Annotated in this window: 202 protein-coding genes and 1 pseudogene (2 of these 203 only partly in view); 98 read left to right on the top strand and 105 right to left on the bottom strand. The window is 45.2% G+C overall.

Annotated elements, in window-relative coordinates; translation table 11 throughout:
* Together ACXAGV_RS04685 and ACXAGV_RS04680 are read right to left on the bottom strand one after the other, a co-directional pair.
* Window positions 1–798, bottom strand: partial view of an NAD(P)/FAD-dependent oxidoreductase gene (locus ACXAGV_RS04685; RefSeq protein ID WP_474872259.1) — the 5' portion only. It extends 495 nt beyond the left edge of the window; the window shows 798 of its 1,293 coding nt (coding positions 1–798); its start codon is at window positions 796–798; its stop codon lies beyond the left edge, outside the window.
* A 185-nt stretch (window positions 799–983) separates the two neighbouring features.
* Window positions 984–3,053 (bottom strand): TonB-dependent receptor, encoded by a 2,070-nt coding sequence (locus tag ACXAGV_RS04680; protein ID WP_474872258.1) that lies wholly within the window; start codon window positions 3,051–3,053, stop codon window positions 984–986.
* Between the two features lie 317 nt (window positions 3,054–3,370).
* Here ACXAGV_RS04680 and ACXAGV_RS04675 point away from each other — a divergent pair, with 317 nt between their 5' ends.
* Together ACXAGV_RS04675 and ACXAGV_RS04670 are read left to right on the top strand one after the other, a co-directional pair.
* The gene (locus tag ACXAGV_RS04675) at window positions 3,371–3,814 is read left to right on the top strand and encodes a DUF2721 domain-containing protein (RefSeq protein ID WP_014951195.1); all 444 of its coding nucleotides are present in this window, start codon (window positions 3,371–3,373) and stop codon (window positions 3,812–3,814) included.
* Window positions 3,815–4,100: 286 nt separating this feature from the next.
* Window positions 4,101–4,985, top strand: a complete 885-nt coding sequence (locus tag ACXAGV_RS04670) for a LysR family transcriptional regulator (RefSeq protein ID WP_474872257.1) — start codon at window positions 4,101–4,103, stop codon at window positions 4,983–4,985.
* A gap of 102 nt (window positions 4,986–5,087) precedes the next feature.
* On the opposite strand, the gene ACXAGV_RS04665 is transcribed toward ACXAGV_RS04670, so the two are convergent.
* The gene (locus tag ACXAGV_RS04665) at window positions 5,088–6,446 is read right to left on the bottom strand and encodes an OmpP1/FadL family transporter (protein WP_474872256.1); all 1,359 of its coding nucleotides are present in this window, start codon (window positions 6,444–6,446) and stop codon (window positions 5,088–5,090) included.
* Window positions 6,447–6,829: 383 nt separating this feature from the next.
* Between ACXAGV_RS04665 and ACXAGV_RS04660 the strand changes: the two genes are divergently transcribed.
* Entirely contained in the window at window positions 6,830–7,828 is a 999-nt protein-coding gene (locus ACXAGV_RS04660; protein ID WP_474872255.1) for an NADP-dependent oxidoreductase, read from the top strand.
* A 47-nt stretch (window positions 7,829–7,875) separates the two neighbouring features.
* Here ACXAGV_RS04660 and ACXAGV_RS04655 read toward each other — a convergent pair whose 3' ends face one another.
* From ACXAGV_RS04655 to glmU, 8 genes are all read right to left on the bottom strand, one after another.
* Window positions 7,876–8,868, bottom strand: coding sequence for a GGDEF domain-containing protein (locus tag ACXAGV_RS04655; protein ID WP_474872254.1), 993 nt, complete (start codon window positions 8,866–8,868; stop codon window positions 7,876–7,878).
* Between the two features lie 180 nt (window positions 8,869–9,048).
* A complete protein-coding gene (locus tag ACXAGV_RS04650; protein WP_474872253.1) occupies window positions 9,049–10,974 on the bottom strand; it encodes an ATP-binding protein in 1,926 nt (641 codons plus the stop codon).
* Window positions 10,975–10,993: 19 nt separating this feature from the next.
* Window positions 10,994–12,016 carry an ABC transporter substrate-binding protein gene (locus tag ACXAGV_RS04645; protein WP_474872252.1) on the bottom strand — a complete coding sequence of 341 codons (1,023 nt, stop codon included), beginning with the start codon at window positions 12,014–12,016 and terminating at the stop codon, window positions 10,994–10,996.
* Between the two features lie 123 nt (window positions 12,017–12,139).
* Window positions 12,140–13,126, bottom strand: coding sequence for an LLM class flavin-dependent oxidoreductase (locus ACXAGV_RS04640; protein WP_474872251.1), 987 nt, complete (start codon window positions 13,124–13,126; stop codon window positions 12,140–12,142).
* Window positions 13,127–13,346: 220 nt separating this feature from the next.
* On the bottom strand, window positions 13,347–15,179 hold the full coding sequence (glmS, locus tag ACXAGV_RS04635; RefSeq protein ID WP_474872250.1) for a glutamine--fructose-6-phosphate transaminase (isomerizing): 1,833 nt from the start codon (window positions 15,177–15,179) through the stop codon (window positions 13,347–13,349).
* Window positions 15,180–15,181: 2 nt separating this feature from the next.
* On the bottom strand, window positions 15,182–15,994 hold the full coding sequence (locus ACXAGV_RS04630; RefSeq protein WP_474872249.1) for a DeoR/GlpR family DNA-binding transcription regulator: 813 nt from the start codon (window positions 15,992–15,994) through the stop codon (window positions 15,182–15,184).
* A 196-nt stretch (window positions 15,995–16,190) separates the two neighbouring features.
* Window positions 16,191–17,231 carry a Gfo/Idh/MocA family oxidoreductase gene (locus ACXAGV_RS04625; RefSeq protein ID WP_474872248.1) on the bottom strand — a complete coding sequence of 347 codons (1,041 nt, stop codon included), beginning with the start codon at window positions 17,229–17,231 and terminating at the stop codon, window positions 16,191–16,193.
* 301 nt (window positions 17,232–17,532) lie between these two features.
* Window positions 17,533–18,891: a bifunctional UDP-N-acetylglucosamine diphosphorylase/glucosamine-1-phosphate N-acetyltransferase GlmU gene (glmU, locus tag ACXAGV_RS04620; protein ID WP_474872247.1), complete on the bottom strand. Its 1,359-nt coding sequence runs from the start codon at window positions 18,889–18,891 to the stop codon at window positions 17,533–17,535.
* A gap of 231 nt (window positions 18,892–19,122) precedes the next feature.
* Here glmU and ACXAGV_RS04615 point away from each other — a divergent pair, with 231 nt between their 5' ends.
* A complete protein-coding gene (locus tag ACXAGV_RS04615) occupies window positions 19,123–20,544 on the top strand; it encodes a sensor domain-containing diguanylate cyclase (RefSeq protein ID WP_474872246.1) in 1,422 nt (473 codons plus the stop codon).
* Between the two features lie 17 nt (window positions 20,545–20,561).
* Here the strand turns inward: ACXAGV_RS04615 and ACXAGV_RS04610 are convergent, their stop codons facing one another.
* From ACXAGV_RS04610 to ACXAGV_RS04600, 3 genes are read right to left on the bottom strand one after another with little or no spacing between them, the layout of a single operon-like run.
* On the bottom strand, window positions 20,562–21,446 hold the full coding sequence (locus ACXAGV_RS04610; RefSeq protein ID WP_474872245.1) for a DMT family transporter: 885 nt from the start codon (window positions 21,444–21,446) through the stop codon (window positions 20,562–20,564).
* A 33-nt stretch (window positions 21,447–21,479) separates the two neighbouring features.
* A complete protein-coding gene (locus ACXAGV_RS04605; protein WP_474872244.1) occupies window positions 21,480–22,025 on the bottom strand; it encodes a methylated-DNA--[protein]-cysteine S-methyltransferase in 546 nt (181 codons plus the stop codon).
* 2 nt (window positions 22,026–22,027) lie between these two features.
* Window positions 22,028–23,482, bottom strand: coding sequence for a DNA-3-methyladenine glycosylase 2 family protein (locus ACXAGV_RS04600; protein ID WP_474872243.1), 1,455 nt, complete (start codon window positions 23,480–23,482; stop codon window positions 22,028–22,030).
* Window positions 23,483–23,700: 218 nt separating this feature from the next.
* On the opposite strand from ACXAGV_RS04600, the gene ACXAGV_RS04595 reads away from it, so the two are divergent.
* Window positions 23,701–24,849: a serine hydrolase domain-containing protein gene (locus tag ACXAGV_RS04595; RefSeq protein ID WP_474872242.1), complete on the top strand. Its 1,149-nt coding sequence runs from the start codon at window positions 23,701–23,703 to the stop codon at window positions 24,847–24,849.
* Window positions 24,850–24,909: 60 nt separating this feature from the next.
* On the opposite strand, the gene speA is transcribed toward ACXAGV_RS04595, so the two are convergent.
* The 5 genes from speA to ACXAGV_RS04570 form a co-directional block, all read right to left on the bottom strand.
* Window positions 24,910–26,820 (bottom strand): biosynthetic arginine decarboxylase, encoded by a 1,911-nt coding sequence (gene speA, locus ACXAGV_RS04590; RefSeq protein WP_474872241.1) that lies wholly within the window; start codon window positions 26,818–26,820, stop codon window positions 24,910–24,912.
* A gap of 158 nt (window positions 26,821–26,978) precedes the next feature.
* Complete coding sequence (locus ACXAGV_RS04585; protein ID WP_474872240.1) at window positions 26,979–27,401, bottom strand: arginine decarboxylase; 423 nt, start codon at window positions 27,399–27,401, stop codon at window positions 26,979–26,981.
* Window positions 27,402–27,590: 189 nt separating this feature from the next.
* Window positions 27,591–28,979: an NAD(P)(+) transhydrogenase (Re/Si-specific) subunit beta gene (locus ACXAGV_RS04580; RefSeq protein WP_474829170.1), complete on the bottom strand. Its 1,389-nt coding sequence runs from the start codon at window positions 28,977–28,979 to the stop codon at window positions 27,591–27,593.
* Between the two features lie 11 nt (window positions 28,980–28,990).
* Window positions 28,991–29,272: an NAD(P) transhydrogenase subunit alpha part 2 gene (locus tag ACXAGV_RS04575; protein WP_014951245.1), complete on the bottom strand. Its 282-nt coding sequence runs from the start codon at window positions 29,270–29,272 to the stop codon at window positions 28,991–28,993.
* Window positions 29,273–29,274: 2 nt separating this feature from the next.
* Window positions 29,275–30,432, bottom strand: a complete 1,158-nt coding sequence (locus ACXAGV_RS04570) for an NAD(P) transhydrogenase subunit alpha (RefSeq protein WP_474872239.1) — start codon at window positions 30,430–30,432, stop codon at window positions 29,275–29,277.
* Window positions 30,433–30,973: 541 nt separating this feature from the next.
* Between ACXAGV_RS04570 and ACXAGV_RS04565 the strand changes: the two genes are divergently transcribed.
* From ACXAGV_RS04565 to ACXAGV_RS04545, 5 genes are all read left to right on the top strand, one after another.
* Window positions 30,974–33,880 carry a TonB-dependent receptor gene (locus ACXAGV_RS04565; RefSeq protein WP_474872238.1) on the top strand — a complete coding sequence of 969 codons (2,907 nt, stop codon included), beginning with the start codon at window positions 30,974–30,976 and terminating at the stop codon, window positions 33,878–33,880.
* Between the two features lie 84 nt (window positions 33,881–33,964).
* Window positions 33,965–35,533, top strand: a complete 1,569-nt coding sequence (locus ACXAGV_RS04560) for a tryptophan halogenase family protein (protein ID WP_474872237.1) — start codon at window positions 33,965–33,967, stop codon at window positions 35,531–35,533.
* Window positions 35,534–35,559: 26 nt separating this feature from the next.
* Window positions 35,560–36,303 carry a SapC family protein gene (locus ACXAGV_RS04555; RefSeq protein ID WP_474872236.1) on the top strand — a complete coding sequence of 248 codons (744 nt, stop codon included), beginning with the start codon at window positions 35,560–35,562 and terminating at the stop codon, window positions 36,301–36,303.
* Window positions 36,282–36,983 (top strand): DUF6445 family protein, encoded by a 702-nt coding sequence (locus tag ACXAGV_RS04550; protein ID WP_474872235.1) that lies wholly within the window; start codon window positions 36,282–36,284, stop codon window positions 36,981–36,983. The genes ACXAGV_RS04555 and ACXAGV_RS04550 overlap by 22 nt, the downstream gene beginning before the upstream one ends.
* Before the next feature lie 169 nt (window positions 36,984–37,152).
* Window positions 37,153–37,335 carry a DUF6435 family protein gene (locus ACXAGV_RS04545; protein WP_474872234.1) on the top strand — a complete coding sequence of 61 codons (183 nt, stop codon included), beginning with the start codon at window positions 37,153–37,155 and terminating at the stop codon, window positions 37,333–37,335.
* 29 nt (window positions 37,336–37,364) lie between these two features.
* Here the strand turns inward: ACXAGV_RS04545 and ACXAGV_RS04540 are convergent, their stop codons facing one another.
* Window positions 37,365–40,529 (bottom strand): TonB-dependent receptor, encoded by a 3,165-nt coding sequence (locus tag ACXAGV_RS04540; RefSeq protein ID WP_474872233.1) that lies wholly within the window; start codon window positions 40,527–40,529, stop codon window positions 37,365–37,367.
* 210 nt (window positions 40,530–40,739) lie between these two features.
* On the opposite strand from ACXAGV_RS04540, the gene ACXAGV_RS04535 reads away from it, so the two are divergent.
* From ACXAGV_RS04535 to ACXAGV_RS04525, 3 genes are all read left to right on the top strand, one after another.
* Window positions 40,740–41,330: a sigma-70 family RNA polymerase sigma factor gene (locus ACXAGV_RS04535; protein ID WP_474872232.1), complete on the top strand. Its 591-nt coding sequence runs from the start codon at window positions 40,740–40,742 to the stop codon at window positions 41,328–41,330.
* Complete coding sequence (locus ACXAGV_RS04530) at window positions 41,323–42,429, top strand: FecR family protein (protein WP_474872231.1); 1,107 nt, start codon at window positions 41,323–41,325, stop codon at window positions 42,427–42,429. The genes ACXAGV_RS04535 and ACXAGV_RS04530 overlap by 8 nt, the downstream gene beginning before the upstream one ends.
* 174 nt (window positions 42,430–42,603) lie before the next feature.
* On the top strand, window positions 42,604–43,350 hold the full coding sequence (locus ACXAGV_RS04525) for a hypothetical protein (RefSeq protein ID WP_474872230.1): 747 nt from the start codon (window positions 42,604–42,606) through the stop codon (window positions 43,348–43,350).
* A 113-nt stretch (window positions 43,351–43,463) separates the two neighbouring features.
* Here ACXAGV_RS04525 and ppiC read toward each other — a convergent pair whose 3' ends face one another.
* Window positions 43,464–43,745 carry a peptidylprolyl isomerase PpiC gene (gene ppiC, locus ACXAGV_RS04520; protein WP_071953019.1) on the bottom strand — a complete coding sequence of 94 codons (282 nt, stop codon included), beginning with the start codon at window positions 43,743–43,745 and terminating at the stop codon, window positions 43,464–43,466.
* A gap of 389 nt (window positions 43,746–44,134) precedes the next feature.
* On the opposite strand from ppiC, the gene vapB reads away from it, so the two are divergent.
* Window positions 44,135–44,374: a type II toxin-antitoxin system VapB family antitoxin gene (gene vapB / locus ACXAGV_RS04515; protein WP_474872229.1), complete on the top strand. Its 240-nt coding sequence runs from the start codon at window positions 44,135–44,137 to the stop codon at window positions 44,372–44,374.
* Window positions 44,367–44,768, top strand: a complete 402-nt coding sequence (gene vapC, locus ACXAGV_RS04510) for a type II toxin-antitoxin system tRNA(fMet)-specific endonuclease VapC (RefSeq protein WP_474872228.1) — start codon at window positions 44,367–44,369, stop codon at window positions 44,766–44,768. Before vapB ends, vapC begins: the two co-directional genes overlap by 8 nt.
* 133 nt (window positions 44,769–44,901) lie before the next feature.
* Here vapC and groL read toward each other — a convergent pair whose 3' ends face one another.
* From groL to ACXAGV_RS04495, 3 genes are all read right to left on the bottom strand, one after another.
* On the bottom strand, window positions 44,902–46,545 hold the full coding sequence (groL, locus tag ACXAGV_RS04505) for a chaperonin GroEL (protein WP_474872227.1): 1,644 nt from the start codon (window positions 46,543–46,545) through the stop codon (window positions 44,902–44,904).
* Window positions 46,546–46,585: 40 nt separating this feature from the next.
* Entirely contained in the window at window positions 46,586–46,876 is a 291-nt protein-coding gene (locus tag ACXAGV_RS04500; RefSeq protein WP_012520088.1) for a co-chaperone GroES, read from the bottom strand.
* Window positions 46,877–47,196: 320 nt separating this feature from the next.
* Entirely contained in the window at window positions 47,197–47,721 is a 525-nt protein-coding gene (locus ACXAGV_RS04495) for an FxsA family protein (RefSeq protein ID WP_474872226.1), read from the bottom strand.
* Between the two features lie 214 nt (window positions 47,722–47,935).
* Here ACXAGV_RS04495 and cutA point away from each other — a divergent pair, with 214 nt between their 5' ends.
* From cutA to ACXAGV_RS04455, 8 genes are all read left to right on the top strand, one after another.
* The gene (cutA, locus tag ACXAGV_RS04490; RefSeq protein WP_014951272.1) at window positions 47,936–48,250 is read left to right on the top strand and encodes a divalent-cation tolerance protein CutA; all 315 of its coding nucleotides are present in this window, start codon (window positions 47,936–47,938) and stop codon (window positions 48,248–48,250) included.
* A gap of 59 nt (window positions 48,251–48,309) precedes the next feature.
* Complete coding sequence (locus ACXAGV_RS04485; protein ID WP_474872225.1) at window positions 48,310–50,196, top strand: protein-disulfide reductase DsbD; 1,887 nt, start codon at window positions 48,310–48,312, stop codon at window positions 50,194–50,196.
* A gap of 115 nt (window positions 50,197–50,311) precedes the next feature.
* On the top strand, window positions 50,312–51,121 hold the full coding sequence (locus ACXAGV_RS04480; RefSeq protein WP_474872521.1) for a M23 family metallopeptidase: 810 nt from the start codon (window positions 50,312–50,314) through the stop codon (window positions 51,119–51,121).
* A gap of 303 nt (window positions 51,122–51,424) precedes the next feature.
* Window positions 51,425–51,865, top strand: coding sequence for a type II 3-dehydroquinate dehydratase (gene aroQ, locus ACXAGV_RS04475; RefSeq protein WP_474872224.1), 441 nt, complete (start codon window positions 51,425–51,427; stop codon window positions 51,863–51,865).
* 14 nt (window positions 51,866–51,879) lie between these two features.
* Window positions 51,880–52,344, top strand: a complete 465-nt coding sequence (accB, locus tag ACXAGV_RS04470) for an acetyl-CoA carboxylase biotin carboxyl carrier protein (RefSeq protein ID WP_014951276.1) — start codon at window positions 51,880–51,882, stop codon at window positions 52,342–52,344.
* Window positions 52,345–52,358: 14 nt separating this feature from the next.
* Window positions 52,359–53,702 carry an acetyl-CoA carboxylase biotin carboxylase subunit gene (accC, locus tag ACXAGV_RS04465; protein WP_474872223.1) on the top strand — a complete coding sequence of 448 codons (1,344 nt, stop codon included), beginning with the start codon at window positions 52,359–52,361 and terminating at the stop codon, window positions 53,700–53,702.
* Between the two features lie 364 nt (window positions 53,703–54,066).
* A complete protein-coding gene (locus tag ACXAGV_RS04460) occupies window positions 54,067–55,011 on the top strand; it encodes a hypothetical protein (protein WP_474872222.1) in 945 nt (314 codons plus the stop codon).
* 292 nt (window positions 55,012–55,303) lie between these two features.
* Complete coding sequence (locus tag ACXAGV_RS04455) at window positions 55,304–55,744, top strand: hypothetical protein (RefSeq protein ID WP_474872221.1); 441 nt, start codon at window positions 55,304–55,306, stop codon at window positions 55,742–55,744.
* A 51-nt stretch (window positions 55,745–55,795) separates the two neighbouring features.
* Here ACXAGV_RS04455 and ACXAGV_RS04450 read toward each other — a convergent pair whose 3' ends face one another.
* The 3 genes from ACXAGV_RS04450 to ACXAGV_RS04440 all read right to left on the bottom strand — a co-directional run bounded on the left by ACXAGV_RS04450 (window position 55,796) and on the right by ACXAGV_RS04440 (window position 58,709).
* Window positions 55,796–56,059 carry a TIGR03643 family protein gene (locus ACXAGV_RS04450; RefSeq protein ID WP_474872220.1) on the bottom strand — a complete coding sequence of 88 codons (264 nt, stop codon included), beginning with the start codon at window positions 56,057–56,059 and terminating at the stop codon, window positions 55,796–55,798.
* Window positions 56,060–56,158: 99 nt separating this feature from the next.
* The gene (locus tag ACXAGV_RS04445) at window positions 56,159–58,303 is read right to left on the bottom strand and encodes an exonuclease domain-containing protein (protein WP_474872219.1); all 2,145 of its coding nucleotides are present in this window, start codon (window positions 58,301–58,303) and stop codon (window positions 56,159–56,161) included.
* Window positions 58,304–58,421: 118 nt separating this feature from the next.
* On the bottom strand, window positions 58,422–58,709 hold the full coding sequence (locus ACXAGV_RS04440; protein WP_269917953.1) for a hypothetical protein: 288 nt from the start codon (window positions 58,707–58,709) through the stop codon (window positions 58,422–58,424).
* A gap of 198 nt (window positions 58,710–58,907) precedes the next feature.
* Between ACXAGV_RS04440 and ACXAGV_RS04435 the strand changes: the two genes are divergently transcribed.
* The 3 genes from ACXAGV_RS04435 (at window position 58,908) to ACXAGV_RS04425 (ending at window position 60,237) form a co-directional block, all read left to right on the top strand.
* Complete coding sequence (locus ACXAGV_RS04435; protein WP_105932532.1) at window positions 58,908–59,099, top strand: zinc ribbon domain-containing protein; 192 nt, start codon at window positions 58,908–58,910, stop codon at window positions 59,097–59,099.
* The gene (locus ACXAGV_RS04430; RefSeq protein ID WP_474872218.1) at window positions 59,092–59,721 is read left to right on the top strand and encodes a flavin reductase family protein; all 630 of its coding nucleotides are present in this window, start codon (window positions 59,092–59,094) and stop codon (window positions 59,719–59,721) included. The genes ACXAGV_RS04435 and ACXAGV_RS04430 overlap by 8 nt, the downstream gene beginning before the upstream one ends.
* A 222-nt stretch (window positions 59,722–59,943) precedes the next feature.
* Window positions 59,944–60,237, top strand: a complete 294-nt coding sequence (locus tag ACXAGV_RS04425) for a high-potential iron-sulfur protein (protein ID WP_118491294.1) — start codon at window positions 59,944–59,946, stop codon at window positions 60,235–60,237.
* Window positions 60,238–60,356: 119 nt separating this feature from the next.
* Here ACXAGV_RS04425 and ACXAGV_RS04420 read toward each other — a convergent pair whose 3' ends face one another.
* Together ACXAGV_RS04420 and ACXAGV_RS04415 are read right to left on the bottom strand one after the other, a co-directional pair.
* Window positions 60,357–61,979, bottom strand: a complete 1,623-nt coding sequence (locus ACXAGV_RS04420; RefSeq protein WP_474872217.1) for an amidase — start codon at window positions 61,977–61,979, stop codon at window positions 60,357–60,359.
* A 167-nt stretch (window positions 61,980–62,146) separates the two neighbouring features.
* Window positions 62,147–62,911 (bottom strand): substrate-binding periplasmic protein, encoded by a 765-nt coding sequence (locus ACXAGV_RS04415; RefSeq protein ID WP_474872216.1) that lies wholly within the window; start codon window positions 62,909–62,911, stop codon window positions 62,147–62,149.
* Window positions 62,912–63,119: 208 nt separating this feature from the next.
* Here ACXAGV_RS04415 and prmA point away from each other — a divergent pair, with 208 nt between their 5' ends.
* The 6 genes from prmA (at window position 63,120) to purD (ending at window position 69,846) form a co-directional block, all read left to right on the top strand.
* Window positions 63,120–63,998 (top strand): 50S ribosomal protein L11 methyltransferase, encoded by an 879-nt coding sequence (prmA, locus tag ACXAGV_RS04410; protein WP_474872215.1) that lies wholly within the window; start codon window positions 63,120–63,122, stop codon window positions 63,996–63,998.
* A gap of 369 nt (window positions 63,999–64,367) precedes the next feature.
* A complete protein-coding gene (dusB, locus tag ACXAGV_RS04405; RefSeq protein ID WP_474872214.1) occupies window positions 64,368–65,366 on the top strand; it encodes a tRNA dihydrouridine synthase DusB in 999 nt (332 codons plus the stop codon).
* Window positions 65,367–65,396: 30 nt separating this feature from the next.
* The gene (gene fis / locus ACXAGV_RS04400) at window positions 65,397–65,690 is read left to right on the top strand and encodes a DNA-binding transcriptional regulator Fis (RefSeq protein ID WP_012520109.1); all 294 of its coding nucleotides are present in this window, start codon (window positions 65,397–65,399) and stop codon (window positions 65,688–65,690) included.
* Between the two features lie 82 nt (window positions 65,691–65,772).
* Complete coding sequence (gene purH, locus ACXAGV_RS04395; protein WP_474872213.1) at window positions 65,773–67,371, top strand: bifunctional phosphoribosylaminoimidazolecarboxamide formyltransferase/IMP cyclohydrolase; 1,599 nt, start codon at window positions 65,773–65,775, stop codon at window positions 67,369–67,371.
* A 342-nt stretch (window positions 67,372–67,713) separates the two neighbouring features.
* On the top strand, window positions 67,714–68,529 hold the full coding sequence (locus ACXAGV_RS04390) for a class I SAM-dependent methyltransferase (protein WP_474872212.1): 816 nt from the start codon (window positions 67,714–67,716) through the stop codon (window positions 68,527–68,529).
* Window positions 68,530–68,556: 27 nt separating this feature from the next.
* Window positions 68,557–69,846 carry a phosphoribosylamine--glycine ligase gene (gene purD, locus ACXAGV_RS04385; protein WP_474872211.1) on the top strand — a complete coding sequence of 430 codons (1,290 nt, stop codon included), beginning with the start codon at window positions 68,557–68,559 and terminating at the stop codon, window positions 69,844–69,846.
* A gap of 57 nt (window positions 69,847–69,903) precedes the next feature.
* On the opposite strand, the gene ACXAGV_RS04380 is transcribed toward purD, so the two are convergent.
* Window positions 69,904–71,430 (bottom strand): MFS transporter, encoded by a 1,527-nt coding sequence (locus ACXAGV_RS04380; RefSeq protein WP_474872210.1) that lies wholly within the window; start codon window positions 71,428–71,430, stop codon window positions 69,904–69,906.
* Between the two features lie 194 nt (window positions 71,431–71,624).
* Here ACXAGV_RS04380 and ACXAGV_RS04375 point away from each other — a divergent pair, with 194 nt between their 5' ends.
* Window positions 71,625–72,614, top strand: coding sequence for a Gfo/Idh/MocA family protein (locus ACXAGV_RS04375; protein ID WP_474872209.1), 990 nt, complete (start codon window positions 71,625–71,627; stop codon window positions 72,612–72,614).
* Window positions 72,615–72,683: 69 nt separating this feature from the next.
* On the opposite strand, the gene ACXAGV_RS04370 is transcribed toward ACXAGV_RS04375, so the two are convergent.
* The 3 genes from ACXAGV_RS04370 to uxaC are packed head-to-tail and all read right to left on the bottom strand — an operon-like array spanning window position 72,684 to window position 76,417.
* On the bottom strand, window positions 72,684–73,481 hold the full coding sequence (locus ACXAGV_RS04370) for a ThuA domain-containing protein (protein ID WP_159491601.1): 798 nt from the start codon (window positions 73,479–73,481) through the stop codon (window positions 72,684–72,686).
* On the bottom strand, window positions 73,478–74,992 hold the full coding sequence (locus ACXAGV_RS04365; RefSeq protein ID WP_474872208.1) for a mannitol dehydrogenase family protein: 1,515 nt from the start codon (window positions 74,990–74,992) through the stop codon (window positions 73,478–73,480). The genes ACXAGV_RS04370 and ACXAGV_RS04365 overlap by 4 nt, the downstream gene beginning before the upstream one ends.
* A gap of 9 nt (window positions 74,993–75,001) precedes the next feature.
* Window positions 75,002–76,417, bottom strand: a complete 1,416-nt coding sequence (gene uxaC / locus ACXAGV_RS04360) for a glucuronate isomerase (protein ID WP_474872207.1) — start codon at window positions 76,415–76,417, stop codon at window positions 75,002–75,004.
* 302 nt (window positions 76,418–76,719) lie between these two features.
* Between uxaC and ACXAGV_RS04355 the strand changes: the two genes are divergently transcribed.
* A complete protein-coding gene (locus ACXAGV_RS04355; RefSeq protein WP_474872206.1) occupies window positions 76,720–77,757 on the top strand; it encodes a LacI family DNA-binding transcriptional regulator in 1,038 nt (345 codons plus the stop codon).
* A gap of 103 nt (window positions 77,758–77,860) precedes the next feature.
* Here ACXAGV_RS04355 and ACXAGV_RS04350 read toward each other — a convergent pair whose 3' ends face one another.
* The 4 genes from ACXAGV_RS04350 to manD form a co-directional block, all read right to left on the bottom strand.
* The gene (locus ACXAGV_RS04350) at window positions 77,861–79,096 is read right to left on the bottom strand and encodes a sugar MFS transporter (RefSeq protein WP_474872205.1); all 1,236 of its coding nucleotides are present in this window, start codon (window positions 79,094–79,096) and stop codon (window positions 77,861–77,863) included.
* A 12-nt stretch (window positions 79,097–79,108) separates the two neighbouring features.
* Window positions 79,109–80,296, bottom strand: coding sequence for an AGE family epimerase/isomerase (locus ACXAGV_RS04345; RefSeq protein ID WP_474872204.1), 1,188 nt, complete (start codon window positions 80,294–80,296; stop codon window positions 79,109–79,111).
* Between the two features lie 79 nt (window positions 80,297–80,375).
* Window positions 80,376–81,305, bottom strand: coding sequence for a sugar kinase (locus tag ACXAGV_RS04340; RefSeq protein WP_474872203.1), 930 nt, complete (start codon window positions 81,303–81,305; stop codon window positions 80,376–80,378).
* A gap of 10 nt (window positions 81,306–81,315) precedes the next feature.
* A complete protein-coding gene (gene manD / locus ACXAGV_RS04335) occupies window positions 81,316–82,524 on the bottom strand; it encodes a D-mannonate dehydratase ManD (protein ID WP_474872202.1) in 1,209 nt (402 codons plus the stop codon).
* A 122-nt stretch (window positions 82,525–82,646) separates the two neighbouring features.
* Here manD and ACXAGV_RS04330 point away from each other — a divergent pair, with 122 nt between their 5' ends.
* The 3 genes from ACXAGV_RS04330 (at window position 82,647) to ACXAGV_RS04320 (ending at window position 86,439) form a co-directional block, all read left to right on the top strand.
* On the top strand, window positions 82,647–83,375 hold the full coding sequence (locus ACXAGV_RS04330; protein ID WP_474803665.1) for a FadR/GntR family transcriptional regulator: 729 nt from the start codon (window positions 82,647–82,649) through the stop codon (window positions 83,373–83,375).
* Window positions 83,376–83,455: 80 nt separating this feature from the next.
* Window positions 83,456–85,798: a GH92 family glycosyl hydrolase gene (locus ACXAGV_RS04325; RefSeq protein ID WP_474872201.1), complete on the top strand. Its 2,343-nt coding sequence runs from the start codon at window positions 83,456–83,458 to the stop codon at window positions 85,796–85,798.
* Window positions 85,799–85,800: 2 nt separating this feature from the next.
* A complete protein-coding gene (locus tag ACXAGV_RS04320) occupies window positions 85,801–86,439 on the top strand; it encodes an HAD-IA family hydrolase (RefSeq protein ID WP_474872200.1) in 639 nt (212 codons plus the stop codon).
* 174 nt (window positions 86,440–86,613) lie between these two features.
* On the opposite strand, the gene ACXAGV_RS04315 is transcribed toward ACXAGV_RS04320, so the two are convergent.
* From ACXAGV_RS04315 to ACXAGV_RS04305, 3 genes are read right to left on the bottom strand one after another with little or no spacing between them, the layout of a single operon-like run.
* On the bottom strand, window positions 86,614–88,116 hold the full coding sequence (locus ACXAGV_RS04315) for a CoA-acylating methylmalonate-semialdehyde dehydrogenase (protein WP_474803656.1): 1,503 nt from the start codon (window positions 88,114–88,116) through the stop codon (window positions 86,614–86,616).
* A 30-nt stretch (window positions 88,117–88,146) separates the two neighbouring features.
* On the bottom strand, window positions 88,147–89,988 hold the full coding sequence (iolD, locus tag ACXAGV_RS04310) for a 3D-(3,5/4)-trihydroxycyclohexane-1,2-dione acylhydrolase (decyclizing) (RefSeq protein ID WP_474872197.1): 1,842 nt from the start codon (window positions 89,986–89,988) through the stop codon (window positions 88,147–88,149).
* Between the two features lies 1 nt (window position 89,989).
* Complete coding sequence (locus tag ACXAGV_RS04305; protein WP_474872195.1) at window positions 89,990–91,912, bottom strand: bifunctional 5-dehydro-2-deoxygluconokinase/5-dehydro-2-deoxyphosphogluconate aldolase; 1,923 nt, start codon at window positions 91,910–91,912, stop codon at window positions 89,990–89,992.
* A gap of 142 nt (window positions 91,913–92,054) precedes the next feature.
* Here ACXAGV_RS04305 and ACXAGV_RS04300 point away from each other — a divergent pair, with 142 nt between their 5' ends.
* Window positions 92,055–92,870: a MurR/RpiR family transcriptional regulator gene (locus ACXAGV_RS04300; protein ID WP_474872193.1), complete on the top strand. Its 816-nt coding sequence runs from the start codon at window positions 92,055–92,057 to the stop codon at window positions 92,868–92,870.
* 13 nt (window positions 92,871–92,883) lie between these two features.
* Complete coding sequence (iolB, locus tag ACXAGV_RS04295; RefSeq protein ID WP_474872191.1) at window positions 92,884–93,684, top strand: 5-deoxy-glucuronate isomerase; 801 nt, start codon at window positions 92,884–92,886, stop codon at window positions 93,682–93,684.
* A 36-nt stretch (window positions 93,685–93,720) separates the two neighbouring features.
* Here the strand turns inward: iolB and ACXAGV_RS04290 are convergent, their stop codons facing one another.
* Window positions 93,721–94,503 (bottom strand): sugar-binding protein, encoded by a 783-nt coding sequence (locus ACXAGV_RS04290; protein ID WP_474872189.1) that lies wholly within the window; start codon window positions 94,501–94,503, stop codon window positions 93,721–93,723.
* A 164-nt stretch (window positions 94,504–94,667) separates the two neighbouring features.
* Here ACXAGV_RS04290 and ACXAGV_RS04285 point away from each other — a divergent pair, with 164 nt between their 5' ends.
* From ACXAGV_RS04285 to envZ, 5 genes are all read left to right on the top strand, one after another.
* Window positions 94,668–95,618, top strand: a complete 951-nt coding sequence (locus ACXAGV_RS04285; protein WP_474872187.1) for an ion transporter — start codon at window positions 94,668–94,670, stop codon at window positions 95,616–95,618.
* A gap of 137 nt (window positions 95,619–95,755) precedes the next feature.
* The gene (locus tag ACXAGV_RS04280; RefSeq protein ID WP_474872185.1) at window positions 95,756–96,661 is read left to right on the top strand and encodes a phosphoribulokinase; all 906 of its coding nucleotides are present in this window, start codon (window positions 95,756–95,758) and stop codon (window positions 96,659–96,661) included.
* Window positions 96,662–96,774: 113 nt separating this feature from the next.
* Window positions 96,775–97,884 carry a DUF2855 family protein gene (locus tag ACXAGV_RS04275; RefSeq protein ID WP_474872520.1) on the top strand — a complete coding sequence of 370 codons (1,110 nt, stop codon included), beginning with the start codon at window positions 96,775–96,777 and terminating at the stop codon, window positions 97,882–97,884.
* A 289-nt stretch (window positions 97,885–98,173) separates the two neighbouring features.
* The gene (gene ompR / locus ACXAGV_RS04270; protein ID WP_014951298.1) at window positions 98,174–98,896 is read left to right on the top strand and encodes an osmolarity response regulator transcription factor OmpR; all 723 of its coding nucleotides are present in this window, start codon (window positions 98,174–98,176) and stop codon (window positions 98,894–98,896) included.
* 133 nt (window positions 98,897–99,029) lie between these two features.
* Window positions 99,030–100,364, top strand: coding sequence for a two-component system sensor histidine kinase EnvZ (envZ, locus tag ACXAGV_RS04265; RefSeq protein WP_474872183.1), 1,335 nt, complete (start codon window positions 99,030–99,032; stop codon window positions 100,362–100,364).
* A gap of 92 nt (window positions 100,365–100,456) precedes the next feature.
* On the opposite strand, the gene ACXAGV_RS04260 is transcribed toward envZ, so the two are convergent.
* A complete protein-coding gene (locus tag ACXAGV_RS04260; protein ID WP_474872181.1) occupies window positions 100,457–101,629 on the bottom strand; it encodes an MFS transporter in 1,173 nt (390 codons plus the stop codon).
* A gap of 141 nt (window positions 101,630–101,770) precedes the next feature.
* On the bottom strand, window positions 101,771–104,209 hold the full coding sequence (locus tag ACXAGV_RS04255) for a TIM-barrel domain-containing protein (protein WP_474872179.1): 2,439 nt from the start codon (window positions 104,207–104,209) through the stop codon (window positions 101,771–101,773).
* 329 nt (window positions 104,210–104,538) lie between these two features.
* Between ACXAGV_RS04255 and ACXAGV_RS04250 the strand changes: the two genes are divergently transcribed.
* Window positions 104,539–105,027: a hypothetical protein gene (locus ACXAGV_RS04250; protein WP_474872177.1), complete on the top strand. Its 489-nt coding sequence runs from the start codon at window positions 104,539–104,541 to the stop codon at window positions 105,025–105,027.
* A 142-nt stretch (window positions 105,028–105,169) separates the two neighbouring features.
* Here ACXAGV_RS04250 and ACXAGV_RS04245 read toward each other — a convergent pair whose 3' ends face one another.
* From ACXAGV_RS04245 to hslR, 3 genes are all read right to left on the bottom strand, one after another.
* Entirely contained in the window at window positions 105,170–106,732 is a 1,563-nt protein-coding gene (locus tag ACXAGV_RS04245) for a phosphoenolpyruvate carboxykinase (protein WP_474872175.1), read from the bottom strand.
* 445 nt (window positions 106,733–107,177) lie between these two features.
* Window positions 107,178–108,077, bottom strand: coding sequence for an Hsp33 family molecular chaperone HslO (gene hslO / locus ACXAGV_RS04240; protein ID WP_474872173.1), 900 nt, complete (start codon window positions 108,075–108,077; stop codon window positions 107,178–107,180).
* A 23-nt stretch (window positions 108,078–108,100) separates the two neighbouring features.
* Window positions 108,101–108,505 (bottom strand): ribosome-associated heat shock protein Hsp15, encoded by a 405-nt coding sequence (gene hslR, locus ACXAGV_RS04235; protein WP_474872171.1) that lies wholly within the window; start codon window positions 108,503–108,505, stop codon window positions 108,101–108,103.
* A gap of 128 nt (window positions 108,506–108,633) precedes the next feature.
* On the opposite strand from hslR, the gene gspC reads away from it, so the two are divergent.
* The 13 genes from gspC (at window position 108,634) to ACXAGV_RS04170 (ending at window position 121,658) form a co-directional block, all read left to right on the top strand.
* A complete protein-coding gene (gene gspC / locus ACXAGV_RS04230; RefSeq protein ID WP_474872169.1) occupies window positions 108,634–109,551 on the top strand; it encodes a type II secretion system protein GspC in 918 nt (305 codons plus the stop codon).
* Between the two features lie 114 nt (window positions 109,552–109,665).
* Complete coding sequence (gspD, locus tag ACXAGV_RS04225; RefSeq protein WP_474872167.1) at window positions 109,666–111,711, top strand: type II secretion system secretin GspD; 2,046 nt, start codon at window positions 109,666–109,668, stop codon at window positions 111,709–111,711.
* Window position 111,712: 1 nt separating this feature from the next.
* Window positions 111,713–113,278, top strand: a complete 1,566-nt coding sequence (gene gspE, locus ACXAGV_RS04220) for a type II secretion system ATPase GspE (protein WP_474872165.1) — start codon at window positions 111,713–111,715, stop codon at window positions 113,276–113,278.
* The gene (gene gspF / locus ACXAGV_RS04215) at window positions 113,279–114,505 is read left to right on the top strand and encodes a type II secretion system inner membrane protein GspF (protein ID WP_474872163.1); all 1,227 of its coding nucleotides are present in this window, start codon (window positions 113,279–113,281) and stop codon (window positions 114,503–114,505) included.
* Window positions 114,505–114,942, top strand: coding sequence for a type II secretion system major pseudopilin GspG (gene gspG / locus ACXAGV_RS04210; protein WP_012520130.1), 438 nt, complete (start codon window positions 114,505–114,507; stop codon window positions 114,940–114,942). Before gspF ends, gspG begins: the two co-directional genes overlap by 1 nt.
* A 5-nt stretch (window positions 114,943–114,947) precedes the next feature.
* Window positions 114,948–115,574: a type II secretion system minor pseudopilin GspH gene (gene gspH / locus ACXAGV_RS04205; protein ID WP_474872161.1), complete on the top strand. Its 627-nt coding sequence runs from the start codon at window positions 114,948–114,950 to the stop codon at window positions 115,572–115,574.
* Window positions 115,571–115,999, top strand: a complete 429-nt coding sequence (gspI, locus tag ACXAGV_RS04200; protein ID WP_474872159.1) for a type II secretion system minor pseudopilin GspI — start codon at window positions 115,571–115,573, stop codon at window positions 115,997–115,999. The genes gspH and gspI overlap by 4 nt, the downstream gene beginning before the upstream one ends.
* Before the next feature lies 1 nt (window position 116,000).
* The gene (gene gspJ / locus ACXAGV_RS04195; RefSeq protein ID WP_474872157.1) at window positions 116,001–116,627 is read left to right on the top strand and encodes a type II secretion system minor pseudopilin GspJ; all 627 of its coding nucleotides are present in this window, start codon (window positions 116,001–116,003) and stop codon (window positions 116,625–116,627) included.
* Entirely contained in the window at window positions 116,627–117,715 is a 1,089-nt protein-coding gene (gspK, locus tag ACXAGV_RS04190) for a type II secretion system minor pseudopilin GspK (RefSeq protein ID WP_474872155.1), read from the top strand. The genes gspJ and gspK overlap by 1 nt, the downstream gene beginning before the upstream one ends.
* The gene (gspL, locus tag ACXAGV_RS04185) at window positions 117,715–118,914 is read left to right on the top strand and encodes a type II secretion system protein GspL (RefSeq protein ID WP_474872153.1); all 1,200 of its coding nucleotides are present in this window, start codon (window positions 117,715–117,717) and stop codon (window positions 118,912–118,914) included. The genes gspK and gspL overlap by 1 nt, the downstream gene beginning before the upstream one ends.
* On the top strand, window positions 118,911–119,390 hold the full coding sequence (gspM, locus tag ACXAGV_RS04180; RefSeq protein ID WP_474872151.1) for a type II secretion system protein GspM: 480 nt from the start codon (window positions 118,911–118,913) through the stop codon (window positions 119,388–119,390). The genes gspL and gspM overlap by 4 nt, the downstream gene beginning before the upstream one ends.
* Window positions 119,387–120,151 carry a type II secretion system protein N gene (locus tag ACXAGV_RS04175; protein ID WP_474872149.1) on the top strand — a complete coding sequence of 255 codons (765 nt, stop codon included), beginning with the start codon at window positions 119,387–119,389 and terminating at the stop codon, window positions 120,149–120,151. The genes gspM and ACXAGV_RS04175 overlap by 4 nt, the downstream gene beginning before the upstream one ends.
* A 73-nt stretch (window positions 120,152–120,224) precedes the next feature.
* Complete coding sequence (locus ACXAGV_RS04170; protein ID WP_474872147.1) at window positions 120,225–121,658, top strand: YdgA family protein; 1,434 nt, start codon at window positions 120,225–120,227, stop codon at window positions 121,656–121,658.
* Between the two features lie 210 nt (window positions 121,659–121,868).
* On the opposite strand, the gene ACXAGV_RS04165 is transcribed toward ACXAGV_RS04170, so the two are convergent.
* The 4 genes from ACXAGV_RS04165 to yrfG form a co-directional block, all read right to left on the bottom strand.
* Window positions 121,869–122,960 carry an MBL fold metallo-hydrolase gene (locus ACXAGV_RS04165; RefSeq protein WP_474872145.1) on the bottom strand — a complete coding sequence of 364 codons (1,092 nt, stop codon included), beginning with the start codon at window positions 122,958–122,960 and terminating at the stop codon, window positions 121,869–121,871.
* 189 nt (window positions 122,961–123,149) lie between these two features.
* Window positions 123,150–124,538 (bottom strand): NAD-dependent succinate-semialdehyde dehydrogenase, encoded by a 1,389-nt coding sequence (locus ACXAGV_RS04160; protein WP_474872143.1) that lies wholly within the window; start codon window positions 124,536–124,538, stop codon window positions 123,150–123,152.
* 281 nt (window positions 124,539–124,819) lie between these two features.
* Entirely contained in the window at window positions 124,820–125,365 is a 546-nt protein-coding gene (yjjX, locus tag ACXAGV_RS04155; protein ID WP_474829075.1) for an inosine/xanthosine triphosphatase, read from the bottom strand.
* 13 nt (window positions 125,366–125,378) lie between these two features.
* On the bottom strand, window positions 125,379–126,092 hold the full coding sequence (gene yrfG, locus ACXAGV_RS04150; RefSeq protein WP_474872141.1) for a GMP/IMP nucleotidase: 714 nt from the start codon (window positions 126,090–126,092) through the stop codon (window positions 125,379–125,381).
* Between the two features lie 71 nt (window positions 126,093–126,163).
* On the opposite strand from yrfG, the gene nudE reads away from it, so the two are divergent.
* The 3 genes from nudE to ACXAGV_RS04135 all read left to right on the top strand — a co-directional run bounded on the left by nudE (window position 126,164) and on the right by ACXAGV_RS04135 (window position 128,288).
* Entirely contained in the window at window positions 126,164–126,727 is a 564-nt protein-coding gene (nudE, locus tag ACXAGV_RS04145) for an ADP compounds hydrolase NudE (protein WP_014951322.1), read from the top strand.
* A gap of 3 nt (window positions 126,728–126,730) precedes the next feature.
* Entirely contained in the window at window positions 126,731–127,576 is an 846-nt protein-coding gene (cysQ, locus tag ACXAGV_RS04140) for a 3'(2'),5'-bisphosphate nucleotidase CysQ (RefSeq protein ID WP_474872139.1), read from the top strand.
* 127 nt (window positions 127,577–127,703) lie between these two features.
* On the top strand, window positions 127,704–128,288 hold the full coding sequence (locus ACXAGV_RS04135; RefSeq protein WP_474872137.1) for a YceI family protein: 585 nt from the start codon (window positions 127,704–127,706) through the stop codon (window positions 128,286–128,288).
* A 112-nt stretch (window positions 128,289–128,400) separates the two neighbouring features.
* Here the strand turns inward: ACXAGV_RS04135 and mdoH are convergent, their stop codons facing one another.
* The 3 genes from mdoH to ACXAGV_RS04120 all read right to left on the bottom strand — a co-directional run bounded on the left by mdoH (window position 128,401) and on the right by ACXAGV_RS04120 (window position 132,667).
* Window positions 128,401–130,401 (bottom strand): glucans biosynthesis glucosyltransferase MdoH, encoded by a 2,001-nt coding sequence (gene mdoH, locus ACXAGV_RS04130; protein WP_474872136.1) that lies wholly within the window; start codon window positions 130,399–130,401, stop codon window positions 128,401–128,403.
* Complete coding sequence (locus ACXAGV_RS04125) at window positions 130,382–132,007, bottom strand: glucan biosynthesis protein G (protein WP_474872135.1); 1,626 nt, start codon at window positions 132,005–132,007, stop codon at window positions 130,382–130,384. Before ACXAGV_RS04125 ends, mdoH begins: the two co-directional genes overlap by 20 nt.
* Before the next feature lie 423 nt (window positions 132,008–132,430).
* The gene (locus ACXAGV_RS04120; RefSeq protein WP_474872133.1) at window positions 132,431–132,667 is read right to left on the bottom strand and encodes a hypothetical protein; all 237 of its coding nucleotides are present in this window, start codon (window positions 132,665–132,667) and stop codon (window positions 132,431–132,433) included.
* 152 nt (window positions 132,668–132,819) lie between these two features.
* Here ACXAGV_RS04120 and ACXAGV_RS04115 point away from each other — a divergent pair, with 152 nt between their 5' ends.
* Window positions 132,820–133,374: an outer membrane beta-barrel protein gene (locus tag ACXAGV_RS04115; protein ID WP_474872131.1), complete on the top strand. Its 555-nt coding sequence runs from the start codon at window positions 132,820–132,822 to the stop codon at window positions 133,372–133,374.
* Window positions 133,375–133,466: 92 nt separating this feature from the next.
* Here ACXAGV_RS04115 and ACXAGV_RS04110 read toward each other — a convergent pair whose 3' ends face one another.
* From ACXAGV_RS04110 to ACXAGV_RS04095, 4 genes are read right to left on the bottom strand one after another with little or no spacing between them, the layout of a single operon-like run.
* Window positions 133,467–133,700 carry a YheU family protein gene (locus ACXAGV_RS04110; RefSeq protein ID WP_474872129.1) on the bottom strand — a complete coding sequence of 78 codons (234 nt, stop codon included), beginning with the start codon at window positions 133,698–133,700 and terminating at the stop codon, window positions 133,467–133,469.
* Between the two features lie 58 nt (window positions 133,701–133,758).
* A complete protein-coding gene (locus ACXAGV_RS04105; RefSeq protein ID WP_474872127.1) occupies window positions 133,759–134,793 on the bottom strand; it encodes a hydrolase in 1,035 nt (344 codons plus the stop codon).
* A 20-nt stretch (window positions 134,794–134,813) separates the two neighbouring features.
* Window positions 134,814–135,314 carry a TIGR02444 family protein gene (locus tag ACXAGV_RS04100; protein ID WP_474872125.1) on the bottom strand — a complete coding sequence of 167 codons (501 nt, stop codon included), beginning with the start codon at window positions 135,312–135,314 and terminating at the stop codon, window positions 134,814–134,816.
* The gene (locus tag ACXAGV_RS04095; protein WP_474872123.1) at window positions 135,301–137,274 is read right to left on the bottom strand and encodes an ATP-binding cassette domain-containing protein; all 1,974 of its coding nucleotides are present in this window, start codon (window positions 137,272–137,274) and stop codon (window positions 135,301–135,303) included. The genes ACXAGV_RS04100 and ACXAGV_RS04095 overlap by 14 nt, the downstream gene beginning before the upstream one ends.
* A 118-nt stretch (window positions 137,275–137,392) precedes the next feature.
* Between ACXAGV_RS04095 and ACXAGV_RS04090 the strand changes: the two genes are divergently transcribed.
* Window positions 137,393–137,599 (top strand): YheV family putative zinc ribbon protein, encoded by a 207-nt coding sequence (locus ACXAGV_RS04090; RefSeq protein WP_474872121.1) that lies wholly within the window; start codon window positions 137,393–137,395, stop codon window positions 137,597–137,599.
* A gap of 178 nt (window positions 137,600–137,777) precedes the next feature.
* A complete protein-coding gene (locus ACXAGV_RS04085; RefSeq protein ID WP_474872119.1) occupies window positions 137,778–138,887 on the top strand; it encodes a DUF748 domain-containing protein in 1,110 nt (369 codons plus the stop codon).
* 146 nt (window positions 138,888–139,033) lie between these two features.
* Here ACXAGV_RS04085 and ACXAGV_RS04080 read toward each other — a convergent pair whose 3' ends face one another.
* From ACXAGV_RS04080 to ACXAGV_RS04070, 3 genes are all read right to left on the bottom strand, one after another.
* Complete coding sequence (locus tag ACXAGV_RS04080; RefSeq protein WP_012520154.1) at window positions 139,034–139,192, bottom strand: hypothetical protein; 159 nt, start codon at window positions 139,190–139,192, stop codon at window positions 139,034–139,036.
* Window positions 139,193–139,431: 239 nt separating this feature from the next.
* Window positions 139,432–139,680, bottom strand: coding sequence for a SlyX family protein (locus ACXAGV_RS04075; RefSeq protein WP_474872117.1), 249 nt, complete (start codon window positions 139,678–139,680; stop codon window positions 139,432–139,434).
* A 9-nt stretch (window positions 139,681–139,689) separates the two neighbouring features.
* Entirely contained in the window at window positions 139,690–140,622 is a 933-nt protein-coding gene (locus ACXAGV_RS04070) for a WD40 repeat domain-containing protein (protein ID WP_474872519.1), read from the bottom strand.
* Window positions 140,623–140,819: 197 nt separating this feature from the next.
* Here ACXAGV_RS04070 and fkpA point away from each other — a divergent pair, with 197 nt between their 5' ends.
* Window positions 140,820–141,605: an FKBP-type peptidyl-prolyl cis-trans isomerase gene (gene fkpA / locus ACXAGV_RS04065; RefSeq protein ID WP_039221430.1), complete on the top strand. Its 786-nt coding sequence runs from the start codon at window positions 140,820–140,822 to the stop codon at window positions 141,603–141,605.
* 264 nt (window positions 141,606–141,869) lie between these two features.
* On the opposite strand, the gene ACXAGV_RS04060 is transcribed toward fkpA, so the two are convergent.
* Entirely contained in the window at window positions 141,870–142,139 is a 270-nt protein-coding gene (locus tag ACXAGV_RS04060; protein WP_474872114.1) for a hypothetical protein, read from the bottom strand.
* 174 nt (window positions 142,140–142,313) lie between these two features.
* Between ACXAGV_RS04060 and greB the strand changes: the two genes are divergently transcribed.
* The 3 genes from greB to ACXAGV_RS04045 all read left to right on the top strand — a co-directional run bounded on the left by greB (window position 142,314) and on the right by ACXAGV_RS04045 (window position 147,536).
* Window positions 142,314–142,799 (top strand): transcription elongation factor GreB, encoded by a 486-nt coding sequence (gene greB / locus ACXAGV_RS04055; RefSeq protein WP_014951337.1) that lies wholly within the window; start codon window positions 142,314–142,316, stop codon window positions 142,797–142,799.
* 178 nt (window positions 142,800–142,977) lie between these two features.
* Window positions 142,978–145,320 (top strand): Tex family protein, encoded by a 2,343-nt coding sequence (locus ACXAGV_RS04050; RefSeq protein WP_474872112.1) that lies wholly within the window; start codon window positions 142,978–142,980, stop codon window positions 145,318–145,320.
* A 437-nt stretch (window positions 145,321–145,757) separates the two neighbouring features.
* Complete coding sequence (locus ACXAGV_RS04045; protein WP_474872111.1) at window positions 145,758–147,536, top strand: C1 family peptidase; 1,779 nt, start codon at window positions 145,758–145,760, stop codon at window positions 147,534–147,536.
* A 119-nt stretch (window positions 147,537–147,655) separates the two neighbouring features.
* Here ACXAGV_RS04045 and ACXAGV_RS04040 read toward each other — a convergent pair whose 3' ends face one another.
* From ACXAGV_RS04040 to bioH, 3 genes are all read right to left on the bottom strand, one after another.
* A complete protein-coding gene (locus ACXAGV_RS04040) occupies window positions 147,656–148,594 on the bottom strand; it encodes a putative metalloprotease CJM1_0395 family protein (protein ID WP_474872109.1) in 939 nt (312 codons plus the stop codon).
* 14 nt (window positions 148,595–148,608) lie between these two features.
* The gene (locus ACXAGV_RS04035) at window positions 148,609–148,926 is read right to left on the bottom strand and encodes a hypothetical protein (protein WP_474872107.1); all 318 of its coding nucleotides are present in this window, start codon (window positions 148,924–148,926) and stop codon (window positions 148,609–148,611) included.
* A gap of 177 nt (window positions 148,927–149,103) precedes the next feature.
* Complete coding sequence (gene bioH / locus ACXAGV_RS04030) at window positions 149,104–149,913, bottom strand: pimeloyl-ACP methyl ester esterase BioH (RefSeq protein WP_014977794.1); 810 nt, start codon at window positions 149,911–149,913, stop codon at window positions 149,104–149,106.
* A 98-nt stretch (window positions 149,914–150,011) separates the two neighbouring features.
* Here bioH and ACXAGV_RS04025 point away from each other — a divergent pair, with 98 nt between their 5' ends.
* Window positions 150,012–150,725, top strand: coding sequence for a ComF family protein (locus ACXAGV_RS04025; protein ID WP_474872105.1), 714 nt, complete (start codon window positions 150,012–150,014; stop codon window positions 150,723–150,725).
* 56 nt (window positions 150,726–150,781) lie between these two features.
* Here the strand turns inward: ACXAGV_RS04025 and ACXAGV_RS04020 are convergent, their stop codons facing one another.
* Window positions 150,782–153,439, bottom strand: coding sequence for a M14 family zinc carboxypeptidase (locus tag ACXAGV_RS04020; protein ID WP_474872103.1), 2,658 nt, complete (start codon window positions 153,437–153,439; stop codon window positions 150,782–150,784).
* A gap of 160 nt (window positions 153,440–153,599) precedes the next feature.
* On the opposite strand from ACXAGV_RS04020, the gene nfuA reads away from it, so the two are divergent.
* From nfuA to ACXAGV_RS04000, 4 genes are all read left to right on the top strand, one after another.
* Window positions 153,600–154,178, top strand: coding sequence for a Fe-S biogenesis protein NfuA (gene nfuA / locus ACXAGV_RS04015; RefSeq protein WP_014951369.1), 579 nt, complete (start codon window positions 153,600–153,602; stop codon window positions 154,176–154,178).
* 463 nt (window positions 154,179–154,641) lie between these two features.
* Window positions 154,642–155,346 (top strand): aspartate/glutamate racemase family protein, encoded by a 705-nt coding sequence (locus ACXAGV_RS04010; RefSeq protein ID WP_474872101.1) that lies wholly within the window; start codon window positions 154,642–154,644, stop codon window positions 155,344–155,346.
* A gap of 87 nt (window positions 155,347–155,433) precedes the next feature.
* Window positions 155,434–155,817, top strand: coding sequence for a VOC family protein (locus ACXAGV_RS04005; RefSeq protein ID WP_014951372.1), 384 nt, complete (start codon window positions 155,434–155,436; stop codon window positions 155,815–155,817).
* A gap of 306 nt (window positions 155,818–156,123) precedes the next feature.
* Window positions 156,124–156,822 carry a class I SAM-dependent DNA methyltransferase gene (locus ACXAGV_RS04000; protein WP_474872099.1) on the top strand — a complete coding sequence of 233 codons (699 nt, stop codon included), beginning with the start codon at window positions 156,124–156,126 and terminating at the stop codon, window positions 156,820–156,822.
* Between the two features lie 97 nt (window positions 156,823–156,919).
* Here ACXAGV_RS04000 and ACXAGV_RS03995 read toward each other — a convergent pair whose 3' ends face one another.
* Window positions 156,920–158,266, bottom strand: a complete 1,347-nt coding sequence (locus tag ACXAGV_RS03995) for an MATE family efflux transporter (RefSeq protein WP_474872097.1) — start codon at window positions 158,264–158,266, stop codon at window positions 156,920–156,922.
* A 121-nt stretch (window positions 158,267–158,387) separates the two neighbouring features.
* On the opposite strand from ACXAGV_RS03995, the gene ACXAGV_RS03990 reads away from it, so the two are divergent.
* Window positions 158,388–159,614: a polysaccharide deacetylase family protein gene (locus tag ACXAGV_RS03990; protein WP_474872095.1), complete on the top strand. Its 1,227-nt coding sequence runs from the start codon at window positions 158,388–158,390 to the stop codon at window positions 159,612–159,614.
* A gap of 79 nt (window positions 159,615–159,693) precedes the next feature.
* On the opposite strand, the gene ACXAGV_RS03985 is transcribed toward ACXAGV_RS03990, so the two are convergent.
* Genes ACXAGV_RS03985 through ACXAGV_RS03960 form a run of 6 tightly spaced genes read right to left on the bottom strand, consistent with a single transcriptional unit; the run spans window position 159,694 to window position 164,293 of the window.
* The gene (locus tag ACXAGV_RS03985) at window positions 159,694–160,281 is read right to left on the bottom strand and encodes a GNAT family N-acetyltransferase (protein ID WP_474872093.1); all 588 of its coding nucleotides are present in this window, start codon (window positions 160,279–160,281) and stop codon (window positions 159,694–159,696) included.
* Between the two features lies 1 nt (window position 160,282).
* Window positions 160,283–160,927, bottom strand: coding sequence for an SCO family protein (locus ACXAGV_RS03980; protein WP_474872091.1), 645 nt, complete (start codon window positions 160,925–160,927; stop codon window positions 160,283–160,285).
* Entirely contained in the window at window positions 160,924–161,841 is a 918-nt protein-coding gene (cyoE, locus tag ACXAGV_RS03975; protein ID WP_474872089.1) for a heme o synthase, read from the bottom strand. Before cyoE ends, ACXAGV_RS03980 begins: the two co-directional genes overlap by 4 nt.
* Entirely contained in the window at window positions 161,834–163,051 is a 1,218-nt protein-coding gene (locus tag ACXAGV_RS03970) for a COX15/CtaA family protein (protein WP_474872087.1), read from the bottom strand. Before ACXAGV_RS03970 ends, cyoE begins: the two co-directional genes overlap by 8 nt.
* A gap of 5 nt (window positions 163,052–163,056) precedes the next feature.
* The gene (locus ACXAGV_RS03965; protein ID WP_474872085.1) at window positions 163,057–163,596 is read right to left on the bottom strand and encodes a hypothetical protein; all 540 of its coding nucleotides are present in this window, start codon (window positions 163,594–163,596) and stop codon (window positions 163,057–163,059) included.
* Window positions 163,589–164,293 (bottom strand): SURF1 family protein, encoded by a 705-nt coding sequence (locus ACXAGV_RS03960; RefSeq protein WP_474872083.1) that lies wholly within the window; start codon window positions 164,291–164,293, stop codon window positions 163,589–163,591. The genes ACXAGV_RS03965 and ACXAGV_RS03960 overlap by 8 nt, the downstream gene beginning before the upstream one ends.
* A gap of 45 nt (window positions 164,294–164,338) precedes the next feature.
* Here ACXAGV_RS03960 and ACXAGV_RS03955 point away from each other — a divergent pair, with 45 nt between their 5' ends.
* Entirely contained in the window at window positions 164,339–164,548 is a 210-nt protein-coding gene (locus ACXAGV_RS03955) for a DUF2909 domain-containing protein (RefSeq protein ID WP_039221374.1), read from the top strand.
* Between the two features lie 15 nt (window positions 164,549–164,563).
* On the opposite strand, the gene ACXAGV_RS03950 is transcribed toward ACXAGV_RS03955, so the two are convergent.
* From ACXAGV_RS03950 to ACXAGV_RS03920, 7 genes are all read right to left on the bottom strand, one after another.
* A complete protein-coding gene (locus ACXAGV_RS03950; protein WP_014951383.1) occupies window positions 164,564–165,457 on the bottom strand; it encodes a cytochrome c oxidase subunit 3 in 894 nt (297 codons plus the stop codon).
* 23 nt (window positions 165,458–165,480) lie between these two features.
* Window positions 165,481–166,068, bottom strand: a complete 588-nt coding sequence (locus ACXAGV_RS03945) for a cytochrome c oxidase assembly protein (protein ID WP_014951384.1) — start codon at window positions 166,066–166,068, stop codon at window positions 165,481–165,483.
* 147 nt (window positions 166,069–166,215) lie between these two features.
* Window positions 166,216–167,859, bottom strand: a complete 1,644-nt coding sequence (ctaD, locus tag ACXAGV_RS03940; RefSeq protein WP_474872081.1) for a cytochrome c oxidase subunit I — start codon at window positions 167,857–167,859, stop codon at window positions 166,216–166,218.
* A gap of 9 nt (window positions 167,860–167,868) precedes the next feature.
* Window positions 167,869–169,032 (bottom strand): cytochrome c oxidase subunit II, encoded by a 1,164-nt coding sequence (gene coxB, locus ACXAGV_RS03935; protein ID WP_474872079.1) that lies wholly within the window; start codon window positions 169,030–169,032, stop codon window positions 167,869–167,871.
* Window positions 169,033–169,612: 580 nt separating this feature from the next.
* On the bottom strand, window positions 169,613–170,239 hold the full coding sequence (lexA, locus tag ACXAGV_RS03930) for a transcriptional repressor LexA (RefSeq protein ID WP_039221362.1): 627 nt from the start codon (window positions 170,237–170,239) through the stop codon (window positions 169,613–169,615).
* Window positions 170,240–170,351: 112 nt separating this feature from the next.
* A complete protein-coding gene (locus tag ACXAGV_RS03925; protein ID WP_474872077.1) occupies window positions 170,352–173,912 on the bottom strand; it encodes a hypothetical protein in 3,561 nt (1,186 codons plus the stop codon).
* Between the two features lie 175 nt (window positions 173,913–174,087).
* Window positions 174,088–176,376, bottom strand: a complete 2,289-nt coding sequence (locus ACXAGV_RS03920) for a sensor domain-containing diguanylate cyclase (protein ID WP_474872075.1) — start codon at window positions 176,374–176,376, stop codon at window positions 174,088–174,090.
* Between the two features lie 280 nt (window positions 176,377–176,656).
* On the opposite strand from ACXAGV_RS03920, the gene plsB reads away from it, so the two are divergent.
* Window positions 176,657–179,110, top strand: coding sequence for a glycerol-3-phosphate 1-O-acyltransferase PlsB (plsB, locus tag ACXAGV_RS03915; protein ID WP_474872073.1), 2,454 nt, complete (start codon window positions 176,657–176,659; stop codon window positions 179,108–179,110).
* A gap of 286 nt (window positions 179,111–179,396) precedes the next feature.
* On the opposite strand, the gene ilvA is transcribed toward plsB, so the two are convergent.
* Window positions 179,397–180,944 (bottom strand): threonine ammonia-lyase, biosynthetic, encoded by a 1,548-nt coding sequence (ilvA, locus tag ACXAGV_RS03910; RefSeq protein ID WP_474872071.1) that lies wholly within the window; start codon window positions 180,942–180,944, stop codon window positions 179,397–179,399.
* Window positions 180,944–182,794, bottom strand: a complete 1,851-nt coding sequence (gene ilvD, locus ACXAGV_RS03905; protein ID WP_474828992.1) for a dihydroxy-acid dehydratase — start codon at window positions 182,792–182,794, stop codon at window positions 180,944–180,946. The genes ilvA and ilvD overlap by 1 nt, the downstream gene beginning before the upstream one ends.
* A gap of 428 nt (window positions 182,795–183,222) precedes the next feature.
* On the opposite strand from ilvD, the gene ACXAGV_RS03900 reads away from it, so the two are divergent.
* Window positions 183,223–183,840 (top strand): trimeric intracellular cation channel family protein, encoded by a 618-nt coding sequence (locus tag ACXAGV_RS03900; protein WP_474872069.1) that lies wholly within the window; start codon window positions 183,223–183,225, stop codon window positions 183,838–183,840.
* Window positions 183,841–184,043: 203 nt separating this feature from the next.
* Window positions 184,044–185,558, top strand: coding sequence for a YifB family Mg chelatase-like AAA ATPase (locus ACXAGV_RS03895; RefSeq protein ID WP_474872067.1), 1,515 nt, complete (start codon window positions 184,044–184,046; stop codon window positions 185,556–185,558).
* Window positions 185,559–185,577: 19 nt separating this feature from the next.
* On the opposite strand, the gene ilvY is transcribed toward ACXAGV_RS03895, so the two are convergent.
* On the bottom strand, window positions 185,578–186,450 hold the full coding sequence (gene ilvY / locus ACXAGV_RS03890; protein WP_474872065.1) for an HTH-type transcriptional activator IlvY: 873 nt from the start codon (window positions 186,448–186,450) through the stop codon (window positions 185,578–185,580).
* A gap of 157 nt (window positions 186,451–186,607) precedes the next feature.
* Here ilvY and ilvC point away from each other — a divergent pair, with 157 nt between their 5' ends.
* Window positions 186,608–188,086, top strand: coding sequence for a ketol-acid reductoisomerase (ilvC, locus tag ACXAGV_RS03885; RefSeq protein ID WP_474872063.1), 1,479 nt, complete (start codon window positions 186,608–186,610; stop codon window positions 188,084–188,086).
* A gap of 146 nt (window positions 188,087–188,232) precedes the next feature.
* On the opposite strand, the gene ACXAGV_RS03880 is transcribed toward ilvC, so the two are convergent.
* Both ACXAGV_RS03880 and ACXAGV_RS03875 read right to left on the bottom strand, forming a co-directional pair.
* Entirely contained in the window at window positions 188,233–189,483 is a 1,251-nt protein-coding gene (locus ACXAGV_RS03880) for a multidrug effflux MFS transporter (protein WP_474872061.1), read from the bottom strand.
* Between the two features lie 138 nt (window positions 189,484–189,621).
* On the bottom strand, window positions 189,622–191,607 hold the full coding sequence (locus ACXAGV_RS03875) for an alpha/beta hydrolase family protein (protein WP_474872059.1): 1,986 nt from the start codon (window positions 191,605–191,607) through the stop codon (window positions 189,622–189,624).
* Window positions 191,608–191,882: 275 nt separating this feature from the next.
* On the opposite strand from ACXAGV_RS03875, the gene ACXAGV_RS03870 reads away from it, so the two are divergent.
* Together ACXAGV_RS03870 and ACXAGV_RS03865 are read left to right on the top strand one after the other, a co-directional pair.
* Window positions 191,883–193,721: an autotransporter assembly complex protein TamA gene (locus ACXAGV_RS03870; protein ID WP_474872057.1), complete on the top strand. Its 1,839-nt coding sequence runs from the start codon at window positions 191,883–191,885 to the stop codon at window positions 193,719–193,721.
* Window positions 193,718–197,617 (top strand): translocation/assembly module TamB domain-containing protein, encoded by a 3,900-nt coding sequence (locus tag ACXAGV_RS03865; RefSeq protein ID WP_474872055.1) that lies wholly within the window; start codon window positions 193,718–193,720, stop codon window positions 197,615–197,617. Before ACXAGV_RS03870 ends, ACXAGV_RS03865 begins: the two co-directional genes overlap by 4 nt.
* Window positions 197,618–197,724: 107 nt before the next feature.
* On the opposite strand, the gene ACXAGV_RS03860 is transcribed toward ACXAGV_RS03865, so the two are convergent.
* The 5 genes from ACXAGV_RS03860 to ACXAGV_RS03840 all read right to left on the bottom strand — a co-directional run bounded on the left by ACXAGV_RS03860 (window position 197,725) and on the right by ACXAGV_RS03840 (window position 200,983).
* The gene (locus ACXAGV_RS03860) at window positions 197,725–198,735 is read right to left on the bottom strand and encodes a type II toxin-antitoxin system HipA family toxin (protein ID WP_474872053.1); all 1,011 of its coding nucleotides are present in this window, start codon (window positions 198,733–198,735) and stop codon (window positions 197,725–197,727) included.
* A complete protein-coding gene (locus tag ACXAGV_RS03855; protein ID WP_474872051.1) occupies window positions 198,728–199,048 on the bottom strand; it encodes a HipA N-terminal domain-containing protein in 321 nt (106 codons plus the stop codon). The genes ACXAGV_RS03860 and ACXAGV_RS03855 overlap by 8 nt, the downstream gene beginning before the upstream one ends.
* Entirely contained in the window at window positions 199,036–199,341 is a 306-nt protein-coding gene (locus ACXAGV_RS03850; RefSeq protein ID WP_474872049.1) for a hypothetical protein, read from the bottom strand. The genes ACXAGV_RS03855 and ACXAGV_RS03850 overlap by 13 nt, the downstream gene beginning before the upstream one ends.
* A gap of 522 nt (window positions 199,342–199,863) precedes the next feature.
* Window positions 199,864–200,484: a hypothetical protein gene (locus tag ACXAGV_RS03845; RefSeq protein WP_474872047.1), complete on the bottom strand. Its 621-nt coding sequence runs from the start codon at window positions 200,482–200,484 to the stop codon at window positions 199,864–199,866.
* Window positions 200,477–200,983 carry an RNA polymerase sigma factor gene (locus tag ACXAGV_RS03840; protein ID WP_474872518.1) on the bottom strand — a complete coding sequence of 169 codons (507 nt, stop codon included), beginning with the start codon at window positions 200,981–200,983 and terminating at the stop codon, window positions 200,477–200,479. The genes ACXAGV_RS03845 and ACXAGV_RS03840 overlap by 8 nt, the downstream gene beginning before the upstream one ends.
* 209 nt (window positions 200,984–201,192) lie before the next feature.
* Here ACXAGV_RS03840 and ACXAGV_RS03835 point away from each other — a divergent pair, with 209 nt between their 5' ends.
* Window positions 201,193–201,468 carry a hypothetical protein gene (locus ACXAGV_RS03835; protein WP_474872045.1) on the top strand — a complete coding sequence of 92 codons (276 nt, stop codon included), beginning with the start codon at window positions 201,193–201,195 and terminating at the stop codon, window positions 201,466–201,468.
* A 16-nt stretch (window positions 201,469–201,484) separates the two neighbouring features.
* Here ACXAGV_RS03835 and ACXAGV_RS03830 read toward each other — a convergent pair whose 3' ends face one another.
* From ACXAGV_RS03830 to proB, 4 genes are all read right to left on the bottom strand, one after another.
* Entirely contained in the window at window positions 201,485–202,387 is a 903-nt protein-coding gene (locus ACXAGV_RS03830) for a DMT family transporter (RefSeq protein ID WP_474872043.1), read from the bottom strand.
* Between the two features lie 9 nt (window positions 202,388–202,396).
* A complete protein-coding gene (locus ACXAGV_RS03825; protein WP_474872041.1) occupies window positions 202,397–203,413 on the bottom strand; it encodes a D-2-hydroxyacid dehydrogenase in 1,017 nt (338 codons plus the stop codon).
* 3 nt (window positions 203,414–203,416) lie between these two features.
* Window positions 203,417–203,854 (bottom strand): acyl-CoA thioesterase, encoded by a 438-nt coding sequence (locus tag ACXAGV_RS03820; RefSeq protein ID WP_474828968.1) that lies wholly within the window; start codon window positions 203,852–203,854, stop codon window positions 203,417–203,419.
* 125 nt (window positions 203,855–203,979) lie between these two features.
* The gene (gene proB, locus ACXAGV_RS03815; RefSeq protein ID WP_474872039.1) at window positions 203,980–205,080 is read right to left on the bottom strand and encodes a glutamate 5-kinase; all 1,101 of its coding nucleotides are present in this window, start codon (window positions 205,078–205,080) and stop codon (window positions 203,980–203,982) included.
* Window positions 205,081–205,273: 193 nt separating this feature from the next.
* Between proB and ACXAGV_RS03810 the strand changes: the two genes are divergently transcribed.
* The 4 genes from ACXAGV_RS03810 (at window position 205,274) to ACXAGV_RS03795 (ending at window position 210,609) form a co-directional block, all read left to right on the top strand.
* The gene (locus ACXAGV_RS03810; protein WP_474872037.1) at window positions 205,274–207,736 is read left to right on the top strand and encodes a M1 family metallopeptidase; all 2,463 of its coding nucleotides are present in this window, start codon (window positions 205,274–205,276) and stop codon (window positions 207,734–207,736) included.
* Window positions 207,726–208,310, top strand: a complete 585-nt coding sequence (locus tag ACXAGV_RS03805; protein WP_474872035.1) for a DUF6702 family protein — start codon at window positions 207,726–207,728, stop codon at window positions 208,308–208,310. Before ACXAGV_RS03810 ends, ACXAGV_RS03805 begins: the two co-directional genes overlap by 11 nt.
* 278 nt (window positions 208,311–208,588) lie before the next feature.
* Window positions 208,589–209,008 (top strand): hypothetical protein, encoded by a 420-nt coding sequence (locus ACXAGV_RS03800; protein WP_474872033.1) that lies wholly within the window; start codon window positions 208,589–208,591, stop codon window positions 209,006–209,008.
* Window positions 209,009–209,241: 233 nt separating this feature from the next.
* The gene (locus ACXAGV_RS03795) at window positions 209,242–210,609 is read left to right on the top strand and encodes an ABC1 kinase family protein (protein WP_474872032.1); all 1,368 of its coding nucleotides are present in this window, start codon (window positions 209,242–209,244) and stop codon (window positions 210,607–210,609) included.
* 166 nt (window positions 210,610–210,775) lie between these two features.
* Here ACXAGV_RS03795 and ACXAGV_RS03790 read toward each other — a convergent pair whose 3' ends face one another.
* Both ACXAGV_RS03790 and ACXAGV_RS03785 read right to left on the bottom strand, forming a co-directional pair.
* Window positions 210,776–211,084, bottom strand: coding sequence for a DUF6482 family protein (locus ACXAGV_RS03790; RefSeq protein ID WP_474872030.1), 309 nt, complete (start codon window positions 211,082–211,084; stop codon window positions 210,776–210,778).
* A 90-nt stretch (window positions 211,085–211,174) separates the two neighbouring features.
* Entirely contained in the window at window positions 211,175–211,567 is a 393-nt protein-coding gene (locus ACXAGV_RS03785; RefSeq protein ID WP_474872028.1) for a hypothetical protein, read from the bottom strand.
* A gap of 382 nt (window positions 211,568–211,949) precedes the next feature.
* Here ACXAGV_RS03785 and ACXAGV_RS03780 point away from each other — a divergent pair, with 382 nt between their 5' ends.
* The 7 genes from ACXAGV_RS03780 to ACXAGV_RS03750 all read left to right on the top strand — a co-directional run bounded on the left by ACXAGV_RS03780 (window position 211,950) and on the right by ACXAGV_RS03750 (window position 217,211).
* A complete protein-coding gene (locus ACXAGV_RS03780; protein WP_474872026.1) occupies window positions 211,950–212,810 on the top strand; it encodes a DUF3014 domain-containing protein in 861 nt (286 codons plus the stop codon).
* Window positions 212,797–213,378: a DUF1285 domain-containing protein gene (locus ACXAGV_RS03775; protein WP_474872024.1), complete on the top strand. Its 582-nt coding sequence runs from the start codon at window positions 212,797–212,799 to the stop codon at window positions 213,376–213,378. The genes ACXAGV_RS03780 and ACXAGV_RS03775 overlap by 14 nt, the downstream gene beginning before the upstream one ends.
* Before the next feature lie 169 nt (window positions 213,379–213,547).
* Window positions 213,548–214,840 (top strand): metal-dependent hydrolase family protein, encoded by a 1,293-nt coding sequence (locus ACXAGV_RS03770; RefSeq protein WP_474872022.1) that lies wholly within the window; start codon window positions 213,548–213,550, stop codon window positions 214,838–214,840.
* A gap of 24 nt (window positions 214,841–214,864) precedes the next feature.
* Entirely contained in the window at window positions 214,865–215,455 is a 591-nt protein-coding gene (locus tag ACXAGV_RS03765) for a YqaA family protein (protein ID WP_474872019.1), read from the top strand.
* A 164-nt stretch (window positions 215,456–215,619) separates the two neighbouring features.
* The gene (locus tag ACXAGV_RS03760) at window positions 215,620–216,081 is read left to right on the top strand and encodes a hypothetical protein (RefSeq protein WP_474872017.1); all 462 of its coding nucleotides are present in this window, start codon (window positions 215,620–215,622) and stop codon (window positions 216,079–216,081) included.
* 27 nt (window positions 216,082–216,108) lie between these two features.
* Entirely contained in the window at window positions 216,109–216,291 is a 183-nt protein-coding gene (locus ACXAGV_RS03755) for a hypothetical protein (RefSeq protein ID WP_474872015.1), read from the top strand.
* A gap of 116 nt (window positions 216,292–216,407) precedes the next feature.
* Window positions 216,408–217,211 carry a DUF1206 domain-containing protein gene (locus ACXAGV_RS03750; protein ID WP_474872013.1) on the top strand — a complete coding sequence of 268 codons (804 nt, stop codon included), beginning with the start codon at window positions 216,408–216,410 and terminating at the stop codon, window positions 217,209–217,211.
* Between the two features lie 20 nt (window positions 217,212–217,231).
* Here the strand turns inward: ACXAGV_RS03750 and tusA are convergent, their stop codons facing one another.
* From tusA to rph, 3 genes are read right to left on the bottom strand one after another with little or no spacing between them, the layout of a single operon-like run.
* Window positions 217,232–217,492: a sulfurtransferase TusA gene (tusA, locus tag ACXAGV_RS03745; protein ID WP_474872011.1), complete on the bottom strand. Its 261-nt coding sequence runs from the start codon at window positions 217,490–217,492 to the stop codon at window positions 217,232–217,234.
* Window positions 217,482–218,123, bottom strand: coding sequence for an orotate phosphoribosyltransferase (gene pyrE, locus ACXAGV_RS03740; protein ID WP_474872009.1), 642 nt, complete (start codon window positions 218,121–218,123; stop codon window positions 217,482–217,484). Before pyrE ends, tusA begins: the two co-directional genes overlap by 11 nt.
* Before the next feature lie 57 nt (window positions 218,124–218,180).
* On the bottom strand, window positions 218,181–218,894 hold the full coding sequence (rph, locus tag ACXAGV_RS03735; RefSeq protein ID WP_025257195.1) for a ribonuclease PH: 714 nt from the start codon (window positions 218,892–218,894) through the stop codon (window positions 218,181–218,183).
* A gap of 300 nt (window positions 218,895–219,194) precedes the next feature.
* On the opposite strand from rph, the gene ACXAGV_RS03730 reads away from it, so the two are divergent.
* Window positions 219,195–220,058: a YicC/YloC family endoribonuclease gene (locus ACXAGV_RS03730; RefSeq protein ID WP_474872007.1), complete on the top strand. Its 864-nt coding sequence runs from the start codon at window positions 219,195–219,197 to the stop codon at window positions 220,056–220,058.
* A gap of 268 nt (window positions 220,059–220,326) precedes the next feature.
* Here ACXAGV_RS03730 and ACXAGV_RS03725 read toward each other — a convergent pair.
* Window positions 220,327–221,470 (bottom strand): annotated as a pseudogene (locus ACXAGV_RS03725) (IS3 family transposase).
* A 138-nt stretch (window positions 221,471–221,608) separates the two neighbouring features.
* Here ACXAGV_RS03725 and ACXAGV_RS03720 point away from each other — a divergent pair.
* Entirely contained in the window at window positions 221,609–222,058 is a 450-nt protein-coding gene (locus ACXAGV_RS03720; protein WP_474872005.1) for an AAA family ATPase, read from the top strand.
* Window positions 222,059–222,145: 87 nt separating this feature from the next.
* Here the strand turns inward: ACXAGV_RS03720 and ACXAGV_RS03715 are convergent, their stop codons facing one another.
* A complete protein-coding gene (locus tag ACXAGV_RS03715; protein WP_474872003.1) occupies window positions 222,146–223,153 on the bottom strand; it encodes a hypothetical protein in 1,008 nt (335 codons plus the stop codon).
* A gap of 740 nt (window positions 223,154–223,893) precedes the next feature.
* On the opposite strand from ACXAGV_RS03715, the gene ACXAGV_RS03710 reads away from it, so the two are divergent.
* Entirely contained in the window at window positions 223,894–224,895 is a 1,002-nt protein-coding gene (locus ACXAGV_RS03710) for a LacI family DNA-binding transcriptional regulator (protein ID WP_474872001.1), read from the top strand.
* A gap of 139 nt (window positions 224,896–225,034) precedes the next feature.
* On the opposite strand, the gene ACXAGV_RS03705 is transcribed toward ACXAGV_RS03710, so the two are convergent.
* Window positions 225,035–226,195: an acetyltransferase domain-containing protein gene (locus ACXAGV_RS03705; RefSeq protein ID WP_474871999.1), complete on the bottom strand. Its 1,161-nt coding sequence runs from the start codon at window positions 226,193–226,195 to the stop codon at window positions 225,035–225,037.
* A 202-nt stretch (window positions 226,196–226,397) separates the two neighbouring features.
* On the opposite strand from ACXAGV_RS03705, the gene ACXAGV_RS03700 reads away from it, so the two are divergent.
* Window positions 226,398–226,865 (top strand): nuclear transport factor 2 family protein, encoded by a 468-nt coding sequence (locus ACXAGV_RS03700; RefSeq protein WP_474871997.1) that lies wholly within the window; start codon window positions 226,398–226,400, stop codon window positions 226,863–226,865.
* 51 nt (window positions 226,866–226,916) lie between these two features.
* Here ACXAGV_RS03700 and ACXAGV_RS03695 read toward each other — a convergent pair whose 3' ends face one another.
* The 3 genes from ACXAGV_RS03695 to ACXAGV_RS03685 form a co-directional block, all read right to left on the bottom strand.
* Window positions 226,917–227,558, bottom strand: a complete 642-nt coding sequence (locus tag ACXAGV_RS03695; protein WP_039221278.1) for a YiaD family glycine zipper/OmpA-like lipoprotein — start codon at window positions 227,556–227,558, stop codon at window positions 226,917–226,919.
* 350 nt (window positions 227,559–227,908) lie between these two features.
* Window positions 227,909–229,108 (bottom strand): HD-GYP domain-containing protein, encoded by a 1,200-nt coding sequence (locus ACXAGV_RS03690; RefSeq protein WP_474871995.1) that lies wholly within the window; start codon window positions 229,106–229,108, stop codon window positions 227,909–227,911.
* 67 nt (window positions 229,109–229,175) lie between these two features.
* Window positions 229,176–229,514, bottom strand: a complete 339-nt coding sequence (locus ACXAGV_RS03685; RefSeq protein ID WP_474871993.1) for an MGMT family protein — start codon at window positions 229,512–229,514, stop codon at window positions 229,176–229,178.
* An 80-nt stretch (window positions 229,515–229,594) separates the two neighbouring features.
* Between ACXAGV_RS03685 and ACXAGV_RS03680 the strand changes: the two genes are divergently transcribed.
* Window positions 229,595–230,176, top strand: coding sequence for a tRNA-uridine aminocarboxypropyltransferase (locus tag ACXAGV_RS03680; protein WP_474871991.1), 582 nt, complete (start codon window positions 229,595–229,597; stop codon window positions 230,174–230,176).
* 23 nt (window positions 230,177–230,199) lie between these two features.
* Here ACXAGV_RS03680 and ACXAGV_RS03675 read toward each other — a convergent pair whose 3' ends face one another.
* Window positions 230,200–230,686: the 3' portion of a glutathione S-transferase family protein gene (locus tag ACXAGV_RS03675; protein WP_474871989.1), read on the bottom strand. It continues 113 nt past the right edge of the window; only the last 487 of its 600 coding nucleotides appear in the window; the start codon falls outside the window, past its right edge; the stop codon is at window positions 230,200–230,202.

Here is a 230,686-nt window from a genome sequence, read left to right as displayed (position 1 = left end):
CATTAAATCAGCGTCAATTCGACCACCGTCTTTTGTGATCAGTCCTTTCGCGTCGGCTTCTGCCACCATGGTTTGCTCTTTAATGTCTACGCCCAACTTATGTAGTGCTTTTCTTGCAGAGTTTGCTATCCGCTCAGGTAGCGCAGGCAATATACGATCTCCGGCTTCTACTATAGTAATTTTTAAACGAGAAGCTGACATGTCTGGCATTCCGTAAGCCTTGGACAAATTCGCCACATGGTGCAGTTGAGCGGCAAGTTCAGTACCGGTTGCTCCCGCCCCTACTATAGCGACATCAATTTTGGCGTCTTTATCTTCTTGCTGGTTGATGCGGATTAGCTGATTAAGAAGCGCTCTGTGAAAGCGTTCAGCTTGCTTTAACGAGTCTAGAAAGTAGCAATGCTCAGCAACGCCAGGTGTGCCAAAGTCGTTACTCACGCTGCCAACAGCCAGCACTAACTGGTCATATTGAATCTCGCGTTCAGGTAAAACCTGAGTCCCTTCTTCGTCGATTAAAGGCGACAAGGTAATGGTTTGCGCTTGCGCGTTAAGCGAGCACATTTCACCTAATTGAAAGCGATAGTGATGAGCCGCAGCGTGAATGGCGTAGTCCACACCGTCTGAATGCTTATCAATTACACCGGCTGCCACTTCGTGTAGTAGCGGCTTCCAGATATGGGTTCGACTACGGTCGACGAGGGTAATTTCGGCTTGTTTCTTTCTCCCGAGGGTGCGGCTTAAGCGACTGGCTAATTCAAGACCACCAGCACCGCCACCAACAATTACTATTTTTTGCATGGGTATACCTATTAACAATCATTCCACGTATGTCGCCTGACCTTTCCAAGCGCTATACATGGCGTGACTGAGACCCATGCTGATGCCTACAGACTACGCCTGATGCCGCTGGGGTACAAGCAAATCACGGCAATAGTCTGTATTTTCACGATTAATAATTATCTATTACAGCTGTTTATTTAAACCTATAACGTAAACGATGCCGTGATCATGTAGTTTCGAGGGCGTCCTGGAAAATAACGAGGGCCGGTGAAGCTAGTAAAATCGGCGCGTTCAGCGTAGTCCGTATCAAATACATTGTTAACCCGCGCATACAATGTAACGTCTTCGTTCACGCTGTAGCGTACGCGCGCATGTACCAAGTCATGCCCCTCGTACTCGTTTAGATTTTCAGCGTCGGTGAAATAGCTCGAAACATGCTGCCACTCTAGCTGCGTTTGTACTTTGCTCGACATCTCAAAGCTTAAACGAGCGTTAAACTGAAGCTTTGGCGCAGTATCAATATCATTGCCTTTAATGTCTTGTTCACCTGAGAGCTGACTGTGCTCGTAGGTATGCCTTGCGTATGTACCAGCAAAATCTAAGCGCAGTATATCGCTTAACGGTTGATCAAAAGTAAGCTCTACGCCTCTATGCCACGTTTCGCCGTTGCTTACGTTGAAAAAGTCGCTGTCACGGTAAATCACATTATCTTTTTGTAGGCTGTAAAGGCTTAGCGTATAGCTGCCGTCAAATAATGTACCTGTAACGCCCATCTCGATATTATCGGCCGTTACCGAGTCAAGATCAGTAACAGTCTGTGCGCGCTGCAAACGATACAGCTCTGTTGCCTGAGGCGCGCGATAGCCTCTTGCGATGCCGCCAAATAACTGGGTTTGAGGATTAAGTTGATAACGAAGTGAAAGCTTCGGACTAAAGTTATCAAAATCATTTTCGCTGTCTGCTGGTCTGGAATATCTACAGCCACCAAAACCGCACTGTGTGCCATCTTCGCGAACACGACCAACATTCATATTGTTGGTGTAGTCGTATTGCATAGACTCAAAGCGCCAGCCGACAGAAATAGCCCAACGCTCAGCTTGCCAATTAAAGGTAAAGAAAGGCGCAAATAGCGTGGCATCTACATCATAATCATAGTGTTTACCTGCAGGAATGGTTTCAACCAAAAAGGCTGACCCTTCTGTGGCGCTGTCTTGTGACTGGGTTAATTCACCTTCGGTATATTCTACGTCTAATCCTATATCTGCACTTAGGCTGTCATTAATGACGTAATTGAACTGAGACAGCACACCAACGCCTTTTTGAGCATTCGTTTCAAGGGGTTTGCCAGGTAAAAAATGCATACGGAAACGCATGTCCTGGTTGCGTACGTAAGGTGTAATCGACAGTGCATGACCTCTGCTAAAGCTAGTATCGAACTTGCTCCATAGCCTAAAACTTTCTGCTTTTCGAAACGCTTCTGGATTCGGGTTGCTCTTGGCTATTTGTGTATTTTTGTAGCTTTCAAACCCTTCGATGTAGCCGGCAGTTTCTTGGTCCAAATGGGTATAGGTAAGGCCGCTCGTGATAACCGTGTTATCCCACTCTAGCCTGTGGCGAAGCGAGACTTTCTCTTGATCAACGCCCTCTTCATTTCGATATCCTGTATCTCTGGTAACACTGGCGGCGATACCCACGCCACTGTGACCAAAGTCTTTCCCTTCTTTAAGCTTTACGCGATGAAACCCATAAGACCCGTAATCAACGCTAAGCTCTCCGTCGCCTTGGGTTGTGTCAGGGGTAATCACATTAATCACACCATGTATCGCATTAGAGCCATAAAGCGCTGACGCAGGGCCTTTTATCACGTCTATACGCTGTGCAATTTCACCGTGTGCTTCAAACAGCTCGTTAATATTACAGAAGCCTGCCGCGCGTAGAGGGATTCCATCTTCTGCTGCTAAAATTCCGCCGCACGCTCCAGCGCCGGTTAATACTGGCGAACGAAGGGCAGGTAAATACTCTTGTCCATTGCCCCGCTGTACGCCGGCACCCGCAATGTAATTCAGCGACTCTTGGATATGTTGAAATGAAAGCAGCGAAAGCGTTTCTTCTGAAATAGACGACACTGCATAACCGGAAGCATTCATATTTCCCTGTATACGAGAAGACGTGGTTTCAATTCTTTCTATTTCATTGGTTTGTTGAGCGATGGCTGAATGCGATAGCAGAGACACAGCTAGCAACGACAGAGGAAAGCTTGGGGCAAAGCGCATTATCTATCCTTATGATGACAAAATGTTTTTTTAGCAACTGATGCTAGTGTATCGTTAATTTAGGCAAGAATGGGTTAAAACTCGCTAAACTGTTGCGGCATTTTGACAATTACATCATATCTCTGATTTAAGCGTTGGCGTAGACTTTGCAGTTCGCAGACTTTACTGTCACAACACAAGCCTTAGTTTTATACACTATTTCTAATTTACGTGTAGCTAACGCATATAGACTGGCAGTACGTTAGTAGATTGCAGCAATGGGTTAATCACTCTTTGCCTGAATTAAGAACACCAAACATTGTTCGCTGGAGGAACCATTGGACACACTTATTCCTAGTCTTTCACAGCTTATCGAATTCGCTGTTGCCCCCGTATTTTTACTTACCGGTATTGCGGGCTTCCTCAATGTTATGTCGTCTCGGCTGGGCCGAATATCCGACAGGGTGAGGGTGGCAGAAAGACAGATTCATACCCTTTCAGACCCGCATATTGTCGATCGCTCAAAAAAAGAAATTAAGGTGCTATGGCGCAGAGTAAAAGTGATTAATTGGGCCATTGGGCTCTGTGTCGCCGCTGGACTGATGGTGTGTACCGTCATTATGGCGCTATTTTCTGGGTCGCTCTGGGTTGTCGATTTAAAAACGCCAGTCATCGTGTTGTTCATACTGGCTATGATGTTTCTAATTAGTGCACTTATTGTCTTTCTGGTTGAAGTGAAACTGGCGACCAACACAATAAATATGGTCAGAACCATTCGGTAGCATTTTGACCCAATGCTAAGCTTCGTAAATTCAAAATTGGTAATTTCGAAGGCAAACATAAGGCGGATGTTTATTAATTAATCCAACCGCCTTGTATCCCTTTTATGTGTTGCTATTCACATAATGTAATTGTGCATAAAACGTATGTGTAAACGTAATGTAAAGGCCACTTCTTAAAAGCGTTCATTAGCGTCTAAATAAGGTAAAATCCCACCATTAACGTCGTTAATTTGCTACAAATGCACTTTTACACAGTTTCGGCCTACTGAAAGGATTTGACTGCGCCATGAATACTAAATTACTACGCTCTCTTCAGGTTTTTGTTGCGGTAACAGACAGCGGTAGCATGAGTGTGGCAGCCCGCGAGCTACACATGACTGTTTCTGCAATTAGCCAACAGCTACGAAAGCTTGAACATGATATAGGGCTTAGTCTTTTTAACCGAAATACCCGAAGCTTGAGCCTTACAGAAGCTGGACGCATATACTACGACACCAGCAAGCAAATGCTGAAAACCGCAGAACTAGCGCAACAGAAAATTGAAAGTCTTCAAGATAACCCCAAAGGGAATATTAACATTATTGCCCCTGAAGGATTTGGTGGCGGTTTACTCAGTGAACCATTGAAAAAGCTTTGTGAAGAATTTCCCAAAATCACGATATCTTTGACGGTAACGGATGAACCGAAAGATATCATTGCATCAAGTGCAGACCTGGTACTTTGCTTCGCCCCAGTTTCAGACACTAACTTTAGCAGCTTGATACTGGCAACATGGAAGCGTATTTTATGTGTCTCGGCAGCGCATCCGTTAGCCAACGAAACGTTATCTTCACCAGACCAATTAAATAGGCATGCTTATATTACACATAGACATATTGAAGACTACGTAATGAAGCACGAAAGCCAAGGCGAATTTGAACTGGATACCCAACGTATTGACGTCAATTCAATGCAGACACTCATTAAGCTTACCCAAGATGGCTTGGGCTTTGCCGTATTGCCTGAGCCAGAAGTGAGACATTTACTCAAATCAAACGAGATGAAGCAGCTTTTCACCGACTGGGATTTGCCTGACTATACTGTATATGCGGTAACGCCAAAGCGCGATCTGATGCCAGCGAAAATAAGCGCTGCCATCACCTGCTTACAAGATTTGTTTGCGCAAATATAGCCGTTGTATAGCTGCCAAATTCCCTGACAAAAATGTTTGTTCTGAAATCACAAAGGCAGCGTAAAAACGCTGCCTTTTTTATTGCTTTTAGCTTCTTTATTATTAGAAGCGAGTGTTCATTTGAACACTCAAAATGTGCGCTGTAGCTGACTGTGTACCAGTGAAATTAGTGGTAAAATCGGTACCAGGAAGAACGTTACTTAAAATAGTTCTGTCTTTATTAATGTTCGCCTCGCGGCCATCGATAAATACATAGGCTAGATCAATTGATGTATCTTCGCTCATTGTGTAAGTCATACCACCAGAGAACCAGTGACGGTCAGTATCTGGGATGCTTAACGAACGGTTCTCGACCGAAACCACGCCATCATCATACGCATAACCAGCACGAAGAGTAATTTCGTCATTTAAGATATAAGTAACACCAATAGCCGCACGCCATGAATCATCAAAGTTCTCTTCTTTAATTAAGAAGTCAACACGATCTTCTAGATTAGCTTCAAGCTTCTCGAACGTGCTCCAATCGGTAAACGTCAAACTTGCCTGTACAGACCATTGGTTATCAATTTTTTGATCAACCGCTAGTTCGGTAATAGCGGCAAGGTTCAAATCTAGGCTACCTGGCTGGTTAAGATTAATAGGAAACACAGGTGTCTCTGAAGAAACTGCGCCTTCTAGCTCTAGTTTCGTTTCCGCGCGATATGAAAGCGCGATATTCGTCATGTCAGTTGGCTGCCAGAAAACACCTGCATTCCAACCGAAACCTATGTCATCACCTTCCATGCTAAACAATGAGTTACCAGGAGTAAGGGTCGGTAAAGTGATACCTAAAGCTTCAGCTGTTGGAGCTAGACCCGCAACTGTGCCTGCTAGCGTGTTCGAAACACCAGAGCCAATTTCAGCTTCTGCGTACGTGATGTTAACACCAAAACCAACCATAAGTTGCTTGTTCAGTTTATAGGAAACCGCAGGGTTAACCGTTACGGTTTTAACTTCTGCTGTATCAGCGAAGTGAAGGGCACCGAAATCATCTGAGTAATCTGAGCGAAGACCATAAGTAGTGAATACACCAACACCAGCAGATAGCTCATCGTTGATAGGTGAAACATAGAAGAATCCAGGTACGATAGCAGTGTCAGCAATATTGTCCTCTGCCGCTGGCATTGGCTGTCCAACCGGGCCTTCGCCTAATGCAAAGCTAACATCACCATCGATGTCGACGTTAGGATCAATAAAGCTTGCTGATGCACTGAACTCAGCTTCTTTAAATACACCAATTGCTGCAGGGTTGGTTGCAAGAATAGAGGCATTCTCTGGCTTTGCCGCTTGACCGGCCATCGCGCGACCTAGACCGTTTGCACTGTGTTCATTAACTTGGAAACCAGCTGCCAGCGCAGAAGAAGAGGCTAAGGTAGCAAGCGCTAAGCAAACTGAGGCACGTAAAGAAAACTGTTGCTTCATAAAATACTCATTGTAATAGGGGAAAATTGCAGCGGGCATTTTACGGATATGAGTAGTTTTGTTCAATGCAAGTAAACGTTATTTACGCACTTTTATCGCATTTTTTACAATTATAGCTACAATTTCGACGCATTTATAAGCAAGATTGATAACACATGGTTAATCAAAGATCACTATATTGTTAACACTCGTTTAGTAAACCATCACCAATAACTATTGGAACTGTTCAGATCTTTAACTCACATTATAGACTCTGTGCTAAATGGTTGTATTTATACCAACAAGCCCCACCCTATTTTCATAGTCGCGGGGTGATCTCAACCAACCAAAATGCGTTTCAACATTGAGTACACCACCCCTTTTAACGAGTACAGGAGGATACAATGCCAACATATAAAGCTATTACTTTGGTAAAGCGCCCCGACGATAGAAAAATCGGTCCGCATTTATTTGAAACGAAAGAGCTTGAAATACCTACAGCAAAAGATGGCCAAATTCTAATTAAGCAAACTCACATGTCTTTAGACCCTGCTATGTTAGGTTGGATGAGTGAAGACAGAGAAAGCTATATCCCTCCAGTAGAGCTTGGCGATGTCATGCGCTCTAGCGGTGTGGGCGAGGTAGTTGATTCTAACAATCCAAACTTTTCTGTGGGCGACAAAGTTATGGGCATGACCGGCTGGAGTGAATATGTGCTGAGTGATGGCTCAGGCTTCAATAAGCTTCAGCAAGGTGTGACTGAAGAAATGGCACTGTGCGTTTTTGCGCTACCTGGCTTAACCGCCACAACAGGTCTTTATAACTTTGGCGAACCAAAGGAAGGTGAAACGCTTATTGTAACAGGTGCAGCGGGTTCTGTAGGGTCGATAGTGGGTCAACTAGCAAAAGCTGATGGACTGCGTGTTATCGGTGTGGTGGGTAGTGACGACAAAGCCAACTGGATTGTTAATGAATTAGGTTTTGACGGCGCAATCAATTACAAAACTGACGACTTAGAAGAAAAACTGGCCGAGCTTACGCCTGATAAGATTGACGTATTTTTTGAAAATACGGGTGGCCCTATCCAACAGCACATATTCAATAGAATGAATACTCATGGCCGCGTAGTGGTATGCGGAATGATTGCAGATTATCAGTCGGAAACTCCTGCTCCGGGCCCCAATTGGATCCCGCTAATCAAAAAGCGGATTAATATTCGTGGTTTTGCTATGCCTGATCATTGGGGTGAAATCCCACAACTTTTACAGAAGCTTACTCCATACGTACAGCAAGGTAAGATAAAGTACCGTGCCCATACCATTGACGGGTTAGATAACGCTGAAAAAGGCTTAAACATGTTGTTTGAAGGTAAAAACACCGGAAAAATGATAGTGAAGCTGTAATTTTTAAATTTAAAAGTACAGTTTAAATCAAAAGCACAGCGTTAATATCAGCACTGTGCTTCTGCTATTACATACTGTGCTTTACCTTTTTCTTTCGCTTCATATAACGCTTTATCGGCTTCATCAATAAGCCAATCAATGAATATATTGTCAACCGATCTAGCATAAGCCACGCCGATTGAGCAACTCATAAACGAGTGCTTTGCTCCATCGGCATGCTTTAGTTGAGCCTCGCTCCATTTATCTAACAGTGCTTGCGCGTGCTTTTCAACCTGCTCTTTACTGATATCGCTTAAAACAACGATAAACTCTTCGCCACCGTACCGGCCTAGGATATCTGTTTCGCGCTTAAAAACCTCTTTCATAATACGCGCCTGCACTTTTATTGCTTCATCACCCTGTTGGTGACCAAAACTATCGTTGTATTTTTTAAAGTCATCTAAATCAAGCATCAAGGTAGCCATTGATACTTTATGGCGCTTACTTAAAGCCAACAGCTTTTCGCTCTGATCTCGTAAAGCACGCCGATTAAGCAAATCGGACAACGGGTCGAACTTGCTAAGTTTTAATAATCGGTCGTTCGTTTCTTTAAGCATGCGCACACTGCGATCTAATCTGTACTTAGCATAGACACATATAAACAGTGAACCTGTTACAAACGAAGCTGAGATTAACACCCTGTCACCGTAAACCGGCGCTAACCACATCAGCCCTAAAAACCCAAAGATATTAATAACATTAGCTGCTATCGCTAATTTAAATGGGATACCCAAGGCAAATACGCAAAAGAACGCATATAGAACGGTGCCCTCGTAAGGAAAAATAAAATTGTGCTCTTTCCAACACACCCATATCAGCCAATAGTTGCTGTAGGAAAGAGCAACGAGTAGTCCTGAAAAAATATACGCTCTGTATTGTATGAATCCACGCCATAAAGAGAGTACAACAACAGCGATTACAATAGGAAATTGAAGCAGTAGACGGTTGAAGATATAGAGCTCGAACATACTACTAGGAATTAACACCAGGTCGGCTGCCATGAACAAAAGTACTAGAACGGCGCCTATGATGAGAGCGATTCTAAGCCTACGAAGTTCACTGGGTCTGTTGTTGTGCACGCATCACCTTGATAAGAAAATATCCATTAAAGTTTTCCAACATAGTCAACCATGACAGTCACCACTGGCGATACAAGCGAAACGCATTTACGCGGAACTGCTTTAACTATTATCAGAGACTTCTTGGTTAAGCGCCAGTTTTAACAAACTTTCTTGGAGTGCTTCTACGGTGACAGGTTTTGTTACTATGTCGTCCATTCCTGCCTGCTTAAATGAGACGTGGCGCTCTTTAAATGCTTCTGCGGTAAGTCCGATAACAGGCGTTTTGCTAAGCTCATTTTCCAGTTTTCTAATGCGTTTAGTTGCTTCAATACCATCCATAACGGGCATGTGCACGTCCATGAAGACGACATCAATACCGCCCTCTTCGACCCGTGCAACAGCCTTCAACCCGTTATCAACGTGCTCAACATCGCAGTTTAGCTGTTTTAGTAACGCCTGTGCGACTACCGCGTTTATTGCATTGTCTTCAGCTAATAAAACTTTAAGCCCTTCTGGTAGACTAACGTCCTGTGCTTTTCGTGCTGACGATGGCTTAATTAACTCATCAGACTTAAGTCTAGACTTAACATTTGCGGTAACAGTAAAGCATGAACCTTCGCCCACTTTACTAACAACTTTTATATCGCCGTCAAGTATTTGGGCAAGCTGCTTAGCTATGGCAAGACCAAGTCCAGTACCGCCATATTTGCGCGTAATAGAAGAGTCGGACTGCGTGAATTTATCAAATATATGCTCAAGCCTTTCAGCCTCAATACCAATACCGCTATCTTTAACCGCAATGACTAATTTGTTATCGCTCATGTTTTCTGTCGAAGGCTGTTTAAGTTTAGCCGAAATGCTCACTGTGCCTTTGTGAGTAAACTTAATAGCATTGCTGACCAAATTAATAATAATCTGGCGAAGCTTGGTAATATCGCTGGTTACCGCCACAGACGCTAAGTTTTTGCTCTTATACACTAACCGTGTACTGTTAGCGCTAGCGTTCGTGCCTAATAGCGTAATAAGATCGTTCAGCATAGAGTCAAGGTCGAACTCTGTCACGTCAACCTCTGACATACCTGATTCAATTTTTGAGAGATCCAGAACATCGTTAATAACGGTCGCTAGAATAGACGCCGATGATTTCAAATCGCTAGCATACTGATGCTGCTTGTCAGAAAGTTGTGTATCTAAAAGCAGCGTTGCCAGCCCTTGGATACCGTTTAGCGGCGTGCGAATCTCATGGCTCATCACTGCAAGAAAATCGGTTTTTGCGCGGTTTGCTTGCTGAGCTTGAGCAACGTATTGCTCTATTTCGCCAGACATTGCCTCAACGTCTCGCGCTAAACTACCTAACTCGTCGTTCTGCTGTAAGTCTATGCTGACCTTCTTATGGTCAAGGGCAATGCGACTCGCTGCTGATTTTATTTTTTCGATAGGAGCAACAACAAACACCTGTGTGACTCTTCCCATAAGCAAACTAACAATAACGACAGCAAATAGCGTCACTAGTGACGTTAGCCACGCAATAGTAGACAGGGAAGATTGCAGTGCGTCAGCAGGCTGCAATACGGTAACTTTCCAATTCCATGGCGCAAATTCAGCACACGCAAACAATACATCCATATCATTTACGTTCGACTCGCCAAACGCCACACGCCGGTTGGCAATAGTCGCCAAATTAGCGTCCTCTACATTAAGTACTAACGCATTATCGGCCGTGCTAAATATGACAGTATTTTTGCTTGTGTCATTAATAGCAAAATGTCTGTTTGTAGCTTGTTGCAGCGATTTTAACTCTTCAAACACTTCGTTTTGATAAGCCTCGCGAAACACAGGAACATTCTCTAGCCCAGATTCAATGAGTAGTTCTCGCCTCTCATCGATAATTTCTAAAACGTTCAACGTAAGGGTTTGAGTAAGAAGCTGATATTCTCTCTCGCGCACCGAGTCGTACGCGGTTAAATAAGCCCAATACCCAGTAAGTGCCATACCAATTAAAAGTATTGGAATGTAGATGACTAGCAGTTTTGATTTAATCCGCATACTTACTTCTAATCAGACCTTATTGATACACATGCTCTTTAGAGAGCTTCAAATAATTGGAAGGAATGGGCAATTGTAATTTAATTGCCGTAGCAACATTCACCGCAACAGTGTACGTATCCATTTTACCAACGGGAATGTCTCTCGCCGAATTTCTTTGCAGTATCAGCTTTGCTTTTCTTGCTGCTGATTTACCAATACTTTTTGATTCAGATACCACACCGATAAGCGCACCTTTTTTTACTGATGCAATACTTTCAGCAAATAGAGGAAGTAGTCCAGTCTTGTCTTTAACCTTCTCCACCAACCCACTGGCTTCAGCTAAAGGGCCTGAAGATAACCAGTAGCCATCAAGTTTTGAGCTATTTTGTCCTAATCTATCAACAATACTATCCGTCATTTGAACAAGTCCTTCATCACCTTCTAAATAAGGCGTGCTGACCGCGACTAAGTTTATATTTTCATACTCACTATCTAACGCTAGCAGTTGGTTTACCAGATTACTCGATGAGGGATAGGTTGAATGTACTAAACCTATAGTAAATGGAGACACAGGATTTGATGCTCTGAGCACGCCATCTAACATATCAAGCTTTACTTTCGCATCAAGTACATGAGACTCGCCTGTCATATTGCGTTCACTTATCGCGCCAATAGCCGGAACTATCCCCTCTTCAACAGGGGAAGAAACCGCCATAAAAAGCTTAGGCGTATCAATAAACTCTTCAGACGCATTCAACGCTCGAGTGGCCAGTGTGGCAACAGATACAATAAGATCAGGTTTAGCATTTTGTGCCAGCTCGCTTAGTATTTCTTTGGCGCGCACCTCCGACCCTTCCGCATTATATGTGGTAACTTTTATGTCGTGCTCGGGCATAATTCGAATAAGCTCTTTTTCGAATTCCACTCGTGACTCAGTGACGATGGGAGCTGGCAGTGTCTCAAGAACAATAAGGTCTAGGGTTTCTTTCGCTTTGGCAGAATTTAAAGTTGCCGCGAAAAAAACAAGGGTAAGGAGAAAGGAAAACCAGACCTTATGCATGACTGTAAACCTTTAATAACTAAATAAAATACATATATCATTGTATATCATAAAGTTATTCTATGGCATTGCATAGAAGAAGTTATAACCAAGTATTAAAAGCTGCTCATAAAGTTTTGTGCATTAAGACACGATGTCGGCAAACGCCCTAACGCTGAATAAACGCGCGTCTATATCGTAAATGGGCATAGACACAATAATCTCATCAATATCTGTCGCTTCAACAAACTGAGCCAGCTTGTTTTGCACCGTTTCCTTCGCCCCTACCAACGCATACCTCAATACATTCGATAACATTGCTTCGTCAGTCGCCGTACAATATTCGTCAAAGTCAGGCATAGGCTTAGCGAAAGGCTTGTTAAGACCACGTCGCATGTTCATAAATTGTTGCTTCACCGACGTGAATAACAATTCAGCTTCTTCATCGGTTTCTGCAATTACAACCATTACGCCCGCCATCGCCTTTGGCTCTGAAAGCTGGGACGAAGGTTTAAACATGTTACGGTACACATGAAGCGCATCGAATAACGCATCGGGCGCAAAATGCGAAGCGAACGAATATGGCAGTCCCATTTTTGCCGCCACCTGTGCACTGTACAAGCTAGAACCAAGTAACCACAAGGGTACATGGGTATTCGCCCCTGGCACTGCAACAATTGGCTGCCCCTCGTTAGGTGTGCCCAAGTAATGCTGAAGTTCCTGAATATCTTCTGGGTAGCTATCAACATCGCTTTGCAAGTTACGACGAAGCGCTCTTGCCGTTGCCATATCAGTACCTGGTGCGCGACCTAGCCCAAGCTCAATCCGATTGGGAAATAACTCGGCCAGGGTGCCAAACTGTTCAGCAATGATCAAAGGCGCATGGTTAGGCAACATAATGCCACCAGCTCCGATTTTGATGGTAGAGGTAGCGTTAGCAATGTGCGTTAACACCACAGAGGTGGCAGAACTGGCAACACCACGCATGCCGTGATGCTCCGCTAACCACACTCTTTCATAGCCACTGCGCTCGGCTTCCATAGCCATTAGCTTTGAATTGTTTAACGCGTCTTTTACGCCAAACCCTTCAGATATTGGCGCTAAATCTAGCAATGAGTAGGGAATAGCCATGGTGCCTCGCGATGTTGAAACTTGATGATGAGTTATAGGTATGAACTTACTTTCCGTTTTACAACTGGGTTACCTGACAAAGTAAGACGGATGGAGAAGGTTTGTCGATGAAGCTGCTTAATTACCAGCCAATACTCGCCTATTGAAAATAAAAAAGCCTGCGCTTTTGTCAGTCGCAGGCTTTGTTTGTGAGCACAAAGAATCGCTTCAGCAGTGCGCTTTATTCCACAGTAACCGACTTTGCCAAGTTGCGTGGCTGGTCAACGTCCGTACCTTTGATTAATGCAACGTAGTAGCTCAATAGCTGCAGTGGTAAGGTATAGATGATAGGTGCAATCGGTTCGTCGCAGTGCGGTACGTCGATAACGCGCATGGTTTCATCCCCTGCGAACGCGGCATCTTTATCTGCAAATACATACATGATACCCCCACGGGCGCGCACTTCTTCTACGTTCGATTTTAGCTTTTCAAGCAGTTCGTTATTCGGTGCAACCACAATTACCGGCATTTCATCATCAATTAGCGCAAGCGGGCCGTGTTTCAATTCACCAGACGCATACGCTTCCGCATGAATATAAGAAATCTCTTTAAGTTTAAGCGCACCTTCCATAGCAATTGGGTATTGATCGCCACGACCTAGGAACAAACTGTGGTTTTTATCTGCGAATTCTTCAGCTAAATCTTCGATGCCGCCAGTAATAGCTAGTGTCTCTTCAAGCTTGGCAGGTAAGCTATGAAGCGCAGAGACAATAGCCTTGTTGTCGGCCTCGGTCATACCATTCTCTTTACCTAATGCAAGGGTTAACATCAAGAACGCAGTTAGCTGAGTAGTGAAAGCTTTGGTTGATGCCACGCCAATTTCCGCGCCAGCGCGGGTCATAAATGCTAAGTCAGATTCGCGTACTAATGACGAGCCCTGAACGTTACAGATAGTCAAACTAGACATATAGCCCAGCTCTTTTGCTAAGCGAAGGGCAGCTAACGTATCGGCTGTCTCACCTGATTGAGAGATAGTAATAAGCAGGCTGTTCGGGTGCACTACTGACTTGCGGTAACGAAACTCCGATGCAATTTCTACGTTGCACGACACATTTGCATATTGTTCTAGCCAATAGCGCGCCGTCATACCTGCGTGGTAGCTAGTTCCACAGGCAATGATTTGTACATGCTGTACTTTTTTGAATATCTCGTCAGCGCCTTTTCCAAATACATCAGCGGTAAGTCCGTTTTCATCAATACGGTCTTTTAATGCGTTGCGCACCACCGTTGGCTGCTCGTGAATTTCCTTAAGCATGTAGTGGCGATAACCCGCTTTGTCACCCGCATCGTGCTCGATATTCGACTCAATAATTTCGCGCTCAACGGCGTTGCCGTCTTTATCGAATATTTTAACGTCTCTGCGCGTGATCTCTGCCACATCGCCTTCTTCTAAAAAGATAAAGCGGCGTGTTACTGGCAATAGCGCCATTTGGTCTGACGCAATAAAGTTTTCACCAAGCCCAAGCCCAATAACTAACGGGCTGCCCGAACGTGCAACCACTACGCGACTAGGATCTTCTTTGTCCATGATGACGGTGCCATACGCACCGTGAAAGGTTTTAACGGCACTTTGTACAGCGTCTAGTAAAGGCTTACCTGACTTAAGCTCTTCGTGCACGGTGTGGGCAATGGTTTCCGTGTCGGTGTCGCTGGTGAAGGTATAGCCCTGCTCTTTTAACTGCGCTTTTAAGTTAACGTAGTTTTCAATAATACCGTTATGAACAACAGCTACACGTTCAGTTGAAAAGTGTGGGTGCGCATTCGCTTCAGTCACACCACCGTGCGTTGCCCAACGGGTGTGAGCAATACCTGTTGTACCTAGTGCTTCACCTGATGCTACTGCATCAGCAAGTTCTTGTACTTTGCCTGTACGGCGAATACGGGTAAGCGTGCCGTCGTTTTGCAGGAGCGCAACGCCAGCTGAATCATAGCCGCGATACTCTAGTCTTTTTAAACCTTCTAATAGGATTTCAACTACGTTACGCTCAGCAACAGCGCCAACTATTCCACACATAATTATTCTCCACTCGGCGCTGCAATAAGCACGGTCACGCCCTGATTTTCAATATTAAGTTTGTCTTGTTCACTAATGCCTTCATCGGTGATCAAAACAGAAATGTTTTTCCAGCTCAGCTCTAGGTTAGGCATTTTATGGCTTAATTTTTTTGAGCTGGCTACTATCACCACCTTACTGGCCGCCGCAGCCATGGAGCGGGTTACCCCAATAAGCTCGTTAAAGGTGGTGGTGCCTCGGTTCACATCTATGCCCGCTGCGCCAATAAATGCAATGTCAAAACTATAGGCGCTAACTAACTGTTCAGCCATTGCACCTTGGAACGACTGAGACTGGGCATCCCATGTGCCACCTACCATTAACACCGTAGGCTCTTTAGCACTTTGGGTAAGATAATTGGCAGTTGATAGCGTATTGGTCATTACCACTAAGTCATCGAAATGTGATAAATGGGGCAAGATGGATGCTGTGGTTGAGCCGCAATCTATTACTATTTTATTGCCCGGTTTTACCAAGCTCGCTGCGAGTTGGCCTATAGCATTGATTGCTGCGTTAGTAGTTGTATTAGTAAATGGATTATTTGCGATAAATTGAGATGGTTTAGCATTTGAGTTTGTAGATGATGGCACGGGCACTGCGCCACCAAACTGTCGAATCAGTAAACCTTGCTGCGAAAGGGCTGCGAGATCTTTTCTAATGGTGACTTCAGACGTAGCAAAACGCACGGCCAAATCTTCAACTTGTGATTGACCATGCTCTTTCACCCACGCCACTATCTGCTGGCGGCGCTGTTCAACCGATTTACTACTTTTCAATATAACCTCGAGGCTTTTGCCGATTTCTCTCTAAACCTTTCTTTATGCATTGCTCCAATTGAAACAAGCCATGAAAAGTCTGCAAAACAGTCCGCAAACACACTTTCAACATTCAACTTTATTTTCAAAACGAAAGTTATGAGTTTTAAAGTGAAAGCATCGTAAGTTAAATTGAAACGACGATCAAGGTAATTGTTTAATTAAACGCCAGCGATTTCTTTTGAGCACTCGCTTTTATGGCTAGCTCAATGACTTTGATAACAGGTACGACCGTACTCGCGTCAGCCGGCGAGAATTTACCATCTTCAATAGCGTGAGCAAGGCGATTGAAAAACATGAGATATTCACCCTTCAATGTTGTCAACGTCTCTTCAATTAGCTGACCGCTTTCATTGGCCACAGCAAGTACGCCATGCTCGTTATCTTTTGTAATTGCCCAGTGTTCATCGTCAAAAGATAGCTCTGCACGCAATTGGTCTTCTTGCGGATCTAAATAGAACTTGCGAAAGCTGCCTTTTGTGCCTTGCAAGTCATATCGCAGTGTCGCGCTGGCTTGAAAAGCTGAACTACCTAGCTTTACAACTTTATCTCCATAATGAAGCGTTACATCGAACGTGTCATCTGACTGTCCGTTTTCGCGCAATGTCTGTATGCTTGCCGACACTTCTTCTGGCTCGCCGAAAAGCTGCAACGCTTGGTCGATTAAGTGAGGACCTAAATCCCAGAAGATGCCGCTTCCTGGCCCTGCATTTTCACGCCATCTATCTCGTGGTGCCGGACGAAATCGGTCGAATCGGCTTTCCAAGCGTTTAATGTCGCCAAGTTTTCCATCGTCAATTAGCTGCTTAATAGTAAGAAAATCGCCGTCAAAACGTCTGTTGTGATAAACACAAAGCTGTTTATTTTGCGAATGTGCAAGCTCTACTAAAGCTTCTGCCTCTTCACTATCTAATGTAAATGGCTTCTCTACTAACACGTGACAACTGTGCTCTAATGCCAGTTTCGCCTGTGGTCCATGAAGGTGATTTGGGGTTGTAATAACCACCAAATCTACATCGTGAATTTTAAGCGCTTCTTCCAACGAGCCATAAACTTCAGCATGAGGTAAAACGGCGTTAACCACATCGGGTTTTGAAGAGATAACCACATCGACAGAGAACTGCGGTAAATAGTTGAGAAATGGCAAATGAAAGGTTGTGGCGGAAAATCCAAAGCCAACCAGAAGTGTAGATATCATCGCATATCCTTGTGTAACGAGAATTAAGAGGTAAGTAAACACACACTATCAGTTATGATAGATGGAGGAAACCTCAGATAGTTCATTAGTTAGAAGATGTGAAACAAATAAGATAGCAGGATGAGTTGCGTTTATACCAACACAGTAGACGTAAAATTTAGCCCTCTGGTTTTATCACCTTTCTAACTGGGCGATATTTTGATGGGACTGAAGAAGAAACTGGGCTGGCTAATCACTAATTGTGTTTGCCAGCCCTAATTCATCAAGTGCCCTTTTCGCGACCTTTAGTAAGGATACGCCTTTATTTTTTGGTAGGTCGCGGCCAATTTGGAATATTGCGCTGTTTGCCTCGGGCAACGGCTAGTGCGTCTTCGTCTACGGTTGACGTAATTACTGAGCCAGCACCTACGGTAGCGCCTTTGCCAATGTTTACAGGCGCTACAAGTGACGAGTTCGAGCCGATGAAAGCATTTTCGCCGATGACGGTCTTGGACTTGTTCACACCGTCGTAGTTACAGGTAATTGTGCCTGCGCCAATGTTCGCTTTAGCACCAACTTCTGCATCTCCTAGGTAGGTTAAGTGATTCGCTTTGGCGCCTTCACCTAAAATTGCCTTCTTCATTTCCACGAAATTACCCACTTTGGCATTTTTCTGCATTACTGCACCAGGGCGCAACCTTGCGAAAGGCCCAACTGTGCAAGCTTCGCCAACACTGGCTTCTTCAACAATAGAATTAGCTTCAATTACCGCGTTATCGGCAATAGCACAGTTGCGCAGAATACAGTTAGCGCCAATGTTGACGTTACTACCAAGTGTAACCTTACCTTCAACAATAACGTTAACGTCGATAATTACATCGTTACCGGTTTCAAGCTGGCCACGTAGGTCAAAACGAGCGGGGTCTAGCAAGGTCACGCCCTTGGTCATTAGCTCTTCGGCTTGGCGACGCTGAAGCGCACGCTCTAGGTTAGCTAACTGCAAACGATTGTTCACGCCTTCCACTTCTACCGCAGACTGTGGCTGTGCAGACTGAATTCGCTTGCCTTCAGCCGCAGCCATCGCAATAACATCAGTAAGGTAATATTCGCCCTGAGCATTGTCGTTGCTTAACTCGCCTAACCAGCGCTTAAGATCAGCGCCAGACATCATCATCATGCCGGTGTTAATTTCTTTAATTTCACGCTGAGCATCAGTGGCATCTTTGTGCTCGACTATCGCGGTGATATTGTCATTTTCGCGAATAATGCGGCCCATGCCTGTGGGGTCGTCTAAATTTACAGTAAGCAGTGCTAAATCACAGCCTTCCTTTGCTGCTTTTAAAGCGCTCAATGTTTCTTCACGAATAAGTGGTGCGTCGCCAACAAGTACAAGCACGTCCTCATTATCTTTAATGTGAGGTGCCGCTTGCTGAACAGCGTGCCCTGTACCTAACTGTTCGGCCTGTAAGCACCAGTTTAGGTTGTCTTCAACAACCGTTGCCTTTAGCTGGTCGCCGCCATGGCCGTATACTAAATGAATATTGTCAGCACCCAGTGATTTTACTGTGTTGATAATTCGCTGCACCATAGGCACACCACCGACTTTGTGTAATACCTTCGGTAACGACGATTTCATGCGGGTACCTTTACCCGCTGCTAATACAACCACTGAGAAAGCCATATAATTCCTTTATTTCGCAAAGAGAATGAAAATCGGAGCATAGTGTAACCAAGGCCCAACAATATGTCAGCGATTGATTCACTTTGAGGTCTGACCGGACGACTTCACATTGCGCTTTTGCTATTCGTTATTTAGTCTAAGTTAAAACAAACCGCCTAGTAGTTCATTATTGCAACAGGTATACTCGACGCTTAGGTTAGGTTCAGTCAGGCAAGGGAGCATGCGCAGTCTGTGAACACATTTCGTACATTACACAGAAGTATTCTGGTGTTATTTGCGGTAGTGGTTATTGCTATTGTAACACTGGTTCATTTCAGTATTTCAAAAATCGTTGCCGAACAAAGTCGTGCGCAGCAGCAGTCATTGTCGCCTGCAATATCGCTTATCGTCGAGCAACTTCTAAAGCCTCTACATATCTCTGAAGCATTAGGGCATTCCACCGAGTTGGTAGACTTGATGGATGGAGAAACGATTGATAAAGATGCTGTTTTTAAGACATTGGATCGTCTCGAAAATGAGTTTGGTTTATCTTTCTTTATCGCCAGCGAGGCAGACAGAAAACAATATAATTCTGATGGCAGTATTATCAACCTTATCGAAGGTGAGGTAAGCTGGTACTTCAAATATCGCGATTATCCCGCTGATGCCGTTGCCGATATTGGTAAATGGGAAGACACACACTTTTATATTGATATCAAAATTCACGACGAAAATGACCGCTTTTTGGGTTTTTTCGGTGTAGGAAAAAGCCTGCGCAGTTTTATCGAAGTGTTCGATACCTACAAACAAGAACACGGCTATGACTTCTTATTCGTGGATGGTGAAGGCGATATTATGTTGTCTTCAGATCCGAGTCTTATCGCCTCTTACTCAGAATTCACTAACTTGTCCGAGTTACCTTGGTACGCGAGTTTGCCAATGACAATCCAAAGCGAGCAAGCGTTGAATAACAAGTTGGTGACTATTGACCAAAAAGACTTTCTGATTGCGGAAGTTAAGCTGAATCAATTTGGTTGGACTGTGTTTCTTTTAAGTCCACTTGAAGACCGCCAAGCAGAAATTTCTCAAGCGTTTATTTTTAGCGTGGTGACGCTGCTGGTTGTTGTCTTCTCGCTGTTTTTACTTATCTATAATCTACTGTACTATTTCAGAAAAGATATGCAGCCAGACTTGGTGGTACGTCACAGCAACCGACTTCCTGAAAAAGATAACTTGCAGCTTATCTACAAAACACTGTTAGCCGAGCACAAATCACTTAGCGTCATGTTAATAAGCGTTGACGAATTCTCAGATATTGTAGATGCCCACGGCCGTAATGCGGGTGACGACATTCTTGATAAAGTAGTCTCTTACTTAGCTGAACATATGCGCGAGCAAGATGTATTGGGTAGATGGAGTAGCGCTGAGTTTATTATTCTTTTGCCTCATACTGGCCCTCACGTAGCATTCGATATGGCGCAAAACCTGCGACACGGCATCGCTACGCTCCCCCCTCTGCAAGATTTACCTGAAGTAGTAGTTACCGCTTCTATTGGTATTTCATATACTGCGTCACCTCGCGCTATGCACGAGGTAACCGCACATGCTGAAGACGCGCTTTATCAAGCTAAACGCGACGGCAGTAATTTAGTCAGAATGCAGTTGATTGACTAGCCCCAGTTCAAGTTAATCTAAGCGGGTTTAACTTTAAGGCGTTTTCGTTTGAGAACGCCTGTCGTTAGCGCTACACCAAACAAAATCATCAAGCCGCCTACTATTGTTTGCACTGACAAATGCTCCTGCAAGAAAAGTACGCCCCAAATAATGCCAAATAGCGGAACTAAGTAAGCAACCGTTATGGCTTTTGCCGGGCCCACATCGGCAATCAACTTGAAATAAAGTATATAAGCTATTCCGGTCCCCCCAACGGCGAGTGCCACTGCGTTAACCCACGCATTCACGCTTGGCATAGTGGCAGGCAGAGTTGCAAGGGCGAAAGGTGCCAGCATAACGCTTGCCATGGCCTGACTACCTGTAGCAACAACTAAAGGTTTAACCCCTTGTAGCCATTTTTTCATCATACATGCCGCTATCCCGTAGCCTGTGGTGGCTAGTAGCGCAGTCAAAATAGGAAGAAAACTGACCTCACCCTCACCTAATTTTTGCTGACTAATGACGGTAACTCCCACAAAGCCGACAATAAGTCCAGCAACCGCTGATTTTGTAAGCTTGTCGCCCAACCATAACCAAGCGACGATGGCCCCAAACATTGGCGCTGTAGCGTTTAGAATAGCGTTGACTCCAGCTTCCAAATGCAGACTACTATAATTAAACAGTACAAAAGGCACTGCCGTATTTGCCATGCCCACTAGCGCAATGGCCAGCCAGTGTCGCTTAATATCTTTAATCGAACCACGTAGTAGCAGCAAAGGTAAAAGCACTGCTGTCGCCAACACTGTTCGAATGGCAACAAGTACGTAAATACCAAACTCTGGTGCCGCAACACGCATGAAAATAAACGAGCCGCCCCAGATACCCGCTAATACCAAAAGCGCGATAATGTCTCTTATTGCCATTCTTTTATCACCATTATCTTATCACCCATGCTTTTATGACCACAGCACCCCTTGGGCTCCTTCTAAATTGAGTAAATACTGCTTGCGGGGTAAACCACCTGCATAACCTGTTAGGGTTTTATTGCTACCAATTATACGATGGCACGGCACTACAATAGCAATAGGATTGCGGCCATTTGCCATACCCACGGCCCTAACGGCTTTTGAGTTGCCGATGGCTTTTGCGATATCTAAATAGCTAGCCGTTTCGCCATACTTTACTTGCTGTAAAGCTCGCCATACTTGGTTTTGAAAAACGGTTCCCTTAGGAGCAAGCGGTAGGTCAAACTCTCGAAGTTCTCCTTCAAAGTAAGCTTTGAGCTGACGGCACGCTTCATCAGTGATTTCGTTGGCGTGAGCGCGGGTTTTATCGCCAAGAAATTCATCTTGCTCTATATCAGCGTGCTCCTTGTGGCCACCTTGGGCGTCACCCGAGTATGTGGACGGTTCACTTACAAACGCAATAGACGTTATACCTGTTTCAGTGGCCTCCACGCTAACAAGTCCCTGCTTACTGTTCACAAAACCTGTATATCTCATATTCAACTTTCACTCTGCTGGTTGCTCAGTTGCCACAATTGAAGGGTTAGGTAGCTACGCCATGGCGCAGCTTTTTCAGGCTCAATAGGATGTTGTTGTGCTATTTTTCGAACAATTAAATCACCACCCAGGTAGATATCAGGATTTCTTTCACCTCGCATTTTTAAATAATCTAGCGTCCACGGGCCTACACCTTTAATAGCAAGAATATCACTATGTGTTGGCATAGTATCGCCAACACAAAGTTGTGCAAAGTGACGCACAGCTTCTTTTCTGGCCTGTGGCATACGTAAAAACTCAAGGCCACTATTTGCAATATCTTCAGGCGTAGGAAAGCAGTAGCGTTCACTCGAACTAGATTCAACACTGCTTAATGCGCACGCATCTGGTACCCTTTTTCCCAGCTGATGTACCAGCAAGGTCACCTGGCCAATAGCGGCTTTCACACTGACTTGCTGACCTATAATAGCCCGGCAGCCGCTTTCAAAAACGCTCCATGCACTTGGAAGGCGAAGCCCGGCTGTTAGCAGCTTTGCTGACAACCCCGCTTGCATTAGGCTTTGTTCAATTAGTAGTGGGTCGGCGTGAAGGTCAAGAACACGCTTTATGTTTTCTATAACATTATGCAGCCCGCTTAACTCCGGCATGTCGATATGTACATTGAATCCGTGACGCGCCTCATCATGCTCAACCTTAAAAAAGCCAAAGTGCGATTGGCTTGAAAAGTAGCGTTCGTAACTATTTTCTGTAACGTGTTCCACACCTTGGATAGCGCGGGTTGCTAAAAAATCTCGCACATAAGGCCAGTTATACGGAGGCCGATATGATAAAAATAAAGATATCACTTGTTGTTCGGTGCGCTGCGTCCTTCTAAGCTGCGTTGGCGAGGTTCCACAATATTGTTCTACCGCTCGCTGTAACTGCCTAAGTGACTGATAGCCCGCCGTCACAGATACATCTGTCATAGACAAGCGGGTTTGCTGAATAAGCTGCTTTGCAAACAGTGCACGTTGCATATTTTGAAATTGTTTAGGCGATATACCTACAGCGTTCACGACCAGCTTATTTAAGTAGCGTTCACTTATACCTAAACGGCAGGCAATTTCTGCCACACTTTCAATAGGAATAGCAGATAATAGCGATAGCGCTCGGCTTACTGTTGCTCCCACCCCTTTCCAAGCCGCCGAACGAGGCGCACTGTCAGGTCGACAGCGAAAACAAGGTCGAAAACCTTGCGCCATAGCCTGTGTAGCGTGTTCGAAATAGGTAACATTCTCTTCTTTAGGAAGGCGTGCTGGGCAAATGGGCCTGCAGAAAATGCCGGTGGTTTTTACTGCAACGAAAAATTGTCCATCAAAGCGAGGGTCTCTGCTAAGCCTAGCTTTAGAAAATACGGAATGAGCCAAGGCTTCGTTTTTTGAAGCCTTATCATTCTGCATCGCATCATTATCTGACATAAGTACTTAGCGCTCGCCTGTTTCTATTACCTACATACAGTGTATCGCGCCTTTACCGTGCAAGTGCGACAAAATCAGCACTCTATAGAAATGCGTTGCTGTAGTGAGCTAAATTAGCGACATTTGATCATTGATGCCGCTAAACGCATAATAATACGATAATAATAATGAACGCCCTGTGAAAACGTTTGAAGCCACAGGCATAACGAGCTGACTATATGCTGAATTTTTTGCGCTCATCAACAGTGCATCTAACACCATTTTGGCTATTTACAATTTTAATGGTCATAACTCAAAGTGCCTCTGCTGATTGGCTTGATGACTATGCAAGTTACGTCAAAAAAGAAGCCTCAAAATACAATGTACCAGGTTACGCCTTTGTATTTTATGAACAGGGTAAAGCGCCGCGGGTTTACGTTTACGGAAAAACCCGTAAAAAAGGCGGCGAGAAGATCAATGAAGATACAGTTTTCAGGCTAGCTTCTGTTTCAAAAACTTTCACTGCCCTTTTATCTGCCAAACTTGTAGAGAAAAATCAGCTTAGCTGGGAGACCCCTATCTCTACTTTATTGCCCGACATTCCTTTTACAGGAAAAGGAATGGGCGCACTTCAGCTTCAACATATTGTGGGTCAATCCAGTGGCTTTATGCCAAACGCCTACGATAATTTGATTGAAGCCGACTATTCACTAGAACGGGTGCTTAAATCCCTCGGTGAACTTGAGCCCTTATGTGCACCTGGCGAATGCTACACCTATCAAAATGCACTTTTTGGCGCATTGGAATACTACTTCAGCAACAACAATACCTCTTACTCGCGAGAGCTTCAGGCCAACCTATTTTCACCACTGGGTATGAAAACCGCCAGTGTAGGAAAAGGCGGGTTGCTTGCATCACAGTCATGGGCACAACCCCACATCGCTATTGCTAGAAATAAATGGCGTGAAGGAAAAGTAGAAAGCAACTACTACCGGTTTTCACCCGCGGCAGGAGTTAACGCCAGTATTTCAGATATGACGATTTATTTGCAGGCATTGCTGGGAGAATTTCCAACAGTGATGTCTGATGAGATGGTGGACTATGTCACAACAGAACGCGTAAGAACCAAGCGAGAGACCTATCGCAGGGGGTGGCGCGGTATGATCAGCGATGCACACTATGGTTTGGGCTGGCGTATTTATGATTTAAATGGCAAGCAGCTTAATTATCACGGTGGCTGGGTAAAAGGCTACCGTGCCGATGTAGCGTTTATGCCTGAGAAAAAAGTAGGCTATGTTATGCTGATGAATGCCGAGTCGAATATGATTAATTCGACAACCGCTGAGCTTTGGAGACGCTATTTGAAAAGAGCCGACGCAGCTAATTAATAGCTACATCGGCCATACGACCCTTTTAAAAACAACAGGCCTTTAGATTCATGCTGTGTATTACTGCTTTAAGTAGGTGTAACCCGCTAAACAGTTTTCATAAAAGTCAGTCCAGCGTACCCCTTCGCGAGGATTCAATTTACCGTCCCACACGTGTTTATCTATCATGCGTTTCACATCTGACGCCATTGCACGTGGGTTATACTGCATAACGTTTAGCACATCTTCTACTGACGAGCCTTTTACTACTTCTTCAATGTAAAAGTCTTCCGGGTCGTCATCATAGCTGTAAATATGCACTTCGTTTAAGCGACCAAACAAGTTGTGCATGTCGCCCATTACGTCTTGATACGCCCCCGTTAAGAACAAACCAATATAGTAAGGCTCGTCTTTCTTAAGTGGGTGCATGGGCAATACATCTGTTATTTCACGGCCAATAGTAAACTGGTCAATTTTTCCGTCGCTATCACAGGTAATATCCACTAGCGAGCAATTAACTGTCGGCTCTTCATTCATACGAATAAGTGGCACTACTGGCAGCAGCTGGTCGATAGCCCATGTATCAGCTGCTGACTGGAACACAGAGAAGTTACACAGATACTGAGACGACAAGCTGTAATCCAGTTCTTGAAGCTCTTCAGGTACGTATTCTTCATTGCGGTACCACTTCTGTAAGCGGCCCATGATATCCCAGTAAAGGGTTTCTATTTTGCCCAGCTCTTCAAGTGACAACACGCGAAGCTTAAACGCATCCAGCGCTTGCTCTTTGTACTGCGAGGCATCGTTATAAATTTCATGCATATTCGTTTGTTCATCAAACGTGTCTGCCAGTTCACGCATATTCTTTAAGAAGAAGTGCTCGCCATCTTTCGCAGACGTATCCATTTGCGATGCATTAGATTTAATTTCGCCCACAATTTCTGTAATTACGCAGCTGTGATGCGCAGTGATTGCACGTCCACTTTCACTAACCAGATGCGGATGCGGTACGCCCTCAAGGTCACACATTTCCTTCATACCGTAGACAACATCAGCAACATATTCTTGCATGCTGTAGTTACGCGATGACTCATTGGTTGAATTACTGCCATCGTAATCGATACCAAGGCCACCGCCCACATCAACGTAATCTAGCTCGAAGCCCATTTTGTGAAGGTCTGCATAAATACGTGCGCCTTCTGTTACCGCTTCTTTAACCGCACGAATGTCAGTTAACTGGCTGCCAATGTGGAAATGCAGCAGCTTTAAGCAGTGTGCCATACCTTGCTCCTCAAGGTAGCGGGCTGCGTTAATGATTTCAGTAATGGTTAAACCAAATTTCGCACGTTCACCACCAGAACTTTCCCACTTACCACGGCCTTTCACAGTCATTTTTGAACGCACACCGATGATAGGATCGATTTCCAGTTCCTTCGCTATCTTTACTATAAGAAGAAGCTCGGTGTATTTTTCAACTACAACGACAACGCGACGCCCTAGCTTTCTTCCCAACAGCGCTAGACGCATAACTTCATCGTCTTTGTAACCATTTAGGATAGTTAGCGACTCTTCGTTAGTATTCATAGCAAGCACGGTAAGAAGCTCGGCTTTTGAGCCAGCTTCTAGGCCGTAATTGTATGGTTTGCCCGCATCGACAATCTCTTCAACCACTTCGCGCATTTGGTTAACTTTCACCGGATAAACGCCTTGGTACTGGCCTTGGTATTCAGCTTCTTCGATGGAGCTTCTAAATGCTTTGTTCAAGCCAGCAACTTGCGAGCGCAGAATATCGTGAAAGCGCACAACAACAGGAAACTGCACGCCCTCTTTGCGTATGTCTTCTATTACCGAATTAAAGTCGATTCGAATGCTAGGATCTTCAGGAACAGGGGTAATATGGACGTTGCCGTTTTCACCAATTTGAAAATAGCCACCACCCCATTGAGACACGCCATAGACGCGCTCCGCTTCTTCGATGCTCCAATCTGACAATTTATTCACCTATTTGTAAGTGGGCTAGGCCAATACCTAGCGTAGAAAGTGCGAAAATAAGCAGCGTATTATAGACAACACAAGGCTGAACGCGAGCCTTGTTGCGATGTAAAATATCTATTGTCGCGACTAATTTTGTTTATCGAACGCGAGCTTTTTTAGCCTATCCAAGTTCGAACATAATCTGTCACGACCTTATCTGCTTTTTCTTCACAGTGCATTATAAACTCTGAGAGGTTTTTGGTACGTTCAAGTTCAAATCCCAGTTTATTTGATGGCGTGATAAAAAACTTCTGAGCGATATGATCAGCATCAGTGGCATTATCTTCCAACCACGTTTCGCTGAGTTGACTTCGCCTGTCTAGCTTAATAGGCGCTTTTATTTGATTGAAGGTATCGGAATTGGGAATTTGCCAACCGCGCATGTCTATAAATACGTGGAATGGTCTGCCTTTACGGGTTTTCAAGCTATCAGAAAGTTTAGCGAGGTACTGAATGTTCGTGGACATATCCCACTTACCGCGAAGCGTGACCAAAATACAGTTTCTAAACGGCTCAATATGAAAAGGGGTCGTAGACATTTACTCTTGCATCTCTCTGCAACTATATGAATAGTAGAACTCAACTTCTATAGCTTTCACATAGTAGAGCTGAAAAGCGTCGACTACAACTACCGTTGAATACTTTGTAATTAAGTTTAATACCCTTATAGAAAAAGGCCTGCTATTACACAGGCCTTTCAAGTGTTCTAACAAACGAAGTGCTTTTAATCAGTCGTCTCCGAACTCACGGATAATGCTATTGATGGTGTCTTTAGCGTCACCCAGCACCATACGCGTGTTGTCTTTGAAAAACAGCGGGTTGTCTACACCGGCAAAACCGGCATTCGCAGAGCGCTTAAGTACAAAGACGGTTTTTGCACGATGGGCTTCGATAACTGGCATACCGTAAATAGGGCTACCTTTCATTTCTTTGGCCGCAGGGTTAACCACATCGTTCGCGCCGATAACGATAACCACATCATAGTTTTCCATACGAGGGTTAACGTCATCCATCTCATATAGTTGATCGTAAGGCACGTCAGCTTCTGCCAATAACACGTTCATGTGGCCCGGCATACGCCCCGCTACCGCGTGAATGGCGTAATCAACCGTACAGCCATTTTCCTCTAGCAACGACTGAAGTTCACGTACCGCATGCTGCGCTTGCGCAACCGCCATACCATAGCCAGGCACCACTAGTACTGCTTGCGCTGCTTCTAATACATAAAATGCATCTTGCGCCGCCAGTACTTTAATTTCACCCTCTATTTTTTCACCGGCTTCTACTGGCTTCGCAAAGCCAGACAACAACACATTCATCAATGAACGGTTCATTGCTTTACACATAATATTGGTAAGAATTAAGCCTGAAGCGCCTACTAGTAAACCGGTAACAATCAATATTGTGTTACCTGTAGCGAGACCTGCCGCCGACGCTGCTACACCTGAGTAGCTATTTAAAAGCGCAATAACCACTGGCATATCTGCACCACCAATTGAAATGGTAGCCCACAAGCCGAAGCTTAGTGATAACGCAATAGCACAGTAAATCCAAAGTGGGTTGCTTGGGTCGGTAGTAAAAAAATAACCAATCACCACCATGCCAATTAGATGCAAGATGCTTAGCTCGCGAAGCCCTGTGAAAATAACGGCTTTAGAGCTCATTTTTCCTGACAACTTACCCCAGGCTACCACAGAGCCAGAGAACGTAATGCCCCCAACTAAAATTGTGAAAAACAGGGTAATAAAAGTAAACGCACTTTCAGTTTTAAGAGTAATTAGGCTCATTCCGGCTAATGTTGCCCAACCCAGAAGCAATGACGCTGCGCCACCAAAGCCATTAAATAACGACACCATTTCTGGCATTGCCGTCATTTCAACGGTCTTAGCTTTCCACGCACCAAAGGCGCCACCAATAACAAAACCTAGCAGGATGTAATGATAGCTAATAATCTGCTGGTCAAGCAGGGTGACGACGACAGCAACCAGCATACCAATGGCAGAAATAAAGTTACCTTTTTTCGCGGTATCTGGATGGCTAAGTAACTTAAGTCCTAGTATAAATAGTGCCGCAGCTACTACGTACGCAAGGTTTATTACGGTTACGATATCACTCACTTGCGTACTCCTTATTTATCTTTTTTCTTGAACATGCCAAGCATGCGATCAGTAACGAGATAACCACCCACCACGTTGATGCTGGCCAGCGCCACCGCTGCGGTACCAAGAATGGTGGTTAGCAAATTGTTATCGCTACCCGAGGCTACCAATGCGCCCACTAACGTAATACCCGAAATCGCATTAGAGCCAGACATTAGAGGCGTATGTAAAGTAGCGGGTACTTTTCGAATTAACTCAAAACCCAAAAAAGCAGCCAGTAGCACGATGAAAAGTAGGTAAATGATTTCCATGATTAGGCTCCTTTGTATGCGTTGTTAAGCATGTCGTTGGTAATGTTACCGTCGTGGGTAATAACACAGCCGGCCAGAATGTCGTCTTCTAAATTCAGCCCAAAGGTTTTGGTTTCGTCGTCAAAGAACTCATCCACAAGGTTGTAGATGTTATTGGCGTACATGTCGGTGGCGGCTTTAGCCACATACTGGCTCCAGTAACCATTACCAATTACCTTTACACCGTTAACTTCTACGGTTTCGCCAGCAACCGAACCTTCAACATTACCACCTGATGTTGCGGCCATATCTACAACCACACTGCCCGGCTTCATGAGTGCTAATGTATCTTTTGCAATCAGCACTGGCGGCTTGCGACCAAATAACTGCGCTGTTGTAATAACAATGTCAGAATCGGCAATCGCATCGCGCTGGGCTTCTTGCTGCTTCGCTTTTTGTTCGTCGGTGAGTTCTTTGGCGTAACCGTCTTTCGTTTGACCTGTTTCACCAATGTCGATCTTAAGGAATTTGCCGCCTAGCGATTCTACTTGCTCAGCCACTACCGCGCGGGTGTCGTAAGCAAGCACATTTGCGCCCAAGCGTTTCGCGGTAGCTATAGCTTGAAGACCCGCTACGCCCGCGCCAATAATAAATACCTTTGCTGGTTTTATTGTTCCTGACGGTGTCATCATCATAGGTAATATTGATGGCAACTGGTTGGCTGCCTGCATTACCATGACATAACCTGCAAGACTCGCTTGCGAGCTCAATGCGTCCATTTTCTGTGCACGAGAAGAACGAGGGATCATCTCTACAGAAATAGCGGTTAGCCCCTTTTCTGCAATAGATTCAACAAGCGATTGCTGAAAGAAAGGGTCGAGATGGCCTACCACAATGGCCCCTTTTTTCATCAACGCTAGCTGTGCATCGGTGGGTTTGTTCACCGCCACCAGCATATCAGCTGTTGATAATGCATCATTCACATCATCGATAACAGTCACGCCTACATCTTTGTATTCTTTATCTGAATACCCTGAGTGTACGCCCGCCCCCGCTTCTAGCAGTAAGGTCGCTCCTTTTTTCACCAGACGCTGTGCACTACTAGGTGTAGCCGCACATCGCTTCTCCACATTATTTAGCGGATCTGGCGCTTTTGACTCATTTAATATTATGATTTTCACACGCTTCTCCTCACATTCCGGCTATCCGAGAATGACACTCTTTAATCAGTACTAAGCCATTTTATTCACTTATGCCTAGCATTCTCTAGAGAAATCAAAAACAGAACAGGCAATTTTTGTATTTATTTTGCTTCGAATAGCACCGCTTATTTCGCTTATTTTTCAAGCGAAACTGCGGCAAAGCTACGCTATATGGACATACATCACTAGTATCATTTACTTCGAAGTCATAACTAATATTTATATAGAAATGGCATACAGGCGATAAATAAAGTAGATGAAGTAGCATTTATTCTGTGAATACACTAATAATTGTACATTTTTTAAACATACGTAAAGGTGGATTACACTAATCGATGTCGAAGAAATCACGCCTTTTAAATAAGGTGATTAAATTAATTTAAAAAATTGTTAAATAAATTTGGGGGATTTTACAAACCGTGTCGTCTTGATGAATTAACAGCGAAATGCTGTGAGAAAAAGCCAAGTGGGGTGCACACCATAAGGCGCATTAAAATTAACGATTAGGACACACACCATCATGTATAGGAAAACCAAGCTTGCATGCTCAGTGGCAGCAGTTTTAGCGTCGGCTATTTCTGCAAATAGTGCATTTGCCCAAGACGCGCAACCCAATAAAGACGTAGAAGTGATTGAGGTAAGTGGTATCCGCTCATCGGTTGCTAAATCGATGGATGTTAAACGCAGCTCTGCTGGCGTAGTCGACGCCATTAGCGCAGAAGACATCGGTGATTTTCCCGATACCAACTTAGCTGAATCACTACAGCGTATTACCGGCGTATCTATCGACCGTTCAGGCGGTGAAGGCCAGCTAATTACCGTACGTGGTTTTGGACCACAGTTTAACACCGTGTTGGTAAATGGCCGTCAGATGGCGTCTGAAAACGATTCGCGTGCGTTCAGTTTCGACACGATTGCTTCTGAGTTAGTAAGCAGCCTTGACGTGCATAAAACGTCAACGGCCACAATGCAGTCTGGTGGTGTAGGCTCTACCATTAATATTAATACCGCGCGCCCGTTTGCATTAAACGGTTTTAAAATGGCGGGCTCGGTAAAAGGCGTGTACGACGAAAATAGCGAAGAAACTACGCCGCAATTTTCTGGCCTTATTAGCAACACGTTCAATGACGACACCTTCGGTGTATTACTTGCCGTTTCACATCAAGAGCGTGAGACTCGCCTTAACCAGGCTCAGATGGACGGTTGGCTAGAAAACGTTGGCGTGCCAAACCCTGTTACCCAATCAGGCGACGCTTGGACAGGCAATGTATTTTCACCGCGAAACTACGATCACAAAGTGACCTTTGAAGAGCGTACCCGTACAAACGCTAACCTTGTATTCCAATATGCACCTAACGACAAGCTAGTTGTAACTGCTGACGCATTGTATTCAGATTTTGACGTAGAGTCTGAAGCAACGTCTTACGGCCATTGGTTTACTGCACCTAACATTCAGGGTGTAGGTGATGACGGCAGCCTATTTGATGAAAACGGCAATCGCCGCAGCCCAACGGTTGATGCAAACGGTACTATTGTCGATTTATACCAAGAGGTAGGTTTGGCGACGGACATGCACGCCAAAACGTTCGACCGTTTAACCGATACCTATGCCTTAGGCCTTAACTTTGATTACCAGTACTCTGATAATCTGAATTTATCGTTTGATTTAAGTCATTCAGAAGCCGAACGCGAAGCCAATAATGGTGGCGGCGATCAGCTTTCACTTATTGGTTATGCCAACCGCGTACGATTCCAAGTAGATGACAACATTTTACCACTTGCCAGCATGTTCGCTTCGCCTAATGACAATATTTATAGCGGACAACAAGAACTAGATGGCGCGATTGTTACTGGTCCTGACGGATTCCCTATATACAACCCTGCACTGACACCTGATGGTGTGAGCAATCATCTTGATGAAGCTAACAGCCGAGCTCACGTAATGCTGCGTCGAGGCTGGGCGGTAGAAGATGAAGTGAGCCAGCTGCGCTTTGACGGCGAATACGTAACAGATGGCAGCGGCTTAACTGAAATTCGCTTTGGCGCACAGTACAGCACCGAAACCAAATCACTTACCCGTTGGGACAATGAAGGTGTAGGTATTCACTGTACTTACTGTGGTTACCCAGACTTACCTGAGATCCCAGCAGGCAGCCAATACGTTTTTGACGCAGGCAGCGATTTTCTTTCTGACGTAAGTGGTAGCGGTCGCATGCCCACTTCTTGGCTTGCCCATGATGGCGAAGCCAACTTTGCGTTTTTAGAGTCTTATTATCAAAGCGTCAACGGTGAGTCGATTAGTTTTGATGCGGTGCGTCGCAATAACAGCTTTGAAGTTGAAGAAGATATTATCTCTACCTATATGGAATTCGACTTTGAAGGCGAAGTTGCAGACATGTTCTTAAGCGCAACCGCTGGTGTGCGTTATGAAATGACGGATGTGACGGTTAACGGAACGCAAGCGCCAATAACGGGCTTAACGATTCTGGATCAAACCGAAATGCTGGCTGGTTTTGGCGATGCGCAAAGTATTGCCACTGAGTCTGATTACGACGTGCTATTACCTAACTTCAGCGTACGTTTAGAAATTACCGACGATTTAATTGCGCGCTTTGCGGCGAGTTCAACTATTACTCGTCCTACGCTTAACAGCATGTCGCCGGTAACAGTAATTACAACCACCCGCCAAGGTGGTGATTTAACGTCTACCAGTGGTAACCCTGCGTTAGAGCCATTCAAATCGGATAACTTGGACTTGTCACTAGAGTATTACTATGACGAAGCAAGCTATGCATCGATTGGTTACTTCAGAAAGCTGGTATCGAACTTTATTGTTAATAGCCAAGAAGACAAAACCTTCGAGCTTGCTGGCGGCAGCTTGCTGACAGACCCCTCTACAGGCGCTAACGCTAGCGCGCCAGATGCGAGTGACGACGTTGCTGTGTTTACCAATACTCTGCCAAATAACGGTGAAGACGCAACGGTAGACGGCTTCGAGCTTGCGCTTCAGCACACCTTCGATAACGGCTTTGGGGTACTTGCCAACGGAACTATCGTTGACAGTGACGCCGAGCTCGATCCATTCGATATTAATCAGGTATTTGCACTAACCGGGTTAAGCGATTCTTACAACTTGGTGGCATTTTATGAAACTGACGATTATCAAATTCGTCTTGCCTATAACTGGCGTGATGAGTTTGTTCAGTCGTTAACACAAGGGCAGGGTGACGGCCCAACCATTGTTGAGTCTTATCAACAGCTTGACATTAGCGGTAGCTACAGCGTGACAGACAGTGTAGAAATCTTCTTTGAAGGTATTAACCTTACAGAAGAGTTTGTACATAAACGCGGTCGCTTCTCTAATCACTTGCTGTTGGTTGAAGACAGCGGCAGACGTTGGGCCTTCGGTGTGCGCGGAAACTTTTAGTTTCGCGTAATTGGGGCCGGCATTTGTTGGTCCCACATTCGTGGCTACCATTTGGTAGCCACAGTTTTTATTCAGGAAATCAGTATGACAACAGCAACTCCCATAACGCACATTGTAGTAGTTGGTGGCGGTAGCGCAGGGTGGCTAACGGCTGGTCGTATTGCAGCACAACATCGGTGCGCTACCCGTAAAGACATTAAGGTAACCTTAATAGAAAGCCCCAATGTACCTATTATTGGCGTGGGCGAAGGCACTTGGCCAACCATGCGCTCAACACTAATTGCATTGGGTATTAGCGAAACCACTTTTATCAAAGAATGTGACGCTACATTCAAGCAAGGAGCAAAGTTTGCTAAGTGGACCACTGGTGAAGAGCACGATTTTTACTACCACCCTCTTATGCTGCCCCAAGGGTTTTCGCAAACAAATTTAGGTCCTTACTGGCAGACTGTAGCACCAGAATTAAACGAGTCTTTTTCCCATGCAGTATGTGTTCAAGAAGCTATATGCGAAGCAGGCTGTGCACCTAAAAGCATACGCCACGCAGAGTTTGCAGGCACCGCAAACTATGCTTATCACCTTGATGCAGGAAAATTTACTGCCTTTTTAACCAAACACTGCACTGAAAAACTAGGTGTACACCATGTGTTGGCCGACGTTAACCGCGTCGAAAGCAGCAATAACGGCGATATCAAAGCCCTTCATACCGAGCAAGGTGTAACAGTAGAAGGCGACCTCTTTGTTGACTGTACCGGCTTCAAATCTATGCTGCTCGGCGAACACTACAAGGTGCCGTTTATTCCCTGTGACGATGTACTTTTTATCGACCGAGCATTAGCAGTACACGTGCCTTATGACACCCCGCAAAGTCCTATTGCTTCCCACACTATCTCCACCGCACAAGACGCTGGCTGGATTTGGGATATCGGTTTGCAGTCACGCCGAGGTGTAGGCCACGTCTATTCCAGTAGGCATCAGAGTAAAGATGACGCCTATGCTCGCTTAGACACATACGTTCGCCAAACCAGCACGTTAAACGGCATAGATGGGATAAACGTAAAAGACATTACTATTCAAAGCGGACACAGGCAGCGCTTTTGGCAAAATAACTGCGTGGCTGTTGGGCTAGCGGCGGGCTTTCTAGAGCCATTAGAAGCCTCAGCGCTTGTACTGGTGGAGCTCTCTGCCTCAATGATTGCTGAACAGTTACCAGCAAACCGAGCGGTAATGGATATTGTGGCGAAGCGCTTTAACGACACCTTTTCTTACCGTTGGCAGCGAATTATCGACTTCTTAAAGCTGCATTACATGTTGAGTAAGCGAGAAGACAGCGCATTTTGGCGGGACAATCGCGATAGTCATACTGTTCCGGATTCATTAAAAGAATTACTCGCACTGTGGCAATACCACCCACCTAGTGACAAAGACTTTACCAGCAACAACGAGGTATTCCCCGCGGCAAGCTATCAGTATGTCCTGTACGGTATGGGGTTTACCTCAGATTTAGGCGCACATCAGCAATGGGTAAACGCCGACTTTGCTAAGCAACAGTTGATGCAGAACAGAAAAGCTCGCGGCATGGCGGTGGAGAAACTGCCTAAACATCGCGAACTTATTAATAAAATTCACCAATTCGGCCTGCAGGCCGTTTAACGTAAATCAATAAACAGGGCCTACGTATGACTCACATGGTTGCCATTAATAATAAACAACATGCAGATTTGAAAGTAACCGACGATGCATTGTCACTTGGTGCCAATCAGCACCTTGTTCCTGTGGTGGTCTCTGAACTCAACAAGCTTGTGGTACATTACCCCGTGGTGATCACCAAATTTGACGATTCTGGACAATTTGGCTTGTCTGCCTTGTTAGGTTTTGAAGAAAAAGAAAACCTATTTTGGCAACAAGGTGAATGGGAGGCGGTTTATATTCCCGCACAGTTTGAACGCCTGCCTTTTTATGTAGGAACGGAAGCGCAAAGCGCTGACAGCAGCAACCGGGTACTGTGCATTGATATGGATAACGCTTCAGTAAGCGAAGAAAAAGGTACACCGCTTTTTGATAACACGGGAGAGCCCAGTAACTACCTGTTAGCAAAGCAGCAGATCCTTGCTCAGCTTCTTGACGGTGAAACGCAAAATCAACGTTTTATTGCCGCGCTGCAACAGCATAACCTTATCACACCATTCACCCTAGATATTACTTTTGAAAACGAAAGCAAAACGTCTATAACAGGGTTATATACCATTGATGAAGATAAGCTTGCGGCGCTTAGTGCTGACGCGATTGCTGATTTGCATGCACAACACATGCTGCAAAGCATTTACACGCTCATAGCGTCAAACGCACAAATCTATGCCCTTATCGACAAAAAGAACAAGGCGAATAAAAACGCAGACGCATGGTTTCAAACTACGAATTGATTAAGGTTGGTGAGCAAGCCACACCGATTGTTGTTATCGATGGTTTCATACCAGACCCGCTGAGTTTGGTAGAAACAATTGCTCAACACCACCCATTTACAAAACGAGATGGCGACTTTTATCCTGGGGTGAGAAGTCACCCGCCTCAGGAGTATGTCGAACACCTACATACCTCGCTTCCACTGCTGTTTAGCCAACTTGCTTCGCATAATGGGCTACAAGATTTTGGCGTGGAAAAGCCGCTTCAAATACCCCTAGTGCAACTTTCCATAGCCAATCAAGCGCCGAAAAGTTTATCGCCCATTCAATGTATTCCGCACATCGATACACAAAAGGATAATGAATGGGCATTGGTGCACTATCTGTTTAGCGCACCTTTGGGCGGTACTGCATTCTATCGACATATTGAAACGGGGTTAGAGCGGGTTAATGCAGCGCAATACGAAAGCTATTTTAAAACCTTAAAACGTCAGGCCACCAGCGTAGGGTTACCACCTAAAGCGTACATAAACGGTGATACCGCCATGTTCACCCAAATCGCCCGTATTGAGCCTATGTTTAATCGCGCAGTGTTGTATCCAGCCAACTTGCTGCACAGCGGCTGTTTACCTAACGATATTTCGGATTCTGTTGATGTGAAAGAAGGCAGGCTAACCGCAAACGCCAGTATCGCTTTTTGACCCCCTTTTTAACAGGGCATGACGTAACATCTATAGAGTAGTCTGCGCGTGCAGCATCACAATTGTGTGCCTTGTGCAAAATATTCATGAAGGTTTATTCATACAAAAAGGTGATCGAAACTTTATTTTCAAACGTTTCCTCGCTAAATCACCGTATAGGATGTTTATTATGTTTGGACTTTTCAAAAGCAACCCAACCAAAAAGATGCGAAAGCAGTATGACGCCCTTCTTGAGAAAGCCATGCATGCACAAAGAAACGGCGATATAAAAACGTACTCCTTGCTCACAGCGCAATCTGAACAACTATGGAAAGAAATAGAGGCATTGGAACAAGGTACGCCAACATCATAGAGCGCTATGAATTAGGATAAATAAGGCGGTTAGTAGGTGATGTTAACGCCCACTGCATAGCGGGCGCCTGCATCTTGCACTAACAACAAATGGTTACTGAATCGACCACGTTTGTGCACTGTTTCGTTAGTAATATTGATGCCTTCAAAGAATATAGAAACCCTTGGACTGAACTGATATGACAGACTCATATCCCACTGCTGGTAAGGGCTGACAAAGGTGGGCTCAGTGCTTTGGGTTTGATTCAGTGATTGTAAAAAGCCTTCTCGCTGGTTCCAGGCCACTCGCCATTGCAGCGCATTTTTTTCATAAAAAAGCACCATGTTTTTGGCACCCGACAACCCCGTAAGTGCGAAGGTTGAACGGATATTGGCGGTGTCTAATTCAGCGTTGCTGTCTACAAAGCTCGCATTGGCCTGAATTCCCCACCCTGACTCGCCAAACAAATGCTGTACTGCTACCTCTACCCCTTCAACCGTTGCAGACTCACCGTTGCTAGGAGATATTACGGAAAACTGCGCTAACGCATCAGCATCATCAACCGCATTTGGGTCTGTGCCGGTGCTAGGGTCAGTCACGTTATTAAAGGTTTGTGTACTGCTTTCATTAACAATGAAATTATCTACCGTTTTTCTAAAGTAACCTGCCGATATATAGCTATTTTCCTGGTAGTAATGCTCAATGGCCAAATCAATGTTTTTTGCCTCGAAGGGCAATAGCTGTGCGTTTCCTATACGCGCTCTCAGATCCCCACCTTGTCGCGTGGTGGTATAGGTTACACCCGGCGCCATCTGTTCTAAGGTTGGACGGGTGATACTGTGATTGTAAGCAGCCCGAAATACCCAGCTATCTAACCAGCTGGCTTTAAGGCTTACACTAGGTAGAACGTTGGTGTAGTTTGACGATTCATTAATGCTTACCGAGGCGCCAAACTCTTGCCCCAGCTCGGTTTGGTCTAAAATGACTAACGCCGATAATTGTTCATCGACACCGCTTACTTTTACGTCAGTATACTCAGCGCGTAGCCCTAAATGCACATCGATAAACCAAGGCGCAAAATCCTTTTCGATAGCGGCCTGAGCATACCCCGCATACACCGTTTCTTTGACCGCGAAAGAACTTCCCCGTGTTTCAGCGGCTAGACTGACATCACCGGTGCTCTCCAAGTAACGGAATAACGTATCACCGTCGTGACGTAGCCACTGATGAGGTATGTTCTCGTGCCCGCTAATTGACCCAAGAAAATCGTCGCCTGCGTCAAATACAGTTTGGAAGCTATCGGGGATATCTGGTACATCAAAATAGCCACAAAAACTACAGTGTCTTGCGTCGGCTTCGTTGTCTCTTCTTTCATTAGCTTTTTCGCGCTGAGTTAATGCTCCACCAACGTCAATTTTGCTAAACCAGTTATCATCGCCAAGTACGCTTACATTGATTTTTGCTTGCCCTATATCGTCGTCAACACTCCATCCTCTGCGCAACATCACGTGGGAACGGCCGTTGGCTGGATCTAAGTAATGGGACACGCCAACCTGCTCCCCCAAGGCATTTACCTGACGGGGGTTGGCTTGTTCAAAGCCCGATATTGCGGGCAATATATTCGACTGACGATGATCGAATGAAGAGCGATTTAGATAACCGATAAGCGAGAGAGAATTGCCCTCTCCGTTATTGTCATCGACATTAGCCATTGAATAAGACAGATCAGTATCAACAATTACGCTATCGCTCGCGATATAGTTTGTTGCAAAACCGAAGCTTCTCAAGGTCGATGAACGGTTAAAAGTGCGAGCGTGAAAGTCTGTGGCATGCCCGCTATTTTGTGAAAAAGCCACCGCTGTGCCATTTTTATCCACCATAACATCTTCAAGATTGCTTGACGTGAACCAATGACCCATTGAGGTTGCCGAGGTCTCCACATCGAATGTCGACCCCAGATAATCGGCCGTAAGCTCTAACTTGTTGTTGGGTCTATACTGTAAAACGAGCGCAGATCCCGTACGGGTTCTATCATCAAACCGCACTCTTTGATCGTAATTTCTGGGAACGTACAATGTAGGAACGTCTTCATTAAGCTCACTTGCAGGTACGTTAGTATTTACTAACCAGCCATCGATTTGCGCTTCTTCTAACCGCGCTTGGCGCTTGTGCTGAGTAAAAGAGGCTAGAATACCAAACGAATTATTTAAATAGGTGTTGCTGAACATGGCAGACGTCGAAGGCGCGTATTGTTGCGAGTTGGTATCGTACTGCATTTTGACGCTGCCAGCCGCCCTCATTCCTTTGAAAGAAAGAGGTTTAGCGGTGTGAACATCAATTGTAGCGCCGATGCCACCTGACTGCATAGTCGCCTGGCTTTGTTTGTGCACGGTAACACTGCTGACAATCTCAGAGGCCAGTGTATCAAAGCTGAATTCGCGCCCGAGCTTATCCGTTGCCATAGGCCTGCCGTTTAGTAAAACCCGATTAAATTCCGGCCCAAAGCCCCTCACCGTAACAAGTTGGCCTTCACCTTCTGCGCGGTCAATAGACACGCCAGACACACGCTGCAGCGCTTCTGCGAGGTTCTGATCGGGGAACTTACCCATATCCACCGACTGAATAGTATCAATGATGACGTTCGCGTTGCGTTTAATCCCCACCGATTGAGCAACACGCGCTCGCAAGCCCCTTACTTCAATGTATTCAATGTCGTAACTACCTTGCTCATCCGGTACGGTCACCAAGCTATCGTCTTGTGCGGTAATGGCGTTAAAAAGACGACCAAGCAAGTGATTGTTTTCATCACTATCGCTAGCAGGCACTATTTTTATTCGGGTGTTATCGACAATATCAGCACTCAGGCCTGTACCAGCCAAAAGCTTTTCTATTGCTACTTGCGGGGTATAGTTACCACTTACTTCATTTGCAAAAACATGCCTGACTTTATTGAAGGGAAAGACTACGGTCAGCTCGGCTTGATTGGCAAACGCGATGATTGCCTCGTCTGCACTTTGTGCAGGAATAGCGAAATCTATTGCGGAGAGCGGCGATGTATTCTGTGTAATCACTTCTTTTTGTTGGTGGGGCAGCACTGACTGTGCAATAACAGTGTGACTTGCGCCGAACGACATCATGCACAGCGCAACCGTTAAAGCTTTAGGCTTAAAAGGCAGCATGATTATTGTGTCGAATGGTTCATTTGCCAAAGGCATATTCGGTTTTACGCTATTGTTATTATTGATTATTAGATTGTGTGATGCGTATGCGTCACCCTACACGTTATTGTTGGTGTTGTTTTAAACTAGCGTCGCATTATATACAACCCATTAACAAATTTAATTTTTGAGCGATAATGTTGAAAATACTGGGGGAAAATAGCGTGGCTGTCGTCTTAGTAAGTAACAACGATAAAAAATAACAATATGCCCATAGAAACAGCCATACATAATGCCTATATGTCGGCGCGCGGCTCGATGGCCAAAATGCTGTCGCGTCTTGTGCCGCCTAAAGAAGTAGATGACATACTGCAAGATACGTACGTTCGCTTGTGTCAGGCTAAATCTACTGAGCATATTAAAGAGCCCAAGTCGTTTTTGTTTAAGACCGCAAAAAACTTGGCCTACGATCACTTGAAGCGTGCTGACACGCGGATGGTAGACGACAGCGTAGAGGTTGCGGCAGCACTGGAAAGCGCAATTAGCGGTGTTGAAGATGAAACATTTCACAACAACGCCACCCAGCAAGAGTTTAAGTTGTTTTGTGACGCAGTGCGCGCCCTTCCCAAGCAATGCAGGCGCGCATTTGTATTGAAGAAAGTGTATGGCTACTCTCTTAAAGAGATTGCCCAAGAATTAGAGATAAGCGAAAAAACCGTGGAAAAGCATATTGCTGAAGGAATAAAAAGATGCACTTTGTTTATGCGACGACAAACGACGTCGCATACACGGCCGAATGCTTATCAAAGTGGTGGGCAACACAGTACGGCGGATGTAAAGAGAGACGCCCATGAATAGCTCAACAAACGAAACAAAAAACGCTAAGTCAGACACCAATAGCAACGTTGTACAGTTTAATAGCGATGAGCGTGTGCTTGATGCCGCCAGCGAATGGCTTGTAAAGCTAGACGAGGGGCTTGATGACGAAGAAATGCAAGCGTTAAAACAATGGCTTGCAACGCCATTACATCGAGATACTTTCCTCGAGATGGTAGCGCTATGGGACAAAATGTCGGTGCTTAGCGAACTCGCTGATATCGTACCTCATACACCTGAGCCTAGCGTTAAACACAAAGCAAACCACACCGTCACTTGGAAGCGCCCGCTGGCCATTGCTGCCTCGTTTTTAATGGTTGGACTGTTAAGTTATCAGGGGCTAAATTTATTCTCGCCGTCTAACCAAACCGAACCTGTTGCACAAATGGCAAGCTACTCCTTACAAGCCTCGACCAAACCGGGCGAGCACAAAAGGATTAGCTTAGAGGACGGCAGTACACTATGGCTTAACACCAACTCTCAAGTGAACATCGCTTTTACTGAAACCTCACGGGTTATCCAGCTTATTAAAGGCGAGCTTCATATCGAAGTGGCGAAAGACAAATCCCGCCCGCTCAATGTACTCGCAGCCGGTAAAGCCATACAGGCGGTTGGTACTGCTTTTAATGTGCAATATCACCGCGGCGACCTTGAACTGGTAGTTACCGAAGGCGTGGTAGAAGTCGCCAGCTATACACTTAACAAAGCGAATGGCGAAAGCATTATTGCTCCAATTATTAAACCGCAGGCTCAGCCACTGACGTTAGTTCAAGGTGAAAAATCGCTTTTATCTTTGCCTAACAGCACCGTTGAGACCGTGTCAGATGAAGATATCGCGAATGATTTAAGCTGGCGTGAAGGCAAGATTGTATTTCGCGGCGAGCAATTAATTGACGTGATTGAAGAAGTAAGCCGATATACGGACAAAACTGTCGTTTTAGGTGATGCTGCGCTTGCTAACATGCAAGTAGCAGGGCTATTCAACACCAATGATGTAGACGCGCTTATTGCCGCACTTGCCGACAATTTACAGATATCTACAGACTACTCTAGCGACACTATCGTCCTTCGCCCCCGTTAATGGTGGGTTTGGCTAATAGGTTCTTACTTAGCTTTACTGAGCTGCATACTAGATCAAAAACGCGTTATAAAGCTTAACTCGCGCTTTTACCCACTACCCCTTACAATGACGCCTCATACCAATCCGCATGAGTTGGTATTATATAAATGCATCAAACAATAAGGCGTCTTTGATATGCAAATAGGCAGTGCTGTAACGGCAATTAAGCAGCTCACTTCTAGGCTACTACTTCTGGCCACCTGCGCGGTGCTATCTAATACAGCTTTCGCCATTGAAGCTGGCCAATATTACTATTTCATCTCTGACAAGTGCGTGGCTAAAGGCCCTCAAACGCCCGAAGAGCGAGGCGCCGTAACCCCAGATGTTATGCTATTTGAAGTGGTACCTGCTGGGATTAGCGACTACTACGTAAACATGAATACAAGAGCACTGGTTCACTATGCAGAGGAAGGGCAAGCGCATCTTTCTTCATTGGAAACAGAGCAGGCCTATACTGCTGGCAAAGCACCGTCGAACGACAGCCTTAGAAAAGACGGGAATGCTATTCATCACGACTTTATGTTGCAGCGCGAAGCCATAGATTTGAAAACCTTGATTAACACCTTAAACGGTTTTTCGCAGCTGCAATCTGATAAAGGCTACTTTTTTAAGAAGATTGTAGGGCTTTCAAACCCTAACGCTAAGTTCAAAGCGATTACCCGAGTTCGCTTAACCGATATGGGTTATGAAAACCGTATGATGCTAACAAGCTATACCAGCAATTATTTTATGTTGGATGGGCAAGGCAAAGCGCCTGATACACCTTTTATTGAAGTAGATCACGGTTCAGCACTTCGCGGTTCACTTCACGAGACCAACAGCCCTTACGCCATATTTACCAAAAATTCAGTATGCGGTGAAAAGTGGGAGCCGGGTAACTAGCCAAACAAAATACTCGGCTGCACAATCTTTCTATATTAGTGGAGAGCGTGTAGTGGGTAAGATGTGTTGCCCACACTTCGGCTATGCTGTGCGTTATTTGGTTAATTGTCTCTTTAATTACTACGATAGAGCGTTTTTATTAGATGAAAACCAAAGCGAGTTTTAACTGGCCCATGCACTTTAAGCACTTCTTTCTTAAACACCACATCATCAAAAGCTTTTACCATTTGGCCTCGGCGAAATTCACCAAGATCGCCGCCACGCTTGCCCGACGGGCATTTAGAATGACGCTTTGCTAATGTCGCAAAATCCTTACCCTTTTTAAGCTGCTCTAAAATAGAAAGCGCTTCTTTTTCTGTTTTAACCAAAATGTGAAGTGCGGATGCCGTTGCCATGAAAATTTTCTGCCTTACGAAATAATTAGTGCCAATTGTACCTCAGCACTAAGGTCTATACGCAATTTTAAAGTGTAATTGCAAATAAACCGACTAACACAACGCAATAGTGGGAACGATAAATTGTGAAAGCGTGTAATTCGCTTATGTAGAACAGAAAATAATATAAATTCTTCGTTTATGAAAACTTGGCAAAGCAGAGAACGCTGGAAAGTTATTAATGCGTTAAGCTTCCGATAAATAAGACGAAACACACGAAGCTTTTTCTAGTTGGCTATAAGTATGCTCTTATTACAACAAAGTGCATATAACACTTTATGGCATATGCCTTTGCTATATACTAAATTCATGTATATAGTAATGGTATATACCAATTAAGAGGTGTAAAAATGACGACAGCTAGAATTTTTATGAACAACCGCTCTCAAGCAGTTAGGATGCCAGCAGAAGCACGTTTTGACGAATCTGTTAAAGCAGTTAATGTTCGAGTTGTAGGTAAGGAAAGAGTATTAAGCCCTATAGAAAATACGTGGGATAGCTTTTTTAATGCAAGCAATTCAGTAACAGATGATTTTATGAGTGAGAGGGCGAGCCAAGAACAAACTGCTCGAGAAAGCTTTGATGATTAAGTACCTACTAGACACCAATATTTGTATTTATGTCATCAAGAATCGCCCTTTGGAAGTTTTATCAAAATTCAATGAATCAGCGGGCAGAATGGCTATTTCGTCAATTACATTAGCTGAACTTTTGCATGGATGTGAGAAAAGCCAAAAAGTCGAACATAACACCAGGCAGGTAGAAGACTTTTGCTCCAGGCTTGAAGTTCTTGAGTATGGCAACCATGCAGCGCAACATTATGGTTCAATTAGAGCTAATTTGGAAAAGTCCGGCCAAATGATTGGGGTGAATGACCAACATATTGCGGGCCATGCGCGTAGCTTAGGGTTGACCGTTGTTACAAACAACGAACGAGAGTTTCATCGGGTTAAAGGGCTACTTGTAGAAAATTGGATATCTTAATTAGAACAACTGTCCAGTAAAGTCTGGTCAATTCATGGTCAGGGGCAAAGTTAACCGAGAAGCAGTAAATACAAAAAAGGCGCCAACTCATCGAGTAGCGCCTTTCTTTTAAGCGTTAAGCTTGGGGGATGAATTACATCATGCCGCCCATACCGCCCATGCCGCCCATATCAGGCATTGCAGGAGCTGCTGCCTCGTCTTTAGGTAGTTCAGCTACCATTGCTTCAGTTGTGATCATTAGTGAAGCAATTGAAGATGCGAACTGTAGAGCAGAGCGCGTTACTTTAGTTGGGTCAAGGATACCCATCTCTAGCATATCGCCGTAAGTGTCGTTACCTGCGTTGTAACCGTAGTTACCTTCGCCGTTCTTCACTTCGTTAACAACTACTGATGCTTCTGCACCTGAGTTGATAGAGATTTGACGTAGAGGCGCTTCCATTGCACGTAGTGCAAGCTTAACACCTACAGTTTGGTCTTCGTTGTCGCCCGTTAGCTCAGCAAGTTTAGCTGCTGCGCGAACTAGTGCAACACCACCACCAGGTACCACACCTTCTTCAACCGCTGCACGCGTTGCGTGTAGTGCATCTTCTACGCGGTCTTTCTTCTCTTTCATTTCAACTTCAGTTGCTGCACCAACCTTAATTACTGCAACACCGCCAGAAAGCTTAGCTAGACGCTCTTGAAGCTTCTCTTTGTCGTAGTCTGACGTAGAGTCTTCAATTTGACCTTTGATTTGAGCACAACGGCCTTCAATCGCTTCTTGGTCGCCGTTACCGTCAACAACTGTTGTGTTGTCTTTGTTGATAACTACGCGCTTAGCAGTACCTAGGTCTTCAAGCTGAACTTTTTCAAGGTCTAGACCAATTTCTTCAGAGATTACTGTACCGCCAGTTAGGATAGCGATGTCTTGTAGCATTGCTTTACGACGGTCACCGAAACCTGGTGCTTTAACCGCTGCAACTTTAACGATACCGCGCATGTTGTTTACTACTAGAGTAGCAAGCGCTTCGCCCTCAACATCTTCAGCGATGATCATAAGCGGCTTACCAGCTTTCGCTACGCCTTCAAGGGTAGGAAGTAGTTCGCGGATATTAGAAATCTTCTTATCAACCAATAGGATGAACGGGTTGTCTAGTTCAACAGTACCGTTTTCTTGGTTGTTGATGAAGTATGGAGATAGGTAACCGCGGTCAAACTGCATACCTTCAACAACGTCTAGTTCGTTTTGAAGTGCTTGGCCTTCTTCTACAGTGATTACACCTTCTTTACCTACTTTTTCCATTGCTTGAGCAATGATGTCACCAACTTCTGCATCAGAGTTTGCAGAGATAGTACCTACTTGTGCGATAGACTTGCTGTCTGCACAGTCAGTAGAAAGGGCTTTAAGCTCTTCAACTGCTGCAACAACCGCTTTGTCGATACCGCGCTTAAGGTCCATTGGGTTCATACCCGCTGCAACGCTCTTAAGACCTTCAGTTACGATAGCTTGCGCTAGAACGGTTGCAGTAGTAGTACCGTCACCCGCTTCGTCGTTCGCTTTAGACGCTACTTCTTTTACCATCTGAGCGCCCATGTTCTCGAACTTGTCTTCAAGCTCGATTTCTTTCGCTACAGACACACCATCTTTAGTGATAGTTGGTGCACCGAAAGACTTGTCTAGAACAACGTTACGGCCTTTTGGACCTAGTGTTACTTTAACTGCGTTAGCTAGTGTGTTTACGCCTTTTAGCATTTTACTGCGAGCGTCATCACCAAAACGTACTTCTTTAGCTGCCATGATTAAATTCCTCTAAAATTCGTTTTAACGTTAGTTGTAATTACTCAACAATCGCTAGAATGTCGCTTTCGCTTAGGATTAGTACTTCTTCACCATCCAGCTTTTCTGTTTTAACGCCGTAACCGTCGTTGAAAATAACGGTGTCGCCTACTTTAACGTCTAGCGCTTTAACTTCGCCGTTCTCAAGAATGCGACCGTTACCTACTGCGATTACTTCGCCGCGTGTAGATTTTTCTGCTGCAGAACCAGTCAGAACGATACCGCCTGCAGATTTGCTTTCTTGCTCTGCGCGCTTAAGGATTACGCGGTCGTGTAAAGGACGAATTGCCATTTTCAAGTCTCCTGAAAATTCCACTATTCAAATTTATGTGATTACAAACATTCAGATTGTCTAAATGTTGTGTGCCTGGGTTGCTCATTGTTGAGCAGTTAAAATCGTTTCTGCACGGATAGATGGGGTAGTACCCAGATAACTTCAAGGGTTTTTAAACAAAAAAATGTAAAAAAATTGGTTTTTTCGCTAAACACTTCTTTTTATTGGGCAAGTAAACGCCGTTTATCGCGGTAAACAGCGTTCATAACCTGATGGAATGTATGGTGAGACTAATGCCTATTAGCCTTCGCTAGACACCAATAGTCAACGGTCGCTGGTTATTTTAAGCGCTTATCTGGGTAGTTGGTGGTGTGATCGGTATACTCACCTTCGAACACATCACCATCGCTATTGGGCGAGTTAGGGCGATCTCCAAAAGGACTTTGCCCAAACGGTGACTCACCTTGACCGAAGCCAGCTGCGCTTCCGCCCATGCCCGGAGCGACAACACGCATTTTCATGTGCTTACTGACCTGAGCTGCAAAGAAGTGACGAGAGCCTGGCATTGCCAATAAGAAACCGAAAATATCGGTAATAAAGCCTGGCGTTACAAGTAAAATACCCGCAACCACCAGCATCAAGCCTTCAACTAGTTCTTTTCCTGGTACTTCATTTCGCTGCATTTTTTCTTGTGCAGTTTGCAGTGTACTCACGCCTTCGCGTTTAACAAAGTAAGCACCAATAAAGGCAGAAAGAAGTACCAAGCCAACGGTATTCCAACCACCGATCACGCTGCCCACATTTATCAGCAACGCAATCTCTAAAATAGGTAATAGGGCAAACAGTATAAATAAAACCCGCAAAATGCTTCCTCTTTCATGTATTCACAACCTGTTATAGGGTCTTTGTACGTAATAACAAGAAAAGGTGCCCACCCTTTCGCTTAAATAGCCACTTAAAGCGACCGATAACGACCGTGATATACTGTAGCTATGAAAGAATAGTGCGACTTTTCAGGTCAATTACATATCGACCCATTAGCAAAGTAACAGGCGCGAAATAAAGTAGGAAAAGTTCATGACAATTAAGCTTGTATTGTGCACCACGCCCGATGAAAAGACAGCGCAGTTAATTGCCAGCACGCTTGTTGAAGAAAAGCTTGCCGCCTGCGTCAACATAATCAAGGGTATAGAGTCCGTTTATGAGTGGCAGGGGAAGGTAGAAACCGACGCAGAATGCCAACTGCTTATTAAAACGAACACACAACACGTTTTACAGGCCTTCGATAGAGTAAGCGAACTACATCCGTACGATGTCCCTGAATGGTTAGAACTTAATGCTGAGGCTAGCAGCGCTTACGGTCAGTGGTTACAAACCACGCTACAGCGCTAGTTAAAACGTAATTAATAAAAATAACGACAACGCAAAATAGATAAATGAACTGTAACTTTATGACTTTACCTTCTTTCCCATCAGGCACTGCATCAGCTTCACTGTTTCGTCGCTTTAGCGCTTATGTACTTTCAGCATTTTGTTTAATGACGTTACTAAGCACGTTCGCCTTGGCTCAGGTGCCCAATGCCTTTGACGATCCGTTCGTGGATGAACCCCAGTTTTTAGATGTAGACCAAGCGTTTGCGTTTGATTTCAACCAAAAAGGCGACATGCTTACGGTAAGCTTCGATATTGCCGACGGCTATTATCTGTACCTAAAGCAGTTTAAGTTTGTGGCGAAACAAGCCGAAATTGGCGAGCCTGAGTACCCAAAAGGGGTAATGATTCAGGATGAGTTTTTTGGCGAGTCTGAAGTGTTTTATAACGGCGTATCTATTACCTTACCCATTGAGTCAGCACTCAGTGACAGCGTAGTTAAAATTCGCTATCAAGGCTGCGCTGACGCAGGGCTTTGCTACCCGCCCACAGTGAAAGTCGTGTATTTAAATGAAGTGGGAAGCAGTGCAGTTGCTGATAGAGATACGACCTCAAATTCAAATAACGCAGCGGCCTCTTCGCAAAGCGAGCAGTTTGATTTAGCGCAAAGGCTAATCGATAAAGATAACCTTACTCTCACTTTAGCTCTATTTTTTGCACTAGGTGTAGGCTTAGCTTTTACGCCTTGCGTATTTCCTATGTACCCCATCGTGTCGGGCATTGTGATTGGTCAGGGCAAGCCTAAAACCGCATCGCATTCATTCTGGCTGACCTTTGTTTATGTTCAAGGTATGGCGATTACATACTCGTTGCTTGGGTTGGTTGTCGCTGTGGCGGGGGCGCAGTTTCAGGCTGCGCTGCAACACCCTGTGGTGCTGGGCGTATTCATTGTGCTATTTGTGGCGCTTGCTGTTGCCCTGTTTGGTGGCTTTGAAATTCAGCTACCGGCAAAGTATCAAGAAAAGCTCACTCACATGAGTAACAATCAAACGCCCGGCAGTTTCGCAGGTGTATTTGTTATGGGTGTATTGTCTGGCCTTATCGCTTCGCCCTGCACAACGGCCCCGCTAACCGGCATATTGTTATTCATCGCCCAAACTGGCGATATGACACTGGGCTTTATTTCTCTTTACTTGTTAAGTATTGGCATGGGCGTTCCACTTATTCTGTTCGGCATGACAGGTGGAAAACTCCTACCTAAAGCAGGTAACTGGATGAATGTGGTTAAGGTGACTTTCGGCTTTATGATGCTTGCCGTGGCCATTGTGTTTATTGAGCGTTTATATAATAGCCCTGCCACTGGCTTCCTATGGGGATTGCTTGGCTTCGGTTTGTTCGGTTATTACTGGGCACTTAATCGCGCAAGTAAGAATTCACTGATGAAACTTGTACGTGCTGTTGTAGTTGCAATAGGCATTATGGGAAGTGCTGGCCTTACCTATCAAGCAGGACTAAACACTGGGCTTTGGGGCGAACAGGCTGATGGTGTACACGCAGGGCACCCAGACTTTGTTGTTGCGCGAGACTTGGCAGACTTACGTAATAAAATTGCGGCGGCTAACACACAAGGTAAAACCGTGATGGTCGATTTGTACGCCGACTGGTGCGTAGCCTGTAAGGAGTTCGAGAAGTACACCTTCCCTGACGAGCAAGTGGTATCTGCACTTAGCAATACGGTATGGATGCAAATGGACCTTACCGATAACACACCAGAACGTCAGGAGATTTTTGACACCTTTACTGTGCTAGGCCTGCCTACCATTTTGTTCTTTGATGAAAACGGCGACGAGCTAACCAAAGCCCGTGTCACCGGGTTTATGAAAGCAGACGCCTTTGCCGGTCACGTAAAAGAGTGGCTTAACAATGGGTCTAACACTAATGACGGTCAAAGTGGTCGCTTGGACTAAGGCGCTTCGATTCGAAGCCTTTCCTCTTCTCATATGTCGAGTATGGCGAGCGGTGCGAGACGCCGCTCTCTTTATCTTGGGTAGGAACGGGGTTCAGAAAAGTAGGTTGGCTTCAATGCTGGCCTTCTTATTTATCCCGCTCACTTTTTCCCTATCAGTAACAGCGAAAACCACGGGATGCTTTGATAACAAACGCTTTTGTTTTGAGCTTACGCCTTCGTCTTCTTCTCTTTATTTAGTTTCAGTACAGAGAAAAGTAGAATTGCCCGTAGCGCTAACTCTGTATTCCAATGTTATGCGAGACATTCCCACAGGCAATGGGGAGCTTAAATCAAAAGCCCACGTTAACGCATTTTTAGATACCAATGACCAAGTGCCCCTTGGCGTAGTAAAAAATGCCGACGCATTCTGGGCATCTATGCGCGTTAAATGGACGGTGGGGCGCGTAGACGCAATACACGACAACGCCTATATGTATCTGCCACCGCTACAGCCAGCTAGCAAATACCCTATTGTTCAAGGCTTTAACGGCAATTTTAGTCATTCTGGTGCGTCAAGGTATGCTCTCGATTTTGCCGCGCCTGTAGGTACACCTATTTTAGCCGCCAGGGAAGGCATAGTGATCGACACGAAAGATGACGGCACGAAAGGCGGGCCAACGCCGAAGTTTGCAAAATACGCTAACTACGTTGTTATTCTTCATAGCGACGGAACCACCGGCGAATACTACCACCTGAAATATAAAGGTGTTGCTGTGACAAGAGGGCAAGTCGTGGAACGCGGGCAGCTTATCGGTTATACCGGCAATACGGGGTTTTCTTCCTTACCCCACCTTCACTTTGGCATATATGTAGCCAAATTCCATGGTAAGTACGTAAGTGTCCCCTTTTCTCTCGACAGCTCCCCACCTAAGGCCTCGCCCTAGAATTTATAGCAATACATACTGATACTTTTCGTTAAAACTACCATCTCATCCCCCACTAACGCCTTCTGAGAGTGCAACATGCTGCGGTTTCACAAGCAGCAAATAAGCAAACTTTCCAATAAACTTTGCGCCGAAAACACCTGATTAGACCAGTATTTTGCTGCGAAATCTTTATCTATCACTATAATCAGCATTTAACACAATAAACGAGCAAATTAATTGGCTTTTTTTCGTGCAACCGTCACAAAATTTTGTTGAAATGGCAATAACCGTGACTTTTTCCCGAAGATAGCAGCAAACTAGATGAATATTTTGTTATTAAACGGCCCTAACCTGAATATGTTAGGCCAAAGAGAACCCGACAAATACGGCACGCAAACCTTGCAAGACATCGTAGATGATTTGCAAGCACAGGCTGCGTCAAGCAACGTGAACCTAACGCATTTTCAGTCGAACGCTGAGTTTGAACTGATTGATCGCGTGCACGCTGCTATGGGTACTGTTGATGCCATTATTATTAATCCTGCTGCCTTCACGCACACCAGCGTCGCCCTTCGCGATGCATTATTAAGTGTCAATATCCCGTTTATTGAAGTGCATTTGTCGAACGTTCACGCTCGTGAACCGTTTCGTCATCATTCTTATTTTTCTGATGTTGCAGCTGGCGTCATTGTTGGCCTTGGTGCCATGGGCTACTCGCTCGCGCTAACTGCAGCAATCAACTTACCGAAATCGCATAAATAAAGCAGAGACAGAACATGGATATTAGAAAGATTAAAAAACTCATCGAACTAGTGGAAGAATCTGGCATTGCCGAGCTAGAAATCACTGAAGGCGAAGAGTCTGTACGCATCCACCGTGGCCCAACGGGTGTTCAAGCGCCAATGAACTACAGCTTTGCAGCACCTGCTGCACCGCAAATGGCACCGGCTCCAGCTGCGGCAGCTACCACTGCTTCTGAAGCACCAGCAGAGCCAGCTCAGCCAGAAGGTCACGTTGTTAAGTCTCCAATGGTAGGTACGTTCTACCGTGCATCTTCACCAACGGCAAAAGCATTTGCAGAAGTGGGTCAGCAAGTGAAAGTTGGCGACACACTTTGTATCGTTGAAGCGATGAAGATGATGAACCAAATTGAAGCAGATAAAGCCGGTGTGGTTAAGGCAATCTTGGTTGAAAACCAAGACCCTGTAGAATTTGACCAGCCAATGTTCATCATTGAATAAGCGAGTGCTTAACTATGCTAGATAAAGTACTTATTGCTAACCGTGGTGAGATTGCCCTGCGTATTTTGAGAGCCTGTAAAGAACTAGGCATCAAAACCGTAGCGGTACACTCTACTGCGGATAAAAACTTGAAGCACGTGTTGCTGGCTGACGAATCAATTTGTATTGGTAAAGCATCAGCAACCGAAAGCTACCTGAACATTCCTCGCATTATTGCTGCTGCAGAAGTCACTAACTCTATTGCTATTCACCCAGGTTACGGTTTCCTAGCGGAAAACGCAGACTTTGCTGAAGCGGTAGAAAAAAGCGGCTTTATTTTCATTGGCCCTAAAGCTGAAACTATCAACCTTATGGGTGACAAAGTTTCTGCTATCAACGCCATGAAAAAAGCTGGTGTTCCTTGTGTACCTGGTTCTGACGGCCCGCTAACAGACGACACCGAGCGCAACAAAGCGATTGCAAAGCGCATTGGTTACCCAATCATCGTTAAAGCTGCGGGCGGCGGCGGTGGTCGTGGTATGCGCGTGGTGCGCAGCGAAGCCGAGTTGATTAAAGCCATTGAAACAACGCAAGCGGAAGCTGGCGCTGCATTTGGCAACTCAACGGTTTACATGGAAAAATTCCTTGAAAACCCACGTCACGTTGAAATTCAGGTATTAGCCGATGGCCAAGGCAACGCTATTCACTTGGGTGAGCGTGATTGTTCAATGCAGCGTCGCCACCAGAAAGTAGTTGAAGAAGCCCCAGCACCGGGTATTTCTGAGCAAATGCGCACCAAGATTGGCGATCGCTGCCGCAGAGCCTGTATCGAAATTGGCTACCGCGGAGCAGGTACATTCGAGTTTCTATATGAAAACGGAGAGTTCTATTTCATTGAAATGAATACTCGTATTCAGGTAGAACACCCAGTATCTGAAATGATCACAGGCGTTGATCTTATTAAAGAGCAGCTTCGCATTGCAGCCGGTCAGCCACTGTCAATTGATCAGTCGCAAATTCAAATTCGTGGCCACGCTATTGAATGTCGAATTAACGCAGAAGATCCACAAACCTTCATTCCTAGCCCTGGTCCTATTGATATGTTCCATGCGCCAGGTGGTTTAGGTATTCGTTGGGAGTCGCATATTTACGCGGGCTACCACGTGCCTCCTTACTACGACTCTATGATTGGTAAGCTTATCACTTATGGTGAAAGCCGCGACGAAGCGATTGCTCGTATGCGCCACGCCCTTGAAGAGATTGTGGTTGAAGGAATTAAAACGAATATCCCTCTTCAGCGCGCCATTATGGCCGATGAAAACTTCTTCGCGGGTGGAACTAATATCCACTACCTAGAAAAGAAGCTAGGCTTAGCCTAATCCCCCCCCTTTGGGCTACACGCTGTTTTTTGTGTAGCCCAATTTTCTTTCTTCGCTATTCGCTATTCGCTATTCGCTATTCGCTATTCGCTATTCGCTATTCAGCACATTCTAATTTTCCGATTACTACAATCAATTTTTAACGATTTTCTTATTTAAAAACTGGTTCTATACTGCATACAAGTTTTAAGACATCTCCCTGAGTTTTAATGCTTTTGTGTGTTTTACCCTCATTGGAGTCCCACTCCACTTATTGCCGGCATCCCTGCCGGCTTTTTTTTGTATTTTTTTCCTTAAGCCGCTATTCGTTGTTAATTAGATTTAATGTATAAACTACTTAATCATGTTGTTTAGGATTAGACAGGTGCGAAATCCTTTTTTAGTTATTTTACCGCTAATAGCCATTGCAGGAACTCACGCTCAGGGAGAACAAATAGCGCCCACCTTCTCACAGAAGCTAGACATTCAGATTCGTTACGATAATCGTTCCAACCGCCCAAGCCGCGAACAATATCGACTGCGTTACTACCCCTCTGTTGCCATCACTTCTGCGTGGTCAGTAAACAGCTTTGTGGTGACTGGCGATGACTTTTCATCAAGCCACAATACATTCGGCAGCGACACCACTGATTATCTCTACGCAAGGCGACTGTACTTGAGGCATGAAACCGATTCGGGGAAAACTGAGTTAGGCGTTATTCCAACTTACAAAGGGCGTGTTTCTTCCACCGGCTTGTCGAAAGATGGTTGGATAACGGGGGTACGTCATGTAAGGCAATTGCAAAACGACACCGCTATTGAAATAGTCGTTGGTCAACTTGCGAATGCTGAAGCATCTGCAGCCTTTAATATTGGCGGAGAGGATGAGTATTTCGAAATTGAATATTCGGCCAAGATGGGGCAACGACATAGCTACGAAGCCAGTTTTGAAAAGATGCTCGATGGTACATTTGCTCGTGCCGAATATCGGTTTCGATTAAACAATAAAGATACCGCCTTTTTAGAACTGGTACAGCGTATCGATGAAAGTGCTGCGAAACTTGTCGTGGGCACCAGCGGAGCGTTCGCAGCAAGCGCTTTAAACACATCGTATCCTATCGAATACTTCGCATACTATTCCTACATAGACAGTAACTTTGGTGAACGCGCTGAATTAATTGAAGATTTTTTGGGAACTGGGCACGGCGGTTCACTAGAGGTAAGCGGCGTGCTGTCTGAAAAGCATGATGTAGAATGGTTTGTCAGAGCTGACGTCGTAGATAGCGTCAGCAGATTACTGGCCGGCGTAAAGCTTTCCTTTAAAAGTTGAATGACTGACGCGCTTCAAATTCGCATTCTTTACCGAAACCGACAAAATGAGGGCACTTAAACTGCATAAAAAAGGCCCATCAAATGATGGGCCAAACAGCAAGAACGCGTACACACTTTAACAGTGCATAATTAGTTACGGCTTGTCGCCATTGTGAGTTCAGTTACCGCAAATTACGTATTTTTAATCTCTTGAACTTTAAACTTAAAGTTGAGTTTATTAAACTTTAGTCTAATACAGCGCGTAAACTCGTTTTGTTTGACTTTAATATTAGTAATTTGAAGGTGTTCTTGTGCCAAGCCGCTATGCTCAGTTCAAAGAAAAACTTCCCATTTCTCGACTCTCTGATGAAGCGCTTCTAGCGTTTCGTGTCCTCTTTGATGATCCTCTTGATATTGTAGACTTAGCACAGGATATATCTGACTTAACGCTTTATCCTGAACGCTTACAAGAGAGCTACAGAAACGAGTGGGAAGCCTATGTCCTCAAGGCGCTAGCCTTTGAGATTAGAAAACATGACAGTTTTTCGCCCGCCGAGTTTATTGAATTAATGATGAGTAAGGTAGAGGCAATACAGCAAAGCAATGACACCTATCAAAATCTATTACGTCAGGTTCACCACGCTAAGAGTATTCTGCAATCAGAAAACACAATAGTTTTTCCTACCCCCATGCGTCAGCAGTTAACCGCGTTCCTTTTGCCCATTAGTACTATTACTCCGCCTAAGAAGTGAAGTTAATTCAGCTTGTTAAACCAGTAACGTCAAACAGATATTTATTCAACGCTACTTGTTGGCACTTTTATATTTGTACTGCGAAGGGCAATAGCCTCTATCCACACCTTCTGGGCGTAAACTCGCATGTTTGGTTTTTCGACCTGACACCCGTTCTCGCCAATTTTTAAAGGTTTTTTGTTTAAGATTTTTACGCATGAGTTTTATTACGTCTTTCTCCGGAAGCCCGTATAAACGCTCAATCGCTTCAAACGGCGTGCGATCTTCCCACGCCATTTCAATAATTCGTGATTCTTGTTCTTCAGTTAATGTCATGTCTTACATCTCAATATGCACGTTATAACTCAACTCAATACTGAGTTTACGCGCATTTTGTTCAGTGTTCGCATGCTTAAAATTTCAATAACAACGTTATTAATTCGACGACAGGCCCGTTAATTCATCATCTTTCTCAAACGCCAGCTTTAACAGTTCGGCTGCAGCCTTGGCATCGCTGAGCGCTCGGTGATGCTGCTCCATTTCTATATGGAAGTGCTTAGTTAGGTTAGCCAATGAATAAGATGGCAGCCCTGGGTAGGTACGCCGCATTTCGCGAACGGTGCACATTTTAGGGCGTCTGAAGTTTTGCTCTAACCGCGCGAACTCTTGTTTAATGAACCCATAATCAAAGTTCACGTTATGGGCAACAAATACGGCATCTTCGGTAAATCGTTCCACCTGCTCTGCGACTTCGGCAAACAGCGGCGCATCTGCCACCATGTCGTCTGAAATTCCAGTAAGACGGGTTATATTACTAGGGATTCTGCGCTGCGGGTTCAATAAGGTTTGAAACCTGTCTACCTCTTCACCGCCGACTAATTTAACCATACCTATTTCGGTAATGCGGTTATAACTGTTGTTACCGCCAGTAGTCTCAATATCTACTACCACATAGGGCTGAGCAGGGTCCCGTATCCATCTCACTGTTGTCACCGCAACGTCAAATCCAGCTTGCTGCAAACGCTGAATAGAAACCAGCTGGTTTCGACGAAGCTGATCGCCCGGCGCTTTTATCTCTTCAAAGCGAAGCGCATCGTCAAACACCATAATATCTGGGAAGCCATCTCGAAGGCTCTCAAAGTCTTTGCACATCATGCGAAGTAAAGCATAAATAGAGTCTAGCGAACCATGCTCAATTAGCGCTTCTATAGGCGTAAGCAAATGGCTTGACCACATAAACAGGCTGTTCACTTTGCCATAGTGCATTGTGGCCATTTTATGAATGTGAAAGCGCAGTTTCTCTTTGCTGTCAAGGGCAAGCAGTAGTGCTTCAATACTGTGCTCAAACTTGGCGTAAAAGTTATTCTGCTTAAGCGATAGTGGCCTTCGGTCAAACTCTGTTACCAGCGTATCTTCTTCGTAAAGTTGCTTCCAAAAAGTAAGACCAAATAAACTGCGCCATAATCGATTTTCTGTACGCCATCCTTCTACTCCATGTCGAGCATAGTGCGCTAACACTCCACGCTCTACTTGCTGATTCTGGCTTACATCAATATCCAAAGTTCGGCTGGCATTGCGAAGCATATCGGTAACCGTGCTGGTGCGTTTTTTATGGTATTTACGGGCATAAAAATCTTCGGCGAAGGCTAACAGCGTATCCGATTGAGGGTTATCGATAATTTCTTCTAGTGCTTGTTTGACGTCATCTTCTTGTCCGTTTTTATAGCTCTCCCTTAGCCACTTTTCTTTTGCTTTATCGCTTTGAGCTAGTTTTAAAATGCCTAACCCTTTGGGTTTATCGAAAGCCAACACTTTGAGCCCTAGTGCGTAAAGCAGCTGGTCGCGGTAGAAACTGGCTGACACACCCTCTGTTATAGGAAAGTCACCTTCGGCTAAGGCAATTAACATATCATCGTTATAAAAGGCTAACTGACTGTAATGATTTGCGTAAAACCAAGCGGCTTCTGCGTCGCTTTTGGTATCGAAACGCGCTGTATCGGTTACCGAATCGGAGCGGGTTCTCATTACACCGAGATCGCGCATAGAAAACTGATTCAGACGGCTTTTGGTATTACCGAAATAGATAAACAGCAAATAGCGAAGCGCGTTATCAAATAAACACACTAGATAGTTGTTTAGCGAAAAGCTCTCGGGCCAGCCTCTAGCACCGATATGTTCATTAAGTAACGTCACAAGTTTCGGCTTAGTGAGAGATGCTAGCCCCTGCGTACTGCCGTATTCAGCAAGAAGTGTCAGCAACGCGTCTTTGGTTAGAACGCCGGCGATATCATTAAGCGATGCGTTCGAAAGGTCGCCAAACCACCCGCTATCAATGAGCCAATCTATTTGTGCTTGCGGTTCGTTGATTTCACTGTAGTTAAACTGGGTTCTGTCAATAACCGCATACTTTCGATTTGCAGCGCGCACTACAATACATTTTTTGTCATCGTCTAATACGTTAAAGCGCTCAACAAAATCAGCTGCTTCATCGCTTAAAAGCATGCTGTTAGCACCTTCAAAGAACTTAAGGAACTCGTGAAAATGTGTGAGGTAATAACGTGGCGGTAAATCTTTTCGCATGAGGAATCTTTGGCTATGAAAACACCAACAGTGTATATTTATACAGCCAAGTTAATCAAATTAAATCCATAGCGAATAAATTTAAAGTCTACTGGTCGTTATTAATCCAAGCCATTTATTAAACTCGAACTCGCTGTTTAGACACCCACTGAAAGAACGTCGAAAGCTGCTCGTCATCTAGTAATCGTTGTAAATTGAAGTAGTGCTTGGCCAATGTCATCTCATCATAAAAGCGGTGTATGCCGCTATGGCACTGCCTACAAATATAGATACCGTCCTGCAGTTCGGCTTTGCTAAAGTGCTTTTTGAAATAGGTGCGTCGGTGCATTTTTTTCGGGATAAGGTGATGATAAGTCAGGCGCGTTTCTCTATTACAACACGGGCAGTTTCCTACTTTATTTGCCACAACACCACCTCTATTCATTCACCTTTCTGCTGTTTATCAGAGCCAATCATCAAAACTCTCACTTAGTAATGGCCACAGCTATTGCGATTGCTTCAGCACCTTCTTATCGCAGACAACGGGAAGATTTCTGTTTAGGAAAATCCACTCCTCTTAGCATTACGTAATAAAGGCTATTCGTGATTAACAAGGCAATAAAATATGAGCTTAACCCGTTCCATGGGCTTCTCCTGCCCTTACTGTATGGCGCCTAACGACGTTGAGATAGATGAGGTTAACGATGTGGGTCAAGTCCAAGTACTCGACTGTCAGGTGTGCTGTCAACCCATAGAGTTGACCACTTATCAGCATGGTGACGACATTCAAATTGAGGCAGAACGAGAAAATGACTAAGCAGTTTACACGCAAAGATATAGATGAGCTTGCACAGCGATACCGAGCTAATCTAGTCAATAGCTTGTCTGGCTTTAAGTCGGCGACTTTAGTGGGTACCACAAACGGAAACATCAACAATTTAGCCATTGTAAGCTCTATCGTTCATGTGGGTGCTAACCCGCCACTTATAGGCATGATAATGCGCCCACACACGGTGGTACGAGATACCCTTAGCAATATTAAGCAACAAGGCTTTTACACGCTAAATCACGTGTCGACTGATTGGGTAGACAAAGCGCACCAAACATCTGCTCGCTATGCCCCAGATGAGAGCGAATTTGAAGCAGTGGGTTTAACGCCGCAGTTTAGCGAGTCATTTAGTGCTCCGTTTGTTAAAGAAAGCGAGATCAGGATGGGCTTAAAGGTGGCGCAACATTTAAAACTGCTTAACGAAACCGAAATGGTTATTGGAGAAATCCAAGAGCTTCATATGCCAGAGGGCATTATTGATGAAGACGGATACGCCGATATAGAAAAAGCAAACACTGCCTGCATTTCTGGGTTAGATAGCTATCATAGCACTACGCGTGTTGCACGGTTTGCCTACGCCAAACCCGGAGTCCCCCTAGCTAAAAAATGAACTTGTAGCAGATAGAAGGGTCTCATAATTACTATCGGGTATTATTACTCTGAAGTTTATTTAATCTAGATCAAGTGAAAATAAGACATTTCGTTCGATCTTTTTTCAAAAAGAGATAGTATTTAAACATTACACAAAACCTGCCTCTTTGGGCAGGTTTTTGCGTTTAAGGTGCTGAATAAAAAAGAATCATTATCGTTTCTATCTCTTAAGGAGAATGTTATGAAATCTGTAAATCGCCGTGACTTTTTAAAACTGTCGGGCTCTACAGTTATCGGTCTTACGTTAGGTGGTGTAGCGTTACGCGCACAAGCTCAAGAACAATTGAGCGCTGATGACCCAACTGCGAAAGCATTAAACTACACACCGTCTTCAACCGTTGAAGGTGCAAAATGTGCAAACTGCATGTACGTGCAGGGAGCCGATGGCGAACAATATCGCCCTTGTAACATTTTCCCTAACAAGCTGGTTAACGCCGATGGCTGGTGTAGCGCGTGGGTTAAAAAGCCAGGCTAAACCATCACTCGCAGCTACATAAATAGCATACATAAACAGAAAAGCCCCCGATAAGTATCGGGGGCTTTTTAGTTTCAATACTGCTTAACGGACTACACATTCAAACCACGTGCTTTTAACTAGCGGCTCTCATTTAGTCCATTCTGGATGCCCTTTAAGCTCGGGTCATCAAAACGTGTAGGTAAAAGACCTGGCTTAATGAAAAAGCCATGTTTAGCTTCAAAGACTTTACCTATCTTTAGCACATCTTCATCTTTCCACTTAGCACCGATAAAGCTAATGCCTACTGGAAGACCTTTCACTTCACCCGCTGGTACTGTGAGATGGGGATACCCCGCTACAGCGGCTAGATAGCCTATACCAATGAAACCCGCTGGCGAATGATCGCCATACACACCGTCAATTAAAAATGACGGGCTATTTGAAGGTGCAACTAATACATCGACATTGTGTTTTGCTAGCAATGCGTCAATACCATTTTTGCCCGCTGTATCTTGAATAAGACTTAGGGCGCTGTGATACGCTTCGCTATCAATAGGCGCCGCGTCTAGCGACTTTTCAAAAATATCTTGGTTGAATAATGCTAGCTCTCGCTCGGTTTGGCTGTTAAAAGCGATAAGCTCAGATAAATTTCTTACAGGGATGCCGGCCGGCGACCCCGACAAATATTCGTTGATGCTGTGGTGAAACTCACTCAGTAAAACATTATAAGAGTCGGCCCAAAAGGAGTCAGGCTGAGAAAAATCACTAATATCCACCAGTGTAGCCCCCGATGCTTTTAACTGTTCTAGCGCACTTTCATAGACTTTTAGTACGTGAGGGTTGTCACCTTGACGATACCTAACAACACCAATGCGCTTGCCTTTTAAATCTGTTGCCAGCATTTTAGATGAAGGCATAGCAGGGCGTTGAGACGCCGTGTTTTCAGTTGCACTATCGTTCACGTCTTCACCAGCCATAACTGACGTCATCAGCCATGCGTCTTGAACGTTAGAGGTCATGGGTCCAGCAGTATCTTGGCTAAATGAAATGGGTACAATATGGGTTCGTGACAGTAACCCAACGGTTGGCTTAAAGCCCACTACTCCATTAATAGATGCTGGGCAGATTATAGAGCCATTGGTTTCAGTACCTACGGCAAGAGAGGCTAATCGAAGTGACATTGCTGCGCCCGACCCAGATGACGACCCACATGCGCTTCTAGATAAAATGTGCGGGTTACGGGTTAGCCCCCCTACTGCACTCCAACCGCTTATCGATGATTCCGAACGAAAATTAGCCCATTCAGATAAGTTAGTCTTGCCTAAAATGATCGCACCTGCTGCTTTTAGCTTCGCCACAACAGGGGCGTCTCGCCCGGTATTGTTATTAATTAGCGCCATCGAACCTGCCGTTGTAGGCATTTCTGCGCTCTCAATATTGTCTTTTAAAAGTACAGGGATACCGGCTAACGGGCCTAATGCCGCTCCACTGGCTATTTGTTTATCGATTAATTTAGCTTCAGCTAATGCATTTGGGTTAAGCGCTAAAACGCTGTTGGGCTTTTTATCTAACTGCTCAATTCGCGCTAGATAACCACTGACCAACTCTGCCGATGTAGTATCGCCATTAGCGATAGCCTGCACCTGCAGGTATGCTGGCTGATCTAGCCACTTATTATTATCGCTATCTTCATAGTGCGATTGCGACACACAGGCGGTGCACAGCAAGGTTACAGCCAGTAAATACCACTGTTTCAACATAGAGCTTTCCTTAACGCATTGTTTTCATGGGAGCGTTCTTATGCCATGACCTTTGTACCATCGTGCCTTATCTACGGCTAGGTAAGAAATGACGGACATAAACGTATTACTAGTTTGATATACGTTGACTCAGAAATGGTTCACTGTCTACACGATAAAATACGCATTCACAGTTTGGCTGGCGTTTTTGGCAGTTTGTGAATCAGATTATCAAGCTGATATTCATCAAGCAGTAATTGATATCGACCATCTGCAATAAAGCGATGAAGGGCTGAATTAAACTCTGCTCTCAGCTTTGGGTTGGGTATAGCCGCGCAATATATTGAGATAGGAAACAACTCGTGGAATACGGTTTCCTCTTTATCATAATGTGCGCTGTTTTTAGACTTGAAGTAGTTAAAAATATTTCTATCTAAAACAATCGCGTCAACGTGGTCGAGCATGAGCATATCGACCTGACGGTCTTGCCTTGCCATTTCCATATACATTGACTCTGTCGCTAATGCTTGCTTGAACTTTTCACCTAATACCGATTGCGCAGTTTGAAACCCGATGACACGCTTGCCCTTCAGATCATCAATATCATTGATAACATAGTGACTCTGCGCTTTTGTCACAACAACATTTTGATAGATGATATATGGGTCGGAAAGGACAGTATCATCCACATTGTGCGCAGCGTTTTGTGTAAGTCCTATATCCACAGCGTTATCTTTCAAAAGTCGCGCTGTGCGCCCAAACGGAACATAAATGGGCGAAAGCGTATGCCCCATTTCCGCTAGAATGGCTCTTACCAGGTCAATTTCAAAGCCGCTGTGTTCTTGTGAAATAACATAAGGCGGCTTATTCCAGCCAACCACCACGTCTAACTCGCGGGCTTTGGTGGGCAAAGCAGTGGCAACAACACACAAAAAAAAGATAAAGAAACGCATAAGACTCCGGTTAGCTTTACAATCGAACCGCACTAATAAATAACTATAGGCGCATTTGGAATCCATACCAGTAAAAAAAAGGTTAAGGCTTTAAAACACCGCTGACTCTGACAAATAACACCTATCGTAACGCTTTTCGCTTGCTTTCATTTTGTTTATCGCAAAGCAAAGGTACAATGATTAGCAAAGGTCCCAACGAACGACAACTATGGCTTGGCTACAACTTCGAATTAATACTTCTTCTGAATACGCAGAATCAATAGGCGACATGCTAACGGCAAATGGCTCGCAGGCGGTTACCTATGTCGACGCGAAAGACACCCCAATGTATGAACCCAAGCCGGGTGAAGTGTTATTGTGGCCAGATACACAAGTAGTGGGTTTGTTTGAAGCAGATGCGGATATGAAAGGTATTCTGCAGCGCTTGGGTAAAGCCAAAGTCTTAGGCCCTGATTTTAAATACAAGCTTGAGCCACTTGAAGACAAAGACTGGGAGCGGGAGTGGATGGATAACTTCCACCCAATGCAGTTTGGCGAGCGCTTGTGGATTTGCCCAAGCTGGCGCGATGTTCCAGACCCTAATGCCGTTAATGTTATGTTGGATCCAGGCCTTGCTTTTGGCACAGGTACGCACCCTACTACTGCACTTTGCCTACGCTGGTTAGACGGTATCGATATGACAGATAAAACTGTGGTCGATTTTGGCTGTGGCTCGGGAATTTTAGCGCTGGCCGCGTTGAAATTGGGTGCTAAACGCGTAATTGGCATTGATATTGACCCGCAAGCACTTCAAGCGACAAAAGAAAACGCACGCCGCAATGGCGTTGAAGAGCGACTAGATGTGTATCTACCGGAAGACCAGCCTGAGCTTGAAGCCGATGTGGTTATGGCGAATATCTTGTCAGGTCCATTATTAGAACTCCAAGGCGTTATTACTAATTACTGCAAAAAGGACGGCTTGTTAGTGCTCTCAGGCATACTGGCAGAACAAGTTACTCGCATTGAAGACGCTTATTCAAACGACATTACGCTTGAACCCAGTGCCATTGACGGAGAGTGGGCGCGCGTGTCGGGCAAAAAACACTGAGCGCGATTAAAGAACTGGCTAGGCGGTTAATTTTACGTCTAGCTAAATCAGAGCCTTACGGCAAACCACCTCAATATTGCGACGAAAATTCATACAACAATAATCGTTAGTATCTAATTATTTGTTAATTTTTTTCACATTACAGCCCTTTCAAATCGGGGGCTGTAAGACTTTTGTACGATATTTAGTCTAAAAATCGGCGTTAGCTTACTAATGTGACAGATTTTTTTCACTGTCAAGACCACGAAGTGAAATTTTGTGTGATTTTTAGCCTTTTCAAGCCTTGCGAAAACACGTACACTTAGCGCCCCGTTTTAGCCGGGTGTATATTTTCTGTGCAGTTTTAGATGGCGAGCTATACATTTTATAATGCGAATTGGACCTTACGAGTTAGACAACAATTTGATGTTGGCCCCAATGGCTGGCGTAACAGATAGACCGTTTCGCCAACTTTGTAAGCGCTTAGGAGCAGGGCTTGTTGTTTCAGAAATGCTTTCGAGTAATCCGAAGGTTTGGAACACAGCTAAATCCCAAGCGCGTATGAATCATGAGGGTGAAGAAGGCATTCGCTCTGTACAGATAGCTGGGGCTGATCCTGAGCTTATGGCTCAAGCAGCACAATTCAATGTTGAGAATGGTGCGCAAATCATCGATATCAACATGGGTTGTCCTGCTAAAAAGGTCAATAAGAAGCTAGCAGGTTCTGCATTGCTTCAATACCCAGACACAGTGGAAGCGATTATTAAAGCAGTAGTTAATGCTGTTGATGTACCCGTAACACTGAAAATTCGTACCGGCTGGAACCCAGAAAATCGCAATGGGGTAGAGATTGCCCGCATTGCAGAGCAAAACGGCATACAGTCGCTTGCTGTTCACGGCAGAACGCGAGCTTGTATGTATAAAGGAGAAGCTGAATACAGCACCATACGCCAAATTAAGGCGGCAATTTCAATTCCTGTTATTGCAAATGGTGATATTACTTCTCCAGAGAAAGCACAAGAGGTGCTGAATTACACCGGTGCAGATGGCGTAATGATAGGTCGCGGCGCGCAAGGTAAACCTTGGATATTTAAGCAAATCCAACATTATCTTGAAACGGGCGAGAACCTACCAGCACCGCCGCTGTCAGAGTTATATGAACTCTTGCATGAGCACGTAGCTAATGTGCAGGACTTTTATGGCGACATTGCCGGTGTGAGAATTGCCCGTAAGCACGTGGGCTGGTATCTCGCGGAGCACGATACGGATCGTCAGTTTCGTAAAACGTTTAACGCTATCGATGACGCGAATGAGCAACTCGATGCACTAAATGCATATTTTCAAGCGCTGCAGACACGAGAAACCCGACAGATTTCTCCCGCAGCATAGTGATGACTAACTTAAGAGCAACACAGTATTATGTTCGATCAAAACGTGACTTCACCTTTTACTACTACAGTAACTACGCCTTCACAAACGCAAGCTCAAAAGCCACTGCGTGACTCTGTAAAGCAAGCGGTTAATAAGTACCTTAAGCAATTGGATAACGCAAACATCGATAACCTGTACGAAATGGTACTGGCTGAAGTTGAAGCGCCGCTGCTAGAAGAAGTCATGACTTACACACGCGGCAATCAAACCCGCGCTGCCATCATGATGGGCATCAACCGTGGCACACTTCGCAAGAAGCTTAAGCAATACGGCATGAACTAAGATTCCAAGGGCTTTGCCCACCAAAGAGCACCAATCGGTGCTCTTTTTGTTTCAACACTACAACATTAGAAACTTAAAATTTATGCAAACACCAAAACCTATTAAACGTGCTCTCCTTAGTGTCTCTGATAAAACCGGTATCCTCGATTTCGCGACAGCGCTGCATAACGCTGGAGTAGAACTTCTGTCGACGGGCGGTACTGCTAAACTTCTCGCTGACGCTGGCTTACCTGTTAAAGAAGTGTCTGATCACACAGGTCATCCGGAAATTATGGCTGGCCGCGTTAAGACCCTTCACCCGAAAATTCATGGCGGTATCCTTGGTCGTCGCGGTACCGATGAAGCGGTGATGGAAGAGCACAATATTGCGCCTATCGATCTTGTGGTGGTTAACCTTTACCCGTTCGCTGCAACCGTGGCAAATGAAGACTGCACGCTTGAAGATGCCATTGAAAATATTGATATCGGTGGCCCTACAATGGTTCGCGCGGCAGCCAAAAACCACAAAGACGTGACTATTGTGGTTAACGCGTCTGACTACTCTCGCGTTCTTGCTGAAATGAACGACAATAATGGCTCTTTGTCTTACAGCACACGCTTCGATCTAGCCATCAAAGCATTTGAACACACAGCTGAATACGACGGCATGATTGCGAACTATTTTGGTGCCCGTTTAGACAGCACTGGTTGTGAAGCAGACTGTGACCATCAGCACAGTGAATTCCCACGTACCTACAACATGCAGCTGACTAAGAAGCAAGATCTTCGCTATGGCGAAAATAGCCATCAAGAAGCGGCCTTCTATGTAGAAAACGATATTCAAGAAGCGTCGGTTGCTACTGCTACTCAGCTTCAGGGTAAAGAGCTATCGTTTAACAACATTGCTGATACCGATGCGGCGCTAGAGTGCGTGAAAGAATTCGAAGAGCCAGCATGTGTAATTGTTAAGCACGCTAACCCGTGCGGTGTTGCTATTGGCGACGATATTTTAAGTGCCTACGATCGTGCGTTTAAAACTGACCCAACGTCAGCATTTGGTGGCATTATCGCGTTTAACCGCGAGCTTGATGCGAAAACAGCACAAGCGATTGTTGATCGTCAATTTGTAGAAGTGATTATTGCACCGACAGTAAGTGATGAAGCGAAAGAAGTAGTAAGTGCGAAGAAAAACGTACGTCTTCTAGCGTGTGGTGACTGGGCTGGTCAGCTAACTGAAGGTTATGACTTTAAGCGCGTAAACGGCGGTTTATTAGTGCAAGAGCGTGACTTCGGCATGGTTGAAATGGAAGACCTAGAAGTTGTGACTAAACGTAAGCCAAGCGAAGAAGAATTACGTGACCTTATGTTCTGCTGGAAGGTAGCAAAATACGTGAAGTCTAACGCCATTGTTTACTGCAAAGACGGTATGACGGTAGGCGTGGGCGCAGGTCAAATGAGCCGTGTTTATTCTGCGAAAATTGCGGGTATTAAAGCAGCTGATGAGAACCTTGAAGTGGCAGGCTCTGTTATGGCATCTGACGCTTTCTTCCCATTCCGCGACGGCATCGATGCTGCGGCTGAAGCCGGTATTAAAGCGGTAATTCAGCCAGGCGGTTCAATGCGCGACCAAGAAGTGATTGACGCTGCTGATGAACATGGCATTGCTATGGTGTTTACGGGCATGCGTCACTTCCGTCACTAATAGGTATCTGCACTATATCTTTTAGTGCAGGCTTAGTGAGGGAAAGCAACACCTAAGTTAAACACACAGTAAAGCGGCATTTAGTGGCTTTACTGTGTGTTTGTCGTTTTTCCTTAACCCTTTTTAATACGCAGACTCAAGGTCCTTTGCTTAGTTGTAGTGAAATCTCATCGAAGCGACAGAGTTGCGAATTATTCTGCTAAGGCGTAAGTGCAAATAGGGGTTAGCTGATAGGCTTGATCTGACCCGTGGTAATTTGTAGTAATAGTGTTACTGATAAATGTTATGTTTTACCAGTCCGCATAAATAATTACCTACCCTTGACAGAAAAAGGAAATAAGAATGAAAAAGTTAGCCCAACTTGCGTTAGCCGCAACGCTAGGTGTAACAGCAACCTATGCCACTGCCGATGCTATTTCTGACGCCGCGATGAGCGATATACGCTCTGATAAAGCCAAAGTTCGTGACGAGTATCGCAACCCTCAACAAACGTTACGCTTTTTTGGTCTACAGCCAGACATGACTGTGGTAGAAATCTCGCCAGGTGGCGGCTGGTATGCCGACATCCTTTATTCTGTTGTAAAAGAAAACGGAAAATACGTTGCAGCTCACTTCTATGTTGACGATGAAACCAGCGGCTACTACAAAAAGTCGGTAGAAGGCTTTAAAGAAAAAATGAAGCCGGGCATGAAGTATGAAGGCGCAGAACTTACTGCATTTGATCCAATCAAAGCGTTAGATATTAGCGAAGCGGGCAGTGCTGATATGGTGCTAACTTTTCGCAACGTACACAACTGGTATATGAGTCACGGTGACGAAGGTATAGACAACGCGTTTGGGGCTTTCTTCAAAGTACTTAAGCCAGGTGGCGTACTGGGCGTAGTGGAACATGAGCTACCTGAAAGTGCAGATGATGAAGCAATGAAGAAAAGCGGCTACATGAAGCGTTCTTACGTTGTAGCTGCCGCTGAAAAAGCGGGTTTTGTCCTTGAAGCTAGTAGCGATGTTAACGCAAACCCAATGGATAGCGCAGATCACCCAAAAGGTGTGTGGACGCTACCTCCTCGTTTGGCGCTTGACGACCAAGACCGGGAAAAATACATGGCGATTGGCGAGAGCAATCGCATGACGCTAAAATTCACCAAACCAAAATCATAATATTAAACACTCAAAACGGAACAGTTAATGAACGTACTTGTAATTGGCGGCGGTGGCCGCGAACACGCGCTAGCGTTTAAAGCAGCGCAGTCTTCTGATGTTTCAACAGTATTTGTAGCACCTGGCAATGCCGGTACCGCTACAGAGCCTAAGCTTGAGAACGTAGCAATTGATGTGAACGACATCGCAGGCTTAGTTTCTTTTGCGCAAGGCAATGATGTTGAGCTTACTATCGTAGGCCCAGAAGCGCCGCTAGTTGCAGGTGTAGTAGATGCGTTCACTAACGCGGGTTTAATGATATTTGGTCCCACTCAAGCTGCGGCGCAGCTTGAGGGCTCAAAAGCGTTTACCAAAGACTTTTTGGCTCGTCACAATATTCCAACGGCTGAGTATCAAAACTTCACCGAAATTGACCCGGCTATTGCCTATGTTCGTGAGAAAGGCGCGCCGATTGTAGTAAAGGCTGACGGTCTTGCTGCAGGTAAAGGCGTTATCGTTGCGATGACACTTGAAGAAGCGGAAGACGCCATTCGCGATATGCTAGCGGGCAATGCCTTTGGCGAAGCGGGCAGCCGCGTCGTTATTGAAGAGTTTTTAGACGGTGAAGAAGCGTCGTTTATTGTAATGGTAGACGGCAAAAGCGTACTGCCTTTTGCCACCAGCCAAGACCACAAACGTGCGGCTGACGGCGATAAAGGGCCTAACACAGGTGGTATGGGTGCTTATTCTCCTGCTCCAGTTGTTACGCAAGACATTCACGACCGCATTATGCAGGAAGTGATCATGCCGACGGTTGATGGCATGGCCGCTGAAGGTAACGACTATGTTGGCTTTTTATATGCGGGCCTAATGATTATGGCCGACGGTACCCCAAAAGTCATTGAGTACAACTGCCGCTTTGGCGACCCAGAAACTCAGCCTATTATGCTTCGCTTAAAATCTGATTTGGTTCCACTTTGCCAAGCAGCGTGTAAAGGTGAACTTGCAGGCAAAACCATTGAGTTTGACGAGCGCGCTGCAGTAGGTGTTGTGCTTGCCGCAGGTGGCTACCCAGGCAGCTATGATAAAGGCGACGTGATTACTGGTTTTGAAGAAGCCGCTAAGTTACACGGAAAGGTTTTCCATGCAGGCACCGCCCTGCAAGATGGCGAAGTGGTAACCGCAGGTGGCCGCGTACTTTGCGCTACAGCTTTGGGTAACAACGTTACCGAAGCGCAGCAAAAAGCCTACGAGCTGCTTAAAACCATTCAGTTTAAAGATGTGTACTACCGCACTGATATTGCGCACCGAGCCATTTCAAGAGAGTCTCAGGCGTAATAGAGTATGAATATATTGAGCCAGGTGATTTAGGTCACTTGGCTTGATAATTCACCATCAACGTTCTACGACAGTTTCATCGCTGCTGCCGCTGCGAAGCGGATAAGTTGTTTCTTTCTTTTTTTTATCACCCCACATGTACTTGTATTCCCAGCCTGTCAATTCCTCAACCACGCTGACAACGTGAGGTAACGCGTCCTGCTTTGCACCACCCTTACGCAAGCGACTGACTTCATCAATAAGTATTCTGTGGTTTTGCTTGGTTAACTGAAATAGCGTTGCGCCAAATAGCGCAATAATCGCTAGACAGCTTGGCCCAATTAAAAACAGCCAATATACGCCTGAAATAGTCTCACTTGTCTGCACTTTGGCGCCAGATTCAAAGCCGACCCATTGTAAGCCAATACTCGCAATCAACATTGCAGAGGCCTGACATATTTTCCGCCCAAGGGTCATGACACCAGAGAAAATTCCCGCTCTACGTCGCCCTGTGAGAATTTCATCCACATCAGGAATAGAGTTAAAGATAACCCAAGGAATAAGGTATATGCCGCCTCGCGCGAGGCCGATAAGAACGGCGCCAAAGAAAACCGCTTTGCTCACATCAAGCGCAACATTGGGGAGAATAGCGAAAAAGGCAAGGCTAACAAACATAAGGCCTAATGCTATTTTATAGGCGTTAGCATTCCCTATTTTTAGCGCGAACCATGTGAAGGTAAGCACACCAAAAAACTGCATAAAGGTCATCACACTCAAGATTTGCCCACCTTCGCCCGCAGATAGATTGAGGTTAAATGTAATATAGTGAAGAAAGAGCGCGCCAAAAATGTCTAATGCTACTGACCCGCCGATATACATCATCAGATGAATTCGAAATGTTTTTATTTGCAGTGTACTTGCCATTTCCTTATATAAATCAACGAGGGTTTCTTTTATAGAAGAGACCTCTTTCTGAGGAGGAAGCCTGGAAGGTTCGATTTCCCACGTGTATTTATAAATAAAGTACCACGGCAAAGTAAAAATAAATCCAAACAAAAACCCAATATAAATGAAGGCTTGGGCTTCATCTTCAACATTGGACATGATAAGCCCAGGGATGAGGGTAACCACAAATGCGGTTATTTGACCAAATGTCAGGCGGCAACTTCCCATCTTAGTTCGAATCTCATAGTCGTCAGTCATTTCGTTTGGAAGTGTGCAATAAGGGGTCATCACCACGGTAAACATGGTGTTGAATAAAAGATAGGTGGCCAGGTAATACGCAAACCCGAACCCAGAGATAAACATGAGACCAAACACGATTAGGAACGGTGCGCCAAAAAGAAAAAACACTTTTCTGCGTCCAAAACGGGTTCGGATATTATCAGTGATATACGCAACGATAGGGTCAGTAATGGCGTCCCATAACTTACCAATAGCAAAGATTAACCCTGCTTCAACAGGCGATAAGCCTGCAACTTGGGTGAAAAAGTAGAGCATCCACAACCCAATTATGGTGCCAGAGCCGCTTCCAAAAATATCTCCTGAGCCCCACGCAATAATGTTTTTCCAACCTGGCTGCTTTCTTTTTTCTACGTCATTCACTGATGAACTCCCAACCTTTGCAGCTAATATTTTAACACTGATTTAACACAGACTATTACGACCTTGACACCGGTGTCAATATAGAATTTAATGTAAATACAGTTAACACTAGGTGAATAAATCACAGTTATTGTAAATTCCTTTGATTATTTCACACTCTTTTTAAATAACTTTTGTTTAAACGTGGGGATACCATGAAGTTAAAACTTGGCGTTATTGGTTGCGGCAAAAAATCATCTCAATATATCGACACATGGTCTCAGCGCACTGATATCGACATTGTTTGTGTTTGCGATCCAAGCGAGGGAGCATTACAGCATGTTAAATCAATTCTTAGCGATCACGGTCAAAAGCAGGTGCACGCTTATCAAGACTGGCAATCCCTTTTCAGTAAACAAGGTAGTACGCTAGATGCCGTTTATATTTGTACTCCACATGCTGTTCACGCAGACCAAGCACTAGCTGCCCTAGAGTTGAACTTAGACGTATTACTTGAAAAACCCATGGTTACAACCGTTGATGAAGCGAAGGCACTCCAATTGGCCCAACAGGCCAGCGGTAAACAGCTTGTAGTTGCCTATCAAGGTGGATTATCTCCTCTTGTTCATCAACTGAAAGAAGATATTGCCACAAAGCGTTATGGCGACTTGATGAGTGTCAATGCTGCAATTTGGGAAGATTGGGCAGACACTTACACAGGCCATTGGAAGCAAGTACCTGAAATCTCAGGGGGTGGTTTCATGTTTGATACCGGTGCACACATGATGAACACCACATCAATGCTTTGCTCTCAGCCTTTTGCCAGTGTTAGCGCAAAAATGAATAACCATAACTTTCCTGTGGATATTGTTACAACGGTAATAGGAGAATTGGCAGACGGGATGCTTTTCTCTATGCACGCTTGCGGCAAAAGCATTCGATGTACGTCTCGAATAGAGTGCTTTTTCACTGACTATGTCGTTAGAGTCTGCGCGTGGGGACGCTGGATTGAGATTGAAGACAGAGACGGCAACATTGAGCGCAAAGAGCAGGAGTCCGCAAACAATTTGATGAATGTTTTCTTACAAACAAAGGACGGCAATATACTAAACCCTTCAGATATTGAACAAGGATTGCACATGGCAAAATTGTGGGACGCTATCAAACTCTCTGCCAGCAAAAACGGCGCGCCGGTAACGTGTTGAGCTCCTTTACGCTCGCGCAACATTACCGTATTGCATTCATTAAAAAAGGGCGTTTCGCCCTTTTTTAATTTATTTCTTCTGTGCGGCCTTTTCCGCGAGCATCAGTTTTCGCGGCTTTTTAAAATAGGTCTGTTTGGGTGCGCCCTTTTCTAACGGCACCGGTCTCCCCCAGTTTTTCATGCTCCACCCAGAGGTATGGGCTTGATTTGACCATTGTATGGCATTGGCAAGCACCTGAATGATGTGAGGGTTTCTATATATTGGAAAGGTTTCGTGGCCCGGAGAAAAGAAGAATATTTTCCCTCTTCCCCGAGTAAACGTGCAGCCACTTCTTAGGATTTCCCCGCCTTGATACCAAGACGTAAATACCAGTTCATCAGGGTCTGGAATATCAAATGGTTCGCCATACATTTCCGACTGAGGTAACTCAATTTGAGGCGGCAAGTTATAGGCAATAGGGTGGGACGGTTTCAAACACCAGACGCGCTCACGTTCCCCACCCTCGGCCTCTCGCCAGCTCAAATTACAACTTGTTCCCATTAAGCGCTTAAACAATTTAGCATGGTGTCCGGAGTGTAAAACAATTAGCCCCATCCCTTCTAATACACGCTGTTGCAGCTTATCGATAAGCTTGTCATCAAGCTCATCATGGTATCGGTGGCCCCACCAAATGGCGACATCCGTATTGTCGATTCTCTCTTGTGGCCATCCTTGCTCAGGGTCGTCTAATGTTGCTGATGTTAAGTTAAAACCGAACGGTTTAAGCCCCTCAACAATGCAACCGCCAATGGTTTCGGGATAGCACTCTTGTACGTCAGCGTCTTCTTTTTCGTGCCGACATTCATTCCATACGGTAACATTTATCATAGTACTGCCTGCTGCTTTGATTGTGGGGAATAGTCCTGTACTTCTAGAAGCAAGCTATCTAACGCGGTAGGAACACCATTGGCTAAAATGTAACTCAACCAGTATTTAACTCGCTCTTCAAACACGTCATTCGTCGAGAGTGTCTGGGGAAAGACTTGCGAGAGACCCAAATACCCTTTTACTAATTTATCAATCTCGTAAAAGTCACGTTTTTGAACGTCATAAAGCTTATCAGCAAGCGGGTCCTGTACCTCTATCGCATCGCCCTTGGCGTCAAAAGCCATAGTATAGCGAAGCCATGAAGCGACAGCGAAACACAGACACTCAGCGCTCTCGCCATTTTGTAGTCTACCTTCAATAGTGTGAAAAAGGCGTTGGGGCAACTTCTGCGAGCCATCCATCGCGATTTGATAAGTTCTGTGAAACAGCGTTGGGTTCTTGAAGCGCTCTAACAAATCTGCTGTGTAGCTTGTAAGTTCCAACCCAGGAGGTGGTGTCAACGTGGGTGCAATTTCATCACACATCAAAATATTTAAGTATCGTTCAAAGGCTTTATCTTCCATTACTTCGCTAACGAATTCATAGCCTGATAAGAACCCTGCATACGCTAACGATGAATGAGCACCGTTTAATAGACGAAGCTTCGCTTTTTCAAACACATCTACAGTGCTTACAATAGTAGCCCCAACCTCTTCCCAACAAGGGCGCTTACCAGCAAATTTGTCCTCAATTATCCATTGCGTGAATGCTTCAGTTTTCACCATTGCACTGTCTCTGTAACCCGCTTCATCCGCTAATTCATCAATATCGCTAGGCGTAGTTGCTGGCACAATTCTGTCAACCATGGTGTTGGGAAATGCTACATTCTCGTTGATCCAATCCACCAATTCGTCGCTCACACGTGTTGCAAACTGCGTCACAATTCTTGCTGTCGTACTGCCGTTCTCCGGTAAATTGTCACAGCACAAAATGGTAGGGGCGTCGACTTGCGCCTCAAACCTTGTTTTAAGTGCACTAACCAAGTAGCCGATTGCCGTTTTCGGCTTATCTAAATTAGATACATCGTGAATAATATCAGGATGCTGCACATTTAAATTACCCGTTGATGGGTCCAGGCAGTAACCTTTTTCAGTCACCGTTAAAGAGATGATGTGACACGATGGCGAAGCCATTAACGAAAGCACCGCTTGCGGGTCGTCAGGTGCAACCAACACTTTTGCAACCGATTGAACTAGTTGCTGCTCTTGCCCTTGCACAGAACTCACCTTAACCGTATAGAAGCCATCTTGCGGATTAAGTTGCTCAGCAACGGTCCCGCTTCTGAGCGACACGCCGGCGATAAACCAGTCATGATCGCCACTCTTGCGCATATATGCATCGGTATACACCGCTTGATGCGCTCGATGAAATGCACCTATTCCCAAATGGACAATCCCAATATTTGGCGTCTGTGGACGATATAATTCGTCGCTTTTACTCACTATTTCGCGATCCAACCTCGTTACTGTCATAACCACTACCTATAAGTTGTAAGCACGTTTAGCTAGGTTATATGCCAAGTCCTTGGCAAGCCCATGAGCCTCATCCATATCGATATAGTGACGCGCTACCAGCTCCGCGAGATATACACAATCCATTCTACGAGCAAGATCATGACGAGCTGGAATAGATAAAAACGCACGGGTATCGTCATTAAACCCTACTGTATTGTAAAACCCAGCGGTTTCGGTGGTTTGTCTTCTGAAACGAATCATCCCTTCAGGGCTATCGTGAAACCACCATGAGGGCCCTAGCTTCAGGCAAGGATAATGCCCTGCGAGCGGCGCTAATTCTCTGCTGTATACAGTTTCATCTAAAGTGAACAAGATAATGTTTAAATTTGGATTGTTGCCAAACTTATCTAGTAAAGGTTTAAGGGCTTGAATATATTCAGTGGGAGAAGGAACATCCGCGCCTTTATCTCTACCATATACTTCAAACACAGACTTGTTGTGATTCCTGTAAGCACCGGGATGGATTTGCATAACCAAACCGTCTTCAATAGACATTTCAGCCATCACGGTAAGCATATGCGCCCTAAAAAGCTCAGCCTCGTCGGCAGTAAAGTGACGGCTTTGTACTTTGGCAAATAACGTTTTGGCCTCGCTGTGAGAAAGGTCTGCTGTTGCTGCGGTGGGATGGCCGTGGTCGGTAGAGGTAACGCCCATCGTTTTGAAGAACGCACGTCGCTGGCGCAACGCTTCAAGATAATTGTCGTAATTTGTACAGTCTAAATCGGTTAACGCACCGAGTTTTGCTAATTTTGTCGTAAATTTTTCATGTTCGGGGTCAATGACAGCATCAGGCCTAAACGCACTAATAACTTTACCTTTCCAACCTGAGTCCAGAATTTGTTGATGGTATGTCAGTTCATCGGTTGCACATTCCGTCGTCGCTATTACTTCGATATTGTACTGCTCAAATAATGCTCTAGGAAGGAACTCAGGGCGCTTTAGCGCGCTGTCTATGATGTCGTAATAATGGTCAGCCGTTGATTCCTCTAATTTCACCTCAATACCAAACGTGTGCACAAACACATAGTTAAGCCAGAAGCTCGACGGTGTTCCCTTGAACAAATAAAAGTGTTTTGCAAATACTCGCCATACTTCACGCGGTTCAACGTCAGCGCAACTTCCGTCTTTTCGCCATATACCGAGCTCGTCTAAGCTAATGCCCTGACTGTAAAGCATTCTATAAATGTAATGATCAGGCTTGATGAGTAAATCAGTAGGGTTGGCAAATGGCTCATTCAATGCAAACCAAGCGGGGTCAGTGTGACCGTGAGGACTAACGATAGGTAAGTCTTTCACCTCATTATAAAGTGTCCTTGCGATGTCTCGTTCCACTGGATTAGAGGAAAAGAGTCTATCTGGATGAAGGTGCAACTTCGACGCCATCAATATTTACTCCATTGCTTGTCGTTAATGGTCAAAAAGCGCATCACTGTTGAAGAAATGACATGAATAATAAGTGATTACCTTACCTGTCTGATGGCCTTTCCAAAATAGAAGTTATAAACCCAATTGACACCGGTGTCAAATATGATTATAAAACAACAAAGGCGATAATATTTAATATAGAATTATCATTATTAACAAATTTACATCAACTAAGCAGCCTATTTGGGCTTATATCACAAATACTGTTGGTTGCACTATGGTGATGATTTATATTATCTCGTCAAAGTATAAAAAGGGTTATGGAATTTATGGCTTCAGTCACCATTATGGACGTAGCACGAAAAGCTGGTGTCTCTAAGAAGACGGTTTCACGTGTTATTAATAATGAAGCTAACGTGAGACCACAGACAAAAGAAAAAGTCCAAGCTGCAATTGATGAGCTTGGTTTTAAGCGCAATCCTCTTGGAATGGCCCTTGCGAAAAACCGGTCATTGTTTATCGCGCTTCTCGCAGATAACCCAAGTCCTGGTTATCTGATGAATTTACAGAAAGGTATCCTTCAAGCGTGTACCGAAGAACATATGGGGCTATTCCTTTATGATTGCCAATACCGCTCGCCATCATTAGTAGAAGAAATACAAACCTTCATTGAGAATACGCTGGCTGATGGCCTTATACTCGTACCTCCACTTAGCGATAAAATCGAGCTTCTTGATATGCTTGACCGCAAAGGCGTCAGTTATGTTCGCATAGGAACCAAAGATACAAAGCGCGGCGATTTCGTTGGATCTAATACGAGTAAAGCCGCATTCGATATGACTGAATATCTTATTAAGCTTAAGCATCAACATATTGGTTTTATCTTAGGTCATCCCGATCAAGCATCGAGTAAACGAACTGAACAAGGATTCAGAGAGGCGCATGCAAAAGCAGGTATGCCTGTCGATGAAACGTTGATTGCCCAAGGGTATTACACCCATCAATCGGGCGTTGATGCGGCGATGACGTTGCTAAATAAAACACCTAGACCAACAGTCATTTTTGCGAGTAATGATGAAATGGCCGTTGGCGCATTGTGTGAAGCACAAAGTCGGGGAATAAAAGTACCTGAAGAGCTTTCCATAGCGGGTATTGATGACATATCGATAACTACAAAGGTTTGGCCAAATATCACAACTATGCGTCAACCGTTGAATTCCATAGGTTATACCGCAGCCTCTACGCTTATTCGACGATTACAGAAAAAACCTATAGAACAAAGTGAGGAAGCTTTTGTGAACCAACTTTTCGACTGTGAGCTTGTCATTCGCCAATCGACCAAAACTTACGTTGGCTAAAAGAATATTATGATAGGAAAAGATAGGCGCGCTGCGCACTGGTAAGTACTTAGCATTCAGGCCTATCTTTTCGCTTTAGCTCTCTCTACGTAAAACCTCTAGGCTACGACTCACTCACTTTCTTTGACCCTACGATCGCATACCATGCGATATACACGTAGCACAGTGCTGGTACCAAAAAGCTCAACTGTAACGAAATGGCATCAGCAGCAACACCTTGAATAAGTGGCAGTATTGCCCCTCCCACTATACCTTGGCATAAGTAGCCAGACGCTTTACCGGTATGTTCTCCCAACCCAGAAATGGCCAGCGCAAAAATAGTGGGAAACATAATAGAATTAAAAAGGCCTATAGAGAGAATGGTCCACATTGCCATATCGCCACTACTAGACACCGACACAGATATCATTGCTACTGCAAGTAACGCGTTTAAAGCAAGAATGATTGAGGGAGCAACAAATCGCATAATGAATGCCCCAAAAAAGCGACCAACCATAGCAGCACCCCAGTAATAAGACACCATGGCACCTGCACTTACGTTATCCATTCCCTCTATGCCAAGCTGTAGAAAAAAGTTTACCAAATAGCTACCCACCGCAACTTCTGCGCCGACGTACAAAAATATGGCGAGTACACCGTATTTTAAATGGGGAAAAGCATTCATAGAAAAGCGCTTTGTCGTTTGGCTAGCGCCACTGCTTTCATGCAGTATTGGCAGGCGCAATTTGGAAAAAATGAGAGCGACAACAACCAACACCCCCGCAATTATTAAATAGGGCTGCTGCACTGCTTCAGCTGAATTATCATTTGAAGCTGATGCAAGAATAAGGATCGCACCAAATGCGGGCGCTGCGGAGTGTCCGAGTGAATTAATTGCCTGCGCCAGATTCAGACGGCTAGCGGCGGTTTTTTCAGGCCCCAATGCAGCGACGTAAGGATTAGCTGACACTTGTAAAACAGTGATGCCTGCAGCTAGTACGAATAGGGCGAAAAGGAAAATACCATACCTAGATAAGGATGCTGCGGGAAAAAAGAGACAGCATCCAACGGCAATAATACCCAAGCCGTAAATAATGCCTCTTTGATACCCCGTTTTTACAATAAGTCGACCAGCTAAGGGCGAGACGATAAAATAAGCCCCAAAAAAGCAGAACTGAACAAGCGCCGCTTGTAAAAAGCTTAATGCAAAAGCGTTTTTTAAATAAGGCAGCAAAATATCGTTTAAGGCTGTGATGAACCCCCAAATAAAGAACAGGGCGGTCATGGCAAAAAAGGCAAACTTCATGGTATTGGGCTGATGCTCAGTTTTGAGCGCTACCATTTCAGGTGTAGGGTTCATAAATTATCCTTTTTACAGTTTCACTAATACATCAAAACAGGCACCAAGCGTGTGGTAGTCACACTTTGCACCCGCACTACTCTTCTCATCAGATACTTTGGCATTATCACGACCCAGCAACCTAAACCACGCACCGTATTGGTGGTCGACAAAGTGTTCCCAGCTGTAAGCCCATAACTTTTTATAAGCGTCTAAATATTTCGCTTCCTTCGTTTCTTGATAAAGCAGAGCAGCCGCGGCGAAACTTTCAGCCTGAACCCAAAAATACTTGTCGTCGTCACACCAGTTTCCTTCGTCATCGAAACCGTAGATCAGTCCGCCGTATTCGTTGTCCCAAGCCACCTTATAAGCAGAGTCAAAGAGAAACTGTGCACGCGTTAACCACGCAGTATTAGGTTCGATTCGATATAGCGACACTAACAATTTCGCCCACTCGGTTTGATGGCCAGGCTGGAACCCCCAAGGTCGATATAAATTTTTGGGGTCATCACGGTTGTAATCCCAATCGGTTTGAAATGTTGGCGTGTAATGCTCCCATACGAGACCGCCCGTTTGATTAGCCTGTCGTGAGGTTATATTTTCGGCTATGCACTTTGCTCTAGAAAAATAAACGCTGTCACCGGTTGCTTCAAACGCAGAAATCATCGCCTCACATGCATGCATATTTGCGTTTTGACCTCGATAAGGCGACAGTACTCCATCCGCGCTAATTTCATCAGCATACAGCTCATAATCAGGTTGCCAGAACCGAGTTTCCATTAAATCGAACACTCGCTTTATGTCTTCTTTCGCATCTTTGATTTTTGCCTTGTGAATTGCGGCATAGGCCAATAAAACGAACGCATAACCGTAGTTTTGCTGGGTCATATCAAGGGGGTCATTTCCTTGAAGGGTCCATGCATAGCCTTGCTTGTCTTCTCGCCAATGCACGTTTTCAAGGAAGGTAAGGCCGTGAATAGCCAATTCTGCATATTGCTTTTCGCCAAGTAAGCTGTAGCCACGGGCATAGTTAACGATAATTCGCGCACTACTCACTAGTTGTTTGAACTGAGGATTAAACACCTCACCATTGTCTAAATAATTCTGAAAATACCCGCCTTCTTGATCAACAACACGTGGGTCATAAAACCGATAAATGTCTTTGCAATGTTGCTCTAAAAACGCTTTGCTGTAGGGATTTTCAAGTGAAGAAATGGGCATAGTGCAATGTCCTATTTAATTTGTCGTTGTAGGGATTGGCATTATTCTGGTGTTTTTGCATTAAGTGTGTGCCGACGAACTAGGCATCGTTCGCCGCCGACGGTATTGATAATTTACCCCACTGGCTTTCTGGCAGAATGGCACCTTTAAATTGAACCACTTTACTCGCACAAGCATGTGCCTTTTTAATGGCTTGATTTATACTCATGTTCTGAGAAATACCCGAGATAAATCCGCCGCTGAAGGCGTCTCCCGCTCCCGTAGCGTCTACCATGGTGTCACTGAAATCCAAAGGAAGTGTATTCAATTCCCCCTTCACCCAATAGCACGCTTTACGCTTGGCAGACATTAATGTGATGCAAGGCAACGCAGCGCAGAATTGCTCTAACATCGCGGTGTTTGAAAACTTGAAAATTGTTTTTAAGTCTTCGTCGCTGGGAAGGAAGTAATCTGCTTTTGCGATGGCTTGCTGATAGGCATTCACTACATCATCTCGACGCCGCCAAAGGTTCGCTCTGTAGTTCGTATCAAAGAACACTAGTTTGCCTTTAGCGCGCTGTCGTGCAAGAAAAGCTAACCAACAGTGCAACACTTCTTCGCTCATCAAAGACAGGGTTATCCCTGACCAATAAAAGGCTGTGCAGTTTTCCGCTTTCTCCACCAGTGACGTGAAGAGTGAAATACTGGTAAAGCATTGCTTTGCCGCTGAATTACTGCGCCAGTAGGTGAAAGTTCGCTCACCATGATTGTCGTTCTCGATGGCATACATTCCTGGTGATTCGCCGGGAATACTTATCATTGAACACAGAGGCAGGCCATGATGAAGGCATGCGACACGAATACTTTCACTAAATCCGTCATCGCCAAGTGCAGAGAAATAACGCACGTTTGTACCTAACCTTGATAACATTACGGCCGTATTAAATGTATCTCCCGCTACGCCGCGCTTGAACATACCCTCTCCATAGGGCTGTAGCTCTATCATTACCTCTCCAAATACGCCAATCATGCTCTGTTCCTCACCAGTTATACATTGAGCCATCTTCTAATCGGTTTACGGGCAAGTAAGCGCGTTTATAAGGGTATTTCGCTGCTTTTTCCTCATCGATATCCACACCATGCCCAGGCGTTTCACCGGCTATCAAATAGCCATTTTCAAAACGATAATCGTGAGGGAATACTTCGTCGGTCTCAGGTGTATGACGCATATATTCCTGGATGCCAAAGTTTGGTACCCAAGTGTCGAAGTGAAGTGCAGCGCCCATTGTGATAGGGCTTAGATCAGTTGCACCGTGGAAGCCCGTTCTGACATGATAGAGCTCCGCTAAATGCGCAATTCTGCGTAAATGCGTGATCCCTCCGCCATGCACAATGGTCGTGCGGATATAATCGATAAGCTGTTCACTAATCAGCTGTTGGCAGTCGTGAATAGAAGCAAACACCTCTCCTACTGCAATAGGTGTGGTTGTATGCTTACGGAACAGTCTGAAACCTTCTTGCAGTTCTGCTGGAACCGCATCTTCTAACCAAAATAGTTTGTAAGGCTCTAGAGATTTACCAAGTTGCGCAGCTTCTATTGGTGTGCATCTGTGGTGGGCATCATGCAGTAAATGGTAGTCGTAGCCATAAGTTTCACGCAGCGTTTTGAAAAGCTCAGGTACGCTATTTAAATATTTTGACGTGGACCATACGTTTTCTGTAGGCAGTTCAGCATCTGCGGGTTCATAGTACATTTTGTCTTTTGAAACGCCGTATGTACTGTCTAGTCCGGGCACCCCCGTTTGAGCGCGAATGGCTTTATATCCCATATCGATGTACTTACCGACTTCGGCAACCGTATCGTCTATCGTTTTGCCGTTTGCGTGACCGTAAACCATAACACCATCACGACTTCTGCCACCTAATAACTGATACAGCGGCATATTGGCAGCTTTTGCTTTTATATCCCATAACGCCACATCAACAGCGGCAATCGCCGTCATCCCTACTGGACCACGACGCCAATATGCACCTCTGTAAAAGAACTGCCATATGTCTTCAATGCGTCTCGCGTCTTTTCCAATAAGGCATGGAACAAGGTGATCTTCTAAATAACTTGCCACCGCAAGCTCTCGACCATTTAGTGTAGCGTCGCCAATACCGTAGGTCCCGTCTTCGGTAACAATTTTCAGCGTAACAAAATTTCTACCGGGACTGGTGACGATGACTTTAGCGTCGATAATCTTCATATTCATTCCTATATAAACGATGCTCTGTCGAGTAAAAACACAGATGTAACCTTGAATTTACCACCACAAAGCCTTAAATTGGCCAAACCTTTTTCATTAAGTTAACATTTGGCCCGTCCAATATGCAACATGTAAGTCCAAAAAATCTACACTCTGGTTCTTCGAGCACCGGTCAACGCCTGTATCTTCAAGTTGCAGACTCACTTGCACAGCTCATCATCAGTGACAATTTGAGCCCTGGAGATCGCCTTTCCCCTGAGAGAGAACTTGCACAAGAATACGAAGTCAGTCGCCAAACAGTACGGGAAGCATTGATTGCCCTTGAGGTATCCGGTTTAGTAGAAATTCGCCCAGGTTCAGGCGTTTACGTATTAAAGCGAGAGAATTTAAAGACGAGTTTGGTCATGGAAGATGCACCAGGCCCCCTCGAGATCATGGAGGCTCGAACTTTATTTGAAGGTGAAGCAGCAGCACTGGCAGCACAAAGGATTAGTAATGAGGAACTACTCAAACTGAAAGCTTATCTTAAGCAAATGGAAGACATGGTCGCCCTTGGAAAGATAAAGGAGGCAGAGGAGTTTGACGGAAAGTTCCACCGCACTATTGCACAGGCAACACGAAACAGCGCCATTATTACCACTGTTGAATGGTTATGGTCTTTGCGTGAATCGTCGGAAATAAGCCGTGTATTTAACGACAAGATTCGCCAGAAAGGCTCCAACCCTAATATCGAAGCGCACAAGCAAATTCTTGAAAGCCTCTCTCGCTACGACAGCGATGCGGCAAAGAAAGCCATGCAGTCACATCTCGCCGACGTTTCCGAAGCGTATATTTTATTCATCTCCGACTAAAATTGGACGAACCAATTTGAAATTGGTATAGCATCTTGTTATAAAGGCGTAAATAACGATTTAGTTTGGGGTAGTTGAGGATGAAAAAGAATCTTTGGTTGACGTGTTTTCTAGCAATGTCGTGTGTTTTGACGCCGCTTTCGTTAAGTTATGCGTCCAGTAAGCAACCCGTTGACCTTGTTTACCCTTATCTCGATTCAGCTAACAGCCGCTGGTTCTTTTTTGACTCAGCATCACTTCCTTTTGGTATGGTCAACCTCAACCCCGATACCGAGATAGGCGGAGCATGGGGAAGTGGTTATCGTTACCATTCTAACGACATTAAAGGCATAAGCCACGTGCATGCGTGGCAGCTATCCGGGCTATCCGTTATGCCTCTCTCGTCTACTCGCCCTGTGGCCGAGATTAAAAATGACTATTACTCTCCGTTTTCTCATGACAGTGAAATTGTAAAGCCGGGCTACCATAAATTTTCATTAGATCGTTACAAAATTGATGTTGAGCTTACCGCTACAACCCGGGTTGGTTTTCATCGTTACCATTATGCGCCTAATACCCCACAACAAGTATTATTTAACTTAGGCGGCAAATTAGGTCCATCAGAATTAGGTCACGCAGAAGCAAACCAAGTCGCGTCTAATGCGGTAGCTGGCTACATAACAAACTTGCCGACGTACCGCAGAACTCGCCCTACAAAAGTTTACTACTATGCCGAATTCGATAAAGACATAGCTCGATTAGACAGCTACAGAGGGGAACATGTATTCCCGGCCGTTAGCGGCATTAACGGACTTAATGCAGGGCTACTCATTGAACTTAGTCATGACGAAAAACCGCTTTTGATGAAAGTGGGGATTTCCTACGTGTCTGTGGAGAATGCGAAAGCCAATATTGATGCAGAATTATCTACCTGGCACTTTGATAAAACAAAAAATGCCGCACTCACAGAGTGGAACACATGGCTTAAAAAAATCACCGTAAAAGGCGGAACTGAACAACAACAGCGCCGATTTTACACCGATCTTTGGCATGCACTACAAGGCAGACGCATTATCTCTGACGCCAACGGTCAATATGTTGATCAAACTGGCATAGATCCTGTGATTAAACAGCTTCCCCTCAATGAAAAGGGGGTCCCGCTATTTAACCATCACAACTCAGATTCTTTTTGGGGAGCACAATGGACCATTGCAACGCTGTGGCCGCTGGTATACCCAAGCGTCGCCTCGGATTTCACCAACAGTCTGCTTACCTACTATAAAGATGGCTCGATGATTCCACGAGGCCCATCAGGTGGAAATTACACCTATGTCATGACAGGCGCTTCATCAACGCCGTTTATCGTTTCTAACTATATGAAAGGCATACGAGACTTCGATGTTGACACGGCTTACAGCGGGTTAACGTACAATCATAGTGATAAAGGCATTATGGCAAAAGCGGGTTATGAGCACTACACCAAAATGGGTGGTGGTATGCGACATTATCTCGAAAAAGGCTACATTCCATTTCCTCTTCCGCCGGAGGAAAGCAGTTATGGCAATCATAGAAGGGGGCCGGGCCAAACCTTAGAAAATGCGTATCAAGATTTTACCCTTGCTCAGTTTGCCAACGCGCTGGGAAAAGAGAAGGACTATCGCTATTTTTTAAAACGCAGTCAAAACTACCGCAATGTTTTTGATCCTGAATCGGGTTTTATGCGCCCTAGAAATGTAGACGGTACGTGGCAAACACCATTCGACCCCTATCAATACGAAAATGGCTTTGTCGAATCGAACCCCGCTCAAGGCACCTGGTTTGTTCCTCACGATATTAAAGGGTTAGCCGAATTGATGGGCGGGGAAGCGGTATTAATTGAGCGTCTAGACCGCGACTTTCTTGTTGCCGAAAAGCAAGGCTTCACGTCAGGCACTGCTCATGCAGATGAAACCATTGAGTCGTTACGTCGGGCTCCGATCAATTATGGTAATCAACCAAGCATGCAAACCGCATTTATATTTAGCGCAGCAGGCGCACCCTGGAAAACACAAAAATGGTCAAGACGGGTGGTCGACGCTGTTTACTCCCATTTATCTCCTGAACGTGGTTACAACGGTGATGAAGATCAGGGTTTAATGGGCGCGCTGGCGGTACTCATGAAAATAGGCTTGTTTCAGCTAACCGGGGGCGTAGAACAGGACCCTGTTTATTATATTGGCTCACCTATTTTCGATGAAATCACACTTTCTTTAGACAATGACTACTTCACGGGTAAACAGTTTACGATCAAAACCCTAGATAATGGACCAGATAATGTTTTTGTGGAGTCTGCTACGCTCAATGGCGAACCTTTAAACCGCGCCTATCTGCTACACAGTGAAATCACAAATGGTGGAGAACTCGTCCTGCAAATGTCGTCTACGCCTAACCCGTCTTGGCGATAAGCATGACCATAAAGTGTTTGCTTTTTGATAGTGACGGCACACTGGTAGATAGCGAATACCTGTGCAACCTTGGCTTAGCTCAGCAGTTTGCCACTATGGGGCTCAAGCTTGATGCGCATCAGTTGATGAAGCGATATCGAGGCGGCAAGATGTCGGAGGTACTCAACGATATTGCCACATCGCATGACATCACCCTTCCTGCACACTTTTTAGAAGACTACCGGGCTCGCGTCGCCAATTTATTCGAAGCGAACCTTAAACCTATCGATGGGGTTGTTGATGCTCTTGAACAGCTAGACTACGAAAAAGCGGTGGTATCGAATGGCCCTAAAGAAAAAATAGACCATGCATTAGGGCTTTGTCACTTGCACCACTATTTTGGCCCACATATTTACAGCGCATACGACATCGGCGCGTACAAGCCAAGCCCAGATATTTATTTAAGCGTAGCGAAAAGGCTAGGGGTAATGCCGTCTGAATGTGTAGTGATAGAAGACAGCATGGCGGGTATAAAGGCGGGTAGTGCAGCAAAAATGAAAACCTTCTTCTACAACACATTCAACGAACCCGTTTCTTTACCCAATGTGTCTTCGTTCAGCGATATGAGAGCGCTACCGGGTCTTATTGCCTCGCTTAAGTAAGCGATAACTTACTTTTTTCCAATTGATGACAATATGCCTGATTATGTTTTCTGCAATCTTCCCCCCCGTTACAACATTCCCACCCGGTCAATAAAAAGAATATAAAAAAAGGCATTCACCATAGTGAATGCCTTCGTTTTTAAAATTTCGTATTAAGAGTCTTTAACGCTAGCGCTATTTCATTGTTGGCATAGTGTAATGATTGATGTTTTGTTGGCCCTTAGGCCAGCGAGCAGTCACTGTTTTCATCTTAGTGTAGAACCGAACGCCATCTGGGCCGTGCATATTTAGAGGACCAAATATTGAGCGTTTCCATCCGCCAAAACTGTGAAACGCCATAGGCACAGGAATGGGTACATTCACGCCAACCATACCCACTTGCACCTGATGCGTATACATATGGGCAGCCTCACCATTTCCCGTAAATATCGAGGTACCGTTTCCGTATTCGTGTTCATTAACAAGTTTAAGCGCTTCTTCGAAGGTATTTACGCGCACTATACTAAGTACAGGACCAAATATTTCCTCCTGATACACACGCATGCCTGGCGTCACATTATCAAATAGGGTGGGACCCACAAAATAGCCTTGCTCGTTTCCAGTTACGGTAAAGTCGCGCCCATCGCTGACCAAACGCGCCCCCTCCTTGATTCCTGTCTCAATATAAGACAGCACCTTATCAGCATGCTGACGGCTGATTAGAGGCCCCATATGTGGTTCCTCACCTTCGCCATGCCCTGCACCAACGCGCATATTCGCTATTTCCGTTTCTAGCTTTTCTATCAGTGCATCCGCTGCTTCGTCGCCCACACATACGGCCACAGAAATCGCCATGCAGCGTTCACCCGCAGAGCCATAAGCAGCGCCCATTAAAGAACCACTGACTAAATCAAGGTCAGCATCTGGCATCACTACCATATGATTTTTAGCACCACCGAGTGCCTGCACGCGTTTCCCGTTCTCACTCCCCGTCTTGTATACATATTCAGCGATAGGCGTAGAACCTACAAAGCTAACCGCTTGCACTCTAGGATCGCTGAGCAACACGTCAACTGATTCTTTATCGCCATTTACAACATTGAATACACCGTCTGGCAAGCCCGCCTCTTTTAAAAGCTCGGCCAGCTTTAACGGTACGCTAGGATCTTTTTCGGAAGGCTTCATCACAAACGTATTACCGCACGCTAGCGCTACTGGGAACATCCAAAGTGGTACCATCGCGGGGAAATTGAAGGGCGCAATTCCCGCGCAGACACCCACCGGCTGCATTAATGAGAAACTGTCCACACCACGGCCAACGTTCATTGACTGCTCGCCCTTGAGCAAATGTGGAATACCACACGCGAATTCCACCACCTCTATGCCTCGGGTTAGCTCTCCCTGCGCATCCGAAAAAACTTTTCCATGCTCTGACGTGATAAGCAGCGCCAGTTCATCTTTATTTTCTTCCAGCAGCGCTTTGAACTTAAACATCACGCGAGAACGGTTCAACGGCGTTACCGCACTCCATTCTGCCAGCGCATCATGTGCGGCAGTAATCGCTTGTGTTGTCTCTTGTGCACTGGAAAGGCATACTTGCTTAGTCTGCTCTCCCGTGGCGGGGTCGTAAACTGCCCCCACTCGTCCGCTCTGGCTTTCTACGTTATTACCGTTTATAAAATTACCAAGTGTTTGCATGATGTCCCTCTAAGACGTAAGTCTTCAAAATTAATAAGGTTGCTTAGACTGAGCACCTTTGTATTCTTTATGTGCTTGATTTACCGACTCACACTGTGAGATCTCAGGTATAGCAACGTCCCACCAGCTGCCATTATCAGTACTTATATGCGGGTCGGTATTAAGTGAAATCAGGGTACTTTTTGTATTACTGCGCGCTTTTTCTAGCGCAGACTCTAGCTCGCCAACACTGGACACACTAATGCCGTGCGCCCCCATTGCACTGGCGTGTGCAGCAAAGTCGATGTGCATTGCGTCGGGATTACCCGCACAGTTTTCTAAAAGGTTGTTGAAAGGTGCGTTCCCGGTACCTTGTTGAAGGCGGTTAATGCAGCCGAAACCTCGGTTGTCGAGCAGAATGACGGTGATTTTTTGTTCAAGCATGATTGACGTCGCCAGTTCAGAGTTCATCATCATGTAAGAACCATCACCTACCACCACAAACACCTCGCGCTTTGGCGTGGCCATTTTTACGCCCAAGCCACCCGCTATCTCATAGCCCATGCAAGAGAAGCCATATTCCACATGGTACGAGCCCGGTCCCTCAGCTCGCCATAGCTTGTGAAGCTCTCCAGGTAGACCGCCGGCAGCACAAACAATGACATCGCTTGTGTTACTTTGCCGTTTGATAGCACCTAGCACTTGTGCATCAGAGGGCAGTTCTGTGCCCGTATCTGCTGTAACGTTGTCATACATGCTTTGCCATTGGGCGTTTAACACTTTTGCACGATTGAGCCAGTCTTTAAACAGTGGAACGGGCGTAAGACCCTCAGATAGTTGCATTATCACGGTTCGCGCGTCGCCAACTAACGGTTGAGCGTTGTGCTTTTCAGCGTCGAACACACCTACGTTCAGCTGAATTAACATTTTTTGGTGACTCTCCAACAATGTTCGCGACTCCGTCGTGAAATCCTGTAAACGGGTCCCTATTGCCAGCACCACATCAGCCTCTTGGGCTAGCTGATTTGCAGCAGCTGACCCCGTTACACCGATACCGCCTACTGCACAAGGATGCTCCCACGGCAACGCCCCTTTTCCAGCCTGGGTTTCTGCGACCGGGATTTGATGGGCATGCGCAAAGTCAGACAGCACTTCTGTGGCCTCAGAGTAAAGCACTCCGCCACCGGCGATGATGAGAGGCTTTTCAGCGCATTGAAGTGCGCTAAGTGCATGTGCTAATTCATCCTGATGCGCGCTTACTCGCCGTAAACTATGCACTTTCTTTACAAACAGACTTTCTGGATAGTCGAATGCTTCGGTCTGTACATCTTGCGGAAAAGCGAGAGTAACAGGGCCAGAGTTCACCGGGTCCAAGAGTGTCTGCATTGCTACGGGCATTGAATGGATCAGTTGTTCAGGGCGATGAATGCGGTCGAAATATCGGCTTACTGGTTTGAAGCAATCATTCGCCGTCACTCCAGGATCAGTAAAGTGTTCTATTTGTTGAAGTACAGGGTCTGGCTTTCGGTTTGCAAACGTGTCGCCGGGAATCAATAACACAGGAAGGCGATTGGCATGGGCAAGCGCAGCTGCGGTTACCATATTCGTGGCTCCAGGCCCAATTGAAGACGTACACATCATCATGCGCTTGCGGAAATTTGCTTTAGCATACGCAATTGCAGTATGGGCCATGCCCTGCTCGTTGTGAGCACGAAGCGTAGGTATGCTGTCTTGCGCGTGGTAAAGAGCCTCGCCTAAGCCGGCTACGTTACCATGACCAAAAATCGCAAACGCGCCGCCAAAAATCGGCACCTCTTCGTTGTTGTGAACGATGTATTGCTGGCTAAAAAACTTTACCAGCGCCTGCGCGGCGGTTAATCGAACATACTGCATGTTAAGTATCCTTACGCTTATTCCAGGCTTTAACCAAAGTTAAGTAATTGCTCGCTATTTCAGCTTTTAGACTGTCGTCATCAATCTCCCCTGCTAACCACGCTCGACTTGCTTTAGCAAAGATAGAACGTCCCACGGCAAAGCCTCGACATAGGGGGAAATGAGCACTGTCTTCAAAACCTTTGGCAAGTTGTTCAATTGGTGCGTCCAAGCCCAGTAAAATCACACCTCTACAGTGCGGAGCCCGGGTCTCGATCAGTGAAGAGATAGCTTGCCATGCGCCACGGGTTGGCGTCGGCAGCTTCCACCACTCAGGACGCACACCTAAGTCGTACACATTTTCCATACACCGCACGACTGTGTCGTCGTCGCAAGGCATGTTTTTCGGAGGAATAATCTCTAAAAGCAACTCATGGCCGCTTACACAGACCGCATCATAAAGCTCTTTAATTTGTCGACTTTGCGCGTCCCACATTGTTTGCTCATCATCGGGATGCATAAAAATTAAGCATTTTACAATATGTTCTTTAGGCCACGACACCAACTTTGAGCCTATAGAACGCCCTCCCTCTAACTCAATGGGACGAGACGTAGGCACTTCCACCGGTCTACCTATCCACCAGCGCTGGCCTGTAACATCGTTAAGTGCGTCTTGACCAAACGTGTCGTCAATGAGCACACCCACCTGGTTGAGTACAGTGCCGCTATTTGCCACGTCGTTTAGCGAGGCAAGAATATGTTGTTTTAGTGTGGGAATAAGGGTGACGTCAGCCCCCACATCATTTGCCATATCTACAAATTGCTGGCGGTGGTCGAACGCTAATATACATAGTTCATCCCACGTCGCAGGCTTACGCGTGGTAACGCGATGCAGGTAGTTAAGCTCAGGATCTAAATCTGGCCGTTCAATGTCATGCTGATTAGCAATATAGTAGTCAAGCTCTTCTGGCGTAGGAATGGCAGGTGCACAACCATGACGGGATACAACTAACGCGCCAGATGCATTGGCGTATGAACAGGCCTTTTCATACCCCTCTTCTCTAATCCAGCCACGAAGAAAGCCAGCCATAAATGCATCACCGGCACCCAAAACATTGAGCACATCAACTCTAACACCTCCAGCAAAAAACGCATCGTCAATATGATTAGGGATCTCCCTATCGAAAATCGAGCATCCTTGCGCTCCTCGTTTAAGGACAATTTCAGCATCACTTTTCGCGCGTACCGTCTTTAACGCGTCTATGGTGTCGGTTGAGCCGCCCGCAATATGTACCTCTTCTTCCGTGCCAACAATTAGGTCACATAATGGAATAATTGACTGAAGGTGCTTAGTCACATCAGTATTAGACACAAATCGGTTATCGCCTTCACCGGGACGCGTAAGCCCCCAAAGCACCGGACGATAATCAATATCTAAAATAACCTTGGTGTTATTACGACGAGCATACTCAATCGCCTTTCGGGCCACACTATCCACATGCGGTGTCGAAAAATGCGTACCTGTAATCAGTAACGCTTTGGATGAGGCAATATAAGCTTCGTCGAAATCGCTTTCATCTATAGCCATATCAGCACAATCTGTTCTGTAAAAGAGCAGTGGAAACGCTTCTTTCGTTTTGATTGAGAGAATAGCAAGTGCCGTCAGTCTTTCTGGATCTGTGACTACGTGACTCGTGTCTACGCCGGCGCTTTCGAGTTCTTCTCGAATAAACTCTCCAAATTGCTCATCGCCGACCCTGGTAAGCATTGAGGCACGTAACCCCAAACGCGCCGCTCCAAAGCAAATGTTACAAGACGAACCTCCTAATGATTTGGCAAAAGAGGATATATCCTGCAGCCTATTGCCAATTTGTTGTCCGTATAAGTCGACGGATGCTCTACCAAGACATATGACATCCAACGTTTTAGATATTGTTTGTGACACGGTGGCTCTCTTCTCATCTGTTCAAAATAAACGCCAAATTAAAATAGAACATATTTTCCATTTAATCAATTGTTGGAATATTTATTTTATTTGTTCTATTATTTGGCATAGAACAGGCGTACCTAAAAGCGAACGTGAAGCAATGACAGAAACACAAACCGAACTCGAACAACATATTGAAAGCCAGTATTCATTGCTCAGTAAGCGATTGCAGGAAGTTGCCCGCTACGTTTTGGACAACCCGAATGCGATTGCATTTGGTACCGTAGCCAGTATTGCAAAAGCCGCGGGCGTGCATGCCTCCACTTTGGTTCGTTTTGCTCACGCCTTTGGGTTTGAAGGGTTTAGCGATATGCAACAGCTCTTCAAAGACAAGCTCATGGTCAGCTCACCAGACTATGAGAGCCGTATAAAGTCGGTACAAGAGGAACCTGCGACTCACGATAAGAAGTGCGGACTTAGTTGGTTGAAGCAAATTGTTATTGCCAACACACACGCCCTCGAAAATTTATGTAATTCAGTAGATGAGCAGGTGCTAAATGACGCTATCTCTGCGCTTCACAAGGCGAATATCATTCATATCCAAGGGGCGAGAAGGTCATTTCCGACAGCCAGCTATTTCAGCTATCTTCTTAACAACATAGGGCGTCGGGCCCACCTGCTCGATGGCGCCGGTCATATGGATATTGCCCAGCTCAACCTTCTGGGTCCTGATGACGTGCTATTCGCTATTAGTTTTGCACCCTACGCGCAAGAAACCTTAGATGCGGTGAATTATGCTAAAAGTAAAGGAATCGCAATTATCGCTATGACCGATAGTAGCGTTAGCCCTTTAGCTGAACACGCCGACATTTACATTAAAGTGAAAGAAGCAGAAATACACTCATTTCGCTCGCTCAATGTAAGCACCAATATTATTCAAGCGCTTATGCTTGGTCTTATTCACCAATCTAACTAACGGCCACTTACTTATGTCACATTTACACAGTCGACCTTCCGCTCCAGATGTTCAAGGACGTATTCAACATATCACGCCAGCCTCGGCGAATTGGCGCTACGTGGGCTTTGACGTCGTTTTGCTAAAAGCAGGCGATACACAAAACTTTGATACCGCCGGCAATGAAGTATGCGCAGTGGTAGTCAGCGGCCGTGTTGACATCAAAACCCGTGATGAGACATTTTTGAATATAGGGGATAGGGAATCCGTTTTCGAAGATAAAGCCCCTTTTGCCGTTTACGTTCCCCCTAAAGATACCATTACGGTAACCGCATTGAATGATGCTGAGGTCGCACTCTGCAGTGCTCCAGCTAAGGGTGAATTATCTTCAAGGCTAATAAAACCAGAAGATTGTGAAGTTTCAGTGAGAGGGTCAGGCACCAATACCCGCCATATTCGCAACATCATGATGAACAATGTTATGGCGGAAAAACTTTTGATTACCGAAGTGATAACCCCAAATGGTCACTGGTCCAGCTACCCCCCACACAAGCACGATACCGACTCACTGCCTTGCGAGAGCGCGCTGGAAGAAACGTATTATCATAAGCTAAACCCTCAGCAAGGCTTTGCCTTTCAGCGAGTGTATACCGACGATAGAAGCATTGATGAGACAATCAGCGTTGAGCATAACAGTGTTGTAATGGTTCCCAAGGGCTATCATCCCGTTGGCGCTCCCCACGGTTACGATCTTTATTATCTAAACGTAATGGCAGGTCCTAAGCGTGAGTGGGTATTCCACAACGACCCTGATCATGAATGGATGCTAAAATAAGCAACAGTGGCAGAGCCCGCATTCCAATAAAGCGCGCTACTTTTTGTTTGTAGCGCCTTTGTGCTGTAGCACAATTTCCCCAAATACCGACGCATTTTTATACCCTAAGTTTTTATCACCATTCACTGGAGTTATCTCCTGCGAGCCTAAAAAGTGTTCTCTATCACCGCCATCGGCATCACAGTAGGCCAGCATAAAACCCAGTGCCATATCTTCTTTTAATGCAACAGGCGAATTATCTTTTCCGTGTTGATAGCTATCATCAAATACATGTACCGCTGCTTCCCAATAAATCTTGTAAGGCGCTTGTGTATCACGCTGCCACTTATTCTCAACATGGTTGTTGTATAGCTGCGGTACCGCCTCTCCCGCCTTATTGGGGCCGATATCAACAACCTGGTTATCTAGCGCCAAGTGATAAGCAAAGGCGTTATAGTTATTAAGGTGATCGCCACCTGAAGCATCCGCATCAATAAAGATTTCTAGGCAATCGTCGTCCCAATATCGTTCAAGCGGGTTGGCATAGGTATCTGAAAGGTGGTCGTCTTCTATTTCTGCTAAAAGGTACAGCGCCTTTTTATCCCAGCGTAGTTTATATCTACCAGAAAAGTCACCGGGCTCGGGCCTGGTGCCCCACATCAGCGAGGTCATGTCGTGCCAATCACCTTCTTTCCAAGCAGCATCATTTGCTACACCATCTATAACAGGTGCATTCGTGGTAAACATGACACTGTCCGGTTTCGCCTGTGCTGCAGGGGCAAGCACAGCGACAAGTAATGTAGAGGTGAATGCTGATACTAGGGGTTTAGTACTTTTCAATTGAATACGCTCTTAGTTTGCCTTCCTGACGTTTAAACTAACATGTTTTGAGCCCTACTGCGTTTCAAAAAACTCCACAGCAGCGCCTTACTTTGTGAGAAGCATTACCAATTCATCGCCGTTATTGATATAACAAGGTTAATCCTTAAATCACAAATTTAGCTATGTCATTTCAAAACGCGTGCTATCACATTCTTGCTCCCGCTAGCGAAGCCCACGAATACAAAAAACGTAGCAGGTTGTTTGATATATTGCTTATCGCGCTGATTATCATAAATGTAGCAGCCATGATGCTAGAAACCGTACCTGGTATTCCCGCCCTTTGGCAGCGAGAGCTGCATATCATTGAGGTCATCTCGGTACTTATTTTCACTATTGAATACATACTTCGCGTTTACAGCAGTGCATCGGCGACCAACCGCCCTTCTCAAGCTGACCGCACTCCCCATGAAAAAACGACGGCATGGCAAAAGCGTTGGGCTTATATAAAAAGCCCGATGGCGCTGGTGGATCTGATGGCCATTTTACCGTTTTACTTAAGCATGTTCGTGGCATTTGATTTACGCATATTACGGGTATTCAGGGTACTGCGAATCTTGAAAATTGGGCGCTATTCCCGTTCAATGCAAACCCTTGTTACCGTTTTGCGTAACGAGTCGCATAGCCTCATTGCTGCTATCAGCGTACTTTTACTTTTCACCGTTATCGCCGCCACGTGCATTTACTATATCGAACATACCGCGCAACCCGACGTCTTCAGTAGTATTCCCGCGTCTTTGTGGTGGGCTCTGGTCACGCTTACTACCGTTGGTTATGGCGATACCGTTCCCGTTACAGCATTAGGCAAAGTATTTGGTGGGCTTATCACTATCATGGGCATATGCTTTTATGCCTTACCTGCGGGCATTTTATCGTCAAGCTATACTACCCAAATGCAGTTAAAACGGGACCGGTTTAAAGATACGGTACAAAGTGCATTAGACGATGGAAAGTTGAGTGAGCATGACATCCATCATTTAGAACACGTGCGTGCGTTACTTGATTTAGATGAAGAAGAAGCAAAATTAATTGTGCGTTTGTTGCAGCATCATCATAATACCAGTCCGCATAAATAAGGGGCTCGACCGGTGATTCCGCGCTGGCTTCCGCCAAAACACATGACCTAAATTAGGCTGCGCGCGTAGGGTCGCCCCTTGATTCTTGTCGCACATCAGCTTATAACTAGTACCCGTCATTTCCAAAAAGAATTCCTATGTCTGTCAAACACCCTATTATTGCTATAACAGGTTCTTCCGGCGCGGGTACTACTACCACGACCAATGCTATTCGCCATATTTTCAGGAACTTAAATGTTAATGCTGCAGTAGTTGGCGGTGACAGCTTTCACCGTTTTACCCGCCCAGAAATGGAAGTAGAAATTCGCAAAGCCCAAGAGCAAGGCAGACATATCAGCTATTTTGGCCCTAAAGCCAACGACTTTGAACTGCTTGAAACGCTTTTTAGAGAATATGGCAGTTCGGGGACGGGGCAGTTTAGGCAATACCTTCACACCTTTGATGAAGCCGTTCCGTTTAACCAGATGCCAGGCACCTTTACTCCATGGCAAGATTTACCTCAAAACACCGATTTACTGTTTTATGAAGGTTTACATGGCGGTGTTAAAACTGAAGAAAATGACGTCGCGAAGCACGTAGATTTACTGGTTGGCATGGTGCCGATTGTAAACTTAGAGTGGATCCAAAAAATTGTGCGCGATACCACTGACCGCGGTCATTCTCGTGAAGCGGTAATGAGCAGTATTGTGCGCGGCCTAGACGATTATTTCCACTATATCACGCCGCAGTTTTCTCGCACTCACGTTAACTTTCAGCGCGTACCGACCGTTGATACCTCAAATCCGTTCAGCGCTAGGGAAATTCCCACCCAAGATGAAAGCTTTGTTGTAGTGCGCTTCAGAAGAGAAATGAAGAATGTTGATTATCCTTACTTGCTTCAAATGATCGACGGCTCATTTATGTCTCGTATCAATACGTTGGTTGTACCTGGTGGTAAAATAGCGCTCGCAATGGAGCTTATACTTACACCGCTGCTTGAAGATATTCTGAATAAAAAACGACGCGCTGGTCATCAAATGGACTGGTTGAGTTCTGACGAATAGTCTTTATCCGCTCCTCTATACATCCGCTGTATAACAATATATTTACAAGTGTAAGTCGCAATTGTCTTGATGCTGGTTCACTCTAAGAAAGACTAACCAGCATGAGAGACACTATGACCACTATCACCAGTCAACAAATTTGCGTAAACCAACAGTCGCTTGACGATACCAAAGTAGTTACCGTACCCATTGATATCAATGCGCTTCAGTCTGACGAAGTGATTCTAGAAACCGATAGCTTTGGCTTTTCTGCCAATAACATTACCTATGCCGCACTTGGTTTCAGAATGGGCTACTGGGGCTTTTTCCCTACACAAGAAACTGGCTTCGGTATTGTGCCCGTTTGGGGCTTTGCTACCGTTAAGGCGTCTTGTCATAGCGAGATCAAAGTAGGTGAAAAGGTGTTCGGCTACCTGCCTATGGCGAGTCACTGGGTGATAAAGGCTGGTAAAGTGGCGTCTCATGGCTTTTCTGACATTCACGAACAACGCAAAAGCATTAGCCCAGTTTACGACCAATACCTACGCTGTTCAGCGGATCCTGGCTACAACAAAGACCGTGAGGCATGGCAGCTAAATTTCAGACCTCTTTATATGACCTCGTTTGTGCTTGATGACTACGTGGCAGAGAAAGCAAACAATGAAACCTTACTGTTGTCGAGCGCTTCGAGTAAAACCGCTTTGGGTACGGCGCAACTGCTTAAAGACCAAAAAGCGTCACGAAACGCAAGTTACAAGGTGGTTGGGTTAACCTCTCAGTCTAATTTGGATATGGTCAATGCATCTGGCTGCTACGATGAAGTGTATAGCTATGATGACCTCAATGCGCTTACAAGTGACAGTAGCAATTCGCGTTACTGGCTTCTTGATTTCGCGGCTAACGGCACGCTAATTAATAACCTTAGCGCGCTGCTTGGCGAAAACTTAAGCGAAGTAACGTTAATTGGTGCAACAGATTGGCAAGCCGAAGAAAAGCCAAACCCCAAACTGCTCAATGCAGAGATTTTTTTTGCACCAGCTCGCGTAAAACTTCGCCAAGGGGAATGGGGGCATGAGGTCTTTTTAGCGAAATACGCCAATGCATGGAAACACTTTGCAGAAAAAGTAAGCGATCAGTTTTTCGAGCAGGCACACTGCGGAACTGATGCTATAACACGGTTATATTTGGAAACCCTTAATGGAACCGCGCAAACTAAAGCTCTTAATGTCGTCACTTTTGACTAGCGCCGCTTGAGGATTACAGCTTGAACTGCTGGTGTGTTGTTACAGCGCCTACGTTTTTTACAGCTTGAAATCAACGGCAGTTATCAATAAGTTTAGGGAGGATAAATGCTTGACGGCCTCCTCTTCTGTAGAGCTTGCTGGGCCTTTACTGGATTTTCCTGTTCATAAAAGAGCAACAGGCCCTAGACACTATTTGTAACAATCATCCCTTACCTTTTACGCTTTTCTCGCTTTTGTATTTCACATCTTCTGGTTATAGTGAATCAAAAGTAAAACGAAAGGTATGAGTATGGGTCAGGAAACCTCTAAAATTCTCGTTGTTGATGATGATATGCGTCTGCGCAGTTTGTTAGAGCGCTATTTGCTTGAACAGGGTTATCAAGTACGCAGTGCAGCCAACGCAGAGCAAATGGACAGACTGCTTGAGCGCGAGAATTTTCACTTAATGGTTTTGGACCTTATGCTACCAGGCGAAGATGGTTTATCTATTTGTCGCCGTCTGCGTCAACAGGAAAACGACATGCCCATTATTATGCTTACTGCAAAAGGCGATGAAGTTGACCGTATTATCGGCCTTGAAATGGGCGCAGACGATTATTTGCCTAAGCCATTTAACCCACGCGAGCTACTTGCACGCGCTAAAGCGGTGCTGCGCAGACGAAGTAGCGAAGCGCCAGGTGCGCCCTCTAAAGATGTACAAATTGTAGAGTTTGGCAATTACAAATTGAACCTAGCCACCCGAGAAATGACAGCTGGTGATACGCCGCTTACCCTGACTAGCGGAGAGTTTGCGGTATTGAAATCTCTGGTCACTCATCCCCGCGAGCCATTGTCGCGAGACAAACTGATGAACCTAGCGCGTGGTCGCGACTACAGCGCCTTAGAACGCAGTATTGATGTTCAGGTTTCACGCTTACGAAGAATGCTTGAAGAAGACCCTGCCAACCCTCGGTATATACAGACTGTGTGGGGATTGGGCTACGTATTCGTGCCTGATGGCGAACAAGTTTAGCACCTATGATGGATACGGCGGGTGCTACCGCCTTAGCCAGTGTGCTAGTGAAGTATCTATTCATGACGGCTAACTACGCGTTCACATACTGTCATTACAGACACTGGCTTATTCCCCAAAGCGACGGCATGTTATGCGTTTAATCCCTAAAAGTGCATTTGGCCAAACTGTCATGCTTATTGGCGTGCTGCTGCTTATTAATCAGATTGTGTCCTACATATCTGTCACCTATTATTTTATTCAGCCCAGCTATCAACAAATTAACAGTTTATTGGCTACGCAGGTTAAGTCAGTGCTTGCCAACGATTTGTTGGTTACTAACCAAGAAACACGCGATCGCTACTTTCAAAAAACACAGGTGCAGGTTTTTGACGAAAGCGTTGCCAAACAAAATGGATTAGAGAGCGCCGTATACTATAGCTATATTTCTTCCCAGGTTAGCGAGCAACTCAGGCAGCTTGCTGACGTGCGCATTAGCACCACCACGCAGGCCAGTGACGAAAATGCGCCTTACATTGTGTGGATATCCCTGAACCGCTACCCTGATACGTGGATCTCTATTCCTATTTCAGGACTTAACGAAGCGAATATATCCCCTTTGACTATGTACTTAATGGTAATTGGCATATTGAGTGTGGCCGGCGGCTGGCTGTTTGTTAGGCGCATGACCCGCCCATTGTCAGCCCTGCAAAAAGCAGCAATAGCGGTAGGTAAAGGTGAACACCCGGCGCCGCTTCGCGAACAAGGTAGCACCGAAATGATTCAGGTTACTCGTGCATTTAACCGCATGAATCAGGGTATCAAGCAGCTTGAGAATGACCGAAATATCATGACAGCGGGTATTTCTCACGATTTACGCACGCCGCTTACTCGCATTCGCCTTGCCTCAGAAATGCTGCCAGAAGATCAAGATTGGATAAAAGACGGCATAGTCAATGATATAGAAGACATGAACGCCATCATCGATCAGTTCATTGACTACGCCCGCTACGACACCGAAGAAGTCACCCAAGAAACCGATTTGAACGCGATTATCGCCGAGCTTGTACAAGCACGTCACCTTGACGATAAACACCACATCGAACTCAAACTCAACACTATTCCTCCCTTGTCATTGCGACGAATTGCAATGAAACGAGTCGTCGACAACCTCATCGAAAACGCTTTTAAATATGGCTCTGAAGAAATTGCCATTAGTAGCTTTTACAATCGTCATGAGAAGCGCGTGTATTGCAAAGTGCGTGATTTTGGGCCGGGCATACCTGAAGATGAACTCAACAGTGTTTTCATGCCGTTTGCACAAGGCGATAAAGCCCGTAACTCGTCAGGCTCTGGCTTAGGACTTGCCATTATTCGAAGAATTGTAGAGGCCCATGACGGTGAGGTGACACTAAGAAACCATCCGCAGCAAGGGCTAGTGGCCGAGTTTTACCTACCATACCTATCTGAACTGCCTGAAAAGAAATAGCACAGCGGGGTTCAAGTTATTCGCAGCGCTATATTGTCCCTCTAGCTAAGATCCCCATTACGCCATTTAAAGGTTTCTGAGCTCCTTGAGCTTTAGCTTTTATGGTATTTAATTTTTCGGCTGTAACCATAAGAAGCCAGCCACAGGACGCACCCACCTAATGGGATCACCCAAAATGCTGTGGTAAGGGGTACAAAATTAGCCCAAAGCCCAGTGGAAAAGGAAGCGACCTGTACGCCTGTAGAATTACCAATAATTGAAATGCCAGAGAGTACAGGGCCGTTGTCGCTGTCTATATTCATTGCTGCTGACAAAGCTAATGGGAACAGGCCACCTAACCCTAAACCAAGCAGTAAATTACCAGCGCCAATCCCATAAAAAGAAGGCATTAGCTTCAGTGCAAATACACCCGCTAATGAGGCTGTCGCCATGATTACAATCATGCGGTGTACCGATACAAATCGCAGTAAAAATGGGAAGGTAAGTCGACTAATAACCATGCCAGCGGTAAAGCATGCTAGTAAGTTTCTAGACTGCTCGCCACTAAATCCTAAGCCGTTTTGCGCATAGCTCACAAACCAGTTCGCGTTACCAAACTCTACAGCGCCATAGCCAAAAGTGAGTAGCGTTAGAAATATAAAAACAGGCTGCTTGATGATGGCACCAAATGCCAGCGTCTTTTTAGGCGCTTTAGGCTGACCTTTGAGCACTTTCGCCTGAGAGCGCGCCGCAATAAATGCGTAGCAAGAAAGTACAATCATAACGCCTGCCAACACCTGAATAGGTAAGCGCCAGTTGTGCTCAACAAGGTATAACAGTGTTACAAAGAACGACGCAGCAAACGTACCTAAGCTGAACATAAAGTCCATTAAGCCCATCATAGTAAAGCGCTTTTCTGCGTACATTCGTGCAATAAGCGTGTGGCCAATAGTAAATATTGTTGAGCTCACCACACCGATTAATACCGCTAACACCAAAAACCATTGCCAAGCGGTAAGCACTGACACAAGCAGCAACAGCGCCGTATTCATACTGAATAACGTAGCTAGTAGCGGCATATATTCGAAGCGACTGGCATACTTGCCACCAATCACAGCACCTAACATCATGCCTACAGAGAAAAGCGAAAACAGTGCGCCACTGACTACTTCAGACATTTGCAGGTCGGCAGCAATATCTGGCAGTAGTATTCCCCATAAGAGAAACAATTTACCAATTAGGAAAAAACCAGCAAAAATAACGATGGTGGCAGGAAGTCGGCTCATTTAGGCTCCATGGCAGATATCGCTAGAAAGACATCCATTTTAGGCGTGAGGGCACAGCGTAGTTATGCCCCTTGACCACAAAGTGAACCTTTTGAGGGCGCTGACCTTTACTGTGCAAGAAAGAACAGCAGCCCTTAATTATCACATAATCACTACCTTTACAGATTGCTGATAATCGCAAGAAATTGCAAGTGAAAGCGTTTTCCCTTTTTCATCCCACATTACAGGCACGCTCCTGCCATCAAGTGAAACGCTCTGTGGTTTTTCGCTTAAACCATGCACGATGTAAGTGATGTCTCGCTGCTTAGGCATACCTATATAGCTGCCTTCGCTATCAAGAGTCAGAGTTAACGTGGCCTTATCGTCTACTGACGCACTGAGCAGTAGTTTGGTGTACAAGCCTTTTTTGACAGACGCTGGATTTTGGCCGTCATCCTCGTAGTAGGTGTAAGAAGACGAAGCTACAGAGCTGTCGTGCCAATAATGTATCTCTAGCTGGCGAGCATTAAACTGATCTGTACGATCAAGCCCTTTTGACATGGGCATAAAGCTACCTGCTTTAACCCATACAGGGAAGTTGTCTTGGGTTAATGGGTAACCTACCGTTTGCCCGCCTTGGTATTTGGTGTTGGAGAAAAAGTCGAACCAAATACCTTCAGGAAGAGCTGTCGTCCATTGGCTTTGATCAGGGCGGGTCACCGGTGACACCAACAGCGCGTCGCCCCATAAATAGCTGTCAGCGTTTTCAAACCATGAGCTTTCACTATACTCCATGGCCAATGGGCGCATTAGCGGTGTGCCGTTCAGTGCATTTTCAAACGCCAATGAATAATTGTACGGGAGCATGTCGTAACGAAGCTGAATAAACTTGCGCGCAATAGACTTCACGGGGTCGGCATGGAAAACAGGCTCTGGGGCAATATCATCCTGTGCATGAGGCCTAAATACCGGTGAAAAGGTACCGAACTGAAGCCAGCGGGTATAGAGCTCGGGATCAAAGGTTTCGCCTCCGGCAAAGCCTCCTAAATCAGAATGGGTATACGCCATACCAAAAACACTCATTTGAAGTGCTAGTTCTACCTGTGGCTTAAGTCCGCCCCAGCTTCGGCTTACGTCTCCGGTCCAAGGCACCATACCGTAGCGTTGGCTGCCCAAAAAACCTGAACGCATGAGTATGAACGGACGTGTGTCAGGCTGTAGTGCAGTCAAATTGTTATACACGGTTTTCGCCCACTGGTGGCCATAACCATTGTGAACTTCTGCACCGCTTACCGTGTTATTTTCTAGACCTGCATCGCTCCAATTGTGCTGTATATCATTAGGGTGTACTTCGGGCTCGCCCAAGTCGCCCCACCAGCCGGCTACACCTTGCGCAGCAAGTTTTTCATAATATTGCCAAAACCAATCTTGGCCGGACTCACTGAACACATCAACTAGGCCCGTATTGCCAAAGTAGAAGTCGAAGGTGTAAGGCGTGCCCTTGTCATTTTGAGCAAGAGCATTATTGGCAACGGCGCTTTTCCACTGTTTTGATGTGGTTAGAATAAAAGGCTCGGTTATAAGCACGGTTTTCACGTCTTGATCGCGTAGCTCGCTAATCATTTTCTCAGGTTCTGGGAAGGTGGCGCTGTCCCAACTTAAATTACCCATGTGCCCTTTAACATCCTTGCCAAACCAGTAAAGGTCTAGCACCACGGCATCGACAGGAATATCTTGTTTGTTAAAAGCATCTACCACTTCCAACACTTCGTTTTGGGATTTATAACCAAAACGAGACGCAAAGTTACCTAACAACCAACGCGGTGGAAGCGGCTGCTTTCCCGTTACTGCTACAGTAGACCTTACCGTGTCTTCCAGGTTTTCCCCTAATACCATGATGTAGCTGGCGCGGCCGCCTTGTGCCTTGAATAGCAACTCGTCGCTGTTCGTTTTGCCAATATCTAGCTCACCAGAAGCGGTGTTATCAAATAATACGCTGTAATTTTTTGAAGACATCACGGCCGACAAGCCAAAGTACATCTGGTTTGAAGAGGTGGTGTAACCATAGTGTGCTTTGTTATAAAGCGGCATGCTATGACCACGACGGTCCATTCCTAAAACGCGCTGGCCGCCACCATAAAGTTTTTCGTTTTCATCTAGGGCAAACGACAGGCTGACGTCGTTACTGGAAATACTTAGTCCGCCTTGCTCTTTCGCGACAATTTTGCCGTTAACAGAATAGCTGATAGTGTGCGTCGCCTTATCAACATGCGCTGCAATATTATTGCGTTTTAAGATTAGGGTTGTCGCAGTTTCAACTAGCTCTGCATCATTAGCCGTTTTGTTTGTAACATCAGTCAACGCGGCCTCGGGAAGCGCCATAGACGGTAGATTTGCGTAAGGCGTGCCATTATCATCAGAAAGATACGTTACTTGAAAGCCACTATCGTGCAACGCGCTTATCGTGAAGTCATTGGTATCCGTATCAATAATTAGCGTAGCTTTTTCGAGTGTTGCTGTTTGAACTTCGGCTAGCGTATTTACCGAGAAAAATGCCAAACCAACACATGCAAGCGCTATACGCTGTTTCCTGTCTATCATGCTTAGAACCTTCTTTGTGCTTCCTAGCGAAGCGTACTGAATTAGCGAAGCGCACTTAACTAACAAAGCGCGCATAATTAAAGCCTATTTGTGTACGGTGAATGATAGCTAGTGCATTGCTCAACTTAAATAAACATACGTATTCATAATGTTAAATTTGTTAACAACAATTGCTTTATTAATGATTATCTCTTTAGCTCACTTACTAATATAAAAAGATATATGAATAGGGAGTCTATTAATCATGGAGAATACTACGTTATGCCATCAACTGATTATGCGCCGATGCCAACCTCACCTAATAAAGTTAATCTAAAGCGAAATAAATAATGCGATGGATGTTATTTGGTGTCATTACATCTTTATTTGGGTTTTATTGCTTTGTCAGATTATTTCAACCTAGCGCATTTATTCATGTTGGAGATAATAACGTCGCTTTAGCGACAGTATTTATTGACTCCAGTTGGGACATCCAACAATTGGGATTTGATCGCGAAGAGTTACTTGAAGTTGTCAGTAAACATAATCTCCCACAGGGCGTTGCGTACTTACATGTCCCAGTTATTTATGATGCTCAAAACAAACTAACTCCACCACCAAACAACAAACAGAGAGAGATTCGAATTTTTGATACTTCGCTACTTATCGAAACTGCTCCTCTAGAGCCATTTGGCGTTCCATACACCCTAAGACTTATCTCTGTTGATAAACAGAAATACTGGATAAGAGATAGTCATATGGACAGCGAGCTTTTTCAGTACAAGGCCGACATCAACTTTACTCCAGTATCAACGAACTGGTTTAAATCAATACTTTAATATTACATGTGCGATTAACTTAGCTAGTTCTCGAAAGCCATGTGAACTAAGCAGTAGCCGCATAAAAAAGCCCGCAACACGGTGCGGGCAAAACATCAATCACGTTGAGTGTGATGAACGTTGGGAAGGGGCGAACGGGGTATTAGTTACCCGGCCCGGCTTTAACGATAGCGTCGCTAACGTCATATTTTTCAAAGTTCTGTTTAAAGTCGTTAACTAAGTTAGCGGCATATTCGTTGTACTTCTCTTTGTCTGCCCACGTGTTTTGTGGCACAAGCAAATTGCTGTCTACACCGTCTATTGCCACTGGCACATCTAGGTTTAACGCGTCAATGTGCTGGGTTTCAACATCAGCCAAATTGCCCGATACAATCGCATCGATGATGGCGCGCGTAGTAGGAATATCAAAACGGCTACCTGTGCCGTAAGGGCCGCCTGTCCAACCGGTATTGACCAAGTAAACCTTAGCGCCAAACGTTTTAACACGCTTAATCAGAAGCTCTGCGTACACACCTGCCGGACGCGGGAAGAAAGGCGCACCAAAACAAGTTGAGAAGGTTGATTCAATATCGCTAGTAGAGCCAATTTCAGTAGAGCCTACTTTCGCTGTGTAACCGCTTAGGAAGTGATACGCCGCAGCTTCTTCAGTTAGTACAGAAACCGGAGGCAATACGCCACTTACGTCACAGGTCAAAAATACGACCGAGCGAGGTTCTCCACCACGGTTTTCAGCAACGCGCTTTTCAATGTGTAAAAGTGGGTAAGCAGCTCGCGAGTTTTGGGTTAGTGATGTATCGGTGTAATCTGGTGTGCGTGTATCATCAAGCACTACGTTTTCCAAAATAGTGCCAAACTTAATCGCATTCCAAATGACAGGCTCATTCTTCTGAGATAGGTCGATACATTTCGCGTAGCAACCACCTTCAATATTAAATACGCTACCTGGCGCCCAGCCGTGCTCGTCGTCGCCAATTAGGAAACGTTTAGGGTCGGCTGAAAGCGTAGTTTTACCAGTACCTGAAAGGCCAAAGAACAAAGTAACATCGCCTTCTTCACCCACATTCGCTGAACAGTGCATAGGTAGTACATCTTTTGCTGGAAGCAGGAAGTTTTGTACTGAAAACATGGCTTTTTTCATTTCACCTGCGTAACGCATGCCTGCAATCAACACACGCTTTTTAGCGAAGTTGATGATAACTGTGCCGTCGCTGTTAGTGCCGTCACGCTCTGGTTCACAAGTGAAACCAGGTACGTTTAGAATTTGCCAAGGCTGGTCGCCTTTAACATTCCATTGCTGTGGAATAATAAATAGGTTACGGGCAAAAACGTGCTGCCACGCGGTTTGCGTTCTTACCTCAAGAGATAAGGCATGTTCAGGATCAGAGCCTACTTGAAGGTGTGACAGAAAGTGTTCTTGGGTAGACAGATAAGCTTCAACGCGATTCCACAGCGCATCAAATTTGTCAGCGTCAAAAGGCTTATTAACTTTGCCCCAATCGATGTCGTTCTCTGTTGTTGGCTCTTTCACGATAAACCGGTCGTTTGGAGAGCGACCCGTACGCTTGCCGGTTTCAACGACAAGCGCGCCGTTTTTGTCTAATACACCTTCACCGCGTAATACGGCGCGTTCGATAAGTTCTGCATTTGGCAGATCTGTAAGTGGCGTTACTTTCAGTTCCGTTTGAATTGAGGCTGCTGCGGTCATGGCTGTTACCCTATATGTAATTTTTCAAAAGCACTTTCAAAAAAGTATCACCTCTTCGAGTGTAAAGTAAATAAGGGCTTAGGCGCATTTATAAGACATATAATCATTATTCAAAACGCTGAGATTTCATAAATATTGTAAATTAATTACAGTAAAAGCCTTTTCCTTGGATATAAATGCATAAAATATGCGTAGCGAGGCTTTAATGATCGATGAATTTCAAAATAAAAAATTAAATTTTTTTTGAAACAGCGAGTGAAAACTTTCACTGAAACCGGGAGAAAAAGGAAAGTGGGACTGTGGAGAAAAGTTAAACACTTACTACTGGTTGTTTTTTGACCATAAGTGAAGTGTTGAGCGAATGAATTGAGATATACTGCGAGGTGTTCTGAAATAAAAAAGCACCTTCGAAAGAAGGTGCTTTAACACAGAAGTAAACAAGTAGTTACTGATTAGAAGAAGGAGCGTCGAAGTTGCCACTGTGAATAGCTTCAACGTCTATACTGTCAAAGCGGTATTCTGCATGGCAGTACTGACAGTTCATTTTGATCGCGCCTTCTTCAGCAATAATCGCGTGAAGTTCAGACTTCTCTACATGACGAAGCGCTTCTGCGCTGCGTTCCTTCGAGCATGAGCAGGCAAAGGTTACGTCTTTAGCTGGATACACTTCCACATCTTCTTGGTGATAAAGACGATACAAAATGTCCTCAATAGGCAAAGAGAACATCTCGTCTTTTGTCAGTGTTTCGGTAATTTTTGAGATGTGAGCAAATTCATTGGCCTGCGACACGTCAGTTGCGCTTGCATCGGTCGGTAGAACCTGAAGCAATACACCCGACGCTTTCGCATTTTTAGGGTCGCTCATGTCTGTCATCAGATGAACGCTGGTTGCAAGCTGCTCTGACTGAGCAAAGTAGCCCTCAATACATTCAGCAAGAGAAGGTTTATCCAAGGCTACTACGCCCTGATAACGCTCACCTTCATCTGGTGTAATAGTGATCACTAGCACCGCTTGAGACAAAAGCTCCGAAAAAGCATCTGGCAGCGTATCCAACGTTTCATCCCAGCGCGCTACTCCGCGTAATGTTTGCTCATGCGTGGCGTTTAATACCGCGTAACTGACCGGGCCCTTGCTTTGAATTTGAAGTGAAATTTCACCTTTAAACTTTAGCGTTGCCGTTAACAAAGACGTCGCCGCTGCCATTTCGCTAAGCAAGGTTTGAATTTGCACTGGGTATTCATAACTGTGAACTATATTTTTTAGGCTTTCATCAAGACGCACTAACTCGCCTCGAACATTAGCTTGGGTAAATAGGAAGCGGTGTAATTTATCGAAATCGCTCATAAATGATCCTGTTGAGCAGCAAACTATTGCTGCTTAAATTTAATAATCTGTCGTCGCTGCTTTTTATCAGGTCTATGATCTGGCTTAGGGCTATGAAAAGCGCTCAATTTTCGTGCAGCCTGGTTTTCTTCACGTTTTGTTACACTTTCAGCCGTTTCCTCGAAAAGAGCTTGTGCCAATGGCGCACTCAAGCGCTTGTCGCTTAAGCCTAGCACCTTTATTTCGCGAATATCCCATCCCGCGGGAACTTTAATCATGGCTCCAAGCTCTACATGTTTACCAGGTTTGGCCCGTTGCCCGTTGTACTGGACTTTTCCCGATTGCACCATGTCTCTCGCAATGGCGCGCGTCTTAAAAAACCTTGCAGCCCATAGCCACTTGTCCAGCCTAACATTTTGTGGTGTATTGTTACTTTCCGATTGGCTCATGTAATAATTTCGTAATGGTGCGGCTTTAGTGTTTGACCCTCACCTTTACTAGGCTATTATGGGTTTGCTAAAGCGCGGTTAACCAAAAATTCACTATATTATAATAAAGCAGTACCATTAGTGGCAGCATGACATTCAATAAACCCAATCCACAATCTCTGGTTGTTTATCTAAGCCAGCATCAAAAACAGCTACATACCATAGTAGTGGTTCTGCTTAGCCTGTATTTAATTGCATTTGCTGCCAAACTTGTGTGGCGAATTATACCTGAACCTCAACTATCTGCGACACCCACAGTAAGCCGAGCTCCGGTTATTTCATCGTCATCAGGCAAAAGTGGGGTCAACATCGCCAAAATACAACAGCTGAATTTATTTGGTAATGCGGCAGCTAAACCTGCTGAACCGGTCGCCGAGGTTACCGATGCCCCTGAAACGCGTTTGAATCTAACTTTAACGGGCGTAGTAGCAAGTTCGGAACAAGAAGCTGGTACGGCGATTATTGAAAATCGTGGGAGCCAAGCGGTTTATGGCTTGGGTGAAAAGATTGAAGGCACCAATGCCACGCTGCAAAAGGTGTATAACGACCGCGTCATTATTAAAAACGGGGTAAGAAACGAAACCCTGATGCTAGACGGCATTGACTACGATGAAGCTAATCGTCGCCGTGAAATGCAGGCAAGAAATCGCCCTGAGCCAGAAGAGCTAGTAGAAGACACCGTTGAACTTAGCGAAGAAGCATTAGAGGCAACTGCGGCACTTCGTGAGCGGCCAGCTAGCTTTACAGACTTTATTTCGATATCGCCAAAAACCGAGGAAGGCCAGCTTATTGGTTACCAGGTTAGTCCTGGTAAAGAGCCTGAATTATTCAAATCGGCAGGGCTTCAGGCTGGCGATGTCATTACACAGATTAACGGGTTAGACCTTACCGATTTGCAACAATCGCAAGAGGCACTGTCTGAGCTACGCAATTCACAAACTATAGAATTAACGATTATTCGAGATGGCAGTTTAACCACGCTCTACTTAGATTTACCCGAGGCGTAACAACAACTAAAACGGTAACGGCTCGCTTTTTACTAGTAAGCGTTTGTGTAGAGGTCAGCACGTAACTGACAAGCAATTCAGCCATCGACATGTTAGGAAATGAAGGAAGTTAGAATGAAAAGGCGCACTAGCCATAAACTATTATCTCGCTTAGGCACAGCTATGTGTACGGCGCTTCTGTGTTTCTCGGTGACTGCCGCTGAATACATGCCTAATTTCAAAGATACTGACATCAATGAATTCATTAATATTGTCGGCAAAAACCTTGAGCGAACCATTATTGTCGACCCTAACGTACGCGGCAAAATTAGCGTGCGCAGTTACGACATGCTTAATGAAGATCAGTATTATCAATTTTTCCTAAATGTACTCCAAGTTTACGACTTTGCTGTGGTTGAAATGCCTAGCGGTATTTTGAAAGTTGTACGCTCTAAAGACGCGAAAACCTCAAATATTCCAGTAGTGGAAGGCGCACAACAAGACGGTGATGAGTTTATTACCCGCGTAGTACCAGTATATAACGTGCCAGTGCGTGAGCTTGCGCCTATTTTGCGACAGCTTAATGACCAAGCAGGTGGCGGTAACGTGGTAAGTCACGACCCATCAAACGTTATGATGTTGACAGGCCGTGCGGCGGTAGTGAACCGTCTTGTGGAAATCATTGAACGCGTAGACCGCGCCGGCGATGAAGAAGTCGAAATCGTAAAGCTTCGTTATGCCTCAGCATCTGAAATGGTGCGAATTATCGAAAGCATTAATAAGTCTCAAGGCAAAGCGAATACGGGTGCAAAGTCTGAGCCTCGCGTAGTAGCTGACGATAGAACTAACTCGGTTATCGTAAGTGGCGACGTTAAAGCCCGCCAGCGCCTTATAAACCTTATTCAGCGCATGGACCAGGAACTTGAGTCTAACGGCAACACTCGCGTATTGTTCCTGAACTACGCAAAAGCAGAAGACTTAGTTAAAGTTCTTCAAGGCGTATCAGCTAGCATCCAAGCAGAAGAGCAAGGCAGCGGCACCACGACACGCCGAGCGAGTTCAAACCGCGAAATCAGCATTGATGCGCATGAAGATTCTAACGCCATCGTTATAACTGCAGAGCCAGACATGATGCGCTCGCTAGAAGAAGTGGTGCGTCAACTGGATATTCGCCGTGCACAGGTACAGGTTGAAGCCATTATCGTTGAAGTTTTTGAAGGCGACGGCAACACATTAGGTGTGCAATGGGTCTCAGAAGAGGGCGGTGGTACACAGTTCAATAATGGTGTTATAGGCGTCGGCTCATTAGCTGTGGCACTACGACAGGCCGAAGATAGAGAGACCACGCAAACCAACATCACTGCCAACGGTGAAGTGGTAGAAACAACGGATACGATTGAAGGCGACTTCACTGCTCTTGCAAGCTTACTTGGCGGTGCAAACGGCCTGATTGCTGGCGTGATCGAAAATGGCTGGGGCGCAGTGGTACAGGCGGTAAGCACTGATACCAATTCAAATATTCTTGCCACACCTCACCTAACTACCATGGATAACGAAGAAGCGTTTTTCATTGTTGGTCAAGAAGTACCGATCATTACGGGTACCACAACAGGCGCGAACAACTCTAACCCGTTCCAAACGGTCGACCGTCAAGAAGTAGGTATCAAACTTAAAGTAACGCCTCAAATTAACGAGGGCGATGCGGTGCAACTACTTATTGAACAAGAAGTATCGAGCGTAAGCGGCGCAACTTCGGTTGATATTTCAATTAACAAACGTGAAATTAAAACCACAGTAATCGTTGATGATGGCGGTACTATCGTATTAGGTGGCTTGATTGATGAAGACGTACAAGAGAGTGTGTCTAAAGTGCCATTGCTAGGTGATATCCCTATTCTTGGTCACCTTTTCAAAACAACGTCGACCAGCAAACGCAAGCGTAATCTAATGGTATTTTTAAAGCCAACGATAGTCCGCGACGGTGCAACCATGAATTCTATCAGCCACCGCAAGTACAACTACATTCGCGCACTTCAGCTTAAACGTCAGCAAGAGGGCGTATCCCTAATGCCATCGGCTGAAACGCCAAGCTTGCCACAATGGGACGACGAACTCGCTTTGCCACCTTCGTTTGAAGAGTATCTCTCAGAAAAAGAGAAGAAAAAAGAAGGTAAAGACTAGTATGGCAGGGCAGGACGAACAAATTACCCAAGCTCTAGAGGCGCAAGAAGAAGCCTTGGAAGCTATGGGTGAAGACGCCGGTTTGCCTGAAGAAGAAGCCGGTCCAAGACAGCTTTCTTTTAGCTTTGCAAAGCGTAATCAGGTGTTGCTTGAAACCAATGAAACGCCGGCTGTTTTGTATTTTACAGAAAATACGCCGTTTGATGTGTTTGCCGAAGTACGTCGCTTCTACGGTGAGCCCTTTGTACCCAGAACCATACCCGCTGACGAATTTGAAAGCCTGCTGACCAGCGCGTTCCAGCGAGATAGCTCGGCGGCTAAACAGTTAATGGAAGATCTTGGCAACGAAAGTGATTTGTTCGCCCTTGCTGAAGACTTGCCGGACACTGAAGACCTGTTAGACAGCGAAGACGATGCGCCTATTATTAAGCTTATCAACGCTATGTTGGGCGAAGCGATTAAAGAAGGTGCGTCGGATATTCACATCGAAACCTTCGAAAACCAGCTTGTTGTTCGCTTTCGCGTAGACGGTGTACTTCGTGAAATCTTGCGCCCCAACCGCAAACTGTCTTCAATGTTGGTATCGCGTATTAAAGTTATGGCGAAATTAGACATTGCTGAGAAACGCGTACCACAGGATGGGCGCATCACATTGCGCATTGCGGGGCGAGCGGTAGACGTACGTGTTTCGACCATGCCATCGAGTCATGGCGAGCGTGTGGTGCTACGTCTACTTGATAAGAACAATGCGCGCTTAAATCTAGAAGATTTAGGTATGACGCTTCAAAACCGAAACCATTTTTCGTCTCTTATCAGAAAGCCTCACGGCATTATTTTGGTTACCGGCCCAACGGGCTCTGGTAAAAGTACCACCCTATATGCAGGGCTAACCGAAATAAACTCGCGAGACAGAAACATCTTAACCGTTGAAGATCCTATCGAATTTGATCTTCCTGGCATTGGACAAACACAGGTTAACCCCCGTGTAGACATGACTTTTGCTAGAGGCCTTCGCGCTATTTTGCGTCAAGACCCCGATGTAGTAATGGTGGGTGAGATTCGAGATATCGAAACCGCGCAAATTGCCGTTCAAGCTAGTTTAACCGGTCACTTGGTATTGTCTACTCTGCACACCAATACTGCAGCAGGTGCTATTACTCGTTTAGAAGATATGGGTATTGAGCCATTCCTGCTGTCTTCGAGTTTATTGGCCGTACTGTCACAGCGACTTGTGCGTACCCTGTGTTCAGATTGCAAAAAGCCCCATACGCCAGACGCTTCTGAACTTGAAGTGCTAGGTCAGGGCGCGACGAGCGACACCACCATCTACAAACCCCATGGCTGCGCGGCGTGCAACCAAACGGGCTATCGCGGTCGTACCGGTATTCACGAGCTGTTGCTAGTTGATGAAAAAGTACGTGAAATGATGCACGAAGGTGTAGGTGAACAAGCGATTGAGCGTTATATCAGAACCTCTACTCCAAGCATCCGTGAAGATGGCTGCAGCAAGGTTTTAGCGGGTGAAACCTCTCTTGAAGAAGTGCTTCGAGTAACGAGGGAAGACTAAATGGCGGCATTCGCTTATAAAGCGGTTAATGCCCGCGGAAAGAATACAAATGGTGTACTTGAAGGCGATAATGCACGTCAGGTTCGCCAACAGCTGCGCGAAAAAGGTTTAATTCCCTTAGAAGTAGAGCAGGTAGCAGAGCGCGCACAAAATGAAGGCAAAGGCCTATCATTTTCTTTATTTAAACCTCGTATTTCAGCGTCAGATTTAGCGCTGCTTACACGCCAGCTTGCTACTCTTGTTGAATCAGCTCTGCCTGTAGAAGAAGCGCTACTTGCCGTCGCAGAACAGTGCGAAAAGCCTCGTCAGAAGAATATGATGATGGCAGTACGCAGCAAAGTGGTAGAAGGTCATGGACTAGCTGATGCGCTTGCGCAGTTTCCCAGCGTTTTTGATGAGCTGTATCGTGCTATGGTCGCAGCTGGGGAAAAATCAGGCCATCTTGATACCGTGCTGAATCGCCTTGCCGACTACACAGAGCGCAGACAACAGACCCGCAGCCAAATTACACAAGCGATGATTTATCCGTCGTTAATGCTGTTTTTTGCAATGGGTATCGTATTGCTGCTGTTAACCGTGGTAGTGCCAAAAATTGTTGGCCAGTTTGACCACATGGGGCAAGACCTGCCGGGCATCACCCAATTCCTAATATCTGTAAGCACATGGCTGCAAAATTACGGCGTGTTTATGCTTGTTGGTATTGGCGTGCTTATCGTTATTATTCAGCGCGTGCTGCAGCAAAAGCACATGAAGCTACGCTATCACAAAGCGCTGTTAACCCTTCCATTGATAGGCAGGGTGTCTCGCGGGCTTAACACCGCCCGTTTTGCACGTACCTTAAGTATATTAAGTGCCAGCGCAGTGCCGCTACTTGAAGCTATGCGTATTTCAGGCGATGTACTGGAAAACCAGCATATTAAAAATCAAGTGGCAGATGCTGCCATTAACGTTAAAGAAGGCAGCAGCCTGCGGGCAGCACTAGATAACACAAAAATGTTTCCACCAATGATGATGCATATGATTGCGTCAGGTGAAAAGTCGGGAGAGCTACAGCAAATGCTAGCTCGCGCCGCAGATAATCAAGATAGGGAATTTGAAGCGCTTATTGGTGTCTCACTTAAGGTATTTGAACCCTTACTTATTGTATCGATGGCAGGCATTGTCCTGTTTATCGTTATGGCAATATTGCAACCAATTTTAGCATTGAACAACATGGTGAATATTTAATGAAAACACTTAATCGCAGTTCTGGTTTCAGTTTGATTGAAGTCATGGTCGTACTTCTAATCATAGGTATTATGGCCTCGATGGTTGCACCACAAATTTTGGGTAATCAAGAGGAAGCGCAGCTTAAAAAGGCCGCGGTAGACATCCAGCAAATGGAAAGTGCGCTTGAGATGTACAAGTTGCGTAACAACCGCTTCCCAACTACTGAACAAGGTCTGGACGCGCTAGTGACAGCGCCGACTATCGACCCAATCCCACGCAACTATCCAGAAGGCGGCTTTATTAAGCGTCTACCTGAAGACCCATGGGGCAACCCATATGCGCTAATTAGCCCGGGAGAGCTTGGCGTGGTGGATATCTTCTCTAATGGCCCAGACGGTGAGCCGGGTACTGATGATGACATCGGTAACTGGAACATCAACGAATACTTGAACTAACCTATATGCGCTACCGCGGCAGTACATCGGCTTGTAAAGCAGGCTTTACCTTATTAGAAGTCATGCTAGTACTGCTGCTTATGGGCTTGGCGGCGGGTTACGTTATGTTTAACGCCTTCGGCGCAAGTAAGTCAGACCTATTAAAAACCCAAGCCCAACGCTTACAGGTCATTATTGATATGGCCAGCGACTTCGCGGTATTAAATCAACAACAGCTGGGTGTACGTTTTGAAGCCGACAAAAACGAATACTACTTCGTTTACTTAGACGACGATGATGAGTGGCAGCGTATTGAAGGGGAAAAAACCTACGAGCCCTACACGTTACCCGAGCCTTTTACCTTCACCTTAAATCTAGACGACTTACCATGGGACGTTGAAGACAGGCTCTTTGACAGGGAGCTATTCGACGAGAATTTAAGTATTTCTGATGAAGGGGTTGAAATAGGTAACGAAGAAGAGAAAAAGCTGCCTCCGCCTCAAGTGCTTATAATGTCGAGTGGCGAAATTACGCCTTTTACCCTGTCGTTTAATTACGAAGGTGATGACGGTGACAACCCCGTCTATTACAGCCTGCAAAACCAAGATCTTCCGCCTTTAGTGCTTGAAGGGCCTCTGGAGAGGCCACTATGAGCGGGTCTACTATTACCACATCGACAATAAAGGTCGCTCCTACCGTGCTAAGCCAACAAAAAGGCTTGACCCTTTTGGAGGTGATGGTGGCCTTGCTTATTTTCGCACTCACCGGCACAGCAGTACTCAAAGCCGCGGGTGAGCACCTATCAAGCGTTGGCCAAATCGAGTCTGTCACTTTTGCCAACTGGGTAGCGAGCAATCGCCTTAACCAGCTTCAGCTTGATACCACTTGGCCGCCAAAAAATAATTTAAAAGGCACGATGGAGATGGCCGATCGCACGTGGTACTGGCAGCAAACGGTGACAAAAACCAACGATAACGACTTGCGATCGGTAACCGTTTCGGTGGGTGAAGACGAAAGCTACGAAAGCTCAGTGACATCGGTTACCACTTTCGTTGCTAAACCGACGGCGGGAAATTAGCATGCAGCGCGGATTCACGCTTATCGAAATACTGATTGCTATGGCCATATTCACCCTAATTGGGCTTGCATCAACAGGTCTACTTACCACAGTTATCGACAGCAATGATATTTCAGAAGAGCGTTTTGCAAAACTTCAATTATTGCAGCGTGCCATGATCACGATTGAGCGAGACCTTCAGCAAGCCGTGCCTCGTGCAGCAAGGGTTAACGGCGAAAAGCAAGATGTTGTGATGTCAGGCGGTGAAACCGACGACAGTGACGATGACGGCATTGGTTTTGTACGTGGAGGGTGGCACAACCCTCAGTTAATGTTGCCACGAAGTACCTTACAGTTTGTCGCCTATAGACTTAGAGAAAACAAACTGGAGCGCCTTTACAGCAACTATGTGGATAACGTCATCGGCTACGAGCCCAAAGTCCGTGTGCTGTTAGAGGATGTAGAAAGCTTGAAAATTGAATTTCTTGCCACCGCTAACAGCGGTTCGTTAGATGAAGACGAAGACCTGTCGTGGAGCGAGAGCTACAAAGGTACAGCACTGCCGCGCGCGGTAGCCATTGAGTTTGTCAGTAAAGACTTCGGCAACATTCGTAGGGAATTCACCTTAACCACGGGTGGATCGTCGTAATGTCAAAAATTAGAACGCGTCGTTTAAAAAACCATGAGCACCCTGAGATTGTGAAAGGTGCGCCTCAACTGTCTAGCCCACCGGCCAAACAAAAAGGTGTGGCACTGATGATTGTGCTGATGATAGTAGCCTTGGTTGCGGTATTAGCCACAGAAATGGGTACACGCTTGCAGCTTCAGGTGCAGCGTACGATGAACTTAAAAGACAACAATCAAGCCTACTGGTACGCCATGGGAGCCGAGGCCTTTGCGCGTAAGTCTATCCAGTCTTTGATAGACGAAAGCCCGAATGTGATTTCTATAGATCAGCCTTGGGCACAAGAATTCAGCTATCCTTTAGAAAACGGTGGTTTAACCGCTAACTTAGACGATTTGCAGGCGTGTTTTAATTTAAACGCGATTACGTCTGGCAGTACAGCAGGCACAGGCAGTAACAGCGGTACTGCCAGCAGTGGGACGAGTAACACCACGGAAGCCATGGACGCTTTTCACACTATGTTACTATCACTTAGCGTTGACGGACTAGACAACTACACCGCAGATACCTTACGCGACAGTCTAGCTGACTGGGTCGACGAAGATGACAGGATGCGTCCTTACGGTGCAGAAGACAGCGAATACGAGTCCAGAGAGTTTCCTTACCTTGCGGCTAACGGACCACTGGCATCAAAAAGTGAATTGCGTATTATTAACGGTGTATCACCACAATGGTTAGACGCATTACTGCCATTAGTTTGCGTGATCCCGGATTACAATGAGTTGAAAATTAACGTCAACACATTAGAAGAAGAAGATGCACCCTTACTTGCAGGCCTGACGGGCTTAGACATTCAGCAGGCCACAAGTTTGATTGGCAGTCGCCCGCAAAACGGCTGGGACGAAATCAATGATTTTTTAAGCGAGCCCTCTATTCAAGCGCTTAATTTAACAAGCACTCGACAAGATTGGTTTGCGGTAAAAACTGAATATTTTATGTTGCACACAAAAACACAGTACAACAAAGCAACTTTTAAGCTTTCCACCGTGTTTCACGTTAATGCCGATACCGGTGTTAGTATTGTGAATCGCGAGTTTGGGGGAACCTATTGATGGAACAACTTTTGGTGCGTTTAGGCGCCAACCATACAGATCCAATTAGCTGGCTCGTTTATTCGCGAACAGAAGATGAAATTATTGCGTCAGGCGAGCTGCCTAATGCCGACGCCTTATCGTCGCTTACTGAACGCGCGGGACAACGAAGTGTTATTGCCTTAGCACCTAGCAGCGAAATTTTACTCAAATGGGTTGAGCTGCCGCCTAAAGCTGGCCGCAAGATCATTTCTGCCATCCCGTTTATGCTAGAAGACGAGCTTGCCACTGACATTAGCCAGCAGTTTTTTGCGATCGGTCCTAAGCGAGGCGATGAGCAGGCCGTTGCTGTAGTTAGCCATGAAAAAATGCAACTGTGGCAGTCTTGGCTGAGCGAAGCAGGGTTATTTTGCGACACCATTATTCCTGATGTACTTGCAGTGCCGGTAACGGAAAACGGCTGGTCGGTATTAACCTTAGGTGAACAGCTACTGGTGCGCCAAGATGAATTCAAAGGAGTTCAAGGCGAACAAACTTGGTTGCTTCCTACTCTAGTGCACTTCACCGCGCAGCAAGCAGCACCTGTGACAATCACAAACTACGCAGGTATCGATTTAAGCAGTCTGCCGAATATTGAAGAAGCACAAGCACCACTTGAACTGCCTATGCAAGTTTTGGCCAAGGAAGCCATACAAAGCAGCTTTAACTTGTGCCAGGGTGAGTACAAGATAAAACGTAAACGCAGCGGTGTGCTAAGTCAGTGGCGTGTAGCCGCTGCACTCGCTGTACTCGCACTGTGTACCAGTTTAGTAGATAAAGGCGTTACTCTTTATCAACTAAAGGCGCAAAATCAAGCGCTTAGCAGTGAAATAAGTAGCGCGGTGAAAACTGGCTTCCCCAATATTGGTACTTATCGTAACGTGCGGTTAAAGCTACAAAGTGAACTGGCTAAGCTAGAACAAGGCGGAGGCAGTGCTTCCATGCTTATTATGCTAGATCAGCTCGCTCCGGCTTTTTCAGCCACCGACGTTAAGCCTCAAACATTGCGCTTTGACGCCACCCGAACTGAAATTCGCATTCAGGCGCAGGGTAAGAACTTCGAAGCGCTAGAGCAGTTTAAACGCACGGCAGAAAGCGCAGGCTTTGTTGTAGAACAAGGCGCTATTAATAACAGAGACAACGGTGTTGTGGGGACAGTGTCAGTAAGGAGTACCCTATGAACGCATTTTTAGAAAAGTACAAAGCGCTTACTGAGCGGGAGCAAAAGCTGGTTCTCATATCAGCTGTACTTTTGGTAATTGCCTTGTTTTATTTCGCCGTTTGGTCGCCGCTTAATTCTGCGTTGGACAAGCAAAAGCAACTTCTCGACAATCAGCAATCACTGTTGGTTTGGGTGAAAGACAGTGCAGCAAGAGCGCAGCAATTACGCCGCAGCAGCGGTGGAAAGCGTGCATTTTCTGGTTCTTTGCCGCAAGCGGTAAACCGCACTACTGCCCAGCACGATATTGCTATATCTCGGATGCAGCCACAGGGCGACGAGCTTCAAGTATGGGTTGATCAAGCGCCATTTAACAATGTGTTAGACTGGCTAAAAGCCATGGAAAACATGGGGGTAGTCATTCTTCAAGCAGACATAGCCGAAGCCGATGCACCGGGCTATATCAAAATTCGCCGATTACAATTAGGTAAAGCATGAAGTCGAAAGTTAGTTGGATCATAGGCGGCGTTATTGCCTTTTTATTGTTTGCCATTGCCTACATGCCTGCAATTCACGTTGTTGGCCGCATTACATTACCTAACAATGTAGCCGTTAGCGGTGTTAGCGGCACTCTGTTTTCAGGAAAGGCTCAAATGGTGGTGGTTAATGGCTTGCCTATCAATAACGTAAAGTGGGAGTTAAGCCCGTTACACATGTTGATTGGGAACATTAAATTAGACCTAAAAGCAGGAAATATTCGCGATAAAAATGACATTGCCTTTGAAGGCCCTATCACTACCGGGATTTTCAGCCAAGATACAATTAATACCGAGAACTTTACGCTGTACCTGCCTGTAGATAGAGTGCTTGCACAGGTGCGCCTACCGCTACCGGTGAACGCAGGCGGCCGCTTTAAAGTGTCGCTGAATGAGTTAACGTTCGGCCCAATGTGCCAATCATTAGACGGCACGGGCGATTGGCTAAACGCAACGGTTGCTGGTACCCAAGGCCCTATCGATTTTGGCACTTACTCGGCGAAGCTGCGTTGTGAGGGCGATAACATAGGTATACTAGTAAGCGAGCCAAACTTACTAAGCTTATCTATGGATGCGGTTATTCCTACTACGATGAAAAATATTCGTGTAAGTGGTAAATTCAAACCGGATAGCAGCTTACCGCAAGAAGTCCACCAGGCTGCACGCTTGTTTGGTACGCCTGATAATAGCGGCTACATTGGGTTTCAGATTCCTCGAACCTAACTCGTCTAGGCCGAGAGCCTATCGCGGCCTAGACCTAATATAATTGGATTATTTCTAAACAAAGGATTGTACAATGAACAAACCTCTTTTAGCTGGCGCTGGTGTTACTTTGATTGCACTTGGCGTTGCCCCTTATTTTATTGGTACTAGCGTTCAAGAAAATGTTAACGCTGCAGTAAACGAAATTAACGAACAGGCTGTGTATTCAGCCGAAATCCTTTCGTACGACAAAGACTGGTTCTCAACGAAAGCAGAAGTCAAACTCGCTATCGATTTCAAAGCGCTTTTGAATGCGCAAAATGTCGACCAATCTGAAACGCCACTAGAAGAAAACCCTAACATAACTGCTAAGCTGGTTGCTCATCATGGCCCTGTTTACTTCGGTGACGGTGTAGGAGTAGGTCGCGTTCACTACACAGTATTTATTGATGGGGATGAACTAAGAGAATACGTTCAATGGGACGGTCAACAGCCAATCTATAGCAATGAAGGCGTTGTTGGCCTACTTGGCAATTTAAGCTACGAAGACGTAATTCCGGCCCTTAGCGCAACCAACGAGGAAGAAGGTTTTACGATGCTTTTCTCAGGTTATGCCGGTAAAGCTATTCCCGAGGGCGACCAGACCCTTTATACCTCATCGGGTGAATCACTTAGCATAAACGCTGATGCCGTGTCGATAAAGATGTCTAACCTCTCTATGGATGTAACTTACGATGGCAGCATGGTAGAGGCGTTTAAAGGCGAACTGTTTGAATCGAAAGTTAAAGCACTTATCGAAACTATGGAAATTACCGGTCTTGAAGCGCGAGAAACAGTACAGCTAGACAATATTGCGCTAATGACAGACACTGAAATTGATGAAGACAGCAATACCGCGAATGTTTACGTGGAGTACGCCATTGAGAAGGTGGCAGGGCCCGAGTTAGAGGCTTCTGATATGGTTTTAGGCGTCGCCATAAACAACTTAGACGTAGACTTCATTAAGGCTTATCAAGACTTTAGCAATACATCTCTGATGATCCCTTCAGAAGAAGTGCCGGCCAAGATGATGGAATTTATTGAGGCGAACCTGCTTACCCAGCTAAAAGCAGAGCCTGAACTTAACATAACGAAGCTTAAAGCAACATTGCCCGAGGGTTCATTTAATGCACACGCGAACACTAAGCTAGTTGGCATTGATGCGCTGCCGGGCACAATGGAAGATGTGGCTTACTGGGTAACCCATTTGCTGGCCGATGCACAGATAACGGCCGACAAAGCCTTTGCGCAAAGCGTTGCGTCTGGTTACATGATGGGGCAATTAATGGCAACACCGCAGGCGCAAAACATGACGGCAGAAGAACTTGAAGCCGCAGTAGAGCAGCAAACACCGATGATATTAAACACTTTTGCTCAGCAGGGCTTGATAAAAGAAACCGAGCAAGGTTATGAGGCAAAATTAGAGCTTAAAGACGGCAAAGCCAGTGTAAATGGTACGCCTATTCCATTGCCTTTTGCGCCCCAATAAGATGTTTAGAAGTAACTAAAAAAGCGCCAGCAAAGTACAGTTAACATTAGGCGCTATTAGCGGCAAATGCTGACAATACCCAGTCAGAATTAAAAATGCAGAGCCTAATGCTCTGCATTTTTTCATTACTTCACCTTTACCACGTTCAACCCTGCTAACTCCCCTCTTGACATAGACTGACCAGTCTTACGTTTCCACTTAAAACCGTACCTAGCTCTCATCAAAAAGCATGATATTCATCAATTCTTGCGCAGCATAAACACGCCCCTCAGCCACAACCGTAATAGCCTCCGTAAGCGCATCTAGCCCCGGCTCGCTGCGTTTCATAATATGAGATAGCAAAATGCGTTTTGCTTTAGATTGCGCGGCGATATCGATTATTTGTGTCGGTGTCATATGCAGATTCTTCGCGACGCGCCCCGCGTTATCGTCAATTGCGTTGTGCAGTACTAAAAGGTCAGCGTTTTTAGCGAAGCGAGCAAGGTTTCCCTGTTCATCATTAGTATCACCAGAAAATACCGCTACACATCCGTTAGCCTTAACTTTCCACGCGAGTGTGAGGATCGGCCCGTGATTCACCGACATCGCTTCAACACTAATGACACTATTCACATCATATTCAAAAGGTTTCTCTAATGTGGCGTCTCCAACGCTTTTTGCCGATATGGTGTAGTCGTCTTGGCCATCGATAGTGTAAGAAGACAGATATTTAAATGCGCCCTCCTCGCCAATTAGCGATGAGAGATAAGCGTTGGTCGAGGGCATGGCGTCATTACCATTAGGCCCTATTACCCATAAATTTTTCTCGCGGTTAGTGAAATAACCACCTTTTACGAAACTCGGCAAATCGGCACTGTGGTCAGTATGTAAGTGAGAAAGCAAAATCACATCAAGGGATTCAAATGACGCACCGGCTGCGCCAAACTGAACACTGCTGCCGCTGCCAGCATCTACCAAAACACGTGCTTTGTTATCAACCCAGACCAAATAGGCGCTCGACGTTCTTCCGTCATCCAATTCCGGCCCCCCTGAACCTAGCACCTGAACAGACACGTTCTGGCAGCCCATAAATGCCTTACTCTCACCAGCACTTTCTTCTGAAATCGACGGTTGAGGAAATGATGGAGACGATGTTTGCATAAAAGGCGCCGATGAGGCTGGCGCTATTGCCAAGAACAAGAAAATAGACGTCGTTGAAAGCAAACTCACCCACGCAGAGCGCAGTTTACCTTGTTCCTTTGTGTGCACCTTTTGCACTGTGCCCTTGCTTATAATACTTAACTGCCTGTGTAAGACTTTCATCGCCGTCATCCTAAACCATTACTTATATTTTTATACCTTCATATCAAGATAAAAGACCGAACGGTGGCGTAAAAATATTCAGGGAAACTGAAACGCGTCAAAGAGCGTGTTGATAGTAAAACGAAGATATAAAAAAACGGGCACGTCGCACGTGCCCGTTTCAATACAATGATGATAAATATCTAGTAATTACTCAGCAGCACTTTCAGCTACCATAATGGTTTTGATATTCACAAATTCGCGCATACCATAACCACCGTGTTCACGGCCGTAACCACTATCTTTTACACCACCAAAAGGCAGGTTTGGCTGTGCTAGTGAATAACCGTTAATGTTCACCATACCAGTGTCGAATTCATCTTTCGCCAGTGCAATAGCTTTATCAGTATCTGTACTAAAAATGCCGCCGCCTAAACCATAGCGTGAGTCGTTTGCGACTTCCATTGCCTGCTTGTCGTCACGGGCCCGGATTAATGATGCGACAGGACCAAATAACTCATCGTCGTAGGCAGGCATGCCAGGCGATACATTCTCAAGGACAGTTACTGGATAGAAGTAACCATCAGAATCTGGAACTTCTCCACCGAGAGATAGCGTAGCGCCGTTTTCGATCGATTTTTTCACTTGGTCGTGCAGTTCATCCCGTAAGTCTTCTCTTGCCATGGGGCCAAGGTCGGTATTTTCATTCGTTGGGTCTCCCACTTTAAGCTTCTTACACTGCGCCACGAACTTATCTCTAAATTCTTCATAAACGCTGTCGACAATAACAAAGCGTTTAGCGGCTACGCAGGTTTCGCCGTTATTAATAACGCGCCCTTGAATACACATCTCTACGGCGTGATCGATATCGGCATCTTCTAACACCAAAAAGGCGTCATTACTGCCAAGCTCCATCACGGTTTTCTTCGATAAACTCGCAGCCTCTTTCGCAACTTGCTTACCTACTTCGTCGCTTCCTGTAAAGGTGACGCCACGCACATATTTGTGTTTAATTAAATCACTGGCCGTACCGCCATCAATAAGTAGAGACTGATACACATTTTTTGGAAAACCAGCGTCTTCATACATTTGCTGGATAGCTTGTGCCATACCAAACACGTTTTTTGCGTGCTTCAGCACTGTAGTATTACCCGCCATAATATTCGATACGCTGTAGCGGATAACCTGGTAAAGAGGAAAATTCCAAGGCTGAATGCCCAGAATAACGCCGATAGGTTGATAAGTAATGATGGCACGGCCACCCTCGAAAATGCGATGCTCGTCTTCAAGAATTGAAGCGCCATGCTCGGCCGTGTAGCGGCATATTTCAGCGCAAAGCTGCACCTCTTGCTTACCTTGTGCGGTCACTTTTCCCATTTCACGAGTCATGAGGCTAGCAAGATCGTCAATGCGCTCTTCCATTAAATCCGCAAGGTTATTGAATAAATCTGCGCGGGTTTCAAATGATGTACGACGCCAGTTCAAATACGCTTCTTGTGAGCGGGTTACCGCTTGCTCGGCGTCCTCAGCTGACATCAAATGATAATGATCAATCTTTTCACCAGTAGCAGGGTTGTAGGTATTAACTGTCTCACTCATTGTCACTCTCCTTAATCCGTTTGTTTAAGAGAAGGTGCAACTAGAAAGCCAAATTGCAAAAAACTTTTTTTAGCAATATATTCAGTCACATATAGCAACTCCATAGCAAGAATGGAGTCTGAGAGTACAACTAGAATTAGAAAAGATTACCTATCGCAGTAAAGATTTCAGGGCGAGCGTTGCGATCGTCTTATTCAATTTCCTAAGCGAAAACGCTCTTGTGGCACTCTGTTGAAATAACGGAATGAAGTGCTTCGCTGCGCACCAAAGACTGTCTCAACTTAGTCAGTATATAAGTCAGGAAAATGAAACTTCGCCATAGCAAGGGTCAGCGCCACTTCGTAAACACTTTGACGCGAAGCGTGATTTAAAGTCAGTAACCCTATAGCACCGCCTTTTTGTTTTATATTAACGGTATCGAAAAGCTTGTCCATAACCGGCCCTAGCTCTTCGCCACGCTGTAATGCTTGATACACGCTTACAGGCAAAGGCAAACTCGCACTTCGTGTTACCGACCAGTGACCTTCGTGGTAAATCGCCACATAGGCAAATGTAGCAGGGCCATCTTCAAAAACATCCACCCCCCCTTCAATTGCCACATACCAAGAGTCTGTGAGTCCACCTTGATGATGAGCGAGCATGGCCTTCACGCGATTAATGGCGCCTAAGCGCGTTTCGTCCTCATTCATTGGCTGGTCGGGTACGCCGCTTGGCACAGCCATACCTTGGGCGTCAAAGTCGTGCTCTAGCGTGTCAGAGAGTGTGTTCAGCGCAGCATTTATTTTTACCGGATTAAGCGACCCTACATAAATTGTGTCAGAAACCATTTGCTTTCATCCTTTAAAAACGTTTTTTCAAAGCAGTATCAACTGAATTCTGCTTTATGTCTTCTAGCATTAAACGGTAATCGCGCACCGCTGGAAACTCACTAATATTGCGATTTGGCAAGGTGCTGTCGGGGTTATCGACAGCAAGTAAATGTTTAATACCGTATGTCTTTGCCGCATTTAGAATTGGCAGTGAGTCATCGACAAATAAAGTGCGATGGGCATCGAACTTTACCCGTGCCTGTAATCTTTCCCATAGCAACTGAGACTCTTTGGTTACGCCGAACTCATGGGTAGAGATGAGGTTGTCGATATGTGCGTCGAGCTGAGTATGTTCTACCTTAAGCGCCAAACTGTTTGGGTGGGCGTTGGTCACCAATACCACCTGCCTGCCTGAGTCATGAAGCGCATCAAGGAAAGGAATAGTATCGTCGCGAAGGGCTAACAAGTGCGCCAACTCTCGCTTCAGCGGCATAAGCTCATTTTCTAAGTCCATTGCAAGAGTTTCAGCCCAGTAGTCTAAGCAGTACCATTGAATTTGCCCGAATACTGACTCATATCGCGCAGTCATTTCACGTTGACTCTGCGCCTCTGATATTCCCCTTATTTCCGCCAATCGTTTAGGCAAATGATGTAGCCAGAACTGGTTGTCGTAATGAAGGTCTAACAGGGTACCGTCCATATCTAGCAGTACAGTTTCTATTTCATTCCAGGGCAGAAAGGGCAAGCGATTTTCCTTATAATGAAGTAAGCTAAGAAATTGTATACAAGTATGATAACAAAGTTGTAGCGATAGACATGCCAAAAATTGATCCGAACAAACCGTTACCACAAATTCATTCTCGTGAAATCGTTGCGCAAAGCAAACTCTTTAGGGTAGAGCGCTTAGACCTTGAGTTTTCAAACGGCGCCACCCGTGAGTTCGAGCGGATGGCTGGTGGAAATAGGGGCGCGGTAATGATAGTGCCCATGCTTGATGAAAACACCATGGTGTTAATTCGCGAATATGCTGCCGGCACTCATTCGTATCAACTAGGCTTCCCTAAAGGTTTAATAGACCCTGGTGAAACTGCCATTGAAGCGGCTAATCGCGAACTACAAGAAGAGGCTGGCTTCGCGGCCAATGATCTTGTTGAGCTTCATAAGGTCAGCATGGCGCCCACTTTCTTTAACGCCAATATGACCATTGTTTTGGCTCGCGACTTGTATCCTAAGCAACTTGAAGGCGACGAACCCGAGCCTCTTGAGGTGATTCACTGGCCTTTAGATGAAGCAGATGCTTTACTTGCACGAGAAGACTTTGTTGAAGCACGCTGCATAGCCGCGCTGTTTTTAGCTCAAAAGTGGTTTAAGGAACAATAAACAATGCCCGATGACGCCCATGCCGACCTACTAGAACTTGCGAAAGAAATTGCCATCGAAGCCGGTGAAGCCGTATTAGACGTGTATGATAAAGGGGAATTTGACGCTTATCAAAAAGACGATGAGTCTCCCGTTACCAGCGCAGATTATTTGGCAAATGATATCATCAACAAACGCTTGCAAGCCGCGACGCCTGATATCCCTATCCTCTCAGAAGAAAACAAACACGCAAGTTTAGAAGAGCGAAAGCATTGGCCCAGATACTGGCTAATCGATCCCATCGACGGCACTCAAGAGTTCATCGCTAGAAGTGGTGACTTTGCGGTTAACATTGCCCTAATTGAGAACAATGAACCTACCATAGGCGTTATCTTCTGGCCTCCTGGGCAATCGTTGTATTATGCGCAAAAGGGGAAAGGGGCATTCAAGTCTTCACCTGATGGCGATCATCCCATTAGCGTACGCAAGCTAGACGATCCTAAAAACAGTGTGGTGATGATTGCAATAAGCCGTCGCCAGTCAAGAGAAAAAGTGCTTAGCAGGATGTGCGCTAAGCGCGTTTATCACACTCTTCCCTTGGGAAGCTGTTCACTAAAAGCCTGCTTTATTGCCGAAGGAAAAGCTGACGTTTTCATGCGCATAGGTATTACTGGTGAATGGGACACGGGCGCATCTCAATGCATTGTTTCTGAAGCTGGCGGGAGTATAGCAGCGGCCAACTTCGAGCCACTTACCTACAATCAGCGTCATTCGCTAGAGAACCCAGATTTTGTGGTAATGGGCGATCAAAGGGTGCCATGGCAAGACGTAGTCCAGTATGATGACTTCGTAAACCCACATCAGCACTAGCGCGTATTATTTCTTTAGCGCAGTGCAATAAACCTACGTATAATAGCGTAGTAATGATGCTGGGCCACATTACTCTGGTATTGGTTAAATCAAGCCAGATGGAACCAAAAAGTAAAAGGAGTAACCTATGATGACTACACGTATTCGCACGTTATCTGCAGCACTGCTCGCATGTGGGCTAGCACTTCCTGCCGCAGCCGACTGGTCAATAGACGGCGAGACAAGTGCACTACACTTCTTATCAACTAAGAATGCACAAGTCACTGAAGTACATAAGTTTGATAGCTTTGATGGTACGCTGTCTGACAGTGGCAAACTTAACGTGGCGGTGGACTTATCGTCAGTAAATACAGCCATTGATATTCGCAACAAGCGAATGCAAGAGATGCTGTTCAACGTGAGCGAATTTGCACAAGCAACGTTTGAAGCCAAGTTACCTGAGTCGATGACAAACCTGAAAGCGGGTCAAGTCGTTAACGGTAAAGTAGACGGTATGTTGATGTTGCACGGGAAAGCCGTTCCTACGTCATTTTCTGTTAAGGCGAGTAGAGTAGACGAGGATACGCTAACTGTATCGACTACTGCTCCTACGCTTATTAAAGCAGAGTCTTTTGGGCTTGCTGAAGGCGTAGCTGCGCTACAAAAAATTGCAGGGCTAAAGAGTATAACGACGACAGTCCCGGTGACGTTTTCTGTTACCTTTACGCAATAGAATACTGCTATTGCTAGCGTCTATTGATAAGAGCTAGGCGATGGTAAGAAAATAAGAAGCATTAAAAAACCGCACGAAAATGTGCGGTTTTTTTGGTTTAAAGAGCTTCTCTCTAAGACTGATGTAGCCTGTTAGGAAGTCTATAACGCATAGGCAGCGGTTTTTCACTAAGCACTTGCTCTGGCATGCTCTGCCACGCGTTATCGGGGAGCGCAGGTACTTCTGCCTTATATTGAGAGACAGTGAAATATCCCATAGCGACACGTAAACGCTTAAGAGCTTTACACTCATTCACTTCCTGATCGATAACAAACACTCCCCACTTGCGCATCGCCAAGCCGAACTTATCACTGCTTGTAAGGCGAATAACCGGTGCCGCTAATACCATGCCTACCAATACAGGTAATAACCACATAAATAACGACGGGGTGAAATAAAAGGTAGTGACGCCCCACGCTACCGCTAAGCAGCTCATAATCTGCGTGTGTTTGATTGCAACGGTCCAGGGTACTTTGCGACCTTCACGCTCTTGTGCTTCCCATTTAACTGAGTGACCGATAAAAACACTGATCACAAAATAGCTGTGGTAGAACATCATCAGCGGCGCAATTAGTACAGCCATGGCTAATTCAATTGCCGCGCCTTTTAGTAAAGACCACGCCCCACCAAACTCTTCACGACGTTTCATTAAAGCCAAGGAAATACCTAAAAGCTTAGGTAAGAATAGTAAGGCGGCGGTACCCCACATGGTTACCATCATCATGTCCTGACGGGCTACCTGCCAACTGGGGAAAAGCTGATACTCAGATACGAAGAACTCTGGCACCGACGTTGCGCGAATTAATGCATCTGCGGTACCTAGCGCCAACATACCAAACAGTATTAGTGAAGAAATGTACGCAAACGCACCAAATAGGAAATGAAGGCGGTTTGCCATTTTGAGACCTTTTACCTTCAAAAGCCCTAAATGCTGTATGTTGCCCTGCACCCAACGGCGGTCGCGAATGGCGTAGTCAACAATGTTACTTGGCACTTCTTCATAGCTACCCGTAGTGTCGGTAAGCAAATAAGCCTGCCAACCTGCACGGCGCAGTAGCGCTGCTTCGACAAAGTCGTGGCTCAGTATTTCGCCACCAAAAGGTGCACGACCTTCAAGAGTGGGAAGTCCGCAATGCTGCATGAAAGGGGCAATCCGAATAATGGCATTGTGCCCCCAATAATTCGCACTGTCTGTCTGCCAAAACGATAAACCTGTTGCCAACATTGGGCTGTAAAGATGAGCGGCAAACTGCACGAAGCGACCAAAGAAGGTGTTTTGACGCACTGGCATAGGAATAGTCTGCACTAAGGCCGTATCAGGGTTTTGCTCAATACGGCGGGCCAGGTCCTGCATACGCTCTTTGGTCATTACGCTGTCGGCATCTAATACAATCATCGACTCGTAATTTGCCCCCCAGCGTTCACAAAACTCCTTGAGGTTACCCACTTTTCTGTGGAGGTTTTGCTCGCGACGGCGGTAAAATACTTGGCTAGAGAATGCACCCAAACGCTTTTTCAATCGAGTAAAAGCGCGTAGTTCAGCATCCGCTTTTTCCATATCACGGGTGTCGCTGAGCATATAGAAATCGAAATTCGAACTGTTTTCGCTTTCCATCAACTCGCGAATACAGGCTTCGAACCCCACCATAATACGGCGGGTATCTTCGTTATAAACCGGCATGACTACAGCGTGTTTTTGCTTTAACGGCGACGAAGCATCGGGCTTTACTAGGTTTCTGCGTAAACTCAGTGGATCTATATTGAAAAGCTGTAAAAAGAAACCAATGATACCCGTCCAAAACGCCATGCACAGCCAAGCGAATAGGGTCAAACCCAAGCCTAACTGCGCAATTTCTAAATTCGTAAGGCCGTTCGGTAAAAATATCTCGTATAAGCTCCAACCGGCCAATGCCGTGCTTGGAATCACTAGCATTGCCATGATAAACAAACGCATATGCTCTCCTTTTAAGATGAAGTGTGAAGCACGTGCAGTGCTGTCACGTTTAACCTGAGGCACGGCTTTAGCCTCGTTCGATACTGATGTTTGAGGACGATTATTTTGGCTGGTAGACATAATTCCAAACCTCACTTACACGTTTACCGTCTTTTTCAATGTAAGCGCGCATATCTACCGTTTGCTTTTCTTTCGGCTTAACAAAAAAGGAAGCACGCCACTCTTGTCCGTCGGCTACAGGATAAAGGCGCTGTTGGGAAATCGTTCCGTTGGTGCCCTGCACAACAAGCTTCATAGTTTCATTGTCAAAAGAAATGGCAGAAGGAGCACTGAAGTCCACATTGAACTGGCGGGTAGTGTTCAAGCTATCATCTTTAAATTCATCGCCTGGTAACACGGCCTTTCCCTGACGGGTACGCACAACAGACGCTAATTCGCTTACAAAAGGGTTTTGCTCTACCGTCTTAAGGTCGTAAGAGAAGTACAGGGACTCACCGGATTTGAATGGCTTTTCAGGTGTCCAGAAAGCCACGATATTGTCATGGATTTCAGACTTAGTTGGAATTTCCACGACCTCCAATCGACCTTTCTCAAAGCCGGCTTCTGGGGTAACCCATAGCCCAGGACGAATATGATAGTTGGCCTCAGCATCAAGGTAGTTACCCCACTCGCCGTCGCGTTGAAGCATGCCAAAGCCTTTGGGATTTGTATCGCTAAGTGACGTTACTTGAAGGCGTGCTGGGTTAGTCAGCGGACGCCAAATCTCTTCACCCGCATGAGTTACCATTAGCACACCATCACTGTCGTGCACTTCTGGGCGATAATCGTCATGACGCTTTTCTGTGTTCTCGCCATACAAAAACATACTGGTAAATGGCGCAATACCTAGCTTATTCACGTCGTCGCGAGCAAATAACCAGCTTTCCACTTTTACGCTGGTATCAATATCAGGCTGGATAACGAACTTATAAGCGCCAGCCACCGAAGGGCTTTCTAGGCGAGCATAAATAGTAATTGGTTTGCCTTCACCAGGCTCGATAACCCAGAACTCTGTGAAGTGAGGGAACTCTTCACCTTTTGCTAACGCGGTATCAATTGCCAAACCGCGTGCTGAAATACCATAAACTTGATTTTTACCTACCAAACGAAAATATGATGCACCCAGGAATACAGCAAATTCATCTTTGTACTCTTCGTTCTTGATAGGATAGTGAACGCGAAATCCAGCAAACCCTGACTTTTCATCCGTTAACCCAGCTAATCCCGACGCAGTCCCGTCATAGTTGAACATGTCGCTGTTAAACGCTAAACGTTCAGGCTTGTTGCTTTCGCCAATAGTGTGAATGGTAACGGGGTATTCGTATAGAAAACCTGGATGAAAAAACTGAAGTTCGTAGTCGTTCTCACCGTGCCAAAGACTTTGCTCAGGCTTAAAACGAATAGAACGATAAGTGGTGTAATCAATCTCTTTTAATTTGCTGTTTAGTCCGTGATCGTCTTGTTCATAGCTTTCTGTTGCTGATTTGCGAGCAGCATCAATAATAGATTGAAGAACGGGTGATGCTTTTAGAGGCTGATTGGTATCATTAACCTCGACAGCGCCTGCTTGTTGAAATGCAAATAGGGCAATAACGCTTGTCATTGCTAAAAGAATGCGCGACAGCTTTCGGTGCTGGAACGCATTAGTTTGTAAATCTTTTCCGAAAATTGAAACTGGCTTAGCCATTTGTCCTCTCCTTATGAAAACAATGGTTATCCAGATGGCCATCAATCTCTTAGCGTTATCGCTTAGCTATACATAGCGAGCAACAGAGTATCTGCTGCTTTAAAAGCGATGATGAGAAAAAGTATTCATTGAAACCATTCAAGAAAGGCGCTCTATTCCTTTCCTTATTCACTGGTATCGCGAAAAAAACCGAATTCCGTGCCTGTTGGCAAAAGTGAATGCTGGATAACACACAAGTACTTCAGCAAAAGCTGTTCCAACACTAAAAAAGCGCGTTTATTTATTATATTTACATTAATTTACAACAACTTAAAAATTTCGATACTGAAGATGGAGTCTAATGACTTTGATGTAAATTTATCTGATGAGTTAGCCAAAGGGATAACTGTTGTTTTTTAGAGACAGTTTCCCATACCACTATGTTTACTTTTTAAATTTTACCCAAGCTTCAGCAGCTTCGGCATTCGCAAAGCGCATCTCCCTACTTTTAATTTTTCTATATCTATTAAATAGATAGCGACTTTCTCTTTGATTTTCTTCTGAACTTTTCTCGCAGTTGGCAGACGCTTTGCACTCCACCATGTTGATAAATACATCGGACACGATTTCTGAAAAGAAATAATTATGATGACATAAAAGCGTTTTTGGCTTTGTGTTCATCAATCAAGTGACCCACTGAAGCGGGATGTTGAAGAGCATTGCGATATATGGGCAGCGCATCGCAGAAGTGCTGACTTGTAACACGCTTCGCAAACACATTGAATGTTTGCGTTGCAAAAGGTGGGTTACTGAACATACTAAGGAGTTATCACATGCGTAAATCAATCACACTTATTGCAGCGGCACTAACGGCGGCAACACTTCCTCTTACAGCAATGGCCGACAAGCCAGACTGGCGTTACGTAGAAGGTGGTTACACCAAAATGGACTTTGACGACAACGAGTCTTTCGAGCCAGACGGTTTAACCGTTAACGGTAAATATCTGTTGAACAGCAACTGGTACCTAAACGGCGAGTACAGCTTCTTTGAAGAAGGTAACTTCGATTTTGATATGCTTACCTTGGGCGCAGGTTACCGCTTACCTGTAAATGCGACCACAGACGCGTACTTCGGTGCAAACCTAGAACGTATTGATGGTGACGTAGATGACGAGACTGGTTACAGCATTAATGCCGGTCTTCGCTCAATGATTACAGAGCAGGTAGAGCTTGCTGGTGAAGTAGGCTATTACGATGTAGACGACGGTGAGGCCACATTTAAAGTAGGCGCTAACTACTACATCACGCCACAGTGGGCTGTTGGCGCAAACTACAAAATCATTGATGATTTAGACATTATGCAGGTAACTGCACGCTACGCGTTTTAAGCCTTCCTCTCCTCAGGTAGGTTGCCGGGTTGCTCGACCCGGCTTTTTTGTGCCTGCATTTAAAGAAGATGGCTGTTCTTTCGCTTTGTTTTCTATTCAGCTGTGTCGCTGGGCTCAATATCTTGTTTTCTTTTTATATCCACACTTTCGTGAAGCTCTGAGTATACGAGTACTGCCTCGCCAGATTTTAACCTGTCTAGCACCTGCTGCACTTTTACTTCTAGCTCAACTTCCTCAGCGCCATAGTCGGTGCCTTCGCGTAATACAAAAGATTCAGCCAAGCTATAAAGCGTATCGGCTTCTAACGCGTCGATGGGAATTATCATTCACACTCCTGGGAAAAACGTTTTATAAAACTTAAACCGCACAAAGATCACCTCAGTATTAGCGACTAACATAACTACAGGTTAAATTTACCGGTAAGGCTTCGCTAACAAAGCCTTTGACGCGCTCGTGCAGCCAAACCTTCGGGTTTAACACAGAGCCTTGCATGAAGCCGACATGACCTCCGCGTTCGCTCAACTCCACGGTGACGTTACGCGCAAGCTCCTCCTCTTTTGGCACAATTAAATGGTTCATGAAGGGATCATCAATGCTATGCAATACTAACGTTGGACAGTGGATAGCGCTTAAAAAGTGATAAGCGCTGCACTTTTCATAATAGTCTTGCGCATCTGCAAAACCGTGCAGCGGAGCCGTGATCTTTTCGTCAAATTGGGTAAAGCTCGTAATGCCTTCCACGTCACTTTTTGTTAGCTGAATAAGCTTGCGATAATCAATGTATTCCATCTTCTTACGCAAAGTGTCTTTCATGCTAGTAAGTAAATACTTTTGATATACCCGCGAAAACCCCTGATTAATTGACTTCGCACACTCGGATAGTTTAAGTGGAGAAGATATGGCAACTGCTGCCTTTAGCCACTTTTGTGCTGGGTTTTCACCTAACAGCTTCAACAGCATATTACCGCCAAGGGAAAAGCCAATAGCTACTTTGGGAGTACGGGGAAATTTATCGTGCAGCCACTCTAAGAAAAAACTGGGGTCTTCTGTTTCGCCACTGTGATAGGCCCGCGCTTTTAGATTGGGCACACCGCTACAGCCGCGATAATGCATCATTACCACCTGCCAACCATTCACAGATAGTTGGGCCATCATATCATTCGCATAGTGCGATTTAATGCTGCCTTCCAATCCGTGAAACATCACCACTATTCCTGATGTCTCTTGTGGTTTGGGACCCCATGCTACGTCAATAAAATCGTCATCCGGTAAAGTTAAACGCTCCATGTTATAAGAAAGGGGTAAGCGCTTTTGAATAAAACGCGGCCATATGGTTTGCACATGTCGGTTCTTTGCCCACCCTGGCACCTTAAAGCTACTTTTTATTATCTTTCCATGCGATAGCGCTGATTTGCTCATTGTATTTTCTTATTGTGTTTTTACGATAATTGATTAACCACAAGGCTCACTAACTGGCGCGCCTCGTTGTTGTCGCGCAGCTCATAGGCGTTAATGAACGCAGCGATAGAAGCGTTAAATATATTCGTTGGCGAGGCTTGCTGACCCAAGTGCGTAACCGCCTGCTCATTAAAAGACGCAACAATGTCTTGCTGCTGTTGCCTTTCAAGCTCTAATTCTTGCGCTTTAAGTGCATCGTAGGATGCTTGCTCACCACCTTTCTCAGGGCTTGCTGCTTTGCGCTTCTCGCGATGCTGTTTTAACTTTTCGTCAGTGCTCGCTGATGCCGCTATAACCGATTTAAGCTGAGGCAAATTTATAATGACATTATTCTCTAAACACCAGCAAATCAGCAAGAGAACGTTTACATTCACCTTGTGGTTATCTTGAAGCAGAAGCGCGAGTGGTGCCATATCACCTTTCGAGTAGCGAGACACGCTGTATTCCCAAAACACACTGCTTTTTATATTAGGCACTGACATTGTCATACTCTTCTCGTTTTTGCTCTATCTGCTCTTGGGCATCTAGCCATGCCATCTCTTCCTCTTCAAGCTGTTGCTTAAGCTGAGTTTGCTTGTCGAGCAAGCCCATGAGTTCTGCTTTTTTGTCGTCGCTGTAAAGCGAGGTATCGGCGAGTGATGCTTCTACCTCTGCCAAGGCGGTACTGCATTTCTCCATAGCTTTTTCGTGTTTTTCGATGGCTTTTTTAAGTGGCGCTACGCTTTGCCTGAACTCGGCTTCACGGCGTTTTTCTTCTTTACGATCTAACTTGCGTTCCGGCTTACTCTGCACTCCTGCTTCTTGCTGCGCGCCGTTTTTAGCGTCGCTGTTGGCTTTTTTAACGTCGCTGTTGGCCTTGGCTTTTTCTGCAGCCTGCTGTTTTAAAATCCAGTCGCGATAATCATCCAAGTCGCCTTTAAATGGCTCAACTTCACCGCTGTCTACCAAATAGAAATCTTCACATACCGAAGAAAGTAAGAAGCGGTCGTGCGATACCAATACCATTGCCCCTTCAAAACCTTGCAGCGCAATATTTAGCGCATGGCGCATTTCTAGATCTAAGTGGTTGGTAGGCTCATCCAGCAGCAATAAGTTAGGTTTTTGGTAAACAATTAGTGCCAACACCAAGCGCGCCTTTTCGCCACCTGACATAGGTGCCACGGGTGCCAATGCTTCATCGCCGTTAAATCCAAAACCGCCCAGGTAATCGCGAAGCTGCTGTTCAGTAGCTTTTTCATCAATACGCTGCAAATGTAAAAGGGGTGTGGCATTAGCGTCTAGTGTTTCTAACTGGTGCTGGGCAAAATAGCCAATCTTCAGACCTTTTGCGGTATTGAAAATCCCCTGTTTGGGCGCATGAACGCCCGCTAACAGCTTGATTAACGTTGACTTACCTTGCCCGTTTCTACCTAGAAGACCTATTCTGCTGCCAGGTACTAAATTCAGTTTTACCTGTTGAAGAACTATATGATCATCATACCCCAGCTGTATTTTTTCCATTTGAACCAGTGGGTTTGGAAGCGCTGTTGGCGGTGAGAAAGAAAAACTAAATGGGCTTGCCATGTGCGCTGGCATTAGCGTTTCCATTTTCTCTAGCTGCTTAATACGGCTTTGCGCTTGCTTTGCTTTACTAGCCTTGGCTTTAAACCGTGTAATAAACGAGTTTAGATGGGCTACCTTTTGCTGCTGCTTTTCATACTCAATGTTTTGCAGGCGCATGCGCTCAGCACGCTGAGTTTCGTAAGATGAATAATTACCTGTGTAGGTAACAAGCTTTTGTTGCTCAACACTAATAATTTGCGCCACCGTATTGTCTATAAATGCCTTATCGTGAGAAATAAGTAATAAGGTACCTGTATAGCGTTGAAGCCATTTCTCTAACCAAATCACGGCGTCTAAGTCTAAGTGGTTAGTGGGCTCATCAAGCAGCAATAGGTCTGAAGGGCAAAGTAATGCTTGTGCAAGATTCAAGCGCATACGCCAACCACCAGAGAAGTCACTGACTGACGCGCTTAACTGTGCATTAGTAAACCCGAGGCCGGAAAGTATAGTCGCTGCACGTGATTCCACATCGTAAGCTCCAGCCTGCTCAAGCTGCCCGTGAATTTGGCCTATTTTTACACCGTCGCCGCTTTGTTCAGCTGCGTCTAGCTTAGCCTGTAAATCACGTAAATGTTTGTCACCGTCTATCACGTAATCTATCGCAGTTCGATCAGTTGCTGGCGTTTCCTGAGCCACGCTTACAATTCGCCAATCGCTGGGGACGCTGCAGTCGCCAGCATCAACACTCAACTCACTTCGCAGTAACGCGAACAGTGTGGATTTTCCGCAGCCGTTGCTGCCTATTAGCGCCACTTTGTGGCCTGGAAAAACCTGTGCCGACGCTTCTTCCAGCAGCATTTTGCGACCGCGAAGTAGCGATACATTTGAGAGCTTAATCATGACTAACCTGTGATAGAACAATCTAGGGCGCGTATAGTATCAAAAACTTAAGGTAAAAGCTGATCAACACATGCTATTTCAAGGTATAATAACGGCGAAATTATCCAAAGGTGTATGTATGTCAAAACGTGTAAAACGCCGCTTTGTAGCAGGCGCTACGTGCCCAAAATGCCAAGAGCTAGATTCTATTTCGTTATATTTTGAAAATAACGTGGAAAAGTTGGAGTGCGTCGCATGTGGGTACAACGAAGCGCAAACCGACGAAAAGGTGAGTGCTGCTACGCGCTCTAACGAAAATGTTATTGGTATCTTTAAACCCCACTAGCATTCCTACCCACGTCTCAGTAAATCTTACCCTTAAGCCTGTGTAACACCTTCTCATACTGTACTCAGGCTTTTTAAAACCTTCTCTATACACCGCGCCAATATTAGCTATCGCCCTTTCCGAGGAAAAACGCTTTTCAAGGCATGTTTTTTGTATTCCTTACGTGAAGGAGTAAAATATGAAGCACGCTAAAAAACGATTTTGTTATGTAATAGCAGGGCTATTGCTCATGCTCATCGCGTTTAGGTTGTATCTTCCTTATGCCGCAGCAACATACATAAACAACACGCTAAGCCAATCGGACCAATACAATGGTCGAGTAGGCGATGTCGATTTAATGCTATGGCGTGGTGCTTACAGCTTAGAATATGTGTTGCTGTATAAAGCGAATGGACAAATAGATAAGCCATTGTTTAAGGCTGACTATGTGGAGTTTACACTTTCGTGGTCACAGCTTTTTAAAGGTGCAGCCGTTGGCAGGGTGGTAGTAAATTCTCCCGAAATTAACTTTGTAGACGGAAATACAGAAGAAAAGAGCCAGTCGGGTAAGAACGAAAACTGGCTGTCTATTGCCGACCAATTATTTCCTCTGCGTATAGACAAACTTACCATTAACGAAGGGAAAATTGCCTTTCACAATCCTGATACCTCTCCGGCTATCGACATTGCGCTTCATGATATTCAGCTTGAAGTAAATAATCTGGTTAACAGCGACGATTTATCAGACACCCGCGTAGCCACAGCTACGGCGAAAGGGCAGACGGCAGAGCAAGGGACTATTTCATTAAACGCCAAGCTTAATCCTGCAACCAAAGCTCCTACCTTTGACCTAGACATTCAAGCTGATAACGTCGGTTTAGTGAATTTTAAAAACCTGCTTGATACCTATGCGCCTTTTGATTTAGAAGCGGGAACGCTTACGCTTGCTGCCGAGGTCGCGTCTAACGAAGGTCAGGTAAAAGGCTACATCAAACCAATTTTACATCACGTTGAAGTATTTTCTTGGAAAGGCGACATAGAACGTGACGGAGACGGCTTTATTGAAGGCAGTATTGAAGCGATTTCCGCGTTTGTCACTGAACTGTTTGAAAATCAGAGCCAAGACCAAATTGCCACACGAATTCCCATTGAGGGCGACTTATCTAGCCCAGAGACACAGACTTGGGAGGCATTTACGGCAATATTAAAAAACGCATTTATTAAAGCATTTAAAGGCGATGTGGAGGAGAGTATAGAGCTTGATAGACTAGAGTTAGACAGGTTGGAAAACCCTGATGGGTCTAATTGAAGACGTTAAGTTTTTTACGCTGCTACAGTCAAGTTTAACCGCTGAGAGCTTTTTTACTCGCTAAAGGCTTATTCACCCGCTAAAGCCGCTAAAGGCTTTGCAAAAGCCCTTAGCGGGTGAATAAGCCCTTAGCGGTAAAGACAGTATTATATGGTGCAGCTATCACCACAATCGTTAGCACCGTCGCGCATGCCTTCAATTTCTTGGCTTTCTTGCTTGTCTTTTTCAGCCTGTTTTTCGGCTACTGACTGCTCAACTGAGTCAAAATCGATGCTGTCAAACGCATCCATATCAAAATCACTCATAACTACTCTCTTAATTGTTGAAGATAAGGCTCGGTATTACTTGGGCCTGTGCAATTGCGGGCAAGTGTAATTCAATTAGATTATCAGGAAAAATGCAGTCTTAGCCTAACTCATAACAAGATAAACTAGTGTTCAACCCGAAGCCTCATAAGCGGTTGATCTTACAAGTTTGTCGACTGCCTTTGAGGCGCCCCTTTCAAACCCCAAAAAGCGCCTATTCCACTCAAGAATGGCTAAAATTAATAATGCGGAGGCGGGGTTTCTTCTGATTGCTTAGCAATATTAGACGGCTCTATGCTTTTAACACGGTCTATTACGTGGCTTACTTTAAACGCTAAATCATCGAGTTGCTTTTGTTGTGAAGCCAGCGCTTCATTAAGTGCCTCGATAGTGTGCTCTTGAAAGGCTACTTTCATCTGTAACTCTTCAATATAACTATTGGCGCTATCTATTTGCTGTTTTAACTGTTCAGCGCTTTTATCTGTCATGTAAATTCTCTATCTCTCTCGTTGCCATTCTTCGGCAAGGCCACTGCTACTTATAGACAATATATTATCATTGGGAAGGAAGCCGACGCCATAAACAACTGCGGTTGGCGGTGAAATAGACTCTCTTGAAGCAACCTGTATGGATTGCACTTGTTCGCCCGTTTTCAAATCCCATAGGTAAACTTTTCGAGCCGGAGAACCCGTTAGTAAAAACTGGCCGTCTTTGGAAAACTCAACGTCTGTGAAGATTTTTTGCCGCGATGCAAATTTGAGTGACGTTACAGGTTGCCCGGTTTGTGCATCCCATACTTGCGACTTGCTCTGGCTATCAGCGGTAAAAGCAAAGCGCCCTCCATCATCAAGCGCCACTTTCGTTACCCGTGTAGGGTGGGTAAAAGTATGAATTATTTGACCAGTGTCAGTGCTCCATAAATATGCGATGTAGTCGTTGCCGCCAGTCAATGCAAACTTACCGTTAGGTGAGATATCAATGGAGTTAACCTTTTCTTGATGCCCAAAAAACTCGAGACGACGAGAGGTTCGCGGCTCAAAATACATCACCTTACCATTTGAGCGAGCGACGAGTATGCCATTACCATTATTGGTGACTACCACGTCGCGAATAGAAGACTCATCTATTCGCCAAAACCCTTCTGGTTCGCCAGTTTCTAAACTCCACAGAGCAAACGCTTCACGATCGGCAGTTACCACATAGCGCTTATCTGCACTGATGTGCACTGACATCACTAAGTTGTTACCTTCCCCTTGGTGGCTCCAGTGATAAAGGGGCTCACTTTGTCCCATTCGCCATACGTTTACCCCGTTATTCACACCAGACACCACCGCTAGTGTGCCGTCAGTAGAAATATCTGCCGCGTATGCACCTTCTTCTACATGACGCCACTGCTGTATTGGCGTAGTATCAGGGACAGAGCATCCCACGGAATTGCCAATAAGTACGATGAGTAACACTATTCTTTGGAACATTTGAGGCCTAAACATAATCAAATGGGTTTCGCTTTGTTAACGCTAGGTTTAACATAGCATGGATCACGCATCTTTAACTATCGTGCACACTGCCTTAGATGCAGCAGTATAGACATAGACGCATGATGATAATAATTAATGGAGACGTTTTTATGCAGAAGTCGCTCGTTGCCTTATCTACTATCGCTGCGCTAGGCCTTTTCGCTTGCCAGCCAAACACATCTGATGAGGCCGCTTCTACAAGCGCTGATAGTGCAAAAACAACTTCTGTTTCAGCAGAAGAAATGACAGATACACAAAAGCAAGCTTATGCCATGGGCGCAAGCATGGGTTTGTTTGTTAGCAACCGTGCCGAACAACAAGAGCAGCTTGGTTTAACACTAGACCAAGATGCGCTACAACAAGGCTTTAAAGACGGTCTAAATGACACCCTTAAGTTTACGCCAGAACAAATTCAGCAAATCGCTCAACAAGGCGAAGAAGTACTTCGTGCTAAGCAGCAAGAAATGGCAGAGCAAGCTGCCGAGAAAAACATTGAAGCAGGTCTTGCTTACCTAGAAGAAAATGGTAAGAAAGAAGGTGTGACGACAACAGAGTCTGGTCTTCAGTACGAAGTACTTGAAGAAGGCGAGGGTGCTAGCCCAGAAGCGACAGACATGGTTAAAGTTCACTACCGAGGCACCTTGTTAGATGGCACTGAGTTTGACTCATCATACAAGCGTGGCGAGCCAGCTGAATTTCCACTTAATCGCGTAATCGCGGGTTGGACTGAAGGCGTACAGCTGATGAAAGAAGGCGCGAAATACCGCTTCCACATTCCATCAGAGCTTGCTTACGGCGCGCGCTCAACGGGTGCTATCACGCCAAACTCAACGCTAATTTTTGATGTTGAGCTTCTAGAAGTGGTAAAACCTGAAGCCGAAGCGCCAGCTGAATAAGCTAGAGCTTTAGAAAAGAGAAAGCCGACGTATAGCGTCGGCTTTTTTGTTTTAGTGAGTCAGCGTGATCCTTGCTTACCTTTTCCCTACGAGCTAGTGGCTTTTCACCACGCGCGTACCCAGATAGTAAAATGGGTTATTCAATATGCTTGGTGCCTCGAATTACACTGTTAAGCTTAGCCTAAAATTTAAATATTTCACGGCCCTAACAAAGGTTTTTAGGAACATTTAAACCTTAAAAATTGGGGCTTAAAACTAAAGGTTTTAACGGTTAGGTGCGCGTCGTCTTTCCGCATGGACTTTAAACGTCGCAAAGTGATTGAGAAGTGAGTGCCCCGCTTTATACATGGCACACGCTAGGATAAGGTATATCACAGTTCGTACACTATTTAAGCGAACAACTATATCAAGTAAGGCATACAACAATAACAGCGCGCCGCTTAAAAACAGCATAAAACCTATGATAGTGCCGCTGGTTTGAAGCGGATCGCTCCCCGACCTTCGGCGGTTCAACACAGGCATTCTGTTACGCATTCATTTTCCCTAATGGTTTGATTGTTATTTATACAACGACACTAAACAAAAGGTTTATGTTCAATAATTATTCAATCTGTCTCTTTTGTCACTTTTTGACGTACAGAAAGATTGCGTTTTGCCTTATTACCCACATAAAGTAGGGGTAATTAGCTGGATTATTTATAGGACATTGTGAAAACACCGCTTATCACTCGAAAGGGCTACTTAAAGCTTAAACAAGAACTGGATTTCTTGTGGCGTGAAGAACGACCTGAAATTACTCGCAAGGTAACTTGGGCAGCGAGCCTGGGTGATAGAAGCGAGAATGCTGACTATCAGTACAATAAAAAGAAGCTGCGGGAAATTGATCGCCGCGTACGCTACCTTCGCAAGTGCCTAGAAAACCTAAAGGTTGTGGACTACGATTCACAGCAAGAGGGTAAGGTATTCTTTGGTGCCTGGGTTGAAATTGAAAACGAAGCGGGCAAGGTGATGGAACTTAGGCTCGTGGGCTACGACGAAATTTTCGGCCGCAAGGATTACATTTCTATCGACTCTCCGATGGCGCGAGCACTGCTTGGCAAAGAAGAAGACGATGAGTTTGTTGTAAAAACCGAGACGGGCACGAAAGAGTGGTGGATAAACCGTATTTGGTACGACGCAACAGACAAACTGTGAGCATTAATATGCCCTATTTAATCACCCATTTTTAACACAATGATCAGACGACTTCCCCTACACCGCGGTGATATACTCACCGCTCCTATTTTCACTACCGACGCTGTGTATATAAGCCTTTCACACACCGTTTATTCGCCATTGCCTGACGCGAATTATTAGTATCTTAGAGCGACTTATGATTATCAATAAAATTGCAGATGAACTTAGCGTTCAACCTTCGCAAGTAACTGCCGCTGTTAAACTTCTTGATGAAGGGTCGACCGTACCTTTTATCGCGCGCTACCGAAAAGAAGTGACACAAGGCCTTGATGACACACAGCTGCGTACCTTGGAGCAGCGCTTAACCTACCTGCGAGAGCTTGAAGAGCGCCGCGATGTAATCCTTAAATCTATCGAGGAACAGGGCAAACTAACCGACGAGCTTAAAAGCAGTATCACCAGTGCTGACAGCAAAACTACCTTGGAAGATTTGTACTTACCGTACAAGCCTCGCAGGCGCACTAAAGGCCAGATTGCTATTGAAGCAGGCCTTGAACCTCTCGCTGATACCTTATTCTCTACCCCAGATACCGATGCTGAAAGTGCAGCAAGCGAATACGTTAACGCAGATAGTGGCATTGCTGATACTAAAGCAGCATTAGAAGGCGCCCGCTATATCTTAATGGAGCGCTTCGCCGAAGACGCTACACTGCTGGCAAAAGTGCGCAAGTACTTAACTGAAAATGCTTATGTAAAAAGCACGGTTGTATCAGGTAAAGAGCAAGAAGCCGCCAAATATAAAGACTATTTCGAACACAGTGAAAAGTACAAGAACGTACCATCTCACCGCGCGTTGGCGATGTTTAGAGGCCGCAACGAAGGCATGCTACACATTCAGCTAGATGCCGACCCGCAGTCAGAAGACAACGGCCCGTCGCATTGCGAACATATTATTGCCAGCCATTACGATATTATGCACCGCGGCCGTGGTGCAGATGACTTCTTAGCTCAAGTTGTACAGTGGACGTGGAAGATCAAAATTGGTTTACACATGGAAACTGAGCTATTCAGCGCCCTTAGAGAACGCGCAGAAGAAGAAGCCATTGAGGTATTTGCTAAAAACCTAAACGACCTGTTGATGGCTGCACCTGCAGGTGCAAAAACCACTATGGGCCTAGATCCTGGTTTGAGAACTGGCGTTAAAGTAGCGGTAGTAGACAGCACAGGAAAAGTGGTCGCAACCAACACCATTTTCCCACATGCACCACAAAATCAATGGGATAAATCTATTCGTACGCTCACCACGTTATGCAAGCAATACAAGGTAGATTTAATCAGCATTGGCAACGGTACAGGCTCGCGCGAGACAGACAAACTCGTTGGCGAAATGCTCAAGAACAACAGCGAGCTTACTGCACAAAAAATTATGGTCAGTGAAGCAGGTGCATCGGTGTATTCAGCGTCGGAGCTTGCTTCAAAAGAATTACCTGATCTTGACGTGTCAATCCGCGGTGCCGTGTCTATCGCTCGACGCTTGCAAGACCCGCTAGCAGAGCTGGTTAAAATTGAGCCAAAAGCCATTGGTGTTGGCCAATATCAGCATGATGTAAGCCAAAGCCAGTTGGGCAAGTCGCTAGACCGTGTTATTGAAGACTGTGTAAACGCCGTTGGCGTTGACTTAAACACTGCATCGCCCGCGCTTTTGAGCTACGTATCGGGCTTAAACAAAACCCTAGCGCATAACATTGTAAATTTCAGAGACACTAATGGCGCTTTCCCAGACCGTAAAGCGCTATTGAAAGTAGAACGTTTAGGGCCTAAAGCCTTTGAGCAAGCGGCAGGCTTCCTTCGCATTGTAAACGGCACCAACCCGCTTGATGCCTCTGCGGTTCACCCCGAAGCGTACCCAGTGGTAGATAAAATTGTAGATACGACTGCTGTTGCGGTTAACGACATCATCGGTAATACCGAGCTTCTAAAAAGCCTGTCACCAGATACCTTTACCAGCGATGTATTCGGTTTGCCAACGGTTAAAGACATTCTAAAAGAGCTGGATAAACCAGGCCGCGATCCGCGTCCAGAGTTTAAAACTGCCGCGTTTAAAGAAGGCGTTGAAACCATTAACGACCTTAAGTCAGGCATGATTTTAGAGGGTGTGGTGAGCAACGTGGCGAATTTTGGCGCATTCGTTGATGTTGGCGTACATCAGGATGGACTGGTGCATATTTCAGCACTAACTAACAAGTTTATCTCAGACCCTCGCGAGGTAGTTAAAGCAGGCGATATTGTTAAAGTAAAAGTGCTTGAAGTAGACGTACCGCGCAAGCGTATTTCTTTCACCATGCGCTTAGACGACACACCGAGTCAAAGCAATAATGCAGGCGGCAAACCAGCAGCAGGAAAACCACAACATAAAGGGCGTGCTAACCCTAAAGCTAGCCCTCGTTCAAATCAGGGTGGCGGCAATCGCAACAGCCAGCCTCAAAATAGCGCTATGGGTAACGCCTTTGCCGATGCATTTGCTAAAGCAAAAAAGTAAACAGTAGCGATTCAACATAATTTACTGTTGCTTATAAAGGGCCTGTCACCGACAGGCCCTTTTTGTATCACGCTTCCATTTAGCCTGTCGTTTTTGCTACATTAGTTTTTGGTACATTAGTTCGGGCGCATGGAAACTTTATGTTCCCAAAAACTCTTTAGCAAAGAGCACCAAAAACAGAAAATACCGAAATCATGAAAAGGTGTAGGTCACACCGAAACCAAAGTTCGTATATTGGTAGCGTATAGCAAGGCCGTTGACATGCTTGAAGTGCCTTAGCGTTTAGCGAAAGTGACGTTGCTCATTTGACCACAGTCTTTTTCTAGGCAGCACTTTCGGACAACCATAATGAGCTAAGGGCCACTAACCTTTGGTGTACGAATGTAATCATCCAACTGTACAGCAAAGATTATCTGCCCTCATCAAAGGATGATTTTATGAACTCGCCTGTCTCAAAAAACATGCTGAATGTCAGCGCCGATTACCCCGACCTTCGGGATCGTTATTACCAGCCAAATCTTACTCCACTTCAGCCTTTTATCGACCCGCCAGGCAATTTGGTTATTTTAGACCAAGGAAAAGATGGAGCGTGTACCGGCTTTGCATTGGCCGCTACCATTAATTTCATTTACCGTCAGCAAGGCCGAAAACATACTGTTAGCCCGTGGATGCTTTATGCCATGGCTAAACGTCATGATGAGTGGTTAGGTGAAGCGTATGAAGGCTCAAGCTGCCGCGGTGCAATTAAGGGGTGGTACAACAGTGGCGTATGTAATTATTCATTAACCGAAGATATAAAACACAGCAACGAATTTGAGATGACCCTAGCTATTGCTAACAATGCTAGCAATCACAGGCTAGGTGCGTACTACCGTATTGAACGAGAAATTAGCGATTTTCATGCGGCGCTTAACGAAGTGGGCGTGATCTTTGTTTCTGCCAGAATTCATGAAGGCTGGAAAGATAGCGAAGGTGATGTAATAAGCCTAAGGCCTGAACCCATGGGTGGCCATGCGTTTGCCATTGTTGGCTATAATGATGAAGGGTTCTGGATCCAAAACTCCTGGGGGACGGATTGGAAGAAGTCAGGGCTGGCACTTTGGCGTTACGGTGACTGGGCGTTAAACGTTATGGATGCATGGGTTGTTCAACTCGCACTTCCTATTTCAGGGACAGGAACTTACCATCAGGCTACGCGCTCTATTGCACAGGGTTTGTTTTTTCGCTCCACACCACGGGTGAGCATTCAAGATCACTTCGTTCATTTCGACGACGGACACTTTGATACCAGAAGTAAATATTGGAGCAATAAAAACCACGTCAATGCCATTATTGAAAAGCTTTCTGACAGTAATCATCAACATGTAATGCTATACGCGCACGGCGGCTTAAATAGCATAAAAGCTTCGGCTAAACGCATTGCTGCCATGAAAGACACCTTTCTTAAAAACGATATTTACCCCATTCACTTCATGTACGACACGGGTATGCTAGAAGAACTCAAGGATATTCTTGGCTTTAAAAATAAAGAGATTAGCAACAAAGTTGGAGGCTTCACTGACTACACTGACCGCATACTAGAGTGGGCAACACGTAAAGTAGGCGGAGCACTGTGGCGAGAAATGAAATCAGACGCTTGCACGCCCTTTACCCGTACCACATCAGATGGTACGTATTTCCTAACGCAATTGGCCGCCTACTTGAAAGACAATTCAGATATTAAGCTGCATGTCGTGGGTCATTCTGCAGGCTCTATCTTTCATGCGCATAGCCTGTCTAGACTGTTTAAAGTAGATAAAAGCATAAAGATTAAAAGTCTACACTTATTGGCACCAGCCATTAACTACCCGCTTTTCAACGAAACTCTCATTGAGCTTATAGAAGAAAAACATGTTGAATCGACTACGGTATATAATTTATCTGAAGCGTTGGAAAAAGATGACCACGTGGCGCGCATTTATCAAAAATCGCTGCTCTATTTAGTATCAAACGCATTTGAACCTAAACCAGAGATGCCTCTGTTAGGTATGGCTGTGTTTAATCAGCCGCTGTCTAACGTGACCTTTAAATACAGTGAGGGGAAAGAAGGTGATGCCACCGCCGCCACGTCCCACGGCGGCTTCGATAGCGACGTAGCCACCATGAATTCGGTGCTTTCAGACATTACTGGCGGCTCACCTAAATATCCGTTTACAAAGGCAATACTGGATTATTAAAAGCTGCTAGCTGGAGAGGGTGCTGATTAAATGAAAGTGCTTCCCTTACGCTCTAGCTACGGTTGTGATGGGCTAAATCGTTGGAGTAACATAAAGCAGACAAGGCTAATTACAGGTTATCATGCTTGAAGTGATAGGCCTTCTCTAGGCGGAGTGTAAGCTTGCAAATACGCATTTTGAATTCGGCCTATTCGAGCCTGCATAAAATCAGCCTCACTGGCCTCAACAGCTTGCTTAGAAGAGGCGCTTGCCAGCGTAGACTGAGCATCTAAAATCGCACTTGCGTCAGCGCCTTTTGTGGAATTAGTGTTGATTTCCTGCTGGTTGCCAGCGTCAGCATCTGCAAATACGCCGCTATCTGAAACATTCGTAGCACTATAAGTCGACGTTCCCTCCGCTGCGCCTTTGGCGATCTCGCTTCGCGCTTCTGTGGCTTTTTGAGAGGCCTCAGCAGCTACCTTTAAATCTTGTGATGAAGGTTCAGCTGGTGCGAGGGCGGCTGCGCGCACCTGCTCCATTTTTTTCAGCGTTTCCTCAGGCGTTTTTTCTTCTGAAACATCAATCGACACCTCGCCATCTGTCACATAGCGTTTATTGTCAGGGCCTGTGGTGTATTCATATTGCGGTGCACCGGCGTATTGACCACCTGTAGATGCATGGGCTTGTTCGTGAACTCTTACTTCCTGATCGCGGGCTTTTAGCTGTTCAATTTCAGCCGCGTCTTGTTTTTCTTGTTGCTCTTGCTGCCTGTCTTTCGCGTCTTGCTTACCAGCACTCTCGTCCTGCGCATTGTCTTTCTCTTGCCCAAATACGTTTTGAAAAGCCGCTTGAAGCTCGGATGGTATTTGAGGACGTTCATAGGTGACAGGCGCTGGCGGCTGGCCCGGGCTTTTGGATTTGTCTGTTTCTGAACCTAAGCCTTTTTGAGAAGCGCCTTGCTGGGAGTCTGATGTTTGGGGAATAGTTTCCCGCTGCACGTTATCTCTGCGTGCAGATTCTGTATTAATGTTCGCCGTGGGATAGGCAATCGCATTAAGTATAGGTGTAACGATATTCATCGCAACGGCTCCACTTAAGCCAGCACGTCGATAATGGAACCGAGCATCTCGTCGGCCACGCCCAATACTTTTGCAGAAGCCTGAGCATTACGCTCGTTTACATTAAGCGCGATTAAGTCGTCAGTGAGACGCGTAGAGGTAGACGTTGAATTCGATGACGTGTTTGTTGTGTCGGTATTGGTCGCAATAGGTTGAGCGGGTGCTACCGCATCCTCAGCTGTTCGCTGAGCAATATTTGATGCTGCCTGCGAAATTCCGTCGCTGGCATTTTGTAAACCATATTGAGCCGCTGCAAATGCAGAGCCTGCACCTAAACCATCAATACTTGTCATACATTACCCCTAACCTCTCATGTGCAATTATTAACCAATTTCACACAAATGGAAAGACGTGTATCAAACCCTGTCATTAACTTATTGTAAGCATGAGATTTTTATTAGCCGCTCAAAGGTAAAAAAAGCTTCAAACTATCGGCAAGCCGCGGTTTGAAGCTTCATGTCATCGCTCTATTAAGACGCCTTTTGCTGGTAAACGCCAGCGGCAAAGCGAAATAAAATGTCAGCAGTTTGCTGAGGATGTGAAATAAACGGCGCATGCGACGCATGAGGCAGAACAACGGTATCAGCCTGCGGATGTAGCTCACATATACGATCTATTCCGCTGGTCGGTACTAGACTATCCAACCTGCCATACAATCGTAATGTGGGTGTAGTTATTCGCCCCACGTCTTGACGCATGTCTTCAGTAGACAATATGCGTAAACCTTTCTTAAGCGCTTCCTCAGCGGGATCTGGGAATTGGGTTACCTGTTCTCTGATCGCCTTAATATCCTGCTTTGCCGTTTCGCTACCCATCGCTTGAATTGCCAAAAAACGTTCCAGTGTTTTCTGATAGTTCTTTTCAAGCTGAGTCTCGAACATTGAAAGTAAATCGGCAGCAATACCCGGCCAACAAGGCCCTGCTATAAATCGAGGTGTTGAAGCAATCGTTACCAGTCCGGTAAGTTTTTCTGGTGCTAACAGCGCTAACTTTTGCGCAACTAGGCCACCTAATGACCACCCAACCAACACACACTGGTTTGGAAGCTGGTTCACAATGGATTGAGCCAATGTTTCCACGTTATACGGTGACGGGACGAACTCTGCATTTTCCCCAAACCCAGGAAGATCTATGGTGGTGACGCGAAAATTATCGCTTAAATAAGGAATAAAGGATGTGAACGCTCCGCTGTTCATACCCCAACCATGAAGAAATACCACATCTACGCCTGTCCCCTGAGTACGGGTGACAAGCTCGCCGTTTGTATGCAAACTTTCCATTTACACCTCCTTAGGCAGTCACGTGTTTTTGAGGCAACACGAAATAATGAAAACAGGTCGACGTTCGACAATTCAAGGAAGTTGATGGAATCAACACTATGAACCTTTCATGCTTGCTATGTTATCAGGCAAGTCCTACGCCAGTATGTCACTGGTGTGAAGATGACATATTTTTTTTCGATGCCACGTTGCACGGAAGTAACCTACTTCAATATGGCCCTGTGGCAGGCCACGTCAAGCATAGCCACTATGACGCGTTACGCGTTTTGGGACTTCATACGTGGCCAATGTCATCGCTGGTTCACCAGTTAAAGTTTACGCATTCCCTTACGGCAGGAAAAGTATTAAGTAACTGGTTTGTCCATAAAATGCGACAGTGCACTTTATCAGTGCCCAATGTGCTGCTTCCGGTGCCAATTAGTGCATGGCGACTTGCTACACGGCACTACAATCAGGCTACGCTTCTGTGTGAAAGCATAAGCAGTGAGCTGAATATTCCAGTTAACCAGTCGTGGGCCAAACGACGGGGCTTTAGCGTGCAGCATCACTTATCCAAAATGGCGAGAGCCGAAAACGCAAGCCGTGTATTTAGCCTATCGACGCAATGTATCGATGATGAGATAGCAATAGCGCAAGGTAATAAAGATGGCAGCAACTTCAGCGTTGCAATTGTCGATGACGTACTCACCACCGGCGTGACCGTGAATACATTGAGTAAAAGGCTCAAAAAACGCTACCCAAATTTACACATTCAGGTGTGGGTAGCGGCATTTACGCCACCAACTAAAAGCAGTCTGTATCAGAAAGCCTAGTGATCAGAAGCGGTGATACTGAAAAGCGCGGCATTCGCCGCGCCTTTCAAGCTGATTTAGCGAATAAAGTGAGACTGGTAGATTGCATTGGCCAGCATCTTATTCGTGCCATACCAGTACCCTCTAAACTGCGTATTGTCGGTAAAGCCAATGACAACGCCGCGACCCATTTTTTGAGTCGTCACAGCAGTTGATTCAGCCATTAGCGCAACCATTCGTTTGTCACTAAACCCAGCCATGAGAGGCTCATCAGTGTAGCGTGCAGGTGTTATAAAGGGTGAGCTACTGGCCTCCACTATCATATTATTGGTTTTAAACATGGGTAGCGTGTCGTCATCATAGCCGTAGAACAATGGATGAGTATTGTCGATATTCGCTTCAAACACAGCGCCAGCCACTAACTTTCTGGCGTATAACGATGCGCCATCTTTATAGCTGAGTTCGCTTTCATCGAACGCGTTATCAATACTCTCTCGACTAACAATTTCTACGTCTAACCATTTATGTTGAGCGAAATAACGCAACGCGGATTTCTGCCCCACGATCACGCCACCGGCTTTCACCCACTGTTCAATTTGAGTTCTTTCACTTTCACTAAAGCGATATCCACCGCTAGGGAATAAAAGGTGCGTATAAGTAACGCTCGGATCATTAAGCGCGCTTGTCAGATGTTGTTGCTCAACAATACTGGCAGCTAGCCCCACTTTTGTGTCGAAATAGTGCCATATTTCACCTGCTTCGTATTCACTGGTGCCTTCGCCGCCCACTATTAACACTTGTGGCAAGGTAACAGGTGCCATGCTCCGGCTACCCAAATCGTGCCCCGTGGGTGTTAACCCACTGCGCAAACTAAACACAGGCACCTGAAGTTGCTGTTGCGCATCGCGCAAAATGGCCGCCAAATTTTCTGGCTGACCCAGCCCTTTCGGTACAACTATGCTGCCAGGCTGTAGCTCAATGCTGTTGCCATCGTATTTAATAGCGGAAAACGCTTCTTCACTACTACGCACCTTAACGCCAGCTTCCAATAGCGTTTGCAGCATGGCTGGCGCATAGTACTGCTGCCATGAAAACGCATACGCGTATGCGTCTGGGTGAATATCGTTAAGTGCCGGTTGCGCAAGTGCGGTGTTGTCGCTAAGTTTTAGGCTTCGCGCATCGCCCCTATCTAGAGGCGCGTAATCCAAATTGAAAGCCAAAGCTAAATTCCACGTTGATACATCGTAAAACGTGTTGTTTTCAAACGAGGTTTGGGTAGAGAAAATTGACTTTACTAAACGGTATTGAGGCTGGTTTGAAGGAATATAAATCGCGCTACCTGCACCATAGCGAACTTTGCTTACCTCAACATCTTTCGTTAACACCTCGTAATTAATATGATGCTGTTCAAGCAATGCAACAAATGCGTTAAAGCGAGCTGTGTCATTCGATGCACTAACAACAAAACCTACCTGCTCATCCTTTTCAGCCAGTGACTGTGTGCTCTTAACAAAACCCGATTGATAATCGAGAATCGCAGCCTTATTTGCCAATGCGCCTCTAAAAGTGCTTAAAGACGTAGTAATTTGATTTGCTATGGTGTCTTTGAAGGCAAGCTTGCCATTAATAGAATCCTGAATGTGGCCCCGTGAGCTTGCTTGCTCAAAAAGAATACCCACACTGCCGTGTAAATCTGGATAGGTCGAGCCTTTGCCTGCGTAGAAATCGTCAAACGCTTCTTGGGTAAAATAGAGCTCCCCTTGCTCATCAAACGCGGCAGCGTGATACTGGGCAAGCGCTTCAGTTAGCGTTACATTCTCATCAGGCGTCAGTGGATTTTTACGCGAGCGCACACCAGGCTGGAAAAAATAGGTGCTGTCTGTCCCCATTTCATGAAAGTCGGTGAGGATATGTGGGCGCCATTTATGAAACTGTTTAATTCGTGCCTGCGACTCTGGGTGCGCCAGCAATAGCCAGTCGCGGTTCAAATCAAACCAGTAATGATTTGTTCTACCTGACGGCCAACCCTCATCGTGTTCACGATGTCGACTGTCAGAAACCAACTGCTTGCCCTTATGCATATTTGCCCACTGAGCAAATCGAGAAAGCCCATCGGGGTTGAAAGACGGATCAAACAGCACAATATTGTTATTCAACAAGGCATCAATTTCTTTACCTTCAGCCGCGGCCAAATAATAAGCCAACGCAAGTGAAGCATTGGTTCCGGAGGGCTCGTTACCGTGAATACTGTAGCCCATGTAGAAAATAAGGGGAGCATCGCTACCTACTTTCTTGCCGCTTTCCATTGCATCAATGTGTTGCTGCCTCATCGCCTCAATATTGTTTCTATTTGAGGGCGCTGTGATTGTCAGTAACAGAAGTGAGCGGTTTTCGTGAGTACGGCCGGTTTCTTCAATGGTGATACGGTCAGACTTCTCGGCAAGTAGCTTCATATAATTGACGACTTGGTCGTGACGCACATGCCACTCGCCAATGTTGGCGCCTAGTATCGATTCAGGCGTGGGAATAGCTGGGTTGTAGGATACCGTGTCAGGTAAGTATGCTGTCACCGGCTGCCCGCCTACATCAGGTGCAATAGTAACAGTTGAAGCAGAGGCGGGTTGTGCTAATGATTTCTGACTGGCTGTTGCCCCAAAGGCGATGGTACCAAGGGCTAATAATGAAACGAGTGAGAATGGATTCTTTTTGGCGGTGTAATGCAATTTCGCGAACATAGCGCTTCCCGTCTTGTTGTTATGGTTGAGAATAGTGTCGACGTGCACGCCTCTCAACAAATTCGATTCACTGGAATAATTTATTTAATTAATACCTGACTGTTTTACTCAGGTAAATTTGATACAATAATCCAAATTTCAAAATATGTAGGACTTGCTGATGATAACTATATCAGAAGAAGCCCAGGCTCACTTCGTAAAACTGTTGAGTAAACAAGAGTCTGGCACGAATATTCGTGTATTCGTCGTAAATCCAGGCACTTCGTCGGCTGAGTGTGGCGTGTCCTATTGCCCACCAGACGCGGTTGAAGAAACGGATACCCGTTTGCCATTTAATGGTTTCGATGCGGTCGTAGATGAAGAAAGCGCGCCTTATTTAGAGGAAGCGGAAATTGACTACGTTACCGATCAAATGGGCTCACAGTTAACCTTAAAAGCACCTAATGCTAAAGCGCGTAAAGTGTCTGACGACGCACCATTAATTGAGCGAATTAACTATATGATTGAGTCGGAAATCAATCCTCAGTTAGCGAGCCATGGTGGCAATGTTGTATTGACAGAACTGACTGACGACGGCTACGCCATACTTCAGTTCGGCGGCGGCTGCAATGGTTGCTCAATGGTAGACGTAACGCTTAAAGAAGGTATTGAGAAGCAAATGGTTGAGCAATTCGCTGGCGAGCTTAAGGGCGTGCGCGATGCGACTGAGCACCAAGCGGGTGAGCACTCTTACTACTAAGCGTAATATTGCACTTGCTTAAGTGCATATCTCGATAACTATCTCATGCTAAAGCAAGACATTCACAAAAGCTGGCAACGATTCAAAATAGGTCTATCTATTTTCGTTGTCGGCGTCTTGCTGTTGTTTACCTTAGGTGAACTTCATATCACGCTACATTACCTGAGCCTTCTTATATTATTTGTCGGTTTCGCTATCGCCATGTTGGGTTACTGGGGAATTTTTATTCAGCGCTTTTCTTTTATGAAAAACAAAAAGCCACCGCCCAAATTCTGATTACGTCCGGCTCTACGCCATACTTTCTTGCCCTATTCTTTATGTAAGCCTGTCGCTTGCACTCAGTTTTACCCATACTCTACATTACGCTGCTGCCTCCCGTTCATTTATGTTCACCTAGCGCTCGTCTCGAGTTACAGGTAGATTAAAGGTTGTTAAGTGCCGAACAAAATAAAAGGGAGCTGTGGTGAATACAACAAAGAAGCTGGGCCTGCTTGGCGGAATGAGTTGGGAATCAACGGTCAGTTACTATCAAGCCATAAACCGTGGTGTAAACGCTCGACTTGGCGGCCTTCACAGCGCACCGCTGATAATAAGCAGCGTTGACTTTGCCCACATAGAGCAGCTTCAGCATAAAGGAGAATGGGATAAAACCGCCGATATACTGATCCGCGAGGCGAAGAACCTAGAAACAGCGGGTGCAAAAGCCATATTAATTTGTACCAATACCATGCACAAAGTAGCAGCTGACATAGAGCAGAAGATCACCATCCCACTTATTCACATTGCCGACGCTACGGGGCGCGTGTTGCAACAAGATAGGGTTAAGAAAGTTGGGCTACTGGGCACCCGCTTCACCATGGAACAAACCTTTTATACATCCCGCCTTAAAGAGATTTTTGGCATTGAGGTTGTTACTCCAAATGCCCAACAACGAGACACGGTTCATAACATTATTTATGAACAATTATGCAAGGGCGTGATTTGTGTTGAATCCCGTAACGCGTATATTGACATTATAAATGAACTGGCGGCCGAGGGTGCTGAAGGCATCATTTTAGGCTGCACAGAAATTGCCTTATTAGTTCAACAACATCACACCAAAGTTAAGTTATACGATACTACCGCTATCCATGCTTCAGCTGCGGTAGATTTTGCATTAGCTCCCTAAAGCGTTAGCAAAGGGTAAGTAGCGAAACACACATAACCTAACTTTGATAAAAGGGAATTGGCCCTACTATTTTCAGAGGACACAGCTATGTTTAGCCACGTAATGATTGGTGCGAACGACCTTGAAGCATCAAAAAAATTCTACGATGCTATTTTAGGAGTATTAGGATACGAACCAGGCGTTTTTGATGAATACGGACGGGTTTTTTACTATACGCCGAAAGGTATTTTAGCGCTAACAAAGCCGATTAACGGAGAGGCTGCCACACACGGTAATGGCACCACACTCGGCCTTGCCGCTCGAACACCAGACATCGTTGATGAATGGCATAAAGTAGGAAGCGAGAATGGGGGCGTGCCATGCGAGGACCCACCGGGTATTCGAGGCAATGGGGAACGCCAACTGTATCTTGCTTATCTGCGAGACCCAGCGGGCAACAAGCTCTGTGCCACGCACATCGTAAGGAAATAGCTGAAAGTGCTGTCTGCTTAAATGATCACGCTCTTTTTGCAGGCTATTCGCTTTTAGCTGTCTATTTGGCCCAAAGCTCTTTGAATAATAGCGCTTTGGGTAATGCCTAGTTAAGTCTACATATAAGCCCTAACCAAGCGAAACAGCATAGGCGTTACTGTCTGACCACTCAATATCCTAAACGGGTTTCGCCTTTTCTCTTCTTTGCACTTTGCACTTTGCACTTTGCACTTTGCACTTTGCACTATACATTGTTGCTAGATGAATTAACCTTGAACCAGTAAAAGCGCAGCTAACAGAGGGAATATGACACCTGAAGAAACTGGCAAGGCCTACGACACCATTACACACCTTTGGACTCGCCCTGAATTTAATCAGAAAAATGGGTTAACCGCCTACCAAAAAGCATTGTCATTTTTAGCGGACACCCCATCACAAGAGCCTGATAAGGTGCCTAGCGAAGCGCTTGATAAGGGAGAAGCGAGCAATAAAGACAAACCAAAGAAACGAGGTTACGCACTAGACATAGGTTGCGGATGCACCAATCGTTTTGTCCCGGTTATCGAAAGCGCAGGGCTAGCTTACGAAGGCATAGATGTTTCCAAAGATATGCTGGCCATTGCGACGTCCCAGTTACCCGCTCATACCTTCTATTGCGCCGACGTGTGCACATTCACTATCTCCAAGCACTATTCGTTTATTAGCGCTTGGGATAGCTTTTGGCATATTCCCCTAACGCAGCAAGAGCCTTTGCTTAAGAAGCTAGTGGGTCACTTAGACGATGACGGAGTGTTGCTTTTTAGCTGTGGAGGTACAGATGAAAGCGGCCAACACACAAACGAAGTGATGGGCCCAGAAGTCTACTACGCCTCGCTGGGGCTACATAGATACATAGAAATATTGATAGAAGCAGGCGGGTTTATCCGTCACGTTGAATTCGATCAGCACCCTGAACTACACACTATTATCATTGTGCAAAAAAGAACCGCGCAAAAAACACAGTAGCAAAAAAATAATACTGAGTGATGCCCTAGAAAAACTGAAAGAGTCAGCGTGCTCAGCACGCCGTCCCTAAGTAAGGTCAGCGAAGCGTTATAAAACACTAGCTTTGCGGTGTCGCTAGCTCACCGCGTTTATCTAAACGATAAAAGCTCCAGGCCAATGTCACACCGCGAGCGAGTAAAAAGGCAAGGAGAGCATACCAAAGGCTGACGTTACCCTGATCTTGCGTGAGATACCAAACGGGGAAATACACCCCTAACGCACTTATTATCATGGTATTTCTCATTGCGCTGGCTCGGGTAAGACCAACAAATACGCCATCGTACAAAAAACACCAATGCGCTAATAGAGGAAGTAATACCATTAGACCAAGATAAGGTAGCGCAGCTTTTACAATGTCACTATGTTCGGTAAGCAGCGCGATAATGGCCTCACCGCCAGCGAAAAATATCAAGCTATAAATGAGGGCAAAAATACTCGACCAGACTAACCCTTGGTAGGTGCGTCGTTTCACTTCGCTGCTGTCAGACGCCCCCTTGGCTTCACCCACCAGCGCTTCCACACCATAGGCTATGCCATCAAGTCCCAATGCAATAAGAACAAAGAACTGCATGAGTATGGCATTGACGGCCGCCGACGTTTCGCCGTAACGGGCACCTTGAATGGTGAGAAACGCTAAGCAACCCTGTAATGCTAAGTTACGTAATAGCATGTCACCATTAAGCTTCATCAGTACCTTCCGAGCTGCACGGTTAAACCACGATGCACTCACCGCGACACCGCCAACGCGCTTAAACGCTACCGCTAGCGCCATTATAGCCATGGTATACTCAGCGATAATACTGGCCAGCGCCACGCCAGCTACAGACAAACCAAGCCCGAACACAAACACTACATCGAGTCCCGCATTCAATAAATTTCCCACAATTTGAATAGCCATGACGCTGCGCGTTTTTTGCTGCCCTACTAACCATCCAACTAATGCCAGATTAAGCATGGCAGCTGGTGCGCCCCATACCCGCGTCGAAAAATAGTCTTGAAGATGCAGGGCAACTTCACTGTTTGGCTGAGTTAAAGCTAAGCCTATAGACAAAATAGGAGATTGAAGAGCAAGTACCACAGCCCCCAACACTAGAGCAACCGCCACCGTTTGCCACAGCACTTTTGCTGACTCTAATGTATTGTTCGGTGAGCCTTTAGCTTGTGCACTCAAGCCTGTTGATGACATGCGAAGAAACCCGCACACCCAGTATATTTGCGTTAAGATAAGTGCGCCCACCGAAGCCCCTGCAAGCATGGCTGGTAAAGACATGTGTCCCAAAACCGCGGTATCCACCAAACCTAATAGAGGCGTAGTAATATTCGCTAAGATCATGGGAAGCGCTAACGCCAACAGACGGGAATGGTCGTCAAAAAAGGAGCGCTGAATTAGTTGGGCAGGGGACATAAATGATCTCAGTAGGGGTTAATTTCGCTATATACTATCAACCTATGCAGCGGCATAAGTGAAATGCGTACCAACTTGACCATGTATAAGATTGGCCAAGTCGCATTATTTGGAGTTTACCATGCTATTGAATTTGATTAGGCACTCAGTGGATGATGATATGAAAACCAACAATGTAATTCAAAATAGAACGACGAGTCGTACGCGTTTGAAGATCTTATCTTCAATGCTTGCGGGAATTTTCAATGTTTTGTTGGTCTCACCTAGCATTGCTTCAGGCTCAGATTCAAACCCTGTTGCTGATGCGACTTCCACTACAAAGGAACAAAGTGGTAGTAACATCGGCTCTAGTGTGAGCACCACGCCTAACGCCGCCATTTTGCTTTATCACCATGTGTCGTCTTCAACACCAGCCAGCACCAGTATTTCGCCTGAAGCCTTTAAATCGCACATGGAATACTTGGACGCACACCACACTGTTGTTTCGCTTCAGGACGTTGTTTCTGCGATACAACACAACACTACACTGCCAGACAATGCGGTTGCGATTACGTTTGACGATGGCTACGCAAATATTTTAGACAATGCTCACCCAATACTGGCTGACCTAGGTTTTCCCTATACCGTGTTTATCAACCCTGATGAAATTGGCGTAGGTCCTAAGCAGCTAACATGGGAGCAAGTTATTGCTATGCATAACGATGGCGTTGTTTTTGCCAACCACACGCTAGACCACCTTCATATGCTAAACGGTGAGCAAGCAATGGGCGAGCGCGCATGGCTGGAGAAAGTTTGGCAGAACGTAGAAAGTGCTGAAAAGAAGATTGAAGATAAACTGGATGTTAGCCTTAAATATTTAGCGTACCCGTTTGGTGAATACAACACGGCGCTCGCTAATAAGCTCAAAGCTGAAGGTTACATAGGATTCGGGCAGCATTCCGGGGCTGTGGGCCCATCTAGCGACATGCAGGCACTACCGCGCTTCCCCGCGGCCGGTCCTTACGCCAATTTGGCAACGCTAAAGACCAAGCTTAATAGTCTTGCCATGCCAGTGACGCAAAGTTCACATAAAGACCCTCGTATGACAGCGCGAAACCTGTCATCGCCCATTAGTTTAACGATAGACAGTGACGATGTTCGCCTTACACAAGTAAATTGTTTTTTCGGCGGCGACCCTATAGAGACTAGCCTAGAAGAAAATGTGCTTACGTTTACCCTTGATGAAACGCTTCCAGTAGGACGTTCACGTGTGAATTGTACAGCACCGTCTCATACGCAATCAGGGCGTTATTATTGGTACTCTACGCCCTTCTTTGTGGCAGATGAGAACGGCAATTACCCAGACTAGGGCATGTCGATAAGGCGCATCTAGGCTTGAGCGCGAGCGCATATCGATTGGGCTCGCGCTTATATAAGGAAACGTTTACCTATACAGGTTTAGAAAACCGAATAAAACCTTTATTTATCGACTCTTCCACAAAACTATGACGCTGATAGAAACGAATGGCTGGCACGTTCGACACTTCAACATCTAGTACCACCTTACGTTTGTTCAGTTTTTCTGCTCGCGCTTGCATAGCATCTACCAGTATCGTTCCCACGCCCGTTCGACGGGCGCTTTCTTCAACAGAGAGATGGCCTATCATGAGTTCGGTATTAGTAGGCGGCGTAAGATTGATGGCCACGGTCTGATTGCGCATGAGCACTGTCATAGCCTCATCGAGGGTAAAGTACGATGTGATGCTATCAAGGGTCGCCCTATCAAATGTTGCACCTAGTTTGCTGTGCCAAGAGGTCACAACGCCGAGTACTTCGTCACCGCTACACGCCACCCAATGATTCTTAAAGCCATATTGCCCGCCACCGAGTTCCCATGCATGAGACAGGTAGCCGTCGGCCGTTTTATTTTTATTATGTCCAAAAATAGACGTTAATAATGACTGCGCCGCGTTCAATATGAGCGGCGTAGTTTGCGCAGCATCAGATGCTACACCTTGCCTTATTTTGATTTCCATATTACTGCTTCGAGATTATTATTGGCATATCAGCCAATATTTGCTGGGAATCACTTATCGATAGCTTTCCTGGCTCTCTTTTTGGTTTGAATCTTCCTATCACCCTAGCTTCAGGGTCGACAAGTACGACAGATGCACTGTGATCAACTAAATAGTTGGGGTTATCGGTACTTTCAGCAATGGCATACATCATTCCTAAATTACGTACAAAAGGGAATAGCGCCTTGTGCTCTCCAGTAACGGCAATGAACTCCTCATTAAAATAGCTCACATACTCTGAAAGTCTTTCAATTGAATCGCGATTTGGATCAACGGATACAAAAACAACTCGAGTAGGTTCGACACTATTTAATGCTTTTAGTTCAGGATATATGCCGTTCAGTTCAGCCATGGTAGTTGGGCAAATATCGGGGCAGAAGGTATAGCCCACAAATACTAAGCTCCACTGCCCTTCAAGCGACGAATTATCAAACACTTCACCTTCATGAGATGTAAGTGAAAACGGTGATAATGCTCTCGGCTCTGGGTAAGTCTGAAAGTATTCAGGCTGATTTTCAACATTTGGGGGCGCGATATACAGCGCCCCTACGATGCCTGCACATAGCGCTAAAAATGCAACAAGGCCGACGGTAGTTCGTTGATTCATAAACTCAGTGGTATGTAGTGATCTAAGAGTAATACGACAAACAATACCATGAGATGAATAATTGAAAACCTAAAAGTTTTCATTGCAGTTTGTGGCTCTGCATCGAATTTTAACTTTAATGCATAGTATAAAAACCCAATGTTAAGCACACTTGAGCCAATCAAATAAATGAGATCGCTCATGCCTGTAAGGTAGGGCAGCAAACATACAAGCCCCAACAATACTGTATACAGCAACACTGACGTTTTCGTAAATGATACACCGTGGGTTACCGGCAGCATAGGTACCTTCGCTTTGGCGTAATCTTTTTCTCTATGAATAGCGAGCGCCCAAAAATGCGGCGGCGTCCAAGTAAAGATAATCAGCACTAAAAGCAGGGCATGGGCATGTATTTCCCCTGTAACCGCGGTCCAACCTAGAAGCGGTGGAGCAGCCCCTGCTAAACCGCCAATCACGATGTTTTGCGGTGTCGCTCGCTTTAAATACATCGTGTAGATAAACGCGTAGCCTACTAAACTTGCTAAGGTTAACCACGCGGTTAGCATATTCACAAAAAGAGCCAACACTACAAATCCAACCACACCTAAAATGCCTGCAAACCACAGCGCGTTGTTTACGCTAACCTTGCCTTTTGCGACGGGGCGATTAAATGTACGCGCCATCACACTATCTATCTTATGGTCGACAACGTGATTAATAACCGCAGCAGACGCAGACAACATACCAATACCCAATAAGCCACAGATAAGTACGGTTGCGTTTACCCACGAAGGCGTAGCTAAACACATGCCTACTAACGCAGTTAACAGCAACAACATGACGACATTAGGCTTAGTCATTTCATAGTAATCTCGCCACGTGACTACATTGTGCTGACGTGAAGTACGCGCATGTAAAGAGACCGATTTAGCCATGGAAACCTCCTGGAGCTTTAGGGAGAATATGAGAAGACGTTGACGCGTTTAAAGGGTCGTGCAAAGGCGCTTCGTGGATGCTAAATGCACCTGCCCCCTGCAGTGGTTTCGAACCTGAGAATGAGCCTGTATTTCGTTTTTCTGTACCGAAGACGTTATCGTTTTCTAGTGCCAAAAATACGGTAAAAATGAGGTGGAGTAGGGAGAGAAGTAACACAGCTGCGACCGCGTTATGCATTACAGCGACAGCCAGTGGCAGCATAAAGATAATGTTGCTAAGTCCTAATGCCACTTGCGTGCACAATGCGACCAACATAAACGCACCCACATATTTTTGTTTACTTGTGGTGTAGCGGCTTACCAACACACTTATACCTAGTGCTAGCAAGTATAAAAACGTGATGACCGCGCCGAACCTATGCACTATGTGCATGGTAACTCGTTCGCCGTAATCGTGAGCACCAAACTCATAGTTGTCTGCATCAGGCACACTGAATGCACCTGCCAAATCAATTCTTCCCTGCCAACCGCTTTCACAGACCGGCATTTCCGTACAGGCTAACGCGGCATAATTGGCAGAAGTCCATCCACCAAGAGCTATCTGGGTAACAAGCACGCCAAGCCCAATGAAGGCGAAAAGTTTAAGGTTTCGCTGAAAGACTTTGGCTTGAGGTAAGTCGGTAATATCCTGTTCATGCATATCTGACGCTATGGGCGCTTGTTTAGTTTTCGATGCATCACCTGCGGTGTTGCGCAAGCGGAGGTAGAGAATAAACAGGCAAGAGAGTACAGAGAAGCCCCCCAGTAAATGCCCCATAACTACGACGGGAAGCAGATTGAGCGTCACGGTCCACATACCAAGTGCTGCCTGGAAGATAATGAGTCCCAGCAGTAACAGAGGTAGTTTAACGGGCGTACCTTTGTCGCGCTGCCGAATAGCAATAATGGCAATAGCCAGTACACACAGCCCCAGCGTTCCAGCAAAATAGCGGTGAATCATTTCATTCCACGCTTTAAATGCCTCAACTGGACGTTCGGGAAAAGCGGCGTTGGCTTGTGCCACTTTTTCCTCACTCAAAGGCACGGTTAAGTTACCGTAGCATCCAGGCCAGTCGGGGCATCCTAGCCCCGCGTCGGTCAAACGCGTATATGCACCGAGAATAATAACGACTGCCGCCAAAAAAATACTGAAAAGGGTTAATTTTTTCATGGCCATTATCCTATACGCGATAATTTAAGAAGCTTTCTCATATCTGCCAGCATGTTGCGGCTTTCCATCACGGCGTCTTTTCTATCGTCTTTAATGTCGTAAAAGAGCATGGCGTTATTTTGCGTATCAACAATATAAACACTGCTAGAGGCAAGCGCGGTTGGTGTAGTAACGGGTAAGGTTTCGACAAAAGGGTAGTCTTTTAGCGCGGCTATCGCAGTTTGGTCGCTTGACGCTGTCGTGACGACTACTGCTTGGGCACGGTCCGATTCTTTACCTAGCGCAAGCCACACTTGGTTAATACTGAAAAGGGCGTTTTCGCACACTGCGTCACATTCACTTGGCATCACATACAATAAACGCCATTTAGGTTCCGCGTTTTCTAAAAGCGCACTCATGTCGATGGTCGGCGCGAGCAGCTGACCTTTATTTGTCGCGCCTTTAGTAAACCAATCGTTATCAAGTGCGAGCTTTGCCAGAACAACAGGTAAAACAAACACGACTACCATAATAATTAATGTTTTTTTCGAAGCAGCATTACTCATAACTACGTCCTTTCTTACTAATTGCAAAGCCGCCAATGGCTGCAGCGGCAATGGCTAAACCAAACCATTGAACTGCATAGCCAAGGTGCTTTTCAGGAGACATTACGACGGCCTGATGTTCGCGAATAAACGCGGGGTCAGGCGTGGTAAGGTGAAGAATAAAGGGTAAAAGTTTGCGCTCTAAGGCATTGCTTAGTGCAGGGAATTCTATATGTTGTACCAGCGCAGGGCTTTGCGACAAAGCCATGTTGGTTTCTTTCACTAAGGGGTTGTTACCCGGCACGCTAAGCACGCCGATTAATTCGCGCGTTTGGCTTGTAAAACTTATATCCGGTAGCGTGCGCGTTAAGTCTGGCGCAGGCACCCAGCCAAAGTTAACCAAGAGCCACCCGACATTGGTATTTACCGGTACGATGACATCGAAACCCACCCGCTGATTGTGAATCTGATTATCTAATAGCAACACATGGTTAGCGTCTATTGCGCCGCTGAAGGATACGGTAATATCCCGAGGATCATCATGAGACAACGCCTCTTCTAAACTCAAGGTTCCATTACTTTGCTTTTGCGCTATGCTAGCTAAGCGTTGTTGCTTTTGGACCATGCGATCAAGTTGCCAGTACCCTAAACCGCACATAATCGCCACACTGACACCCGTGAGTAACCAAGGAATAACGTGGCGAGTGCGAGAAAACATGATTATTTCGCACCATGCAAAATTAGAATAAAAACAGAGGTGAATATGTTGATAAAAATAGTCCTTGTTGCGTTGGTGCTGTACATGATTGTGAATTTGTTCATGGCGATGCGAATCATGATGAAAAATGACACGTCTAAGGGCCCGATGAGTAAGTACATTGGTCGACGCGTGCTCACTTCTGCCGTCATTGTTATTATTATTCTTATCGCTATTGGTACCGGTTTAATTACCCCAAACCCAAGGCCTTACTGAGTTTGGGGATTCCTTTTAAAGTACGTAAACAAAGATGTAGAGCATGACCCACACTACATCTACAAAGTGCCAGTACCAGCTCCCCGCCTGAAACGCGAAGTGGTTTTCAGGCGTGAAATGGCCTTTCAAGACCCTAAAAAACAGTACAATTAGAATGATGGTGCCAAGGGTCACATGCATGCCGTGAAACCCTGTGAGCATAAAGAAGGTGTTGCCGTAAATGCCTGACTGAAGCGTAAGCCCCAAGTCGCGATACGCATGTATGTACTCTTCTACCTGTAGGAACAAGAACCCACATCCAAGTAAGATAGTGATACCCAGCATTAGGGTTAGCTGTTTGCGTTTGTTTTGCTCTAGTCCCACATGAGCGAAGTGCAGTGTAATAGATGAGATAAGCAAGATAACCGTGTTAATTGTGGGCAAACCCGCTGCACTCATTTCCTGTGTGGTAGTGCCGCCTGGCGTTGACACCAGCGGCCACATGGCCTCAAAGGTCGGCCATAAGACTTCATTGGTCATAGCGTTATTCGAAGCGCCACCCAGCCACGGAACGGAAATAAATCTCGCGTAGTAAAGGGCGCCGAAAAACGCAGCGAAAAACATCACCTCTGAAAAGATAAACCAGCTCATACCTTGTCGATATGAACGCCCCAGCTGATCGCTGTAAAGCCCTGCCATAGATTCGTCTATTTGATTTTTAAACCAACCTACAAGCATAACCAGCAATACTGCTATCCCCGCTAAAAGGATATGACCGCCATAGCCTGTTTCACCTTTGGTTGCTTGCACCACATAATTGCCCGCACCTACGGCGATAAGAAATAGAGCAACGGCCCCTACGATGGGCCATGGGCTTTGTGCGGGTACATAATATTTTTGGTATTCGTGATTCTGTACTTCGGGTTGCATTTTCTTCTCCTTACCCCTTCGGCCTATTCGCCATTTGATGGTGTTGAAGCCATAAAGGGATTCGGTGTTGTCGTTAGGTCACTGGCTCGCGCTGTGACGTCATAGAGTGTGTACTGCAAGGTAAAAAACGTAATTTCTTCAGGTAGCTGAGGGTCTACATAAAACTGCATGGGCATATAGGCTTCACTACCCGCATCTAATGGCTGCTGATTGAAGCAGAAGCATTCAGTCTTGTTCAGGTAGAGTGCTGCCGTTCCGGGGGATACAGAGGGAATGGCCTGAGCTACGATATTGCTTGATGCAGGGTTTCTGACATAAAACGACACCGTATTAAGTTCGCCAGGGTGCACTTTCACGCGCTTGGTTTCAGCACGAAACTCCCAGGGCATTCCGGTATTGGTGCGAGTGATAAACTCGACGGTCACTTCTCGCGACTCATCAATCTCAACCGATTGATAAACCGCGGCCGTGCCTTCGGTTTTTCCGTTAATTCCCGTAACGTCGCAAAATACGTCGTACAAGGGAACAAGGGCAAAGCCGAAGCCAAACATGCCAATGACAATAGCAACAAGTTTAATAACCATCTTGTTGTTTGCGCTTTGCTGTGACATCACGTGACCTCCGGGTAAGTCCATAGATGAAGGTTGGTAAACGCTTGTTTAGTCGTTTATCTCCCTCACCACCTGCAATGTGTGAATGTCATTCCCATCGGCTTTTGCCGGTTGAAAGGAATGACCTATTCACAACGCCACCTACCGTTACTTAACGACAGGTGGCGTTTCAAACGTGTGATAAGGAGCGGGTGATGGAATTTCCCATTCCAATCCTTCTGCGCCGTCCCAAACTTGCGCTGATACCGGCTCACCTTGCTTTTTGCATGCCTTGATAAGCAGGGCAAGAAAGATAAGCTGAGATAAACCGAATGCAAAACCACCCAAGCTTATCCATTTATTAAAATCAGCGAACTGCAATGCATAGTCAGGAATACGGCGTGGCATACCAGCCAAACCCACAAAGTGCATAGGGAAGAACAACACATTGACCGATACCAATGAGCACCAGAAATGCCATTTAGCTAAGGTTGTGTCATACATTTTTCCCGTCCATTTAGGCAACCAGTAATACACCGCAGCCATGATGGAAAAGACCGCGCCAGTTACCAATACATAGTGGAAATGGGCAACAACAAAGTAAGTGTCGTGATACTGGAAGTCCACGGGGGTGATCGCCAACATCAACCCTGACAGCCCACCAATGGTGAACAGCACAATAAAGGCAATAGCGAACATCATTGGCATTTCAAAGCTCAGTGAGCCGCGCCACATGGTCGCTACCCAGTTAAACACTTTCACGCCAGTAGGCACCGAGATAAGCATGGTGGCAAACATGAAAAACATTTCCATGTACACCGGCATGCCCGTGGTGAACATATGGTGAGCCCATACAACAAAAGAGAGCAGCGCAATCGACGCCGTGGCGTACACCATAGACGCGTATCCAAACAGCTGCTTTCGAGAGAAGGTAGGAACAATTTGCGAGATAATGCCGAAAGCGGGCAAGATCATAATGTACACTTCAGGGTGCCCGAAGAACCAGAAAATATGCTGGAACATAACCGGGTCGCCGCCACCAGCAGCATCAAAAAAGCTCGTGCCAAAGAACTTATCAGTTAACACCATGGTAACCGCACCGGCGAGCACTGGCATTACCGCAATCAGCAAGAATGCCGTGATAAGCCACGTCCATACAAACAGCGGCATTTTCATCCAGGTCATGCCTGGCGCACGCATATTAAAGATGGTCACAATCACGTTAATCGCACCCATAATGGATGAAATACCCATGATGTGAACAGAGAACACAAACAACGCTGTCGAATCGCCACTGTAAGTCGTTGAAAGGGGCGCGTAGAAAGTCCATCCAAAAGCAGGGCCGCCGCCTTCCATAAAGAGCGAGCTCAGTAGAATGAGAAAGGCACCTGGTAAGATCCAGAAGCTCCAGTTATTCATACGCGGTAACGCCATGTCAGGGGCGCCGATCATCATGGGAATAAGCCAGTTTGCGAGCCCAGTAAAGGCTGGCATTACTGCACCAAATACCATGATAAGCCCGTGTACCGTAGTCATTTGGTTAAAAAAGTTAGGCTCAACTATTTGCAGGCCAGGTTGGAACAATTCAGCGCGGATCACCATGGCCATCGCACCACCAACTAAAAACATAATAAAGGCAAACCACAGGTAAAGTGTGCCTATGTCTTTGTGGTTAGTAGTAAACAACCAACGCGTTATCCCTTTAGGAATATGATCGTGATGTTCATGGTCATCATGTAGGTGACCGTCAATTACTTGATCACTGTGAGGCGCAGAGGTATCTGGCGAAATAACTTCAGTTGCTTTGCTCATTGTCTGCTCCTAATTACCGTTTGCCACAGCGTTGACGTCTTTGGCCTGAACTATGTCGCCAGTATTATTGCCCCACGCATTGCGCTCGTAAGTCACTACCGCTGCAATTTCTTTAAGGCTTAGCATTTTGCTAAACGCCTGCATAGCCGTACCCGACTTACCATGAAGTACAATATCAATGTGACCTTGCTGATCTTCTAACGCCATTTTGCTGCCTTTTAATGCCGGGAACACGCCAGGTAAACCTTCACCATTTGGCATATGGCAAGCTGCGCAGGTAGTGTTGTAAACACGCTCGCCAACTTTCATTAACTCATCCATCGACATATTCATAGAAAGTAGGCGTTGCTCTTCTTCTTTCGCTTTGCGAACAATTTCTTCTTGTTCGCCCATCCATTTATCAAATTCAGCAGGCTCTTTAGCAATCACCACAACCGGCATATAGCCGTGGTCTTTTCCACAAAGCTCTGCGCACTGTCCGCGATAAATACCTGGCTCATTCACCTTGGCCCAAGACTCGTTAATAAAGCCGGGGTTGGCATCTTTTTTCACAGCAAAGTCAGGAACCCACCAAGAGTGAATAACGTCATCTGAAGTAATAAGAAAGCGTACTTTTTTTCCAGTAGGGATAACCAATGGGCGGTCAACTTCCAACAGGTAGTTATCTGTTTTTTGAAACTTGTTCTCTATTTGCTCGCGTTGAGTAGCAAGCAGAGAATAAAACTCTACGTCGCTGTCCATATACTTGTAGTGCCACTTCCACTGTGAGCCTGTTACTAGCACAGTCATGTCTGGCTCAGATGTGTCTTCCATCGCAATCAATGTATTCGCTGCAGGCACAGCCATAAAAATAAGAATAAGAAAGGGGATAACGGTCCAAGCAATTTCAACTTTCACGTTCTCATGAAAATTTGCTGGCTTCGCGCCACGCGACTTTCTGTGCAGATACATCGAGGCAAACATAACCCCAAACACTACAACAGCAATGCCAACGCATATAAAAAACATCAGCATGTGGAGGTCGTAAACCTGGCCACTGATGTCGGTGGCACCGCGTCTTAAATTAAGTGAAGAAGCCTCTTCACTGACTTCTTGGGCAAGAAGCAAAGGAGAAAAAAGCAAAAACGGTATTGTTGAACACCATTTTGCGAAAACGGTCGTTAGTTGTTTCACTCAGCACCTCCGTAATAGCAAGACCAAGAACGCTGATTATTTTGCGCGATGCCCTACCAAATGGTTTGCGAACGATTGACCCATCACCTCAACTTGTAAAACAAATTCAGAGCCATTGTTATTATTTTGTTAACCTCTGTCTAAGAATTGCGCAATAATGTCGTGCCGTCTAGTCTTTTCTGTTAAAAATTTAACGAAGCGTTCAATTTTTAACCATTCCCGTGGCAGCCTTACGTTACATATTGGATGGAAAAAGAAATGAGCATGTATTAAGCGAGAATAAAATCAAACGTACATTTTGAACAACACAAAGGTTCTACGAGCAATCATTTGATCATAAAATCAACAACTAATAGGTTGTTAATATTTATTTTCAAACAAACTTTAGAATAATGAATGCATATTCAGTAGTTCATTCACAGGCAAAATACGCGTAATACACTTTCTGATAGTCATGGTTGGGTTCGTTTTTTAAAGGCGGGCTTAGTCACCCTAACTCCAGAAAACTGGTAGAAATAAAGCAATAAAAGGCATAAAAAAAGCGGCTAGTGCGCCGCTTTTCGTTGAAGGTGTTAAAACCTTACATCCAGTCCGCGTTTCTTATAACGCCTACTGCAATCCCCTCAATAGCAAAAGGTTCGTTGGCTAGGTCTACTCGAATAGGTGCGAATTCTTCGTTTTCGGCATGAAGTAATACTTCACGACCACGTTTCTCTAAACGCTTTACCGTAACATCTTCGTCTACACGTGCCACAACGACCTGGCCATTGTGAACATCGGTGGTGCGATGCACAGCAAGAAGATCGCCATCTAGAATACCGATGTCTTTCATACTCATGCCGTTAACACGCAGTAAAAAGTCTGCTTGAGGTTGAAACAGTGCAGGGTCTACCTTGTAGTGTGATTCTACGTGCTCTTGCGCCAAAATTGGCTCACCCGCCGCCACACGACCAATGAGAGGTAGGCCTTCTTCTTCAGGTACGTCATTTTCGAGAGGAATATTGAGTTTAATACCCCGAGAGGTACCCGGCAGAATTTCTATCACGCCTTTACGCGCCAAGGCTTTCAAATGTTCTTCTGCTGCGTTGGCAGAACGAAAACCAAGTTGACGAGCGATTTCCGCACGCGTAGGCGGCATCCCCGTTTCTTGCATGGTGGTTTTGATAAGTTCTAAAACTTCGGTTTGTCGAGCTGTGAGTGGGCGCATAAAAGACCTGTCTGTTCATACAGTTCCTGTAAGTATATACACCTAAAACTAAATAACAAGCACTTGCCGCGTCTTTTGCTATAAGCAATAGACAGCGACAAGTGTATTACCCTTATTTCACAAGAAGGGCCATGTTCGGATTACCTATTTGAAGCTCTACTTTGCCGGCATTGTTCTTTCGGGTACGCATACCATCGACATGATTAATGCCAATGGAAGGGCTAAGCCAAATGACATGTCCATTGCTATCTATTTCAGTGACTCGGTAAGCAACGTTGTCATAATATCCATACGATGAGTCATATTCTTCAGCTTGGTAAATGCCAAGTATTGATTGATTAGACGATGTCGTTGGAATGACGGCTATATTTTGAAGATCGAATGTAGGCGTTATGGCGTCTTTAAGTACTAAGGCGTCATTTGTTACGTCATAAATATTTATTCTATTGTAGTTTCTATCTAAGCATGCAAACTCAGAGGCGTCGTCGCCATCAGCATTAATTCTTATCAATTGACTACAAGAAACATCTAGTTCATTCAGTCCGACAAACTCGCCATCTTGCATTGTATAGAGCTTTAATGATTCATAGCCACTAACAGCAAAAAAGTGTTCGCCATTATTGGTGAGCTCAGCGACAGCATCTATTGAAAACTCATTGATGACAGAGTCAATGAGCACTTGGTTCTCAATATCGAATGCTTTGAGTCGATTGTTTTCAACAATGACCGCATCAACAAAATTATCGTCATTCACGTCTACAGCTTCGATGAGTGAGACTTGGCTGTTTTGATTTTGGCTCAGCGACCACTGAATTGAGTTATCTGACAACTTAACTACGTTGAATGATGTATTGCTATTCAAAGCTCCTGTGAATAATTCACCCACGCCATCATTGTTATAGTCAGTAACAACGGGTCTGCTATAGTCAAAAACATCGTCGCCAAGTTCGTCGCTAAGGGTAATCTCATTCTCCGTGTTAACTGACAGCACCTGAATTGATGTGTAGTAGTTAGTTGTCTCACTAACAAAGACAGCTCTTTCATCATTATCACCAAAAGGGGCCCAGCCGGCAGCAAAGTAATTAGAAGAGTGTGCTTCCGCTCGTATATCTGATAATACGTAGTCGCCCTCAGCATCTTGCTGTGCAACCTGAATTTCGCTGTCGCCAGTCCAGATTATTTCGTTTCGGCTATCGTTATTCAGGTCGCCGATTAAAAGCGACATACCGCTATACGTATTGTGAATAACACTCCACTGTTCCGAAATTTGACCACCTTCAAGCGCGAAAGCTTTCACCTCTCCCCACTGGCACTCAGAAATTACAAGCATTCCTTCATTGGTCTGGTCATCTTTGCTATAGCTCAAATCGCAGATATCGTTATGCTCAGCTGTCGCCAAATTACTTTTCGACACCGCAGAGTAGACTGAAATATTCTCCCAACGGTCGGCACCAATGATTTCATCGACACCGTCGTTGTTCATGTCTCCGACAGCGACGTAAGCGTCGCTAAACCCATTGCCATAAAGCCATTGATTGGCGCCGCTATTAATATCGAATACGTAGCCATTGTTAGTCACCAACTCGATAGACGCGTCGTCGTCTACATTACCAAAAGAAATGGTTGATACACCATCGACATCGAACTGCTGCAACTTTTCACCAGTTGTCACATTATGAATGGAGATAGACGTCGCACCGTAATAATAATCGCCGTGAAGGTATGCAATTTCTTCTATACCGTCGCTATTAATATCGTAAAGCCATCCTGACGTTATTTTATCCTCTGCTACAAATACAGTCTCCGCGTTGTCGTTCCGATCTTTAATAACTGACAACCCTTGTTCAGTAAGGATATAAATTTCATCATTGCTATCACCGTCAGCATCTTGGGTATAAACGCCTTTAATTTCTCCTCTTGTAGGTAATTTGTAAGGGTACACATAGGTATTTTCTAGTTTATTTCCGTTTAACGAGAAGGCGCCCACGTTTCGGTGATTGACCGATATGAGTTCATTCACACCCTTGATTGAGGCAATCGCAAAACCTCTATTATAAATCGGTGTTATTGAAGTTGTGCGGGCAAACGCCGGCGCTTTATCTGCATAAGCAGTTATTTCTACGGTTTGTAAGCTCTCTTCGCCATCCAGACTCGCAAAGCTAAAAATATAGGTTTGCGCATTAAACAGTTGACTGTCGGGCACCTGCCACGTTAGTAAGCCGTCGTCGTTTAAGGTAACTCCTGTAGGTGCAGCGACAAGCTGGCCTGCAACATCACTATTAATTTGATCGGGGTCGGTCATACTTACCGTGAACTCGACGTAACCACCGGCAGTTACCGATTCAGGCATATTGGAGACGACAAGTGTCATTGGAGAGTCACTGATAGTGATAAACACGGGTTGTGATTCAACGATGTTAACACCGTCAGACACTACCATAGTTACTTTCAGTTCATCGCCGAATACCGCGTTATATGCAGGCAGAGTGCTACCGCTAACCCCCTCTAGAACAACGTTATTAATGTACCAGCGGTAGGATACTGACAAGTCAGATTCAGGCGTATCAGAGTCGTAATAATACCCCTCATCAACGGTTATATCGTCAGACGTGTAAACAGGGTCATAAGCATAATAATAGGGTTCACCAGCAACGGGAGGCGCTGAAATAGTTTCTATATCGGATAGAACGATATTCGCGGTATTACTACTTGCAAATGTCTCGATACTGCTGAAAAACACGCCAACATCATAGGTGTCATCCCCGTTCGTATCTTCACCATAGCGAACCGCACCTTGCATAATATCAATGCCAGCGGTTCTATTGCCTTTAACTACAAGAGAACCTTGGTAAGCATAAGGTAGCCCTCCTTCCTCTGAGAAGTAAGAAAAATCAAGCTTACCTTTTGAGCCAATATGCAACGTCCCCTCGAACTCAGAGGAGTACCCCACCCCATTAAAGCCATCAAAAGCAGTTCCATTTATTTTATAGGCTTCACCGTTAAAGGTAGCGGTCATGTACTGAATGAGTTCTTCGTTGTAGTACCCCGTGCGTGGGTCGTAACTTATTTCAGCTTTCATTAACCCTTTTAGCGTTGCACGTTGACTACCTCTCCCTATCGAAAGGCTCGTAAAATAGGATGTTGCCTCAAAATTGTCGTCATCTGATTTCGTAATAGCAACTGAAAATTGACCATCGTGATACGCGTTCAGATAATAGTGTAGACATTGATCATAATCGACGATTATGGTTCCAAGACCTGTGTCTAAATCAAGTTTTCCAGAGTACTTAATTGAGCCGCTATCTGAACATTGTGTAACGCCATCAATGTTGCCGTTAGCATCGACAAGTTCAGAAACTTCAAATATGTCAAGATAAGGTGAACTGGCAAGATCTTCGCCAAAAAGCGCAATATATACGTTTTGCACAGCGCTAATGTCTGCGATTGCAACGTTTGTTTCACCCGTATAGCTATTATCAGCATAACGCTTAGCTGCGGTGTCTAGCTGTGCTATAGAGTAGTCTAAGGGGTTCGATAAAATTTCTAATGCAGTCGGCTCTGGAGGCGGTGCTGGTGTTGGGTTAGTCGGAGAACCTGAACTCCCTCCACCACCACAGGCTGTGAGAGCTAGAATAGAAAATAGGCCACAAAAACCCAAGCGCGAAGTGTTCATACATCGTCCCTGATTTGTAAGGCATGGTGGCCTAACATCAGCCAAAAGTACGAAACACGCCTAATTTGTTTACAACAATAAAATATTCGGTTTTTATAACTTATCTTCGTTTGCCTGGCAATATCTCTGTTGCTTGATACACAACTCGCTAGCGTTTATCGACAAACAGCGACGGTCAATCGTCCCCCCAGACTACGCGATTTCGGCCTTGTTCTTTTGCCTTATAAAGGGATTTGTCAGCCGTTGATAACAGGGCGCTAAAGTCTGCGCCGTAGGTACTATCGACAAAAGTGGCTCCTATGCTGATGGTAAGGTTTATTTTATCGGTTTTATAGTTAACCACACTTTCTTCAACGGCTATTCGAAGCGCCTCTAGTTGCGTGTTAATTTCTTTTTTATTTTCCCCCAACATCACGATTGCGAACTCTTCACCGCCAAGACGGGCAACGACATTCGGTGAACCGTTTTGCTTGGATATTTTTCGAGCAACATTAATAAGCGCCTGGTCACCAGCGTCATGACCGTACGTGTCATTTACGCTTTTAAAATGGTCGATATCAACAATGGCAACACACGCGCTGTGATGCAACTTTGAAAACGCGACACACTCGTTAATGAATGCTCTTCGGTTATACAAACCCGTTAGTGAGTCAGTCATAGCTAATTGCCGCAGCTTTTCTTCAGCGACAGCGCGTGCATCTTCTAATTCTACTGCATAGAAAAGACCGGCTAATGCATCTAAAAGAGGCTGTAGAAATTTGGCATCTTCTGTAGAGTAGGGTTCAAACTTATTGGCCAAACCAATCATACCCACGACTCTGTCTTTGACTTTGATAGGTAAACCTAAAAAGCGGCTAATTCGCGGATGCCCTTGGGGAACACCTTTAGATTTCGGATGACTCCCAGAAGTATTACTTATCGTAATTTCTCCCGTTAAAATAGTGGTACCGAAGAGGTTATCAAAACTGCTGAAGTATAAATTTCGCTTTTTATACTCGTTATATTGTGTGAAGCTGCTGGTGTCCCATACGATTTCGGAAATGGCATGGATAAACAGCCTCGATGCATCGCCTTCATTTTTCATTTGCCCTACGAAAGCAAATTGACTGTCCGAAATGTCAATGAGTTCGGGCAATACTGTTTGACAGGCCATGGTTAAATCGTTGTTTTGAAGGTATGAAGCCCGGGTCTTATTAATAAATTGCAGGAGCTGAGTTTTCTTTCGCTCGTGAAGTTCACTTTCCATTCGTTGGGTAATGTCACGATGAATTCCGGCAACCCGAGTGGGTTTACCCATAATGTCAGATTCTACAGTTTTTCCATAGCTTTCGACCCAAACCCATGAGCCGTTAGTATGCTTCATGCGAAACGTAGTATTGAAAACCTTGCTCTTTCCAGCAATATGTTCGTGTAACTGCTTTTCTACTTTCACATAATCCGCAGGATGAATAAGCTGTCTGAAAAAGCGCGAGCTGGTGTCATAGTATTCATATTCAAGACCGACAATATCACACCAGCGTTTGTTCACTTGATTTACATCAGCGGTCAAATTCCAATCCCACGTACCTAACTCAGAGGCTTCCAATAGTAGCCGCATACGCTGGTTTGTTTTGTTGAGCTTGTCTTCCACATATTTTTGGTCGCTTGTGTCAAATAGAAATGCCTGAACGGAATACAACATACCGTCTTCACGAAAACTAGCCGTAGAGATCATACTTACCCAAATGGTACGTGTGGGCGTGGCAATTTGAAGACGACAGGTATGTGTCTCCACGCCCTCCATATGGGCCTGCATGGCAAACGTAAAGTCTCCCTCAGCATCTTGTGTTAAAACATCGCCAAGCTCGACTGCACCGCTCAGTAAATCTTGGGACGATATGCCCAAAACGCGCTCGCTATTTTTTGATATATGAACCAGTTTGAGCGACGTAGTATTTCGCCACGTTGCCAGAACAATGGGGGACTTTTCTATTAGCCCATGCTCACGCTTGAGTGCTTCGTGTTCTTTTGAAAGAGAAATATGCTGACTAACAAGCGTGCCAATTCGATCTAGAACTTCTAGATATTTCTTGTCAATTTCTCTTGGAACGGTATCAATAAGACAGACAGCACCAATAATCTCATCATTAATTTCAATGGGCGTGCCTGCATAAAAGCAGATGTGCGGCTCACCCGTCACTAGTGGGTTCTCTTTAAATCTTGGGTCTTCTTGGGCATTGCTTACAACGACTTGTTGACGCTTTTGCACGACATGGCTACAAAAAGCATGTTCCCTACTCACCTTGGAAAGTGAAGTCCCATACCGCGCTTTAAATACCTCTTCAGAATCACCAACAATGCCAATTAGCGCAATGGGCACTTTGTATGCTGCAGCTAACACCACCATAAGGTCGTTGAGATCTAATGGCACGTCGTCATTGAGCATAAAATCATCAATTGTCTTCAGGCGGTTTTGATCATCCACTACATCTTGCTCTTATTCATTAACCTTTATAAAAGTAGTAACAATCAAAGCTTATAGCAATTTAAATACTGCTAATGTTGCATTGCTAAAAGGGCCAGAGAGCCTTACCCTAAGTGACGCTACGAAAAATATAAAAACACAGACGCTTTTGAACTTCTTGAACTTACAGCTAGGTACGGAGTCTGTAAAACAAGCAAATCAATAACATTGGCTCATCGCGAGATTGCGATGCGATTGTGTTACACTTCACTCGTTTTTATTTCATAGGATTACATAATTCATGTCGTGGATGCGAAAAGCCCTTCTGTCGGTGTTTCATTATCCTGTTAAGTTACTGGTCAAAGCTCACAGTATTCCAGTTAACGTTGAAACCGAATTAGGAATAGATAAAAGCAAACCTATCGTTTATCTACTTCCCAACAACTCAGTGACAGATCAGCTTGCACTGAGAATGTCGACAAAAGCGCTAGGTTTACCTAGTCCTACAGATACGCTCACATTGGCAGGGCGAGAATATTCGTCGACGTTGTTCTTACGTAAAACCCAGCCTATTTTTCGCTCATCAGCCAAAGATACCGGGATTGAAGAGGTTTTCACTGACCTTTTTCATTTGCATAGAGATCATGAAAATTTAGATTTACAGGTTGTTCCTGTATATGTCACGTGGGGTCGAGCCCCTGGGCGCGGGAACCCAGGCTTAAGCGATTTGATTACGGAGGCAGCAGCACCAAGTTGGCTTCGCAAATTGTTCATCGTGCTATTTTTAGGCCGTGATAACTTCATTAACTATTCTAAAGCAGTATCAGCACGTGCAATGTCTAACCAACACGGCAGCGATCAAAGTATTGCTCACAAACTCGTGCGAGTAGCAAGTACTCACTTTCAGCGAAAGCGTCAAAGCATGACTGGCCCAACGCTGCTAGAGCGCCAAGAACTGAATAACAGTGTGTTAGGTTCAGATGCAGTGCGTCGTGCCATTGCTGAAGAGTCGCGAAGCAAAAAAGTGACTCATGAAAAAGCAAAGGAAACTGCACAGAGCTATATTACCGAGATTGCTGCAGATTACCGTGAAGGACTTATCCGGTTTGGTGACAGACTGCTCACACGCATTTGGAACAAGATTTACAACGGTATTAGCGTAGGCCATGCAGAGCGCATACGTGAGCTGGCCGCTAACGGCCACGAAATTATTTATGTTCCTTGCCACCGCAGCCACATGGATTATCTGTTATTAACTTACGTGATTTATCACGAGGGTATGGTAACGCCTCACATTGCAGCGGGTATCAACCTTAACTTTTGGCCTGTTGGCAAAATGTTTCGCCGAGGAGGCGCTTTCTTCCTTCGCCGGAGTTTTGCTGGCAACAAGCTTTACACGGCTGTGTTCAGAGAATATTTAGAGCTGCTGTTTAACAAAGGTTACTCTGTTAAATACTACCCTGAGGGTGGACGCAGCCGCACCGGTCGCTTGATCCCACCGAAAACTGGTATGTTAGCCATGACTATTCAAGCCATGCTTAAAGGCGTTAACCGCCCTGTAAGCATTGTTCCTGTCTACATTGGCTATGAAAACGTAATGGAAGTGAAGAGCTATTTGAACGAACTTAAAGGCTCTAAGAAGAAAAAAGAATCTAACCTTCAGGTGTTCTCTGCCATTCGTAAACTTAAAAATTACGGACACGGTTATGTAAACTTTGGTGAGCCTATTGCGCTTAATCAGTTTCTTGAGAGTCATGTGCCGAATTGGCGAGATTGCCGCGACGCCGAACCTGAGAAAAAGCCAGCTTGGTTAACGCCTGCCGTTAATGAGTTGGCTAACAACGTCATGACCCGCATCAACCGTGCAGCAGCATTAAACGGTATGGCGCTAGCCTCGTTATGTCTATTATCTTCTAAAAGACAAACCATGAGCGAAGCCGAACTAAAACAAGCCATGGGCGATTTCATGGACTTGTTTAAAGCCGTGCCGTTCAGTGATGATGCCACCATTCCAGATTCGTCGGCGGAAGAACTACTACGCGATACGCTCAAGTTAGGTCGCTTCGATATCAACGAAGATGATTACGGGCGCTTGATCAGTCCACAGCCAAAATCTGCGGTGTACTTGACCTATTACCGCAACAACATTTTGCACTTATTCGCAATCCCAGGTCTTATCATGGCCTCTATCTTCGCGAAGAAAGGCACCACGAAGAACAGTATTTTTCAGCTTATTGCTGCACTTTATCCATTGCTGCAAAAAGAGCTGTTCTTGCACCTTACCCAAGATGAAGCGCTTGCGCACACTGACGCACTGATCACAGCGATGCTCGACAACGGGCTATTACGCCAAAAAGATGGCGAGCTTTTACCGCCAGACGCGCACTGCAAAGAGTTCCATTCATCATGGCTATTAAGCCGTTGTATGCAGGAAACATTACAGCGTTATGCCGTGGTATTAACTATTTTAGATAAAGAAAAAATAATTAGCCGCAGTGCATTAGAACGAGAAAGCAAACAAGTCGCCGAGCGTTTATCAGCGCTTTACGGCCTTAGCTCTCCTGAATTTTACGATAAGAACGTACTGTCTAGCTTTATCGGCGCACTAAAAGATAACCATTGGTTAGATTCAGAAAAAGACGGCAGCTTAAAATACTCGGAAGAGTGTGAAGCGTTGCGCGCTGATGTTATGGACTTAATATGGCCTGAGATGATTCAGCATTTGGAAAATGTTGCACTTAACACGGCAAATTAACTTTGTAAGCGACAAGGACTATCGCTTTGTTAAAAGCGTAAAAAAACCCATGCATTCGCATGGGTTTTTTATTAGCCATCTATCTAACTAAATAGTGTCTCTCGCTGTCTATAGCGCGATAGGCGCCGAGACAGTACCTCTTAAATTGAGGTTAAATTAGCGAGGCTGTAATAGTGCCGCTTTGTATCGCTCCTCGGTAAACCTGCGCTTAACGTGAAGCAATACAAAGCGAAAAAAGGTTTAAAACGAGTTAAGTTGCGCTTTTGATTGCATAGCCGACAAAACGTTACGCTGGTTGCGACAGAAAAAAGCGATACGCAGGGTTATCTGTTACCTCTTCGACCTTATAGCCTAATTCAGCTACATGCTGATTAAAGTCATCCCGGCTTTCTGGCGCAATGTCAAAACCAGCCAATACCAAGCCTTCCGCAGCACCGTGGTTACGATAGTGGAATAAAGTAATATTCCACTGCTCGCCCAATGTGTTTAAGAAGTTCAGCAGTGCACCCGGGCGCTCCGGAAACTCAAAGCTAAATACTTGCTCGTTGAGTATAGTTGGCGGCCGACCACCAACCATGTGACGAACATGGAGCTTCGCTAACTCGTTATCCGTTAAGTTAACGCAGTCATACCCCTTGCTTTCAAGGTCGCTTTGCAGTGCAGCGAATTCTTGCTGCCCGCCTTTAAGCTTAACCCCAACAAAAATATGTGCTTCGCTCTCACTGGCATAGCGATAGTTAAATTCGGTGATCGCTTTTGCCCCAACGCACTCGCAAAACTGTTTAAACGCACCTTTGGTTTCGGGAATTTTAACCGCAAAGACGGCTTCTTTCTGCTCGCCTAACTCACAGCGTTCAGACACGTAGCGCAAGGTATGAAAGTTAATGTTTGCACCACATAAAATACCGCCCAGTTTTTTACCTTTAAGGTCGTGCTGCTTTGCGTATTTACGAATTGCCGCCACCGACAATGCGCCCGCAGGCTCAGCAATAACACGGGTGTCATCGAAGATATCTTTTATAGCCCCGCAGATTTCATCATTGCTAACCGTAATGGTTTCGTCGACTAAACGATTACACAGGCGGAAGGTCTCTTGCCCCATTACTTTAACAGCCACACCATCGGCAAAAATGCCGACGCTTTCAAGCTCTGTTGGCGCGCCTTGCGCTTTTGCTTTAATAAAACAGGCCGACTCTTCTGACTCTACTGCAATAATTTTTATACTTGGCTTTAATTGCTTTAGGTAAACCGCAATACCCGCGGCTAAGCCACCGCCGCCAACAGCTATAAACAAAATATCAAGGTTGGGGTTTTGCTCTAGCAGCTCTCGCGCAACTGTACCTTGTCCTGCAATAACATCAGGGTCGTCAAAAGGCGGTACAAAAGTATAGCCATGGGTTTCGCACAAAGCTTTGGCGTGGTTACTGGCTTGGTCAAAGCTGGTGCCATGCAATACTACATTTACGTTATCACCACCGAAGCGACGTACTGCATCTACCTTGATATCAGGCGTGGTCTCAGGCATTACAATAGTCGCTTGAATGCCTTTCATCTTTGCGCTGTATGCTAAGCCTTGCGCATGATTACCTGCCGATGCACCAATTACACCGGCTCGTAGCTGTTCATCGCTTAGCGAGCAAATGCGATTGTAGGCACCGCGCAGTTTAAAGCTTTTAACCGGCTGCTGATCTTCTCGTTTTAGAAAAATTTCATTGCCAAGCTCAGCCGAAAGCAACGACATATAAGACAACTCACTCGCCACCGCCACATCGTAAACCGGGGCAAGCAAAATCTTCTTTAAGTACTCGTGATCGCTAACGTGTGTTGATGTCATTACAAATTTTCCAGCTTACTGACATCGCGTACTGCACCCTTATCGGCACTGGTTGCTAACGCCGCAAAGGTTTTAAGTGACGTAGAAACTTCGCGTACACGATCTTTCGGTTTCCAAGGCTTATCGCTTGCTTCCATTTTTGCACGGCGCTCGGCAAGTGCTTCATCAGAAATAACAATGTTGATGCTTCTATTAGGGATATCTATTTCAATTTTATCCCCATCTTCTACTAGTCCAATACCGCCACCGCTGGCGGCCTCTGGTGAACAGTGTCCGATAGACAAGCCACTTGTACCGCCACTAAAACGCCCGTCTGTTACCAAGGCGCAGTGTTTGCCTAGGCCTTTCGATTTCAAATACGACGTTGGATACAGCATTTCCTGCATACCTGGCCCACCGCGAGGGCCTTCATAGCGAATAAAGACCACATCACCGGCTTTTACTTCATCGCCCAAGATACCTGCCACCGCGTCGTCTTGGCTTTCGTAAATACGGGCAGTGCCATTGAATTTAAGAATAGACTCATCCACACCAGCGGTTTTAACAATGCAGCCATCTTCTGCTAAGTTGCCATAAAGCACCGCTAGGCCGCCTTCTTGGCTAAACGCATTCTCGATGGAGCGGATGCAGCCGTTTTCGCGGTCATCATCGGCCTCGTCCCAGCGACAATCTTGGCTAAAGGCTTTAGTAGTACGAATACCCGCAGGGCCCGCACGATAGAAAGTAATTGCGTCTTTATTCTCTGGGTTAGTGATATCCCACTCGCTGATTACGTCGGTAAGCGGTTTACCTAAAACATGGTCAACATCGGTGTTAAGCAAGCCCGCTTTATTAAGTTCGTTTAAGATACCTAGAACGCCACCGGCTCGGTGTACGTCTTCCATGTGGTATTTAGGTGTAGAAGGTGCCACTTTGCATAAGTGAGGCACTTTGCGAGACAGGCGGTCAATATCATCCATAGTGAAAGGCACTTCACCTTCCATTGCTGCTGCTAGCAGATGCAAAATGGTATTAGTCGAGCCTCCCATCGCAATGTCTAAGCTCATGGCATTTTCAAACGCTTTAAAGTTGGCAATGTTACGTGGCAATACGCTTTCATCATCATCGCCATAATAACGTTTACAAAGCTCAACAATTTGCTTGCCTGCTTGCTTAAACAAGCCTTCACGGTCGGCGTGCGTGGCTAGCATAGAGCCATTGCCCGGCAGTGATAGACCTAACGCTTCGGTTAGACAGTTCATGGAGTTTGCAGTGAACATCCCCGAACACGAACCACAAGTAGGGCAGGCAGAGCGCTCAATTTCATCGGTATCAGCATCGCTAACTTTGTCGTCAGCCGCCGCGACCATGGCATCAACCAAGTCTAGTTTAATAAGCTGGTCTGAAAGCTTGGTTTTACCCGCTTCCATTGGGCCGCCAGACACAAAAATTACCGGTACGTTCAAGCGCATAGACGCCATTAGCATTCCCGGGGTGATCTTGTCGCAGTTAGAAATACATACGATGGCATCGGCGCAATGTGCGTTCACCATGTATTCCACTGCATCAGCAATGATTTCTCGAGATGGCAAGCTATACAGCATGCCGCTGTGGCCCATTGCTATACCGTCATCTACCGCTATGGTATTGAATTCTTTGGCGACACCACCCGCTTCTTCCACGCTGCGCGCTACTAGCTGACCAAGGTCTTTGAGGTGAACATGCCCAGGTACAAACTGCGTAAATGAGTTAGCAATAGCAATAATAGGCTTGCCGAAATCAGAATCTTTCATTCCGGTTGCACGCCATAGCGCACGAGCGCCGGCCATATTTCTACCTTGTGTGGTAGTTGCAGAACGTAACTTGGGCATAAATCCTTCCCGTTAATTTTAGGTGCTAGGGTTTAATGCTAGACCTTATATGTGAAACTTAAAAACAGTGGTAAACCAGTGATGCTTTGGCTTGTTTTCCAATACACACTGTTTTACTCAAAATTGCATGTCATACTGATGATGTATTAAATCATCTTAGGTCGTTCAAGCGAAGGGCGACAAAGCCTTACTGCTTACAGATCAGTAGCGCTTTGTTTTATATGATATCTTTGACTTACAATGCCGTATTCCTTTGGCATTATATAAATGAAATGTTGTTCGTTAGGGGCTATGGCTTTACCCCTAAACGCAATGCGCGCTAAGCCGCGAATTGGTAGTGGGCAAAGAAATAGCATGAAACACACAGTTTGATCAAGTTTTTGCGGTAGAAATAGCGAGTTTTTAAGAGTAGTAGAAGGGTAATAAGCATGTTCGATTGGTTTCACTGGTTAAACCTGGCAGGCGTTGCCGTATGTGCAATTTCAGGCACCCTTATGGCTTATCAAAAACGCATGGATGGATTTGGCGTGGTGGTCCTCGCCAGTGCTACCGCCATTGGCGGCGGAACACTTCGTGATGTGATGCTAGATGTGCCCGTGTTTTGGATTGCCGATACCGATTACTTATATACCACGCTTATTGCCGCTTTTATTCCCATTATCTGGCTACGAGTAAGCCCACGCTTCCCGTTTCACTATTTATTAATTGCCGATGCTTTTGGGCTGGCGCTATTTAACGTGGTTGGCATAGAGAAAGCCCTAGCCAACGACACTGGCATGGCAGTGGCAGTTGCTATGGGCACCATTACTGGCGTATTTGGCGGCTTGCTACGAGACGTTATTTGTCGAGAAGTACCTCTGGTACTAAACGGCGAGCTTTACGCAATGACTTGTATTGCTGGTGGCCTGGTTTATGGAATAGGCATGCAATTGGAACTCGCTACACAGTGGTGCGGTATTGCAGCCCTTGCAACCACCGTACTGTTTAGACTTGGCGCCATGCGCTGGCATTGGCAACTACCTGTATTCTATAACGACCATCACTAACGCCAATCACATGTTATATGGGCAGGGCTGTTACATGCCAAGCTTTTCGTGCGCTATTCGTAATTCCCATCGTTAGTACAGTTACATCTTAACTTCACTCTCACTAGAGTTTAAGTCTAGTGCGTTGGCTATTTGGCCGCGCCAATGCTTTCAGGTTTCAATTAAGCGAACAATAAGCGTGTAGAAGAGAGAGTGTTCACAATATGGGAATGGCTGTTGTTAAAACCTTTGCAGGTCAGGGCGTGTCGGCACCAGAGGTAAGTGTGGAAATTCACTTGGCTAATGGCCTACCTGCGTTTCAACTGGTCGGCATGGCAGAAACCAGCGTTAAAGAAGCGCGAGAGCGGGTACGCAGCGCCCTCATTAACAGTGGTTTTGAGTTTCCCGCAAAACGAATAACCGTTAATTTAGCGCCGGCAGATATTCCCAAGTTTGGCGGGCGGTTCGACCTTCCCATTGCCGTAGGTATTTTAGCCGCGTCGGGCTACATATCAGACATTAGCCTACTTAATATTGCCTTTGTGGGCGAGCTCGCATTAAACGGTGAAATAAAACCGGTTAACGGGCTAATACCTGTAGTCATGGCAGCCGCGAATGAAGACATTGCCCTAGTTTATCCCGGAGATAACGACGTTGAGGCCGCATTGGTTACCCACGCTACACGCTTTCCCGCCTTTGACCTTCTATCTGTTTATGAACATCTTACCGGCAACAAAAAACTCGCCAAAGGCCAGCCCTTTTCTTCGCGAGTAACTAATAAAACTCCTTCAGGGTGGGATGACATTATCGGTCAAGAGCAAGCCAAACGAGCCCTGATTATTGCGGCAAGTGGTTCGCATAATTTACTTATGGTAGGGCCTCCAGGCACAGGTAAAAGCTTGCTCGCTAGTCGTATGTTATCGCTATTACCCGATATGAGCGAAGAAGAGGCCTTGGAAGTCGCTGCCATTCACTCAGTAAAAGGCGAAAAGCTACATGCAGAACGATTTCTAACACGCCACTTACGCTCGCCCCACCATACCAGCTCTGCTGTAGCGCTAACTGGCGGTGGCTCCAACCCTGTGCCAGGTGAAATATCACTGGCCCACAATGGTATTTTGTTTTTAGACGAACTGCCTGAGTTTGGGCGAAAAGCACTGGATGTATTGCGCGAACCACTTGAAACCGGCGACGTGCATTTGTCTCGCGCGTCAGGAAGTGCGACATACCCTGCTAACTTTCAGTTAGTCGCGGCGATGAACCCAAGCCCGACAGGAGATATTGACGATAACCGGTTAACGCCACAGCAGCAGCTCAACTACTTAAACCGCTTGTCTGGCCCGCTCCTTGATAGAATAGATATACAAGTCGAGGTACCTCGACTGCCAGACTACGATCTGCCAGAACCTGCCAATCAGCCTGACGACTCATTACACGCAACGCGAGACAGAGTTATTGCCGCACGCCACAAACAAGGGCTACGACAAGGTAAACCCAATGGTGCACTACACGCAGGTGAATTAGCCGATATATGCTTACTTGATGACGCGGATTTACAGTTTCTACAGGCCGCTGCCAAACAGCTTAATTTATCTATGCGTGTATTTCACCGTACGCTAAAAGTGGCTAGAACCATTGCCGATCTTGAAGAAGAAGACGCCGTATCGCGGGCGCACATTGCCGAAGCGCTGGGCTATCGTGCTCTGGATAATCTTATAAAACAGCTTAGTGCCAGCTAAGGGAGTTAAAAACTCGAACTTAGACACGCGCTTGTATGTTGAGCTGCATAAATGCGTTAACAAGCGGTTCGTTTTGCTTGTCTTGGAGACAGCATAAACCAAGTGCGTAAGGCTCGATATCTTCAACAGGTATTTGAGTTACTGCATTGGCCATACTGGAATGATCAAGCACCACTTTAGGTACAAAGCCCACCCCACACTCAAGTGCCACCATACTTACAATTGCTTCATTTCCCCCAACATAGGCATATACGTTAGGGCGAATACCGTGCTCCGCAAACCAGTGATAGGCGGTACGACGGGTTGGGCCGGTTTCAGGCATGATCACTTGGTGTTTGGTCCAGTCTAACTGACTCAGTTGAGTGAGCCGCCATTCCTTTGGTGCAATAAGCACTAAGGGGACGTTATCAAGAGCCGTGAAATGTAAGTCGGTTGGCAGGTCAGGTGTATAGATAGCAATAGATAAATCACACTGCTTGCTCTTAACTTTTTCTATAGCAAGGGCAGGGTCACCGGTTATAAGTCGTATATCAACGCCGGGGTGCTGTTGTCTAAATTGTCTTAACATTGCAGGCAAATGACTTTGACTGGCAGTAACCGAGCAAAATACGCTGAGCTCCCCCTGTAGAGCGTCGTTATCTTCTTTTAAATCTATTTTTAATTGCTGCCAATCTGCTAGCGCTTGTTTAGAGAATGAAAGTAGCTTGTGCCCACTATGGGTGAGCGCCACTTTACGGTTATCCCGTTTGAACAAGGTGCAGCCTAACTCGTCTTCAAGACGCTGAATTACGCGGCTTAACGTAGATGGCGATACATACATGGCCTCGGCGGTAATGCCGAAGTGTAGACTGGTAGCCAGGTGATTAAAGAGCTGTAGACTGCGAAAATCCATATACATTTCACTTTTTGCAATATTATCTTGCAAATATATCATTTTCCAAAACAAAAGAAATATTTTAGTCTCAATACCAAGTCGTCATAGACGAGGTCTGTCAACGCCAAGGTTGGTGTTTGATATTGACAAAAATGAATGTTGTTCGGAAATTTTTATGGCTAATTATTTCAACACCCTGTCACTTCGCCAGCAGTTAGATCAGCTTGGCCGCTGCCGTTTTATGGCACGCGATGAATTCGCTGACGGTTGTCAGTTCTTAAAAGGCAAGAAAATTGTCATTGTAGGCTGCGGCGCGCAGGGCCTTAACCAAGGCTTGAATATGCGTGACTCAGGGTTAGATGTTTCTTATGCGCTGCGTCAAGCAGCCATTGATGAGCAACGCGACTCTTACAAACGCGCTTCAAGCAATGGGTTTACTGTTGGTACATATCAGCAGCTGATTCCAGAAGCGGATGTGGTTTACAACTTAACGCCTGATAAGCAGCACGCGAGTGTAGTAGAAGCAGTAATGCCTCTTATGAAGAAAGGTGCAACGCTAGGTTACTCACACGGCTTCAACATTGTTGAAGAAGGCCAGCAAATTCGTAGCGATATCACAGTAATTATGTGTGCGCCGAAAAGCCCTGGCTCTGAAGTACGCGAAGAATACAAGCGTGGCTTTGGTGTACCAACACTAATAGCTGTACACCCAGAAAATGACCCTGAAGGTAAAGGTTGGGACCAAGCCAAAGCACTAGCAAGTGCAACTGGCGGCGACCGCGCAGGGGTACTTGAGTCATCATTTGTGGCTGAAGTTAAATCTGACCTTATGGGCGAGCAAACCATTTTATGTGGTATGCAACAAGTTGCAGCAGTACTTGCTTTCGAGAAAATGGTTGATGACGGTATTGACCCAGGTTATGCAGGTGCGCTTATTCAGTACGGCCTAGAAGCCATTACTGAAGCACTTAAGATTGGCGGTGTAACTAACATGATGGATCGTCTATCAAACCCTGCAAAAGTGAAAGCGTTTGAGCTTTCTGAGCAGTTAACTGATTTACTTCGTCCGCTATTTGAAAAGCACCAAGACGACATCATCAGCGGTGAATTCTCTCGTACCATGATGGAAGATTGGGCCAATGGCGATGCGAACCTACTTAAATGGCGTGAAGAGACCGGTGATACTTCGTTTGAAAACGCACCAGCTTACGAGGGTGAAATCAGCGAACAAGAATTCTTTGACCACGGCATCTTACTGGTTGCCATGATCAAGTGTGGTGTTGAGGTTGCGTTTGACGTAATGGTTGAAGCTGGAATTCTACCTGAGTCTGCGTACTACGAATCACTGCATGAAACACCGCTAATTTCTAACACAATCGCACGTAAGCGTTTGTATGAAATGAACGTGGTTATTTCAGACACAGCAGAATACGGAAACTATTTGTTTGCTAACGCAGCAATTCCAATTTTGCGTGAGAAATTTATGCCTACCATTGATACCAGCGTTATCGGCAAGGGTTTGACTGCTGCTTCTAATCAAGTAGAGAACAAACGCCTTGTTGAAATTAACGAAGCCATCCGCTCACACGGTGTGGAATCAGTAGGTAAAACCTTGCGTGGCTACATGACTGATATGAAAGCTATAGTTGTGTAAGAACAGAGGTTAGGACAGTTTCTGTCGTTAGGTGCTTAACTAAGCCCTCTTGCCCGACCATTTTGGTCGGGCTTTTTTATTTCTATAACTCAGCAAGTCTCGCTCTCTTACGCCCCATAGATAAGAAGCAATAAATACTTATCTAGTTATGAAGCAACACCTTCCCGAACACGCTCAGCGAAGCGAACTGATGCGTAAGCTAATGCAAAAAAGATCAGAAAACCCCAGCCGATAGGCATCAAGTTTCCATTCAAAAAACTATCAACGATAAGGGCAACGGGCACCGAGAATAAGCTTGAAAAGCAGCCAATAATGGCTGCACCTAAGCCAGCCATATCGCCAAGAGGCTGCATTGCCATAGCGTTTAAGTTACCAAACAGAATGCCTACGAAGAAAAAGCCGACGAACATAACAGCCACGGTTGGAATTAACGGCGGTAGACCATCGAAGGCAAACAGCAGCGCTAGATACACCACCGCAAACCCATTTACGCCTTTTAGCGCAAAACGACACAGCTTGCGCATGCCAAAACGCATCACCATTTTACCGTTAAAGTAAGAAGCAAGCCCGATAGAGAAGGCAAGGGTAGCGAAGATATACGGGAACCATTCACCAACATTGTAAAACACGGTAAATATAGTTTGTGACGCGCTTAAATACGCTAAAAAAGCCCCGAAAATACAGCCCATTGCAAAAGTGTAACCCATCACTTCGGGGTGGGTCAGAATAAACTTTGATGATTTAAAAAAATGCGCTCGCGAGAATTTTCTGCGCTTCGCCCGAGGCAAGGTTTCTCCCTGGCGAGAGAAAAACCAAATTCCAGCCATAGTAGCCACTATGAGGAACATAGTAAAAATATGAAACCATGACGTCAGTTCCATCACGGTTTGCCCAATAATTGGGGCCAACATGGGCACTAAGATAAACACCATCATGATAAACGACATAACTTTTGCCATGGCATCACCTACGTAAAGGTCACGTATAATTGCCATAGAGGCTATGCGAGGCCCAGACACCCCAAACGCTTGAATAACCCGCCCAACCAGCATGGTTTCAAGGTTAGTGGCCAGCATGCATACAAAGGTACCAAGAGCAAAAATACAAAGTCCCACAAGAATAGTTAAACGACGACCACGGCTGTCTGAAAACGGGCCAAAAAACATTTGTCCAAATGCCATGCCTAAAAAGAACACGGTTACAATCAGATGGGTTTGATGGGCCTCCTCTACATTTAGAGCTTCACCAATTTGAATAAGTGCGGGCAACATAGCATCTATACTAAGTGCCACCAGCGATGTCATGGTCGCCATCAAAGCAACAAATTCAACAAGGCCAAGGGCGGGCTTTTGCACAACTGCAGTATCATCAGATACGCCATTAGATGTCTGGGGCATAAAGTCTCGAAAACGAAATAAAGTGGAGAAATTAAAAAGGCGCGAAATAATCGCGCCTTGCATAGTATACCTGAAATATGGTTAAAAAGCCGTCAATTCAAACACGCTTGTCGTAAATACTGACACGTTTAACGGGAGCTATTCAGTTGTAAGGTCTGCCGCCATCCTCTCGCCGCTTTTGGTTGGTTTCAAATACGCGCCCAAAAATGCATCCATTTCTTTAAAAAACAAATGTCGATTACGCTGAATAGAAAGGTGGTGATCGCCACTTTCAAGTTCTACATACTTAAAGACTTTATCGAGGTCTTCCAATTCGTCAGCCATGTAACGACTGTGAAGAGGTGGAACAATACGGTCTTCTTCGCCATGTACAAGTAAAATAGGTGTCTTGATACTTTCGGCATTGTAATAAGGTGAACGCGCTTCTAGATCATCGTAGTCGTCCCCAATCTGATTTTTAACGAATTCATTGTTCAGGAAACGGCGAGAGTGAATGACGACGTGTTTAAGTGAACTTACGCCGGCAAAACTCACCGCGCATTTAAATAAATCAGGGGTTTTAACCGTTGCCATTAAAGCTGCATATCCACCGTAGCTTGCGCCAACAATGCACATATTATCCTGTTCAGCATAACCTTGTTTAACCATCCAGCCTGCCGCGTCAGTGATGTCGTCTTGCATAGCTAATCCCCAGCCTTTCATTTGGCTTTGCGCAAAACTATAACCATAGCCTCTTGAGCCTCTAAAATTCGGTCTCAACACTGCGTAGCCTTTCGATGTAAAATATGCCGTCCAATAGTCGAAACCACTGAAGTCTCGTGCACCCGGACCGCCATGAGGATGAATAATTGTTGGAAAGGGCCCGTCACCTTTGGGAAGGGTTAAATATGCTTCGATCTTGATGCCGTCTCGGGCTTCATATTCAATGAGTTTATGTTCTGATAATTGTGCAGAGTCAATTTGGCTGTATTGCTGAAATAATACATCGAGTGTGCCTTCCTTACGGTTACCTAGTAAGTAAACACCGGGCAAAACGTCCGATTCAGAATAAACGATATAGGTTTGTTCATCATCACTGAAACTGACTAGCGTATTATCGTAATCGGGGAGCCCAATATCAATACCGTTTTGAAGTGCAACATAGCGCTCATCCCAATAAAAACGACCATCATGACGCACTCCAATAGCATCTCGGGTAACTGGTGAATAGATCAGGCTGCCGTCTACGTCGTACCCATCATCGGCATACACTTCAGTTCGCTCATTGGTTTTAAGGTTTAGGGTATAAAGTGCGCGGTAGTCGCCTTTGTAGCCCTTAAAGTATAAAATATTAGGGTCCTTTGCAAAGCCGACAGGGTATTCTCCCTTCTCCGTCATGGCGTTATAGGCAAACAAGGTTCGCCAGTCGTCACCTTCTTTTAAGAAAACTTCTCGTTCGCCAGTATCATAATTAAGAGAAATACCTACACGTACGTTACTCTGCTGATCCGTAAGCCAGTCTCTAATGCGTTTTTTACCACGCACGACTCGGCTTACTCCACCAGTGTTTACATTGACTTTATATACTGAGGGTAAGCCTAACACCTCTGCATCTATTGCTATAAGTACATGATCTGGGTCATCAGGTAGCCAATCGATAACCTCATCTTGAAACTGGGGAATGTGGTTAGGGTTACCGGCCCGGCGCTTAATGCGTTCCCATTCAACCATGTTGAATGCGCCGCCCTCGCCATCAAACTTAACGCTTAGTAACCGCGTGTCGTGCACTTTGGTTGTGCCTCGCCGAGTCTCATAACGAGCACTGACCACCAAACGCTCGTTATTCACCCAGTGATACCAATTTATTTTGACGCGCTCATTGTCAGAGCGCAGCAGGTAATACTTCTCTCCCTTTATCAGGTCAAAGGTGGCAAGCATGGCAAAAGCCTCTTCTTGCTCAACATTTTGAACAAAAGCGATTTTCTTTCCATCAGGTGACAATGACGGAGTCCAATAGGTTGGCAGCGAGCTAAATGCTTCGTAGGTAGGCTTACCAACCGAAGGCTCTGCACTCAACGAGGTAGACATAGTAAATAGCAGTAGGGCAATAAATAAAGCCAGTGAGACCGTCTTTTTATAAGACATAACATTCCCTTGTAATTTTTTGTTGTTGGCGGAACTTAGCGAATGAGCAATTCTCAAAGCTATGCTAGCTTGAGTATACAAATTCACTCTCTAATGTACAAAAATAAACCTTCCAAGATTTGAAGTATCTACATTAGCGCAAGAATTTGATCTCTCGTCGTACTTTACGAATACAAACTGTAAATGTGGTACTATTAACCACAGATAGAACATGGATTTTACCCTCTAGTGGTAAGCTTCTAAGCCCAGCGTTACCTTAAGGATTTGACCTTTTCATGCCTTCAACTTGGAGCAGGCTCGCCAGTTTGCAAGACCTATTTTTCCGACAATTTGCGCTCAGAATATCCCAAGCAACGTCTTTATTGACTAAAGCTGTATGCTGTACGCTGTTGTGGTTACTGTGCATGGCATCGTTTGCCGAAGAATCAATCACTTATGACATCAAAGGCGTAGACGACTCAAAGCTTCGTAATAATATTCGTCTACATCTAAATGGGCTTGATGTAGAAAAGGCGCTATTGACGGATCCCTATTGGCAAGATGAAGTTGCAGGAGCGGTGGCAACAGCAGTACAGCCTTTTGGCTTTTACAATAGTGAAACAAAAGTACGCATACTAGAAGGTGACAAAGTCGCCGTAAATGTTGCGTTAAATGCGCCGCTCACGATAAATAAAGTGACCCGTGAAATTATTGGTGCAGGGCGTGAAGACAAAGGCTTTAGAGAGCGATTTAATTCGTTACAACTTCAAGAAGGCGACGTGCTCAACCAAACCATTTACGAATCGTTTAAATCTTCTATGTTCAACTACGCGCTATCCAACGGCTATTTTGATTATTTCTGGCAGGCAACTCGCTTGGATTTGGTTCGCGACGAAAAACAAGCGAACGTGCTTTTAATTGCGCAAAGTGGGCCTCAATATCAATTTGGCGAGTTAAAGTTTGTAGGGGATGACAAGGCTAAGGACATTATTGAACGGTTAAAGCCTTTCAAAGCTGGCGATGCCTATTCGTCTGCAGTACTTGGTGATTTCAACCGCAGATTGAATCAATCTGGGTACTTTACTCGGGTTATTGCCCGCCCCGTTGTCAGTGAAGCTGAAGGCTTACTTGTGCCAGTAGAGGTATCACTACTTCATAGACCCACAGATGCGTTTAACGTATCAGTGGGTGCCGCCACTGATACAGGTCCAAGGGTTCGCTTGGGCTGGGAACGACCTTGGGTAAACGATAAAGGACATTCGATCTCATCTGATATCTTCATTTCTGAACCCGAACAATCGGTTACCGCCGACTATCGCATTCCCATGAGAAATATAACCCGAGATTACGCCAGCATCGAGGCCGGTTATCAGTTTATTGAATACAGCAACACCTCGTTCGAAAGTGAAACACTATCCCTTTCTGCACACCGCTATTGGCAAGGTGACGATTCTCCGTGGCAGCATGATGGCTCTATTACCTATTTACGGGAAACATACGATCAGGGAGAGTTGAGCACGAATACCACATCGCTTGTGCTGCCTGGGTACTCTTTAACCTATCGAGATAAAGATAGTGAGCTTAATATTACCAACGGTGCTTATCTACAAATGCTCACTCAAATAGGAAGAGAGGGCTATGGCTCTGACATCGATTTCGCTAAAGCCGTTGTTGAAGCTATGGTTATTCGCACTTTTAATGATGTACATAGAGTTACAATTCGTGGCGAAGTTGGGGCCATTAAAACCAATAGTTTTGATGAAGTACCGACATCACTTCGTTTCTACGCCGGCGGCGATCAAAGTATAAGAGGCTTTGAGTACCGTGAAATCTCACCTGCTGCCGAAGTTATCGACCCAGAAACCGGCGAACTTGAAACAGACTCAATCGGTGGGAAGTACTTGTTCACATCAAGTGTGGAGTACGCTTACCAAGTGGCAGATAACTGGCGGGTTGCAGCGTTTATCGATGCGGGAACAGCCACTAACGATACCAGCACAACGCTGACCTACGGCATCGGACCGGGTGTTCACTGGCTTTCCCCTATCGGACCGGTGAGGTTTTATATCGCTAGAGGTTTTGCGCCTGACGGGAACACTTGGGATTTCCATATAATGTTAGGGCCAGAGCTATGAGAAAACGTACGCTTTCGGCTATTTTACTGTCACCTATTTTTATACTGGTGGGCATATATGCAGTATTAATCAGCCCGCTAGGGGGCCCTACCGTTAAGTTAATGGCCAACGCGCTCGTTGATAAACTTTCTATTGATGCTATTGAAGGCGGATTCGCTGACACCTTAGAAGTGCATAATGTTGCATGGGAAAACCCGCAATGGAAGGTAACGGCACAATATGCCTATATTGATGTAACGTGGCGTTGTTTGTTTGAGCCCAGAGTATGCGTCAACGAGCTAACGCTTGAAAATGCAACGCTTACACAACTATCAAACGCGCCTGAATCGTCGAATGACACTCCCACAGGAGACCCAGTTGAATTACCGCTGCCTATTGATGTCGGGTATTTAGCGCTAACGAATATAAAACTTGCTTTACTTACGACAACAGTAGAAATAGATGAATTAGAGTTAGCAGATTTTGAAGGCAATAGCGCCTTGATACTCGACAGCATAGCCGCGAAAGGAATCCGCATTGCTCTGTTAAACCCAGATGAGGCAGCCAGCTCTTCGCCTGTAGCCATAACCAATGCACCGGACACTAATAGTGAGCAATCTGCTCAAAACGCTACTCCAAAGCAAGAGCAGGCAGCAGAAGAACAGGCGTCAAGTACTGAAAGTGCTTTGCCTACGTCATACTCGCTAAGCTACGACGTACCTGAACTACCCAGTATAGCTTCGCCTATTCCCTTGTCTCTTGGCACATTATTGGTAGAAGACCTTCAAATAGCCCAAAAAGGCAATAAACAGCACATTTCTCTCATATCCTTATTGGACGCCCACTTCAAAGGCGCCGATGTTGCTATTGAAGAATTGGCAATTGTGCATGAACAGGGGGAAATAAAAGGTAAAGCAACAGCCTCGCTCAATGGAAACTACCCGTTAGATGTCGCGGTTACCGCCAAAACGAAGCTCGGCGATGCTCCGCAAGAAGTGAACATAACCGCCGCAGGTGCGTTGGACGACCTAACGCTGTCTGTTATTGCCAAAGGGGCGGTTACCGCAAACGCTAATCTCATGGCGAACATACTAGACAGTAACCTTCCTATAGAATTCACTGCGAACTGGCAAGAGCAAGCCGTACCCACCATGGAAAATACCACGCTAAAAGAAGGACAGTTAACGCTTGCAGGCACCATGGGCGACTACGTGCTTAAAGGAGCTGGTGCTGCTACCTTGCCCGATATTGGGAATGTGCCGGTGTCGTTAGATGTGGTGCTGAAAAAGAACAATATCTTTGTTAATCAAGCCAATATTAACGCGTTGGAAGGCAGCTTAACCAACACGGGTACACTATATCTTAACGAAAGCATTGCATGGGAAGGTAAGACAACGCTTAAAAACGTGTCAGGTAGACAGTTCAGTGCTTATGCCCCGGAGCAAATTAACGGGCAGATCGACAGCATCTTGCAATATTCTGAGCGCGGCGGCTTACATATGAGCCTAAGAGATATGACGGTATCAGGCGTGCTTCAAAACAAACCGCTGCAAGTAAAAGGGAATGCTGTTTATGCCGGCCCCAGTGATTTATTTGTAACTAATATTAATGTTACGCAAGAAAATGAGCAGGAAAGAAATACTATCCGCGCCGTCGCTCAAGTGCTTAATAAACGTCATTTAAATGCTGATATTGCAGTTAGTGTTAATGCTGTTTCAAGCCTATACCCAGAAATAACCGGCGGGATCAATGGTAAGATAAATGCCACCGGTCCCTGGCAGAACCCTAGCGCAAACGGAACCCTAGCCCTCTCTGATATTGCCATCTCGCCTAATCTAAACGCTGCCGCAGCCCAGCAGGGGCCGTTAAATGGCGAAATTGCAATCAATGGAACCTATCGCGATCACACAGCAAAACTAGACATGGCAGTGCCCAACAACAAGATCGCGCTTTCACTCAAAGGTGCATGGACCAATAACCATTGGGTTGGTGAAATCAGCGATACCGCATTAAAACTCGCTAATATGCAATGGACATTATCAAGCCCGTTTAGTCTAGACATTGGCACCACACCGGTAACGGCCAAAATAGGCCAACATTGCTGGTCCTCTAGAAAGGAAGGGGAGCTGTGTATTTCAAATGTGAATTATCAGGAAGATAAAGCCAGTTGGGACATAAGCGCTACTTCACTACCGATTGGGTTATGGGCGAATGAATTAGCGCCCACCGTTGTTTCAAGCCCTTCGCAAGCAACGCTCACGGTAAAAACCAAGGGCAGTTATTCACCAAAGGATCCGATAGATGCGACGTTTACCGCTTCAATGAGCGCCGCCCCGTGGCAACTAGGGGAAACACGGCCCCTTACACTTACGATTAATTCCATAGAAACTAACGGAAAAATCAAGCAAGGTCAGCTAACGTCGACATCCTTAATCTCTAGTCAAGACATTGGCGATGCAACGCTTTCTTTAAATACCCGCCCGTTTGATGAGCGCATACCACTAGAGGGCAAGTTAGTGATGGAAGGGCTCAACGTTGCGCCTTTTAAACCGCTTTCCCCGGCGATTAGAACCCTGACAGGAAAGCTTAATGGAGATATTAGGCTAAGTGGTTATGTTGACGACCCGGCGCTTAATGGTGAAATAGCCATTTCAAATGGTGCTATTGATATACAAGATACCCCCGTGACATTGGCAGATTGGAATCAAAAAGTGGTACTTGATGGCCAGACCGCAGAACTAGACGGTGCGTTTGTGCTGGGTGGAGGGAAAGGAGCGCTTAAGGGCAATATAGACTGGTCGTCAGACCCAAGCGCGACATTCAATTTAAAAGGGAATGGCTTCGAAATTCGTCAGCCAAATATCCGGCTCAAGGTATCTCCGAATATTGATATAGCGGCCACAAAAGAAAAGGTTGATGTTACCGGCGAAGTGAATATTCCGTGGGCGCAAATTGAAATAGAGTCGCTCCCTGAAAGCGCTGTTTCGCCTTCAAAAGATGTGCACCTACGAGGCGAACCCGATAGAGAAGATCCGCTAGATATCGTTCACGCGTCGGTGCTAGTTAACATTGATAAAAACAAAACCGAAGAAGTGAAGCTTGAGGCGTTTGGACTAACCGCAAGCTTATATGGCGGAATTCGTGTGAACACCCAGCCAGCACTTGTGGGTTACGGCGACCTTCAAATACTAAACGGGCGCTACAGTGCTTATGGGCAACAGTTAATTATTCAAACCGGTGAAGTGCAGTTCAACGGCCCCATCGACCAGCCTTTGTTGCTAGTTGAAGCCATCCGCGACCCCGCTAAAACCGATGACGACGTTATTGCGGGAATTCGTATTGACGGTGCAGCCGACTCGCCAAGTATTAACCTGTTCTCAGAGCCAGCTATGGATCAGCAGGGCGTACTGTCGTACTTGCTTACTGGCTCAGGGCCAAACTCGGGAACACAAGATCCTAACTACGCTGCACTGCTATTAGGCTTTGGCTTGTCGAACACCAAAACCCTCACAGGGCAAGTCGGCAGCGCCTTGGGGATAGATGATTTTAGCCTAAGCACCAACGAAAACATGTTGTCGGTTACAGGGCAAATTAATGAGCGATTATCAGTGGAGTACAATGTCGATGTTGGTTTAAGTAACAATGATGCCAACAGCACGCTACGTCGCAGACAGCTTCCACCTGATTTGGCACTGAAATATCAGTTATTACCTAGCCTATACTTAGAGGCAATTCAAACCACATTAGAAGACCAGTCAGAGTTTGCGTTAGACCTTTATTATGAGTTTTTCTTGGGCGATAAAAGAACTCGTAAAGATGGTGATGAAGACGACAGTGAATCAAACGAGTCCAGCTCAGGCGAAGTACAAGAGCTGAATAATAACCAGGATACATCCGGCGCTAGTCCTAAAGACTAAGCGCCTAAAACTAAGGGTAGAGGTACAAATTTAATCTGGATACGACAGGTATAAAAAACTTCAAAAAATGGGAATTTATTAATCCTCCTATCAAGATTATCACTTTGTTATATTGCGGTATTTTCATCTCTTAGAATCATAATACGGTGCTTAATTAACTGTTCTATACCTTGTTTATGACTCTCATTCACAAATGAGTCTGATATGGTTGATACTGCTTTTTCAATAGACTTTAATAGGTCATCAAGTAACTTGACTGCTGCTTGCTTCTTAAGGCCAATCTCTTCACCAAGCTTAATGAAATCTTGTCTATCGTATTGACCATATTTACGGTCAAACCCTGTCTCAATATCCAATACACTCTCATTCTCTTCTGCCGTCAAAAGTGGAAGTGCCATGTAGGAACCGCGGAAGTACTCATCGTAGGGTTGTACAGAAACGACGTCGTAAGCGGGTGATAACATCGGTATTGCATCTTTATTCGAATACAAAAGAGAAAAGTTTCTTAAGTGATGGTCATTATTGCCAACGACATAACTGAATATTACACGTCGATAGAAGTCTGCATAATGTTGCACTGCCTTTAGGTTTTGTGCGATGAAAGCACCTGCTTTAGAGTAGCTTATCGTTTGAAAACCATTTACGTTGCCGAACTTATCGTCCACACCCATAGCGCTATCAAGTTGCTCTTGATGCAGCTTGGTACCACCTTCACGATCATAGCGCTGTATAATGAACGCCAACTCACCATTGTGTAGTTGAATAAGGCCAAAGGGGGGCACTTGAAATTTACAGGTACTTGCTATCGTCATGATAGCGTGTTCATTTTCTGCCAAGTTTGGAAATTGCGCTGGCGATGGCTTAATGATGAATGTGCCATTTTCTTTGACCAAGACCAGTTCGTCGTCAATGACCGTAGCAGACATTTTAGGCTGAAACCCAGAAATGCTCATTTTGCCATTTTGTGATGCAGGAAAGGATTCCAAGTCCTGCCTATCAAAACTCACCATTGGAGATACTTTCAAGGTACCAAACAAACGGCGCACTCCGATATCAGAAAACCCTTCGTATTTTGTTCTATTGGGTAATTTTTTAAGCGTAATTCTACAGTTATTCATTTTCTACAATTGGCTTAATAGCAACCGCTCCGAGTAAATCTTCACCATTGTTAACAAGTAGACCAAATTCATCCCGCTCATCTATTTTTTGGGCGCGTGCATACTGCTTTAATAGCCATCCCTCAGGTAACAAAGACTTAAAGAATGGAAAGAGTCTTTTAGAATTATACGGAAATTCATTTAACGGCAGTGACAATGATAAGGGAGGTCCAAAATAGTCTTTCCGATAGCTGAACGTGTACCCTTTTGCGTGCTTTTCTAGCACACCTACGCGCTTGTCGTATAAAAAGACATCTGCCCTCAGCTTGTCCATAAAGACATTCCCAATGTATCTAGAAAGCTTTCAATGGTGGATAATTTAGCATTAAAAAATGCATTTCTATCTTTGAATAGTTTGCGTACTGTGTTGGTATGTAGGCCGCTCTGCATAGCAATGAGTTCTACATCTATAGTATTTGTGTAAAGCGCATGCACGCGAGTAAATGTCTCTTCAATAGAGAGATATTTCTGACTTTCTGGTTCAGAAGCTTTGCTTAACTGCCGCAATTCATCTGATATTTGAACTAAACGCTCCGATACACGACCTGCTCTGGTTTGCTCACTCATATTACACCCTAGTGTTATTTTTACACATATTTTATCAAAGTATAACACCACACTGTCACTGTAAAGCACAAAAAACACTACAGGATTAAAAAACCCGAAAAAAAGGCCAGTTTTAACCCTACGTTGTTAGTTTAATCATATATTTTAAAAAGGTTAGAAAATGATATTTAGTAATACTTTGATGATTGAAATTGTAGCGAGATAACGGAAATTCGCCTTGCTATACTTGTCTGCTTGGAGACTACAGCAGACAAGCGAGTTAGTAACTTCAAAGGTTCGCTATACGCTCTAAGCAGATTCGAATGCACGGGTATCGAGGGTTTGTTATGCGCTAATATCTGCAACATACATTGTCACTAAACGATAAACATACGTTGCGGAATATTGTATGGAACGGACGAGCGTAAAAGTTATGTCAGCTATACGTGCACTATAGACTAAGCATGGTTTCACTCAAGCACTGAGAGTATCAGATTAAGGTGTGACCAATTTAAGTAACACATCGTATTTTTACCCGTGCTCTTAGCGCTGCTGTGCCATCTTCTCAAGCGTTTCGAGTTGATGCTCAAAACGCTTTTGTCTTTTGCTCGCCCACACATACCACACTAGCATCACAACGCTCATGGACGTCATAACTATAGCCATCTTCATAACTTTCTCTGAGGTAAGCTCCCCATAAAAATAGCGCTCCACCAGAAAGGCACATCCAAACAACACTGCAGTCCATGTCGAGTGTTTAGTGATTACAGCAATCTTCACGTTATTCTTAATTTGCTTTATTAGCTGCGTTAGGTGGTCAGCGGTTTGAGTGTCTTTTGAAAATGCAGCCACTCTTCTTAACCACAGCTGATAAACAAGCAGGGGAAGAGCAGTGATCAGCATAAAGATAAACATTGCCTGAGCGACAAAAGTGAATTTTTCCCAAGTCATAACTAGTACGTAGACCGCTGGGATAAACGCTAAAGAGTCTACCAACATATACCAAAGTTGCTTTGTTCGCTCACTGCTTAAATTAGCTTTTACTTCTTCAAGATTAATAGCCGTAACTGGCTGAGTTTGCCATAGCGCAGAAAGGCCATCATTTTGCTCATCGTCTACTGATACGGGCGGGTTCGTTTGATTCTCTTCATCTGAATTATGCATGCGGTTGCTCCTGCATGATACTTTGCTTGGCGCGCTTTAATATCACACCAACATGATTTTTAGTCAGACCACATATGTCTGCAATTTCATCGTAACTTAAGCCTTCAAGAGAAAGGGTAAGCACCTGCCTTGGTTGCAAAGGTAAGGCTCTTACAGCGCGCAATAGGCGTTCTAATGACTGGTGTTGACTAGACATTTCCTCTGGTGAGTGGGTGTTACTGACGAACCCGTCAGAGCCCGTATCATCGTGGTCGTACTGATGGGTATCAATACGCTTCACTTGATTTGCTACATGAGTGACTGCGCGGTTGTGGGCTATTTTTAAGATATAGGTTTTCACGCTGCTATCGCCCTTAAAGCGAGACAGCCCTTGCCAAACGGCAATAGCAATTTCTTGCAATAATTCTTGCTGCATCGCTTCGTTTGCTTCATAGCTGTTGGCTACACGGCTCGGTATTGCCCCGTATTGCGCAAAAACATCTTCAAAACCCTGCCCCAACGTCACATCCCTAATCACAAAAACTGTCGTTATTTTATTGTGTTACTTCTATCAGTCTGCCCCCACGAATTTTTATTACAAACTTTTTTCGTCAATGCTGTAATTTTTTTAAGCAGCAAACGACTAGTTAAAACAGTGAGTACAGTAACGTGCGCTTAGGGCATTTCCCTAAAAGCCTTCAACCTTGAAATTTGGATTAGGAAAAGATTATGACTACGTTAAGTATAGTTTTGTTAATTGGCAGCCTGACGTCGCTTGTACTTTTGGCAAGCTACTTAGACGCAAAATTTCAGTGGCGACTAAACGACTGGATGAACGGCGAGTGCAGCAACCCATTCGTTAAAAGCGTGACCGACAAACAGCAGCAGCGTTTAGAGGAAAAAGATGCGCAGATTGAAGCTTTGATGGCGCGAATCGAAACCCTTGAAGCCATTGTTACCGAGCCTGCTTACGAACTGAATAAGAAAATCAACGCGCTTAAATAAACGGTTTTACCAGCTTCTAGCTCGACACCGGTGGGCGACGCATAAAGCGGGGAACTTTCCCCATTGCAATGGCGTTGCCTACCAGCACAATGACCACCCCAACCACAGATAAAACGCTCCAGGTATAGCCTTCGAAAAAGGTGGAAATAACCAGTGCAACCATGGGGTATACCAAGACCACGTACGCAGCCTTGTCAGCGCCCATTTGCTTTAACAATTTCATGTACGCGCCAAACGCAAACACAGAGCCAAAGATAGCCAGATAAAGCAGCGACAGATAGAACTCGGTATGGGTAGGAATGACCAACTTACCCGGCATTGCCAGTGAGGTGATGAAAAGCAGCACCATGGCATAACTCATGGCATAGAAGTTCATTTGGATAACAGGCGTACCCGAGGTCAAAATACGCTCGGAGATAACGTTACCTGTTGAGGCGCAGAAAAAGCTGACAAACGCTATGGCGAGGCCGGTGGCAAGCGCCGCATCCATGGAGACTTTGGAAAACTCAGGCACAAACAAACACACAATGCCCAGCAAGCCAAATGTCGCACCTATAACCACTTCTTTTCTTATAGGCTCTTTAAGCCACCATCGCCGAAGCACAACATTAATGTAGATAATACAAGAACTCATAAGGGCTAACAGCGCGCTAATTATGTGCGCTTGCGCCATATACAGCAGCGTGTAATTTAAGCTGTATAAAAAGAGGCCAACTGCGGCCATTTTCACATGAACATGTACCGGTAGCTTAAGCGGCAAGCGCCTAATAACACAGTAAATCCCTAAACAGGCCGACGCCAATAAATAACGCAGCGCAATGGCAAACGTTTCAGAGGTATGCCCTATTTGATAAGTGATGGCTATCCAGGTTGAGCCCCAAATAAGGCAGCACAAAGTAAACAAGGTCGCGTTATTCATAGCGGTGTTCTAACCCTGAGGCTCTGATAAACAAGAAGATAAGTGGGCAGATAAATGGTCAATAGCACTATCGAGCAGTTTTTGCCTAGCGCCATTACCAATCCACGCATTATGCGGCGTTACCAGCAAGTTAGGTAGTGCCTCTTTAAGCAATATATGATCAACAGGCGGAGGCTCGACACTTAGTACATCTAATCCCGCGCCACCAATTTGGTTGTTTTTAAGCGCATGATAGAGTGCCTCCTCATCAATCAAACCGCCGCGAGCCGTGTTAATAAGAAAAGCGGTTGGCTTCATCAGAGACAACGTATCTGCATTTATAAGCTTGTCAGTGTCTTCAGTTAGTGGGCAATGAAGACTTACCACATCGGCATTTGGTAAAAGCGATGTCAGACTAGGGCGAGAGTCATCTTGTTTACCTGGGCGAGCAGCGATACTCACCTGCATTCCCACAGCCTTAAACAATGCCTCTACACGCTTGCCAAGCTCGCCATGCCCAACAATTACGGCATGTTTGCCCGCCAATTCCACCACGGGGTGATTGAGTAAACAAAAGTGAGAAGAAGCAGACCATGCTTGGTTGCGCATATCGCGCTGATACGTCACAAAATTGGTGGCCAAATTTAGTGCCAAGGTCAACGTATGTTGAGCAACGCTGTCAGTGCCATAGCCCTCTACATTTTGAACGGTGATACCCGCCTGTTCGCAGTAATCACGGTCGATATTGTTCATGCCGGTCGCAGTTACACCAATATAGCGCAGCTGACTGGCCTGCTGTAAATCTTTGGCTTGTAACACGACTTTGTTAACCAGCACAGCATCGGCATTTTTAATGCGCTCGGCCACATCTTCGGCTTGAGTTTGTTGATGAAGCGTAATCGCGGCGTCGAAATTGTTTTGTACGTCATCGAGTGAAGAGGTATCAAGACTGGGCAAATCCATGGTTTCGGCGTCTAGAAAGACAACCTGCTTTTGTTTGCCGTTGCTCATCGCTTGTGATGCATTGTGTTTCGTCATTTTTGCCATGCTCTACATTACTTCCACAATCGACTCTAACGCTGCTTTCACGTTTACTGGGATAGGAATAGCCTTATCGGTCTTTCTATCTACAAATACATGCACAAACTGGCCATGAGCCACGCGTCGCTTATTTTCGCCCGCATACACCGACAACCCATAAGTCACTGAACTTCGACCTATTTTGATAACGCGCAAACCCACAAAAATGTCTTCGGGATAAGCCGCCGGTGAAATGTACTGACACTGACTGCTCACCACATACGCCACGGTTTGCCCATTGTGTATATCTAGTCCACCTTCTTCAATTAAAAAGCGGTTTACCGCGGTATCAAAGAAACCATAGTACACAACATTGTTGATATGTCCGTACGCATCATTGTCTTGCCAACGCGTGGCGATAGTGACTTTGTAAGGGTAGTCGGCAAGTGTAGGAGTGATATCAGTCATGATCGTCCCTTAGCGAATAAAAGTATCGCTTTGTTGTTGGCGCAAATAATGAAAATCGATGAATGACTAACGCCAATTAATGTTTAATGCGCGGTAGTCTATTGCAGCGATTCTTTTGAGTAGCGCTATGAGAAAAGCACCATATCGTCACGGTGAATGGCAACATCCGTTGTTTCATAACCTAACACACCGGCAATTTCTTTCGACTTTTTCCCTTTTATAAGCGTTAAGTCTTTTGCGTTATACAAGCAAAGCCCCTTGGCAATAACTTCGCCTTGGCACACCACTTCAACCGCATCGCCTTGTTCAAACAAACCGGTAACGTCAACAATACCTGATGGCAGTAATGACGCGCCTTTTCGCACTAATGCCTCTTTCGCACCGCTATCAACTTCTATCCTGCCAGCGGTTTTTAGAGTATGGGTAAGCCACAGTCTGCGCGCGCTGGCGGGAGTGCTACTAGCATTGAATAGGGTTCCCGGCACTTTACCTTCAAGTAATGCATCGAAGGTTTCGCCTTTTCGCCCGTTTACAATAAGAGTTTGAATACCGCTACTGGTGCACTTATCTGCCGCTTCAATTTTTGTGCGCATGCCGCCAGTTCCTACCGCAGTTCCAGCGCCGCCGGCAAGGCCGTAAATAGTGCTATCTATTTTATCTACCTGTGGAATGAGTGTGGCGCTGGCGTCTTTTCTTGGGTCTGCGGTAAATAAACCGTCGATATCTGAGCAGATAATGAGGGTGTCTGCTTGGGCGACCAGGGCGGTGTAAGCACCCAAGTTATCGTTATCACCCACTTTGAGTTCGTTGACAGCTACCGTGTCGTTTTCATTCACAATAGGTAACGCATTGTGATTCAGGATTTCGCGCAAGGTATTTTTAATATTTACGTAGCGGGTTCTATCGCGCAGATCATCCGCCGTTAACAATACTTGTGCACAAGGAAAGTCAAAAAAGCGCTGCCAGTTGGCCATCATTAAATTCTGGCCAATCGCAGCCATGGCCTGCTTTTCTGCAATAGATGCGTTGTGGCGAACCTTCACTTTGCTGCGGCCCGCGGCAACACTACCAGAAGAGACAAGAATAATTTCTTTGCCAGCTTCGCGACTAGCAGTAATAAATCGAGCGAGAGACAGCAAATAACGCCCGCTGCACTCGTTGCCTTCAGGAGCAATGAGCGCACTGCCAACTTTTATAACGGCACGTTGCCAATTGAAACAGTTCATAGGGGAAAGAAAAAAGATAACAAGAGCTTAAGAATACGACAGTTGAAGCGCGAAACAAAACGATCTGTTACAGTTTTTTTGCGTTAAAACATGGTTAGTTTACGGTCAAAAAATTGGATTGTGACAGGCATACTTATATACTGTAGACGGTTATCTTATAACAATTCTAACTTACAAGTTGCAAGGAAACTGCATGAGCACCGCAAAACGACACCTATTCTGGCTAGCGCCAGTGTTGTCTATGCTGATTTCTCTTCCTACGACCGCCGCTATAAAACAAACAAAAGGCGATTTTGAAGATAAATTCCGTCAGCTAGACGAAGTTCTTCCTACTCCAAACGTATACCGTAACGCCGCTGGTGAGCCAGGCCACCAATATTGGCAACAACAAGTAGATTACGATATTGACGTAAAGCTACTTGAAGACAAGCGTCGCATTGAAGCAAGCGAAACCATTACTTACCACAACAACGCGCCAGATACGCTTAAGTACTTGTGGATCCAGCTTGACCAAAACAAATTCCGCGACGATTCAATGTCTGCCCTTACTACCACGTTTGGCGGTATTGGTAACCGCGGGCCGGGTACGCAAGCTGCTAGCGGCAATACGCCAGCTAAGCTAAGCATGGGTGCATTGCGTCGTCAGCAGTTTGTTGACGACAACGAACTAGGCTATACCATTTCTCGCGTTGAGGACAAAGCGGGCAATGACTTACGTCACACAGTGGTTGGCACCTTAATGCGTGTTGACTTGGCTCAACCGTTGAAGCCAGGCAGCAAAGTAACGTTTGATATCGATTTTGCGTTTAACATTGTAGAAGAAGACGCTGTTTCAGCACGTGCAGGTTACGAGCACTTCCCAGATGACGAACGTGAAGGTGGTAACGACATCTTCTTGCTAGCACAGTGGTTCCCACGCCTAGCGGCTTACACCGACTACGAAGCATGGACCAATAAAGAGTTTATTGGCCGTGGCGAGTTCACGCTAGAGTTCGGTAACTACGAAGTAGATATTACGGTTCCGGCTGACCACATCGTATCGTCAACGGGTGTGCTTCAAAACCCGAAAGACGTGTTAACTAAAACACAGCGCGACCGTCTGAAAAAGGCAGAAAAAGCTGACCGTATCGTATTCATCGTTTCACCAGAAGAAGCGATTGAGAACGAAAAAGAAGGCACGACTAAGCTTAAAACCTGGACCTTTAAGGCTGAAAACGTACGTGACTTTGCATGGGCCTCTTCGCGTAAATTTGCGTGGGATGCGCGTGGTTATCAGCAAGGCGGTGACACTCAACCATTGGTCATGGCCATGTCTTTCTACCCGAAAGAAGGTGGCGAGCTATGGCAGAAGTATTCAACAGAATCAATCATCCACACCATGGATGTTTATAGCCGCTTTAGCTTCGATTACCCATACCCAGTAGCCCAGTCAGTAAATGGTCCAGTTGGCGGCATGGAATACCCCATGATCACCTTTAACGGCCCGCGTACAGAGCTTCGTGATGATGGTTCGCGCACGTACTCGCTTGCTGAAAAACGTTTTCTTATTGGCGTGGTTATTCACGAAGTCGGTCATATCTATTTCCCTATGACGGTTAACTCTGACGAGCGTCAGTGGACATGGATGGATGAAGGTCTTAACAGCTTCCTAGACGGCGTTGCTGGCCGCGAGTGGGACCCGACGATTCCATGGGGCGTTGAACCACGTGATATCACAGGCTACATGAAGTCTCAGACCCAGGTGCCAATTATGACTCAGTCTGACTCAGTACTTCGCCTTGGCCCGAATGCCTACACCAAGCCAGCGGTAGCGCTTAACATTCTTCGCGAAACTATTCTTGGCCGTGAGCTGTTTGACTTTGCATTTAAAGAATACGCGCAGCGTTGGATGTTTAAACGTCCTACACCATCAGATTTTTTCCGTACTATGGAAGAAGCGTCAGGCGTTGATCTAGACTGGTTCTGGCGTGGTTGGTTTTACACCACAGACCATGTAGATATTAGCCTAGACAGCGTATACAAGCTACGTTTAGACACTGAAGATCCAGATATCGATTTTGCTCGCGAACGCGAAGCAGAAATGGAAAAACCAAATTCACTTACCGACCTTCGTAACAAAGAAGAAGGCAAAAAACTTTGGGTAGATCGTTTTGAAGATATTAGCGACTTCTACGACGAAAACGATCGTTACACCGTAACTAACAAAGAGCGCAACAAGTACAAGAAATTCCTCGATAAACTTGAGCCTTGGGAGCGCAAAGCGTTTGAACGTGCGGTGAAAGAGGACAAAAACTACTACGTGCTAGATTTCAGCAACAAGGGTGGGTTGGTGATGCCAATCATTCTTGAACTAACGTTCGAAGACGGCACAAAAGAAGAAATGCGTATTCCTGCGGAAATCTGGCGTCGTACACCTAAAGCCGTAAGCAAGCTTATTGTTACCGACAAAGACAAAGAGCTGGTAAGCGTGACGGTCGACCCGCATTGGGAAACCGCAGACGTAGATGTGGAAAACAACCACTACCCGCGTCGCATCATTCCTTCGCGTATTGAAGCGTATAAGAATAAGCCGCGTAACACTTACGAGTACCGCGACCTTATGCACGACTCAAAGACCGAATTGAAAACCGACGACGAGGACAAAGATGACGAATAAGTTGTCTTTGGCTCGCTTGCAGCAGAGCGCACATGCTCTGCTTACAAGCGTAAGTGCATTCGCAATTGCGGCTGCGCTATTAATGAGTGCAATGTCATACAGCACAGCCGCTCAAGCGCATCAAATAAAAGCCGCAATTACCACAGTACTGTTCAATCCTAGAACAGAAAATATTGAAGTGATGCACCGCTTTAATTTGCACGACGCTGAACATGCGGTTAAAGCGTTGTTCGACAAGCATGCAGATATTATGGACGACGTAGAAACGCAGCAACAATTCGCTGATTACGTCGCCCACCACTTTGCGATTTTAAATGCAGCTGGCGAGCCATTAAAGCTTGCCGATGTCGGCTTTGAAGTTGAAGGTAAGCACTTTTGGGTTTATCAAGAAACTGCTGAGCCGCCGGTACTTGAAGGCATTAAAATTCGCCATGATGCATTGCGCGACTTGTGGCCAAAACAAGTGAATACGCTAAATGTAGAAGGCAAGGGCGATATTAAAACTCTGACTTTTGCTGATAGTATTAATTTGCTGGAAGTAAGCTTTAAGAGCCAAAATAGCGATCATCACTAATACCTAGCTGTATAAGTTTATGAAAGCCCACCCGCATTCCTTGTCAAACGACGGTGAATGCCGGTGGGCTTTTTTGTTAACGTGCTTCACGGTGTCCTTGTAGATAATGGATGCCAAACTCAGCCTTTGCCCCCTCTAATTCGAGCGCCGCATTCGAATAGAGAAAATCAAATATCTAAAATTGTCATGTGAGACCGAAGTCGTATAGTCATCTTGGCATGCATGCTCTACCTTAATTATGGATAAACAGTTACTAAATTCAGTTAATGAGGTGCATCATGACCCATAGCGCTGCATCACCGTTGCCTTCACAGGTCAAGAAACCCCAATCAAGAAGTGAGCGTAGTGCACGAAAACTACGTGCATCAAAAGCAACTCAGTGTGCTGTTCAAGCAGAAAATGCCCAGCCATTGCAAGATGCCGATGCAAAGAACGCCAAACAAAACAATGCGTTCGCTGATAAGAAAAATATCATGTGGGTGCTGTTAAGTGGCGCAATGGCGCTAACCTTTGTCGTCATGCTGTTTTTGCCAGATACAGGGATGGGCGGTGGGCTTATATCTACCTACTCTGCCATGCTTTGGTGCGGTTTTTTTGGTGCTGCCCTTTGGCGCTACAGAGCGGCAAGTGGCTGGGCTGGGTTTGCTTATGGAAGCGTTGTTGGGCTAGTGCTCCAATTCGCTTCACAGATCATCTAAATATATAGCACTGTGTAAGCCGCAAACTTATGCAGTGCGCTACCTTTTTCTCAAATTTCTGCATTATTTTCTCCTTAGTGTCTGGTTCTAAGCGAAGCTGTCAGGTCTTATACCTTTAAACCCGATCCAGCCACCTTACTTAAAGGTATAAAAGGTTAGGGTACATTTTAAGTTGTGCTTTAAACGATAAAAATTAGTGTCCCTATTCGTCTTCAATAAAACAGAGAGCCAACATGGCAGAGAAGCCCAATAAATCCGCTGAATCACCAACCCGTTCTAGTAGAGCGGTACCGTCGTCGCGTTTATCGCGCATAGGCCGCTTGGGCTCATTGGCAGGTAGAATTGCAGGTAACGTAGTATCACAAGGTGCAGGGCAACTGTTAAAGGGCGAGAAGCCCGCGTTGTCTTCGCTGCTCTTAACGCCCAAAAACATTTCAAACATTGCAGATCAGCTTGCCAGTATGCGCGGCGCAGCCATGAAACTCGGGCAGCTTATTTCAATGGATGCAGGAGACTTTCTCCCCGAAGAGCTCGCGGTAATTTTAGGGCGATTACGGGACGACGCTGACCCAATGCCAAAAGACCAGCTAATTGCCACGCTGAATCAGTCTTGGGGCGAAAAATGGCAAGATGACTTACTTTACTTTTCCTTTGCCCCTATAGCTGCGGCCTCTATTGGTCAGGTGCATAAAGTCATTACGATGGACGGTCGGATGTTGGCAGTAAAAGTGCAGTATCCTGGCGTGAAAAAAAGCATAGATAGCGATGTAGATAACGTAGCTACACTTATAAAACTTACGGGTTTGGTACCTAAGTCATTAGATATAGGCCCGCTATTGCAGGAAGCCAAAGCTCAGCTTCATCAAGAAGCGGATTATGTGCGCGAAGCTAACATGCTCAACCGTTATCGCGCGTTCCTTGAAAACACCGACATCCAATGCAAAGGGAGTAAGGCGTTTGTCATTCCGCAAACCTATGATCCCCTTACCACAAGCACGGTGTTAGCGATGGATTTCATAGAAGCGCAAGATTTAGATGCGCTATTAAACGAGCCACAGGACGTCCGAGATGCCGTGATGACGGCGCTAATGACTTTATTTTTTAATGAAATTTTTCATTTTAAGCTGCTTCAGAGCGACCCTAACTTAGCCAACTACCAGTTTAAACCCGATACAAACGAAATCGTTCTGTTAGATTTTGGTGCTACGCGGGATGTGCCTGACGCCATTTCAGCCCAGTATCAAGCGTTACTCAACAGCGCCGCAGCCAACGATAGAGCGATGATGCAGCAAGCCGCGTTTAACATTGGGTTAATTGATGAAAGCCATTCTCAAGAGCAAATTAACGCTGTCATAAACATTGGTATGGAGGCATGTGAAGCGATCCGCTGCGAGGGTGCTTATGACTTTGGTCAAAGCGATCTCATTGCAAGGCTTCACGATAAGGGAATGGCGCTGACTATGGAGCACAATTTTTGGCATACGCCGCCAGTAGATGCCCTGTTTATACACAGGAAGCTAGGTGGTTTATTTCTGTTGGCTAGACGATTGAAAGCTAAAGTAGATATGCGGAAGGCTGCAGGCACATGGCTGAATCTATAATCTACATTTCGTTGGTGTGTTAAGCGAATAAGAAACTACTTATTACGCAGCTTATATATCGTTTAAATCGGTTTCGCGGTGCTGTGCCATGTTTTACTGTGAAAACGTTGCTCTGCGACCTTACAGAACTCACACTTCAAAAAGCCTATAGCACTCGCACAACAATCTAGTAAGGCAAATCCATACTGAACGGTAACGCCATCTGTTCTTTACTTTTTGGCGGGTTGCCAATCATTTCATCGTAAGGCGTATCGTGCTTCATTACCGCCTGCTGAACATGACAATGCGCGAAGGCTTCGCGAATGTGGCCGGCACTAAAAAAACGCATGGGCTTATCTTTGTTGTCGTAAAGCATGCCACTTTGACTGCCGATAGTGAGATAAACCAGGTAAACATTCATCTCATACGACTGAACTTCCAGATAATCTATCGCGGTTGGCGAGTCTTCAATATCTCGAAAATAGAACTTCTGCATTTTTCTACCTCATGAACCAAGTATGCACCTTGCACGCCCAATACTCTTGTTTAATGACCGAAGTTAGGGCGAAAAAGCAGAGTGTATACGTTAGGCAAGGTGCTCAGGTTCATTAGATAGATCTAGCGGAGGTCGGTGGTTTTTAAACCGTACTGCATTTGCCAACACCAGCAAGGATGCAAGAGAGCAGGCGCTGTATAGGAATGCCGCCGTTCCCATGCCAGAAGCAATCCACAGTAATGGAAATACCAGCAACCTAGGGCCTTCAACAGCTAAAGCAACTTTCGCTTTAGACAGTATAAAGCCATTTTGTATAGCCATAACAATGACAGTCGCCACAGCAATGATCTGATGCTTGTTAGACAGGTTATTGATATTTAAAAGGAGATAAAGCATTACTCCCAGCATGATTAGATGCTGCATAACACTGTAGCGTTTTACTGCTCGGTGTAATTTGGGGTGATACTGTCTAAACTTACTCACGCTAATTATCCTTTAAGGGCACATTTAAGGTGAAACGGGGTCATGAGGCTCGAAATATTCATTAATTATTATAGATAACAACGAGCTAGCATTTGCTTTTCAATGAACAATCAACACATTAGTACACAAACCCAATTTGTTAAACATTTGTTTTAAAATTATTTTTGCATTTACATAATATCGAATGTGAATGAGAAGAAAAAATGAGGGTTTTCCACTAAATTTGCATAAAAAGAAATCGGAAAGTGACTTTTTTACGTTAAAAACGTGTTCAAAATAAGGAATTTACAAGCTAAGGGAACATTTCTCTTGATTGATTTTCTAAATTTGGGTGTTATCTCTGGTAGTATTACCAAAAGGATAGTTTTGTAGCGGAGTCATTATGAGCGAATCGTCGGAAAAGAAATCGTTAGGCCCACACTTTATCATTGTAGGCATCCTTCTTGTTGTTATTCTGGCTATTGTGTTTTGGCCCAGCGACGATGAGCCTGAGCCAGTAGTTACTCCTGAGCCCGAAGTGACTGAACCTGAAGTGACTACGCCAGAAGAGCCTGAAGTATTTGAGCCTACTCAGCCAGCCCCAACAGTAGAGCTTGAGGAAAAAGACGAGGTTGAGCCGCTTCCAGAGCCAGTTGAACCAGAACCGGAACCTCTGGATACCAGCGATCCTGCTGTGAAAGCTTCACTTATTGAGAGTTCGTCTGCGAGCGAAGAAACCGTTAACCGCATGCTGGTTGATGAAGGTCTAATTCAACGCTTTGTGGTGTCGGTTACGAATCTAGCAAATGATGAAATGGCGCCTAATCACCAGTTACTAACGCCACCTGAGCAGAACTTCCGCGTATACTCTCAAGCAGGTAAGCAGTGGATTGATGCAGCAAGCTATAAACGTTATACACCGTATGTAGATATGTTGGAGTCATTCAATAACGAAGCACTGCTTAACATATACGGTATTTATAAAGACGACATTCAAGCTAAGTACGCAGAAATTGGAAGTCCTGGCCAAAACTTTAACAGTGTATTACTAGAAGCCATTGATCAACTTCTAGATACACCAGAAGTGCCGGTTCCTGTAGAGGTTTATACCGACTCGGTCGCCTACAAATATGCTGATGATCGTTTAGAGAGTTTAAACGAGCCACAGAAACAACTTCTTCGTACTGGGCCAGATAACATGCGTCGCATAAAGGCAAAGCTACGCGAACTAAAAGTATTGGTTGAAGAGCGTGGATCTAACTAGATTTCAGCAGCAATTGAAGGGTACGTCGTCTAAGGCGCGCCCTTTACCTCCTGTTGAAAAATGGAACCCTGACTTTTGCGGTAACATTAACTTAACTATAGCGCTTGATGGAAGATGGTTTTACGAAGGCAGCCCTATTGGGCGCGCAAGCTTGGTTCAGCTTTTTGCTTCGGTGTTAAAGCGAGAAGGCTATAAGTACTTCCTAGTTACGCCCGTAGAGAAAGTAGGTATAACCGTTGAAGACACCCCCTTTATTGTAACCCAGTGGCATAGGGAAGAGGGTGAACCCGCGAGTGACAGCACCTATGTATTCACTACACAAACCGGCGACATCGTAAGGTTAGAGCGTTCTGATCAACTCGAACTTCGCGTTCCGCCTAAAGCCATACAAGATCCAGAAGCGACGCCTATTCCCTACCTATGTGTTCGCAGAAACCTGTGGGCGAGACTACATCAAAACACTTATTATCAATTAGTAGAGCAGGCTGAAGAAGAAACGGTTGATTCTCGTACGCGATTTACTATTCGGTCAAACGGCACCCCTTTTGTGTTAGGTGAAATACGTTAAGTTCGCTTATCCGCCATTTTATTCGTTACTTCAATATTTTACGCCAGTGCGCTTTACCCGCTATTCGTCATCAATAATACGCCATTGATGACGCTTTGTTTTGCGTTATCAGTGCCCGTGCATTACATTCGATATAGTCTATAAAACAATCAACAAGAAGACCTATTTCATGAAAAAGCCTCTGATTACGCTGGCTGTTGCCAGTGCCATACTCTCATCACCCTTTTCTACTGTAGCCGATACCCTGATACATGCAGGAAAAGTGTTTACTGGCACATCAAACTCTCTTCAAGAAAATGTGACCATTGTGGTTGATGACAACAAGATCAAAGCAGTAAAAAAAGGGTTCGCTGAAGCCCAAGAGGGCGATACTGTCATCGACTTGAAAACATCAACCGTGATGCCTGGCCTGATGGACATGCACGTTCATTTATCGTCTCAACATGGTGGGCCACAAACGTATCTGGAGCGCTTTTCACTCAACGAAGCCGACTATGCACTGCGTGCAGCAAATTACGCCAAAATAACCCTAGATGCAGGTTTCACTACGGTTCGTAATTTAGGTGACGGCTATAACGAAACGGTGGCATTAAGAAATGCTATTAGCAAAGGTTACGCGACCGGACCACGTATCTACACTGTGGCTAAGTCTATTGCCACTACAGGCGGACACGCCGATCCAAGTAATGGTTTATCTCACTTACTTCGCCCTGATGTAGGCCCAAAGCAAGGGGTAGTTAATGGTGAAGTGGAGGCGCGAGAAGCCGTGCGGGCTCGATATCAAGATGGCGCAGACTTAATAAAAATTACTGCAACTGGCGGTGTATTAAGCGTTGCCAAAAGCGGCCAAAACCCACAGTTTATGAGCGACGAATTGAAAGCGATTGTCGATACGGCGAAAGATTACGGTATGACGGTGGCAGTGCATGCTCATGGTAAAGAAGGCATGAAACGCGCGATAGTAGCTGGAGTAGACTCTATTGAGCACGGTACCTATATGGACGACGAAATCCGCAAACTAATGAAGAAACATGGCACCTACTATGTACCAACTATATTGGCAGGAAAATTTGTCGCAGATAAAGCGAAAATTGATGGCTTCTTCCCTGAGTTAGTGCGCCCAAAAGCGGCTGCTATCGGTCCGCTAATTCAAAATACCTTTGAACAAGCGCACAAAGCAGGCGTAAAAATTGCTTTTGGCACAGACAGTGGTGTATCAGCCCACGGCGACAATGCGCAAGAGTTTTCTTTAATGGTTGAGGCGGGTATGAAACCTGCCGACGCACTCCTAAGCGCAACAGTGAATAGCGCTAATTTATTGGGCATAAGCGATATTCTTGGCACGCTAGAAGAAGGAAAACTGGCTGATATTATTGCTGTTCAAGGCGACCCGCTTGACGATATATCGCTTATGGAAAGCGTATCTTTTGTCATGAAAGACGGGGTAGTTTACAAGCAGTAAAATAACAAAAGTGGTAGAGATTACATGGAACTAGGTAAAAAGGTTAAGCACAAAACCAAAAAGCTTGTCGATTCTAAGCATATGTTAAAGGGCATCACTCTTGCCTCATTTTTAGAATCGACCATTGTTCCCATACCACTAGAAGCCGTAATGGTGCCACTCATGCAAGCAAGACGGGAATCGCTTTGGCAAATTGCATTAATGGCCACCATAGGCTGCGTAATTGGCGCAGTCTTCGGCTATGCCCTCGGCTATTACCTTTTCGACCTTGTTGGCCAGTGGGTTATCGACACCTTTTTTAGCCAAGAACAATTCGAAAGCGTTAAACAGCAAATGCAAAATCAAGGCTTTTGGTTTGTGATGACCTTAGGTATTGCCCCTATACCTTTTCAGGTTGCGATGCTTGCAGCAGGTGCAACCCAATACTCACTTCCGCTTTTTCTTTTAGCCACTGTTATTGCACGTTCAATACGCTATTTCGGGCTCGCAGCGGTGGTTTATTACGCAGGAGACAAAGCTGAGCAACTCATTAAGCGCTATAAAATGAAAGCGATTATTGCTATCACTGTTGCAGTGGTTTTTTTATGGTGGCTTTCAAATTTGATAAGCCAATAAGCTTGCCTGTAATAGTGCTTTAGAACACCTACTAGTGCGAGACAAACGATGCCGCTGATTCACGACAATATAAATATCAAATCAACCCAATAAATTTTTTTAACTTTACATTTGATAATGATTCTTATTTGCACTAATGTTATAAAAAAACAGGAGGTGCTTCTATGAATGTTCAACGCTTATGCCCAGTTTATAGAAAGTGGCTACAGCTTAATCCATCAAGCGCGCGAGAGCATCGCTTCGCAATGCAGGCACGAACGCAGAAAGCCCATCAACAGGGCAAATTGGATTATGCCCGTGAGTTGGGTTATCAAACCTTTGAAGCAGCTAAAGCTATTCTCAACGCGCTACAGCCCGTATCCTCTCAAAAAGTGAACGCTGTGCAAGAAGACGTACTCGCGTTCGGCACTATGGGCATGTACTTATCTTCTTTGCTAGCTCAAGAGCACAAAAAACAAGAGTCTCATGCCATTTTGCAGGAGTGCCAACAGCAGTTAATCGCCATATTACCTTTGCATGCCACTAACCCATCTGTATGCAGGCTTATATCCGCCATTCAGCACACGGTTGAGCAAACCTATGAGCCTCAAATTAGCAGGCAGCTTGCGTCTGCTGCCCTGCATTAAATCAAACAGTTGAAGGAGCGAATGATGATGTCGAAACCAATCCCAAATGAAGACGGCTTTGTCTCTTTAAGCGTAAGAGCATCAGTACTTCAAGAAATGCTTAAAGGTGAAGTTCTGCATATGACAGATGTTCACTGCAATTGTGCGCATAGCAAGCGTACGCTTCAAAGCTTGCTTTTAAAAGCCGTTGCAGACAGTTCAGAACGTTAATCTGAAACGATAGCTAGTAAGCGCAAAATACAGACAGGAGCAAAACGGAACATAACTTGATACAGAATAAGTCACTATATCGTTTTTATTTTGCAATTGAGCTATGAGAGGACACCGTGGAACTTTCGTCTAAATGGAAAGAGATAACCGCTAGAGCGGGGTATAGCGCCAAAACAGTCATGTACATTATGCTTGGTGTCTTCATTCTTACATCTGTATTTACTGCGTTAAACCGTGAAAAAGCCTCTCAGTCCAATGTCTTTATTACACTCAAAGAGCAACCACTCGGGCAAATTTTTCTAGGAATTCTCGTTCTCGGCTTAGCGTGCTATGCCTGCTGGCGTTGGCTACAGATTTTTATTACCAGCAAGTCAGGTGACGACAGTTTGTTCATTCACATTATAAATAAGCTGTTCTTCTTTATATCAGGCGCATTCTATTTTGTTGCTGCTTACGCGGGGGCAAAAACCCTATTAGAAATACAAAGCAGTTCTTCATCTCAAGGTAGTGGAAAGAAGGTGAGTGCATTTCTAATGCAATACGAATGGGGGCTATTGCTTGTGGCCGTAATCGGCCTATGTATCATTATATTCGCTATTGTGCAGTTCAAGCATGCTTACACTGCAGACTTTTTAAAGAAGTTTTCACTACCCGCTTTAAATCAGCGTATTCGAAAGAGTGTGAAAGTAAGTGGTCGCCTTGGATATACCGCGAGAGGGGTCGTTTACTCGTTAGTAGGTGGCTTTTTCATCCTTGCCGCTCTTTTAAGTAACCCATCACAAGCGGGTGGATTACAAAAAGCACTAGAAACCCTAATGAAGCAGCCTTTTGGCCCCTATTTAATTGCCGCAGTGGGCGCAGGCTTTGTTATGTTTGGTCTTTATTGTGCGCTAGAGGCGAAATACAGAAAGGTGGAGTAGGAAGTTTAAAGGGAAGGCGCTTAATCGCGCCCTTTTTTAATAACGTACTGGTAAGGCAAGGTCTCGGTTTGAGACGCCACCAGCGTATGGTCCATAAAGCGGCAAAAGCTAGGAATATCTCTTGCCGTTGACGGGTCGTCAGCCGTGACCGATAAGGTTTCCCCGTCGGCCAGCTTACGGATATTCAAACGCACCATCATCACCGGCTCTGGGCAACGTAAGCCAAGTGCGTCTAAATGCTGACTTGCTGCGCTGAAGGCGCTATCAAAATCAGATGCCATAGTTTTCACGGTAGGTGTTAATGGCGCTGATTTCACTTTCAGAACCGCCTTTCTCAGTCAGGTAGGCCACCACATCGGCCAGCGATACAATAGAGATAACCTGAGTGCCAAAATCACGTTCCACTTCTTGAATAGCTGACAGTTCGCCATTACCACGCTCTTGTCTGTCTAGCGCAATCAGCACGCCAGACAAACTTGCCTGCTGCTGTTCAATTAATGTCATCGATTCGCGAATAGCGGTACCCGCAGTGATTACGTCATCCACCAGCATAACCTTGCCTTCAAGCGGGCTGCCAACTAGATTGCCGCCTTCACCGTGGGTTTTCGCTTCTTTGCGGTTGAAGCAATAAGGCACGTCAAGATTGTGGCTATCGGCCAGTGCGACTGCGGTAGTAGTCGCAATAGGAATACCCTTATAGGCAGGACCGAACAGCACATCGAACTCGACACCTGCATCCATTAGCGCGTCAGCGTAAAAACGCCCTAGCTTGGCCAAATCGCCACCGCGATTAAACAAGCCTGCATTAAAAAAGTAAGGACTTACACGGCCTGACTTTAAAGTAAATTCGCCAAATTTCAGTACGCCACGTTCAATGGCAAATTCAATAAAATCACGCTGAAACGCTTTCATGATGACCTCTTAATTACTAACTAATATGTAGGCGTTAAGTACGCTTAATTGCCTCGCTTACGCGAGCGCCGCTTTTTGAATGTCGAACAATTCGCGTAAGCCGTGCTTACCAATTTTCAACAATTCATCAAGCTCTTCAAACGAGAAGGGTTCGCCCTCTGCCGTACCTTGAACTTCGATCAGTTTGCCTGTTTCGGTCATTACGATATTCATATCTGTCTCTGCTTCAGAGTCTTCAGTGTACTCAAGGTCAGCAATTGGCGTACCTTCATAAATACCCACCGAAAGGGCGGCAATCATATGTTTTAGCGGATTAGTTTTGATAATGCCTTTTGCACGCATATAAGTAAGTGCATCAACCAGAGCTACGCACGCACCGGTGATTGACGCTGTGCGCGTACCACCATCGGCCTGAATAACATCACAATCTAGTGTAATTGTGTTTTCACCTAGAAGCTTCAAATCAATTGCCGCTCGAAGTGAGCGCGCAATTAGACGCTGGATTTCTAACGTACGTCCACCTTGTTTACCGCGCGCTGCTTCACGACCGCTACGCGTATGGGTTGCTCGTGGAAGCATGCTGTATTCGGCGGTAACCCAACCTTTACCTTGGCCTTTCATAAAGCGTGGTACACCTTCTTCTACCGTCGCATTACACAACACCTTAGTATTACCAAACTCTACAAGAACAGAGCCTTCTGCATGGCAAGTGTACTGGCGAGTAATAGTAACAGGGCGAATTTGACTGGCGGTTCTGCCGCTTGGACGCATAGTGTTCTCCACAACGTAAGTGCTTAAAAAGGGTAGCGTTTTACAGGTTTTATTGGCGATATGTGAATAGAAAGCCCAATTCGCGGTCAAAACCTATAAATTCGATGTAGCTACGAAATTGCGCCTAAGTATAACGCAATACCCGCGGCCGTTAAAAACGAACTTTACATGTTTGCTTATTGAATTACGTAAATGTGCGCTAATATACAAAATACAAGAAAACCTGCTGTAGATATTCACGTATACAACACGACGTTCGGGTTGTTTTTGCAGGCTTTTAGTTAAATTTAAAGGATATTTATGATTTACAGCATGACAGCGTTTGCGCGCGTAGAAACCAAAAAAGAGTGGGGCTCAGCCGTGTGGGAAATACGCTCGGTCAACCAACGCTTTTTAGAAACTTACTTTCGCCTGCCGGAACAGTTTCGCTCATTGGAGCCGGTTTTACGTGAACGATTCCGTAAAAAGCTAGCCCGAGGTAAGGTGGAATGTGCGCTACGGTTTACCGCTAACGACGCTGCTGTAACCAAGTTAAGCTTAAACGAAGAATTGGCCAAACAAGTACTTCACGCTGCCGACTGGGTGCAGTCGCATGGTCAATCTACCGGCGTTAACCCGCTTGATGTTTTGCGTTGGCCTGGGGTGATTGCCGCAGAAGAAACTGATATGGATACCATCCACGCTGACGTAATGGCCGCGTTCGACCAAGCACTTAACGATTTTATTAGTGCCCGCGCTACCGAAGGTGAAGCCCTTAAAGGTATGATCACGCAGCGCCTGGATGCCATTGAAGTGGAAGCTGAAAAAGTGGCCGCACGTATGCCTGAAATCATGGTGTGGCAGCGAGAAAAAGTGCAAACCCGCTTTGAAGAAGCAAAGGTTGAACTGGATGCAGGCCGTTTTGAACAAGAAATGATCATGCTGGCGCAAAAAGTGGATGTTGCAGAAGAGTTAGATCGCCTAAACGCCCACGTAAAAGAAACCCGCAATATTCTTAAAAAGGGTGGAGCAGTAGGCCGCCGTCTTGATTTCATGATGCAGGAGTTTAACCGCGAATCGAACACGTTAGGTTCAAAGTCTATCAGCACCGACATCACACAATCGGCGGTTGAACTTAAAGTCCTGATTGAGCAGATGCGCGAGCAGATCCAGAATATTGAATAGCGTTTCACTAATATTCAATATAATTCAAAACCCCTAATTTTAGGGGTTTTTTATAGATTTTGAAAAAGTTTGTTTCAGAATACTGCATGAAATGGCAGTATTGTTGTGACTTATTGGTGTTTTCAAATCACCATTTAGTTAACATGAATAAAAAGTCACCACACGAGAAATCAAGTGAATGATGCAGAAGTAAGCTCTATCGCAAAAGCCAAAGACAGCAAGTATTACAACATCGGCGAGAACCTCTTAGTGAATCGACCAGACCTTACTAGACAGATTTTCGTTTGAATTCTTCTAGCTTTTCATAAGCCAGTGGAGGCATATTATTCGCCTCACCATGCTTGCGTCTAGAGTTATAAAACATTTCGATGTAATCGAATATGTCAGCTCTTGCATGTTCACGTGTTGTATAAATTTTTCTCTTTATTCGTTCTCTCTTGAGTAGCTGGAAGAAGCTCTCTGCGACGGCATTGTCGTGGCAGTTTCCTCGACGGCTCATGCTGGCCTTGAGATTATGCTCTGTTAAGAAGTCACTCCACTCATAGCCTGTAAATTGACTCCCTTGATCTGAGTGTATGAGCACTTCATTCTTGGGCTTTCTTCTCCATACTGCTGCTAGCAGTGCCTGAGTAACGAGTTCTGATTCCATACGAGAACTCATCGACCAACCACAGCGCGAGAGTATAAGTCTAGAACGACGGCAAGGTAGAGCCAGCCTTCATGAGTGCGGATGTTGGTAATGTCAGTGACACAGTATCTGTTCGGTGTAGCTACCGTAAACTGTCTATCAAGCACGTTATCGGCAACAACAGAAGGCTTGCCGCTGTAATGCCCTTTATGCTTTTTATAACCGACTTGTGCCTTTATACCTTCTAGTTTCATCAATTTAGCTACACGATGTTTGCTGCAAGCTTCACCTAAATCTTTAAGGTCACTCGTGACTTTTCTATACCCATAGACACAGCCACTTTCTAGCCAAGAATGCTTAATTAACCCCATCAGGCGCTCGTCTTCTAACTGTCGCTTTGATTTCGGTTTATCCACCCATGCGTAGAAGCCACTTCGTTGTATCGAGAGTGCTTCACACATGAGTTTTATTGGGTAATTCTTGAGCCTGGTTTTTATGAATGCGTATTTTTCTTTGACTCGCCCGCGAAAAATACGGTGGCTTCCTTTAGGATGTCGCGTTCCATTGTTACGCGTTTAAGCTCTTTTTCTAGCTGCTTAATTCGGTCGGATTGTTCTTGAGACTGCCTATGTTCTTCACTGTCTGGACCGTAGGCTTTTATCCAGTTATAAAGCGAACTGCTAGTCACTCCCAGCCTCTCAGAAACGCTTGCCACCGAATAACCTTGGTCAGTAACTTGTTTGACGGCTTGTATTTTAAATTCTTCTGTAAATCGCTGAGACATCTTTTCTCCTTAGTACACATAATTATAAAGCAATTAAGTGTCTAGAGAAGTCTGGTCGATTCATTACGTAGATTCAGAGTTAAGCAGAGATTCAAGCTTATATACGATTTCATAGGTAAAACGCCACACACCAACTTTTTGAAGATTATTCACAAGAGGTCCTTTTCATCAGGAATCCCAGATTTAACTAATCCAGAAGGCTTTGAAAAACTGCTACCAGAAATTAAAAAAGCAGACGTCGTCATCCTAGACAACCTCTCTTCGCTTTACAGAACTGCTGAAGAACTCTCTCAGAACGATTGGAACTTTTACAACGACTGCCTAGACGAAATGAGAGAATTAGGCAAAGCAGTCCTGGTGTTGCACCATACCGACAAAGACTCCCGAAACTACAGAGGGCATTCAGAGATAGCCAGGGCAATTGATAATGTATTGACCTCTGTGAAGGATAAGAAGCAAAGTAATGATACTAAGACTGTGATTAGCCTGAGAAAACCTAAGAGTAGGCATGGCGCTAGTGAAGAATGTTTGATGTCTATAGAATTTGGCAGCTCAGAAAGACATAAGTTTCATTTTTCCAAACTATGACGGCTAAAATTTTTGCCCAACTAACAATTCATAATATATGAATTGAGGCACCACACAACCATTGAGAGGTGCCTCTCCCGCTAAAATCTAGGGATTAAATGGGCAGCGAGCAACCTTTCGCGTTGGCAGCCATTCAGTCGTGTCTAAGTTCCGAGTTTTATAATCTATTTTAGTTGCCGAACTAGCATCATATTTGGAAAAATTACCGAAAGCAAAACCAGGTTTTTCGTCAAAGTAACCACTCCATTTAACCTTGATATTAGAAGCGCCGATTTGCTCAACGTTTCCGTACTTATTGTCGTAAGTACAAACTTGATCACCGATTTGAAGTGAATTATTGTCTTCTAATCTATCATTCCAGATATCTCTATGCTCATTATTGAGGCGATCTACAAGCTTTTTCTTTGCATTTTCTAATGCATAGTATTGATTTGTTTTCCTTGTGAGGTCTTCTGCTATGTCTTTTTTATCACTAGTGTCGTTCTGAACATATGTAAACAGCTGTTGAACGTTAGCGTTAACTCGATCAGTAATATCACCGGATTGACCCCAGGTCATATATGTACCTGACCGATTATACTTTTTGAAAATTAAGCTTATTTCCTCTTTCAGGTCACTTGATATATCTGAACCGGTATAGTCAGCGACAGAATCTAGGGCATCTCGTAATTTTAAGAGTCTTGCTGTTTTCGATGACTCTCTATTATTGCGTGAAAGATTAAAATTTTGAGCATATGCAGTCTGCTGCCTATTTGTTTTAATTATATCAAAGTTTCCGCAACCATCATTTTCAGCATTAATTTTCGTTCCTTGTATTGGGACACTTGTCCAAATTAATCCTGTCTTCGGATCGTAGAGACTTAATCTCCTATCACCGAAAGTGATTGCTACTAGCCCATCTTTCCTATATATCCGCTGACATTCAGTTCTGTATGTTTTTGCGCTTCCTAACATATCTGTCTGATCAGGTACTTTCGACTTGAGAGTAGCAATTTCATCCATTTTTAGATAATCGTAATTCGGCTTAGAAGTGGAGCTACATCCTGAAACCGAAACAGTAAGAATCGAACTTAAAAGTACCGCGAGCTTTCTCATAGTATTCCTAATTTTTTTTATAGTAGATTTTTTAGTGTAGTTTTTTGTAAATTGTCATCTTTCGAGATAAAGATAAGATTTGTTACACATAAATAAAATGATAGGAAGGATGTATGAAAGCTAGGCTAATCTGCACATCCTTGTACAATTTCATAAATATATAACAGCCTACTGTTTAAGTGTAACCGAAGTGAAAGTCTGTGATCTACTATATATCATATATATAGATATTAAACGCGCGAGCAGATCCAGAATATTGAATAGATTCCGAATTAACAGGTTATTCCACCTATAATGCTAAAAAGCTCCGTAATTTGCTTGAAAATACGGGGCTTTATTTTGCTGGAAACAAACAGAAGACTTAAGTGCCAAGTCGACTGAACTCACATTTAAGTATACTCGTGTTTCGCGCCCGCTTATCGTTGGTGAGCTCACTAGATACTTCAAATTGAACAAGCGCCATCACAAAGAGGACGTATTGCTGTTCACTTACAAACACAAGTGAGAAAGCGCTTTCTTAGATTCATTTATATTCTTTAGTCTGCAGAGAAACCGCTTTCTCAGGAGACGTTTTAAGGTTCATCTATGTAAAAAGCTCTTTCATTGGTAGAAACATAAAATAAAGATGACGAGTCACAAATCATTGAACTTTCCCCCGTCCTTTTCATAGCGAACTACTGCAGATATCGGCATAATACAGTCAGTTAGAGTGATTGTTTTAGAGAACGAGGTCTTATCACGTGCCCACCATTTATCAAGTTGCCGAGCGTGCAGGTGTTTCTTTATCTACGGTATCCCGCGTATTAAATGGTAAGGCTTCGGTAAACAAATTATTGAGAGAACGCGTAGAAAAAGCGGTTAAAGAGCTAAATTACCGTCCAAACTCTGTCGCTCGTTCATTGGCAAATAACCGCACTGACAGCGTCGGGGTGCTTGTACCTGAACTCAACGCCCCGTTTTTTGGCGATCTGATGCAAGCTGTAGAGTCAACGCTGCGCGCTGCAGATAAACATGTCATTATTTCGGTAGGACGAAATTGCCTAGAAACAGAGAAAGATGCGGTAGAGTTTCTTATTAGCCGTAACTGCGACGCACTCATCATGCATGCAGAAGCATTATCCGATGAGTATTTATTGGAGTTAAACCAGTCTAAACTTCCCGTTGCTTTGGTTAACAGACAGGTAGAAGGGCTACCTGAGGCATGCACTAGCCTCGATAATGAAAAGGGGGGATATCTGGCTACCCGCCACTTACTTGAGCTAGGCCACAAAGACATTGCATATATCTCTGGACCGACTGACAAGTGTGACGCGAGCTTGCGCTTGCAAGGACATAAACGCGCCTTGTCGGAAGCAGGGTTGCCCATAAACCCACAGTTGATATTTGACGGCGACTATTCTGAAGAAGACGGGAAAATTGGCTTATTAGAACTGATGGCGCGCGATGTGCCTTTCACAGCTTTAGTGTGCGCCAACGATTGTATGGCATCGGGTGCGATAAGCTGCGCGAGAGATTTAGGCATGAGCCTTCCCCACGACTTATCTGTAGTCGGTTTCGATGATGTGGTATTTGCCCACCATGTTTTTCCTCGTCTTACCACGGTCAGTAACCCAATTGCGGACATGGCTGAAATGTCAGCCAAGTACATACTTAATAAAGTATATGGTCAGACTAATAACGTTCAACTGTATTTCGAACCTTCCTTGGTTGTTCGGGAGTCTGCGGTAAAACATGAAGGATGAAGCCAAACCGGTAGGTCGTAAGCCGGCTTTCATCTAAACTCTCAATAAAAACTTTCAATTAAGCGCCTTTCGCTCCAATGGCGCACTTTGCCGTCCATCATAATAATGTTACAACCCGCAATAGGCGCGAAGGCCTGTCTTACAAGTATTTAAGCCAAGGGGCGTGATGCTTTGATTTATAGTCACTAAACCATTTAACAGGGAAATAAAGCACTAAACTAAGGCCAGCAGCTATTAACCATATTTGACAAATATGGTCTACGCCCACGTATTTTCCTTTATTCGCCCCCCAAATAGAGAACGCAATACCGTACATCACCAGCAATGCGTATAAATGGAGGATGTAGAAAAACATCGGCACAGAGCCAAAAGTGTCTAAAAACCCAAACCGCTTATCCTTCACTCGCTCGAAAATAAAAAGAAGTAAAAACATCCCTGACAAGGTAAAGAGCAAAAATGCGAGCGAAGGAGGGTATTTTGTCAGGTTGAGCAACGACATTAATGTTTCAACAACATTTTTCTGTAATTCCCAAGGTAATGTCTCACCGTAAATATTAAGACCACGAAGCAATAAAAATAAGCTTAGTGATATACCAAAGAAACCTAGTAACCACTTTCCACGAAGCGCTTTATCAAAACTTTTGCCATAAAGTGGACCACAAGCGTAGCCCAGCAATATTACCCCTATCCAAGGAAGCACGGGATAACTCACTTTAATGTTTAAGGCGGCTGATTGAAGTATATAGCCTCTATCGTGCAGCATTGTCCAAAGCGTATAGCCTGTTTCATGTGGAACATAGCTAATTGATGTTAGTGCATTATGTCCAAAGACAATTAAAAGACCTAAAATGAGCAACAGAGTTCTTGGAAGATAACTCAATACTGCGAGAGAAATCATACTGATACCTATGGCCCACATCACCTGAAGATAAAGCGTTTGGAAACTCGCCCCCCAGCTAAACGTAATGAATGTGAACTCCAAGAACAAAATAAACAATCCACGCTTAACCAAGAACTCTCTCACATTGCGTGTCGGCTTGGCTTTGTTTTTTGAGTCCATTGGATTGGCGTAGAGCCATGCAGACAGCCCTGTTAAAAACACGAACGTTGGCGCACAGTAATGGGCGGCTAATCGTGTAAAAAACAGAGAGGGTGACGTAGTATCGATATCCATAGGATCGGATACCTGCAAATGCAGAAAAAAGCGCTCTCGCACGTGATCGATGAGCATAATCAGCATGACTAAGCCACGCATCATGTCGATGCTCCGAATACGGTTTCGTTGAATATTAGAAGACATTTTAGTCACTGCTTAAGGGGAAAAATATTTGTAACAACACAACTTCAATAAGAAATGCCAATTTTTTAGTCACTTCATCATTAGCAGTCTTATCACTTAAATATGCTATAACATAACAATGGGTAGTGACAATCTTTTGCTTTGAATATACTTATGATGCGTTTAACAGCATAATAGTGAACAATAAATTAGCAGGGTCACTATGAAATATTTACTACTAGGTTTAGCCGCACTAGCCGTTACAACAATAGCCTTTGCAAACGATGACCGTAGCGCGGTAAATCAAACGCTTAATGCCCTACACCACAACGCGTCTGTTGCAGACTTTGATAAATATTTTAGTTTGTATCACGATAGCGCTATTTTCATTGGCACCGACGCATCTGAAGTATGGACCAAAGAAGCGTTTAAGGCGTATGCCAAACCTCACTTTGACAAGGGCAGAGGATGGACATACTACCCGCGAGACAGGCATGTATATTTTTCTCCTAATCTCGACGTAGCTTGGTTTGATGAACTGCTAGATAATGAAAGCCTGGGAGAAACACGAGGCACGGGTGTCTTAATAAAAGAGGGCGCGAAGTGGAGAATAACTCAATATCATTTAACGATCCCTATACCCAACGCACTTGCAGATAATGTTGCTAATCAAATTAAAACCATGCAATAAAAAAGCCCCGAAGTGACGGGGCCTTTGCTTCTCTTTAAATCTTGGTTACCTTTAGGTATTAGACTGTGTGAGTGGTTGAATTTCCATCTCTACTCGACGGTTCATCGAGCGGTTTGCTGCACTATTGTTAGGTACTTTAGGCGCGTATTCACCCATACCCACTGTCGTTATACGCGTCGGGTTAACAGAGTAGTTAATAAGTAAATTCTTAACCGCTCCTGCACGACGCTCAGATAAAGACTGATTGTATTGCTCAGAGCCAGTGTCATCCGTATGACCTTTGATCATAAGAACAGTTTTTTCGTAATTGTTTACTACTTTGGCAACGTCTTGAAGAACCGGATTGAAGTTAGGACTAATGCTAGAACTATCAGTAGCAAAGGTAATGTCGCCTGGCATGATCAATCGCAGATTGTCGCCTTCGCGCACAACTTGAACGCCAGTATCAGAAAGCTCTGTTCGAAGTTCTTCTTCCTGTTTGTCCATGTAGTTACCTATCGCACCACCCGCGATTGCACCTACCGCAGCCCCCCACGCATAACGACTTTTGTCGTTATCACCTGTCGCTTTACCCAGCAACGCGCCGACTACTGCACCAATAGCGGCACCTTTTTGCGTATTATTCGGATCAGTTGCGCAACCTGCTACGGTTAATGATGCAGCAATCAAACTTACAGCAAGAGTCTTTTTCATAACTTCCTCTTTTTTAAATTAAAAGCTTAATACTGATGAGTTGCACTTATCCATTGCCACTCTCAATAAGCTCAGTGTTAGTTTTGCATTAAACAACTACAGTAATAGCAATTAGCGTTCCACTGGCAAATATTCTGTATGTAAGCAATAACGAGTATCTGAGCGCCACGAGTTCGTTTCCTGCTTAACTTTTCCTAAAGATCAGCACTCAAAGGCACTACAGCAGTTCATGTTTAGAGGATTGTAGGACATCAAACCTGAACGTTAGCTAAATGAACGTTGGAATAAAGAAGAAAAAATGCGTTGGTACACAGTGTAAATTCTACACTGTGTTGCTAAAAAGTAACGTTTTAGCCTATTGAAACTGAACGCTCAAAAAATGCGTTCACATCAATCTTGTAGTCAGACGCTATGACGGCTTTGTTGATACTGATTGTTTTATCCGATGATAGGTCAACATCTTTCGGCGTTAGATAATGGTTACTGCGAACCGAATAAAAAACCCTTACGAGTGGCGTAAGCGGGGAGTCTCTCTGTTCTAGCACCATCGCTAATTTATCATTTGATAATAGAACTAGGCTCCCTACGGGATAAACGCCCAGACACTTTATAAACTGTTGAACAAGCGACTGATCAAGGCGCGCTGGCGCATCACTCATCAAAATAGAGAATGCCTTTTGGCTAGACATACCGGCCTTATACACCCGGTCCGCGGTGAGTGCATCGTACATGTCGGCAATGGCAAGCATTCGGCCAGCTTGGCTAATATCCCCACCTTTGGTCCCAGCAGGGTAGCCCAAGCCATCCAATCGCTCATGATGCTCACTAATCGCTTGAATCAGTGGCTGCGCAATTTCCGTACTTTTTAAATAGTCGACCCCGTGCTTTACATGACCTTTCATGATCTCCATTTCGCTGTCCGTAAGGCGGCCTGGCTTATGAAGAATTTCATCTGGAATTTTGATCTTGCCCAAGTCGTGTAGAAAGCCAGCATAGGAGAGGTCTTGCACCTCTTCGTCAGACATCCCTAAATACTTGCCAAAATTGGCGAGTAAAATAGCGACGTTCAGAGAATGCTCTAGTAAATAGTCGTCTTTTTCTCGAATTTTAGTTAGGCAAAGCAACGCATCGGGGTTTCTATCTACCGACTCGACTAACTTATTTGAAAATGCTTTGGGAATACTTGCATCAAAAGGCGTCTGTTTTTGTACATTGGCAAGTAACAACTTTTGAATTTCCTTGCCTTGCTCGTGAATCTTTGCGGCTCTTACCAGTTCACTTTCAAGTGATATCTTTTTTGATTTTACAGCCTGATCAGACGACGAGTTTAGGGGCTTTTCAACAGTGGCCAATGAACTAGGTTGCTCAACGTTAAACGCCTTATCTGTATCAATGGCGAGTGTCTTCACACCCCGCTTTTTCAGTGTATTAACGACATCACCAGACGTAACGCGGCCTTGGCTCGTAACCGTCAACGCACCTTTTTGCTCTAAAATTTGATGAACAAACATGCCTGGCACTAACTGATCAATAGTAATCTTTTTTATCATCTTATATGCACTGCACTATATTAATCGCCATATATTTGCTAACTGCTTTCATATAAAAAGTGAAAGCTCAGTACTCTAACTCTACTAGTATAGTGTGTAAATCTGGCTTCCAACCAAACTTCGTCATATTCACTCGGTAATTTTTAACGACCACACCTTCCTCGATTAACCGCTCTCGCTGCTCATCCGCCTTTTCAGAACCGACTGGAAAAGCGATTTTACCATCGGCGCGTAGTACGCGATGCCAGTGACAGTCTACTTTTACCTCTCTTAAACACTTTCCCATCATTCTTGCTCTACCGGGTAATCCACATAGGTCTGCAAGCAAGCCATAACTTATTACCTGCCCCTCGGGCACTAACGAAAGCGTTTTTTCTACGCGAGATTGTACTGCTTCATCTGGCATGTTGTATATTATCCTATCTATTGAGGTGCTTAAGCATTAATAGCTATAAACGGTTAAAAAAGAGAGTCAAAGAATAGGTTATGCGTCTTTATTGTGAACATTGTAAATATCCCAAAAAAACCTGTATTTGCTCTCATATCAACACCGTAAACACATCACTAGAGATTGTGATAATTCAACATGAAAAAGAAACGCTTCATGCAAAAAACACAGCGCGCTTAGTTTCGCTGTGTATTCCATCAACGCGGATCATTCTTGCTAATGATGTTTTTTCTGTGCAATCTCTATCCGAACAATGCTTACCTCAGCATTCAGTGCTAATTTACCCGAGTGAACATAGTACGCCTATAGAAGATGTAAGCGCCGACGAACGTTCTAAACTCAGCAAATTGATTCTTATAGATGGTAGCTGGAAACAAGCATTTGGCTTAGTTAAACAGAATCCATGGCTAGCAAAGTTGCGAGCGTTTCACTTCAACTTTGCACCGGCGTCTAACTATGCTATTCGTCATACTACATTAAGTAACGCACTCTCTACGCTAGAAGCAACAGCTTACGCATTGCAGCGCTTAGATCAAAGCGATGTTTCTGGGCTTTACAGAGCACAGAGAGCCTTACAAGATAAGTGGCAAGGCCCTATGTCACATAGAAGGCATTTGTAGCGTAGAACTTCGTTTAGCGCACATTACGCGTTCATGGGAATGAAGCCCTTTTGATCTTTGACTAAACTTATCCAATTTCGAATGGCAGGATAGGCGGAAAGGTCAAATCCGCCCTCGTGGGCAACGTGGGTATACGCAAACAGTGAAATATCCGCAAGAGTTAGAGCATCACCAAGTAAAAAAGGTGTCGTGTTGAGTTGATGCTCCATCACCGCCAGAGCACGATAACCACCGGCTTGTTTAGATTCGTATTCCCCTTTCCGCTCGTCAGGAAGCCCTAAATAAATGTTGATATAGCGAGCAACTGCAATGTATGGCTCGTGGCTATATTGTTCGAAAAATTGCCACTGTAAAAGCTGCGAAAAACTATAGGGAGAGGAGGGGATTAAAGGGGTATTAGATGCTAGATAGTGCATGATAGCATTAGATTCTGACAACACCCTACCATCATCGAGCTCTAGCAACGGAATTTTTCCGTTAGGAGACTTTTCTAAAAAAGACGGAGCTCTT

Source organism: Alteromonas sp. ABH4_453 (genome assembly GCF_056160665.1).
This window is presented reverse-complemented; position numbering and strand designations above follow the sequence as displayed.

Excerpts from the sequence above, each read along its gene's own strand:
- ACXAGV_RS04680 (WP_474872258.1), bottom strand. The coding sequence starts at position 3,053 with ATGCGCTTTGCCCCAAGCTTTCCTCTGTCGTTGCTAGCTGTGTCTCTG.
- ACXAGV_RS04670 (WP_474872257.1), top strand. The coding sequence starts at position 4,101 with ATGAATACTAAATTACTACGCTCTCTTCAGGTTTTTGTTGCGGTAACA.
- ACXAGV_RS04665 (WP_474872256.1), bottom strand. The coding sequence starts at position 6,446 with ATGAAGCAACAGTTTTCTTTACGTGCCTCAGTTTGCTTAGCGCTTGCT.
- ACXAGV_RS04660 (WP_474872255.1), top strand. The coding sequence starts at position 6,830 with ATGCCAACATATAAAGCTATTACTTTGGTAAAGCGCCCCGACGATAGA.
- ACXAGV_RS04655 (WP_474872254.1), bottom strand. The coding sequence starts at position 8,868 with ATGGCAGCCGACCTGGTGTTAATTCCTAGTAGTATGTTCGAGCTCTAT.
- ACXAGV_RS04650 (WP_474872253.1), bottom strand. The coding sequence starts at position 10,974 with ATGCGGATTAAATCAAAACTGCTAGTCATCTACATTCCAATACTTTTA.
- ACXAGV_RS04645 (WP_474872252.1), bottom strand. The coding sequence starts at position 12,016 with ATGCATAAGGTCTGGTTTTCCTTTCTCCTTACCCTTGTTTTTTTCGCG.
- ACXAGV_RS04640 (WP_474872251.1), bottom strand. The coding sequence starts at position 13,126 with ATGGCTATTCCCTACTCATTGCTAGATTTAGCGCCAATATCTGAAGGG.
- glmS (WP_474872250.1), bottom strand. The coding sequence starts at position 15,179 with ATGTGTGGAATAGTTGGCGCTGTTGCTGAGCGTAACGTAGTTGAAATC.
- ACXAGV_RS04625 (WP_474872248.1), bottom strand. The coding sequence starts at position 17,231 with ATGATATCTACACTTCTGGTTGGCTTTGGATTTTCCGCCACAACCTTT.
- glmU (WP_474872247.1), bottom strand. The coding sequence starts at position 18,891 with ATGGCTTTCTCAGTGGTTGTATTAGCAGCGGGTAAAGGTACCCGCATG.
- ACXAGV_RS04610 (WP_474872245.1), bottom strand. The coding sequence starts at position 21,446 with ATGGCAATAAGAGACATTATCGCGCTTTTGGTATTAGCGGGTATCTGG.
- ACXAGV_RS04605 (WP_474872244.1), bottom strand. The coding sequence starts at position 22,025 with ATGAGATATACAGGTTTTGTGAACAGTAAGCAGGGACTTGTTAGCGTG.
- ACXAGV_RS04600 (WP_474872243.1), bottom strand. The coding sequence starts at position 23,482 with ATGTCAGATAATGATGCGATGCAGAATGATAAGGCTTCAAAAAACGAA.
- ACXAGV_RS04595 (WP_474872242.1), top strand. The coding sequence starts at position 23,701 with ATGCTGAATTTTTTGCGCTCATCAACAGTGCATCTAACACCATTTTGG.
- ACXAGV_RS04585 (WP_474872240.1), bottom strand. The coding sequence starts at position 27,401 with ATGTCTACGACCCCTTTTCATATTGAGCCGTTTAGAAACTGTATTTTG.
- ACXAGV_RS04575 (WP_014951245.1), bottom strand. The coding sequence starts at position 29,272 with ATGGAAATCATTTACCTACTTTTCATCGTGCTACTGGCTGCTTTTTTG.
- ACXAGV_RS04565 (WP_474872238.1), top strand. The coding sequence starts at position 30,974 with ATGTATAGGAAAACCAAGCTTGCATGCTCAGTGGCAGCAGTTTTAGCG.
- ACXAGV_RS04560 (WP_474872237.1), top strand. The coding sequence starts at position 33,965 with ATGACAACAGCAACTCCCATAACGCACATTGTAGTAGTTGGTGGCGGT.
- ACXAGV_RS04555 (WP_474872236.1), top strand. The coding sequence starts at position 35,560 with ATGACTCACATGGTTGCCATTAATAATAAACAACATGCAGATTTGAAA.
- ACXAGV_RS04550 (WP_474872235.1), top strand. The coding sequence starts at position 36,282 with ATGGTTTCAAACTACGAATTGATTAAGGTTGGTGAGCAAGCCACACCG.
- ACXAGV_RS04545 (WP_474872234.1), top strand. The coding sequence starts at position 37,153 with ATGTTTGGACTTTTCAAAAGCAACCCAACCAAAAAGATGCGAAAGCAG.
- ACXAGV_RS04540 (WP_474872233.1), bottom strand. The coding sequence starts at position 40,529 with ATGCCTTTGGCAAATGAACCATTCGACACAATAATCATGCTGCCTTTT.
- ACXAGV_RS04535 (WP_474872232.1), top strand. The coding sequence starts at position 40,740 with ATGCCCATAGAAACAGCCATACATAATGCCTATATGTCGGCGCGCGGC.
- ACXAGV_RS04530 (WP_474872231.1), top strand. The coding sequence starts at position 41,323 with ATGAATAGCTCAACAAACGAAACAAAAAACGCTAAGTCAGACACCAAT.
- ACXAGV_RS04525 (WP_474872230.1), top strand. The coding sequence starts at position 42,604 with ATGCAAATAGGCAGTGCTGTAACGGCAATTAAGCAGCTCACTTCTAGG.
- ppiC (WP_071953019.1), bottom strand. The coding sequence starts at position 43,745 with ATGGCAACGGCATCCGCACTTCACATTTTGGTTAAAACAGAAAAAGAA.
- vapB (WP_474872229.1), top strand. The coding sequence starts at position 44,135 with ATGACGACAGCTAGAATTTTTATGAACAACCGCTCTCAAGCAGTTAGG.
- vapC (WP_474872228.1), top strand. The coding sequence starts at position 44,367 with ATGATTAAGTACCTACTAGACACCAATATTTGTATTTATGTCATCAAG.
- groL (WP_474872227.1), bottom strand. The coding sequence starts at position 46,545 with ATGGCAGCTAAAGAAGTACGTTTTGGTGATGACGCTCGCAGTAAAATG.
- ACXAGV_RS04500 (WP_012520088.1), bottom strand. The coding sequence starts at position 46,876 with ATGGCAATTCGTCCTTTACACGACCGCGTAATCCTTAAGCGCGCAGAG.
- cutA (WP_014951272.1), top strand. The coding sequence starts at position 47,936 with ATGACAATTAAGCTTGTATTGTGCACCACGCCCGATGAAAAGACAGCG.
- ACXAGV_RS04485 (WP_474872225.1), top strand. The coding sequence starts at position 48,310 with ATGACTTTACCTTCTTTCCCATCAGGCACTGCATCAGCTTCACTGTTT.
- ACXAGV_RS04480 (WP_474872521.1), top strand. The coding sequence starts at position 50,312 with ATGCTGGCCTTCTTATTTATCCCGCTCACTTTTTCCCTATCAGTAACA.
- aroQ (WP_474872224.1), top strand. The coding sequence starts at position 51,425 with ATGAATATTTTGTTATTAAACGGCCCTAACCTGAATATGTTAGGCCAA.
- accB (WP_014951276.1), top strand. The coding sequence starts at position 51,880 with ATGGATATTAGAAAGATTAAAAAACTCATCGAACTAGTGGAAGAATCT.
- accC (WP_474872223.1), top strand. The coding sequence starts at position 52,359 with ATGCTAGATAAAGTACTTATTGCTAACCGTGGTGAGATTGCCCTGCGT.
- ACXAGV_RS04450 (WP_474872220.1), bottom strand. The coding sequence starts at position 56,059 with ATGACATTAACTGAAGAACAAGAATCACGAATTATTGAAATGGCGTGG.
- ACXAGV_RS04445 (WP_474872219.1), bottom strand. The coding sequence starts at position 58,303 with ATGCGAAAAGATTTACCGCCACGTTATTACCTCACACATTTTCACGAG.
- ACXAGV_RS04435 (WP_105932532.1), top strand. The coding sequence starts at position 58,908 with ATGAGCTTAACCCGTTCCATGGGCTTCTCCTGCCCTTACTGTATGGCG.
- ACXAGV_RS04430 (WP_474872218.1), top strand. The coding sequence starts at position 59,092 with ATGACTAAGCAGTTTACACGCAAAGATATAGATGAGCTTGCACAGCGA.
- ACXAGV_RS04425 (WP_118491294.1), top strand. The coding sequence starts at position 59,944 with ATGAAATCTGTAAATCGCCGTGACTTTTTAAAACTGTCGGGCTCTACA.
- ACXAGV_RS04420 (WP_474872217.1), bottom strand. The coding sequence starts at position 61,979 with ATGTTGAAACAGTGGTATTTACTGGCTGTAACCTTGCTGTGCACCGCC.
- ACXAGV_RS04415 (WP_474872216.1), bottom strand. The coding sequence starts at position 62,911 with ATGCGTTTCTTTATCTTTTTTTTGTGTGTTGTTGCCACTGCTTTGCCC.
- prmA (WP_474872215.1), top strand. The coding sequence starts at position 63,120 with ATGGCTTGGCTACAACTTCGAATTAATACTTCTTCTGAATACGCAGAA.
- dusB (WP_474872214.1), top strand. The coding sequence starts at position 64,368 with ATGCGAATTGGACCTTACGAGTTAGACAACAATTTGATGTTGGCCCCA.
- fis (WP_012520109.1), top strand. The coding sequence starts at position 65,397 with ATGTTCGATCAAAACGTGACTTCACCTTTTACTACTACAGTAACTACG.
- purH (WP_474872213.1), top strand. The coding sequence starts at position 65,773 with ATGCAAACACCAAAACCTATTAAACGTGCTCTCCTTAGTGTCTCTGAT.
- ACXAGV_RS04390 (WP_474872212.1), top strand. The coding sequence starts at position 67,714 with ATGAAAAAGTTAGCCCAACTTGCGTTAGCCGCAACGCTAGGTGTAACA.
- purD (WP_474872211.1), top strand. The coding sequence starts at position 68,557 with ATGAACGTACTTGTAATTGGCGGCGGTGGCCGCGAACACGCGCTAGCG.
- ACXAGV_RS04375 (WP_474872209.1), top strand. The coding sequence starts at position 71,625 with ATGAAGTTAAAACTTGGCGTTATTGGTTGCGGCAAAAAATCATCTCAA.
- ACXAGV_RS04370 (WP_159491601.1), bottom strand. The coding sequence starts at position 73,481 with ATGATAAATGTTACCGTATGGAATGAATGTCGGCACGAAAAAGAAGAC.
- ACXAGV_RS04365 (WP_474872208.1), bottom strand. The coding sequence starts at position 74,992 with ATGACAGTAACGAGGTTGGATCGCGAAATAGTGAGTAAAAGCGACGAA.
- uxaC (WP_474872207.1), bottom strand. The coding sequence starts at position 76,417 with ATGGCGTCGAAGTTGCACCTTCATCCAGATAGACTCTTTTCCTCTAAT.
- ACXAGV_RS04355 (WP_474872206.1), top strand. The coding sequence starts at position 76,720 with ATGGAATTTATGGCTTCAGTCACCATTATGGACGTAGCACGAAAAGCT.
- ACXAGV_RS04350 (WP_474872205.1), bottom strand. The coding sequence starts at position 79,096 with ATGAACCCTACACCTGAAATGGTAGCGCTCAAAACTGAGCATCAGCCC.
- ACXAGV_RS04345 (WP_474872204.1), bottom strand. The coding sequence starts at position 80,296 with ATGCCCATTTCTTCACTTGAAAATCCCTACAGCAAAGCGTTTTTAGAG.
- ACXAGV_RS04340 (WP_474872203.1), bottom strand. The coding sequence starts at position 81,305 with ATGATTGGCGTATTTGGAGAGGTAATGATAGAGCTACAGCCCTATGGA.
- manD (WP_474872202.1), bottom strand. The coding sequence starts at position 82,524 with ATGAAGATTATCGACGCTAAAGTCATCGTCACCAGTCCCGGTAGAAAT.
- ACXAGV_RS04330 (WP_474803665.1), top strand. The coding sequence starts at position 82,647 with ATGCAACATGTAAGTCCAAAAAATCTACACTCTGGTTCTTCGAGCACC.
- ACXAGV_RS04325 (WP_474872201.1), top strand. The coding sequence starts at position 83,456 with ATGAAAAAGAATCTTTGGTTGACGTGTTTTCTAGCAATGTCGTGTGTT.
- ACXAGV_RS04320 (WP_474872200.1), top strand. The coding sequence starts at position 85,801 with ATGACCATAAAGTGTTTGCTTTTTGATAGTGACGGCACACTGGTAGAT.
- ACXAGV_RS04315 (WP_474803656.1), bottom strand. The coding sequence starts at position 88,116 with ATGCAAACACTTGGTAATTTTATAAACGGTAATAACGTAGAAAGCCAG.
- iolD (WP_474872197.1), bottom strand. The coding sequence starts at position 89,988 with ATGCAGTATGTTCGATTAACCGCCGCGCAGGCGCTGGTAAAGTTTTTT.
- ACXAGV_RS04300 (WP_474872193.1), top strand. The coding sequence starts at position 92,055 with ATGACAGAAACACAAACCGAACTCGAACAACATATTGAAAGCCAGTAT.
- iolB (WP_474872191.1), top strand. The coding sequence starts at position 92,884 with ATGTCACATTTACACAGTCGACCTTCCGCTCCAGATGTTCAAGGACGT.
- ACXAGV_RS04285 (WP_474872187.1), top strand. The coding sequence starts at position 94,668 with ATGTCATTTCAAAACGCGTGCTATCACATTCTTGCTCCCGCTAGCGAA.
- ACXAGV_RS04280 (WP_474872185.1), top strand. The coding sequence starts at position 95,756 with ATGTCTGTCAAACACCCTATTATTGCTATAACAGGTTCTTCCGGCGCG.
- ACXAGV_RS04275 (WP_474872520.1), top strand. The coding sequence starts at position 96,775 with ATGACCACTATCACCAGTCAACAAATTTGCGTAAACCAACAGTCGCTT.
- ompR (WP_014951298.1), top strand. The coding sequence starts at position 98,174 with ATGGGTCAGGAAACCTCTAAAATTCTCGTTGTTGATGATGATATGCGT.
- envZ (WP_474872183.1), top strand. The coding sequence starts at position 99,030 with ATGCGTTTAATCCCTAAAAGTGCATTTGGCCAAACTGTCATGCTTATT.
- ACXAGV_RS04260 (WP_474872181.1), bottom strand. The coding sequence starts at position 101,629 with ATGAGCCGACTTCCTGCCACCATCGTTATTTTTGCTGGTTTTTTCCTA.
- ACXAGV_RS04255 (WP_474872179.1), bottom strand. The coding sequence starts at position 104,209 with ATGATAGACAGGAAACAGCGTATAGCGCTTGCATGTGTTGGTTTGGCA.
- ACXAGV_RS04250 (WP_474872177.1), top strand. The coding sequence starts at position 104,539 with ATGCGATGGATGTTATTTGGTGTCATTACATCTTTATTTGGGTTTTAT.
- ACXAGV_RS04245 (WP_474872175.1), bottom strand. The coding sequence starts at position 106,732 with ATGACCGCAGCAGCCTCAATTCAAACGGAACTGAAAGTAACGCCACTT.
- hslO (WP_474872173.1), bottom strand. The coding sequence starts at position 108,077 with ATGAGCGATTTCGATAAATTACACCGCTTCCTATTTACCCAAGCTAAT.
- hslR (WP_474872171.1), bottom strand. The coding sequence starts at position 108,505 with ATGAGCCAATCGGAAAGTAACAATACACCACAAAATGTTAGGCTGGAC.
- gspC (WP_474872169.1), top strand. The coding sequence starts at position 108,634 with ATGACATTCAATAAACCCAATCCACAATCTCTGGTTGTTTATCTAAGC.
- gspD (WP_474872167.1), top strand. The coding sequence starts at position 109,666 with ATGAAAAGGCGCACTAGCCATAAACTATTATCTCGCTTAGGCACAGCT.
- gspE (WP_474872165.1), top strand. The coding sequence starts at position 111,713 with ATGGCAGGGCAGGACGAACAAATTACCCAAGCTCTAGAGGCGCAAGAA.
- gspF (WP_474872163.1), top strand. The coding sequence starts at position 113,279 with ATGGCGGCATTCGCTTATAAAGCGGTTAATGCCCGCGGAAAGAATACA.
- gspG (WP_012520130.1), top strand. The coding sequence starts at position 114,505 with ATGAAAACACTTAATCGCAGTTCTGGTTTCAGTTTGATTGAAGTCATG.
- gspH (WP_474872161.1), top strand. The coding sequence starts at position 114,948 with ATGCGCTACCGCGGCAGTACATCGGCTTGTAAAGCAGGCTTTACCTTA.
- gspI (WP_474872159.1), top strand. The coding sequence starts at position 115,571 with ATGAGCGGGTCTACTATTACCACATCGACAATAAAGGTCGCTCCTACC.
- gspJ (WP_474872157.1), top strand. The coding sequence starts at position 116,001 with ATGCAGCGCGGATTCACGCTTATCGAAATACTGATTGCTATGGCCATA.
- gspK (WP_474872155.1), top strand. The coding sequence starts at position 116,627 with ATGTCAAAAATTAGAACGCGTCGTTTAAAAAACCATGAGCACCCTGAG.
- gspL (WP_474872153.1), top strand. The coding sequence starts at position 117,715 with ATGGAACAACTTTTGGTGCGTTTAGGCGCCAACCATACAGATCCAATT.
- gspM (WP_474872151.1), top strand. The coding sequence starts at position 118,911 with ATGAACGCATTTTTAGAAAAGTACAAAGCGCTTACTGAGCGGGAGCAA.
- ACXAGV_RS04175 (WP_474872149.1), top strand. The coding sequence starts at position 119,387 with ATGAAGTCGAAAGTTAGTTGGATCATAGGCGGCGTTATTGCCTTTTTA.
- ACXAGV_RS04170 (WP_474872147.1), top strand. The coding sequence starts at position 120,225 with ATGAACAAACCTCTTTTAGCTGGCGCTGGTGTTACTTTGATTGCACTT.
- ACXAGV_RS04165 (WP_474872145.1), bottom strand. The coding sequence starts at position 122,960 with ATGAAAGTCTTACACAGGCAGTTAAGTATTATAAGCAAGGGCACAGTG.
- ACXAGV_RS04160 (WP_474872143.1), bottom strand. The coding sequence starts at position 124,538 with ATGAGTGAGACAGTTAATACCTACAACCCTGCTACTGGTGAAAAGATT.
- yjjX (WP_474829075.1), bottom strand. The coding sequence starts at position 125,365 with ATGGTTTCTGACACAATTTATGTAGGGTCGCTTAATCCGGTAAAAATA.
- nudE (WP_014951322.1), top strand. The coding sequence starts at position 126,164 with ATGCCAAAAATTGATCCGAACAAACCGTTACCACAAATTCATTCTCGT.
- cysQ (WP_474872139.1), top strand. The coding sequence starts at position 126,731 with ATGCCCGATGACGCCCATGCCGACCTACTAGAACTTGCGAAAGAAATT.
- ACXAGV_RS04135 (WP_474872137.1), top strand. The coding sequence starts at position 127,704 with ATGATGACTACACGTATTCGCACGTTATCTGCAGCACTGCTCGCATGT.
- mdoH (WP_474872136.1), bottom strand. The coding sequence starts at position 130,401 with ATGTCTACCAGCCAAAATAATCGTCCTCAAACATCAGTATCGAACGAG.
- ACXAGV_RS04125 (WP_474872135.1), bottom strand. The coding sequence starts at position 132,007 with ATGGCTAAGCCAGTTTCAATTTTCGGAAAAGATTTACAAACTAATGCG.
- ACXAGV_RS04120 (WP_474872133.1), bottom strand. The coding sequence starts at position 132,667 with ATGAACACAAAGCCAAAAACGCTTTTATGTCATCATAATTATTTCTTT.
- ACXAGV_RS04115 (WP_474872131.1), top strand. The coding sequence starts at position 132,820 with ATGCGTAAATCAATCACACTTATTGCAGCGGCACTAACGGCGGCAACA.
- ACXAGV_RS04110 (WP_474872129.1), bottom strand. The coding sequence starts at position 133,700 with ATGATAATTCCCATCGACGCGTTAGAAGCCGATACGCTTTATAGCTTG.
- ACXAGV_RS04105 (WP_474872127.1), bottom strand. The coding sequence starts at position 134,793 with ATGAGCAAATCAGCGCTATCGCATGGAAAGATAATAAAAAGTAGCTTT.
- ACXAGV_RS04100 (WP_474872125.1), bottom strand. The coding sequence starts at position 135,314 with ATGTCAGTGCCTAATATAAAAAGCAGTGTGTTTTGGGAATACAGCGTG.
- ACXAGV_RS04095 (WP_474872123.1), bottom strand. The coding sequence starts at position 137,274 with ATGATTAAGCTCTCAAATGTATCGCTACTTCGCGGTCGCAAAATGCTG.
- ACXAGV_RS04090 (WP_474872121.1), top strand. The coding sequence starts at position 137,393 with ATGTCAAAACGTGTAAAACGCCGCTTTGTAGCAGGCGCTACGTGCCCA.
- ACXAGV_RS04085 (WP_474872119.1), top strand. The coding sequence starts at position 137,778 with ATGAAGCACGCTAAAAAACGATTTTGTTATGTAATAGCAGGGCTATTG.
- ACXAGV_RS04080 (WP_012520154.1), bottom strand. The coding sequence starts at position 139,192 with ATGAGTGATTTTGATATGGATGCGTTTGACAGCATCGATTTTGACTCA.
- ACXAGV_RS04075 (WP_474872117.1), bottom strand. The coding sequence starts at position 139,680 with ATGACAGATAAAAGCGCTGAACAGTTAAAACAGCAAATAGATAGCGCC.
- fkpA (WP_039221430.1), top strand. The coding sequence starts at position 140,820 with ATGCAGAAGTCGCTCGTTGCCTTATCTACTATCGCTGCGCTAGGCCTT.
- ACXAGV_RS04060 (WP_474872114.1), bottom strand. The coding sequence starts at position 142,139 with ATGCGTAACAGAATGCCTGTGTTGAACCGCCGAAGGTCGGGGAGCGAT.
- ACXAGV_RS04050 (WP_474872112.1), top strand. The coding sequence starts at position 142,978 with ATGATTATCAATAAAATTGCAGATGAACTTAGCGTTCAACCTTCGCAA.
- ACXAGV_RS04045 (WP_474872111.1), top strand. The coding sequence starts at position 145,758 with ATGAACTCGCCTGTCTCAAAAAACATGCTGAATGTCAGCGCCGATTAC.
- ACXAGV_RS04040 (WP_474872109.1), bottom strand. The coding sequence starts at position 148,594 with ATGAATATCGTTACACCTATACTTAATGCGATTGCCTATCCCACGGCG.
- ACXAGV_RS04035 (WP_474872107.1), bottom strand. The coding sequence starts at position 148,926 with ATGACAAGTATTGATGGTTTAGGTGCAGGCTCTGCATTTGCAGCGGCT.
- bioH (WP_014977794.1), bottom strand. The coding sequence starts at position 149,913 with ATGGAAAGTTTGCATACAAACGGCGAGCTTGTCACCCGTACTCAGGGG.
- ACXAGV_RS04025 (WP_474872105.1), top strand. The coding sequence starts at position 150,012 with ATGAACCTTTCATGCTTGCTATGTTATCAGGCAAGTCCTACGCCAGTA.
- ACXAGV_RS04020 (WP_474872103.1), bottom strand. The coding sequence starts at position 153,439 with ATGTTCGCGAAATTGCATTACACCGCCAAAAAGAATCCATTCTCACTC.
- nfuA (WP_014951369.1), top strand. The coding sequence starts at position 153,600 with ATGATAACTATATCAGAAGAAGCCCAGGCTCACTTCGTAAAACTGTTG.
- ACXAGV_RS04005 (WP_014951372.1), top strand. The coding sequence starts at position 155,434 with ATGTTTAGCCACGTAATGATTGGTGCGAACGACCTTGAAGCATCAAAA.
- ACXAGV_RS04000 (WP_474872099.1), top strand. The coding sequence starts at position 156,124 with ATGACACCTGAAGAAACTGGCAAGGCCTACGACACCATTACACACCTT.
- ACXAGV_RS03995 (WP_474872097.1), bottom strand. The coding sequence starts at position 158,266 with ATGTCCCCTGCCCAACTAATTCAGCGCTCCTTTTTTGACGACCATTCC.
- ACXAGV_RS03990 (WP_474872095.1), top strand. The coding sequence starts at position 158,388 with ATGCTATTGAATTTGATTAGGCACTCAGTGGATGATGATATGAAAACC.
- ACXAGV_RS03985 (WP_474872093.1), bottom strand. The coding sequence starts at position 160,281 with ATGGAAATCAAAATAAGGCAAGGTGTAGCATCTGATGCTGCGCAAACT.
- ACXAGV_RS03980 (WP_474872091.1), bottom strand. The coding sequence starts at position 160,927 with ATGAATCAACGAACTACCGTCGGCCTTGTTGCATTTTTAGCGCTATGT.
- cyoE (WP_474872089.1), bottom strand. The coding sequence starts at position 161,841 with ATGGCTAAATCGGTCTCTTTACATGCGCGTACTTCACGTCAGCACAAT.
- ACXAGV_RS03970 (WP_474872087.1), bottom strand. The coding sequence starts at position 163,051 with ATGAAAAAATTAACCCTTTTCAGTATTTTTTTGGCGGCAGTCGTTATT.
- ACXAGV_RS03965 (WP_474872085.1), bottom strand. The coding sequence starts at position 163,596 with ATGAGTAATGCTGCTTCGAAAAAAACATTAATTATTATGGTAGTCGTG.
- ACXAGV_RS03960 (WP_474872083.1), bottom strand. The coding sequence starts at position 164,293 with ATGTTTTCTCGCACTCGCCACGTTATTCCTTGGTTACTCACGGGTGTC.
- ACXAGV_RS03955 (WP_039221374.1), top strand. The coding sequence starts at position 164,339 with ATGTTGATAAAAATAGTCCTTGTTGCGTTGGTGCTGTACATGATTGTG.
- ACXAGV_RS03950 (WP_014951383.1), bottom strand. The coding sequence starts at position 165,457 with ATGCAACCCGAAGTACAGAATCACGAATACCAAAAATATTATGTACCC.
- ACXAGV_RS03945 (WP_014951384.1), bottom strand. The coding sequence starts at position 166,068 with ATGTCACAGCAAAGCGCAAACAACAAGATGGTTATTAAACTTGTTGCT.
- ctaD (WP_474872081.1), bottom strand. The coding sequence starts at position 167,859 with ATGAGCAAAGCAACTGAAGTTATTTCGCCAGATACCTCTGCGCCTCAC.
- lexA (WP_039221362.1), bottom strand. The coding sequence starts at position 170,239 with ATGCGCCCACTCACAGCTCGACAAACCGAAGTTTTAGAACTTATCAAA.
- ACXAGV_RS03925 (WP_474872077.1), bottom strand. The coding sequence starts at position 173,912 with ATGAACACTTCGCGCTTGGGTTTTTGTGGCCTATTTTCTATTCTAGCT.
- plsB (WP_474872073.1), top strand. The coding sequence starts at position 176,657 with ATGTCGTGGATGCGAAAAGCCCTTCTGTCGGTGTTTCATTATCCTGTT.
- ilvA (WP_474872071.1), bottom strand. The coding sequence starts at position 180,944 with ATGACATCAACACACGTTAGCGATCACGAGTACTTAAAGAAGATTTTG.
- ilvD (WP_474828992.1), bottom strand. The coding sequence starts at position 182,794 with ATGCCCAAGTTACGTTCTGCAACTACCACACAAGGTAGAAATATGGCC.
- ACXAGV_RS03900 (WP_474872069.1), top strand. The coding sequence starts at position 183,223 with ATGTTCGATTGGTTTCACTGGTTAAACCTGGCAGGCGTTGCCGTATGT.
- ACXAGV_RS03895 (WP_474872067.1), top strand. The coding sequence starts at position 184,044 with ATGGGAATGGCTGTTGTTAAAACCTTTGCAGGTCAGGGCGTGTCGGCA.
- ilvY (WP_474872065.1), bottom strand. The coding sequence starts at position 186,450 with ATGGATTTTCGCAGTCTACAGCTCTTTAATCACCTGGCTACCAGTCTA.
- ilvC (WP_474872063.1), top strand. The coding sequence starts at position 186,608 with ATGGCTAATTATTTCAACACCCTGTCACTTCGCCAGCAGTTAGATCAG.
- ACXAGV_RS03880 (WP_474872061.1), bottom strand. The coding sequence starts at position 189,483 with ATGCCCCAGACATCTAATGGCGTATCTGATGATACTGCAGTTGTGCAA.
- ACXAGV_RS03875 (WP_474872059.1), bottom strand. The coding sequence starts at position 191,607 with ATGTCTTATAAAAAGACGGTCTCACTGGCTTTATTTATTGCCCTACTG.
- ACXAGV_RS03870 (WP_474872057.1), top strand. The coding sequence starts at position 191,883 with ATGCCTTCAACTTGGAGCAGGCTCGCCAGTTTGCAAGACCTATTTTTC.
- ACXAGV_RS03865 (WP_474872055.1), top strand. The coding sequence starts at position 193,718 with ATGAGAAAACGTACGCTTTCGGCTATTTTACTGTCACCTATTTTTATA.
- ACXAGV_RS03860 (WP_474872053.1), bottom strand. The coding sequence starts at position 198,735 with ATGAATAACTGTAGAATTACGCTTAAAAAATTACCCAATAGAACAAAA.
- ACXAGV_RS03855 (WP_474872051.1), bottom strand. The coding sequence starts at position 199,048 with ATGGACAAGCTGAGGGCAGATGTCTTTTTATACGACAAGCGCGTAGGT.
- ACXAGV_RS03850 (WP_474872049.1), bottom strand. The coding sequence starts at position 199,341 with ATGAGTGAGCAAACCAGAGCAGGTCGTGTATCGGAGCGTTTAGTTCAA.
- ACXAGV_RS03845 (WP_474872047.1), bottom strand. The coding sequence starts at position 200,484 with ATGCATAATTCAGATGAAGAGAATCAAACGAACCCGCCCGTATCAGTA.
- ACXAGV_RS03835 (WP_474872045.1), top strand. The coding sequence starts at position 201,193 with ATGACTACGTTAAGTATAGTTTTGTTAATTGGCAGCCTGACGTCGCTT.
- ACXAGV_RS03830 (WP_474872043.1), bottom strand. The coding sequence starts at position 202,387 with ATGAATAACGCGACCTTGTTTACTTTGTGCTGCCTTATTTGGGGCTCA.
- ACXAGV_RS03825 (WP_474872041.1), bottom strand. The coding sequence starts at position 203,413 with ATGGCAAAAATGACGAAACACAATGCATCACAAGCGATGAGCAACGGC.
- ACXAGV_RS03820 (WP_474828968.1), bottom strand. The coding sequence starts at position 203,854 with ATGACTGATATCACTCCTACACTTGCCGACTACCCTTACAAAGTCACT.
- proB (WP_474872039.1), bottom strand. The coding sequence starts at position 205,080 with ATGAACTGTTTCAATTGGCAACGTGCCGTTATAAAAGTTGGCAGTGCG.
- ACXAGV_RS03810 (WP_474872037.1), top strand. The coding sequence starts at position 205,274 with ATGAGCACCGCAAAACGACACCTATTCTGGCTAGCGCCAGTGTTGTCT.
- ACXAGV_RS03805 (WP_474872035.1), top strand. The coding sequence starts at position 207,726 with ATGACGAATAAGTTGTCTTTGGCTCGCTTGCAGCAGAGCGCACATGCT.
- ACXAGV_RS03800 (WP_474872033.1), top strand. The coding sequence starts at position 208,589 with ATGACCCATAGCGCTGCATCACCGTTGCCTTCACAGGTCAAGAAACCC.
- ACXAGV_RS03795 (WP_474872032.1), top strand. The coding sequence starts at position 209,242 with ATGGCAGAGAAGCCCAATAAATCCGCTGAATCACCAACCCGTTCTAGT.
- ACXAGV_RS03790 (WP_474872030.1), bottom strand. The coding sequence starts at position 211,084 with ATGCAGAAGTTCTATTTTCGAGATATTGAAGACTCGCCAACCGCGATA.
- ACXAGV_RS03780 (WP_474872026.1), top strand. The coding sequence starts at position 211,950 with ATGAGCGAATCGTCGGAAAAGAAATCGTTAGGCCCACACTTTATCATT.
- ACXAGV_RS03770 (WP_474872022.1), top strand. The coding sequence starts at position 213,548 with ATGAAAAAGCCTCTGATTACGCTGGCTGTTGCCAGTGCCATACTCTCA.
- ACXAGV_RS03765 (WP_474872019.1), top strand. The coding sequence starts at position 214,865 with ATGGAACTAGGTAAAAAGGTTAAGCACAAAACCAAAAAGCTTGTCGAT.
- ACXAGV_RS03760 (WP_474872017.1), top strand. The coding sequence starts at position 215,620 with ATGAATGTTCAACGCTTATGCCCAGTTTATAGAAAGTGGCTACAGCTT.
- ACXAGV_RS03755 (WP_474872015.1), top strand. The coding sequence starts at position 216,109 with ATGTCGAAACCAATCCCAAATGAAGACGGCTTTGTCTCTTTAAGCGTA.
- tusA (WP_474872011.1), bottom strand. The coding sequence starts at position 217,492 with ATGGCATCTGATTTTGATAGCGCCTTCAGCGCAGCAAGTCAGCATTTA.
- pyrE (WP_474872009.1), bottom strand. The coding sequence starts at position 218,123 with ATGAAAGCGTTTCAGCGTGATTTTATTGAATTTGCCATTGAACGTGGC.
- rph (WP_025257195.1), bottom strand. The coding sequence starts at position 218,894 with ATGCGTCCAAGCGGCAGAACCGCCAGTCAAATTCGCCCTGTTACTATT.
- ACXAGV_RS03730 (WP_474872007.1), top strand. The coding sequence starts at position 219,195 with ATGATTTACAGCATGACAGCGTTTGCGCGCGTAGAAACCAAAAAAGAG.
- ACXAGV_RS03715 (WP_474872003.1), bottom strand. The coding sequence starts at position 223,153 with ATGAGAAAGCTCGCGGTACTTTTAAGTTCGATTCTTACTGTTTCGGTT.
- ACXAGV_RS03705 (WP_474871999.1), bottom strand. The coding sequence starts at position 226,195 with ATGTCTTCTAATATTCAACGAAACCGTATTCGGAGCATCGACATGATG.
- ACXAGV_RS03700 (WP_474871997.1), top strand. The coding sequence starts at position 226,398 with ATGAAATATTTACTACTAGGTTTAGCCGCACTAGCCGTTACAACAATA.
- ACXAGV_RS03695 (WP_039221278.1), bottom strand. The coding sequence starts at position 227,558 with ATGAAAAAGACTCTTGCTGTAAGTTTGATTGCTGCATCATTAACCGTA.
- ACXAGV_RS03690 (WP_474871995.1), bottom strand. The coding sequence starts at position 229,108 with ATGATAAAAAAGATTACTATTGATCAGTTAGTGCCAGGCATGTTTGTT.
- ACXAGV_RS03685 (WP_474871993.1), bottom strand. The coding sequence starts at position 229,514 with ATGCCAGATGAAGCAGTACAATCTCGCGTAGAAAAAACGCTTTCGTTA.
- ACXAGV_RS03680 (WP_474871991.1), top strand. The coding sequence starts at position 229,595 with ATGCGTCTTTATTGTGAACATTGTAAATATCCCAAAAAAACCTGTATT.